The sequence below is a fragment of the Chryseobacterium sp. KMC2 genome (assembly GCF_016756935.1).
GTDB lineage: Bacteria > Bacteroidota > Bacteroidia > Flavobacteriales > Weeksellaceae > Chryseobacterium > Chryseobacterium rhizosphaerae.
The window spans coordinates 173,015-367,593 of record NZ_JAESIT010000002.1 but is presented as its reverse complement, the minus strand read 5'-3'; the positions used below and the strand labels follow the sequence as shown (position 1 = coordinate 367,593).

Below are 194,579 nucleotides of genomic sequence, written 5' to 3'. Positions count from 1 at the left end.
AGTACTAAAGTTGGAAAAATCATCTATAAAGCTGCTGCCGAACATTTAACTCCTGTAGTTCTTGAATTGGGAGGAAAATCTCCTGCCATTGTAACCAAAGAGGCTAATCTTGAAGTTGCTGCCAAAAGAATTGTATGGGGAAAGTTTCTGAATGCCGGACAAACCTGTGTAGCCCCGGATTATGTACTACTTGAAGAGTCTATACAGGAACAGTTTATGGAAATGCTCAGGAAATATATCAAAGAATTTAAATACGAACCGGATTCAGAGCAGTATACAAGAATTATTAACCGGAAAAACTTTCAGCGACTGACCCATCTTATTAATCCGGAGAACGTATATTTCGGAGGTCATTTTGATGAAGAAAAACTATATATTGAACCCACCATTCTGAATAATTCAGATTGGAACGAAGATATTATGCAGGAAGAAATCTTTGGCCCTATTCTTCCGGTTATCAGTTTTCAAAGCTTTAACTCAGCCCTTAATTCTATTCTGGAGCTGGAAAAACCTCTTGCCGCCTATCTTTTCACCAATAATGCAGAAGAAAAAGAACTGTTTACCAGGAAACTTTCCTTTGGAGGCGGATGTATCAATGATACTGTCATGCATTTAAGTAATGACAACCTTCCGTTTGGAGGAGTCGGAAATTCAGGAATTGGAAATTACCATGGAAAATTTGGTTTTGAAGCTTTTTCACATCAGAAGTCTGTTCTGGAAAAAACAACCTGGGGTGAACCTAATATTAAATATCCACCCTATTCTGAGAAAAAATTAAGCTGGATCAAACGGTTTTTATAAGGTTCCAGAGATTATCCAGATTACGTTATAAAGATCTTAATTTCATAGGAAAATAAAAAAGCTGCTTCATTATTGAAACAGCTTTTTTTAATTTTATCCTTTAGGAGCCCAGGTATTGAAAAAGTCTTTTACCTTTTCTTTACTGTATCCTTTTCCATCTTCAAAGACATCGCTCTGCTGAACTTTAATCATCTTTCCGTTTTTATCCAATACAATAAATACCGGATATCCAAATTTTTCACCAGGATTATCATATTGAGCAAAAACTTTTTCGTTTTTATTATCCGGAGAATAATTCAGGTGATAATATAAATAGTTTTTATCTACCATTTCTTTTAATTCAGGAGTAGTCTGCACAAAATTATTAAAACGGAGACACCAGATACACCAGTTCCCTCCTGCCTGAATCATGATATTTTTACCTTCTTTCTGAGCTTGTGCCACCAATTTATTAATATCTGCCTGAGCGTCAGCTTTTGGATTATAAGGCTTAGGAAGCTTAGCTTTTTCCTCAGCAGCCTTTTTCTTCGCTTCCAGTTCTTTTTGTTCTGTAGGAACTATAAGAGCTGTTTTCTGTTTACCTTTATCCGGTAAATTCTTTATATCCTGTGAAAAAGCAAAAATACTTAATCCCAGGAAAGCCAATATTGCTATTTTTTTCATAACATAAAAATAAAAAAATAATATTATCCTTCTGCAAAAATAGAACCATAATTTTATTATCACTAAATTTGCGTGTTTTATGAATTACCTGATCAAAATATTATATTTCATTTCCAAACTTCCGCTTAAAGTATTGTACGTTTTTTCGGACGTTATGTTCTTCTTAAACTATTATCTGGTAGGTTACAGAAAGAATGTGATTACTCAAAATCTAAAGAACTCTTTTCCAGATAAATCTGAAGAGGAGATTAGTAAAATACGGAAAATGTTTTACCGGAATTTCTCAGACTATCTTGTAGAAACCATAAAATCTTTCAGCATCTCTGAAACAGAGGCGAGAGTAAGAATGCAGCATATTAATCAGGATGTATTTCATGAAGTTCAAAAGGAGGGTAAAAATATCATTCTGCTGGCAGGGCATGTTTTCAACTGGGAATGGATTAATGCATTGGCAAAGATTGTTCCCCAGGAGCACTGCCATCCGGTTTACAGAAAGGTGAATAGTGATTTCTGGGAAAACCAGATGAAAAAAGTCCGTAACAAGTTCGGTAATGAAGCTCTGGAAGCCAATGAAGTAATTCTTAATATTTTCAGGAATAAAAATGACGGGAATTCTATCTACATGTTTGTTGCAGACCAGACCCCGCATTCTTCTCATGTCAATTACGGATTGGAATTTCTGAATCAAAGGACTCCTGTTTTTATCGGATATGATAAACTGGCAACAAGAATGGATCTTGCTTTTATTTATTGCGAGATGAAGAAGGTAAAGCGAGGCTATTATCAGGTCAACTATCACAGAATATACCCGGACAATGAAAAATTTGTAGAGCATGAAGTTGTAAAAAAGTTTCACCACTTGTTGGAAAACACTTTACACAAAAATCCGGATAATTATCTATGGTCTCACAGAAAATGGAAATATCAGGATTCTATCAAAACTTTTGATTCTGAAAAAAAATAGATTGACATGCAGAAAAAACTGGCAGTTGCTATCTTAAACTGGAACGGCAAAAACTGGCTTGAAAAATTTCTACCGAATGTAGTTGAATTTTCTCAAAATGCAGATATTTACGTCATTGATAACCTTTCAACAGACGATTCTATAGAGTTTTTAAATATCCATTTTCCATCAGTAAAGATCATTAAAAATCATAAGAATTATGGTTTTGCAGGAGGCTATAATGAGGGATTAAAGGAAATTAAGAATGAATATTACTGCCTTCTCAATTCTGATGTAGAAGTTACTGATAACTGGATAGAACCTGTAATGGAAATATTGGAAAAGAATTCTGATATTTCAGCTGTTCAGCCTAAAATACTATCCTATACTCATAAAAACTATTTTGAATTCGCAGGTGCCGGAGGGGGTATGATTGACAATCTAGGCTATCCTTACTGCAGAGGAAGAGTATTTGATGACCTGGAAGAAGATAAGGGTCAGTATGATGATGAAACAGAGATTTTCTGGGCTTCAGGCTGTTGCTTTTTTATCCGCTCAAAAGATTTTTGGGAACAAAATGGTTTTGATGAAAGATTTTTTGCCCATCAGGAAGAAATTGATTTATGCTGGAGACTCATTAACTCCGGAAAAAAGATTTTTTATACAGGAAAATCCAAAGTCTATCATGTAGGTGGCGGAACACTGAATAAGCAAAGTGCTCAAAAGACTTACCTGAACATCAGAAATAATCTTTCAATGATGCTTAAAAACCTTCCTTTTCCAAGACTGATCTGGCTGATATTTTTCCGGCTTTGTCTGGATGGTATTGCAGGAATCTATTTCGGATTAAAGCATGGTTTTCCTCATTTATGGGCAGTAGTAAGAGCTCATTTTGGGTTTTACGGTCAACTTCCAGGAACCCTGAAACTTCGTCAGAAACATCAGAAGAATCAGTTTTATCAATCGAAATGGCTTATTTTTAAGCATTTTTTGGGTGGGAAATAGCAAGTGATAGATGATAGATTCCAGGGAATCAGGAAAAGTAAATATCTGTACTATGATTAACTGGAAAATCTCTTCAGCCACCTTAAACCCACTCCCTAGAATATTTAATTCCAGACTATAGAATCAACATCTGAAAACAAATAACTAAATAATTAACAGTAACTTATAATTTATAAATAATGGATTTCTGTGCAATAGATTTTGAAACGGCAACTCACGAGAAAAGTTCAGCATGTGAGATGGGAATCTGCGTGGTACAGGATTCTAAAATTGTAGAAACGAGAACCTGGCTGATCAAACCTCCCAGTTTCCCCTATTTTAACAAATTCAATGTTGCTGTACATGGTATACAGCCTGAAGATGTAAAGGATGCCCCTACTTTTGACGAAATTTGGCATGAAGCTCAGGATTTAATGTACGGAACATTAATGATTGCCCATAATGCAAGCTTTGACGCATCTGTTTTAAGAGGCTGCTTTGAACATTACGGTATGTTTACGCCCAAATTAAACTATTTGTGCAGTATACAGCTCGCAAAAAAATCATGGAATTACCTTCCGAAATACGGATTAAAACCTCTTGCAGAATACCATCAGATCAGTTTTAATCACCACAGAGCCGGAGCTGATGCTGAAGTTTGTGCAAAAATATCCTTACTGGCATTTGAAAAATTAATTATCACCAGCAATGAGGAAATAGATGAATCTGTATTGAAAAAGTACGTAAAGAAACTATAGCTTAAAAAATTCCATCTTCTCTGACTGTAAATATCTGTTCTCTATGGGATATATACGTAATTCTGTATAATACCGGGTGGTATATACAAAAACAGGTTATTAGAGGGATAGCCCCTATTGAATGAATAAAAGCTTACAATGCTGGAGGAAAACTCATCCTTCAAAATTCCTCTCACTCCAGATAGAAGACTCTATCTGTCTAAGAGTATTTATTTCCTAGAAATTAAGTATAAAGGTGGCATCAGCAGATATAAGTTTATTAAAAAAATAATTAATTACTTAAAACTTCGGAGAGCAGATTGAATTTGGGGATATCGATCTCAAAAGTTTCCTGGGTTTCCAGGTTTTTAACCTGATATTTTCCGCTCATATTCCCTACACCGGACCGAAGCATTACGTTTGAGAAATAAGCGAAATTTTCGCCTGTTCCTATTTCCGGAGTTAATCCAATTACTCCGTCACCTATAATCTCAGTATATCCAAAACCTACATCAAAAATTAACCATTTTCTTTTAAGTACTTTGATAGGAAAGCTTCCGTCATTTTCTATCGTAATATTATACTTAAAGACATAACGGTTCTCGGATGGAAAACTGTTTTTACTATCATATTCAGGTATTACTGAAACTTTGATATTGGAAGTCATTTTTGAAAACATCATTGTAGTATTTTCTTAACAGATACAAAAATCTCGCCTTTTTTAAGGCGAGATTATATATTTACATTATAATTTTATTAAAACTTATAATCCAAGGCCTTTTCTTTCGTCACCTCCCATTAATACTGCAACAGGATTATCGATACCTTCTTTTACGGCTACAAGGAATCCTACAGATTCTTTTCCGTCAATAATTCTGTGGTCATAAGACATAGCCACATACATCATTGGTCTGATTACTACCTGCCCGTCAACAGCAACCGGTCTCTGGATGATGTTGTGCATTCCTAAGATTGCAGATTGAGGAGGGTTGATGATTGGTGTAGACAACATAGATCCAAATGTACCACCATTAGTGATTGTAAATGTACCACCTGTCATTTCATCAACAGTAATTTTTCCGTCTCTTACTTTTGTAGCAAGATCTTTGATGTTAGCTTCAACTCCGCTGAAAGTCATGTTTTCTGCATTTCTCAATACAGGAACCATTAATCCTTTAGGACCAGAAACTGCAATTGAAATATCACAGAAATCATAGTTTATTTTGAAATCTCCATCGATAGATGCGTTAACATCCGGATACATTTCCAATGCTCTTGTAACAGCTTTAGTAAAGAAAGACATGAAACCAAGTCCTACTCCGTGTTTTTGAGCAAATTCTTCTTTATATTGCTTTCTTAGTCTGAAAATTTCAGACATGTCAACTTCGTTGAAAGTGGTTAACATTGCAGTTTCATTCTTTACAGAAACCAATCTTTGAGCGATTTTTCTTCTAAGAACAGAAAGCTTTGTTGTGGTTGTAGATCTTGCACCTGTAGCAGTAAGAGGACTTCCTCCTAATGCAGGAACTGCAGCCAATTCAGCATCAGTTTTAGTGATTCTTCCGTCTCTTCCGCTTCCTGAAACCTGTCCTGCATTAATTCCTTTTTCGTCAAGGATTTTCTTAGCAGCTGGAGATGGAGCCCCTGTTGCGTAAGTTTGTGGAGCAGCAACTGGAGCAGCTGGTTTTGGTGCTTCCTGTTTAGCCGGTTCAGCAGCTTTAGGAGCTTCTTCTTGCTTTGGAGCTTCAGCAGCAGGAGCGTTTCCTTCTGGTCTTGCAGCATCCATATCAATTAAACAAACAACCTGACCTACTTGTACTACATCTCCTTCTTCTGCTTTTAAAGTGATGATACCACTTTGTTCTGCAGGTAATTCAAGAGTTGCCTTGTCTGAGTCTACTTCAGCGATAGGTTGATCTTTTTCTACATAATCACCATCTTTTACAAGCCAAGTTGCAATTTCAACTTCTGTAATGGATTCGCCCGGTGAAGGAACTTTCATTTCTAAAACTGACATATCGAGTATTTTTTATTTTTTAATGGATATTATTTTAATTAAGCTGTAACAGGTCTTTTTGCAGGAGCATCATCTCTATCGAAAACTCTGTTGATCACTGCATTTTGGTTTTTCTCAAACATTTTGTGGCTACCTGGAGCCGGAGCACCGCTTGGTACAGGAGATACGACCTGGATTCCTGTATCTCTGAAGTTTCTCAGGATATAAGACCAAGCTCCCATATTTTCAGGTTCTTCCTGAGCCCAAACAAGCTGTGTTCTGTTGCTATATTTGTTGAAGATCTCTTCAATAGCATCTGTCTGAAGTGGATATAACTGCTCAAATCTTACTAATGCAATATTTTCACAATTCAGTTCTTCTTTCTTCGCTAATAATTCGAAGTACAGTTTACCTGAACAAAGAACTAGTTTTTCTACTTTTTTAGGATCTGCTGTAGGATCGTCTAAGATAGGCTGGAATGAACCGTTTGCAAAATCTTCAAGAGGAGAAACCACTTTTGGGTGTCTCAATAAAGATTTAGGGCTCATTACGATCAATGGCTTTCTGAATGCCCATTTCAACTGTCTTCTCAATAAGTGGAAGTAGTTGGCTGGTGAAGTAATATTAGCGACTACCATATTTTCATTAGCACAAAGTGTTAAGAATCTTTCCAGTCTTGCTGAAGAGTGCTCTGCACCTTGTCCTTCTGAACCGTGAGGCAATAACATTACCAATCCGTTTTGAAGTTTCCATTTTTCTTCTGCAGCAGCTAAGTATTGGTCAACGATAATCTGAGCTCCGTTAACGAAATCCCCAAACTGAGCTTCCCAGATGGTTAATGTATTAGGAGAAGCCATCGCATATCCGTAATCGAAACCTAAAACTCCATATTCTGAAAGGTGAGAATTGAATACATCAAATCTGCTTTCTGATACATGTCTTAATGGGATATATTCTTCTTCTGTATCTTCAGTTTTTACGACAGCATGTCTGTGAGAGAATGTACCTCTTTCCACATCTTCTCCGGAGATTCTTACATTATGCCCTTCTACAAGAAGTGTAGCATATGCTAACCATTCTCCTACTGCCCAATCTAAAGAGTTTCCTTCAATCGCTTTGATACGGTTTTCGAAAAGTCTTGTGATTTTATTGATGAATTTTTTATCTGCAGGAAGTGTTGACATTTTAAGAGCTAATTCCTTCAGCTTAGCGATATCATATTTGGTATCTACCGGAGCCTGAACTACACCTCTCTTTCCGATAGGATAGTTCATCCAGTCTTCAGCCATGAATAAATCCATAACGTTTTTCTCGATCTCTTTAGAAGCATCAAAATCTTTATCTAATAAAGCTTTGAAGTCTACCTCCATCTTTTTGATGATGTCGTTAGAGATTACGCTGTCCTGGATTAATTTATCTTTATAAATTTCTCTTGGGTTTTGGTGCTTGGAAATCGCTTTGTACAGATTAGGCTGTGTAAATCTAGGCTCATCCCCTTCGTTATGACCATATTTTCTATATCCTAAAAGATCGATATAAACATCTTTTCCGAATTTAGCTCTGAAATCAGCAGCAAAATGGATGGCATGAACTACCGCTTCAGCATCGTCAGCATTTACGTGCATTACAGGAGATTCTGTAACTTTTGCAATGTCTGTACAGTATGTTGAAGATCTTGCATCAAGGAAGTTCGTGGTGAAAGATACCTGGTTGTTGACAACGATATGAACAGTACCTCCTGTTTTATATCCTTCCAGTGTCATCATCTGTGCTACTTCATAAGCAATACCCTGTCCTGCAATAGCTCCGTCACCGTGAATGATGATTGGTAAAACTTTAGAATAGTCTTTGTATTTATCATCTACTTTTGCACGGCAGATTCCTTCTACAAGAGCCGCTACAGTTTCCAGGTGAGATGGGTTTGGAGTCAGGTTGATACAAACTTCCTCTCCTGAAGCTGTTTTAATTTTTTTAGATGATCCTAAGTGATATTTAACGTCACCAGAGAATACATCTTCTTCAAATTCTTTTCCTTCAAATTCTGAGAAGATTTGTTTGTAAGACTTTCCGAAGATATTGGACAATACATTTAATCTTCCTCTGTGTGCCATTCCCAACACTACCTCATCTACCCCTAATTGGGAAGATCTGGAGATCAATTGGTCTAATGCAGGGATTAATGATTCTCCTCCTTCCAGAGAGAATCTTTTTTGTCCAACGAATTTTGTATGAAGATAGTTTTCAAACGCAACCGCCTGATTCAATTTCAATAAAATTTCTGTTTTTTCATTTGCAGAAAGGCTTGGGTGGTTTTCATTTACCTGAAGCCATTTTTTAATAAAATCTTTTTCTTCAACATTGTTGATGTAAGTATATTCTACCCCGATAGAATCACAGTAGATATTTTCCAGATGCTTGATCAAATCTGCTAAAGTAGCAGGTTCTTTCATTCCTGTTTCTACAGCACAGTTGAATTTTGTATTTAAATCCTCTTTAGTAAGACCGAAATTCTCGATATCTAAAGTAGGAGTATAGTGTCTTCTCTCTCTTACAGGGTTTGTCTTTGTGAACAAGTGCCCTCTTGTTCTATAAGCCTCAATAAGGTTTACCACCTTAAATTCCTTTTTGATGTGCTCAGGAACCTCTCCATTTGATACCGCCTGAGAAATCTGTTGTACTGCAGGAGCAGCGTTGGCCGGAGCCTGAATAAATTGGATGTTATCGTCATCACCGTAGTTCTCCAAAGCAAAATCGAAACCTTGAAAGAAGGCTTTCCATGATGGCTCTAAAGAATCCGGGAATTTTAAGTACTGTTGGTATAAATCCTCAATTAACTGAGAATGAGCTGCGTTTAGGAATGAAAATCTGTCCATTATTACAGTTTATCTATTTATTAAAATTTATTTGTAGAATTAATCTTCAAATTTAATAAAAAAAACCGACTTAGAACAGTCTCAAACCGTTAAAAAAAATTAAGAAAAAAAAAATCATTTAAAGACTGATAATGAGAGCTTCATGTTCACCTCCTGTCCTTCCATCGGACGTTCAATGAAAGTCTGACGAATATCCCCAAAACGCATCTCATCCTTCTTTGCTTTCTGAATCAGCTGCTGAATGGCCTTAATTCTGCCGTCATAGCTCCCCTTATAGTACATCACATAATTTTGGGACGGATTTACAGTTCTGAAGTTGAAATTATTGTCTGTCACTCCAATTTTTTTAGAAAGTGGGATCCCCAAAAAGTAAGAAACTTCTTTGTCTTTATAGTTATCCGCATCCGTCATTAAGATAGGATACCCGAATTCATCGTCTTTTTTCCCAAGGTCCATCGTTACGAAATTATACATTTTGTTATAATTCATAACGATATTCTTGTAAAGCGCATCTTTTTTGTTGGAGGTACTCACATTGACACCCAGAAGCAGCTTATCTTCTTCGTTTTCAACCATCAGACTGTCATATTTTATGGCAGCCATCTGATTGTCTTTCTCCACCTTATTTCCTAGAACATTCTTTAAATTCACCATACTTTTGGTAATGTTCTCAGCAAATCTGTCTTCCGTCCAAAAATTCCCCACTCTTTTCCATACAGAAAGTTTTGGGGTATGCACATACCATATGATTTTTGTTTTTTCAGCTGATACAGGCTTAAATTTAACATCTACCAGGGTTGGATTTTCATTTTCATCTTCAAAAAGCTGGTATTTCAACGTCTTATTAGGATTTTCATACCGGATGAACATTTCTCCATCAGTATCATTCTTAGGATCTACATAGCTGATCGCACTTCCCTGTCCTTCATAAGGCATATAATAATCTATATCCATAGACTGTGAACTGGTGAAATAATTGTTCCATCTCGTAAAGTGCTGAAGATTATTAAACTGTCCAAAGACCTTATCTATAGGGTAATCAACTTCTTTTTCAATGGTGAAATTTTTACTCTCATCCACAAAATAATACATGGAGGCAGCATAAGCTCCTCCTAAAAGAACAATAATAAAAGCTAAGATCTTAAAAATACGCATCACGCAAAAGTAATACAAATAAAAAAAGTGACCAATATGCTGATCACTCTAGTTGTATGTTTAACAATAATTAACCTATCAAGGACTACAGAAAGATGGAAATCACTGTCTGACCGACAGTTACTAACAATGCTTATAGTAAAAATACCGTTTAAAGTTTCAATAAAGTAAGCATTAGCTATTTTTCAGTTTCAATAAATTCTCTCTTCGAGTTTCATTCTTCTTTCTATCCTATATGTGTTCCCGGAGGCAATACAGCTCCTTTTTTCACGACTACAATACCATCCTGTACAGAATGGGTCTCATAATCTCCATCCGGAAGATGTTTTCCTCCTATGATTTTTACATTGTCCCCGATATAGCAATTTTTATCCAGGATTGCCTTTTCAATATAGCAATATTTTCCTATTCCCATATTGGGACGTCCTTTCCTGTCATTCAGAACTATTTCTGTGGTATTCTGATAGAAGTCTGCTCCCATCACATAAGAATTCACAATAGTACTTCCTTTATCTATTCTCGTTCTGTTTCCAATGACAGAGTTTTCAATTTTGTCAGCCATAATGATACATCCATCTCCAAATACTGCTTTGCTTACATAAGAACCGTTGATTTTTGATGGCGGAAGCATCCTTGCCCTGGTGTATATAGGGGAAGATGAGAAAAGGTTGAACTGTGGAAGATCCTGACAAAGGTCCAGATTGGCTTCGTAGAAAGACTCTATTGTTCCTATATCTGTCCAGTAACCTTCATATTGATAGCTGAGCGTTTTATATTTTCCTATTGAACTTGGAATGATATCTTTTCCGAAATCATCTCCGGCACCTTCATCAAACATTTTTTTGAGAATGGTCTTGGTAAAAATATAAATTCCCATAGAAGCCAGAAACTCTTTCCCATTATGCTTATTTTCGTCCGAAACTTCAGATTTCAGCCCGTCCAGCATACCATATTCCGGCTTTTCATAGAAGGAAGTAATATTTCCTTCGTCATCAGATTTTAAGATCCCAAAACCGGTGGCATCTTTGGCATTCACAGGAATGGTAGCGATGGTAAGATCACCACCGTTTTCAATGTGAAAATCCAGCATTTCCCGGAAATCCATCTGATAAAGCTGATCTCCTGAAAGGATTAAAATATAGTCATAATAATATTTTTCAAGATGCTTCATAGACTGACGTACGGCGTCTGCCGTTCCCTGATACCAGCTTTCATTTTCTACATTCTGTTCGGCAGCCAGGATATCTACAAATCCTTTGCTGAAAATATCAAAATGGAAAGAATTTTTGATGTGTGAATTCAGTGAAGCTGAATTAAATTGAGTTAAGACCAGAATTTTATTCAATCCCGAATTCAGACAGTTCGAAATAGGAATATCTACAAGCCTGTATTTTCCGGCAATAGGAACTGCCGGTTTTGATCTTGTATACGTTAACGGGAATAATCTTGTCCCTCTGCCGCCTCCTAAAACAATGGAGATTACGTTTCGATTCATAACTATTTTGCGTTTTTTATTGTATTAAATTTTTATCGTCCTTTCTTTGGTGTCTACCCATACTGTACAACAATTAATTCTCTTGTTCTCCTCATCATACCCCTATAGGGTTTGCAGAACCCTTCAACTGCTTTACGTCCTTATAAATTCTGTCAATTTCAATATTACACTTTTTAAGCTGTACTCTCAAGGTTTTATTGGTAATTAATAACTTACAATCGTATAATAAGAGCTGTCCTAAGCTGTAGTATTTTCTTTTAAAAAAGCATTAGTGTTTTTTACTTTACAGGAAACAAGAGCTATTATCAGAGACATAACAAGAAAAATTCTTATCATATCAGTTGTTATATAAAGCTATGTATTTCTCCGCAGATTTTTCCCATGAAAAGTCAAAATTCATATTGGCATGAATAAGTTCCTTCATAACGCCTTTTTGGTTATAGATTCCCATCGCCCTATTCATCGCATGCACGATATCATCTACTCCGGGATAGGTAAAATTCAGTCCTGCTCCGCCGGTAGAAATATCTTCCACTGTATCTCTGAGTCCTCCGGTATACCTTACGACAGGAACTGTTCCATATCTCATAGAATACATTTGGTTCAGTCCGCAGGGCTCTACACGTGACGGCATAAGTAAAAAATCTGCTGATGCATAGATCTTATGGGAAAGATGTTCTTTATATCCCAGATCCAAAGCAAAATTGGTATAAGTATATTCGTACTCTTTCAGTTTATTTTCAATATAGGTGTTTCCGGATCCAAGAATCATAATATTTAAGGCTCCATAGCTCTGTTTAATGCTTTTCCAAACAACATCCGGCAGCAAATCTGCTCCTTTTTCCGTAGCAAATCTACCAATGAAGGCAAACAAAGGCAGCTCAGGCTTTAAGCCATATTCCTTACACAGTTTTTCTTTGCTTTTTTTCTTTTGGGCAACTGCATTTTTGATATTAAAATTAAAATCCAGCATAGGATCCGTTTCAGGATTCCAGACTTCGGTATCAATACCGTTAATAATACCATATGCTTTACCAAATTCCTGACGCACCAGGCTTTCCAGTCCACGGAAGCTGATAAACAGCTCTTCCAGATACCCTTCAGAAACTGTAGTAAAAGCCGTAGAACATTTAATCATACTGGCCAGAGGATTAATCAGTCCGTTCCAATCCATCAGCCCCCATTTATAAGCATCAAAAGAAGGTATATAATTGGCCATACTCCATCTCATCATACCCTGATATTCTCCGTTATGAATCGTTCCTATGGTCTTTACTCCCTGCAAGAACTGAAATTCCGGACAGTGTTCAATCATAAAAGGAACCAGTCCGGTGTGGTAATCATGGCAGTGCAGAACATCCGGACGGATCTTCATTGCACACATCCAATGCAATATCCCCTGCTGGAAGGCAAGAAACTGAAAACTCTCATCCTGATATCCATAAGGATTTTCTCTATCCAATAGCCCTGGAATCTTCACCATATACAGCTCAAATCCCAACACATTGGTCTTCTCTTTCATAATCTGAACCTGAAGCATATTTTCCCCCTGATGAATAAATCCGTCAAAAACAATATCAAATTCATGATCATAGACAAAAGATTTATTATACCACGGCATTACAACCTTAGCTTCTACTCCTTTTATTTTGTTCTGATATTTCGGCAGTGCCCCGACTACATCCGCCAGACCTCCTACTTTCGCTACAGGATAGCATTCTGTACTTAAATGATAAACAACCATTTTTATCTTTTATGTTTAATTCTATGTAATTTATACTTTTTATCTTTTTTCTGCCTAAGGATAATTCCGGCCAACGGAGGAAGTTTTACCGTTAATGATTCCGGGTACCCCATCCATTCCTCATGTTTCTGATCCAGAATTTCGGCATCTACTCCGCTGCCGCTATATTTCTCATCGTCGGAGTTGAAAACAACTTCCCAATGCGTTGCTGTATGAATTCCTATTTTGTAATCCAATATCTGTGGAGCAAGATTTAAAATAACCATACAAACATCATCTCTTCTCTTTCCTTTCCTCAGATATACATATACCGAATTTTCAAGATCATCAGCTTCCACCCATTCAAAACCGCTTTTATCAAACTGGCTTTCGTACAAGGCCGATTCTGTGGTGTATAAATGATTCAGCTCTTTTACAAGCCTCTGTAATCCTTTATGAACTGGATATTCCAGTAAATGCCAATCCAGACTTTGGGTAAAATTCCATTCACTGGTCTGTCCGAATTCATCTCCCATAAAAAGCAGTTTTGCTCCCGGATGGGTAAACATATAGACATACAAGGTACGAAGATTCGCAAACTTCTGCCACTCATCTCCCCTCATTTTATATATCAGACTGGCCTTACCATGCACTACTTCATCATGTGACAACGGCATCATATAATTTTCATTATACATATACATGGAAGCAAAGGTGAGCTTATGGTGATGGAATTTCCTGTTGACAAAATCTTCCTTGAAGTAATCCAGTGTATCATGCATCCACCCCATCATCCACTTCATTCCAAATCCTACACCACCATCATGAACAGGCTTAGTAAGCATAGGAAAATCTGAACTTTCCTCAGCTATGGTCATGATCTGGTCTCCAAATTCTTTATAAACAGCTGTATTGAACTCCTGAAGAAAGGCTTTTGCTTCAAGATTAACATTACCCCCATATATGTTTGGCTCCCATTCTCCTTCATTTCTGGAATAATCCAGATGAAGCATTGAAGTTACCGCATCTACACGCAATCCGTCAGCATGATAACGGTCCAGCCAGAACATAGCATTGGAAATAAGGAAAGATTTAACCTCATTTCTTCCGTAATTAAAAATATAGGACTTCCAGTCGGGATGAAAACCTTTTCTCGGATCTTCATGCTCATACAGATATGATCCATCAAAACGGTGAAGCCCGTTAGCATCCCCCGGAAAATGTGAGGGTACCCAATCCATGATAATCCCAATTCCATTTTGATGAAGCTCATCAATAAGATACATCAGGTCCTGTGGAGAACCAAAACGGGAAGTTGCAGCATAGAAACCGGTAATCTGATATCCCCAACTCGGATCGTACGGATACTCCATAACCGGCATAAACTCTACATGGGTAAAGCCCATTTCCAGGACGTAAGGAACAAGCTTTTTTGCAATATCCCGGTAGTTTAAAAACCGGTCAGGATATTTTTCATCCCTCAACCATGATCCCAGGTGTATCTCGTAAACGGATAAGGGAGCTTTCAGGCTGTTGTTTTGCCAGCGGCTTTCCATCCATTCCTGATCATTCCATTCATACCAGGTAGTAGAGATCTGTGAAGCGGCCTGTTTATTCTGTTCCCAGCTTAATGCATAAGGGTCACTTTTTTCTAAAATTTCACCTCTTGCTGTTTCAACAGCATATTTATAAAGAGTTCCCCAGGATAATGCTTCAATAAAACCTTCCCATATCCCTGAGCCATCCCATCGTGGATACAGAATATGATCTTTATGGTTCCAGTTATTAAAGTTTCCTATTACAGAAACCTTTTTAGCATTGGGAGCCCAGACCGAAAAATAAATTCCTTTCACTCCATCTTTTTCCGCAGCATGTGACCCAAACTTACTATACAGCTTATAATGCCTACCTTCTTTGAAAAGATACACATCATGATCAGTAAAAAGTGTATAGGTTTTAACAGAATTCATCAAGGTCCGATTGTATTTAATATTTTCTTTGAAACTACGAAAAATACCGACAACAGCGGTTAATTATTAATCAAATTATTGTCAATCTAAGATTCTTCATTCGCACATCTATCAAATATATCACTTTTCTATTCATTTTTTTATGAATTTAAAACAATCTTTTTTATAAATTTAGAAACTAAATAATTATCAATTAAACACATATGATCAGATTAGAACTTTACATCGAAGAAAAAGATGACAGACCGGTATTTGTTACAGGAAACTTCAATAAATGGAATCCTAAGGACTACAACTACCAGCTTAAGCAGGTGGATCCTCATAATTACTTTATAGAACTTGATTCCTCTTCTCTTCCTGATGAAATTGAATACAAATTCACAAAGGGAGGATGGGAAAATGTAGAGCTTGATAAATATGGAAATATCTCACCTAACCGTAAGGTAAAAAAAACAGCGGGAAAAACATCTGACATTGTAGAAAAATGGAGATTTAACTGGGGCCCTTTCAAAGAAGAATTTTTTCCTATAGCAGAAGTGATTTCTGAAGAATTCTATATTCCTCAGCTTGACCGTTACCGTAAGATCTGGGCTTTACTGCCTTTCGATTACCATACTACCAACAAAAACTACCCGGTCCTGTATCTTCAGGATGCACAGAACCTCTTCAATGAAGGAAGTGGATTCGGAAATTGGGAAATTGACAAAAAACTATCTATCCTTGCTGAATATGGGCGGGGTGACGTTATTATCATTGCTATAGAACATGGAAGTGAAGACAGGATTAAAGAATATATTTTTGACAATGATAATATTGCCAACGGCTCTGAAGGCAAAAAATATATCCGCTTTATCACGGATACTTTAAAACCTTTTGTAGACGAAAATTACCGCACAAAAAAAGACAGGGATAACACCGGCATCGGTGGCAGTTCACTGGGAGCTCTTATCAGTATTTACAGTGGGTTTCTTTATCCCGAAGTCTATTCTAAACTGCTGATCTTCTCTCCTTCTCTTTGGGTAGAGCCTAATAATAACTTTCCTATGATGAATTTCAGGGTTCCGTTTAAAACAAAAATATATTTGTACGGCGGTGGTCAGGAAGGCTCCAAAATGGTAAAAAGAATCCATATTTTTGAAGAATATTTAAAAAGGTGGGAAAAAAAGAATCTTTTCGATTTTGAATTCAGAACGAATATTAACCCTGAAGGTACCCACAATGAATTTTACTGGTCGCAGGAGTTCCCCAGAGCTATTGAATGGCTGTTCTATGACAATACTGAGAACCCTGTAGAGGTAAAACCTCAGCAACAAAGCATTAAAAATTAAGTTTATGAAATTAATCCATAAAAAAAATAAGAATTACACCCAGGTTTTTCAACTGTTTACAGAAGAGGAATGGGCAAAATCCAATACCAATTTCAATAAAAATATAAGCACCTTTTTTACCGGAAAGAAATACGAAACTTTTATCCATACGGATGAGAAAACCATTACTTATTTCATAGGATTGGGTAAAGCCTCTCTTCAGGATTTTGAAGTACAGCAGGTAGGAAATACATTTTCTCAGGCACAAAAAGAAAGACTATTAGCTGTTCCCACCTTAGTAGTGGCAGATTTCATAAATAAGAAACAATGTGAGGAATTTGTAAAAGGATTGCTAATAGGCACCTACAATTATCCCTTTGAAAAAACACATACATTCTGGGCCCCGGCATTCGAACTTCACTTTGAAAATATAAGCCAAAAAACATTAGATCACATTGGCCAAAAAGCAGAGGCATTAAGCAACGGGCAGACCGCCTGTCAGGAATGGCTGAATAAACCTGCCAATCTGAAAAAGCCTGATATTTTCAGTGCATATCTTAAAAACCTAGCCAAAAAACAAGGGTTAAAATACACTGTTTTTAATAGAAAAAAGTGTGAGGAATTAGGCTTGGGAGCTTATCTGGCAGTCAATCAGGGAAGTGCTTATGATGCAGCTTTCACTATTTTAGAATATAAGTCTACCGTTAAAAATGCTAAAACCATCGGTTTAGTAGGAAAATGTGTATTGTTTGATACAGGAGGTATTTCCATCAAGGGTTCCGCCAATTTACACTATATGAAATCGGATATGGGCGGTGCTACGGCCGTTTTGGGTACACTGATCTATGCTGCAGAAATGAAGCTTCCCGTCAATATCATAGCCGTTCTTCCAATCACTGATAATGCTGTTTCTGAAAAAGCTTTACTTCCAAGTGATGTAGTGACTGCATACAACGGAAAAACAATTGAAGTTATCGATACTGATGCAGAAGGAAGAATGATCCTTGCGGATGGACTTTCCTATCTGGCCAGGAATTATAAAACTGATTGTATGATTGATCTGGCAACGCTCACGGGAAGTTCCGTAAGGATGTTCGGGGATACCTGTGGTGCTTTATTTTCCAATAATGAAGACCTGAAAAATCTTTTAATAAAGACAGGAGATCATACCAATCAAAGGCTGTGGAATCTTCCACTTTGGGACATCTGGAAAGACGACATTCAGTCTGATGTAGCAGACCTGAAAAACATCTCTCTGAAGCCGATCGGGGACTGTATTATTGCCGCGAAATTCTTAGAGCAATTCACTGAGGGCCACCCTAATTGGGCTCATTTAGATATCGCCGGAGTAGCCTTTGGAAATGTGAAATATGCTAAGGAAAAAGCAGCTACCGGATTTGGGGTTCAATTGTTGGCTGATTTAATCGAAAATTATCATTAAAAATTAGTTTTTTTAAAAAAAACTCTGTATACTTGAGTAGAGGTTTCTCAAAAGTTCAGCATATTTCAATTTTTGATATTAATCAAACAACAAAGAATTGCTTTTATTTTTGATAATTCACTAAACTTAAAAAAACATTATATGGAGGAGAAAACTATTGTATGTATTTCGTGCTATTACAAGGGTTACGATTTCATGGACGAAATGAAAGCGCTCGGTAATAAAATAATCTTAGTTACATCAGAAAATCTTAAAGAAAAAAACTGGCCCTGGCATGCTATTGAGGAAACCTTCTATATGCCGGAATTAAAACCCTCAGTATGGAATCTTGAGCATTTAATACAGGGGTTTTCACACCTGATGAAAACGCGAAAAGTAGATGCTGTAGTAGCTCTTGACGATTATGACGTGGAAAAGGCGGCCCTGATCAGGGAAACATTTCGTATTCCGGGAATGGGACAGACCACCCACCGTTATTTCAGGGATAAACTGGCTATGAGGCAGAAAGCGAAAGATTCGGGAATCAGTGTTCCTGAGTTTACCGCGGTCTTCAATGATGATGAGGTAAATAGCTTTGTAGAAAGAGTTCCTGCTCCATGGGTATTAAAACCACGATCAGAAGCTTCTGCATCGGGAATTAAAAAGATCACCTCCCAGGAACAGCTTCATGAAGCTTTAGACCTTCTCGGAGAAGAGCGTCATCTTTTTCTACTGGAAAGTTTTAAACCCGGAGATGTTTATCATGTGGACAGCCTCACTTTTAATAAAGAAATTGTATTTACCTCGGCATCAAAATATCTGGCTCCTCCTATGCAGGTTTCTCATGAAGGAGGGGTATTCAGGTCTAAAACCTTAGGAAGATATTCAGAAGAATTTAAAGCTCTTGAGGAGATCAATGCCAGAGTTCTCTCTAATTTCGGTCTGCTCAATGGGGCAACCCATACGGAGTTTATCAGAGGAAAAGAGGACAAAAAATGGTATTTTCTGGAAACCTCTTCCAGAGTGGGTGGAGCACACATTCCTGATTTGGTGGAAGCATCAAGCAATATCAATATCTGGAGAGAATGGGCCAAAATTGAGGATGCTCTTTTAAGGGATAAATCCTATACCATTTCTCCTCCTACAGGATATTATTCGGGGTTAATCATTGCTTTGATTAAAGATAAGGAACCCAACTACAGTAATTTTGAATGTGAAGAAGTCGTGAAGTTTCTCCCCATAGATCATCACGTCGGAATTGTATACAAATCCAATGATTCTGCAATCATACAGGAAAGATTGGACAGTGCTGCCGATAAGATCCAGGCCGAAATGCTCAATATTTTACCTCCAAAAGTAAGAAGCTGAGCAATTAAAACATAATCATTAAAGAAAATTTATCAATGCCTCATATAGAACATACGGAGTATTATTCAAATATACTGGGAATAAGCCTTAAAGTGGAAGTAACCGGACATTACGGACATCCTATCATTATGTTTCCAACATCTCAGGGCCAATATACCCAGAACCATGACTTTCATCTCAATGGAAGTATCAACTGGTTTGTAGAACAGGGAAAAGTAAAATTGTATAATATCCAGACCATCGACAGCTGGAGCTTTTATGATGAAAATATTTCTCCACAGCAGAGAATAAGAAATTATGAACGCTATGTACAGTTCCTCATTAAAGAATTTGTTCCCTACATTCAGAAACTCCATAAAACCCATCGGGTAGCAGTAGCCGGAGCAAGTTTCGGAGGCTACCACGCCGCTAATTTTGCTTTTAGATTTCCTGATGTGGTATCTCATCTTTTCTGTCTTTCGGGAGCTTTCAGCATAAGAAATTTTATGGATGGATATTCTGATGATTTAGTGTATTTCAACTGCCCTAGGGAGTTTATAAGAAATGATGAGACCTGGAAGTATAAACATATGCATATTGTCCTCAGCACTTCCGATCAGGATATCTGCAAAGACAAGAATATTGAAATGGCAGAAATCCTAAGGGTAAAAGGCATAGACTTCTGGTATGACGAAAGAAAATGGATAGGACACGACTGGCCGTTATGGAGAATGGTCTTTCCTACATTTATAAGTGCTTATTTCTCTTAAATAATGATTTATAAACCACAAAGCCTTAACCTCCCTGAAAATCACAATTAAAGACGTGATACTCAACTCCTCCGGAGAAGGGTCAAATCAAAGATTAATGGGTGGGGCTTTAGGCATGATACAATAGAAAAAATATACACCAATTTTAAAAAAACAAAAATTATGACAAAAAAAGTAGGAATTCTATTCGGCATGGAAGATACATTCCCTTGGGCATTCATAGACAAGGTAAATGAACTGGGTGCCGGAGAGATCGTAGCTGAGCCTGTAACCATTGATAAACTGGAGCAAGGTGCAGATTATGGGTATGCAGTGATTATCGACAGAATTTCACAAGATGTTCCTTTTTACAGAGCTTACCTGAAAAATGCCGCACTTAACGGGACGTACGTAATCAACAATCCGTTCTGGTGGAGTGCTGATGAAAAATTTTTCAACAATGCCCTGATGATCAAATTGGGAATCCCCCTTCCAAAGACTGTTTTACTGCCTTCCCATGAAAGACCTTCCAATACATCGGAAACCTCATTCAGAAACCTTAAGTTTCCTCATGACTGGGAGTATATTTTTAACTATGTTGGTTTCCCTGCCTATATGAAACCTCACGATGGTGGCGGCTGGAAAAATGTATACAGAGTTGAAAACCCTGATGATCTTTGGAATAAGCTGGGAGAAACAGAGCAGCTGGTGATGATGGTTCAGGAGGAAATCATTTTCGACGACTATTACAGAGTATATTGTTTGGGAAGAAAATATGTTCATATCATGCCTTATGAACCCAGAAATGCACCCCATTTGAGATATGCTACCACTCATCAGACTGAGGGCGAAGAGCTGAAAAAATTACTAAAAACCATTCATGATTATACCATCAAAATGAATGAAGCACTAGGGTATGATTTCAACACAGTAGAGTTTGCAGTAAAAGACGGTATTCCTTATGCTATTGATTTCTGTAATCCGGCTCCGGATGCAGACAGAAATTCTGTAGGAGAAGAAAACTTTGCCTGGATTATAGAACATGCTGCAAAACTGGCCGTAGAAAAAGCTAAAGAATATGTTCCGGGAAAACCTAATATTACCTGGGGAACCTTTGTGAAGGATTCAATCAAATAACGTTGAAAAAGAAATAAAAAAACACAATAAAATGCATCAATTTACTATTGGAATCGAAGAAGAATATCAGATCATTGATGTTGAAAGCAGGGATCTTATTTCGCACGTTTCAAAAATCATTGAAGGGGGCAAAGCGGTTTTAAGTGAAAACTTAAAGCACGAAATGCACGAATCTATGATTGAAATGGAGACAGGAATTTGTCAGAATATCCAGGAAGCAAGGGCCGAACTGACGAATCTAAGAAGACATCTTATTAATACCGCTCATGAACAGGGATTGCGGGTATCCGGAGGAGGGACACATCCTTTCTCCCATTGGTCAGAAAATACCATCACTCAGGGCGAGAGGTACATCAAAATTGTTGATGACATGGGAGATGTTGCCCGTGAAAACCTTATTTTCGGTCTACATGTACATATTGGAATTCCCAACCGTGAAGAGGGAGTAAGAATACAGAATGTCATGCGGTACTTCCTTCCCCATGTGTATGCTCTTTCTACCAACTCTCCATTCTGGATTGGACGAAATACAGGTTTTAAATCTTACAGACAGGAAATTTTTGTCAAATTTCCAAGAACGGGTATTCCCAGTTATTTTAATTCTTTGGCCGAGTTCGACAGCTATGTAGATCTTCTGATTAAAACCGGAACCATCGATAATGCCAAGAAAATATGGTGGGACTTAAGAGTTCACCCATTCTACCCTACCATAGAATTCAGAATCTGTGACATGCCGTTAAGGATTGACGAAACAGTCTGCCTTGCTGCCATTATGCAGTGTCTGGTTGCTAAGATTTACAAACTCCATCAACTGAATCTAAGTTTCCGAAGTTATAGAAGGCTGCTTTTGAATGAAAATAAATGGAGGGCTTCCAAGAGCGGTATTGAAGCACATCTGATCGATTTTGGAAAAGAAGAATCTGTTCCGTATCCTCATCTTTTAAAAGAACTTTTAGAGTTTATTGATGATGTAGTAGATGATTTAGGATGCAGAAATGAAGTTGAATATGCCTGGACTATTCTGGAAAACGGAACCGGTGCAGACAGACAACTTCAAATATTCAAGGAAACAGGCGATCTGACGAAAGTGGTAGATTATATGATCTCAGAAACAGAATATGGCATCACACACGGTCAGCCTGCTTCATAATATTTTTGGTAACTTTACAAAAAATATGATGTAATGAAAGATATTCGAATTGCTCTGCTGGATATGAATAACAACCATGTCAATCAAGGCTTTAGAAATATAAAAGAAATTTCTGAAACGTTCCAACAGAATTCTGAAGAAAATGTAGTCATAAAGACATTTGATGTAAGGTTTAAAGATGAAATGCCGGAAATTGGAGATTTTGACATCTTCATTTCTTCAGGCGGTCCCGGTAACCCACACAGAGAAGGTCTTGAATGGGAAAACAGATTTGCTCAATTTTTAGACGCTGTTTTTGAGCATAATCAGGATAACGAGGATAAAAAATACCTGTTCCTGATCTGTCATTCATTTCAGCTGGCAAGTATTCATTGGAACCTGGGCAATATCTGTAAAAGAAAATCCTATTCTTTCGGAGTCATGCCTGTTCATAAAACAAAAGAAGGTAAAGAGGAATTTTTATTCAAAAATCTTCAAGATCCTTTTTATGCAGTAGACTCCAGAGCCTACCAGTTTATTGAACCGGATCATGAACGTTTTGAAAAATTGGGTATGAAAATCGTTGCTATAGAAAAGTCACGTCCCCATATCAATTTAGAAAGAGCTATAATGGCTGTTCGCTTTTCAGATGAAATATTCGGAACCCAGTTTCACCCTGAAGCCAGTCCTGAAGCTTTGATAGAAAATCTGAAAGATGATAAAAACAGAGAAGCCATGATCGAAAACTTCGGAATGGAAAAATATCTTGAAACAATGGATAGAATAGATGATGAAGACAAAATCATCTTAACCAGAAACCAGATCCTTCCAAGGTTTCTTCAGTTTGCAAAAAAAAATATTTTGAATAAGACTGAATCTTTGGCTTAAAAGAATAAACAACATGAATGTGACCTCACATGAGTCGTTAAACCATACATAAATCGGGCATACATGCTCGATTTTTTAACATCACAAAAGAAAAAATATGATCCCAAAATACAGAAAACAGTTTAATCAGGAATTTTCAGAAGAAAAATACCGGAAGCTCAAAGATATTTTAAAAGAAAAAGGCGGTGTAGAGCCGGGTTTCAGGATTTCAGAAAGCCCAATTATTCTTTCCAAAGAATTTGAAACCCAGCTTATTAATGCCAGTGAAAGCATCATCAGCCAGATCAATGCACTTCCTGCAGAAACTCTGAGAAAAGCTATTCCTGAAAACTGCAGAGTTCCTAATGATACCGACAGACCTCATTTTTTCACCATAGATTTTGGAGTCTGCAGAAGTGAAAATGGAGAAATAGAACCTCAGCTTATTGAGCTGCAGGCATTTCCTTCACTTTATGCTTTTCAGAAAACTTTTGAGGATGCATTTTGTGAAGTCTACCCTTTTCTTTCGGAGATCAGAAACCCAATGCCTCACGAAACCTTTAAAAGTCTCCTGAAGGAACTGATCGTAGGTAATGAAAACCCTGAAAATGTAATCCTATTGGAAATTTTTCCCGAAAAGCAAAAAACGGCCATAGATTTTGCTCTGACAGAGAAATTACTGGGAATAAAAACTGTTTGCCTTACAAAAGTAAAGAAAGTAGGCAAAAAGCTGTATTATGAAAATAATGGAAAACTGACAGAAATTAAAAGGATCTACAATCGTGTTATTTTTGATGAACTGGACAGAATTCCTAATCTTAATACAGAATTTGATTTCCGTGAAGAAGTGGATGTAAAATGGATCACACATCCCAACTGGTTCTTTAAAATATCAAAGTACCTTCTTCCACTGCTACAACATCAGTTTGTTCCTAAAAGCTATTTTTTACATGAGTTTCCTCAACATGAAAATCTTGAAGATTTTGTATTGAAGCCTTTATTTTCATTTGCAGGAAGTGGGGTGAATCTGAATCCCACGAAAGAGATTACCGAGGCTATTGAGGATAAAGAAAACTATATTCTACAGAGAAAAGTAAGCTATGAACCTATTTTTGAAGATATCAACGGTGAGTTTTCAAAAGCAGAGATCCGGTTACTGTATATTTGGAGAGAAAATGATGAACGCCCTATTCTTCTGGAAAATCTGGGGAGAATGACCAAAGCAGCAATGGTGAATGTAGACTTCAACAAAAAAGATGCTATTTGGATTGGGAGTTCCAATGCTTTTTTTGGGTAGGACTCATCCTTATTTTTCATCAACTTCAGTACTCCAACTTAGAACCACTCAATGAATATAAAAACCTTTGAAGATCTCATGCTACAGTCCCTTGGCTTGGTCTGTTCAGCGATTGAAGAAGATCCGGAATGCAAAGAATATTCGGGCTTTAATTTTATGGCCAATCATTTGAAAATAAAATTTCGTGTTTCCAAAATAACACCTACCAAAACTGGGCAGTTTGTAACCCTCTGGAAAAGAAATGAAAAGGGAGAAACCACTCCTTTTGAGCTGAATGACAATTTTGATTTTTATCTGATTGCTAGTTTTAAAGACTCTTTTTCGGGAATATTTATTTTTCCAAAAAAGAGTCTGTCAGAAAAAGGAATCCTATCTGAAGGAAAAAAACTTGGCAAACGGGGAATCAGGGTATATCCTGCTTGGGATGTTACAGAAAGTCAACAGGCAAAAAAAACTCAGGCTTGGCAGACTGCTTACTTTATGGAGCTTTCTAGTGATAAAATGAAAATGCTTCAGCAGGCTAAGCTCTTGTTGAATATTGAATGTACCCTTAGTGTAGGATAGGTCATTTCTGGAGTTGAAAACAGAAAGAAAAATTACATTGAAATGTACACTACTAAAAGGTTTTTCGGAAATAGCATTGGTGAAAATTTAAAATCAGAGATCCGTTTGTTGTATATTTGGCGGGAAAATTATGGGCTAAACCCCAATTAACAGATATTTAAAAACTAATATACAATGGAGGAAAGATCAACTTTTGAAGAGTTTGACACAAAGAACACTTTTATATCCAGAAGAAGTTTATTACCTGTATGGATTAAAATCTTTTTATGGTTCTTTTTAATAGGAGGCGTAGTCGCTGCCATTATATTGCTGGCAGGCTTTTTTATGAACCATGCGACTCTGTCTTTATATGGGATTAACGCCAACCATCCCTATTCAATGACCGGACTTTTGATTTGCTTATTATTAATCTATAAAGGTATTGTTGCTTACGGACTTTGGTTTGAGCAGAAATGGGCGCCGCAGGCTGCCATCATTGATGCAATTGCAGGTATTGCTATTTGTTCTATCATGATGTTTATTATTCCGTTTACCATACCAAATATTAGTTTTACACTTAGACTGGAGCTTATTCCTTTGTATTTCTATCTTGTAAAAATGCAACAGATCAGGAAAACCTGGGAAAATCTATAAACAAAAAGCCTTCGAAAAAAATTCGAAGGCTTTTTTTATTTTGAATAACTATTAAGTTTATTTAAAAACAAAATTCTATTTAAAAGCTATTATTATCTTCCAGCAACTCTCTTGCCTGGTATTCCTGTACAAGATCAATAGCGTTAGAAATCACATCGCTTAAGGCCGTAATAAACGTTCCTTCCTCAGCCATTCCCATAGCGTGCTTCAATGCTTCAATTTCCTTAGGAATAATCTCATAACTTACGTCTTTACCGGCTTCATTAATACCGTCTATAATAAGTCCGTTAATCTCTTCTTCCGTTCTTCCACGAAGGTGTTTTTCATTACGGATAATAATATAATCGAACATTCTTCCGGCAATCTTTCCACATTCCCTAATATCACTGTCCCGTCTGTCTCCAACCCCGGAAATAATTCCTATTTTCTTGGTAGATTCAACATTTTTCAGATAATCCTCAATAGCTTCATAGCCTGAAGGGTTATGGGCAAAGTCAATCAGGACTTTAAAGTTTTTGAATTTAAAAACATTCAATCGTCCCGGAGTAAGCTGTGCACTCGGAATAAATGTTCTTAAAGAATTTGAAATATCTTCAATTCCAAAACCGTGAAGATAACTCGCCAAACTGGCAGCCAATACATTTTCAATCATGAATCTGGCTTTTCCTTCCATCGTAATAGGAAAGTCTTTCGCTTTTCCAATTCTGATCTTCCAGTCACCTTTTTTGATCGTTACAAAGCCTTCTTCATATACACAGGTAATTCTTCCTTCCTTCGCAAACTTAACGATATGAGGATTGTTCTCATTCATACTGAAAATAGCCACATTACAGTCCAGATCATTGACAATCTTCATGGAATATTCGTTATCAGCATTAAGAACGCTCCAGCCACTTTTTTTCACACTGTCCAGAACGACTCTTTTTACTTTGGTAAGATCTCTTAAATTATGAACATCATTCATTCCTAAGTGGTCTTCCTCGATATTGGTTAACACTCCTATATCACATTGTGAAAAACCTAGCCCGGAACGCAGGATACCTCCTCTCGCAGTTTCAAGAACAGCAAATTCTACGGTAGGATCTTTCAAAATAAATTCTGCAGAAAGCGGCCCTGTAGTATCTCCTTTCGAAAGCATGGTATTCTGAATATAAATACCGTCCGAAGTAGTGAAACCTACCCTATGGCCATTGCTTTTAACAATATGTGATATAAGTCTGGTTGTTGTTGTCTTTCCATTGGTTCCCGTTACAGCAATAATCGGAATTGTAAAAGGTTTCCCCTGAGGATAAAGCATATCTACTACAGGAGCAGCTACATTTCTTGGCAATCCCTCACTTGGCGCCAAATGCATTCTGAACCCGGGAGCTGCATTTACTTCTATAATTGCACCACCACTCTCCTTTAAAGGCTGGGTAAGATTCTCCGCCATAATATCAATACCACAGACATCTAAGCCTATGATTTTAGAAATCCTTTCAGCCATTGTGATATTTTCCGGATGCACCATATCGGTAACATCTATTGAAGTTCCTCCTGTTGAAAGATTTGCCGTTGATTTCAGATATACTACTTCTCCTCTTTGAGGTATGGTTTCAAGGGTATACTGAAGCTTTTCAAGCAATTCCAAAGTATCTTTATCTACTTCTATTTCAGTAAGGACGTTTTCATGGCCATATCCTCTTCTTGGATCTTTATTTTCTTTTTCAATAAGCTCATGAATATTCAGCTCACCATCTCCCACCACATGAGCAGGAACTCTTCTTGCGGCCGCAACCATTTTATTATCAATAACCAGCACCCTGAAATCATAGCCTGTAATATATTTTTCAACAATTACTTTTTTGGAGTATTTCTGAGCATGCTCCAGTCCTATTTTAGCAGATTCCCAATCGTTTACATTAATTGATGATCCTTTTCCGTGATTTCCATCCAGCGGTTTCAAAACAATAGGATAGCCAATTTTTTTGATCACAGCATGTAAATCTTCTTCATCTATCACAAGATCTCCGATAGGAACAGGAATAGCAGCATCATGAAGCATTCTCTTGGTGAGCTCTTTATTACATGCGATATCTACAGCAATGGAACTTGTTTTCCCTGTAATAGTCGCCTGAAATCTCTGTTGGTTTACTCCATAGCCCAGCTGAACCAAAGAATTGGTTCCCAGTCTGATCCACGGAATTTTTCGGGAAGCTGCTTCCTCAACAATACTCCCGGTCGAAGGACCTAGGCGAACACGCTCTCTGATCTCTTTCAGTTTATGAATACAGGCATTCATATCATATTCTTTCCCTTCTATTAAGGCCAAAGCAATTTTTACCGCTTCTTCAGCCGCATAAATTCCTGCATTTTCCTCAATATAGTTGAAAACCACATTATATACTCCCGGAGTTTTGGTTTCACGGGTCCTTCCGAAGCCAACATCCATCCCGGCCAGCGTTTGGATCTCCAAAGCAATATGCTCTATGACATGCCCCATCCAGGTTCCCGTTTCCACCCTATGGAAAAAACCTCCTTCCACTCCTTCTGAGCATCTGTGAGTCATCAACGATGGGATTAATTTTTCAATCCTTTCCCTGAATCCATCTATTTTATTGGTCGGATAATTCTCCATTTCTTCAAGGTCTAATCTCATCTGTATCAGTTTCTTCCTTCTGATACTCCAGATATTAGGACCACGCAGTGCCTGAATCTTTTCGATTTTCATAGTCTATTGGCATTTTAACAGTTAACAATAACTCCTTTTATAGCCAAAGATAATGTAAAACCCTAAACGAAACTATAGCAGATTTAAAGATTTATTAAAAAAAAATTAATTTTCATTAACATTTCTAAAACATTAAAAATCAACTAAAGATGGCACGAATTTCGCCAAATAATGTTAATTATTTTTTAATTTTGTACCATGACGAAACCTGTTGGAAAATTAATAGTTATCGGAGGAGCTGTAAACAAAGGTAGTTTTGCAGAAACCGATTATGATCAGAACATCGAGAAGAACCTTAATTTTTTTGAGCGAGGAATTTTAAGAAAGATTATTAATGAATCAAAACTGAAGGAAGATTCTGTTATTGAAGTAGTAACAACCGCTTCTCAAATCCCTCAGATCGTAGGAACAGAATATAAAAAAGCATTCGAATTTCTAGGTGCCAAAAACGTCAATATTCTGGATATCCATAACCGTGAAGAAGCGAATTCTGATGCTATGGTGGCAAGAGCCAATGCTGCAGATGTAATGATGTTTACCGGTGGAGATCAATTGAGACTTACTTCTATTCTTGGAGGAACAAGATTTCACGATACTATTTTATTAAAATATCAGGAACAGGATTTTATTTATTCCGGAACTTCTGCCGGGGCAGCCGCTGCTTCTGAAAATATGATCTATCAGGGAAGCAGTTCTGAAGCTCTGTTAAAAGGAGAAATTAAAACAACACAAGGATTAGGTCTTATTGACAATGTCATTATTGATACCCATTTTGTACAGCGAGGCAGAATAGGCCGTCTTTTCCAGGCTGTGGTTAATAACCCTAGAACATTAGGAATTGGATTAGGTGAAGATACAGGACTTTTCATCCATAATGATGTAATGACTGCTGTAGGCTCAGGTCTTGTCATTTTAGTCGATGGCAGATTCATCAAAGACACCAATCTTACGAATATCAACCTTGGAGAACCTATTTCTATTGATAATTTAACGGTACATGTAATGTCTATGAACGACCATTATGATCTTACCACAAAAGCACTGACTATTGAAAATTCTCAGTTTAACCCGATCCCACAGGATAAATAATCTAAAAAAATTATTCAAAAGTAATTCCTATTTTAGTTAAAAAATAAAACTAAATGGTAGAAGAAAAAATTGAAAAATTTATAGATCTCCTTTTGGAGAGTTATGATGTTGCCAATAAACAGGAAATCATTTCAAACTGTTCTTTTTCCTATACAAACCCGGCTCAGTATATAGCAGATAATGAAGCGGAATGGGTAATTGAAAGTGATGAAGATGGTGCTTTTGAGTTTTCAGTTACTAACGAACTGTTTTCTTTTCTGATCCGTGGTGACAAAATAGACGAAGTACACGAGCTCATTGATGAAAGTCTTAACAATATAATCGGAGATTTTCCAATGGGAGTAAAATATGTATCAGATTATTTTGCATGGCTGCAGCCCAGGCTTGATCAGGAAAATCCTCCACTGGAAATTATTGAGCTGGCAGACAGCTATTCTGATGAGCTGCAACTCATGATTGTAGAAAAACATAATGTAGAAAATATTTCAAAGCTTTGTCAGGAATTAAAGGTCCATTTTAAAAGAACTACAGTACCTTATTAATCTTTTCCGGACAAATAATAATTTAAAAACTAAACTTTATTTATGAAGCTCATTATCCACGGTGGTTTTTTCTCTGAAAGCGATCAAAGCCATGAAGTAAAGACCGCAAAACAGGAATCTTTAAAAGAAATAACTCAAAAAGCATTTGAATACCTTCAGGCTCATTCGGCTTTTGATACAGTAGCATATGCAGTTTCTCTTCTGGAGGATGATCCTTTATATAATGCGGGAATTGGGTCACAGATTCAGAGTGATGGTGTTATTCGTATGAGTGCAGCCATTATGAACGGGGATACTCAGAGACTAAGTGGTGTAATCAACCTTCAGAATGTAAAAAATCCCATATTGGTTGCCAAAGATCTGATTGGAGAAGATGACCGTGTATTGGGAGGAAAAGGAGCAAAAATCTATGCTACTGAGCATGGTTTTGAAGACTTTTCTACGGAAATCCCACAAAGAAGGAAAGAATATGAAGCCAAACTCAGTAATGGAGGAAAAGGAACGGTAGGCTGTGTAGCCATCGATAAGGACGGAAAATTAGCCGTTGCTACTTCCACTGGCGGAAAAGGGTTTGAGATTCCGGGAAGAATTTCAGATTCTGCCACAGTGGCCGGAAATTATGCCAATTCATTCTGTGCAGTAAGCTGTACAGGAGTGGGAGAAGATATTGTAAGTAATGCCACTGCCACAAAAATTGTAACAAGGGTTACTGACGGTATGAGCCTTGAAACAGCCTTTCAAAAAACCTTTGACGAGCTTAAAACAATTGATGGGTTTGCGGGAGCCATTGCCATAGATAAAAACGGCAATATCTATCATCAGGATTCCTATCCTACAATGGTTTTTGCAAGTTTCGATGGGGAATACTTTGAAACCTTCTCTTAATTTTAACATTTTTTTATCATTGTATTTATTTTTTTGGCACGTATTTTACATACTTATTAATAACAAATTTTAATATTAATACTTTAAAAATAGAAATCATGGGAAACAAAACAAAAGGCATATTAGCGTTATTAGGATTAGGAGCTTTAGCTTATTGGAAATATAAAAATTCAACTCCTGAAGATCAACAAGCTGTAAAAGATAAAATCAATACAGCAAAAGATAATCTTAACAAATGGGGAAATGACCTTAAGAGTAAAGCCAATGATGTTGCTTCCCAGGTTCAGAATAAAGTTGATGAAGCCAAAACAAAAGCTGAAGATTCTTTAAGCTAAGAAAATAGAAAGTAGTTTTTTAACATTCATATATAGAAAAAGCCATCGTAATCATTACGGTGGCTTTTTTGATTTCACAGTCTATATATTCATAATTTTTCAACTTTAAAACCTTACCGGATCTTTCAGTTTACCAATGAAACCGCTTATTTTTTATTTCCGGTAAATGCGTATACCAACGGTATTTTGTTTCCAAATTGAGGAATTCTCCATTTTCCTTTTTCAAATTCTTCTACATGCCTGAAACATGGATATGGTGACCAGTCAAATTCCTGAAATATCTTCAGTTCTATATCTTTTTTAATCAAATTATCAAGAACTTCTGCCAGAGAATGATTCCACATGACATATTCCTGTACGATAGGTGCTGACTGATCAGCATAAGTACCTTCATACGTTTCTACAATTGGTTTTTCATTGAAATAATTGTAGGCTACTTTTGTAAAGTCATCATCAAACATCCAAACCACAGGATGAAACTCTGCCATAATAAACTGACCGCCGGGTTTCAGAAAATGACTGATTACCCCAGCCCATTTTTCCAGATCAGGAAGCCATCCTATAGTACCATAACTTGTATAAACGATATCAAATTTCTGATCCAAAACTTCCGGTAAATGGTAGACATCTGAACAGATAAATTCAGTATCGGTTTCACATTTCTGAGCTAAGTCTCTTCCGGCTTCAATTGCTTTATCTGATAAATCGATTCCTGTCACTTTTGCACCCATTCTTGAAAGCGAAATAGAATCCTGTCCAAAATGACACTGCAAGTGCAAAATACTCTTTCCTTGTATATCTCCAAGAAGCTCCAGCTCTATTGAATTGAGTGAGCTTCTGCCATTTAAAAATTCATCTACAAAATAAAAATCCGACTTCAAATGCGGTTCTACCTTGGCATTCCATGAGTTTTTATTGATTTCTAAGTAATTTTCCATGATTATAATATCATTCTTAAAAATAGTATTTAATGATAAAGCTTTTTCTCCACAACCGAAGTATGAGGCATAAGCTTCTTTATTTTTGTAATATTTTCCGGGGATAAATTATTTCCCCAAATCGTTAAAACCTCTAATTTTTTCAGTTTATCAATTCCAGGCGGAATACTTTTTAGTTGGTTGTCATTAAGTTGTAAAGTCACTAAGCTTTCCAATTTATAAATTTCTAATAATGATTGCTCTGAAAGTTTACAACTTTCCAGATTTAAAGATCTTATTTTTTTTAATTTCTCTATTCCTGAAGGAATTAATGTCATATCATTCCGGCTCAAATCTATTTCTTCTAAATTAGGCAGCTCATATAATTCTTTTGGAAAAATGGTAAACCGGTTATCCATTAATAAAATATATTTCAAATTTTGAAGTTTTGAAAGGGAGGAAGGAAGGCTTTCCAACAAATTATTTGACAAATCAACCTGTTTAAGGTTTTGAAGATTTCCTATTTCAGCAGGTAACTTTTTTAGCCTATTTGATGGAAGATTTAATTGTTCAAGTTTGTTGAGTTTACCTATTGAAACCGGCACAACCAACTCTTTAAACACCTGACTATCACTAGTAATAGCTCCTCCAAAAAATAGTCTTTTTGATATTGTTAACTGCTTTAAGTTAACCAGTTTTCCAATTTCACCCGGAAGGTTATCCAATTGATAGCTCTGAAAATTTAAAAATTCCAGATTTGGTATTTTTAAAATTTCAGGCTGAATTTCAGTAAATTTATTAGAATTAATAGATAAATACTTTAAATTTCTGAGGTTAGAAAATTCTTTAGGTAATCTAACTGCATCTCCACCTTTTAAGGAAAATGATTCTAATTCTTTCAGATTTCCTATCTTCCCAGAAATTTTAGTGAAATTACCTCCACAGTCTACCGAAAGCCTCTTAACATTCCAGACAAAAATTTTATCCGGAATTTCATTAATATCAAATAGTTCTATATTATCTGAAGGTTTCAACTCTTCTATTTGTTGTGCCGGTGAAGCTGGCGGTGGCATCATCTGCGCTTTTGCCTCTAGAAAAAATAGGGTAAGAAGCAGTATATATTTTTTTTTCATTAGTAAAATTTCTAAGTACTTTTATTTTAAATACATTTACAATTTGGAATGGTCGTCTTCAGGAATTACGATAGAAGTATGCAGGCAGTACATCTTCCAGCCTAAGGTTTCATACAAGAGTTTTCCTTCTTCTGTAGCCACTAAAAGATTATTTGAAAATCCTTTTGATAAAGCTATCTTCTCAAGTTCTTTCAGTAAAAAAGTAGCGAGTCCTTTCCTTTAGTGATTTTTTTCGGTAATAATCCTGTCATAAACCGCAATATCATCTATAAGAGAGACACGGCCTATAGAAGCCTGCTCGCTATTTTCTGCTACAATTCTGACAACAAAAGTCGTATTGTACTCAGAAAACTCTAAGTAGTATCCTTTAGCAAGGCTAATTTCCGGGAAATTCATAGGGTGAAAACAAGTCATCATATATCCCTGTGGCTGTAGTTTCCATCTTTCAGGGATTTTCTCTATAAATTCACCAGAAGAACTGGATACTTTCAGGTAAATCCATGGCTCATCAATTGAATGGGCAAGTTGGAAAAAATCATCATTAAGTTTAGGAAATACAAAACGTTCTTTTTGTTTTTCATCACCTACAATCACTTTGAATCCTGATTTATAGGGTACAGGAAAAGATACTTCTCTTGATAAACACCATCCTTTAAGCCAGTTTTCCACTATTTCTACTGATACTTTATCCTCCATGATCCAATGTTAAAAGTTTTATTTTAATTGCTCCAGCAGTTTCTTTTTCTGTTCTGCAAATTCTGCATCGGTTAAGATTCCGTTTTCCCTCAGTTTTCCTAATTTCTCAAGTTTATTAAACACTTCTTCTGAGGAAACTGAAACCCCTTTACTTACAGTATCAATTTGTTTCGGAGACTGTTCCTTAGGATTATTATAAATAGCTTTTATCTTGTCGTAGAATTGCTCGGCATCATCCTTATCCATAAAACATTCAAACTCTACCACCCTTTCATCAAGATGTAATTTAATAACGGGTGATCTTGGATCTGTTACAAAACTTATAGCTTTAATGGTTTCATTAGGATAATCATTGATTTTTGCTGCTCCGAACATTGCTTTTGATACAGAAATCAATCTCATAGGAGTTGCTACCAATATGCCGGCTGCCAATGTATTGACAAACTGAGCATCTGTAATCGCGATTATTTTTTCATCTTCAGCAATCAAATAAGGAAGTTCTTTTATTTCTCCTTTGGTAAATACAGAAAGGTTAGCATTCAGTATTTCCAGCTCATGCTTTATTTTCTGATATCTTCGTTTATACACCTCTTTTGAAATTTGGCGGGACCCGGAATCTATAGCTGCAGGAATATTCTGTCCTGTCACTGCCAATGTCTGAACCGTTTCTGTTTTCTCAGTGTTCAGCATTTCATTAATATCATCAATGCTAAACGTATTAAGCTTGTAAAGCAATTCATCATTGATATTGCTTGCGTTATTTAAACATTTATTGCATAAAACATTGCCATCCGAGAGTTTATTAGCTCCCAAAAGCGTATCCATGGATGTTAATTCTGTATCACACAATGCACAATTATTGCTCATTTCTTCTTCTTTTATAATTTATCAAGCATTTTTTTCTTTTGCTCTGCAAATTCTTCTTCTGTTAAAATTCCATTTTCTTTAAGCCTTCCTAATTTTTCCAATTGCTCGAAAACAGCTTCAGAAGATTCCTTACCTGTATTGAATACATTTTCCTCAGCCAAATTTGGGATACTTTGATGGAATGCCTGTATGCTTTCCGGTTGCTGATTCTGAGACCTTTCAGGATACTGAATACTTCCGTTCGCTACATTACAAAATCCCCTTCCGTCAGTTTTGTTGTGTAATTTAAATTCTGCGGAGGCCCCTTTAATATTGATTTTCAGAATAGAATACAGAAGGCTTTCATTATGTTCAATAGAAATAATCTCATGAAGAGGAAATTCATTCCTAACCACTCCACCCAAAATCTTTTTATCAATAAAAACAACTCTTCTTGGCGTTGCAAAAACGATTCCTTCACGCTTATTTTGAAGGTATATACACTCTGCAATCGCTAAAAGTTTTTCATCCTGATCCAATACAGTATCCAATGTATTCACTTCTTCATTGGCCAAAACACTTAGCCTGGCATTAAGAGCCACTATCTGATCTTTAATCTGATCCAACCTGGTAGGGGCATCGTATTCATAAGTATTCTCTCCCAAATATTGAGATCTTCCGGGATGTTGGCTTTCCTCAATTTTATGTTTAAGAAACATTCCTGTAATTTCTGCAAAATAAAACTGATCTAAAGTATTGATAAGATTAGGGTTGATACTGACCGCTTTATTAAAGCATCCTGTACACAAATAGCCTCCGTCTGCGAGTTTATTTTTTCCTACAAGCATATCTGTAGACGTCAGTGGTGTTCCGCATGATGCGCAAATCATACTCATTTGGTTTTTAGGTTTAAAAGTTTTCATTAAAACAGAGAACAATATCCACTCTGTTTTTGTTATATCGACCCAAATTACAAATTCTCATTTAATTTTTTAGTCTAAAAATATTTAAAATTCTTTCTATGATAAAAAAACAGCTCAAGGTTTGGCCTTGAGCTGTTTTCTATAGTATTAGATATCTCTTTTTATCCTAAAAACTCTTCCAGAGAAACCGTTTTCTGTTCCCCTGCTTCAAGGTTTTTGAAAGTAACAGTATTATTTTTAATCTCTTCTTCTCCCAGGAAAACAAGATTTTTAATCCCTTTCTTTTCAGCATAAGTAAACTGCTTGTTTATTTTTGCACTTTCAGGATACAGCTCAGCTGAAATTCCTTTTGCTCTTAGCTGTATAATTAGTTTTAGAGCTTCTGTTACTTCTTCACCACCAAAATTGGCAAATAAATATTCTATTTTAGAAGAAGCTTCTTCAGGGAAAAGGTTCAGTTCTTCCATTACCAGATAGATTCTATCCAACCCAAATGAAATCCCTATTCCCGGAATATTTTTAACTCCGAAAACTTCTGTAAGGTTGTCATATCTACCTCCTCCACCGATAGATCCCATAGCCACTTCATCCGCTTTCACTTCGAAGATAGCTCCGGTGTAATAGTCTAATCCTCTTGCCAATGTAATATTAAACACAAGGTTCTGCATATTAACACCAAGGTTCAGAGATTGGGTAAGAACATATTCCAACTCTTCCACTCCTTTCAACCCTATTTCATTGCCTGCAAATTTCTCCTTAAGCTGAAGAAGGTTTTCCAGAGCATCATCAGACTGACTAAACAAGAAGTCCAGTTTATCAATAGAATCCTGAGAAATTTCTCTTTCCAGTAATTCTTTAACCACTCCGTCTTTACCTATTTTATCTAGTTTATCCAATGCTACAGTGAAGTCAATCAGCTTGTCGGTAATCCCGGCATATTCAGCTAATCCCGAAAGAATCTTTCTATTGTTCATGTGAATGGTTACAGGAACTCCAAGATCAGCAAAGGATTTTAAATACAGCTGAACCAGTTCCACCTCCTGCAATAAACTTTCACTTCCTACCACATCTGCATCACACTGATAAAATTCTCTGAATCTTCCTTTCTGAGGCCTGTCTGCTCTCCAAACCGGCTGGATCTGGGAACGCTTGAATGGAAACGTCAGCTTCCCATGATTCATGGCTACAAATCTTGCAAAAGGTACGGTAAGGTCATAGCGAAGGGCTTTATCAGTAAGATATTCCGAATTAAAAGGTTTCTCCAATGCTTTTTGAAAATCATGAAGCATTTGATCTTTTTTATCTTCTTTTGCTTCATTGATACTTGAATTTAAAATTTTAAAAATCAAGCGGTCTCCTTCTTCTCCGTACTTTCCTGTTAAAGTAGAAAGATTTTCAAAACTTGGTGTTTCCAATGGCTGAAACCCGAATAATTCAAAATTATTCTGTAAAATACTGATGATATATTTTCTTCTGGAAACTTCCTGTGCTGTAAAATCTCTTGTTCCTTTTGCTAAACTTGGCTTCATTTCTAGTATGTCATTTTGATAGATGCAAAAATAAGGAATTACTAGGACTTTACACAGCATAAAAAAGCCGAAGAAGTAACCTTCCCCGGCTTTTGTTGTTATTTGATCATTTATTCTAAAAAATCAGACACTTTCAAGGATTTCCAGAATTTCTTCGCCATAATTTTCAATTTTATGTTTCCCAAATCCTTTAATCTCCAGCAGTTCCTCTTTTTTAGCGGGTTTATACTTGGCTAGAGAAATTAATTCTTTGTTACTCGCTATAAAATAAGTAGGCAGATTCTGTTCTCTGGCTTTCTCAGATCTCCAAAGTTTCAGAGCATTGAGAATTTGTTCTTCATCGGTATTCAAAAAATCGTTTTCTGCAGAGTATTTCACTACTTTTGGTTCTTTCACTGTATTTTTCGTCAATTTCAAAGCTTCAAAATACAATATAACAGACCAATAACATTCATCATTTACAAAAGCCGTTTCCACTTTTATAATTTCATTCATTTCCAGAAAATCATCAAGCATTTTCTGATCTTTGTAGAGAAATTCTTCAGGCAATCTAATTTTAAAAACTTTTACTTTCATCATTTGTGTTTTTAGAATTATTTACCGCCTAACAAAAGGATCTCATCTACACGAATTTCTGTAATGTACCTCTTTACGCCGTCTTTGTCGTCATATGATCTGTACATAAGCTTTCCTTCAATAGCTATTTCTTTTCCTTTGGGAACATATTTTTCCATAATTTCTGCTACTTTCCCAAATGCAATCAGATTGTGCCATTGTGTTTCTTCTACCTTTTCGCCTTTAGCATTGGTGTAATGATCGCTGGTAGCTAAAGATACGCTAGCTTTTACATTTCCATTCTCGAAGTTTACCATTTCAACTTCTTTACCTGTGTAACCAATGAGTGTTACTTTGTTTCTTAGTGACATAACTTTATATTTTTAAAGATTAATAATTAGATAAGAGACGTTCACTGCTTTCTCAAATCTCTGTTGCAAAGATTGTAATGTCACCACAAGCCAGTCGGTTATAAACTATTTAAATTCATTTGTAGTCGTTTGTAGTCGAATAAGCTATACTTTTTCACATTCAATAATGCTTTTGGCTTCTGTCCCGATTGAAATAAGCTGATTATATTGCAATCCTGCTTTTTCAATGAGTTCTTTAAATTCGCTCAATGTTCTTTCCCTACCGGTAATACAAGCCATCATCACAATATCAAGAAGTTTGGCTGGATGTGGTTTATTTTGAGAATCATCGGGGATGACAGCATCTATAATTAAGAGTCTTGCTCCTTTAGGCATAGCTTCACAACAGTTTTTTAAAATCTGTATGCATTCATCATCATTCCAGTCATGGATAATCCACTTCATTGTATATAGGTCAGCACCTGCCGGAACTTTATCAAAGAAATTTCCAGTAGCTACAGAACACCTTTCTTTCATATTTTCGGGCATGAGCCTAGTTGTATCTGCGATTACATGCTCTTCATCAAAAATAATCCCGGAACTCCCGGGAGTGGCATTTAAGATTGCATACATCATTATCCCGTTTCCCCCTCCTATATCTACAACCGTTTTGTATGGGCTAAAATCATAGTTCTTGATAATTCCTGAGAGCTCCATATTGGAAAGCCCTGTCATTCCTCTTCCAAAATTGGCTCCTAATTCCGGATATTCTTTATAATACTCCCAGAGATTCATTCCATGAACATGTTCAAAAGGAACTTTTCCGGTTTGGGCACAGTAAGTGAGTTTCATAAAACCGGGAAAATGCTCGCTCAAATTGGCCAATACAAAATCTTTTACAGTCCCCGGAACTCCCGTTAACAGAGTGGCACCAAAATCATTCAGCCTAAAGGTTTTATTTTCCAACTCTTCAAAAATTCCAACACTACTCAGGGCTCTCATAATCCGATACAGTGGTTTTTCCTGTGAATCTGTTTTTTTCGCCAACGAAGAGATTGTTTGAGGACCAGCTTCCAGATGGTCTGCAATATTCAGTTCTGCGGCTGTCTTTATGCAGCCGGTAATCCACATCCCTCCTAACATTTCAAACATCTTCTCAGTAAATTCTGGTTTAATAAGTTGTTTTTTCATGGTAATTTTATTTTGATTTAATTTGACATATTACTTTATGATTGCATATAATTCAATAATACGTGAATTTAGTCATTTCCATTAAAATCTAATATAAAGTACTGGCAGTTCAAGGTTAAAATCAGAAAAAGCTTAAATCAGTTTCCTTCAAAAAAACGATTACCTTTCTCACTACTATCCATTTACAAACGGATAATTCCGTACCTTTGTCAAAATTCATTATGAAAAGGGATATCAATATTTTTGAGTTTCCTCTCAACTTAGGACTTACAAAAAAGGAGCACGAGACTGAGCCCGGAGTCAGAAAACTTCCGGATTGGCTCAGAAAATTTGATTTTCATAAAAGAATTGGTCCTCAACATATTTTCAGACTGGAAGCTCCGGAATATGCCATGGATTTCGATAAAGAATCAGGGGTTAAAAATGCAGATGCGATTATTGAATATGCTAAAAAGCAGGCTGACCTTATGCTGAAGAATTATGATAAAAACACGTTCAATATCATTCTTGGTGGAGATTGCAGTATTCTGATTGGAAATGCTGTTGCATTGAAAAAACTGGGAAACTTCGGGCTTTTTTATCTTGATGGTCATACCGATTTTATCCCTCCGCAATTATCAGAAACCGGAGGTGTTGCAGGAATGGATCTTGCCATAGTTTCCGGAATTGGGCATGAAAAGCTAACCAACATTGATGGGCTTAAGCCTTATTTCCTTGAAGAAAATATCTTTTGCAGCGGCAATGCAGAGACAGATGATGAGGAATATGTCAGCCAGGTCATCAATTCCAACATTCATTATTATGATCTTGACCATCTCCGGAAAAACGGATTCAGAAAAACGGCTGAGGATTTTTTGAAAATGACAGCTGGAAAAAAGTTGGATGGTTTCTTTATTCATTTTGATGTGGATGTTTTGAAAGATGAGATCATGCCGGCAGTAGACAGCAGAATGGAAGATGGCATAAGCTATGATGATCTGCAAGAAATGTTGATCCCATTGATTCATCATCCTGAATGTTTTGGAATAGAGATCACCATTTTAGATCCCGATTATGATAAAGATGGGTTTTATACCCAGGCTTTTGTAGAAAATTTAATTCAAATTATAAACAATAAAGAAGACTAAATGAAGAAGACCATAAAAAGAACGTTTAGAGTCTCAAAGTATGTCATATATAAAGAAACGCTGGTTGATTACAAAGAGCATTTCTGGTCATTTTTGGGTGCATTTTTTGGGATTGGGCTTATTGCATTCATCCAGTCTCATTCTTTGGCGGAGACTGAGAATATATTCCTGATCGGTTCCTTTGGGGCCTCCAGTGTTCTTATTTATGGAGCTATTCAGAGTCCTTTGGCTCAACCCAGAAATCTGATAGGCGGACATGTTTTATCTGCTCTTGTGGGAGTTACAGTGTATAAAATTGTTCCGGATATCATCTGGCTCTCTGCCCCGCTGGCCGTAGCTTTTTCCATTGTCATCATGCAGTATACCAAAACACTGCACCCTCCTGGCGGCGCAACGGCCCTTATTGCTGTAAGCTCTACCGGAAAAATACCTGAATTAGGGTACTGGTACGTTATCTCTCCTGTTTTATCAGGGTGTATTATCCTGCTGATTGTGGCATTATTCTTCAATAATATAACACGAAACAGAAGCTATCCTTCCCACAGCAGGTTTATAAAATTATTAAAGAAAAGACATACAAAACACACAAAATAAATAGCATGAACTGCCTGGAATGTGGCGAAAAGATCATCGGAAGGTCTGACAAAAAGTTCTGTAATGATGCCTGCCGGAACGCCTATAATAATAAACAGAATAAAGATTCTACTAATCTGATGCGAAATGTGAACAACAAGCTTCGTAAGAATTATCGTATCCTGGTAGAAATAAATACCGATGGTAAAACAAAAGCTCCAAAATCCAAACTCGATGGCTTAGGTTTTGATTTCGATTATTTTACCAATATAAAAGTCTATAAAAACGGGTCTGAATACAAGTTTATTTATGATTACGGATACAAGCTTTTGGAAGATGATTTTATACTGATCGTAAAAAACCAGATATAATCCTTCCTTCACCACCAAAACGATATGAATATGAAAGAAATTGTTCTGATTACAGGGGCCAGCGGTATGATTGCCCGGGAACTGGCAAAAAAATTAGAAAATGAATATAGTCTAAGGTTCCTTACCCGAAAAAAGAAACATGATCATGAATATGAATGGGATGTCAGAAAGAAGACAATAGATGAGTCTTCGTTGGAAAATGTTTCCCATATCATTCATTTGGCGGGTGCCAATATTTCAGAAAAACGCTGGACAGATGAAAGAAAAAAAGAATTGATTTCCAGTAGAGTGGATTCTGCGGCACTATTACAGAATGCTTTAAAAAAGAAAGAAATCAAGCTTAAATCCTTTATTTCAGCTTCAGGTATTAATTTCTATGGAACTCAAACCACTGAAAAAATTTATACCGAAGAGGATCAGCCGGGAAATGATTTTTTAAGTGAAGTGGTTGTTTTATGGGAAAGAGCTGCCGACCATTTCAAGGAACATAACCTTGCAGAAAGAGTGGTGAAAATCCGCACCGCTGTTGTACTTTCTGAAAAAGACGGAGCATTAAAAAAAATGGTCCCACCCATTCAATACGGTATAGGATCACCTTTAGGAAGCGGAAGGCAGTACATGCCATGGATTCATATTGAAGATATCTGTTCAATGTATGAATTTGCTTTAAAACAATCCTCTCTTCATGGCGCTTATAATGCCGTTTCTCCTCAGCATATCACCAATAGTGAACTGACCAAAGAGATTGCTGAAGTGCTCAAAAAGCCCTTACTGATGCCTAATGTTCCTGCTTTTGTCTTAAAACTTTTATTTGGAGAACTCGCTACAGCTATACTGGAAGGATCAAGGGCCTCGTCACAAAAAGTCCAGAATACAGGTTTTCAATTTAAGTTTCCGGATCTGAAAGAAGCCCTGACAGACTTATTAAAAATAAAATAACGGAATAACAATCTTTACTCGTTCTACATGGAAGACCTTTTAATTCTAAAAAATATATCCAGGCATATTTCACTCAATGATCAGGAAATTTCCTGTTTTATGTCCTTATTAAAAGAGAAAAAGGTTCAGAAAAAAGAACTGATTTTAAAACAGCAACAGGTCTGCAAAGAAATCAGTTTTGTTCAGTCAGGTATTCTTAGAGCATTCTACCTGGATGCTGCAGGAAAAGAATCTACCATTATGTTTGCTGTTTCTGATTGGTGGATTACCGATATGTTCTGTTTCATCAACCAACAACCTGCCATGCTGAACATTGAAGCTCTGGAAGACAGTGTCATTTTGCAATTACAAAAAGACAGTCTCGATGAGTTGTACCTTAAAATCCCAAAGTTTGAAAGATTCTTCAGAATTATGATGCAAAATGCCTATATAAGAGAGCAGCTGCGTGTTATTGAAAACCTTTCCCTTTCAGCAGAGGAACGATATGACAGCTTTCTCCAAAAATATCCCTTGGCAGCCCAACGGGTTACTCAAAAACAAATTGCCTCATATTTGGGTGTTACTCCAGAGTTTTTAAGTACCATGAAAATAAATAAACAGAAAAATAACCCCTCTTAATCTACATTATTTTTTTTACCTTGTAAGTTCCGTTATTTTATGCAAAAAAATATGCTTATACTTATTGCAGGTCCCTACCGTAGCGGGACAAATGATGATCCGGAATTGATTCAGCAGAACCTTCATAACCTTGAAGCTGCAGCACTCCCTATTTTCAGAAAAGGACATATCCCCATCATTGGAGAATGGATCGCATTACCACTAATCAATCTTGCGGGCTCTACTCAGATGGGCGATGAAGCATGGCAGGAAATACAATATCCGGCGGCTCACCGTATTTTAGAAAAATGTGATGCGGTACTCCGGATACATGGAATTTCTAAAGGAGCTGATGAAGATGTGAGAATTGCCAAAGATAAAGGCCTTAAAATTTATTATAATATAGAAGATATACCCGATGCAAAATCCTAATATTACTATTCTAAAAACAGAAATCCTATCAGATAACTGGTACACTTTAAATAAAGTGACTTATACCATTTTAAAAAAAGATGGAACTACAGAAACCCAGAGCAGAGAAGCTTACGACCGAGGAAATGGAGCCGTCATTCTGCTTTACAATACATCTTCCCATACTGTTATTCTGACAAGACAATTTCGTTTACCTACCTATATCAATGGAAATTCAACAGGAATGCTTATTGAAGCCTGTGCCGGTCTGTTGGATAATGACAATCCCGAAGATTGTATAAAAAGGGAGACGGAAGAGGAAACAGGATATAAAATTTCTAAAGTTGAAAAGGTATTTCAAGCTTATATGTCTCCCGGTTCTGTAACAGAAATTCTTTATTTCTTCATTGCTGAATATTCTAATGAAATGAAAATTGCTGATGGCGGAGGTCTTGAAGAAGAGGGAGAAAACATTGAAGTGTTGGAATTACCATTTGAAAAAGCTCTCCAAATGGTAGACTCAGGAGAAATCAATGATGCTAAAACGATTATGCTGCTCCAGCATTTACGGATTAAAAGTATTTTATAACAAAAATCACCCATACCATTTGTAATTTATAACTAATCAATTTTTAAAGCAAACCATGGACAACTTTAGTATTATTGAGCATGTAACCCTTGCTATTAACCCCAAATTTAAGGACTGGGTTCTTTTCAAAAACGGTACCTATATCATCTTTGATGACATTGCCAGTGTAAGTAATGTAAAGGATGAGGCAATAAAGCTGATGAAAGAATACGGACCTGTATTTGGAGGCACACCCGCAGGAGACTTCATCAAAAAGAAATCTGGATGGGATGGATCCTGAAATCATCCATGTGAATAGTATATAAGTTTGTTATGGTTCAGGTAAATGGCTATGCTTTGAGATTTTAACAGATACTTGTTCTGACCATTTTCTATAATAATCTGCACAATGATCAACTATTGATGACAAAGACGTTACGAATAAACATTCTTAAAATTCTGGCTCTATTTTCAGTACTTCTTTTCAGTATTCTCATGCTGAAAGTAATTTCTCAGTACACCAGTTTTGAAAAAAATGTAGGTTTCCTTATGGTTAAACAGCAGGTAGTTGGAAACCCATACTGGCTCACTTTTTTTTATATTCATATCTTTTCCATTACACTTTGTCTTTTGGCTGGCCTAACGCAGTTTTCCAACCGCTTCCTGGCTGAGAACAGAAAACTCCACAAAATCATCGGTAAGATATATGTTTACAATATCCTTATCATCAATGTTCCTGCCTGTTTTGTCCTGGGTCTGTTCTCTAACGGAGGTTTAATCGGGATTACAGGATTTTTGCTACAGGATATTCTTTGGGCTTATTTTACCATAGCAGCGGTTATCTCCATCAAAAAAGGAAAGATAATCAGCCACCAAAACTATATGATTTTAAGTTATGCCGTTACTACCACCGCTCTTACTTTCAGAATCATCAAAAACCTTTTTTATAATGAAGAATATCATAATTATGAGCTTTTTTATGGTATCAATGTATGGCTGGCTCTATTTATCAATTTATTTATCGCCTACTTAGTTTTCAGAGAAAAAAAGCCTTTACCGGCCAAGATTAAGATTTATAAGGAAAATAATGAAGGTAATGAACAGGATCACAAGAAATGAACTGACAAATACCAAAATATTTAAATAAGAAGCATATTTACTTTTTTGAGTCCATCTTTTAAAAAGGTGCATCACCAGATAAGAAATTCCTGCAAATAATATAAGGGTAAGGATAAGAAAAAAATAGGGCAATGTCCAGCTCATGTGATTATTTAATTGATGTAAAACTATTATTTTAAAATTAAAAAACAAGATCTATCTGTAAATAATATCATAGATGTTTAAAAAAAGGAAATTATGGAAATAAAAAACATAGATCATCTCGTATTAACCGTTGCAGACATTGATAAAACGGTTGAGTTCTACACCCAGATTATGGGATTTGAAGTGGTAACCTTTGGGGACAACAGAAAAGCCCTGGCCTTTGGGAATCAAAAGATTAATCTGCATCAAAAAGGAAAAGAATTTGAGCCTAAGGCGGAGCATCCTACCTGTGGATCTGCAGATCTTTGCTTCATTGCCAGAACAGATATTTTTGAAGTTCTTGAAGAACTTAAACAAAAAAGGATACCCATTATTGAAGGTATTGTAGACAGAACCGGGGCTATGGGAAAAATCCAATCTGTTTATTTCCGTGATCCGGATCATAACCTCATCGAGGTGAGTACTTATAACGATCCGGATTTCAAATAACCACAAACATATTATTATAGTAAAATATGAAGCAGAATGTACTCAATTCATCCTGTTTCAACATTATACATTCTGTATTTATAAAGAAAAATATACTTAAAAACGGTGGTATTTTTAAAAAAAATAAACACAAATAAGGTCATAACTTAAATAAAAGTCAATGCAATAAAACATTCATTTATTTAATTAATATTTCACTATAAAGTTACTTATTTTCTTTGTCAGTTGTTTTTAGTATAGTATATTTGTCAAACAAAACCAACAAATAATGAAATACGAAAAAAACATTTCCCCCTATCTGATTCCCAAACAGATGGATTCTATCCACTCCTACACGGACATTAACATTTTAAAATAGTTTTAGTCTGTAATTATCCTTTTATTCTTATCAGAAAATACATATATGACAGGTGTGAGGATAGTATGTTTTCATCAAACAATACATCAGCCTCTCCCCTCTTTTATCATCATATTATAAATATTTGGATGACCATAAAAAGGTAAATACGGCCAAACTTATAATTGTACCCTCAGCATTAGTATAACCCTTATACTAATCAGTTGCTTTTATACTATAGTAAAGCGCTCATTATAATAAATTAAAATATAAATTATGGAAAAACAAGAAAAATTATTCGAAAAAGTGTACGAGATTTTAGGTGATATTACGGAGTGTAATCCAAAGGAGATTCTGCCGGATACCAACCTGTTACACGATATGGGAATGACCTCTCTCATGGGGCTGGAAGTTTTGGTAGAACTGGAAAGAAATTTTCAGGTCAGCCTTGATGAAGAGCTTTTAGCTAATATGACGACCCCAAAAGATATTGTTAAAGTTTTGGAAGAAGAACTAGCAAGCTAAAATCTTGACTATTCATTCATATTTTGTTCAAAAAATGAACAGGTAGGGAATGAGACAAATTATCAAAATCAACTTATTGTAACAAACCAACACAAAACATGATTGACAATATTAATGTCGATGATTTGGTGATTGGAGCGGGCCTCTGTGGGTTAATGTATGGCTTAACAGCTGCCACAGAGGGACGTTCTGTCGTCATTAGCGAAGCACATCATAAAGTAGGCGGATATGCTACCAATTTTTACAGAAACAAGAGAAAATTCATTTTTGACTGTAGCCAGCATAAAGTAAGCGGACTCAGAGAACATGTAGGAAACCTCTGGAATACTCTAAAAAGGCTGGAACTCCATTCTTTACTGGAAGAATTTCATCTTCATGAAGAAATTGGAACCGTCGTTTATAGAGGCAACTTTATCAGAATCCCCTCAGAGCCGAATGAAATTAAAGAGATGCTTAGAATGTACTTTCCGGATGAAGCCAGCGGAATAGAACAGCTATTCAAAGATATAGAAACCCATGGATATCAGCATTATATGTTTTTCAGAAGACTGATGAATGAGTATACCATCAACAAAGATATCTTAAGAGAAAGCAGAGGCCTCTCCAAAATCACGGCACGGGAATATTTTGAAACACTATTTAAAGGAAATGATATCATTGAAGTGCTCAGCCCTATCGCCATCTATTCCGGGTCTATTTCCAATGAGGTGAATGCTTTTTATTTTCTTCATTGTCTGTATGCTATGTTTTATGGGGGCCAGGCTTATGTAAAAGGAACAGGCCAGCACCTCTCGAATGTATTACTCAAAGAATTTATCAACCGTGGAGGGATCCTGTTAAAAAAGAATCCGGTCTATGAGATGGAAGACGATGATGAACATATGCTCGTCAAGACCCGAAAAAATATGATCAGGGCCAAGAATGTAATTGCAACCTGCCCTCCGGAAGACGTACTGAAAATGCTGAAGAAACAGGAATATACAGACCGTTTCCAAAGCGTTATTAATAATTTTGAGGTCGGATGGGGACACTTTTGCGTATACATCGTGATCTCGGTTCCTCCGGAAGAAGTCGGCATATTTTCTCCCGAATATCTTTTGGTTTCAGACTCAGGAGACGACTTTACGAAGGAAGATTTTGAAAACGACAGATATTATGATCTTTTTACCCTGAGCATAAGCAACTATCATAGATTTGATCCTGCTGGTGGCTATGTCATCCAGCTTGTCATGCTGGATCATGGAGACAGATGGTTTCATCTTTCAGAGGAAGAATATACTGCCAGAAAACAAAAAATTCAGGATAAGTTTATAAAAAGAGCCCTTAAGACATTTCCAAAACTCGAAGGAAAACTGATCTATACAGAATCATCAACACCAAAAACAAATTACAAATTTACTCTTGCCACCAAAGGTTCTGCTTTTGCCTATAAGATGCTCCCCAGAACCAATTTAAGCCTGCTTAGTGATTTTCCCAATGACAAAATTAAATTAGTCAGTACCTGGGCTGGAGGTCCGGGTTATGAGACCGCAATGTGCTTTGGCTTTACACAAGGTAAATTATTGAGTAAAAACACAAAAATATGAATCCGTTAAAGAAAAAAACACTCAGCCCAAAATTTTCAGATCTGCTGGAGAAGCTTAATAAAGCATCTGAAAAAAAGCAAATGAGCCTGCTTCTGGATCATCCCTGGGATGAACCCATAGATAATGTATGGCTTAAGAAGAAAGAGAATATTTCCATCTATGGAACTCCGTATTACGATCTTGCATCAGAGGAAGAAAGAAGGCTTCTGTCTGTATATGAAACCGGAGCCTGGTGGTATACGTTTATTGTATTTGAAAACCTGGTCTCGGAATATTATATGAAAATTGTAAATCATGGTTCTCTGAAAAGATTTCCGGAGGTGGTAAAATATATACATCATTTCTGCAAAGAAGAAATCGTACATGCCATGGTATTCCGAAAGGCAATGAATTATTTTAATATTGCCCCCTTCCCTGTTCCTTTAAACTTACGGGAAATATACAGCCATAATGCGTCAATGTCTGAATTTCCACTTAAAGCCATCTACCTTACTATTTTAATAGAATGGCTGGCCGAAAACAATGCCATGGAAGACTGTAACAGCAAAGAAATTTCCAAACTTTCCCGGGCAATAGCGGTAGAACACCATAAAGAGGAAGCGAGACATATAGAATGGGGAAAAAACATGATCCGGGAATTTATAGATGTTGTTCCTGATTTTTTAAATGAAGCCCGGGAGATTACAGCTCCCATGCTAAGAAGTATGCTCGACATGTCCATATCCAGTATAATGGTATATGCCAGAGTTGGTTTTAAAGATAAAGCCTTTAAAAACTATAAAGAGCTTATCCCAACTGTTCTGAATGCTGAAAACAGAAAAAGAATCAATTCAAAGATTATGGCCCCCATGATGAGGTATTTCATAGAAATAGGAATCTGTACTCACGAGAATATAGAAGTATGGAAAGCAAATGGTTTTGAAAAAGATGTTGAAAATGCTGTCGAGTATTTTAAAAAGAAATCCGCTAATGAAGGCGATATAGACAATGTCATGGATAAAGATTATGATTAAATATCAGTCTTTTACAAAACTATTCAAACCCTTATTAATTAATATTAAATTTTTGATATGCATATTAACTTAGATGGCAGGCATTTCCTGGTGACCGGTGGTGGACGGGGAATTGGAAAAGCTATTGTTCGGCAATTACTTTTTTCAGGAGCATCCGTTTCATTTACCTATAACCAAGGCCGGGAAACTGCAGAAAAATACTTACAGGAACTTTCTGTTGAATATCCCGATAAAATAGCATTATACCATGCTGATATCCAAGATGAGGAACAGTCAAAATCATTAATAGAAACTATAGAAAAATCCTCATTAGGACCTCTATATGGGCTCATCAATAATGCAGGAATTACTGCAGATGCCCCATTTTTCAGTATGACTCATGCTATGTGGAGAGACGTGATCAATACCAACTTAAATGGAACTTATTTTCTTTCCAAAGCGGTTATAAAATCATTTATCCGAAAGAAAAATTCAAAAATAATCAATATTTCATCTGTTTCCGGTGTGCGTGGTGCTGTAGGACAGGCCAATTATGGAGCATCCAAAGCAGCCATTATCTCACTCACCAAAACACTCGCCTTAGAATTTGCCAAGTTTAATATGCAGGTGAATGCAGTGGCTCCCGGATTTATAGATACTGAAATGGTTGCCCAAATGAATGAACAGGATAAGAAAAAAATAGACCAGATGATCCCCATGAAAAGAATGGGAATTCCTCAGGAAGTTGCCGACATGGTCACCTTTCTCTGTTCTGAAAAAAGCAATTATGTGACCGGTCAGACATTCGTCATTGATGGTGGATTAACCTTATAAATAAACACAAAACCAATATGAAAAGAGTTGTGATTACAGGAATGGGAGTCGTAAGCCCGCTAGCTTGTGAGAAAGATGATTTCTGGAAAAAAATACTCAATGGAGATACCGGAGTCAGTGATCTTACCAAACTGGATTCCTCAAATTATAAAGGGATAACAAGAGCTGCAGAAGTGCATCTTGAAAAAGAATATCAAAATATAAACGTCATTGAGCATTTCCGCCCATATGGAAAAGCTGTTACTTATGCTGCCGCTGCTGTAGATATGGGATTAAAAGATGCAGGGCTGGAACATCAGTTTACTCAAAAAAACAACTATGGAATTATCCTGGGAACAACGAATGGTAATCAGGATATTGTAGAACGTATCGTAGATGAATGGAATCTTGGTATGGAGCATGAAGAGCTCAATCCTGAGGCCAACGAAACCCTGAATAGATTCAGACCTGTAGAATTAAGTGCTGGTATTGCAAAATATTATCATCTGGGAGGTCCCAATATGGTTATCCCTACCGCCTGTGCAGCCGGGAATTACGCTATAGGAACAGCCTATTCTATGATTCAGGAAGGTAGATCTCCCCTTATTATTGCAGGAGGTGCAGATCCTTTTACAAGGTCATGTTATACTGTATTTTACCGGCTAGGTGCAATGTCAAAAAATGATTGCAAACCTTTCGATCAGGATAGGACAGGAATGATTGTAGGAGAAGGCGCGGCTGTTTTAATTCTTGAAGAACTGGAGCATGCGTTGGCCAGAGGAGCAAGGATCTATGGAGAAATAAAGGGATATGGACTGGCTTGTGATGCATATGATCCCACAGCCCCGGATCCGGAAGGTTCAGGAGCTACATTATCCATGTCTAATGCTCTTGTTTCAGGTAATATTGACAGAAAAAACATCACCTATGTAAGTGCTCACGGAACCGGAACAAAAGCAAATGATGCTCATGAGATAAAAGCAATGAGTAATGTCTTTGGAGAAGGAATAAACACTTTATATGTGAATGGAATAAAATCAATGCTGGGACATTGTATGGGGGCAGCAAGTGCTCTTGAGGCTGTAAGCTCAGTTTTATCATTATATCATCAGCAAATTCCGAAAAACAGAAACACAGAAAGAATTGACGAATCTTTTAATATCAACTTCCAGATACAGCCATCCAAGGAAATAGAACATCATGTAGAACACGTTCTAAGTAATTCTTTTGCCTTTGGCGGTAACATCTGTAGTGTAATATTCAGCAAATATGATACAAATTAATTCAAAAACCGATATTGTAATTTCTGCTATTGGCTTTAACAGTCCGTATGGAACAGAAATAGATGAATACCTGAACAATTGGGGAAATCTGCCCCTACCTTCTTCTATCATTGAAGATCATGATCCTCAGAAATTTTTAAAACCCAAAGGGCAGCGTTTTCTGAATAAAGCCACATTAATTTACTGTAATGCCGCATTCCAGTCTATTCATAACCGGGATTTAGGTAAGTATATACAAAACAATCCGGAGAGGATTGGGCTCTATGATGGAACGGAACTATCTAACCTTGAGGACTGTTTTATTTTCGATTTAACAGCTAAAAATCAGGGACCGGACAGAGTAAGCCCTATGAAAGCACCCAGCACAATCGCTAATGCAGCAGCCAGCCAGATGGCTATACAAACTGGAATAAAAGGACCTAACTTCAGTGTATGCGCAGGAATGGCGGGAAGTCTCCAGGCATTGGATATTGCTTATCTTCATTTGAAACAGGGAATGATAGATTACGGAGTAACGGCTTCTACGGAGGTACGGAATTCCTATCAGAAAGCAATACAAAAAAACCAGAGAAATAAATCTCCGGAACTGGGAATCTCCATGATTCTGGAACGTCAGGAATCTTTAGAAAAGGACAACAGGAAGCCTTTAGCCCGAATTACAATGCTGCATTCTGAAACCTATACCCATGATGCAATTCCTTTTGAAACCTATTTGTATGAAATGTTATTCCCGGTTATAAGACTGTACAATACAGATACGATCATTGTCTCCGGCGGAACTTCCACAATACATACCAATATATTCGAAAACTTATTTAAAGAAAAGAATTTTCCTGTGACAGTATTGTATCCTGAAGATAAATTCGGTGATCTGGATAATGCCGGAGGAATGCTAGGTATTGCTTATGCCATATCAGTATTTAACGGACAAAACTCTCACAGAACAGACAAAAAAAACATCCTTGTCCTGTCAGCAGATCCGTCCGGAACAGTAATCTACACCATTATAGAAAAAAACAGTATATAGTATGAAAGCCATTTTAGAATCCTATCAAATCTCCCAAATAGTAAAATACCGATACCCTTTTTTACTCATAGATAAAGTCACCGAATATGTAAAAGGGGAAAGACTAAAAGCCGTCAAAGCTGTATCTATGGGAGAGCCTTATTTTTCAGGACATTTTCCTGATTTTCCCATCATGCCCGGCGTCCTCATTACCGAAGCTCTTGCTCAGACCTCTTCATTAATGACGGTCCTGGATAGTCTGGATTGGCAAGCTGGCAGTGAAATTCCAACTTCAGAAGCAACTTCAATGGGAGTATTGGGAAGCGTTCAAATCAGCTTTTTACAATCTGTACTTCCAGGAAACTTACTGGAACTGGAGGTCAGCATAGATTGGAAAAAGGGATCCGCCAGCTCTGTGAATGTCAAAGCATCAGTAGAAGGCTCTGTCTGTGCAAAAGGCAAAATCACAGTGATGTCTGTTGATAAAAGTAAAATCTCTTCTTAAGCATGAATACGCCTATTTTATTCTGTATTCCTTATGCAGGTGGATCATCAATGTCATTTTCAAATATAACAAGCCTGATCAGCATGGAGGGGTTGGAGATTAAATGCCTGGAACTTCCGGGAAGAGGTCTTAGACACAAAGAACCACTCCTCTCCTCTCTGGATGAGGCAGTGGAGGACCTTTATGCACATATAAAAGACAGTCTGGTATTTCCGCAAAGACCTATTTTAATCTGGGGGCACAGTATGGGTGCTATTTTAGCCCTATTGGTTTCTTCCAAATTAAATAAATATCAGTTCAATACGGTTGGATTATTGGTTTCAGGAATGAAAGCGCCTACTCACCAGTCATCACCTCATACCCTGTCCGAAAAGGCTAAAAACAAATTATTATCTGATCTTTTACCTATCAAGTATGAGCAGAACAAAGAGGCTCCTCTTTTTCAAAAAATTTATAAGAAAAGAATGGAGATTATGGAAAAAGATGTAGAAATATTGGAAAAATATCAGACTGATAATTGGTCAAAAATATCTGTATCCAATACTATAGCTGTTATCATGGGCGAAAGTGATGAACTATACCCTACCTTATCCTATTATGAAAACTGGAAACTTCATACTTCAGGTAATACAGAATGGTTTCCGATAAAGGGCAATCATTTTTTCCCGATGCAGCATCCGGAAGAGACCGCCAGATTACTTACTCAAATACTAACACAAATATTGAATTAAAACAATCCATTAACTTAAAAAACAAAAAATGAAAGTGAAAAAATTATTATTTCTACCGGCAATTGCCTTGCTGAGTCTAATGTATGCATGTTCCAATGATAGTATGACACTGGAACCTATTGCTGAACCCAATGCTCAAATATCAGCTTTATCCATGTCCAGAAATGTCTCATCGCTATCTGCTTATTTTGGTGATAATATAGATTTCAACAATTTACCCAATTATGCCAACCAAAATATTCCCATGTATATATTCAGGAACAACATTCCGTTCATTAATCGTATCACCAATGAAGGAGCTACATTAGGAAGGGTTTTATTTTATGATAAGAAGCTCTCCAGCAACAATACCGTATCATGTTCCAGCTGCCATAAACAGGAATTGGCATTTGGAGATAATAATGTTGCCAGTCAGGGGGTAAATGGAACAACGGGCAGACATTCTATGAGGCTGATCAATGTGAGATTTGCAGAAGAAGCCAGATTGTTCTGGGATAAACGGGCAGCCTCCCTGGATACCCAGACAACCATTCCGATAAAAGACCATGTAGAAATGGGCTATAGTGGTAAGAACGGAGCCCCATCATTTGATAATCTTATTACAAAACTTCAGGGCCTGGAGTATTATAAAGACCTTTTCACAAGAGCCTATGGCAGCCCGGAGATTACCGAAGAAAAAATGCAGAAAGCATTAGCCCAATTTGTCAGCAGTATCATCTCTTTTGACTCAAAGTATGACGAAGGAAGAACTATGAGTGGATCTGATTTTCTTGATTTCCCTAACTTTACCGCCGAAGAAAACCTTGGAAAAAAACTATTCCTGGAATTTCCTGTTGCCGTACGGGGAACCCGTGCAGGAGGAGGTTTCGGCTGTGCAAGCTGCCACCTGGCTTCGGAATTTGGGATGAGTGCCCTGAGTGGTAATAATGGCGTAATTGATAAAATAGGGAGTACTGACATAGATCTTACTGTGACCAATTCTCCTTCAATGCGGGATCTGGTTAATTCCAATGGGCAACCTCATGCTCCTATGATGCATTCTGCTGTGTTTTCTACGTTAGAGCAGGTAATAGATCACTATAACAATATTCCACAAGATCCCAGAAACAACAAACTGGACAATAACCTCCGCTTAAGAGGCTTAAATGCTACACCGGAGGAAAAAAAGGCGGTTATTGCCTTTATGAAAACTCTTACCGGAAAAAATGTTTATAAGGATAAAAAATGGTCAAACCCATTTATTAATTAATAGAATTTGATATAAAAGCCGGCTTTTGCCGGCTTTTTTTAAACATCTCCGGAATCTTATAATTTCGTTCTTCCAGATAATGCAAATCGTATTGTTTGGTTTCTGAATCTCTATTATATCCGTAAATACAATGAGTATGCTAGTGATAGCCTGTTAAAGCCCAAATTTAGAAAACAGTCCCGGTTTTTTCCATGACGCTCTGTATTCATCAGCAATAGAATCATAGTCTGGAAAAGAACACACATGATCCAATATCGCGTGTGCTTCCTTAAGATTACCGGACTTGTACAGAACAGCTGCCTTTGCCAGCTCTACCCCTTCCATTAATTTGTCATATCCCCATTCTTCATTATTATAGATCGTAAAAAACCTTTCAGCAAGTGATAAAGTCTGATCTTTATGATTCAGTTTACTATAAATTCTGACTCCATAACTGAGCCAAAGTACATAATCTTGAGTGTCCATGATTTCCGCATTGAAAGCATCATGATTACCAAATGCGGACGCAGCTTCCGGGTATGCTCCATGAAAATAATTGCTCTTTACCATCATATAAATTGTTTTCGCCCTGTCGAAACTGTCCAGCATAAAGTCTTTTTTGCTTTCCAGATACTTATGAGCTGTGATGGCTACTTTTCTGTAATCTTCGCATTCATTATAGAGCTGCATCAGAATATATTGTGGATGAGGTTCCCGGGGAAAACGTTCGGCAACTTTTTCATAATAAGATTGTCGGGTTATATGATCTTCGTTATCCAGACGCTGATCCACTATTTCCTCCAAAATATTCTTACCTGCTTCCAGATCCCTGTAATCATAATCACTGATCTCCGGATGTTCCATACTGTGCTGATAGTAGTAAGTAAGGGTTTCTTCAGCATTCCTGTAAACATTATCACATCCCAGCAGGCAATGAACCTCAATCTGGCGTGCTTTATAGTATAAATTTTTATAAAAATAACGATCGTCCTCTTCATCATAGAGACTGAAATACCTGTTCAGCGCTGCCTCAGCCTCTTCATCGTCTTCACCCTCTAATAATGCATCCAGCAGTACAAAATGAAGTTCCCTGAACTCGGAATATGTAAGCCCTTCAGAGGCTTTCGCGGCAGAAGTATAATGATCTCCCTGCAAAGAATATTTAATGGCTAAATTATTACAGCACATCGCTCTGGTATGCAGGTCACTGTAATAATCGCTATCAAACTGATCCTGTTTATAGTATCTTCGGAATGCTTTGTAAGCCTGCTCATATACCATTCGGCTTACTTCAGTCCACGGTAACGCATCATTTTCATCTTGTATATTTTCTATAAACTCATTCAGATAAACCCCTTCATTATAGATTTCTCCGGGCAAATCCGAAAATACAGGAATTTCAGCCGGTATCACTTTATAAAGGTGATATTCTGATTCTGTTTTCCGTCTCCATGCCGTTGCGTTTGATGATAAGGCTACGGCTTTTTGTAGCAGGGGAATTGCCTCAGCGTAACTTTTTTCTTCATAGAGATAAGTCCCTGCAAAGTAGTAACCTGAAAAAAGTTCCGGATGTATAGTAATCACTTCAAGAGCATGCTCATGATAAAAGTGTTCAGAAATGTTCAGCAGGTCAGCATAATTTCTTTCAATGATCAGCTGATAGTAGAAAACATCAGGATGATAGTATCCGTTTTGAATCAATTCTGCAAAACGCTGATGCCACTCTACCAGCTTTTCCTGTATATACAAAGCACTGTTAGTCCCCTTGATGGCTTTCAGCATCATCTTCACTGAAAGATCCGGAGCGTTATTTTCATAGGCAATATCTGCAAGGTTGATAAAATCATTGTCATCTCTGCTTACAAACGTAGATTGTCCCTCTTCAATAAGAGTTATTAATTTTTCTCCGGGGATCATTTTTTCGCGGTCCAGCAGATACACTTTTTTGATCCAGAACAAGGAGGTATTTTTATCCCTCAGCTCCCGGTTGTCTGCAAATGCCCTTTGAAAATAATATATTCCGCCTTCAAGGCTGTTCAAAAGGGCCTCATTTTCGCCCAGAGATTCATATATTTTTACCAAAAAATCATAGCCATAGGTTTCGTATTCAATATGATCCAGTAAACGTTCTGCATATGTTATAAATTCTACCCTGTTTTCTTCTGTGATATGTTTTTTCATCCTGCCTATCTGCATCAATGTATATTCGTTGCTTAAAGGATAGTCCAGGATATTATAAAGGGCTTTAAGGTTGTTCGGATTTAGTTTTAAAATTCTGCGCAGATACGGAATTACTTTGTCACAGATAGCATTGTAGACTTCTTCATGTCCTTCATCATACACCCTGTCATGATGTGCCACTGCCATTAAAAATAAAACGTCTTCATGGTCAGGATGGGATAATAAGTAGTTTTCACCCTGTGCAATACACTGTTCCAGTTCTCCACGATAAAACAGCTGTTCAAAATTGTTGTACATTATTAATATTTTGTTCTAAAATTCTATTGTTTTTTCCTGTCAGCTTTAGAAGCCTAAGGATTTTTTGATGTGGTATGCAAAATATAAAAAACAAAATTAAAAACAGAGGAAAATACCCATAAAATCAGGAATAATATGATATTAAACTTATAGACCTTTACGCGTAAAAACTCAATATGTCTGATACAGAAAAGTTTATCATCATGAGCCAGAATAGTAAATTATTATACAAAAAATTAAAATCTTATTAAATCAGAAAAATTACTGCATAAAATTGCCCTAATTCTTTAATTTTCAAATTTAAAGCCTTAATTTTGAAGCGAAATTCAGAAAATTCAGATTCTTCAACAACTATGTACATGAAAAAAATGATGATCGGGCTTTGTTCAGCCCTATCGGTTATTGTTTTGGGACAAAAAAAGCCCTCAAAAGTAAGTAATCTTACCGCTTACAGTTATCAGACATTCAATTGTGACAACAAAGGATATTTTGATGCTGCCAAATATGAAAAAGAAGAAATAGACGGCGTTAATAAACTGCTATATAAATTCAATGGGGTTCATTTTGATACGAATCCTATTTTTAAGCTTTCCAGCCTTGAAGAGGTTCGCAAAAATAAAGAGGCTCACTTAGAAAACCTCGAAAAACAATATCAGGAAAAAAAAGAAGAACTTTATAGTCTTAAAGTGATCGATTTGCCGGTTTGGAAAAACCTGTATGAGAATGCTATTCAGACTTTTGAAAATGAGTATGAATTAAACAAGGAAGAGATTATGGCTTTTTCTGATCCTTCGACCCTCAAAAACAGTAAATTTTATAATACTTGCAAAGAGCCTATAGATGCTATATCTTCTCCGGATCGGGAAAAAATGTTTGAGGCCTGGAAAAACTTTACGGAACTAAAAAGCAAAAACAATGCAGACCCTAAAGGCGTAATGGCCAGATTTGATCTAAAAATGAATGATCCTCAAAAAGAAGATTACGCCTTGATTGATCTGATCGGCCTTAGTTTTCACAACTGTGCCAACAGCAGCTTCAGACAAAAGCGTGAAGATGAAGGGACCGTTTACAAAGATTTTGATAAGATTTTCATGAAGCTGAAAAAAAACTGTGAAGAATTGTAAGATCTGTTTTTATTGAAAAATTGAAGAATTTAAAAATATCATGCAGCACCTGATTGGGTGCTGTTTTTTTGTTTAGGAACGATGTAGATATTGTCATAGCATTTCCACTCTTCTCCAATCCGCAGAATATTGAGGTTGGAAATCAGGTCTTTAAACTTCTGATTATTTTATCTCTACTTAGTTCTATCTTTTTGTATCTTCAATTCTTAATTAAAAAAACATAAAAATGAAAAACAAACAAAAAGCAATCGAACTCCTAAATGGTATTGAAACACGGGTACCTCTTGATCATATCAATGAAGAGAAGTACATACAACACAATCTGAATATTGGCGAAGGACATGCAGGCTTAGAAGCCCTGTTTTCACAGCTTCCAAAAGGCTCTACCAAGGTAAATATCATAAGGGCTTTTGAGGATGGTGACTATGCCTTCTGTCATGTAGATTACAACTTTTTCGGCCCCAAAATAGGATTTGATATTTTCCGTTTCGAAGAAGGAAAAGCAGTGGAACATTGGGATAACCTTCAGGAAACATCCGGCCCAAATCCAAGTGGTCATACCATGACAGACGGTACAACAACGATTACAGACTCAGACAAAACGGAGGCTAACAAAGTATTGGCACGAAGCTTTGTAGAGGATATTCTGGTCAACGGAAAAATGGACAAGTTAACCCATTATATTGATGGTGAAAACTATACCCAACACAACCCACAAATAGGTGATGGTCTGTCTGGCCTGGGGAAAGCTTTGGAATATATGGCTTCTCAGGGTATTACGATGCAATATGACACCATCCATTTAGTATTGGGAGAAGGTAATTTTGTGCTCACTGCAAGCGAAGGCAAATTTGGCGGAAAACATACCTCTTTTTATGATTTGTTCCGCATTGAAAACGGAAAAATTGTCGAACACTGGGATACCATAGAAGAAATTCCGGCAAAGGAAAACTGGAAAAATAACAATGGGAAATTTTAACTGAAAAACTTTTACAGTCAGGCTCCTCATAAGTTTAAACAAATTTAATATTTATAAAAATCAAAAAGCGTATCAAAAAAATGATACGCTTTTTGGGTTAATTAAAGGTTGTTATTTTTAGTCTACGTGTTTCGGAGTAAATCCGTCTTCACTTAGTTCTTTATGTACATAGTCAGCTTTCATTTCAGCTTCGTAGTCTACTTTTTCATGTTTACCCATTCTTCTTAGAATTGAATCAAATAATGAATAAACTACCGGCACAATGATCAGCGTCAGGAATAGAGATGATGTCAAACCACCAATAATAACCCATGCCAATCCGTTGTTCATTTCCGCTCCTGCTCCTTTTGCAATCGCAATCGGGATCATACCGAAAATCATCGCAATTGTTGTCATCAGGATCGGACGAAGACGTGCGTGGTTCGCCTGAATCAAAGCATCATGAGTACTGGCTCCTGCTTCTTTTCTCATATTCGCAAAGTCGACAATCATAATCGCATTCTTCGCTACCAAACCAATCAACATGATCATCCCCAGCATCGTAAAGATGTTTAATGAATTTGCGGTGATAGCAAGGATAACCATTACCCCGATCAATGCCAGAGGAATAGAGAATAATACTACAAACGGATATACGAATGAATCATACAATGAAACCATTACCAGGTAAACCAATACGATAGCGGCCATCAATGCAATTCCTAAGGTACCGAAACCTTCGGTCTGGTTTTCCATATCACCACTCCAGATGTAGCTTACTCCCGCCGGTTTTGTTTTTTCGTTATCCATAAACTGAGCAGCCCATTCGTTGGCAACGTCTCCTACAGGACGACCTACCACTTTAGATTTTACCTTTACAGAAGGTGCTTTATCTCTACGTTCCAATAAACTCGGTCCTGAACCCATTTTCACTTCTGCAAACTGACTTAGTCTGATCTGCTCACCCTGAGGATTTGTAAACATCAGGTTTCTTACATCATCAATAGATTGTCTGTTGGCATCACCAAAACGGATATTGATGTCATATTCATATTCTCCGGCTCTGAATTTTCCGTCTGTATTTCCACTGAATGCAGTCTGCATCGTTTGTCCTACACTGGAAAGGTTTAAGCCTAAAGATGCCATTTTATCTCTGTCGATATTCACCTGAACTTCCGGATTTCCAGAGTCAGTCGATAATTCTGCATCTACGGAACCAGGAACTTTTTTAAGCAACTCTAGAATTCTGTTAGCTTCTTTATTGGCTGTTTCGTTATCCTGAGCCGTTACCACCATTTCAATCGGTGCATTATCTGCTCCCATTAATCCGATTGGTGCCGTTTTAAATTCAACTCCTGTGAATTTTTCTTCCAATGCTCTCTTGATTCTTGCAGATTTTATATCTGTGCTTTCATTACGCTCAGATTTATCTACCAGAATCACCTGGATCTCTGACTGATATAAAGTAGCCTGCGCACCACCAAATCCTGATGACTGCTGACCAACTGTGGTGATCATGTCTACAACATCTTTATCATTTCTAAGATATCTTTCAACCTCCAATGTCAGCTGATTGGTTTTTTCTACAGAAGCATCTTTAGGTAATTCCATCTGAACAAGGAACTGTCCTCTGTCCATTTTAGGGAAGAATTCACCACCGATAAATCCGAAAGCTACCAGCATGAATGAAGAAATCAGGATAATGAAGGTTACGACTACTGTCATAATTCTTCTTAATGTTGTTTTTAAAGCCCACTCCAGAATTCCTGTGATCCAGTGAGTGAATTTTTCCAATTGCTTTTCAAACCAAAGGATAAATTTCTCAAAAGGATTTTTACCTGTCAAATGTACCAGTTTACCATATCTTGAAGATAACCAAGGAATGATGGTAAATGAAGCTAATAAGGAGAATAATGTCGCAATAACCACCGTGACGCAGAACTGCGCCAGGATATCAGATACCAATCCTGAACTCATCGCGATCGGTAAGAATACCACCACGATTACCAGGGTAATAGCTGTTACGGTAAATCCAATCTCCGAAGCTCCGTCATAGGCTGCACGAATTCTGCTTTTCCCCATCTCCATGTGACGGTAAACGTTCTCCAAAACTACAATGGCATCATCCACAAGGATACCAACAACCAGTGAAAGTCCTAATAAACTCATCAGGTTTAAGGTATAGCCCATCAGATACATCCCAATTACTGTTGCAATCAATGACATCGGAATAGAAACCATTACGATAAATGCATTTCTGATGTTATGAAGGAACAATAACATTACTACTGCTACCAGGATAATCGCTAAGAATAAATCGAAAATTACATGGTCCGCAGCTTCAAGTGTAAAGTCTGTTGTATCATCTACAATGTTTATTTTAATTGCCTGAGTTTTATAATTCTTCTGAACATCAGCAATTGTTTTCTTCACTAATTCTGAAACTGAAACCGCATTGGCATCAGATTGCTTTTTAACCTGAAGTAAAATCGTAGAATTCTGATTGTATCTTGCAACTTTCTCCACATCTTTCTGTGTATCGAAAACTGTTGCAATATCAGATAAACGAACCTGAGCTCCATTTTTATTGGAAACGACAAGGTTATTCATCTCATCTACACTTTTATATTTTCCGGAAAGTCTGATCGTAGATCTTGAAGTTCTCGTCTTCAAAGCTCCCGTCGGGAAATCCAGGTTTGAGGAAAGAATCGCCTGCTGTACGTCTGCGATGGCAATCCCATATCCCTGCATTTTCTTTTCATCTAAGTTTACCTGAATCTCTCTTTCCTGCCCTCCTACAAGGTCAACCTGAGCCACACCGTTTACACGGGAGAAAATAGGTTCTATTTTTTTATCTAAAAGGTCATAAAGATCTTTATTATTCAGTTTATCACTGGAAATACTCAATGTCATGATCGGGAGATCATCCAATGAGAATTTCTGCAAAGAAGGTGGATCTGCATCGTCCGGAAGATCTGCTAAAATAGCATTAACCTTTCTCTGTGCATCATTCAAAGCATAGTTTACATCGGCACCGGTATTCAGCTGAACCATAATAACCGATAAACTTTCATAAGATGAAGATTCTACTTTTTTTACGTTTTCCAGGGAACCCACGGCATCTTCAATTTTCCGGGTTACCGAAGTTTCCACCTCAGCAGGCGAAGCTCCGGGATATACCGTAGAAATGGTTACCATATTGGTTTCAAACTTTGGAATCAACTCGTACCCCATCATGGAGTAACTTAATAAACCACCCAACGTAAGTATCGTAAACAATACGATAACAAGGGATGGCCTTTTAATGGATATTTCTGCTAACTTCATCTTGTGTTACTTTACGATATTGATTTTCGCACCATTATCAAGGTTGATCTGTCCACTGGTAACTACCTGTTCACCACCGTTCAGTCCGCTTAAGATCTGAACTTTATCACCGTACACTTTTCCTGTTTGTACTTTGATCAGTTTAGCAATACCATTGTTTACGATAAATAATTGCCCTGAACTTACTCCGTTTACGAAAGCTTCTGCAGGAACGGTAAGCATATTCTGAGTTTCAGCACCGTGATTGGTTTTAAATAAAGCGGTTGCATACATCCCGGCTTTTAAGTTTCCTCTGTTCTGAACTTCAATTTCAACAGGGAAATTTAAAGATGCATCACTTTTAGGAGCAATGAAGGTAATTCTACCGCTGAAAGAATCTTCAGGTAAAACATTAACATTAATGGGAACTTCCTGTCCCAGTGCAATTCTTCCTACCTGGCTTTCATCTACCAATACAGAAAGTTTAAGACTGTTGATATTAACGATTTCAAACATAGAAGTCCCTACAGAAACCACTGTTCCAGGCTCAACCATCTTTTTATTGATCGTTCCGCTGATTCCTGCACGAATGCTGGTATCATTTACTCTTACTCCCTGAGCTTTAACGGCAGCCTGCATGTTTTTCAGCTGTAGTCTTGAGTTATCCAGCTGCTGTTTTGTAACACCACCGGTTTTATATGCGTTTTCGTAACGTTGGTTGTCAATAATTGCATTTTGCAAATTATTCTGCGCTTGTGTTACATCAACTTCAATGGCATCTCTTTTAATAGTTGCCAACGTCTGACCTGCAGAAACTCTGGAACCTTCCTTTACCAAAACACTAACGATACGCCCTGCAATTTCTGAAGACTGATTCATTTCCTGTTTAGGAATAAATGTTCCGTTGGCTGAGTAATCGGTATTGATATTTTCTCTAGAAACCGTTACAACATTCACGTTGATCTTATCAACCTGCTTAGCAACTTCTTTAACCTCTTTTGTCTGTTTCTCTTTGTTACCTGCAATCTTATAGGCTGCCAAACCTACAAGTACAGCTGCTACGATGATATATATTAAAGTTTTTTTCATTTTAGTTATGGGTTTTGTAGTGTGTTTAATTCTCCTTTAGCTTTAATTAATTTGATCTCAGCTTGCTTATAGTCTAATAATGCGTTTGAATAATTCTGTTTTGCCTGAGTCAAAGCATTCTCAGAATCTAAAACTTCTGTAAGTGTTGCCAAACCATTCTGATAATTAGACTGAGTATTTTTCTGTACTCTTTCCGCAAGGCCTACATTGTCTTTCATACTTTGGATATTAATGATAGAGTTTTCCATATTGGAAATCGCATTTTTATAATCCAAGTTCAAAGTCAACTGGGTGTTTTGAATATCCAAATCCAAATCCTGAATATCAATTTCAGCTTGCTGAATCTTAGCTTTTGTAGACCCTCCTGTAAAGATCGGAACATTAATATTTAGCCCTATTGCTGAATAATCACTCCAAAGTACCCCATTACTCAAACCATTGGTAAGAGGAAATTTCTTTCCTGTTGCCGCCCATGCATAATTGGCCTGCAGGCTTACAGTAGGATAAAGATAGGCTTCCGTTGCTTTTTTGTTGAACACAAGAAGCTCCCTGTTTTTATTCTTCACTTGCATCTCCAAGCGGTTATTCAGATCCACGTTGCTGATGATTAGCTCAGGTTTCGGTTCAATAGTCTTTTCTTCAAGCTCTATACTGGAATCAATGGGAACTCCCATGTAAAACTTCAGAGCATTTTTTGAAAGCTCAACTGAATTGATCAGTTGCTGTCTGTTTGATCCAATATTAGTCAGCTGTACGTTTGTACGATCTAAATCAATGGCTTTTGCCAATCCGTTATCAACTAGACTCTTGATAACATTTCTTGTTTTTTCTGTATTGGTGTAGCTTACCTCCACAGTCTTAAGGTTTTCTTCCTGTACAAACACCTGATAATAAGCAGTGGCTACATTTTCAATAATCTGTTCATTGGTCAACTGAGCATTCAGGATATAAAACTCTCTTGTTGATTTTGCAGCCTTAAGGCCAGTAAAGACTCTCTGATCAAATATAGCCTGCTGAACATTTACCCCTGCATTGGTGCTCCAAGGCTGTCCCAACTGAGCGGTTATTCTTTGTCCACCAAATTCCAGTAATGACTGCTGAATAATTGGATTATAAGTTAAGCCTGCCGTACCGGTTACCTGAGGTAAAGCTCCTGCTCTGGCTTCATCTATTTTATATTCAGCTTTTTTGATCTGTAAGGCCGCTTTTTTGGCTTCTGCCTTATTTTGAAGAGCCTGCTTAATGGCTTCCTGTAAAGAAACCTGCTGTTGTGCAGACACCGATGAAAAGCCGAAAATCATAAATGCTGCAGCTATCCCAATTTTTAGCTTTTGCGCAGTTATACGTTTTCTTTTCATAATTTTATACTTCGTTTATTTTTTTATGTAGTTTAATGTTGTTATTTTATTTCTATATGACGAACGCCGTTCTGAAATACTTTAATTTTTAAATAACATATTGATAATAATCTCTTTCCGTTCTGAAATAATCTTATCATATTCATCATCACTAATCATCAGATTCTCCATAAACAGAGGTCTTATAGCACTTGGAAAAACCAATAACGAAACCATATTCAGAATAAACTGAACGGGTGACATTTTCTCAATATTTCCCAATTCCATTTCTTTTTCAATATCGCGGTACATCTGGTCCAGGATATCTTCTTCAATTTCTCTTTGATGACAGCTTCCCTTATTGATCTGTGAAACAATATAAGTTTCCAGATAAGGATACTGAAGGCTTGTAGCAAGGCTGCTTTCTATAAACTCACTCATTTTCTCCTTAAAAGGAAGATTTGAGGTCTGGATAATCTTAGATTTCTCCTGTTCCACTTTTTGTGCTTCATCGAAAATAATCTGAATCAGGTTATCTCTTGAGCGGAAATAGTAGTTTATCAGTGTTCTGTTCACTCCGGCTGCATCAGCAATTTCCTGCGTTGTAGCATCAAATTTTCCTTTCACAAAGAATAAATTCTTCGCCGTCTCCTTGATCAATTCCTGTGTTTGGTCTTTTTTTGCTTGATTTGACATTTTTGTTAAACAAATTTGTGCAAAATTAAACAAATTTTGTTTTTGACAAAATTGTTAAACAAAAATATTAAACAAAATTGTTATGATTTACATCATATTTTTCATATAATTCAACACCATGTGTTATTTAATATTTGATGAGAGGGGCATTTTTATATCTTTGCCGCAAAAAAAATTAATACCCTGATGCGAAAAATTTTATTGATGTTCATCGTTCTCCACTGTGTGCTTTATTATTCTCAAAACAAACCTAAGAACGATTACTATTTCTACGAAAATAAAGGACAAATTGTTGACCAAGAAGGAAAGGCAAATCCCAGCGTAAAGTACTTATATCATTCTTCCGGATTAAATGTACAGCTACGAACTAATGGCTTCTCATATGACATCTACGAAATAAAAAAGACATTGAATCTAAATTCCTCAAAATTTATTAAGAATGCGGTTTCTGATTCAAAGCCCTACTATGAAGATGAGTTTAATTATCAGCAGCTTTTCCATAGAATTGATATTCAGCTAATCAATTCCAATAAAAACACATCAGTTATAGCAGAAGGAAAATCTCAGGATTATGACAATTACTATAACCTTTCTGAAAAGCCTGAGGGGGTTACCAATATTCACCGTTATCAAAAACTTATATACAAAGAAATATATCCTCATATTGATCTGGTATTCTTCAAACCAAAGGATACCCTAAAACCTATTGAATATAATTTTATCATTAACCCAGGTGGAAAGATCTCGGATATTAAAATGAAAATTAATGGTGCCTCTGCATCCATCAAAGACAATAAACTTTTAATGAATGTCCGTTTTGGAGAGATTCATGAAAATATACCCAACAGCTGGATTGAAGGAGAAAACAGACAAAGTTTAAATGTTTATTTTAAAGATTTGGGCGATCAGATTTTTGGGTTTAGCTCTCCAATAGAAATTTCAAACAAAACAGTAATAATTGACCCTGTTCCCACAAGAGTTTGGGGAAGTTATGCAGGGGGCTATGGCGAAGAAGGAGGAAGGATTAAAACAGACATCGATAATAAAGGCTATCTTTTGGGAGGTACAACCAGCAATACCAATATGGCTACTTCAGGTGCATATCAGCAAAATATCAATGCTTACAGTGATGGTTTTTTAATGAAATTAACTAAAGACGGACAAAGGCTTTGGGGAACATATTATGGCTTTTCAGGAAATGATGCACTTATGGATGTAACTTTTGATGAAAATAATAATATTTATGCTGGAGGTTTTATAGAGCGCTTACAATCAAACAGGGACGTTGTTCTGGTAAAATTTGACACCAATGGTAATTTACTTTTCCAGAAAGATTTTATCGGAAGCCATTATGATAATATCGGCGGTGTCTCATATAACCAAAATCGCGTTTATATTGGAGGAGAAACTATGAGCGCAAATTTTCCGGTCCTTAATGCTACACAAAATAGTAAAGCAAGTCCTCCAGGGTATTTTGATGCTTTTTTAGCTTCGGTTGATTCTTCCACTGGGAACACAGAATTGTCAACTTTCTTTGGTGCTTCAGATCATTCAACATCTATTTTTAAAATATTTTCTTCTGTTGATGATTTAGAAGTCATAGGGGCTACCCAAGCTCAAAACATATTAATGATTAATCCATTTCAGTCTACAAATTCGGGAATAACTGATGGCTTATACTTAAAGTTTTCAAAAACAGGAAATCTATTAAGATCAAGCTATTACGGCCTTAGTGGACAAGATATTATACGTGAGGCAAGAATAATCAACAACACATTGATATTGGCTGGTGAATTTTTCGACAACAATATTCCGAGTAAAAACGCAGGAGTATGGAAAGTAAACTTAAATACCAATGCAATAGAGAAAACTTATTTCCCTTTTCACTATACTATGGGACTTTCAGCATATATTGACATTCTGGGAAATATTTTCTACAGTGGATTATCAGATGTAGGACAAACAGACATTGCTACACCAAATGCTTACATGACTTCAACCGGCCCTTATATTAAAACATTTATGATTAAGTATAATCCCAGTAATATAAAAGAATGGGGTACTTTTTATGGAGGGAATGGAGGAACACAATTAGGTGAAATCACAAAGGATAATGAAGGTTTCATTTATTTCACCGGTATGTCTAGCAACAATACAACAGGTATAGCAACACCAGGAACATTCCAACAACAGGGGTCACATCCTTCAAATGATATGTTTATTGCCAAGTTTCAGGACTGTACCTCAGCTGCAGTGATCACTTCCAATTCTCCGGTTTGTATTAATTCAACACTCCAACTGAATGCTACCGGAGGAACAACATACAGCTGGACAGGGCCCAATGGTTTTACTTCTTCTTTACAAAACCCAACCATCAACAATGCAACAGCAGCTAATTCCGGCACCTACATATGTCAGGTTTCCGGATCCGGAGGCTGTGACGGAAGTTTCTCCGTAAACGTTGTGGTAGGTGATCATGCCGCTCCGATTCCGAATGCTGTCAATCTAACAGATATTACAGGCGATTGCCATACAACGGTTACTAACTTTCCAACTGCTACGGATAACTGTGCAGGGGTAATTACTGCAACCACCACAGACCCTCTGTCATATTCAACTCCAGGGAACTATATCATTCATTGGACGTATAATGATGGAAACGGAAATACAGCCACTCAAAACCAAAATGTAACTATAACATCACCTGCCCTTCCCACTGCAGCAAACTTAATACAAACCTTCTGTGCCACAAACAATCCAAAAATTTCAGATATCCAGATCACAGGTCAGAATATAAAATGGTATGATGCTGCAGGAAATCTGTTAGCGGCTACAACGCCTCTTCTCAATGGCCAGACTTACCATGCTTCTCAAACTATCAACGGTTGTGAAAGCAATACAATTGCTGTTCAGGTGACAGTCAATACCACTCCTAAGCCGACAGCCAATATTGACCAGGATTTCTGTGCTTCCGCTAATCCCACGATAGCTAACCTTGCCGTAACCGGAACATCTCTGGTGTTTTACAATGCCTCAGGAACGGTATTACCCGCTACCACTCCTCTTGTACATGGACAAACCTATTATGTAACGCAGACATTAAACAGCTGTGAATCTGAAAAACTGGCTGTTTCTGTAACCCTTTCTATCAATAATATTCCAGCCAAAGATTATGCTCCGCTACTGTGTAATACGACAACCGGAAACACAATGACAATAGATCTACATTCTTTTGAAAGTAATATCATTACGAATCCGGGCTCTTATATATTTACTTATACAGATATGAGTGGAAATGTCATTACTAATCCTTCAGCTTATGTTGTAAACAATGGATCAACCTTAGTTCATGTAAAAGTTGCCACAACTGACGGATGCTTTACAATAGTCAGGCTGAATATTACGGTCAATCCAAAACCTTTCATCAACCTTCCTGATCAGTTGGATTTTTGTGAAGGAAAATCTGTGACTTTAGATGCAGGCCCCGGATTGCAGTATCTATGGAACACCGGTGCAACAACCCAGACCATTACCGTATCAACTCCGGGAACCTATTCTGTAAAAGTAACAAACAGTTTCGGCTGTGAAAATACAGATTCTATACAGATCAGCTATTCTGTATTAGCTCAGATTGTATCAGTAAACATTGTTAATAATACAGCAACAGTCATTCTTTCCCAAGCCGGAAATTATGAATACTCCTTAAACAATAGTACCTGGCGGGACTCCCATATTTTCACCAATTTAAATATCGGGGAATACACCGTCTATGTAAGAACAAAAGCAGGATGTATTATTGGCCAGAAAAACTTCTCTATATTCAACATTCCTAATGCCATCACTCCCAATGGTGACGGAACAAATGATACATGGAAAATAGCTGGATTAGAGAATTATCCGGGAACAGAAGTCAATTTATATGACAGAAAAGGATTGATGATCTTTAAGGAAACCATCAGTAAAAAACCTTTTCAATGGGATGGAAAATATAACTCCCAACCTATATCCACAGGAACCTACTGGTACACCATAAAAGTGTCTGATGGAAGAACCTACAGTGGATGGCTGCTGGTTAAAAACAGGGAATAACAAAAAAGAGCAGAAAATTCTGCTCTTTTATTTTTTATAGTAATTTGATCTTATCATCCAAGATATCAATAATCTTATCCTTATAAAGTCCTCCAATTGCTTTCTTAAAGTTCTTTTTACTCATCTGAAGCTCATCTTTGATCTCTTCAGGAGAAGACTTGTCTGAAACATGTAAAAGTCCGTAGTTCTCTTCCAATCTGTTCAGAATCTTTTGTTTGAATTCATCAACATTTTCAAAACCTTCGGGCTGCAGAGAAACATCAATTTTTCCATCTTCACGAATCGCTTTAATATAACCTGTTTCTTCAGACAAAGGATAGAGCTTTTTAAAAACATCAGAAACATAGATCAACCCGATATATTTTTTGTTGATCACCACATTCCAGCCAATCTCACTTTCATTCATCATAAGCAGGTCTACACTATCCCCTTTCTTGAATGGCAAATCCTGATACTGAGGGTTTCTCTTGAATTTTGTAGTTCCTGTAATCAAGTCCATATCTTCATCTACGTAGATATAAACCAGGTATCTTTTACCTTCTATAATTTTGGTTTTCTGCTGTTTGTAAGGAATAAACAAATCTTTGATGATTCCCCAGTCCATAAATGCTCCGCTAGGAAGACTCTGCACACAACTCATTACAGCAAACTCTCCCACTTCAGCCAATGGAATCTCAGTAGTTGCTTTCAATTTATCATCATCCTGATAAACAAAAACCTCTACCTCATCACCTATTTCTTTGTCTTCATTCGTGAAAATTTTTGGCAAAAAAGCCTTTTCACCGGATTCATCTGCTAAGATCCATCCTGAGTTATTTTTTTCTGAAATTTTTAAAGTTTGAGTTTTTCCGAGTTGCATTGATGATAAAATTAGCTGACAAAGGTACGGAAATTTGAAGATTTTACCCTACTTAATACTTTTAAGAATTATTTTATCTGTCAGACAGCTTTTAAAACCTGTACATTTGAATAAAAAATACCAGAAGACATGAAAAAGTATTTCGCTGTGGCATTTCTTATTTCGGTGATCACGATCAATGCTCAATTACTCGAAAAAACAGCTATTACGGTTGCCTATCGTTATACCGGAAGAAATGTTTTACAGACCGGCTTGGAATTCAGAATAGGTAATACTCATGGGAGATCTATTATTTTGGGCCCCTCCCTTCTGTATAGCCGTATCAATCATGCAGATAAATTTATTCCGGAAGCCCATATTTATCTTTCCGATCAGGGAAAATTATTCGGACTATCTTCTAACCCCTATTCCATAGAACCCAGAATCGGTATCACACTGTTCAATCTTATCTTTCTCAATACCGGATATGCATTTCCTATCCATAAAGAAAAATACTTTAAAGGGGTTACATTTGGGATACAGTTTAATATTGCGCCCAAACACACTCAATTTTATGACCCAATAAAAATAATGTAATCAAAAATAGGGTGAGGCTACACCCAGATACGTTTATTATTAAAATAGAAACTAGCATATTTCCGATTAAACAATCAACAATAAAAAGAGGTGAAAATCACCTCTTTTTTTACTGTTATAAATTCGTAACATACTCCATGAGTTCCCGTTTACTACTTTCAAAATCAAACGCATCGGATACCAGAAAGTATTTGTTTTTATCGGCACAATTCCGATACATAGATTTAGCCAAAGACAATTTATTTTTATCAAAACTGATCGACTTCACCAAATCTCTGATCTGTGCGGCAGTAAACATAGAATTACGCATTTGCTGATTAATCATAGCTATTTTACCATCATCAAATTTCTCATTTCTCTGCAACATTTCAAAAAACTGGCGGAAGGTTGTATTGTCCATTACATTACCAGCATTATTCCAGTTTCCGGATTGATTTCCGTAAGGATTATTCCAGACATCATTCCAGTCATTAAAACCGTATTGTCCCTGAACAGGATAAGAATCCAGCAGATATAACCCTTCATTGGTAAAGAAATCCAGTACCATTCTGCTGTTATTCCGAAGCATCAAAGTAGTTCTGTACATTAAAAATCCATTTTCATAGATTGCAATCGGTATTCTTCCGGACTGTAAGTCAAAAAATCTATATTTCCCAGAACCATTGGCCATCATTTGATCACCAATTTCAACAGTGAAAAACCCCTGCTCAGGAATGCGCAAAAAGACCTCTGCATATCCGTAATTTTTATTCCATTGATACCCTGGATTTTTTATCTTGTTGTTTTGATTGGCTGTATTGTGATCAAAGGTTTTATTTCCTCTGCTTAGGCTATTGGGAGACTGCATTTCCGTTGTTGAAGCTTCATTCTTTAACAACTCCCCCGCTTTCCCCGCTTCCTGTGCCCATACGCTTATACCAGCCAGAAGCATTAAACTTATAAAAATTTTCTTCATATTTTACTTTTCAAAATCAATCTCCATTTTTGTGCCAAAAAAAAGAGAAGCGCTGCTTCTCTTTTTTTTAAATATTTAAATGATTAAATTTTTAATCAAATATTACATATGAATTGATCTTTTCCCTGTAGCATCCAATGCTGCTTCTTTAATAGCTTCAGCATATGTTGGGTGAGCATGAGAACTTCTTGCAATATCTTCAGCACTTGCACGGAATTCCATAGCAATTACAGCTTCTGCAATAAGGTCAGCAGCTCTTGCTCCAATGATGTGCATTCCTAAAACCTCATCAGTTTTTTCGTCTGCAATAATCTTCACAAGACCATCAGTATCACCACTTGCACGGCTTCTTCCTAATGCTCTCATTGGGAAAGAACCTACTTTATAAGCTACTCCTTCTTCTTTCAATTGCTCCTCAGTTTTACCAACTCCGGCAACTTCCGGCCAAGTATATACCACACCAGGAATAAGATTATAGTTGATGTGAGGTTTTTGACCTGCTAATATCTCAGCAACAAGAACTCCTTCTTCTTCCGCTTTGTGAGCAAGCATTGCCCCTTTGATCACGTCACCGATTGCATAGATGTTGGCAACGTTTGTCTGTAAGTGATCGTTTGTTTTTACTCTTCCTCTTTCATCAAGTTCTACTCCTGCTTTTTCAAGACCAAGACCATCTGTATAAGGCTTTCTTCCTACAGAAACTAAACAGTAATCTCCTTCTACAACTACCTCTTCTCCTTTTTTATCTTTAGCTGTCACTTTTACAGTGTCTCCGTTTCTTTCAACTGCAGAAACTGCTGTAGAAAGCATAAACTTCATACCCTGTTTTTTAAGAACTTTCGTCAATTCTTTACTTAAAGCACCGTCCATTCCAGGGATAATTTTATCCATGAATTCAACAACCGTTACCTGAGCACCTAATCTTAAGTATACAGAACCTAATTCAAGACCAATAACGCCTCCTCCAATTACGACAAGGTGCTTTGGAATTTCTTTAAGGTTTAACGCTTCTGTAGAAGTAATCACTCTTTCTTTATCAAGAGAGATAAAAGGAAGTGAAGACGGCTTAGAACCCGTTGCAATAATTGTATATTTAGATTCTATCGTTTCAGAAGAACCATCATTTTTAGTTACTTTAATTTGAGTAGCAGATTCAAAACTTCCCAATCCTTCAAAAACAGTGATTTTGTTTTTGTCCATCAAAAAGTTGATCCCTTTAGTCGTTTGATCTACCACTTCATTTTTACGCTCAATGATTCTTGCAATATCTGCCTTCGGCTCATTGATGATAATTCCGTGGCTTGCAAAATTGTGTTTTGCATTTTCAAAATGTTCAGAGCTGTCAAGAAGTGCTTTTGACGGAATACATCCAACATTAAGACAAGTTCCGCCTAAAGTTGAATATTTTTCAATAATTGCTGTTTTGAAACCTAACTGTGCTGCACGGATCGCAGCTACATAACCTCCAGGACCAGAACCTATTACGGTAACATCGAATTGACTCATGTTATATTATGAATTTGTTTATTATTATCTATCTTAATTCTCACAAATTTACATATAAATTACTAAGCACCAAAGTGAGTTTTATCAATTTTAAAAATGATAATTATAGGCTTTAGTTTTATGAAAAGTGTTATTTTATGAATTTTATATTTTCCTCACTCCCTTCCTTCAAATAAATGGCGGTAAAGACAAGTGGTTTTTCTGCTGAAGCATTATCAAAATGGAGGATCTTCACATTTTTAGGTTCATAAAAAGCATCTCCTTCATGAAGTATCACTTTCTGTTGTCCTTCTATCTGAAAAACAGCCTCTCCTGAATTGATTATTCCTAAAACGGGACAGGGATGCAGATGCTCAGGAGCTCCTTGTCCTGCAGCCATTGTTATTTCTTGAATCTCTGTGGATTTAATTTGCTGATCAATAGCCGTTTTTAACAATTCTTTTCTGGAAATTGTCTTCTGCTGGGCTGTCATGACAACAGAATTCAGTATCAAAATAACGATTATAAATGGCTTCATAAATTTGAGATTTAATTAGACTCCTTTTTACTTAAATCAGCATATATATTACAAACTCACATTCAGTTTTCCCTGTCCAAATGTACCGGTACTTTCAAAAAAAGACCCCCCATACACATACCAGTCAAGGCTTTCTAAAAATTCAACAGCATTTTCCGGACTTATTTGAGGACGGTCTTTTTTAGAAACAATCCCCTTGTACCATCTTTCAGATTGGGGAGCATTTTCAAATTCAATACAATAATGGATCCATATCCTCTGGCAAAGTTTACATTGCTGAACAGATACCTCAGCATTTCTTCCGTCTGTATGATCAATTCCTAATGCTGAGCTTCTATATTCTGTATAATTGGAAGTTGGCTTCTCGCAGGCACATCCTAATTTTTGGATTTTATTCATGAATGAAAAATGGGTTTTCAGATAAAATTTATAATTCCAAAAGTAAGAAATTAACAACCCATAAAGCAAATGCTGTCATTAACGTTTTACCAAATCCAGTAAAACCTTTTCATATTTATCTAAAATAATATTTTTTGAAAACCTGGATTTAATTGAGTTTCGTATAGCATCCCGATTATAATTACTCTGCATAACTCTTATAATCTGCTGTGCAAAGTTTTCATAGTTTTCTATATTAGATATTTCTCCATTCACATTATGCTGAATGATTTCGTTGATTCCTCCGGGGCAGTTATTTGCTAAAGAATAGGTTCCGCAAGCTCCTGCTTCCAATAAAACATTCGGAAAGCCTTCATATCGTGACGAAAGAATAAATAAATCTGCATATTTTAAAAACTGGTAGGGATTTTCCTGCCTGCCATGAAAAATTACATTTTTTAGTCCCAAAAACTCTTTCATCTGAAGCAAGACTTCTTTATCTTTTCCATCTCCTAAAATATGAAGCAGAATATGTTCATTTTTAAGCCTTGAAAAAACTTTCAAAAGGTTATCAAAGCCTTTTCTTGCTGATAAATTACCTATAGCCACTACATTTTTATAATTGTATTTAAAGCATTCAGGTTTAAGGGAAACAGATAATTTATCATCAATAAAATCGAAATCAACTGGATTATTTATTTTGACAATTTTCTTCTTTTTGATATTAAAATTATCCACCAGATCTTTCATCATATCATCGCTTTGGGCAATGATTCTCTGATAATTATTGTAAAAATTATAGAAAAATTTTATTTCTTTTCTCGTAACATGCTGAGTGACAACATTCGTTTCCCTGGCAATGAATTTCGTCCTTGGAAAAAGCTTGATAAATAATGCTAAGTAAGCATTGACTTCCCCAAAACCGGAAAAAACAATATCGGGTTTTCTCCTGTAAATTTCTCCCAAAATAGGTTTCAGTGAATGTCTGATCCTCTCCGTATTAATATCGATGATTTCAACATCTTTTTTTAGAAAATTAAGATACCCGCCTTTCTTACGCAACAGCAAAATCTTCGGCTCAAACCGATCTCTGGAAAGATGATTCGCTATGGTGGTAACAATTCTTTCTGCGCCCCCGGTTTCTAGATCCGGCAGAATAAATATGACTGATATTTTTTTCATCAGTTAAAGTTACTAAAAAGTTTCATTATGTGTCAAATATTGGAGTACTGAAGATTTTCTATCCCTAAAAAACCACCGCTACATCAGTCATGCGAATAAGGTAAAACAATCTCAGCTAAAAAAGATTTAGATGTTGGAAAAATGCAAAGACGCAAAGGTATTTTGAATGGCTACTGCTTTAAGACGCAAGGATTTTATCTCCGATAAAATTGAATGTGTAAAATTATCCCACTAATTATGCAGATGTTTGAAAGAGTTTTGATATTTTTTTATGCTACGAATGCACTACTTATTTTATTATGCATACAATCTATGCGTTTATGTTGTTTTAAAAATAATTTTCAAAGAAAAATCCAGTACCAGGAATTGAATCTAATTTAGAATTAATTTCTGGATGGCCTAATAACCAATTCTCTAAATCAGAATTATTTTTCATGCTATCATGTACAGGAATGGTTATATAAAGAACATTATTATGTATATTATTTCTTAAGTATAATACTAAAAACCGTTTATCTACATTTTTTGGCCCCTTAGAAAAAGGTAACTCTCCATCACACCTACCTTTATACTCTTTATCACCTACTTTAAATGTATACAGATAATAATAGCCTGTCCCCCTTCCATATTCTTTAATTCCATATATTTTACCAATGGCATACTCTCCGGTTTTCCTATAATTTCCCTTGAAATCCTGCCGTGTAAAATAATCATAAGTGAATACACATATTATGAGAAAAAATAAAATTATAGTATAGTTTTTCTTTAAAAATTGCATTCAGTATAGTTTGTTAGCTTTCTCTAAATTACAATAAAAAAGCTCTTTAGTTGAAGAGCTTTTTTATTTTTTTATACATCAATCCTTAGTTGGCAACATCACTGATAAATTTAATTCTCAGCATTCTCACTTCTTCATCAGAAAGTTCATCTCCAAATTCATCCAACAGCACCTTCATGCTGTCACTTTCAGAATCAGTCATGAATTCCATAAAGCCATCAACGATATCTTCATCAAAATTATCTTCAATATAGTAGTCAATATTCAATTTTGTTCCCTGATATACGATACTTTCCATTTCTTTCAGTAATTCGTTCATGGAAAGATTTTTTGCTCTTGCAATATCTTCAAGGTCAATTTTCTTATCGGTACTCTGGATAATAAATACTTTATGGCTCGATTTATTGGCGACCTGTTTCAGGACCATATCCTGGGTACGTTCAATATTATGGTCTTCTACATAAGTTTTGATAAAGTCGGCAAACTCTTTACCATATTTTTTGGCTTTTCCTTCTCCTACCCCATAGATCTTGGCTATTTCTTCTAACGAGATAGGATACTGAACAGTCATATCCTCTAAACTGGGATCCATAAATACTGTATAAGGAGGAATCCCGTATTTTTTAGCTACTTTTTTTCTCAGCTCTTTTAATTGGCCAAACAGGTTTTGATCCAGTCCACCACCGGCTTGCTGCTGGATCTGATCACTCTCAGCTTTTGTTTGGCTAAGGTCAAATTCTCTGTCTTCTGCAATCAAAAATACATCTTTGGTTTTGCCAGCCAGAACATCTCTGCCTTTAGCCCCCATCTTTAAAACCCCGTAGGTTTCAATATCTTTCTGTAAAAAATTCTGAACAGTAGCCTGTCTCAGAATTGTCTTCCAATAATTATCTTTTTCTTCTTTTCCGAAACCGAAATGTGAGCTTTGCTCCAGTTTGTAAGATTTTGTAACCGCCGTTTCTTTTCCTACTATTACAGAAATCAGATCTTTAGCTTTAAACTTCTCACCGGTATCACTGATCAGGGCCAGTACTCTTTCCAAATCATCAGTGGCATCTTTTAATTTTGGAGGATTCGAAGAGTTGTCACACATCTTCGCTCCATCTCCGTTCACAGGATCAAAACTTTCTCCAAAATAATAAAGGATATATTGTCTTCTGCTCATTGAAGTTTCGGCATAGCCTACCACTTCATTCAAAAGCTGTAAACCAATCTCCCTTTCGGAAACCGGTTTTTGTGCCAGAAATTTCTCCAGTTTTTCAATATCTTTTGGATCATAGAATGCCAGACAATGTCCTTCACCCCCATCTCTTCCTGCTCTTCCTGTTTCCTGATAATAGCTTTCCAGTGACTTTGGAAAATCATAGTGAATCACGAAACGTACATCCGGTTTATCTATTCCCATCCCAAAGGCAATGGTAGCCACAATGACATCCACATCTTCCATCAGGAATTTATCCTGATTGGCAACCCTTATTTTCTGGTCAAGACCGGCATGATAAGGAAGTGCATTGATACCGTTAACTTGTAAGAGCTGGGCAAATTCTTCTACTTTTCTTCTGCTCAGACAGTATACAATTCCGGATTTCCCTTTGTGTTGGTTGATAAATTTTACGATTTCCCTATCTACATTGACTTTTGGACATACCTCATAATATAAATTAGGACGGTTAAAACTTTCCTTAAAGACCAAAGCATTGGTCATTCCTAATGTTTTTTGGATATCATCCTGAACTTTAGGAGTGGCAGTAGCTGTCAGTGCAATGACAGATACATCTGCGATCTTATCAATAATCTGTTTAAGATTTCTGTATTCAGGCCTGAAGTCATGCCCCCATTCTGAAATACAGTGCGCTTCGTCAATAGCAAAGAAAGAAATTTTCACTTCTTTCAAAAACTCCAGGTAATCTTCTTTGATCAATGATTCCGGAGCAACATACAAAAGTTTGGTTTTTCCGCTTTTAATATCGTCAAAAACCTGTTTTGTCTGTGTTTTGTTTAATGATGAATTCAATACATGGGCTACTCCATCTTCCGAGGAAAGGCCGTTCACTGCATCTACCTGATTCTTCATTAACGCGATCAGGGGCGAAACGACTATTGCCGTGCCTTCGGAAATAAGTGCCGGAAGCTGATAACATAATGATTTTCCACCACCTGTAGGCATTAAAACAAATATATCCTTCCCTTCCAATAGGTTTTCTATGATTTGCTCCTGCTGACCCTTAAATGTAGAAAACCCAAAATACTTTTTCAATTCGCCTGATAAATTGGCTTTTTTTGCGCTCATCTAATTTTCTATTGCTAAATTTGCATATAACCCAAAGTTATAAAATTTTTGCTTAAAATAAAAGCGAACGAATTTATAAAAATAAAATTTATATTAAATATTCTTTTTAAAATATAACATTTTTTAGGAACTTTTTTGTATACCATATCATCGTAAAATGGATAGAACCAACATTATATCAATAGCTAAAAGTACTTTAGAAATAGAGATTTCGGAACTTGAAAAATTAAAAAACAGAATTGATGACCAATTTGCCGAGGCAGTGGAAATTATTCATGCCGCAAAAGGGAAACTTATTGTAGTGGGAATAGGAAAATCTGCTCATGTAGGAAATAAAATTGTGGCTACCTTAAATTCTACAGGTACACCATCACAATTCCTTCATGCATCAGAAGCTATTCATGGAGATTTGGGTGTTATTCAGAAGCAGGATGTCGTTTTATGTATTTCCAATTCCGGTAACTCTCCTGAAATTGCCAATCTGGTTCCTTATTTAAAAGACTATTCTTCCGCTTTGATCGGGATGACAGGTAACAAAAAAAGTAAACTTGCCGAATTTTCTGAAATTGTACTGGATACCCATGTTGATGTTGAAGCCTGCCCGAATAAGCTGGCTCCTACAAGCTCTACAACCATCCAAATGGCTTTGGGAGATGCCCTGGCTGTTGCTTTAATGGAACTGAATGATTTCAAAGCCAATGATTTTGCCAAATTCCATCCGGGAGGCAGTTTAGGAAAAAATCTTACATCGAGAGTGGAGCAGTTTCTTTCTTCACAAAAACCTCAGGTTACAGAAGATGCCACCATAAGAGATGTTATCATTTCTATCAGTGGATCCAGCCATGGAATTACGGTAGTTACCAATGAAGAGCAAATCATAGGAGTTGTTACGGATGGAGATTTGAGAAGAATGTTGCTGAAAGGTGAAGATATCAGTAAGGTTTTGGCTAAAGACATTATGTCTGCCCATCCGAAAACCATTGAAAAAGAAGCTCTTGCCAAACAGGCAATGAAGGTATTGAAAGAAAACAACATAGGTCAGCTTATTGTCACTGAAAACGGAAAGTACTTCGGAATCATTGATCTTCATAAGCTGCTGGATGAAGGCATCAATTAAGCGATTTATATGGAAGACTTTCTGAAAAAACACATACAGGAGATTATCAATCTCACGGATGATGAGTTTGAAATGGTAGCCTCACTTTTCAGAAAACAGAAATTCAGAAAAAGGCAGTTTTTAATACAGGAAAATCAACCTGTAAAAGACATATACCTGATTGAAAAAGGATTTCTTAAAAGCAGCTTCATAGACAGCACAGGCAAAGAACATATTCTTCAGTTTGCAGCACCCAATTGGTGGATTTCAGATTTTGCAGCTTTTTTTAAGCAGGATCTATCCTCAGTAGCTGTTGACTGTATTGAAAATGCTGAAGTTTACTGTATATCCTATGAAGACTTAGATCTTCTTTGTACAAAAATCCCAAAGACGGAACATTTTTTCCGGGTAAAATCCAATTTTGGATATATCGCTTTACAACAGAGAATTCTTTCTCTAATGAGCAAGTCTGCCAAAGAGCGTTATGAAGATTTTTTGCAGCAGTATCCGGGATTTATTGACCATATTCCCAAGCAGCTTATTGCAAGCTACCTGGGAGTTTCAAGAGAAACATTAAGCAGACTATATTCTTAAGATGTGACGTGGGTCACATCTTTTTTTTGAGCTATGTCATAGTGATAACGATGTTAAATTCTTCATCTTTGTTTTATAATTTTAATCTAAAAAACAATGAAAAAGAAAGTATTAATTGTCGTAACAAGTGTAGAAAAATACCCTGATATGGATAGAGCAACCGGTTTGTGGCTGGGTGAAGCGGTCCATTTTTATGAAAAATTACTTGAAAAAGGATATGATATTGATTTTGTAAGCCCACGAGGAGGGTATACTCCACTGGATCCTATTTCATTACAGATGTTTGTGCAACCTGCGGAATGGAAATTTTATGCAGATGAAGTTTTCAGACAGAAACTGGCCACTACTTTAAAACCGGAAGAGATCAACCCGGAAGAGTACAGTGTCATTTACTATACCGGAGGACATGGAGTTGTTTGGGATTTTCCGGAGAATGAAACATTACAGCAGATAGCTCAAAAAATTTATGAAAATGGAGGCATAGTTTCATCAGTATGTCATGGTGCTGTAGGTCTTTTTAACATTAAACTTTCCAACGGAGAACTTTTAATTAACGGAAAAACTCTCACAGGCTTTTCGAATTCAGAAGAAATAGCCTCTGAACTGGCTGATCATATGCCTTACCTTACAGAAGATGTTTTAAAAACCAAAGGAGCCCATTATGTAAAAGCTGATCAGGATTTTGTTTCCTTTGCGGTATCTGACGGAAAACTGGTAACAGGACAGAATCCTCAATCCGGAGGTGCCGTAGCCGAAAAGGTATTGGAAATACTTGAAAAATAAGCAATTCAGTAAGAATAAAACAGATAAAAACAGACTATACCTGAAATAAAAATAAGGTTAGGTCTGTTTTTTTATGGATAAAACCTGCTTCTTCAAGCATTCATCTCACTTCCTTACCTAAAATATCAAGCCAATACCGTAAATATATATGTACAATATTGAACAAAATCATGATCAATAAATTCTAAATACTGATTATTATTTCATAATTTCGCAGACTTAAACGGCATATCCGGACAGGTGAACCGTTTGGATAGATTTTACTATATGGACAATAATAAAGACATGTCCTTTCTGGGGCATATTGGAGAATTAAGAGGACACCTGATCCGTTCAATTATTGCTATCGTAATTGCTGCTTTTGCAGTTGGTTTCAATATCAATTGGATTATGGACCATATCTTTTTTGGGCCAACAAGAAATGACTTTCCTACCTTCAGAGTGGTGAACCACTTTTCAAGAATGCTTTTAGGTGAAGACAGTATTCATCTTCCCAAAGATTTCCCTGTGCGTGTACAGAGACTTTATCAACAGTTTAATGTGATGATGGCTGTTTCTGTTTTTGGAGGCATGGTAGCCGCATTTCCTTATATTGTTTGGGAATTATGGCGCTTTATAGGTCCTGCTTTACATCCAAAAGAGAGAAAAAATTCCATTTATATCATCAATGCAGTCTGGATTCTCTTTATGACAGGAATTCTTTGTGGATATTTTTTAATTCTTCCTTTTGCAGTCAACTTTGGGGTTATATTTAAAATTTCGGATATTATTGTTCCCCTTTATGACCTGAGTGATTATACAACCTTATTTTTGCAGGTAATTTTGGGAATGGGTATTATCTTTCTTTTCCCTATCCTTATTTACTTCCTTACCAGTATTGGTATTCTGACTCCGGTATTTATGAAAACCTACCGACGTCATGCTATTGTTTTGATTATGGTAGTGGCTGCAATCATTACCCCTGCAGATGTTTTAAGTATGCTTATGGCTGCTTTCCCACTGCTTATTTTATACGAATTCAGTATCGTCATGTGTACTTTCACTTATAAAAAGGTGCAGAAAAATAACGGAAATCTTCCGGTCGTTCAGAAATAAATAACGATTATACTGTATGATAAAAAAGGTGCTGGTTTTAATAATTAAAACCAGCACCTTTTTTATCATACACACAAGTCCAATTATTAATTTTCTTAAAATAAAGTTATTTATATTAAAAAATCAATAAAATTACCATTTAATCAATTTTTATTTCATTCAATGGAGTGAATAATATGAAATAGCATTAAAAACCGAAATATTCGTAATAAATTAATTAATTTTACAAAAAACATCTAATTTATTAAATATTATGAAAAAGAAAATTATTTTCGTTTTTGCGTTGGCTATTGGCTTAACAAGTCTGCAAGCACAACGGTGGGAGCCGGTATCCGAGAAGGTCACTCCGATCAGGAAGGAAGTGAATATCATCCACGCTTACAAAGTTGACCTTACATCACTTCGTGAACTTTTGAAAAATGCTCCTGAGGCAGGAAAGGGAGCTAATCCTGTAATTATCTCTCTTCCTACTACCGAGGGAAAGATCGAAAGATTCTCTGTGTACAGTTCGCCAGTGGTTGAAAAGTCAATGGCTGAAAGGTATCAACTTGGAGCTTATTCCGGGGTTGGTGTAGACAATCCCAATAAACAGATCAGATTCAGTACAGCTCCTAATGATTTTCAATCTATGCTTTTTGACACTAAGACAGGACAATATGAATTTATAGAGCCTGTAAACAAAGAAAAAGATATCTATGGAGTCTTTTTCAAATCTGACAAAGCACAGGGAAACAGTGTTTTTGAATGTAAAGCATCCGAGCCTGAAAGCTCAAAAAAGGAAATGAAAAAACTGTTACAGTCAAAAAAAGGATTAAACGGAGCAGGGATTAATAAGAGTAACGATCAAAAATATCGAACTTACAGAATTGCTGTTTCCGTTAATGGTGAATATACTCAGCTGGCAGGAGGAGTTCCTGGTGCAGCAGCCCGCATCAACGCTACAATCAACAGGGTAAATGGCGTTTATGAAAAAGACTTGGGAATTCATTTAATTGTACAGGACCTTCCACAACTTATTTTTACAGATCCGGCTACAGATCCTTATTCAGATGTGGCAAATATGGGTAACTGGAATCTGGAAGCCCAGCGAACGTTTACCAACACCGCAGGTGTAGGTAATAATGCATATGATGTGGGGCATTTTTTCGGGCATAGAGGTGGTGGTGGATCTGCCGGTGATATCGGAAACGTCTGCAGAAACCCAAGCAACAACAATGACGCAACTTCTAAAGGAGCAGGAATTACTTCTCCCGCAGTAAATGATCAACCATTTGGGGACACTTTCGATATCGACTATGTAGCTCATGAGCTAGGACACCAGTTTGGAGGACGTCACACCATGTCTGTCGTTCATGGTCAAACAGATATCCCAATAGAACCGGGGTCAGGATCTACTATCATGGGATATGCAGGAATTACCCAGGCTAATGTGCAAATGCATTCTGATGCCTATTTTCATACGATTAACATTGAGCAGATACAAGCCTATGTAAACAGTAAAAACTGTGATATCAATATCCCGGTAGTCAATACTCCACCGGTAATACAACCATCACCTGATAAAGCAATCCCCAAAGGTACCGCTTTTGTACTGACAGCAAGTGCTGCCGATGCCCAAAATGACCCTATGACCTATACATGGGAGCAATATGATATTTCAGCCACTAAGTTTAATAACCTGGATGCCACCCGAACCAGTGGGGCTAACTTCAGATCAGTAACTCCTACCGCATCCCCAACACGTTATTTTCCTAAGCTTTCAACAGTTCTTAATGGAACACTTACTACGGTACAGGATTGGGAACTTCTACCCAATGTTCCCAGACAGCTAAAGTTCAAAGTAACCGTAAGAGACAATAATCCTGATATTACCCAGCAGCAAACCCAGAGCAGTCTGGTAAAATTAAATGTAGGAAATGAGGGACCATTTAAAGTAACTTCTGCTACAGTTTATAATAATCTACCGGGGGCTGTTACCTGGGATGTTGTCAATACAAATAATGCTCCATATAGTGTACAAAACGTCAAAATAGACTATACAACAGACAATGGAAATACATGGACCGTTATCACCCCATCTACTCCCAATGATGGAGCTGAACCTTTTTCATTCTCTTCACTGTCTGCCGGATCCAATGTAAAAATCAGAGTAAGTGCCATTGACAATGTTTTTTACGCTATTGGCAGTGCTAGCGTTTCTGCATCCGCAGAAAACTGCTCTTCAGCCACACCAACAGGAATTGTGGTCTCAGGAATCACAAGAAGTTCTGCCAGTATAAACTGGGCTGCATTGCAGGGCGCTACTTATTCACTAATGTATAGAAAAACAGGAACTGCCACATGGACTACCGTTCCTGTAACAACAAATTCTTATACCATCTCCGGATTAAATGAAGGTACTCAGTATGAAATTCAAATAGCGAATGTTTGTGGATCTACCACTGGAAGCTATTCCACATCTACTAACTTTACTACCCTTCCGTTTACCTTGTGTTCTGCAACCGGAACAAATTCTTCTGATGAATTTATTTCCAACGTCACGGTAACTCCTACAGGAATGAGCCCTATTTCCAATACCAGCACTGCTTCACCTTATACCAATTATGCTACTGATCTTACAAAACTGATTACCCTTACCAAAGGATCTTCCGGTAATACCATCAGTGTACAAAAACAATGGTCTAGTGCCCAGTATAATGAAGGGGTAAGTGCATGGATTGATTTTAACAGAGACGGAATTTTTTCTGATTCTGAAATCATCTTCACAAGTGCTCCTAGTAAAATCACTCCTGTTTCAGGAACCTTCTCGGTACCTGCAGATGCCTATGTCGGCAGTAATATCATAATGAGAGTTGTGCTTGCCTATAATACACAACCTACCAACGGATGTAGCAGCCAACAATATGGTGAAATTGAAGATTATCCTGTACAAATTCAAGCAGAAAACCTTGCTACCAAAGAGATAACAAAAGATAACAACTCAATACAGATTTATCCTAATCCAGCTAGCGATGTATTAAACGTGACTAAAGTTTCGGCTAAGGCTCAATATACCATCACCAATATGGCCGGACAAATTGTAATGAACGGACAGATTACAGACAATAAAATTTCGGTATCCAAATTGATCACCGGAGCTTATGTGATTTCAATTGAGGATCAGGGAACTACTTCAAACCTGAAATTCATCAAAAAATAAAAAATAATATTTTTCAAACCATGCCCGGCAATCAATAAGCCGGGCTTTTTTGTGTCTGAATGATTGATCTTCTTTTAATATTGCACATTTTTACCTTTTCACAATTTTGCTGTTAATTAAATTTTCTATTTTTGAAAAGATTATTAATAAAGTTTAAAAATGAAGAAGTTATCATATACGCTTTTATTTGCTTCAGGATTGGTTTTCGGACAATTCTTTGAAAAAGGTCAGGTTTATACCAAACAGGATACGTTAAAGGGTTCGGACACTCAATTCCGAAATTTTTGGGATGTCAAGAAATATGACCTTTCCGTAGAGCCTGATTTTGATCAGAAAAGTATCAAAGGAAATAATAAGATCAGTTTTGAAATCATAAAAGATGTGACCAATCCTGTATTTCAAATTGATCTGCAGCAACCTATGAAAGCTGATAAAGTGGAAGGAAACTTCTCTATTAAAAGTTATAAGCAGGAGGGCGACTTTATTTTTATTACCGCTAATAAAAAGTTTAAAAAAGGAGAAAAATACAGTATTGATGTTACCTATTCCGGGAATCCTGTAATTGCTAAAAAAGCTCCCTGGGATGGCGGCTGGGTTTTTGCTAAAGACAAAAATGGTCATCCATGGATGACCGCTGCTGACGAAGGAATTGGAGCTTCAATCTGGCTTCCTACCAAAGATATATGGAGTGATGAGCCCGACAATGGTATTACCATGAAAATCCTCACCCCTAACGATCTTGTAGGGGTTGGGAACGGAAGGCTGATAGACAAAAAGACCAAAGGCAATACAACCACTTACACCTGGGAGGTAAAAAATCCGATCAACGCCTATTCTATCATTCCCAGTATAGGAAAGTATGTCAACTTCAAAGATAGTTTTGATGGTGAAAAAGGAAAACTGGATCTGGATTACTGGGTACTTGACTATAATTTAGATAAAGCCAAAAAACAGTTTCAACAGGTAAAACCTATGCTTTCAGCATTCGAATATTGGTTTGGCCCATATCCATTTTATGAAGACTCTTATAAATTGGTAGAATCCCCTCACCTGGGTATGGAACATCAAAGTAATGTAGCCTACGGAAATCAATACCAGAATGGTTATCTGGGCAGGGATCTTTCAGGGACAGGAGTCGGTCTGAACTGGGATTTCATTATCATTCATGAAAGTGGTCACGAGTGGTTCGCCAATAATATTACAGCAAAAGATCAGGCTGACATGTGGATCCACGAAAGTTTCACTAACTATTCTGAAACTCTTTTCACTGAAAAATTTATGGACAAAAAATCTGCAGAGATATATGTTCAGGGGATCAGAAATAATATTAACAATGATATACCTATTATCGGCCACTACGGGGTAAGAAATGAAGGCAGTGGTGACATGTATCCTAAAGGAGCCAATATGCTTCATACGATGAGACAAGTGATCAATAATGACGAAAAATTCAGACAGATTTTAAGGGGGCTCAATAAAGATTTTTATCATCAGACCGTTACCACCAAACAGATTGAAGATTATCTGTCATCAAAATCCGGAATTGATTTTTCCACTGTTTTTGATCAATATCTGAGAACGGTAAAAATCCCTACTCTTGAGTATTCTCAGAATGGCCAGACGTTGAAATTCCGATATACAGATGTGGTTAAAAATCTGAAACTCCCAATCAGAATTGACGGAGAGCAGACGATTACTCCAACGGAAGACTGGCAGACGGTAACGCTTACAAAAAATACTCCTGTTGAGTTTAACAAGAACTATTATATCAATTATAAAAATGTTCAGTAAATAATAAAAAAGGCAAATTTGCAAACCAGCAAATTTGCCTTTTTATTTTTTAACCCTTTGGAATTAATTTTAAGAAAAGTTTAATACCCTATTACGTAACAAAATGGTAAAAACAACAACTATTTAACTATAAAATTTAACCCAATGAGAAAAACAGCACTTAGCTTGGCTCTTTTTGCCGCTTTTTTAGCGAATGCCCAGTCTATAAAAACCACCATTGATCTCGTCAATGTAAAAGACGATAAAGTAGCCGTTACCATGGAGTTTCCAAAAATGAAATCCGGTGACATCAAGTTTCATTTTCCAAAGACCGTTCCGGGTACTTATTCGGAAGATGATTACGGAAGATTTATAGAAGGGATCAAATTTTATGACAACAAAGGAAAGGAACTTACCTATTCTAAAGTGGATGATAATACCTATTCACTAAAGAACGCTCAAAATTTAAATAAGATCACCTATCTGGTTAACGACAGTTTTGATGATGAAATGGATACTTCAAAGCATAAAGCTGTATTCTCACCTTCAGGGACCGATATTGAACAGGGAAAAATCTTTATGATCAATACCCATGGATTTATTGGATATATCGATAATATGCAGGATGTTCCCTATCAGCTGGTAATCCAAAAGCCTACTGATTTCTATGGAACTACCGCTTTAGTAGATCAGGATAAATCTGAATCTACAGATACTTTTACGCTGGCTAATTATGCTAAGGTAACTGATTCTCCACTGATGTATACCAAACCGGACTATATTACCTTCAATGCCGGTGGAATGGAGCTGGTATTGGGAGTGTATTCTCCAACAGGAAAATATAAAGCTGCCGATTTTAAGGAAAATCTGGAAAAAATGGTCATTGCCCAGAAAAAATTCCTGGGAGATATGAACACGAATAAAAAGTACGCTATCATGCTTTATCTTTCCGGAGGTGGCGGCCCGAAAATTAAAGGTTTTGGAGCTTTGGAACACCATGAATCAACGAGTGTGGTACTTCCTGAAATGATGCCGAAAGATGCCATCGACAAAACTATTACCGATGTAGTATCTCACGAGTTCTTCCATACTGTGAATCCTTTGAAAACCCATTCTGAAGAGATCCACTATTTCAATTATGCAGATCCTAAAATGTCTCAGCATCTGTGGATGTATGAAGGAGGTACTGAATATTTTGCCAATTTATTCCAGATCCAGGAAGGGCTGATCACAAAAGATGAGTTTTTACAGAGAATTAACGAAAAAATCACCAACTCAAAGAATTATGATGATACCATGCCGTTTACGGTCATGAGTAAAAATGTACTGAAAGCACCTTATAAGGATCAGTACAGAAATGTTTATGAGAAAGGAGCCCTTCTGGCCATGTGTCTGGATATTGAGCTGAGAAAACTTTCCAACGGAGAGATGGGCTATCGTGATATGATCAGAAAGTTATCTCAGAGATTTGGAGAGAACAAACCTTTCAAAGATGATAAATTAATTGATGAACTGGTAACGGTAACCGGATACCCTCAAGTGAAAGACTTTTATAATAAATATATCGCTGGCAACCAGCCCACCCCTTATGCTGAATATCTGAGCCAGATAGGTGTAGAATTACAGAAACAAGAGACTCCTCCTATTTTCTGGTTTGTGAAAGATCCTAACCAAACCGGATACGATGAGAAAAACAATGCTTTTGTATTTGATGAAAGCTCTGCCCTATCCCCTTTTGCTACAAGTATCGGATTTAAAATCACTGATCAGGTTCTTGCGTTAGACGGCAAAACAATTAACGTTCAGAATATGCAGGACTTCATTAATTATGCTAAAACAGTCAAGGAAGGACAAAATGTTACCGTGACTGTTTTACGAGGTAATGGAGAAAAGAAAGAGAAAGTAGAATTGAAAGGAAAAGCGATTCTGGATAAACTGACGATGGAAATGCTTAAATACAAAGCCAATCCTAGTCCGGCAGAACTGAAACTGCAAAACCAATGGTTAACAGGTAAAAAATAAATAGAAAAGCGAGGAAAATATTCCTCGCTTTTTTTGTCTGAAGATAGATTAATCTTTGTAAAAATCATCTCTATACCTATTCTTTTATGGCTGCTGAGATGGCTTCGCTTACCATGACAGCATATTATTTCTATTTAGATCTTTTTTATAGTTATTCTGAAAGTACTTCCTTTTCCCACCTCAGTCTGGGAGATTTTAATATCTCCGTTATGGTACTCATGTATTACTCTTCTCGCTAGTGACAATCCCAGTCCCCACCCTCTTTTTTTGGTAGAATATCCAGGTTTAAAAGCATTTCTGGCCTGTTGTTTTGTCATTCCGCTTCCGTTGTCTTTCACTTCCACCAGGATACTTTTATTTCTTTCAAAAACGGACATGGTAATTGATCCTTCCCCTTTCATAGCATCTACTGCATTTTTCACCAGATTTTCTATCACCCAGCTCATCAGAATTTTATTGTGAGGAACCAAAACCGTGTAATTAGGCAGCTGTAGGGTAAAATTAACTTTCCTGGAAATCCTGGTTTTCAAATAATCATAATTTACCTGAATCGTTTCATTGAAATTCATATCATTCAGCTCCGGAATGGAACCTATTTTTGAAAACCTTTCAGAGATCGTTCTGAGCCTTTCGATATCTTTTTCTATCTCGTGTACCCCTTCTGAATCCGGATTTTCAAGCTTCATGATCTCCATCCATCCAATCATAGATGATAAGGGAGTGCCGATCTGGTGAGCTGTTTCTTTGGCCAATCCAGCCCAAAGATATCCTTCATCTGTTTTTTTTATCGTCCTGAAAAACCAGAAAGAGAAACCAAAATATAAGAGAATAAATAATCCTAAAATATAAGGTGAATAACGAAGGTTATTAAGCAGTCGTGAATTGTCATAATAGACAAACTGGTTATTTCCATCAGGCACTTTGATTTCTATAGGATCATAGTTTTTCTCCATATTCCTGATGAGATCCTGCAGTTTCTCGGGATCTTTTATGGTATTTTCAGGAATATTTCTGTAATATCCCAGATCAAGGATGGCATTTTTATTTTTATCAGTGACTATAAACGGAATGGTGTTGTTGATATTCAAAATCTCCGGTAAAAGATCCAGAACATCGGTATCTGGAGTTTTCACTTCCTGCTGGATCCGTATTGCCTTAGAAAGAAGGCTGATCCTTTTAATTTCTTCTTTTCTGAGGAAATTGATCAATGAGGTAGATGCCACTACAATGCCTACCACTAAGGCGGTCATTACAACAAAAATAATCCAGTTATTCAGCCTGGTTAATATGGATTTTCTCAAAGCTTTTTTATTTTAAAACATTCAGAATTTTCTGCAGCTCTGTACTTCCACTTCCCTGATAGTTGTTGATAATAATTGAAAACACGTATTTCTTTCCGTCTTTAGCGGTATGATATCCTGCAAAGGATTTGGTATCTCTCATGGTTCCGCTTTTCATTTTCATTCCGTTCTCCTGAACAGGAAAGCCATCCTGATAAGCTTCGAACCAGGATTGTTTTTTAGCATATAACAACGCCTGTACCTCTGCTTTTGCCGCCACATAATTCTGGGGAGAAAGTCCGCTGCCATCAGCAAAATTAATCATATTCGGATTAATTCCTTTTGACTTCCAGAATTCCTTCAGATAGGCTACACCGCTTTTAAAACTTGGGTTTCCTTTTTTCTCTTTCCCTAAGGTTTTAATTAAAGTTTCCCCATAAAGATTGACACTTTTTCTTAAAAACCAATACACAATTTTATCCAGCGTCGGAGACTGGTAAGTTAGGATAATATTATTTTTCGGAGCTTCCAATGCCTTCTTTCCGTCCATTTCAAGCTGAGAATTGGTGACCGCCTTTCCGGAGAGCTCAATTCCGGCTTCTTTAAGCCATTGTTTTGCTTCCATAGCCAGTTGCAAAGGAGGATTAGGAGTAGAACCTGAAACGGTGACCGTTTTACCACCCGGAAGCATTCCGTTGATTAAGGCAACATCAGAATGAGGAGCTGTAAAGATCAGACTCTGATCCGAGCTTCCCCCAGTTTTTAGGTCATTCAGCCATTTTACACCTTCCAGGGGATAGGAAAAGCTTTTAAAATCTGTCCCATTGATATTGATATCAAACTGATTTTCCCTCCAGTTGATCCCCCAAACTCCGGCTCCATAATAATTTCCAAGGTCATCCCAGGGCCATCCTCCGGGGATGGTCTGATGGTCAAAATAAGAATCATCTATGACCAGATCACCAGATATTTTTGTAATTCCGGAATTTTTAATGGCTTCAATTAATTTCTTTTTAAAGCTTTCTGGTTTATAGGCATCATACCGCCAGCTTCCCAAAGTAGGATCACCATTGGAGCTGATGAAAAGGTTTCCATTCAAATTCCCTCCGGATATACTTCCGGAATAACTGGAAGTAGTGGTATAGGTATAATTTTTACCTAAAGTTTCCAAAGCTGCTGCTGCTGTAAAAATTTTCTGTGTGGAAGCAGTTGAAAGTCCTTTATTCCCTTGATATTCATATATAAAATTCCCATTATCATCTGAGACATAAAATGACAGACCGGAAGCAATGGTTCCTGAAGAGTCCATAAGGTCTTTGGTTGCTTTATCTAATTTCTGGGCTATATTCTGAGCAGAAATAACCTGTACAGAAAGGGTGAGAACTGCAAGTGTTTTTCTCATTGCATTGTTGTTTTTACTCTAAACTTTATTAAGATGTCTCAATCACGGGGCTCAATCATAATATTGGCTGGCTGAACCGGACTAAAACATTTTTATTCATTCAAAATTCTAATCAAATATACTTAAAATAAAAGCTTCTCATATTCTTTGAGATCATGGTGTCCGAAAAGGATCTGGTGGTCATGGGATTTTTCAAATGACCGATCGTATTTAAAATATTTCTCATAATCATCTTCGTCTATGAAGCTATCCATCTGACAGGCTTTTATATAATTTGTCTTTTCTCCATAATCTTCAATAAAGACTTGAGATTCAGTCCACGGTTCCTGATGACAACGAAGGCAGGATCTTTGGTGAACAGCCTTATGTCCACATATTTCACAGTGCTGTAAATTTTCAAATAATGCTGAAACCGGATTTTGCATATCCGGTGGAAATACCTGTAACGGAATAGTTTTTAAAAGCAGATAATAATTGGGTTCCTGCCAGGAAAAAGAAATACCTTCCGTCCCGTAAACCGGTTCTTCTGTATACAAACATAATTTCTGAAGATCATATTCAATATCCGCTTTTACAATATCCTTTATATTAAGAAGTGTTTTGCTGTTTGATCTGACGTTCAGTTCTTCGTCAATTTCAATAACCGGTTTCTGGGTAAGGTAATGGCTCAGGCATAACGTAGTCTCCCATGAATTCACACTTCTTTTCTTTCCTTCATTTCCGCAGATCTCACAGGTTTCCATAGAAAGCGCAGCATATTTTTGAGTAATATTTTTAACGACCGTATTCAGTTCCTTATCTTCAGAATATGTGTAGCAACGGAGTTCTCCATATTTTTCTTTGCCAAAAATATCTTTTTCAATATTCCAGCCTCCAATGGCAAATTCAAACAGCATCTGCCTGATCAGCTCATTCCAACCAGTGCTGTTCACCTCAAAATTTTTCAGATTACGTTCTATGAAAGCATTGATCAATTCCTGTTTCATGACAGTCTGCTTCCCGATTCTATTTCATAAGGTTCTTTATCTTTTTCAAAAATTCTGGTCAGCTCACTTCCTTCAACGGTAATGGTATCTCCGATTCTTCTGATCCAGTTTCCTTCTCTAAGCCCTACTACTTTATTATCATTCTGGGTAAGAAATTCTTTGATTCTGGTTTCTCTGGTTTCTCCGTTGTGTTTCAAATCCGGATTCGGATCAAGATAATGAGGGTTAAGATTGAACGGAACAAGCCCCATACAGTCGAAACTTGAAGGATAAACAATCGGCATATCATTCGTGGTTTTCATGTTTTGCCCACCAATATTACTTCCGGCACTGCATCCCAGATAAGCTTTACCACCTGTTACGTTGTCTTTTAAAACAGTCATCAGGCCTTCTTCATGTAATGTTTTAACCAATAAGAATGTATTTCCTCCGCCTGTAAAATAACCTTTCGCCTGATCCAGAGCCCCGGCTTTATCTTCAAATTCATGAAGACCTTTTACTTTAATATTGATAGTTTCAAAGAAAGAACGGGCTTTCGCAGTGTACTCATCATGAGAAATACCACCGGGTCTTGCAAAAGGAATAAAAACAATTTCATCAATTCCTTTATATAATTGGATTAATTCTTCTCTTAAATATTCCAGATATTCTCCACCGAAAATGGTAGATGTTGAAGCTAATATGATATTCATACGGGGAAATTATATTGATTATTAAAAAAATACTGAACTACAAAGATAAACTCAAACCACAACGAATCAAAAATTAAACTAAAAAAAACATGAATCCCGTTAATATTTTCTAAAAAAACTTAAAGCTTCTAAAATTTGAGCTTTTATGGAATTATTATTGAATTTTAGAAGGTAGAATTTTAAATATAAGAATATGAAAACGGCTAAAGTTAATATTAAAAATCTATTTTTAGGTTTAATCCTTGTAGGAGGTGCAAGTTTTGTAAATGCACAAACTACTCAAACGGATAGTGCAAACAATACAGCTAACACAGCTGCTACAAGTCAAACGGGTAACCCTACGATTGAGGGTCTTAAAAAACAAATTGAAGCCAATCCAAAGGATACGGAATCATTATCAAAACTGGCTGCGGCCTATCAGGATGCTTCAGACTGGACCAATGCAATTGATACCTGGAAAAAAATCTCTGCTTTATTACCGGATTGGGCACCATCTTATTACAGCCAGGCCTATGCTTATCAGTCTGCTAAGGACGATGCCAATGCAAAACTTGCTTATGAAAAGTATATTGCCACTGTAAAACCTGAAGAAGTAGAGCAAAATAAGAAAAATCTGGCCTATGCCTATTTTTATATCGCTTTTGCAGAACAGCAAAGTGATCCCAACAAAGCAAAAGAACATATTGCTAAATCTATACAATATGATCCTACCAATCAGGATGCTATAAAACTTAGCAAAACTTTAAACTCATAATAATAAAAAAACCGGAAAATTTTCCGGTTTTTTTTATTTCTTATCCTCTAATTTTTTCACCTGTCTCTTGTAATTGGGAGCTATGAATTATCTCACCAAAATATCCGATCTGTCATCTAAAATATGGTATCTGAAATCTTGGTTCTTGGTTCTTGGTTCTTGGTTCTTGGCTCTTGATTCTTACCATTCTCCCTACTCAACCCTTTTTCCAAAAAAATCTGTTTCCCCATGCAGATGCCTGATAATTTTTTCAATATTACGTTGAATACCGGCTTCAGTTTTCAAATTATTAATATAGCGGATCAGCTCATGCTGTCTTGAAGGAATCAGTTTTTCAAAATTGGCTGTAGCCAGTTTACTATCGCTGATCGCCTGTTCCAACCGGGGATGTATCGTAATACTTCTGTCGGAATCATCATATTCCAATGTCACTTCAATGGTTTCGCCTATTCTTTTCGGAGAGTTTTTCAGCATTAGTAAATTCACATACAGTCTCCATTCCCCTACATATTTCATCAGGTTCTGCTTAAATTCTTTACCGTTCACCGTTCCTTTCACGGGAATCGGGCTCTTATTCTTTTCCGAATCTTCAAAAATCTGCTCCAAAATTTCATCCGGAACAAAAACAAAAGGATTAATCCCTATGATATCCAGTGTTGCTGTAAAATGTTTGTTTTTCATGGAATAACAAATGTAGGCTGATTTTGTAAAATGTACAATGTTATTTGTACAAAGTATAATGTATAATGTATGATGTACAATGTATAGTGTTGGATTTGGTGGGTGGTAGAATACTTTATCAATATTATAATTTCTGTAACCTTTAACATGCTTCCCTCAAACACTCCCACTCTAAAACCCACTCCGAACCGCACTCATATCCAGACTCTCGCATCTGACATCCCGAACCACAGACCTCGTAACTCAAAATTCATATTCAAGAACTCAATTAATTCCCCTATCTTTGCAGAAGTAAATCTATTTAATTTAACGAAATGAAATTTTTTATTGACACAGCTAATTTAGAGCAAATCAAAGAAGCTAAAGATCTTGGTATTTTGGATGGTGTAACTACCAATCCTTCATTAATGGCTAAAGAAGGAATCCAGGGAGCTGAAGCAATCAAAAACCATTACAAAACGATCTGCGAACTTGTAGACGGGGATATTTCTGCAGAAGTACTTTCTACAACTTATGAAGAAATGATCAAAGAAGGAGACGAATTGGCTGCTATTCACCCCAATATCGTAGTAAAGATCCCAATGATCAAAGACGGTATCAAAGCGTTAAAATATTTTTCTGACAAAGGAATCAAAACTAACTGTACTTTGATTTTTTCTGCAGGACAGGCTCTTTTGGCAGCAAAAGCAGGAGCTACTTATGTTTCTCCGTTCTTAGGAAGATTAGATGACATCTCTACAGATGGATTAAACCTTATCCAGGAGATCAGACTTATTTTTGATAATTATATGTTTGACACTGAAATCCTTGCAGCTTCTATCCGTCACTCAATGCATATCATTGACTGTGCTAAAATTGGAGCTGATGTAATCACATCTCCACTTCCTCCAATCTTGAGCTTGTTAAAACACCCATTAACAGACAGCGGACTAGCTCAGTTTATTGCAGATTCTCAGAAATTAGCATAAAATTGACCCAATCTAAAATATAAAAATCCCGGAACAATGTTCCGGGATTTTATTTTTATAATAGCTGGTTTATTTCAACAGATCAATCTCAAGAATATTATTTTCCTTCTGTATATCATTCCTTCGTTTTATTTCTTTATCCCTTTTTTCTGAATCAGAGGTCTTTGTTGCTTTTCCCGAAGCATCCATTTCCATGATAACCACTCCTTGAGCCAGCATCTGTCTTTCGCTTTTCATAGGATCGGCACGATACTCTTTATAAGCTTTTCTATACTTCTCCTCGTTCAGTGTAATGATAGGGTTAAACCTATGTTTATCTTTAGTACTCTGCCACTCATATCCTGGCGGAAGCTTTTTATTTCCTTTTAATTCAAATGAATGGGTATGGGTATCATCTTCAAGCTTTACAATTAACCCCGGAAGTCCGTGAAATTTATAGGGTCCATCCTGAATGGGAAGATCTGTGGTAAACCAGGCGGTCCATTTTCTACCGATAAAGTCACAGACTGCTTTCTGAACACTAAATTCTCCTATTTTTGTTTTATCTGAAAGGATGCTCCATTGCTGTTTTCTTCCATCCTTTACCATATATTCGTCAGCAACCAGGTTATTGAAAAAAATCACGGAATAATCTGGATACATCTTTTCAACACTATACCGTATTTTACCTTTATATTGAATACCTGAAAGATTTAATTCTTTACTTCCGGCCTTAAACTGTTTTTCCATAGTTGCAGCAATGAGAGAATCTGTTTCAAAGGTATCTTTACTGTAAAATTTTGAACCTTTTGGAACAACATCCAGCAGCATCATCTCCGTTTCCGGTTGGTCCTTGGCAGTAGAATCAGTAACATACCGATACTCATAAATGAATCTCTGATTCTGTGCATGGGCTGTGATGCTTAACAGCAGGATCAATAAGGTGGTTAGTTTTTTCATTATTAATTATTTTGTAGATATCATCTTATTTTTTCTTCAGAAATATTTTTCACTACTTTGCAGGGATTTCCTACAGCGACCACATTTTCAGGAATATCTTTAGTCACTACACTTCCTGCTCCTATTACGGAATTGTCCCCTATCCTGACTCCGGGCAGAACAACCACATTTCCTCCCAACCAGACATTATTTCCTACGGTAATGGGATGCGCATATTCCAATCCTTCATTTCTCTGCTTTACATCAAGTGGATGGCCAGCAGTATAGAAACTGCAATTGGGGCCAATAAAAACATGATCTCCAAAGCTTACTTTAGCACAATCTAAAATAACAAGGTTATGATTGGCATAAAAATCTTCTCCCACTTCAATATTGTATCCGTAGTCACACCAAAAAACAGGTTCTATACAAATGTTTTCCTTTGTACTTCCAATAATTCTTCTGATGAGCCTGCTTCTGTTTTCAGCGTCAGAGTTTTTCAATTCATTATATTCCTGACACAAGTCTTTACATGCGATACGTTCACGGATCAATTCCTTATCATAGTTCGCATCATATAAAAGTCCGGCTGCACATTTTTCCTTTTCTGTCATAAGATGGTAAGTTGAAAATTTATTTTTTGCTTAGAAGATAAGAATATTTGCATTAATAATAAAAAGTGCTTAAAAAACACCCCAAATTTATGGTAATAACGATTGGTTTTTGGCTGCTTCCTGTTATCTAAAAAAACAAAACAGAACGCCAATGACATTCTGTTTTTAATAATAAATGATATAATTTTAATTCACCATATCCGGTTCAATCGGATTGTTATCTTTTTGAAGGGATTCCTTTGTTCTTTTTTCCATTTCCCGGAAAACCTGATTGGGATCAGAAATTTCTTTTCCATCAGAGGTTTTCACTTTAAAAGAAAACTTAGTATTAGTGTCTCCCCCATTTTTCATCATCATTTCCCTCATATTTTTAGTAGGATCATTCACATAGGCTTTCCATGCTTTTTTAAACTGATCTTTCGTTACTTCAATTTCTTTTCCAAATCCTAATATCTTTACGTTCTCAGGAACTTGCATATCTTTTTCAGCATCAACAGATTTTACCGTTTTATTGCCAACCAGGGTCATACTGTGAGATCCCGTAGCATCTTCTACCTTAACAATCAGTCCTGGCAGTCCGTAAAATTTATAGGGTCCATCCTGAAAAGGAAGATCTGTACTAAACCAGGCGGTCCATTCTCTTCCGCCAAAGCTTGTGGTAGCTTTCTGGGCATTATATTCTCCAATCTTCTGTTTATCAGACAGTATTTTCCATTCCGGTTTTTTATCTTCCTTGACCTTATATCTGTCTGTAGAGATATTTTTGAAGAGAAAGGTCTTAAAATCCGGATATTCTTTAGTTACCTTATAAGAAACCTGTCCCGGTTTTTCCCTCCTGTTGACACTTATATTACCTCCTCCGGACTTCAGCTGTCTTTCAAGTTCGGCTCTTCCTATAGAGTCTGCTACAAATTTATCCTGGCTGTAATAGTTTGATCCTTTTTTATCAATATCCAGCAACATCATTTCTTTTTTCACCTCTTCCTTATGATTGGAATCGGGGATAAATTTATATTCGTAAAAAAACCTATTGGTTTGGGCACTGGTCAATATCCCCAGTAACATAAAGAATAGAATTTTATTTTTCATAATGATGAGTCAGTAAAAAAGCTTTGCCAATACCAACATTGACAAAGCTTGATGAAACTTTATTTCTTGGTCTGAATTCTTATTTCGTTCTTCGTGCCTTTAGCTTTGTTTTCTTTGAAAACAGTAACACTTGCAATACTTTCAGGTTTCAAGGCATCCGCTTCTTCTTTGGATACTTCTCTGCCGTCTATATAGTATGTCACATTATCCCATCCGCTTACTTTGAATCTTTTAATCCCATTCATAGCAATGTTCCCGTCGCCGTCTTTTTTAATATAATCCGCCTGCATTACCATTACTCTAGGAGCATTACTTACTGAAGTGAAGCTTATTTTTCTGAAGTTCTTTACATTTTCTGAAGCTGCTTTTTCAGCTTCAATTCTTGCCTTCTCTCCTTCCTTTCTGGCTATTTCGATCCCCCTTCTTGCATTTTCGTGTTCCAATCTCGCTTTATCAGATTCTATTCTGGCTTTATCACTTTCTTTTCTTGCCTTCTCACTTTCCTTCATGGCATTTTTAGCCTCTTCCATTGCCTTTTTGGCCTCCTTCATTGCTTTACGAACTGCAGCTTTCTCTTTTGGTCCCAAGTCTTTATAGAATACCGTTTTATTATTTTTAGAATAAATCACAGTAGGGCTTTTAGGCTCACCTGGAGGAGTTGGTTCTACCAAGGGTTCAGGTATTTCAATTTCCATATTTTCAAGTGCTTCCATTTGGTTTTTCCATTCAGGAGATTTGAAATATTCTTCTGTATCTTTAAGAGCTTTTTGATCAGCAATCTTACTTATTTCTGAAGCCAGTAAGTTTATTTCTTCAATTTTTTTATTAAAATCTTTACTTCCAGGCTTCAGTTTATCCAGCTCCTTTCCTTTTTCGTCAATCTTTTTTTGAATTTGAGATAATTTTTTATCATCATCAGAATCATTCCCTTTTATTTCCTGGATTTTTTTCTGTTCAGTTTCTCCAGGCCTTACCGTATCCTTTTGGATCTGTAAAACAGCATTTTTAATAGAAACATTCGTTTCTTCAATTTCTTTATTTTTAGCATTCACCATATAGGCAAAAGCCACTGAAAATAAAACCGGTAATGCAAAAATTCTTCGCGCATACCCGAATTTGGTGTTAGGTTTTTGTAACATTTTAAGTCTTTTTTTAAGGTTTGAACTTAGAAACGGACTGGTGGCAGGCAACTGTGTTCCGGAAAAGTGGCTTGCTAAAAGCATCTGCGCAAATGCTTTCGTGTCCGAATGTTTTACGGCTTTTTTATCAGCCAGATATTCATGGATTAGATTAATTTCTCTTTTGATAAGGTGAAAAAATGGATTGAACCATAAAACAGAGGTTATCACTTCAATAAAGATCTTATCAAATGAATGCTTCTGCTCAATATGTACCATTTCATGTTTTAAAATTTGTTCTCCAACATCAGAATTCAAGGTGATTGTATTCTTCCAGAAAAGGTTTTTAAAATATGAAAACGGGGCTTCTGTCAGGTCTGTACGGTAAAAATTAATACCATCAAAACTCTCTTTCTGAAACTGTTTTTTAAACTGCTGGATCTTAAAAATCCCATAGCTCAGCTTCCCTACAAAATAGAGAGAAACCAGTCCCAGAGCTGAAAAAATAATGTTAAAATAAATGTGACCATGGTCTATGTTTTTTGCTGTGTTAAAATTCTGAATCTTATCAAGAAGCATATACATATCATTATTTACTTCTATTGTAAAATCGTCTATCCTGATCAAAGGCAGCAATAATGAGATGAGTATTGCCGACAACAGGTAAAATCTGTTATAATGATGAAATGTCTTGTCTTTTAAAGACAACTGATAATACAAAAACATTACACCAGAACATAAAATTACTTTTCCAAAGTACAGAAGTAGTGTTTCCATGATTGTTAGTTTTTCTTTTTCAATTCATCTAATAACATTTCAAGGTCCTGAACGGTCATTTCATTTTTTTCTACCAGAAACGAAACGGCACTTTTGTAAGAACCTTTAAAATAATTCTTGACAAGGCTCTTCATTGTTTTCCCTGAATATTGCTCTTTAGAAACCAACGGATAATATTCATGCTGCCTTCCATGCACATCATAGTCTACAAATTCTTTTTCTTTCAATACTTTCAAGATCGTAGAAACTGTATTGGTATGTGGTTTTGGCTCAGGAAAAAGATCAAGAATATCTTTAAGGAATCCTTTTTCTATTTTCCATAAATACTGCATTACCTGTTCTTCTGCTTTTGTTAAAGTTTGAATTTTCATATCCTTTTCATTTATCATTAAGGTGATATAGTATCCATGCATTCTATATCACTAAGAAATTAGTTATACAAATGTAGAGATAAAATTGAATCTAACAACTATTTTTTTAGTGATAAGACAAGTAAATACATTAACAATCTGATAATCAATCAAATAAATTTACATTAAATATATTGAATTTTTAATAGCCACAAATTATCGGCTATATAATCATCAGAAAAGAAGGGATTTCACCTTTAAATTCTTAAAACTTTAAATCAAATACAGTATTATATGTATTCATTTTAAATAATTTGTTTAAAAATTTCATGTGACGATTTTATCACAAAAGAATTGAAGCTTTGTTATAATAATATAGGTTAAAATTCAAAAATAAAATCCCTACTTAGCATTTTTAATCAAGGCAAATCAGAATTTTTTTTATTTGTAAGTTAATATTTTTATATTTGAATATTAACCAACTAACCATGGAATTAATTAAACGCATACAAGCGCTAAAAGAGAAAGCATTAGCTGTCATGATAAGTTCTATAGCGAGTGTATCTCATATGGATGCTAAAGATGTAAAAGTCTTTGATCTGAACAATAATCTTAAAGAGATTGATGAAGAAAATAAAAAAGTTTTAAAACCCAAATTGGTTTTAAAATTAAATTTTTCTCCAAATGGTGTGCATACAGCATCCATGCATACTTCACATAGATCACATTCATCTCATAGATCGCATTCTTCTCATTCATCGCATTATTCTTCCAGCTATAGTGGTTCAAGTAGTTCTTCTTACACGCCTTCTTATACTCCGTCACCTAGCACCTATTATACACCAATACCACCTGCTCCTAAAAGGTCTTATACTCCAACAACAATCTACAATAGTAGTAGTAGTAGTAGTAGTAGTAGTAGTAGTGAGAGTCGTTCATCAAATAAAATAAAAAAAACAAAAACAGGTACAACAAATTATAGTGATTCAAGTATATCTTCACTCTATGATAATACCTATTCTACATTTGACAAGTATTACTTAGGAAGTCGAGTACTTTATAAAGGTTTAGAGGGAAATGATGTTGAAGAATTACAAAAAAAGCTAAAGATACTGGGATTTAATGTAATCATTTCTGGTTATTTTGGTGATAAAACCGAAGAAGCTGTCATGAAATTTCAGAAAAATAATGAATTGAAACCTGACGGAAAAGTCGGCTATAAAACTATCGAGATTATTAATAGTAGATTATGAAAGAAATAAAGTTTGAAGACTCAGTATTGGCTTTTTCGATAGACAAGTCTTTATATAGTGAATCAGTTATCTATAAATGCTTTTATTGGTATCTTAATGATTATAGTTTTGAATTAAATGATAACGGAACCTTTTATCGGATTATTTTGAAAAATAAAAAATCCATCAGTTTTGATGAAGAAGAATTAATTTTTAGAATTAAGAATGATTTAGCAGACTATAAACTAAGGGAGATCATTAATCAGGAAACTCAAAATATTAAAGAATTGATTATTGTAAAAGCCTTATCAAATTACGAAGAAGAAAAAATAATTTTAACAAATGTTAGTAACCCTATTGGAGTTGGTCCTCATTCAACCTAGTTCATATGTTAACAACTAAAAAACTAACGAGGAAATTTAATGACAAAAGCTATTACTCTGAGACCATTAGCCAATACTTTCTCCTACCATTTCGTTTTTTAAAGATCAATGAAAGCCATGAAGTTTTAGTTAATGATATTGGAGATTTTGTACTTGTACCTATTGGGACTACCAAAAAAATTGTCAACAAAGTTTTCTTAAAGTCTGAGAATATCGATTTGTATTATGATTTAATTTCAAATTTTATCATCTCAGAATCTGAAAAACCAGAGCTTCTACCAGTCATTGAAGCCAGATATCGTACTAAAAAATCATTTTTAGACAACTTTACTTCCCTACATATTTTTGTAGTGACATTAAGATGTGAACATACCTGCCACTATTGTCAGGTCTCACGTGTTACGGAAAACAAAGATCAATTTGACATGTCCTTTTCTAATATTGATGAAGGTATAAGTTTGATGATGCAGTCTCCTAATCAACATGTTACAATGGAGTTCCAGGGCGGAGAAGCTTTGTTAGCTTTTGATAAAATTGAATATGCTGTAAATGTTGTAATGGAAAAAGCAAAGGAATACAACAAAAAAGTAACTTTTGTAATCTGCACAAATTTAGCTCCCATTACAGATAAGATGATCGATTTCATAAAAAAGAATGATATTTTAATATCGACATCGCTTGATGGCCCTGAATTTATACATAATAAAAACAGACGTCGCCCTGGTAACAATAGCTATGAAATAACAATTGATGGTATCAATAAATGTAAGGCTAAATTAGGAAACGATAAAGTTTCTGCACTAATGACAACAACTGCACTCTCTTTACAATATCCGGAAGAAATTATTGACGAATATATCAAACAAGGCTTTGAAAATGTTTTCTTACGCCCCATAAGTCCTTATGGTTTCGCAAAATATAACCCGAAAAAAAACCATTATTTCATTGAAGAATTTTTAGACTTTTACAAAAAGGGACTAAACTATATTTTAGAGCTCAATAAAAATGGACAGTATATAGTTGAAGACTACGCATCAATAATATTAAAGAAGATTTTCACGCCTTTTCCAGTTGGATATGTTGATCTCCAATCACCAGCCGGACTAATTAACAGCGTCATAGTATTTAATTATGATGGATATATTTACGCAACTGATGAAGCAAGAATGTTAGCAGAAAATAAAGATTACTCATTTCAATTAGGAAAGCTAGGAATCAACAGCTACAATGAAATATTCTATGGTGATCTTTCTCTTCAGATATCAGATGTTTTCAGTAATGAATCTCTTGCAGGGTGTAGTGAATGTGCATTTCAAACCTATTGCGGAGCTGATCCTGTTCTCAATCATGCTACTCAAGGTGATATGTATGGTTTTCGTCCTTCCAGTATATTTTGTAAGAAGAACATGGAAATAATTCGTTACTTATTTGACTTAATGGTAAAGGACAAGAATAATGAAAGAATTTTTAAAAGTTGGATCACAGGTTATAATCTATGATATTAAAGACAAAAGGTAAACCAATAAATCTAAATGATATTATTGTCGGAAGAATAAATAAATCAGGAATTACAGAAGAAAACTCTATTGTGATTTTGCAAGATGATCTTTGTGAGAATTTGCAAACAACATCCAATTGTCTTGCTGTCATCACTGAAAATGACTACACATCTAACCCAAACCTAAATAAACCTATTATTCATAATGTGAAAACATTACAACATTTAGAGGAAGGTGATATTGTTCTTTTGAATACGGATGGTGTAATTAATACATTGTTCAGAATTAATTCGCCACATAATTTTATGTTTTTTACTGAGCAATGCAACAGTAATTGTCTAATGTGTTCACAGCCACCTAAAAACAAGGATGATTCAAAATATTTTTATGAAGTCAATTCTAGGTTAATCCCTTTAATTCCAAAGGATTGTTCCGAGCTGGGAATAACCGGAGGTGAACCAACTTTATTAGGTGATTATTTTTATTCCTTATTAGATCAATTAAAAAAACATTTACCAAATACCAATTTGCCTTGTCTCACCAATGGCAGGTCATTTGCCTGGCAAAATATTACTGACAGAACAGTCAGTATCAATAATCCAAATCTGATCTTATGCATACCTATATATGCAGATATTCCTGAAATACATGATTATGTTGTACAGGCAAAAGATGCTTTTCATCAAACTGTTTTGGGAATTTATAATTTAGCACGCTATGATATTCGAATTGAGCTAAGAATTGTTTTACACAAAATCACAATTCCTCGCTTACTAAAACTAGCTGAATTCATATATAAGAATATGCCTTTTGTGGAACATATAGCTCTTATGGGGTTAGAAATTGAAGGTTATACACCATATAATATTGATAAACTTTGGATTGATCCATATGAATATCAGGATATACTAAAAGATACAGTATATTATTTGTATACTTTTGGAATGAATATATCGATATATAATATTCCATTATGTTTATTACCAAAAGAATTATGGCCTTTTTCCCGAAAGTCTATATCTGATTGGAAAAATATATATCATGATGAATGCTCAAAGTGCGCCGAATTGTTAAATTGTGGTGGATTTTTTAAATCCAGTATTAAGAAAAGTAGTGCTTATATAAAAGCATTCTAACATAGTTATCTTATAGAAGTTTTTCAATAAATTTTACATATTTTTTTTACAAAATCCATAATATTTATTTTTATAGACATAAATTCAATTTCATTGTGGCTTTCACTAACTAAATATTAAATTAATCCTTCATTGGATAAATAAAAGATTATAGTATTTAGATTTAATAATTTAAAGATAAATGATAAACATGAATTTTATTGTTATTAATAAATTTCATCACAAAAATCACATTAATTAAGAGGTTAAAAACACCATTTATACAAAAATGAACAATTTACATTGTAGATTTGTTAAAATTTATTAAATAAAATTAAAATGGATTTGTCTAAACCGGGAAATTATATTTATTTTAGTGCTTTAAAAATTTCTCATGAAAAGATATAATTTATTGATTGTACTATTACTGCTTATTTTTAACGTTACAACAGCACAAAAGAAGAACTCTCCGGCTGCCGATCTCAGCATATTAAAGGAAACAAAATCAAAAATTGAAGCTACTGTTCCGTTGGTCGTTCAGCACCTTCAGAACATTGCTACCAAAGAAAGCGATAATAATATTGTCACAAACGGAAAAATTGCCGTGGGTAAAGAATATAAAATTTTGGAATCTGAATGGTTTTTATACAGAAACAACATGAAAAACTGTATTCTTAATAATTCTTCCAAGAAAGCTAAAAAATGTATGGAGTATCACACTCAATACCTGAGAAATACATTAATCAATTACAATAACTATATTACAAACCTTACCAAAAAGAATGGATATTTAGGTGTGGAAGGGGATACAAAATTTGATTTTAAACCTGCAGAAATTGCTACAAAACTAAGTGAAGCCTATTTTAATGCTAATGATGCTGCCGGAAGAATGAAAGCAGATCAGAAAAGAGAATTTTTAGATCAGACCATGTCTGATGATAATAAGCTAAGCCCTTATGCTCAATTAGCTCCATAATATAGAGGTAAATAAAAAACAAAAGAGAATCACAAATGTGGTTCTCTTTTTTATTTGAAGTAAAAAATCTCCGCCAAGCAGTTTTGTGGTACTAATCATAAAACCGTGGGGAAAAAGTAGAAAATGAGGCGGAGATTAATTTTCTTTCACAAACCCTGTAATCAGCTGTCCTAATTCTGATTATTCAGAGCTCTTACAAAAATAGCCTTATGTCTCTTACAAGTGAAAGGATCAATGTAGAATTAAATAATAATAAATGTAGAAGTAATACTACTTTTTTATAGAAATAGATATGAAAATAAAAACCTCCAACCCCAAACAACAGGTATCCCTGATTGACATTTAAGGCGAAATCCCAATCTCATTCATAAAACAACTTTATGAAAATCAATGCTTTACAATAAAAACTCCTCCAACTATCACTCTCAACTCTAAATTCCTCACCTATTTCCACCAGTGATAGTAGTTATGAAGTCCGTCATATTCAAATCCGCAACGTGGGTAAAGGGTATTTCCGATATCATTGGTTTTCTCTGTTTCAAGCATCAGCCCACATGCACCGGTCTCTTCACACCATTGTTTGCTGCGGTCGATTAACGCTACAGAAAGACCTTTCCCTCTATAATCAGGATGTACAAACAGATCACTCAGCAGCCACTGTTTCTGTAATTTGGTATAATGAAAAAGCTTATAAAGCTGAACAAATCCTACGGCTTTTCCATCAGCCATAGCAAGAAACAGGTCTGATTCACTGTTTAAAAACCTTTCTTTTAAAAAGGCTTTTCCTTTTTCCAAATCTGATTCCTGTCTGTAAAAAATACGGTAAAGATTAAACAGTTCTGCTGTTTCATTTAGATCCTCAAGACCCGCTTTTTTAATTGTGTAATTCATCGTTATATTTATTTGTATTAACGATGCAAAAGTATCTTTAAATAAGAAGGGTTTTATCCTCCAGATTAAAGCTATATAGCTAGGCCAGCATAAAGTTCGTTCGTTGTAATCCAACCTATTTTCCGCAAGTTCTGGATTTTATATCTATGGATAACATTGGATCTTTGCTATATATAACAAAATCATGACAGATATTATTCAAAAAATCAACAATACAGACTGGCACGCCATTACCGAAGCCATGCACCAAAACGGATATGCTATTATTTCTGATCTTTTATCGGATGAAGATTGTGAGATGTTGAAATCAAATTACCACCATTCAGAATCATACCGTAAAACCGTTGTTATGGCCCGGCACCGCTTTGGCTTAGGAGAGTATAAATATTTTAATTATCCTCTGCCCGAATTGATTCAAATCATTCGCACCGGTCTGTATCCCCATCTGGCTTCTATTGCCAATTCCTGGTTTAAAGCTTTACATATGGATACGTCATTTCCATCAGAACATGCTGAATTTCTAAAACAATGTCACATTCATGGCCAGCAGAAAGCAACTGTTTTAATTTTAAAATATGAAAAAGGAGGTTTCAACACGTTACACCAGGATCTGTATGGAGACCTGTATTTTCCTATTCAGGTTGTTGCCCAGCTCAGCGAACCTGAAAAAGATTTTACCGGAGGGGAATTTGTACTAACCCAGCAGGTCCCCAGAGCACAATCAAAAGCAATTGTTTTAAAACCCAGGAAAGGCGATCTGCTTATTTTCACGACCAATTTCAAGCCCGAAAAAGGAACAAAAGGCTATTACAGAATTAATATGAAACATGGAGTAAGCGAAGTAAAGGAGGGAAACCGATACGCCCTGGGTATCATTTTCCATGATGCAGTAAGCTAAATTAATCTGAATGCTGGAACACCGTAGTATCGGAAGCCGGAAGTCATGACTTCGAGCTTCCTGTACTACTTCTCTTCTAATCTCTAACCTCTTGCCAAAAAATGATACAACATACCCTAATATCAGCTCCTATACTAAGAAGCAAAATCCGATCGCTGGAAATTCGTTTTGCCGGAAATAAAAACCTGAAAATCTATGGTTTACTCCAGTGTAGATCTGGGAAAAGAATGAAAAGAGAAAACAGAGTCTTCTTTGCAACGGAACAGGAAGCACTGCAAAATAATTTCCGCCCTTGTGGACACTGTATGAAAAATGAATATAAAAAATGGAAAGAGAAACATATGAGCTCTAAAGGGTGAGTAGAAAACCTTATATTGAATGTTGTACCAATCTATACACACCAATAAGATAAGCATTTGAGAGAATTTGTTTTTTTATTGAACCGACTAAAGTCCGTTCCTATTCAATATATCCTATAGAGTTCTTAGTTGATGTGGGCAGATAAAGAATAAAAAAAGAGAAGCAATCATGATTGCTTCTCTCATTGAGTAGCGGGAACCGGACTCGAACCGATGACCTTCGGGTTATGAGCCCGACGAGCTACCTACTGCTCCATCCCGCGGTGTATTTTTAGAGTGCCTACCGAAAGCACTTACTTAGTAGCGGGAACCGGACTCGAACCGATGACCTTCGGGTTATGAGCCCGACGAGCTACCTACTGCTCCATCCCGCGGTGTATTTTTAGAGTGCCTACCGAAGGCACTTACTTAGTAGCGGGAACCGGACTCGAACCGATGACCTTCGGGTTATGAGCCCGACGAGCTACCTACTGCTCCATCCCGCGGTGTATTTTTAGAGTGTCTACCGAAAACACTTACTTAGTAGCGGGAACCGGACTCGAACCGATGACCTTCGGGTTATGAGCCCGACGAGCTACCTACTGCTCCATCCCGCGGTGTATTTTTAGAGTGCTTACCGAAAGCACTAAACTTAGTAGCGGGAACCGGACTCGAACCGATGACCTTCGGGTTATGAGCCCGACGAGCTACCTACTGCTCCATCCCGCGATATTGGATTGCAAATGTACGACTTTTTTTTAAAAATCCTAATTTTTCTTTTAAATAAAGGACTTTTATGAAAACTATTTTATTATTTGTATCTTTGTTTTATGGCAAAAATACTAAAAATCTACCCGGATAATCCTCAGGAAAATCTTGTAAACGAGGTTATTAAAACACTCAATAACGGAGGGCTTATTATCTATCCTTCGGATACAATTTATGCGTTAGGCTGTAATATTTTTGATATAAAAGCCATGGAAAAACTGGCCCAATTGAAAAAAATGAAGCTGGAAAAGGCAAAATTTTCAATAATATGTAATGATCTCAGCCATCTTTCTGACTTTACAAGACCTATTGACACCTCCATATTCAGGTTTCTGAAAAGTCACCTGCCAGGACCTTTTACGTTTATCCTTGAAGCCAATAAAAGTTTACCTTTAGCTTATAAAGGACACAAAACAATTGGTATCCGTGTTCCGGATCATCCGATTCCGCAGCTTATTGTTGAAAAATTAGGACATCCAATTGCTTCAACCTCTATAAGGGATGATGATGAAATTATTGAATACTCTACAGATCCTGAACTGATTGCTGAAAAATACGACCATCTTGTAGATATTGTCATTGACTCGGGATATGGTGATAATGTAGCTTCTACCATTGTAGATCTTACTTCAGGAGAACCGGAAATCATCCGTCAGGGGAAAGGAATATTATAGCCCGTTTCAACACCTGAGATATCACGTCTTGACAGAATATTCCATAAGAATACGGCCATATTTGCATTTTTGCCTTCGTATCGTTATGATTACCTGTTCTGCTTTGCCGCTTATCTATTGGAAAATTTTTGCCCTATTGTATTAAGAAAAACATTCAAACTTTAAGATTCTGTTCAATGCCATTGCACTATTAACTTTATTTCTGTGATGGCCCTGAATTTATGGATTAAAAAAACTTATCTGTATTTTAACATTATGAAAATTGTAACATCGCCTGCCAAATTAATGAACGTAGAAAATTCAACGGACCTGTTGAAATCCTCTACTCCAAGGTTCATTGAAGATGCAGCACTTATACAGTCTTATTTAAAAGAAAAATCACCAAAATATCTTTCCGAATTAATGGAAATATCAACCAAGCTGGCTGATGAAAACTGGGAAAGAAATCAAAAATGGAAATCCAAACCTACTGCCAAAGAGTCTGCGCCAGCCCTATTTGCTTTCACAGGGGAAGTGTATAGAGGTTTAGATGCCAAAACCCTTGATAAAGCTTCTATAGATTATCTGCAAAAAAATCACAGAATGCTTTCCGGATTATATGGTCTCTTGAAACCCTCTGATAAAGTAATGCTTTACAGGCTTGAAATGGGACGTCCTTTTGAGTTTGAGCATTATAAAAACCTATATGCATTCTGGAGAGAAAAAATTACTGAACAGCTGAATTCTGAAATGAAAAAAGGAGAAATTCTTCTTCATCTTGCCAGCAATGAATATGGAAAGGTCATTGACCGAAAAAAATTAAATCACACCGTAGTTGATTTTGATTTTTATGAATTAAAAGACGGTAAACTAAAAACTATAGTGGTATACACCAAACATGCGAGAGGTCTTGTGGTGAGGTTCTGTGCAGAAACGAATGCCCAAACGCTCAACGATGTAAAGTCCTTCAATTATGAAGGTTACAGAATTGACGAAGAAAAATCTACAGATACAAAACTGGTTTTTACAAGATAGATGACAATTTCAGCTTTTAAAAAATATTTTAAAGAAACACTTTCCGACCTTTATACTGAGTCGGAAAGTGCTTTTTTATCCTCGCTATTTATTCATAAAATTGTAGGCTTTGATCATTTTCAGCAAAGAAGATTTTCTGAACAGGAGCTTTTAATTGAAGATGAAAACCAACTTTCCAGCTTAGTATCTGAACTGAAGACCGGAAGACCTTATCAGCAGATCCTAGGTGAAACAGAGTTTTATGGAATGAAATTCTTTGTAGATGAAAATGTCCTGATTCCCCGTCCTGAAACGGAAGAACTGCTGGAAATAGCTATTTCTGAGATCAAAAAATACCTTTCCAATGTTATGGGTAGCAATATAAAATCTGAAAGTTTAGATGTAAAGTGGGCTGAAAAAGCTCCGCATGCTTCCAATGATGAGAAAAACGAGACTGGGACATTAAAAATTCTGGATATCGGAACAGGAAGTGGTGTCATTCCTTTGGTGTTAAAAAAGCACTTTCCTGACGCTGAAGTCTCATCGGTAGATTTTTCTGAAAAAGCATTATCTACAGCTCAAAAAAATGCAGAGCTCCACCAGCTGAACATCAACTTCATTCACGCTGATTATCTTGGTTTTGAACCCACTGAAAGGTATGATATTATTATCTCAAATCCTCCTTATATAGGAATAGAGGAAGAGGTTGAGATTGCAGATTCAGTAAAAGAATTTGAGCCCAAAATGGCTCTTTTCTCTCCTACTTCTGATGCCCTGATCTTTTACAGAAAAATTGCAGAAGACTGTAAAAAGTATTTGAATGATCACGGTCTATTATTTTTAGAAATCAATCAGAAGCTGGGTCCGGAAACCTTGGCATTGTATAGTGATTTTTCCCAGGCAGAGCTATTGAAGGATTTATCTGACAATGACAGGTTTATCTATGGAAGGAAATAAGTACATTTACTTCCATAAAGTATACCCATGAAAATTTCCTTATTCAATATTGTAATCTGTGCTTCAGTAGGTTTACAACTTATCTCCTGTAAACAGCAGACACCTCAGGCTGTTATTGATCAGTATCATCGTAACGGAGAACTGGATGGTTCTGTTTTAGTGGTAAAGAACAATAAGACCGTATATGATTCTGCATTGGGATTCAGTAATATTGAAAAAGGCTTAAAAGCGGATAAAAACACTTCTTTTTATATAGCTTCATTAAGCAAATCTTTTACTGCAGCTGCTATTATACAACTTCAGGAAAAGGGATTACTGACCTATGATGATAAAGCTTCTCACTACGTGGAACTTCCTGAATATGCAAAGGACGTCAGTATAAGACAACTTTTAAATCATACTTCAGGAATTAAAGATTATGAATCTCTACTCTCTGGTAAAAAAGCACTGACTAACCAGGATGTTATCGGTTGGCTGAAGAGCCTGAAAAAACTGGAATTTGCTTCGGGAAGCCAGTTTGAATACAGCAACAGCGGATATATTATTTTGTCTCAGATCATTCAAAATATTTCGCAAAAGTCTTATAAAGAATATATTACTGAGCATATTATTACCCCTTTACAAATGAATCATACTTATGTTTATGATTCATCTACTGTTATTGAAAACAAAGCCTTAGGTTATAATCAACATAAAAAACCTGATGATTATTCAATTTTAACCACAGGAGACGGAGGGATCTACTCTACTCCTGGAGATCTTTATCAGTATGATCAGGCATTGCGAAATTTCACACTGATCAACAAAGCCAATACAGCTCTCATGTACACTCCAGCTGTTCTAACCAATGGAGAGACCTCCAATTATGGATTCGGGTGGTATATAGAAAACACCGGGAGCGGAAAGGTGGTAAGCCATACGGGTGGCCTCAACGGTTTCAGGGCTTTATTCTGGAGAGATCTACAACATAACAGCTGCATCATTGCTCTGACCAATCAGGGGGATGCATTTCCGTTGCATGATTTCTTAAAAGATATGAAAAAAGCGATTCAGGAAAATTAAAAACAGGTCTTTTACAGCTTTAAGGTTTGCATTATCTTTGATATTTATAAACAAATAACGATGTTAATCAAATCACATACTATCAACAATATAAAAATAGCGGAAGTAATTTCTGACGACATGCTCATTCAGTCTGCACAGGATGGTCTGGACCTCATGGGTAATATTTATTATCAGGGATTTGATAAAATCGTCCTTTATGAAAAAAATATTACTCCAGAATTTTTTGATCTGAAGACAAAAATAGCTGGTGAAATACTGCAGAAATTCTCAAATTACCGTATCGGACTGGCTATAGTAGGAGATTTCAGCCAATATCAGAGTCAAAGCATGAAAGATTTTATTTTTGAAAGCAATAAGACGAAACATATTAATTTTGTTGTCATGCTGGAAGAAGCTTTGGAAAATCTAAGCAGATAATATTTTCAATTCTCTCCTGAGAATTCAAATATTCAACAAAAAAGGCATCAGCCAAAAACACAACAACATCCTATCACTCAAAGCTCTCCAGCTTTAAAGTATCTGATGCCATCATCCATCATCTACTCTGTTATTTGATCCCGGATTTTCATATTGAAAGTCTAAAGGTTTCTTTATTCTCTATTTTCCAGGTCATCTTATAAAGAATTCAATGCGTTTAAGTTTATATTTTGGAGTGAAATTCCACCCAATAATTAAAAAAATCAATTTAGTGGATTAGTTTCTTATGCCAGTAAAAATAAAATAAAACTAAACAAATTGTATAATAGGTAAAAAATTAAGTCTAAAATAACATTTTAACTAAAAAAATAATTTAATAAAATTTTAATCACAATAATACGCTGAAATAAAATGAATTATTCGTACTTTTGTAGAAACACAAGCATTATGAATATCATTATTTCACATACCATTAAAAGTCCTACATAGTAGACTTATTGCTAACACATTTATAATTCTCTTAGCAAAAATCAATAATAGCAAAAAAACACCTTAACAATAAAAACTTTACGTTTTTAATGTGGTTAAGATTTGTGTTTATATGCTCAACATTCGACACTGTAACATATTTTAATGAATTTGTTATAAAAATTATCTGCGGAACAATACGTTATCCGAAACTAAAAACGAAAACCATTTTTTTAATTTAAAAGTACAGGGATACTTTTAACAATTCATGTTGTTAACTAAATTATCATTAACATAAATAAATTCACTAACGATGAAAAGTTTTTTCTTACAAATTTCATTTTTTTTACTAAGTTCTTTTACATTCGCACAGGTAGGGATAAATACTCCTAACCCTGATCAAAGCGCAGTTTTAGATGTCTATAGCCAAGATAAAGGAATGTTGATTCCCAGGCTAAGCACTGCAAAAAGGGATGCCATTTCCAATCCCGCCAATTCTCTTTTAATATATGATACTGACAAAAAATGTTTGAGCCAAAATATAGGAACACCTTCCAACCCTGATTGGTTATGTATCAGCAGTAATGCGGTAAAAATGTTTTACATGCCTAGTGTTTCTTTTGATACTTCTGCCACAGCAACTGGCAGAACTAAAGACCTATATACATTATATAAAACACAGTTCGGATCTCCAAAGGCAAAGAGCACCAGCGCTCCGGCATCTATTCCTTTTTTCCCATCCAGCAAAGATCTTTACTATTATGTAACGGATGCTGATCCTAATGTATTCAGTAATATTACTATTTCTGATGACGGTGTCATGAAATACGATGTAAAAGCAGCGGCTACAGACTGTTCTTTTATTAATATTGTTTTTGTTGTCAAATAATTGAGTTATGATAAAAAGTACCTCAATTGTAAGATACAAAAGATTTTTGCTCACTTTTTCATTGTTCATTTTCTCCCAAAATATCATGGCGCAGAATGAACAGGGAACCGGATATCCGTATTTTGTTAACTTTACGCAGGGGTTGCAGCCTCAGGAAGCCTATAAAGTGGCAACAAGCGGTGTCCAGAATGACGCTACGTTTACTACAGACGGATTACGACTGACCCGAAGTGTAAATAATATTTCAGGAGGGGTAATCCTGGCTGATAAAATATTCAAAAGTGATCAGGGAATCAAGTTCGAATTTGAATTTGCCATTTATGGAGGAAATACCAACGGAGGAGATGGGATCTCCATATTCTTAGTAGACGGATCTATCCCTAAAACCCAGCTTAATCTCGGATACTTTGGTGGTGGATTAGGATATAGTTTTGTACGTGGGGGCGAGTCTACAGAAGGACTTAGAGGGGCCTATTTAGGGATAGGTCTGGATGAATACGGAAATTTTAAAACAAGCTTTAATCAGAGAGAAAGAGTTAGAAATGGAATTTTTGGAGTGGGATTAGCTGATGGGAAAAGCAATATTTCTTTAAGAGGTAAGCGCGGAAATCAATATCTGTCGTCGGCAGAGCCTGCGGGATATAATGGCTATCCATTACTTTACAGTACAGCTACCAACGCCTCCCCTTCCAGCACCAACAGATCTGCTTATCTGGATACTACAACAGGAAAGTTTGTCGGTATTAAAAACACGACTCTTCAGCAATTCAGCATTGAGAGCGGTGGAACTACCTTTCCTCTCAATGAAAATGACGTAAGATTCCGTAAAGCATATGTCACATTAGTGCCCAATCCTTCCGGTGGTTATAATATAACCCTGGAAATACAACATGGAACTGTGAAAGAAAAAGTGATCGATAATTATTATTATCCAACTTCTCTGAAATATACTGAGACTACCATATCCAACAATACGGTAAGAACGCTGGATACCTCACCTCCCTCTACTTTTAGAATTGGTTTTGCGGCTTCTACAGGAGCGGCTAAAAACATACACTTATTGAGAAACTTAGGGGTTACCAGACCTTATGCTGCTGAAGTAACAGATGATCTGTTTGCGGGATGCCCAGGGATAAAGTCAACCCATTATCCTTTGCTTAATGATGCGGCTTATTCTTCAGCAAACGGTCAAAATCCGCCTACACTTTCATATAACAACCTTGATTTTAATTCATTCCGATTTTTGGATAATAATGGCGCTGTAATTCCTAATATAACAGGCGGCGTTTATACGAACAGTCAAGGGACATGGACCTATTTACCCACTACTGGAGCGCTTTCTTTCAAGCCTGCGGTTGGGTTTACAGGAGTTGCCCAAATACAATATGATATTAAAGGTGGTGGAAGCAATGGTACGGAAGCTCCTTACAATAATGAAGAATACAGATCGTTGCCGGCACTGGTACAGGTTAATATTTCAAGTACAAATAACTGCAGCAAAGCCTGCGTTATTTCCAACAAAAATGTAACTCAGAAAATCACAAGATAATCTGATAAAAACCAGCTTTTAAGAGCTGGTTTTTTTATTTTTTACAGAATGAAGGTCAATACGTATTGTTTTTAGTAAAATACTGAACCGCATCTTTGATTGCTTTATCAATGGATTGATACTTGATCCCCAGCTCATTTACCGATTTCTGGTTAGAATAATAATTACAAATCTGCAGGGCTTTCATATGGGGCGAGCAAAGATTCGTTTTGATGTTTAATTTTCTTAAGCCATCTCCTATCCATCCTAAGATCTTGAGGATCGTATTGGGAATCGGAATCATCACCGGATTCTGATCAGTGATTTTATTTACTTTCATAAAAAACTCCTTATAACTAAGGTTTTCTTGAGCCAGTAAATATTTCTCCCCATTTCTTCCTTTCTTAACAGCCTCTACTACTCCATTGGCGGCATCTTCTGCGTGAACAAAGTTTTTTCCACCTTTTGGATAGAAAACGAGTTTCTTTTTCCAGGCCCAAAAGATTATTTTGCCGGAACTGGGTTTGCTGTCGTAAGCTCCTATCATAAAAGTAGGATTAAGAATAACAATATCCATGATGTTACGATGTTGTAAAAGATAATTTTCTGCTTCCACTTTACTTTGTGCATAGTGAGATTTTGTAAATGGGTAATGTTGAATTTTTTGCTCATTCCCGGGATTTTCTACATTCCCATGGCCTAATGTATTGGCAGAACTTATAAACAGGAATCTTTTGATCCCACAGACTTTTGCCTGGGTAAAAACCTTCACAACCATATCATAATTTATGTTCTTATAATCCTCATAACTGAGAAGATCCTGACGGGTTTCCGCAGCAATATGGATGAAGCAGTCTACTTCTTTGAGAAATAATGAGAGATCGGCAGCTAGATCACCTTCAATCAGCTTCAGATTTTTGTCTTCTTCACCCAAATACTTGCTTTTCTGGCGCACCAGAGCAATAACAAAATAACCATCTTTTAATAATTTAATAATGACGTTGGTCCCCAGAAGCCCGGTAGCTCCGGTTACAAAAACTTTTTTCATATGTTACTTATCTTTTTTAAGCCCATCTGGCATCCCCTCATTTTTCTCCATATAAGCATAGTATACATGAAGTTTCAATGATGTCAGTCTTATGCTTCGATTTCTCTTTTAATTGCCTGGGTCATCAGCGGAAGTTTTATCCATATCGGTAAAATTTTCATGATCAGCCAGCTGATTGGGTTCACCATAATTACGGAATCTTTTTTAAATAACTGGTGAATACAGTAGGAAGCTACTTTATCAGGATTTAAAAGGGTCAGCCTGCCCAAAAAACCTTGTTTTTCAATTCGTTTACATACATCCGTATTGGTTTTCATGGCTCCGGGATTCACGACGCTTACAAAAACATTGGTATCTTTCAGTTCTTCATGTAATCCTCTGGAAAATGAATGGATAAAGGTTTTAGAGGCCGGATATACTGTTTTAAAACCTATAGGAGAAAAAGCGGCCATGCTTGAAACATTTAAAATATAAGCTTTCGACTGCCTTAAAAGATTAGGAAGAAGCTGATGGGTAATAAGTGAAGTAGCAGTTACATTCACCTGAAGAATAGTATTGATATAGTCAGAGCTGGCTTCTGTAAACTTTTTGGTACCTCCAAGACCTGCATTATTGATCAGGATATGAATCTCAAAGGATTGATTAAGCCATGCCGTAAGTTTCATCACATTATCATGTACGGAAAGGTCTACTTCATAATAATGGGCTTTTATAGAATAGTTTTTTTCAAGTTCTTCGGTGAGTTCTTTTAAATTCTGATGGGGAAGACTTACCAGGATAACGTTGATATTTTTCTTAGCCAGATTTTCAGCGAATGCTTTTCCCAGCCCCTGGCTGGCTCCTGTGATAACTGCGTATGATTCTTTGGTTTCCATAAAACAAAATTTTATGGTACAAAGCTATTATAGAAGTAAAATTTTAATGTTCCGACTTATCTTAATGAACCCATTTTCAAACAATCCTTAAAAAACATTAAAATACTGAATTACAAGTTATTACAATTTACAGAAAGTTAAAATTTATAAATCGGAACTTATTTTTTTAAATTCAGAAGGAGTTTGCCCGGTCAGTTTTTTGAATGTAGTATTAAAAGAAGTCTTGGAATTGAATCCCGACTCATAGGCAATTCCTAAAATTGAAAATTTACTGTCAGCATCTTTTAGAAGTACTTTTGCATATTCCACTCTGTATCCGTTCACATACTGAAAAAAATTCTTTCCAAAACCCGTATTGATGACATAAGACAGATGATGACTGGAAACCTCAAGTGTTTCTGCCAATTTTATCAGGTTCAGATCACTATCCAGATAAGGTTTGCCGGTCTCCATAATGTTTTCCAGCTGAATCTTCATCTTACTTAATTCTTCGTCTGAGATCAACTTTCTTTTCACTTCTTCTTCATCAGCATCTTCATCAATAGAGATCAGCTCCTGGCGCTGTTTTTCTTCCAGAGGATAAATCTCTTTCTGCTTCAGAGAATAATAAGCTACCCAGTAAATAACCAGCAAAAAAACCGTATTAATGAAGAAATTTAAAGATTTGGGATCATAAAACAGGTTGTAGATCACATAAATGATATTGACGATGAACAGCACAACAATAATATATTCCAGCCAGTTGAGGTTAATTCCTTCCGTATTGGAAGAAAACTGCTGAATTTTCCTTTGGTGCTTTCTGATGATGATATAGGAAAGTCCGGTATAAAAGAGAGCCTGAATAAGGATCAAAATAACACTCAGATATTCAAATGGATTAGTAAGACCAGACTGTATAAGGAAAAGACATATCAGGAAAGCAGCCGGAAGCAATAGGAATTTAAGATCCGTAATTTTAAATGTAAAAGTAGGATTGGTATAGAACAGTACGCTGAAATAAAAAACAATTGGCGTTAAAAACTGGATAAACCGCACTACATACAGCGAATGGAACTCAATGGCTGATCCGGTAATTAAAAACAGAACCTCATCCATCCAAAAGGTAGACCACAGGAACAGAAAAATTCCGAACCAGAAATTGGCCTTTCTGTTAACCTGTAAAGGGTTGGTCAGCTTCAGCAGGGAAAGCAAAACCAATGAACCATAGATAAGTATCACGATGAAACTGTTTAATTCTGATGTGTTCATTGGTTTTGATATTTTTAGTAAAAATAGTGTTTTATCCTATTCTTTTCCTGACAAAGATCTGATATCCCAGATAAATTAATGGCAGTGACATCACTCCTAAGAAAAGCATATTGCTCATAGCCAGCTGTGGGTGCATTACAATAGAATAAACAAGTCCGAAAAAGGCTCCTCCCAAATGAGCAGCATGCCCCAGGTTATCCCATTGCTTAGGATTCAGCATCATGTATACTGAATATCCAAAGTATAGTGTTCCAAACAGCCATCCCGGAAGGAAGTTAACACTGATTTCATTCGGTGCCATTGCAATAGATGCAAAAATAATTCCTGACACAGCACCAGAGGCACCAATAGCAGAATACCAGGGTTGTTTTTTATAGATCTGCAGACTGAATAGATTCCCAAGGATCATTGATCCGAAATACACGATCAAAAATCCTATTTCTCCAAAGAAGTGAATAACCACCCCCTGAAAAAAGTATAGGGAAAGCATATTAAAAAATAAATGCATAAAATCTGCATGCAAAAACGCAGAACTGATAAGCCTGATATATTCTTTACGATTGGCAATAGCCCCAACATTAAATTTATATTTTTCAAATAAACTGGTATTGTTGAGTCCCATGTAACTAAAAATACATGTAACAGCCATTATAATTAAAACAACTATATTCATCTGATGTCTTTTTATCTATTTTTTTTGACCTGAAATTCTTTATTTATTCAGATTCATTATTCTCTCCATCCTGAAACAGATCACCGATGATCCCACCATCTTCATCCATATCTCCTGTCTGTTCCGGCTCTTCATACACTTCCGGCTCTTCTTCTACAGGTTCTGGAATCGTGATGTTGATTGCTTTCACTTTAAATTTCGTGAACTGATTTCCAATTGCTTTTATTCCTTTTATAGCAATAAATTCATCAATAGCAATGGTCTCAGGTTCGCGATCTTTTCCTTTATCTTTAGCAAAAATAATCTCTGCTGTTGCTTCGTTTGCCACGATTACATTCTCAATGAACGATTTAGGATGTTCTGAAGGCATGAAAGTCTGTACATTAACGGTATTTTCCAATAAGAATCTCTTGATAAAGTACATATCTTTCTCTCCGTCATAATAAATACAGGTAATTGCCTGTCCGGGTCTCCATTTTTCAAGCACTAAGTATTCGTCATCGAAACGGTTACCCAGGTCGAAAGAAACCAGTTTTACCTCTCCATTGGTATTAATGGTCAGAATCTTGTCATCTCCTTTGAAACTGCCTAATAAAGTTCCTCTTGCATCTGCATTCAGCCTTCTTACCGTATCATCGAACCATATCTTTCTCGGGGCAAGGGTAGAAACTCCCTCTTCCTTCATATCAACTTTTTTCACGGCATATTTCGTCACAAGGTTTCCCTTGGAGTCTCTTCCCTTAATGGCAAGTTCGGAGAAGTTGATTTCCATTTTATTTTTTCTGATCCTTGGATTCGGTTTTAAAAGTACCGTTACAGTCTCCGCTTCCCCATTGGGATTAGCTGAAAAATACAGCATCTCTGAACCTTTTTTATCTGAAGCTAAAGGATAATCTGTATTTCTTGTTACTCCGGTTACAGAAAAACGTTTCATATAATAAGGACCATCTCTACCTTCACGGTAAATCATATTATATACAGTCCTTTTATCATTCTTCTTCCAGATTGCCACATGCAGAATATCTTTGCCAATAAATGTTTTAGCTTCTACTTTTACCACTTTCATGCTTCCATCTTTTCTGAAAGTAATGATATCATCAATATCAGAACAATCAAACATATACTGATCTTTTCTCAGGGATGTTCCGATGAATCCTTCTTCAAAATTGGCATAGAATTTTTCATTGGCTACGGCTACTTTTGTCGCGTCAATTGTATCAAAGATTCTAAGTTCTGTTTTTCTCTGCTTATCCTTTCCATACTTCTTCTGAATATTTAAATAATACTCAATAGCATAAGGAATCAGATGAGCCAGGTTATATTTTACCTGTTCTATTTTCCCTTCAAGAGCAGCAATATTTTCTTTAAATTTATCTAAATCGAATCTTGAAATTCTCTTGATCCGGATCTCGGTTAATCTTAAAATATCTTCTTCCGTTACTGCCCTTAAAAGATGTTTGGTATGAGGTTTTAACCCTTTATCTATTGTTTTTAGTACATCATCCCAGGTTTTTACCTCTTCAATATCGTGGTAGATCCTGTTTTCAATGAAAATTCTTTCTAATGAAGAGAAATGCCAGTTTTCCTGAAGTTCATGAAGCTCAATTTCGAGTTCTTTTTTAAGTAAAGAAACCGTATGATCCGTATTCATTTTCAGAATTTCCGAAACATTCATAAACATAGGCTTATCTCCCACAATTACACATGCATTGGGAGAAATAGTTACCTGACAGTCCGTAAATGCATACAGTGCATCAATAGTCTTATCCGGTGAAACATCATGATGAATGTGGATCAGGATTTCCACTTTATCCGAAGTGTTGTCCTCAATTTTCTTGATTTTGATCTTCCCTTTCTCGTTGGCTTTTAAGATAGAATCTATCAGATCGCTCGTAGTCTTGGAATAAGGAAGCTCAGAAATAACCAGAAGATGTTTATCTGTCTGGGTAATTTTTGCTCTCGCTCTTACTTTACCTCCTCTGTGGCCATCATTATATTCGGAAACATCCAGATAACCAGCAGTTAGAAAGTCCGGAAATATTTCAAATCTCTTTCCTTTTAAATACGCCACCGAAGCATTGATCAGCTCATTAAAATTGTGAGGAAGTATTTTGGTGGAAAGTCCTACCCCAATTCCTTCCACTCCCTGAGCCAAAAGCAGAGGGAATTTTACCGGAAGATCAATAGGTTCATTATTTCTGCCATCATAGGATTTTGCCCATTCAGTTGTTTTGGGATTAAATACCACTTCCAGTGCAAAAGGAGTCAGCCTGGCTTCAATATACCTTGCGGCAGCGGCAGAATCTCCCGTATAGATATTTCCCCAGTTTCCCTGGGTATCTATCAGGATTTCTTTTTGCCCGATCTGTACCATGGCATCCGTAATGGAAGCATCACCGTGTGGGTGATATTTCATGGTATTTCCTACAATATTAGCTACTTTATTATATCGGCCATCTTCCAGTTCTCTCATAGAGTGCATAATCCTACGCTGAACAGGTTTCAGCCCGTCATACACCGAAGGGATAGCTCTATCAAGAATTACATAGGAAGCATAATCCAGAAACCAGTCTTTATAAAGTCCGGAAACTTTCTTTAAGCTTTCACCCTCATGCGAATATTCTTCTGTCATTTTTATTTTTAATCTTTTTTCTCTTTATTAGTTTTCACTACTTTGTTCAGAGAGAGTTTTAAATCATTTACTTCTTTTCCGGTCAAATAAGAGATCTGGTATTTCAGTACGGTAGAACCGTTATTCTTACTTGAAATGGTAATATATAGTCTTTTGATAAAGAGAATAGTGATTACATCATATTTTATCAGTTTATATTTTGGAAACTCATCATACAGAGGAGTATTCAAAAAAGGAATAATATTTCTATTTTTAAAGTTCAGGGCTTCTCCATCACTGTCATATTCAAAAATCTGTCGTCCGTTAAGATGGAAGATGAACAACATCAGAACTGGAACCAGAATCAGTAAATAGCTTTCATTCTTCAATACATTAAACCTATATTCATTTGCTAAAAAACTAACTATTCCCAGTACAACCATCATAAGGAGCAACGTATTGATAAAATTATACAACGATGCTTTGTTACGGTTACTTAGTCTCATTTAATTTTCATGTTTATTGTAAGTTTTAAGAGTTGCTTACTTCATCCAAAGCTTCTTTCTTATCAATATCCGTTTCTTCCACCACCAAATTTTCCAGGATAAATGTCTGTCTGTCCGGTGTATTTTTTCCCATATAAAATTCCAGAAGCTGGTCTATGGTCTGATCTTTCCCAATGACTACAGGCTCTAAGCGGATATCTTTTCCGATGAAATGTTTAAATTCATCCGGAGAGATTTCTCCCAGTCCTTTAAATCGGGTAATTTCAGGATTTTTCCCAAGTTCATTTAAAGCTTTTATTCTTTCTGCTTCAGTATAGCAGTATCTTGTTTCCTTTTTATTTCTCACTCTGAATAACGGGGTCTGCAGAATATACAGGTGGTTATTTTTGATCAGATCAGGAAAAAACTGCAGGAAGAATGTGATCATCAATAAACGGATGTGCATCCCATCGACATCGGCATCGGTTGCTATAATTACCTGATTATACCTAAGGTCTTCAAGACTTTCCTCAATATTTAAAGCAGCCTGAAGCAGGTTGAATTCTTCATTTTCATACACTACTTTTTTGGTTAATCCGTAGCAGTTTAAAGGTTTTCCCTTTAGTGAAAATACAGCCTGCGTTTCTACATCTCTGGATTTTGTGATGGATCCTGATGCAGAATCACCCTCGGTAATGAATATTTGGCTATCGCCTTTTCTTTCTGCTTTCTGATCGTTATAATGCTGTCTGCAGTCGCGAAGCTTTTTATTGTGAAGAGACACTTTTTTAGCTCTTTCTCTTGCCAGTTTCTGAATTCCTGAAAGTTCTTTTCTTTCTCTTTCGGAAATCAATATCTTTCTCTGGATCGCTTCCGCAATTTCCGGGTTTTTGTGCAGGAAATTGTCAAGCTTGCTTTTCAGGAAATCAATAATAAAGGTTCTTACGGTAGGGCCATTGGGTCCCATATCATTAGATCCTAATTTTGTTTTGGTCTGGGATTCAAACACCGGTTCTTCTACATTGATGGAGATAGCAGCAATAATAGATTTCCGGATGTCGGAAGCATCAAAATTTTTATTGAAAAATTCACGAATAGTCTTCACATATGCTTCACGAAATGCATTGAGATGCGTTCCTCCCTGAGTCGTATTCTGTCCGTTTACGAATGAAAAATAGGTTTCCGTCTGAGATTTATCGGAGTGGGTTATTGCTACTTCAATATCCTCGTCCTTCAGATGAACGATAGGATAAAGGGTATCACTTTCAAGTTCTTCTTCCAATAAGTCCTTCAGACCATTTTCAGAAAAATAGGTTTCACCGTTAAAAAGAATTTTCAGTCCTGGATTCAGATAAGCATAGTTGCGGAGCATTCTTTCGATGTACTCTTTTCTGTATTTAAAATGCAGGAATATCTCACCATCAGGAATGAATGAGATTTCGGTACCGTTTATGTCCGAAGTTTCTTTTTCTTCAAAATTTTCCGTGATCATTCCACGGGAAAATTCAGCAACCTTCATTTTTCCGTCACGGAAAGACCGTACTCTGAAATAGTCTGAAAGGGCATTTACGGCTTTGGTACCTACTCCATTCAGTCCGACCGACTTTTTAAACGCCTTACTGTCGTATTTACCACCGGTATTCATTTTGGAAACGGCATCTACCACTTTTCCCAATGGAATTCCACGGCCAAAGTCACGGATCGTAACTTTACCGTCATCCACTTTTATTTCAATTCTTTTACCGGATCTCATCCTGAACTCATCAATGGAGTTGTCCAGAATTTCTTTAAGTAAAATATAAATACCATCATCAGCAGAGGACCCATCTCCAAGCTTCCCGATGTACATGCCGGGGCGCAGACGGATATGTTCCTGCCAATCGAGGGTTCTGATATTATCTTCTGAGTAGGTTGGATTTATTTCTTGTGACATATATGATTTCAGCAAACATACAAAAGTACGAAATTGTAGAAAATTATCCGAATTTTTTCAATCTGTTTTTTAGTATTTGTAATCATATTTTGCATTATTATCATCCAAGTCATACCTTTACGTTATTATTCATGATCACGTGAAAAATATATTTATTTTCCTCGTAACTGCTATTTTTTTTTCTTTATCATCAATATTTTTTGCACAAATCCCCGGATTGGTAAATTATGGCGAAGAGGAAGGACTGAATAGCTCATATACCTACACATTAAGCCAGGACCTCAACGGTTTCATCTGGATAGGAAGCGATAATGGGCTATTTCGCTTTGATGGAAAAGAATTTAAACAGTACAATAAAAAAAACGGATTAAAAAACATTGAAGTATTATCCTGTCATCAGCTATCAAATGGAGAGATTTTCATTTTATCTTTTCTGAATGATTTTGCGTATCTGAAAAACGGCAGAATTATCAATTCAGATTCGAATAAAGAGCTCAACAAAATGCATTTTGATCATAATCCCAGTATCTATGTCCATAAAGATGCACTATATGCCCATGCTATCACCGATCCTAAGAATATCTATATTTACAGGAACGGAAAGGTGAGCACCATTCCTCTCTTCATCAACGGTCCAGGAACACCCAGCGCTTACAATGCCCTTTCTTTTGATCTATCCGGTCATCTGCTTTATTTATCAGATAAAACAGGAAAAAAAAATATTGAAGCTTATAATATCCTCACAAAAAAGAAAACAAGCTGTAATATTTCAGTAGACAAGAATACTGCATTATACTGGAAAGATGATTTTTGCATTTTTAAAAGCAAAGGAAAAATTGAGATTTACAAACTCTACAATAAGGTTAATTTTAAAAAGATTCAGACCTATTTCACCCATGAGAATATCCAGCATATCCTCATCGATAAAAATTATGGAATTTGGCTGTGTCTGGAAAATGGCGGCGTATTGCATTTTAAAGAAAAGTTAGTGGATCAAAGGAAGCTTTCTGCCCCTGTCAAGTTTCTGGATAAATATGTTATCAACAGTATTCTTGTGGATAATGATAACAACATCTGGTTTTCCACTAAAAATAATGGAATTTATTTTATTACAGAAAAGTTCCTTACAAGCTATATGCATCTGCCCATAAAAAACAATTCGGCTTATATCACAGCCCTGGCACAAAACGGCATTGATATTATTTTAGGGTATAATGAAGCCAAAAGTGGCATATACCGTTCCCATAAAATAAAGGATATTGTTTTTGAAGAAAACAGGAAAATAGAGCATAAGGCTATAGTTTCGGAGGGGAATACCATTATTTTCGGGTTGAGCAGAAGCCTCATCCAATATAATACGGCGACTCAAAAAAAGCAGACTTTAAATACAAAGGATTACAATCCAAAGAATGTGTTACCCTACACGAAAGGCTCTGTTTTAATATGCTCAAGCGACGGACTGACAGCCTACAACTACAATACTCTTACTTATTCTCAGATACTGCAGCACGAAAGAATTTATACGGCTCTGCTCTATGATACGGACAGCCTGTTTGTAGGAAGTTTTAAAGACCTCTATAAAATGAATACCCGGACAAAGAAGAAAAGGCTTTTTCTGGAAGGCTATTATTTTACAGATATAAAAAAACTAAGCCACAACAGATATATAGGAGCCACCAATTTAAATGGCATTATCCTCTTCAGCAACAGTAAAATTCTGAAAAAGATAACCCAAAGCAGTGGGCTTTTGACCAGCCAGATCAAAAAAATAGAAGTGGAAAATGAAAATGTTTTCTGGGCAAGTACCAATTCCGGACTCAGCAGGATAGAGATCCAGGGTTCCCGTTTAAGGATCAATAACTTCACACAGATCGACGGTTTACCTTCCAATGTGGTGGCGGGATGTATTATAAAGGGGGATACCCTCTTTGCCGGAACCTCAAAAGGGTTAGGAATACTTTCGGTCAGGAATTTATTATCGCAACAAAAATTCATCCATAAAAAGGTGATCATCAATTCTATTACCATTGGGAACCAGGAATTTTTTGATGTGACACAGAAACTTACAGGAGAACACCCCAACAATAACATCATATTTAATTTGAGTTTCCCGGATTATGCCTCCCAAGGAAAAATAAGCTATAAATATAAAATTGAAGGACTGAATAATAACTGGGAAACCAGCAATTCTCCCAGGATTATATTAAATTCTCTCCCACCCGGAACCTATACTTTTAGAGTTTTTGGATTGGGTTATAACGGAAAACAGTCCTTTGCTTCTTCGGATGTTAATTTTGAAATCAAACCCAAGTTCTGGCAGACCTTGTGGTTTAAGCTTCTGATGATTGTTTTGGGAGCTACTGCATTGTTTATACTTATCACATTATATTTTCAGAAAAAAAGAAATAAAAAACTGGAAAATCTTTATTACGAAAAGAAGATTGCAGAACTCGAACTGCAGGCGATAAAGGCACAGATCAACCCCCATTTCATCTACAACTGCCTCAACTCTATACAGTTTTTGCTGTATAAAAAAGATTACGCAGAAACAGAGAATTATTTGGATGTTTTCTCACAAATGATCAGAAAAACACTTCATTATTCTGAAAAGACATTCATGCCTATACACGAAGAAGCAGAATACCTGTCTCTGTATCTGAACATGGAGAAACTTCGTTTAAAAGAACAATTTGATTATTCAATACATATATCTGAAACCGTAGATGAAAACTGGACTATTCCTTCCCTGCTGATACAGCCTTTTGTGGAAAATGCTATAAAACATGGCATTTCAAAACTAACAGACCGAAAAGGAAAAATAGATATCCGGTTTGATTATAACGGCACATCACTGTGTATAACCATTGAGGATAACGGAAATGGAATAAGCAGCAAAGATCAGACAATCATAAAATCAGGCTCCTTTGGAGTAAAATTATCGCAAAAGAGAATTGAAACATTTAGGCAACTTTTTGAGACTAATATCATTTTAGTCATTAAAAATCTTTCCGAACAAGGACAGGAGCAAGAACAAGGAACACAAATTAAACTTTATATTACACCTCATGAAAAATAAAATACAAGCCTGCATCATTGATGACGAACAAGACGGAAGAGATTATATTGCTCTCCTGCTGGAAAACGAATTTCCGGAAATAGAGACTGTATTTCAGGCGTCAAGTATAGAGGAAGCTTATATTTACCTTTCCAAAAATTCACCGGACATTCTTTTTTTGGATATCCAGCTGAAAGATGGCACAGCCTTCGACCTGCTGTCAAAATTCAAATCAATAGATTCCCAGATTATTTTCATTACGGCATTTGAAAATTTTGCGATACAGGCTATTAAAAACGGTGCTGCCGATTATCTTTTGAAGCCCATCAAGAAAATAGACTTTATCATAGCCGTTAATAAGACATTAGAGAATATCAGAAAAAATAAAATAATCCCTACAGCTTCTTCGAAGAAAAATAAAATCAGCCTTCCCACGCTGCAAGGTTTTAAATTAACGGATATCAATGACATCATACGTTGCGAAGCAGATTCAAGCTATACCACATTTTACCTCACAGACAAAACAAAAATTATTGTATCCAAAACCCTTCACGAATTTGAAGAATTCCTGGGAGAGTATAATTTTTTCAGGATCCATCATAAACACCTCATTAATCTTTCCCATCTTAAAGAATATATCAAAGGAAAAGGAGGTCAGGTAATCATGACTGACAGCTCTGTACTGGATGTTTCTGTCCGTAAAAAAATTGACTTTTTATCGAAAATAGAGCATATGGAATAAAAACAGATCTGCTTTGTTACATTACTTCCCAGGATGCCATTCAAAGGATTCTTCAACACTTCTCAGGAAAACACATCACTTATCAAGTGGCATTACGGCATGCTTTAGGCACGTGATACCCGATCTGAAATCAATTCAGTATTTTACAACATCCTTATTTAATCCAACAGACACTCAAAACAGAGTATCTGTATTATCCTATTAAGGGCATCCCACTCTATTTTTCATTTAATCCATCTTTATATACACTTATTGAAAAACCAATTACACTTACGAAGTGAAGATTGATTTTCATTAAAAATACATCTAATCTTGTTGCATACAATAACACCTCATCATCAATGAGGTACGACGGGTAAAAACAAAAATGAAACTCAAAGAAATTAAAAATACGCTGAAAATTACTCCATGGCGGGAAGACAGGGGTAAAAACCAAATTTCAATATCATGAAACTAGAAAGTTTACAATCAGAAAAATTTAAAAAATTAGGCAGTCAGGCAATGAATGAAATTAAAGGTGGTCTTGTTGAAAGAACCGGATCCGGCTCTCTTATTGGAACACCGGGAGGAGGCATACGAACAGCCAGCTCTGATACGCTAACCTGGGATGACAACGGTGGAGGCTTACAACATGTAAGTTTTGTAGATGCAAAAACAGGCTTGGAAGTCTCCTATTTTATGTAATGATCATTCTCGTTTTAAAAGGATATCAATACAGGATAACAACTGAACCTAAAAATATACTATACGCTGAACAATAATCTCAAGGCGAAAAGACAGAGATCATTAAAATTTAAAATAAAATGAAACTAGAAAAATTAAAATCAGAAAAATTCAGAGCATTAGATAATGACCTGATGGGTAAAATTAGAGGAGGTCAAAATGTAGGTACCAATGCCGGTGCGTTTATGAACGGCGGCGTTCCTGATATTTCTACGCACGATATCAATGTTTATAACGACAGAGGGGTACTCCTCACTCAAATATTCTATGCTACCGATGGTAGTAAACATGTTATATCTGTATAAAAAATACGCTGAACAACTACTTCATGGCGGAAAGACAGAAGTATCATCAAAATCAAAAAATATCATGAAAAAATTAGAAAGTTTAAAGTCTTTGAAATTCAAAGAAATGAGTGCAAGCCAAATGAACACATTCAAAGGAGGTGTTATCCAATCTACCAGCAATGGATCCTATAGCCCGGATGGAGGTAAGACCTGGGTACGATGCGCCGATCGGTATGATACTGTTCTTAAATGTACAGAATACCTTATTAATGAAGTATGGTATTAGCAATGAACAGATAGAATAGTATTAATATTCAAGTTATTGCGGGATGCGATACGTATCCCGCATTTTAATTATAGCTGATTGTCATAGAAGTAAATAAATAGATGATGTACCTGATCCAAAGTAATAAAAATGACCGATCCACTAATGATGTACTGGACTGGATTTTTTTTATGGAAAATAAAAAAAAGATCTGCCGTATCAATAATGAGACAGACATTCAAGGTATTAGTTTTAAAATATCTAATACAGAAGGCTTTTCAGTGGGGCTATCTACCGACCAGGGGAATATCAACAGCAAGGATATTAAAAAATTCTGGTATAGACGAGGAAACTTTAAAAGCAATAAGGGATTTACATTATCCATGCAGGACACTAAGCTGAAAGAAATGATCTTCCGGATTCAGGATAATTTTCAAAGAGAAAATGAAAGAATGATTGACAATGTCTATTCAGCTTTCGAAAAAGGAGGAAGAATAAATAGATTTCAGGAGAATATCACCAATAAGGTACATAACCTCAGTATGGCCCATAATGTAGGATTAAAAATACCGGAAACATTAGTGACCAACAATATCAATGAGTTATTAAGCTTCTCTGCCAGATATGATTCAATTATTACAAAAGATATTGAATTTAATTCATTTCAGTTCACCTATGAAGAAGGTTCGGAGGTATATATTCATCAACCTGTTCTCAAACTTTCCAGAAGTGACATTCAAAGTCAAAGCATAAAAAACAATGGAAAAGAGTTTAGCCATTTTTCCATGTACCAGGAGTATACCGAAAAAAAGTATGAACTCCGCATCTTTTATCTGAAGCCTAAGTTTTATACTATGGCGATTTTCTCACAAGCCAACGAAAAAACAAAAACTGATTTCAGAAACTATGACAACGAAAGGCCTAACCGGTGTGTTCCCTATCAATTACCCAAAGAAATAGAGGTAAAATTAACCTCATTCATGCAAAGTATTGATATGAATTCCGGTTCTATTGATATGATTTTTACTCCTGAAAAAGAATATGTCTTTCTGGAAGTAAATCCTATAGGACAGTTTCAATGGTTATCTAAATGCTGTAATTATGATATTGAACGACAGATTGCTTTTGATCTATTAAAAGAAGAAATATGAAAGAAGAACAAGAAAAAATAAAAGAAAAAATACAAAATTGGATGGCAGAAAACAAAAGCCAACTGTCTTTAAATTCAGACACCTGGAATATAGATGTATTTGAAAATAAAAAAAACACTGAATTCCAGAAATCCTTAAAGCTGGGTAAGTACAATGCAGAGCTGACAGAATCTGATCCTTTTTACAAACCTTATTCTAAAATGCATATACTATAATTATGGACCAACTGCTGCTTTTATACAGTCACTGTATCATCGTAAAAGGAGCATCCCGCTCGGTAATCTGCGATCTTCAGAGAAGGAAAATTTACCCTGTGCCTCATTCCCTGATATCATTATTTACAGAGGAGAGGTATATTAATGTCCCTGAAATCCTAATACAGCTCGATGATGATGAAAAAGAAATATTTCATGAGTATCTGGAGTTCATAGAAGAACACGAATTTGCATTCTACTGTTCTTCTGAAGAAATAGAATTATTCCCCAGAATGTCTGAAGAGTGGCTGTTTCCGGCTCATATCTCTCACTGTATTCTGGACGCAGAGCAGGAACTTTCTTATTTCGACACAACATTCCTTGAACAACTGGAAGCACTCTGCTGTAACTTCATCCAGTTCAGATTTTTTAAGGAAGCATCCTGGAATGAATTAGAAAGAATAATGAGTGTTATAGCCCCTTCACAAATAAAATCCGTGGAGATCATGCTTCCCTATAAAAATGAGGATCTTTTTTATCAAAGCATTGAATCATTTGTCAAGAAGCATAAAAAAATAAGCAGCCTCACTATAACCGGAACCGATGTAACAAGAATATATAAGGAAGGTAATTATGGAATTGGTTATATACTACAGACCGACAAAATCATTGACAGTGAAATTCATTGTGGCATTATCGATAGCAGTTTATTCTCCATCAATATTGCAACCTTTACCGAATCTTTGGCTTTCAACACTTGTCTAAACCGGAAAATTGGTATCGATACAAAGGGTCATATTAAAAACTGTCCCAGCATGAAAAAAAGTTTTGGTCATATAAAGGATACTGCTTTAGCAGATGCTGTAGCCCAACCGGATTTTAAAAAATACTGGACTCTCGGTAAAGACAGCATCTCAAAGTGTAAAGACTGCGAATTCCGTCATGTATGTACCGATTGCCGGGCCTATCTGGATGAACCTGCCAATATATACTCAGCGCCTCTGAAATGTGGGTATGATCCTTATACCAATACCTGGGAAGAATGGAGCAGTAACCCTTTAAAAGAAAAGGCAGTACATTATTATCAGATGCAGGAAATGATACCTAATATATGATACAAAATAAATTCCTATCTGGTTTCCAGCTTACCGATTACATTTTTCAGCATGACAGGAACAATCAGCCTGTGAAAAGGACGGACCGGTAAAAAATACAAAACGCCCAGCCAGTTATGAAATTTTACAGTAGTAGAAATGGTCAGTGATTTCTCAGTATTATCATCCCGGGTTTTATCAAACAGCAGGGAAACCCTAAAGCCAAGATGTTTATCATCCTCGCCCAGTATAATTTCATTCTCTGTTTTTTCAAATACGGTAAAGATTCCCATACGCTCTCCTACTTCACATTGAAAGTGATCGTCAGCCTGAGTTTTATCAGATTCTACTCCGGTTTTTAGTCCAAATAAACCCACTACTTTATTCCTGAAGGCAAACATTTTCTTTCCCCACTTCGGGCCACTGATAAAAAAAGCTTTTCCAACTTCTGAGATGTCAATATTTGAGTGGCTGCTCATCAGCTCCCCGGCAAAGCTGTCAACATAATCAAAATCCTTTTTGTCTTTAGCTAACACTGATTTTTGTGGAAACTCAATCTTCTTAATCTTCATTTTCATAGATTTAAATAGGTTATTGGTCTAACAAATGTAGGCATCTTCCATCAAAACAAAAAGAGAAAAAGCATCTTTTTAAACAAATGTTTATTTAATTTTTCTCCACCAATCTTCCTCGACAGTACATTGAATTTTTATGGAATCAGGTTTTTTCTGCAAATCAAATCAAATATGAGTTTTTCTTTAGATTTGGAGAGAATTCTTGATTTAATTTCCGATAACCTCAAACTGTTTTAAATATTTCATTAAATTCGATACAGCAAAAATCGCTTTTATGATACAACTTCCTCTATCAAAACTTTCCAATGTGGGAACTACCATTTTCAGCCAGATGACTCAGCTGGCCAATGAAAATGAAGCCATCAATCTCTCTCAGGGATTTCCTGATTTCATGCCTGATATGGAACTCTTAAACCATGTAGACCATTTCATAAAAAAGGGGTTCAACCAGTATGCTCCATTGGGAGGAATGATTGGATTAAAGGAGGAAATTGCCAGAAAAATTGAAAACAGCCATCAGGCAACTTATCATCCCGATACAGAAATAACCATTACTGCAGGAGGTACTCAGGCTATTTTCACAGCTATTGCCGCTTTTATTAAAAAGGAAGATGAGGTCATTATTTTTGAACCTGCATATGATTGTTATGAGCCTACAGTGGAGCTGTTCGGAGGTATCGTAAAGCGCTTTGAGATGAAAGCTCCAGACTATGAGATCAACTGGAATGCTGTACAGAATCTGATCAGCGAAAAAACCAAAATGATCATTCTTAACAATCCTAATAATCCTTCCGGGAAAATCCTGAAAGAAAATGATATTCAGGAACTTATCAAACTCGTAAAAGGTACTTCAATTCTTATTTTAAGCGATGAAGTGTATGAAAATATTGTTTTTGACGGAAAACAGCATTTAAGCATCTGCCAGTATCCTGAACTTAAGGAAAGAAGCCTTCTGGTAGCCTCATTTGGAAAACTTTTCCATGTTACAGGCTGGAAAGTAGGCTATTGTGCAGCTCCCAAAAACTTAACCGATGAGTTCCGAAAAGTTCATCAGTTTAATGTTTTCTGTGTCAACACTCCTATTCAGCTTGCCCTGGCAGAATACATGAAAAATGATGAACATTATACTCATCTTAATCAGTTCTTTCAGGAAAAGAGAGATTTTCTGAGAAAAGGTCTTTCCGGGACTTCTTTTGAATTACTGGATTGTGAAGGAACTTACTTTCAGGCCGTCAAATACAATAAGATCTCTGATAAAAATGATTTTGACTTCGCAACTCAGCTAACCGTTGAACATAAGGTTGCAAGCGTTCCTTTTTCTTCCTTTTACAAAAACAAGGTCAATGAAAATGTTATCAGATTATGTTTTGCCAAGAAACAGGAAACACTGGAAAAGGCTATTGAAAATCTTTCAAAAGTGTAATTATTCTTTCCTGATACATTATATTTACCATACTTCGAACCGGCTGACTACAGTCGGTTCTTTTATTTTTTCAATCTCTTTCATAACGCTGAAAACAACGATTAGAAGTGAATAATCATCTACTTTTATCCACATAATGTGATATATTTCAATTATTTTATATATCTTAGTGAAAATCAAACAAATAAACATCCTATGAAAGCGAAAATCTTAACAAAAGGAAAAAAACTGAACAAAAAAGAATTGAAAACGATTGCCGGAGGTATGCTGGACTGTATGCCAGCTCAGGTTATCTGCAGTCCGAATCTTGAACCGTGTGAATCTCATGTTGATGAGAATGGCTGTTCAATGATTTCCCCTTTTTGCGGGCAAAAAATATGCAGACCACAATAATATCCGAATCACTCATTTAAAATCAAAACCATGAAAAATCAAAAATTAGACAAAGGAAAAAAATTAAATAAGAAAGAATTGAAAATGATCACCGGAGGGCTTGTAAGATGTATCATTTCCGGTACACGTTGCCAATACTACGGACCGGGTTGCAAAGAACCCCAGTGTCAGCCACCTACCCCCGTTGATCCCATCGAAATCATTGATCCTATCTTACCCATAAACTAGATTCAACAGATACATAAAAAAAGAACCAGCCTTATCAGGTTGGTTCTTTTTTTCTATATCGTTTCAGACTGTTTATAAAAACATTCCTCCTGAGGCTTCAATTCTTTGCCCATTAATCCATCCTGCATCTTCGGTACATAAAAAGGCCACTACTCCACCAATATCGTCAGGAAGCCCTACTCTTCCTAAGGCTGTAGCACCTGCAACTACGGCGTTTATATCTTTATTATCCCTTACTCTTCCTCCTCCAAAATCAGTTTCTATAGCTCCCGGTGCTACTACATTCGCCTTTATTTTTCTGGTTCCCAATTCCTTAGCCATATACTTTGTAAGCATTTCCACGCCCGCTTTTATAGAACCGTAAACAGATGATCCCGGTGTAGCAAATCTGGCCAACCCTGAAGAAATATTTACAATTCCCCCGCCATCATTGATAAACGGTAACAGTTTTTGGGTTAAGAAAAACACACCCTTGAAATGAATATCTACAATATCATCCAACTGCTCTTCGGTAACTTCGGTAATAGGTGAATATAAAGCTGTCCCTGCATTATTGATCAGGTAATCGATATTCGAACTTCCAGTATTTTGCTGTAAATGATCCGTAACCGCCTTTACAAATCCGTCAAAGCTCTTGATATCTTTTGTATCCAGCTGAAAAGCTGCCGCCTTTCTTCCCAAGGCTTTAATTTCCTCTACTACAGCTTCCGCTTCTTCTTTATTGCTTCTATAGGTAATAATAACGTCCAATCCTTTTTGAGCAATTTTAAGTGCAGAATTCTTACCCAAGCCTCGGCTTCCTCCGGTTACCAATGCAATATTTGTTTTTGTGTCCATTTTATTTTGATTATTTTGATGTTACAAAGTTGGGGTATTTTCGTCTTGAACTATTTGCTTGAATCAATCTGAAATTTGCAAAATTCAAATCATGAACGAAATTCCAGTGGGGCAAATGTTGTTTTCCTTTTAAAAAAGTTTGAAAAGTGAGCAATTTCTTCAAAGCCCAAAGCATAAGAAATCTCAGAAACATTCCATTGAGTCTGTTTTAAAAGGATTTTAGCTTCCTGGATAATGCGGTCCGCAATACATTCGGTAGTCGTTTTCCCTGTGCTTTCTTTCAGCTTTTTATTTAAATAATTGACATGAACGGCCAGTCTGCTTGCATAGTCTTTTGCCGTCTTCAACTGCAATCTCTGTTCTGTAGATTCAATGGGGAACTGTCTTTCCAGTAATTCTATAAATAAAGAAACCACCCTCATGGAAGCATCGTTTGAAGTTGAAATATTGGATGCGGGCTGTAGCTTTTGCCCATAATGAATCAGTTCCAGTACATAATTTCTAATCAGGTCATATTTGTAGATATAATCTGAAGCAATCTCCTTTTTTATTTTTTTAAAAAGAATTTCAATTTCTTCAGCCATCTCATCATCAATCTCAAAGACAGGTACTCCTCCGGGCTGAAAGATAGGAAGGTCTTCCAGACTGTTATAGGATTTATCTTTTATGAAAAAGTCTTCGGTAAACACACAAAAACTTCCTGACTGTTCGGGAGATTCCGGAACCCAGTGATAAGGAACTTTAGGGGTTGCAAACAATAAAGCATTCTGCTGTATGGAAATGACTTTATCGGCATATTCAGCTCTGTTTCTGCCTCTGATAAAGCTTATTTTATAATACTTTCTTCTATTGTAAGGCATTTCTGACGTGGTCTTTATCCTTTCAATAGTTTGGGCAATATCAAAAACATTAAAATGTCCGATGTCTTTATGAAGTCCTTTGGGGAAAATACTTTCAAGGTCTTTCCCCAGCTTGGCCGCCATCTCCTTATAAAAATCTTCCAGTGAAGTATGAGCTATCTTTTCCATAGCAGATGATTTGTAAAATTCAAATATACAAAGTTATGGAAACGTTTGAGTTAAAAACACTAAGAAGACCGGAAATAATTTCAGTACTATGACAAACTACTCGCTGAGATCCCAAACTCTTTCTTGAATGCAAAAGAAAAATGGGAAAGATCTTCAAAGCCTAAATCAATATAAATATCTGTTGGTCTCTGCTTTTTTTCTTCAATCAGAGAAATAATGCTTCCTGCAGCCTTCTTTTAATTAACCATCGGTTAGGGGTCTCGTTGAAGATTTTTTTAAAGTCTCTCTTAAAAGCTGATAAACTGCGTCCTGTAAGAAATGCAAAACGTTCCAAATTGACATTGAACTTATCATTTTTTTGCATAAACTCCTCAAGATCCAGCCGCCCCGGAGTTCCAAAATCAAAAAGCATATCTGATAATAGGCAGATTGAATGTGGACCTAATTATTAATATTTCAGCATATCGTGAAAATAATTAGTGATTTCTCTACAAAAAGTGATTTACGCTCATTTATTTTTATTACATTCGTGAAAACTAAGTCATTAAAAATCAGACCCATGAAAAAACAAATTTTACAAGCCGGGAAAAAACTAAACAAAAAAGAGTTAAAAATGATTACAGGGGGTATGCTTGACTGTATGCAGCCTGTCTTATGTCCTGAGTGGCCATGTGAAACCTATCCACCTGGTGATCCTCGAAACTGTACCACGATTTCTGTAGGCTGTGCTCAAAAAGTATGCAGACCACAACTTATAGAATAAAAAGCTGCCAAAACTTTTTACTATAGAAAAATTAAGTCTGCGTACGTTATACAAAGTGGGCAACTTAAAATAACTAAAAAAGTTTTAAAAGACTTTGTCATTAAGAATATATAACCGTTTTATTTTGTGAAGTTTATACAACTTCTAAGAATAAATTCACTCAATCCAATTAAAATTAAATGCTATGAAAAACAAGAACCTAGACAATGGCAAAAAATTAAATAAAAAAGAGCTAAGAACGATTACCGGAGGTTTACTACAGTGTGTTGATCTTACGACAGGTTTATGCAGAATTGTTGGAGCAAGCTGTGCAGAGCGACAGTGCAGATATGTACCAGATCCTCTTTTACCATAATATAAATACTATTAAAAAAAATACCTATAACAACTAACCTATAAAATCAAGACAATGAAAAATCAAACATTAAACAACGGGAAAAAATTAAACAAAAAAGAACTAAGAATTATCACCGGAGGAAAAGAAATGTGCTTACTTGCAAACCTACAATGTAAGAGATACTCTCTAAGCTGTGCAGAGCCACAGTGCCAGCCGGGACCTATAGAACTTGAATAATATAATGATAATGAAACGCTTCCCATATGGAAGCGTTTTTTTATCAGTAAAAAAGAAATCCAAACAATAATCCATGTTTATATTTCCGGTATCGCAAAAAACGCTCCCAAATTCATGGAAGCGTTTTTTTATTACAAACTAACTTTAATATTTTTCTCTTATACGTTGAATCTAAAGTGCATGATGTCACCATCCTGAACGATATATTCTTTACCTTCTACAGAAAGTTTTCCGGCTTCTTTGATTTTTACTTCAGAACCATAAGTCAAATAATCTTCATACTTGATTACTTCAGCACGGATAAATCCTTTTTCAAAGTCTGTATGGATTACTCCTGCTGCCTGAGGAGCTGTCCATCCTTGTCCGATAGTCCATGCTCTTACTTCTTTTACCCCAGCTGTGAAATACGTTTGAAGTTTTAATAAGTCATAAGCCTTTCTGATCAAACGGTTTACTCCCGGTTCTGTAAGGCCTAATTCTTCAAGGAAGATCTCTCTTTCTTCGAAAGTTTCCAATTCGTTGATATCAGCTTCAATCTGAGCGGCTAAAACCACAACTTCAGCACCTTCATTTTTAGCCATTTCTTCAATCTTACCAATCCAGTCGTTTCCGTTTTTAATTGAGTTTTCATCAACATTACAAACGTACAATACGGGTTTGTTGGTTAGAAGCTGCACTTCTGAGATCACTGATTTTGCGAAATCATCCATTGCAAATTCTCTTGCATTTTTACCGTCTTCAAGGAATTTCTGAAGATTTTGAAGCGTTTCGTACGTCAATAAATCTTCTTTCTTTCCAGATTTGATGAATTTTTTAGCTTTCTCCACTGCTTTCCCTACTGTTTCAAGGTCTTTCAGCTGCAATTCGATATCAATAATTTCTTTATCTCTTAACGGATCTACAGAACCTTCAACATGAATAATGTTTCCGTTATCAAAACATCTTAGAACGTGGATGATGGCTTCACACTCACGGATATTGGCCAGGAACTGGTTTCCCAATCCTTCTCCTTTGCTGGCTCCTTTTACAAGACCTGCAATATCAACGATTTCAACTACAGCTGGTAAAACTCTCTCAGGCTTTACGATTTTCTCCAGTTCAAACAATCTCTGATCCGGTACTGAAACCGTTCCAAGGTTCGGCTCAATAGTACAGAAAGGATAGTTTGCTGATTGAGCTTTTGCATTGCTCAGACAGTTAAAAAGAGTTGATTTACCTACATTCGGCAGGCCTACGATTCCACATTTCATATTGTAAAATTCAAAGTTTAAGGTTCAATTGTAATTCAAGATTCCTCCAACTTTTACTATTGAATGATGGACCTTGAATTATGAGTGTGCAAAGATAGTGATTTTAAAGGGAGATTCATAATAAAAAAATCTGCCGGTATTCTGGCAGATTTTCAACTCATTTTATTTTAATAATCAGGCTTTAGGGATTGTCTCCCGTGGCATTCTGTGCCAGTGGCACGTCATTCGGAGCTTCCTGTAATGTTTTATCTAAAGTAAATAAAGATTCGTCGGTTGCTCTGTCCCCACCTGCAATTTTCAATTTATCAATTAAGTTATGAGCCAGTGTTTCTTCTTCAATCTGTTCCTGTACAAACCACTGCATAAAGTTCCATGTTGCCCAGTCCTTTTCATCCATTGAAAGGTCTACAATTTTGTAGATGGCCGTTGTATTATCCACTTCATGTTTAAAGACTCCATCAAAACATGCGGTAAGTGTTTTCGGATCTGCCGGAGGAGCGGGAATGGCATTTACTTTCGGCTTGCCCCCTCTGTTGAGAATATATTCCATGAATTTGATTGAATGATTTCGTTCTTCCTGAGCATGTCTGTAAAGAAAATTGGCAATCCCCTGATATCCTTTGTCATCAGCCCAAATTCCATAAGATAAAAAAACGTGTGATGCATGAATTTCCTTATTCATTTGGTCACTAAGTGCTTTTTCCATGTTTGCGGAAAGTCTGTTCGTATTCATAATGTTATATTTTGGTGATTATGAGATTCATAATGCAAAAATGATTCCGACAATGCTTTAAATTTCAACACACAAATTCAAAATCAATTTATATTTAACTGATTTTCATTGATTTAAATTAATAATTTATAGTAATTCTAAAATAAAACCCGGTTCTACAATGAACCGGGTTTCTTATTGTTAGCTAGCACAAAGGCACTAAGACTTGTATACATTTTATGATCAGGGTACCATAAAATCAAAGATTTTTGCAGATATCCCTATATCAACTGATGTCATCATCACTTGATTTCTCAGCTTCTTTTCGCTTTTTATTTCAAAAATTTATTTAATTTTTTTTGCGATATAATCACTTTCATTTCCAAGTCTGTCAATAGCTTTGATGGCGACAGCATTTAATTTTTTTCCATCCTTGAACTTAGGGATATCTTTTGAAAGGGTATCCAGTGTTATGATTTCAGTTTCCCACTGTCCGTTATACTGTGTAAAAAGTACCCATTGAAAAACTTCACCTATATTTTTTGTACTCCAGTTTACCCGTGCAGAACTTCCGATGTCTGTAATAAACAATGTAGGAGCCTGTAACGGGACAGCTTTTATCCATGGTGTTTTAGGGACCAATGCTTTTTCACTGTAAGGTCCGTTTTTAAGGACCGGAAGCATATTCGAATTCTTTGTAAGCCCGGCAATACTCCAGTGGATTTCTCCGGCATCTTTTTTCAGGATATTTCTGGAAATTTCAATTTGATTTTTAATCTCCGTAGGACGGTCAGAAACCTTGATCTCCACTGTATTTAACCCCGGCCATAAGTGACGGTTCAAGGTATTTTCTCCCTGCCACCAGTTTAACAGCGCTTCAAAGCTCTGTCCTTTTGAATCTATAGGCCAGTATAGCTGTGGTGAGAAATAGTCTACCCACCCTTTGTTTAACCATAATTTGGCGTCTGCATACAGTTCATCATACTGTGAAGATCCAACAATTCCTGTTGGATATCCCGGTTTCCAGATTCCGAACGGGCTGATTCCAAATCTTACATAACTTTTTTCAGCGTGGATTTCTTTATAGATACGTTCTACAAATTTATTAACGTTATCTCTTCGCCAGTCTGCTCTTGATAATGTTCCACCATTGCTTACATAAGTATTCCAACTGGCATTGTCAGGAAAATCTGCCCCTCTGTTGTAGGTGGCATAAGGATAGAAATAGTCATCAAAGTGAACTGCATCTATATCATATCTTTTCACAATATCTTTTACAACATTGGAAACGTGACCCTGTGTTTTAGGATTAGCAGGATCAAACCAATACATTCCGTTCTTTAATCTTACTACAATATCGGAAAGTTTATTGGCCATTGATAAACTGTTTACTGAACCTCCGTTCGTATGGTGAGCCCGGTAAGGGTTCAGCCAGACATGAAGCTCTAACCCTCTTTTATGTGCTTCCTCAATCCAAAACTGAAGCGGATCATAATTGGGATAAGGAGCGGTTCCGGTTTCTCCGGTTAAAAAGTAAGACCATGGTTCAATATTACTGGTATAAAGAGCATCTGCCGAAGGTCTGATCTGGAAGATGGCTGCATTGAAATTATTATCTTTCAGCATATCGAGCATGCTGATCGCTTCTGCTTTCTGCTGCTCTACGGTCAGATTATTTCTTGAAGGCCAGTTGATATTTGCAACACTGGCAATCCATGCTCCCCGGAATTCTCTTTTAATTTCCGGAAGAGTGGTTCTGAAAGTTTCTTCTGTTGGAATTCCTGTTTGAGGCTTGGTAACCGCTACAGGTTCTTTTGGCTTCGTTGTATTATTGTTAGGTTTTGTTGTGCTGTTTTGAGTTGGAGGAGTCTTTACAACATTGTTCTGAACAGAACACGAGGTAGTGTAAGACGCAAAAATTCCTAATAAAACGATAAGCTTTAATTTATGTATTCTCATATATTGGTCGGAAGAAGGATTCTAAGATATTAAAAATGCAAAACTAATAATATAAAGACGATTATCCGAATTTGAAATATTCTTTTTTAATGATATAAATAATTTCTGCCCTGTTCAGCAATTTACAATTCCGCTTTGAATGACCGTCAGCACTGCATATATCTCTTTATTCATCCTCTTTCGTAAGGTCAGTTTTATAGGTTTCCGGAATCAGTGCTATATTAACGATGATAGCCAGCACCACGAGAACTAATGGGTAAATCAAACCTATAAAGGGAGAAAGAAACGCGCTCACAACAAAACTGGTCTTAAGAAATTCTGTTACAAAAGCGGTGGCACCCCCAATAAAACCGTTTCCCATATTCTGGGCAAATCCCATACTGGTATATCGTATTTTGGTAGGAAAAATTTCCAGCATAAAGGCACCCAAAGGGCCATAAGTAGCCGCTGCAGCCACTGAAAGCAAAAAACTCAGCCCCACAATCTTCAATATAGCACCTGTACTGATTGAATGTACTTCATCAATACCCTGAGGATTTCCGATTTTCATAAAAAGATAAAAAGACAGCGGAATCAGAATAAGACTGGAAACCAAGCCTCCAATGAGTACCTTTTTACGTCCAATTTTATCACTCAATGCGCCGAAGTACTGGTAAAAATATACACTTAAAAACATGGCTATTCCGGTAATCAGTAAAACAGTAGTATTTTCAAGCTTTACGGTATTCTGCAAAAAGAAAAATACAACAAACTGATTGGTCTGCATCACCGAACTCTGTGCGGCATTACCTCCAAAAATAGCTTTCAACATTGTTTTCACGTTACCTTTTGTTGTAAATGCCTCTTTAATCGGTGACTTGCTCGTTTTTCCGGATTTTTTAAGCTCTGCAAAAACAGGACTCTCATGAAGTCTTTTTCGTATGAAATAGCTTAAAATGACCAGTACAGAACTTAAAAGAAAGGGGATTCTCCACCCATAGCTGTTAAAATCTGCTTCAGACATTGTACTTTCTGTTATAAAAACGACACCTAAGCAAACCAACAGCCCCACGGGAACTGTCGCCTGAATAAATCCTGTGTAAAAGCCTCTTTTTTCCATCGGAGCATGTTCTGCCACATAAATGACGGCACCGGCGTACTCGCCACTGATCGCTAACCCCTGCAGCAATCTGCACAGCAGTAACAAAACCGGAGCTGCCCAACCAATACTGGAAAAATTAGGAATGCAGCCAATCAGAAACGTAGAAGCTCCCATTAAAACCAATGAAATAAGGAAGGAATATTTTCGGCCTACTTTATCGCCTATATTTCCAAAAATAAGGGATCCTATCGGACGAAACATAAATGACGATCCTACTATGGCAAGGGTCTCCAGAAAGTGAGAACCTTCCGACGGGAATAAGTTTACGGAGAGAACTTTTGCAAGAATTACAGCAAGCAGCATATCGTACCACTCAATCAATGTTCCTACGGATGATGCAACAATAACAGTTTTAATATCATTTTTATAGGTATCATTTGCTATGTCCATTTATTGTATCATTTTATATTATAACAGGTTTTTTATGATATCGCAACGTTTCGTTGCTTTATGAACAAACATACAATTAATTCTATACTAAAATCAATAACTTATTTATTTCATTTAAAACATACAAAATGAATAAAAAAATCATTTGAAACCTGTAAAATAATTGAAAAAGAAATACAGCAGCTTAAAATAAATAAAACATATCATCATACTCTACCCTTGTAAAAACAAAAAAGCCCCGACAAATCGGGGCTTTAATTTATATATAAGAATTTGATTAAGCTTTCGCTGATCTTTCCATTCTTTTTCTTTCTTCTTCAGAAAGGATTTTCTTTCTCATACGGATGAAGTTTGGAGTTACCTCGATTGCTTCATCACCCTGGATATATTCCATACATTCTTCAAGAGAGAATAAGATTTTTGGAGCAACTCCAGTATCTTTATCTTTTCCTGAAGCTCTCATGTTGTTCAGCTGTTTTGCTTCAACAATGTTTACAACAAGATCTCCAGGTTTGTTTTGTTCTCCAATGATCATACCTGCGTAGATTTCCTCACCCGGATCCACAAAGAACTTACCTCTGTCTTGTAATTTAGCAATAGAATATTCTGTAGCAGGACCTTGAGTTTTGCTGATCAATACTCCATTGTTTCTTCCAGGAATAGCACCTTTGAAAGGCTTATATTCTGTGAAACGGTGTGCCATAATAGCTTCACCAGCAGTAGCTGTCAACATCTGAGAACGCAATCCGATCAAACCTCTTGAAGGAATTTCGAATTCCATGTGCTGCATTTCTCCTTTAGTTTCCATGATGTGAAGATCTCCTTTTCTCTGAGTTGCCAAGTCGATAACTCTTGAAGCATATTCTTCAGGAACGTCAACAACTAAAGATTCATAAGGCTCACATTTCTCACCGTCAATTTCTCTAAGGATAACCTGTGGCTGACCAATGGTCATTTCGTAACCTTCTCTTCTCATTGTTTCGATCAAAACTGACAAGTGAAGAATACCTCTACCGAATACAAGGAATGTATTGGCATCATCAGTCTGCTGAACTCTTAATGCTAAGTTTTTCTCTAATTCTTTTGTTAATCTTTCTTTCAGGTGATTAGAAGTAACATATTTACCATCTTTTCCGAAGAAAGGTGAATTGTTGATAGAGAACGTCATGTTCAAGGTAGGCTCATCAATAGCCGTTCTTTCCAATGGCTCAGGATTTTCAAGATCTACGAATGAATCACCGATCTGGAAAGCATCAAAACCTACTACAGCACAAATATCTCCTGCCTGTACTTCAGTTACTTTTTTCTTTCCTAAACCTTCGAAAACGTAAAGTTCTTTTACTTTTCCTTTTACAATTTTACCGTCTGCCTGAGCAAGCCCAATCCACTGAGATTCTTTAAGCTCACCTCTTGTTACTTTCCCGATAGCAATTCTTCCTAAGAAAGAAGAGAAATCAAGAGAAGTAATCTGCATCTGAAGGGTTCCTTCAGTTACTTTCGGCTCAGGAACATATTGTAAAATCCCATCTAATAATGGTAAAATATCTTCAGTCTGCTCTAATGAAGTGTTGAACCAACCTTGCTTAGAAGAACCGTAGAATGTTGGGAAATCCAATTGTTCTTCAGTTGCTTCAAGGTTGAAGAATAAGTCAAATACCTGATCGTGAACTTCGTCCGGACGACAGTTTGGCTTATCTACTTTATTGATAACAACTAATGGTCTTAAACCTAGCTCCAATGCTTTTTGAAGTACGAATCTTGTTTGTGGCATCGGTCCTTCGAACGCATCCACCAACAAAATAACTCCATCAGCCATTTTTAATACTCTCTCTACTTCTCCACCGAAATCCGCGTGACCAGGAGTATCAATTACGTTAATTTTTGTGTCTTTATAAGTAACAGAAATATTCTTGGATAAGATCGTGATCCCTCTTTCTCTTTCAAGATCATTGTTATCCATAATTAATTCTCCACTCTCCTGATTTTCTCTGAAAATATTGGTAGCGTGAATGATTTTGTCAACCAAAGTCGTCTTCCCGTGGTCAACGTGTGCGATAATCGCAATATTTCTAATGTTTTGCATATAGGATTTTTACGGGTGCAAAAATAGTGATTTAAAATGAATTAATTAAAAAGTTTATGCAATATTTAACAATTTCATAATGAGAAATTTAGATAATTCCCATTTATAATCACTTAAAAAATATGTTGCGTCAAGTTCTGACGCTGGTCAATTTTACCTTTGTTTCCATAAAACTGCATTCAAAAACTCATCTCTTTAAAAAAAACAAAAAATGACAAATAATTTACATGTCCTGACCATTAATGAATTCATTGATTCTCAGGACCCTAATTTAGACAAAGAAATTGTAACACTGATTGATCAATACAGCGGAGAACTTGTTAATTTCAGAAAACAGGCTAAACCGGTGCCGGCCAATGGCCGTTATCTTTACCGTACCAAAATCAACAATGATGAGTCTATCGTATATTATAAAAGAATTGTCACCCAGGATATTTCTATAAAAATTGCGGAAGTATATGGAGACGGCAATACAGATGATTCCCCTGAGATCCAGCAGTTAATCGACGAAATGGAAACAGGACAGGTCTTACGTCTGGACAATAAAAGATATATGCTCCGCAGTCCGCTACAGATCAATAAGGCTATTAAAATAAAAGGTTCTTCTGTGAAAAGCAATATCAGTTTTCCTCCGTTTCTGATCACCAACAACAATGACGGTATTATTCTCAATACATCAGGAGTAGTTCTTGAAGGGTTTGGAATTTATAACATCATATGGCATACTACATCTCCCAATACCTTCACCGGAATTAAAGTGAATGGCATCGTGGAAAATCATATCAATGACATTATTTTAAGAGACCTTACGATCAGAGGATATCACACCGCATTAGAAGTCAACCATATGTGCTCCTCTCAAATTCAAACCCTAAAAACCGAAAACTGTAAAGTGGGAATTCATGTTAAAGGGCTCTCTGCCCACAATGAAATCTCCGGCAATACATCAATTATGATTAATCATCATTATGATATCCCAGGCAGCAGAGGCATCTGGTTTGAAGGAAGTTTCCCAAAAGAAGGGTGGAGAATTACCCATACAAACATCTGCAATGTCTACGAAGGAATCTATGCCGAAAAGGCATCCCAGATTAATGTTAACCACAGTATAATTGATTTTTGCAGACATACGGGGATAACGATAGCGGAAGGCTGCAACAACTGGAATATCAACAGCAATTACATCGCTCTTTCACAGCCGGGATACGGAATATTTTTGGCCAATAATGCCCAGCTTTCTGCATTGACCCGTGGAAACAAAATTGTAGATAACGATCTTTTCATCTATGAGCATGCTGAAAACGATACCACCTCTATTGGTATCAACATTATTGGAGAAGGATCTTTTTATGATGAAGTAAGAGGAAATTCTCTCAGGAACTTTAAAGCATATGATATCAAAGCAGATACCGGGTTAAAAACAACCATCATCCACAATAAATGTTTATCTGAAATCACTCCGAATATCATGGGTAACTTTGTAACCAATGACAACCTGGGAACGGTCTGTTATCAGAAGGCTGCAAATCAACCATTATCATAACAACAAACTTATCAATGTCTTATAAATCTGTAAAGTAATACAAGATCAATGAGAACCACCAGAATAAATTTCATGAGGAATGATTTTTTAGAGGTTTTATGATTAAATATGATCATTCCCGAGGCTGATCCTATGATACCGCCTAAAAGCGAAATTCCTAACAGTGTATTTTCCGGTATTCTTCTTTTCTGTTGAATAGCACGTTTTTTATCGAGTCCAAAAATAAAAAAGCTCAATATATTGATGACAGATAGTATATAAATCATTGGGGCAAATGTATTAATTTATTCAATGCCCTCTCCTATCCATATTACACAAAAAAGAGCTGCTTTGGGTAAAGCAGCTCTTCTATAATTCATTGTTTGTTCAACAATTATTTTTTAGCTTTTACATCAATAGCAATTTCGATGTCTTTGCTGATCATCCATTCTGCCGGATCTGCTTCTGAAGTACCGAATTTGATTCCCCAATCAGCTCTATTTACTGTAAATTTAGCCTGGATAGAAGCTGAATTATCTACTACATCTACTTTAGCAGGGAAAGTCACATTCATTGTTTTTCCTGACAAAGTAAGGTTTCCGCTTACTGTTTTATTTGCTCCAGCCACAGCATCTTTTGGTGCCTCTTTTAAATCTGCAACACTTGTAATTTTGAATTCTGAAGTTGGGTTTTTCGCCGCATCAAAGAAATCAGGGTTTTTCAAGTGCGCTTCAAGATCTGCCGGTTTTTTATCCTTCTCTGTTACTGAAGCAGGATCCACTTTGATAGAGTTCATATCGATCACAAAGTTTCCTGCAGAAACCTGACCTCCATCAACACTGATATCTCCTGATTTTACGCTAAGTGTTCCCCAACGAGGTGCCATACCTCCTTTGTGATATGCTTTCCAGTTTACTACAGAAGTTGCAGCATCTACCGCCAATACTTCTCCTTTGCTTTCTGCAACGGTCTGCTCCTGAGCTGTAGCTGCAGTATCTGCTGATTTTTCTTTATTACATGATGCTACAAGCAATCCTACTCCTACTAATGCAATTACGCTAATTTTTTTCATATTGAATTGTTTAAAAAAGTTTGTATTTTAAGATTCCAAAAGTAAAGAAACTTTATTTCTGTGACCTTAACATACATCAAGAAATGAAAAATTTTGGTTTTTATTGTGCAACAGGCGATTTAATTCAACTTTTACTCATAAAACTACCAATAAGATATTGTAAAAACCTAAGATAGATTAGTCTGTTTTTCCCATTTCTCGAAAATTGCTTATCTTAGAGTTCAATCATTGACTCACTTTATGGTTACAACTACCTCAAGATTTGTAGCTTAAATAAACAATAAAACTTTAATTACCAATTTCAAAATTCAAAACATGAATCAGCAATTATTCGAAAAAGTAGATCAGTACATTAGCCACCTGGTAGCACCTGAAGACCGTTTTCTTCAAGAAACCATTCAGTCTTTAGATGATGCTTCCATGCCTCAAATCAGTATAACACCAACGCAAGGCAAGTTTTTGCAGGTCATGATGCTTATGTGTAAAGCCAAGCGCGTATTAGAATTAGGTACTTTAGGGGCCTACAGCACTATTTGGATGGCAAGAGCAATTCCTGCAGATGGTAAAGTTATCACCATAGAATATGACCCTCATCATGCTGATATTGCCAGACGGAATATTGCAAAAGCCGGACTTGATGATCAGATTGACCTGAGGGTTGGCAAAGCAATGGATCTCTTAAAAGAGTTTATTGCCAAGAATGAAGACCCTTTTGACTTTATTTTTATCGATGCCGATAAACCACCCTACACCGAATATTTTGAATTAGCACTTGAGCTTTCACATCCGGGAACAGTAATCGTTTGTGATAATATAATTAGGGAAGGCAAAGTATTGGATGAAAATACCACTGATGAAAAGGTGAAAGGTGTACAGCGTTTTAATACAATGCTGGCCAGCAATCCAAAAGTTACCGCGACAATTATGCAAACAGTGGGTGCAAAAGAATATGACGGAATGGCAATTGCCATTGTTAATTGATTTGACCTATAATTTTGACAGGTAAAAATATTTTTAAGGCGGGGCAACTCGTCTTTTTTCTTTTTAAAAACCCTATTTTAGCGATCCGAAAACAGAACAATGACGACCGTAGAATTTATACAGAAGCAGCTTAATATCTCTGAAAAGAGCATCAACAATACCCTACAATTATTAGCAGAAGACTGCACTATTCCTTTTATTTCCCGTTACCGAAAGGATAAAACAGGGAATTTGGATGAAGTTCAGATTGAACAGATCTCAAAGATCAGCAAGCAGTTTGAAGAGATTGTCAAAAGAAAGGAATCTATTGTAAAATCTATAGATGAACAGGGCGCTTTAACACCTGAACTCCAACAAAGAATTGAAGAAAGCTTTGATATTCAGGAGCTGGAAGATTTATACCTTCCTTTCAAAAAACGTAAAAAGACAAAGGCTGATGCAGCCAAAGAAAAGGGATTGGAACCTTTAGCCAGAATCATTATGAGCCAGAAGAATAACGACATTCAGTTTCTGGCCTCAAAATACCTTAATAATGAAGTTTCATCAGAAGAAGAAGCACTGCAGGGAGCAAGAGATATCATGGCAGAATGGATCAATGAAAACATGTATGTCCGTAAAAATCTCCGTCGTCTGTTTCAGCGTAAAGCTGTAATCACCTCTAAGGCAGTAAAAGCTAAAAAAGAGGAAGAAGCTGCCCAGAAGTTCTCCCAATATTTTGAATGGGAAGAAAACCTCAGCAGAACACCTTCTCATAGGCTTCTTGCAATGCTAAGAGCTGAAGCAGAAGGCTTTGTAAAAACCAATGTAGGCGTTGATAAGGAGGAAGCCATCGACTTTATAGAGAAAGCCATTATCAAGTCTGATAATGAAAGCTCTGATCAAATTGCACTGGCCATAAAGGACGGTTATAAAAGACTTCTGGAACCTGCCATTTCCAATGAAAGCCTGCAGGAAGCCAAAGAAAAAGCTGATAAGAAAGCCATAGAAATATTTTCCGAGAATTTAAGCCAGTTACTTTTAGCACCGCCTTTGGGTGAAAAAAGAATTTTAGCTATTGACCCCGGCTACCGAAGCGGATGCAAAATTGTGTGCCTGGATGAAAAGGGAGACTTACTCCACAATGAAACCATCTATCCTCATGCACCACAGAACGAAACAGGAATGGCCATGAAGAAAATCCGCTCTATGGTTAACGCCTATAATATTGAAGCTATTTCTATAGGAAATGGAACCGCAAGCCGTGAAACAGAATTTTTCATTAAAAAAATCGCTTTTGATAAGCCTTTACAGGTTTTTGTGGTTTCTGAAGCAGGAGCCTCTGTATATTCTGCCAGCAAAATCGCGAGGGATGAATTTCCTACCTATGACGTAACTGTACGAGGTGCTGTTTCTATTGGAAGAAGGCTTTCTGATCCACTGGCAGAACTGGTGAAAATTGATGCGAAATCTATTGGTGTTGGCCAGTATCAGCATGATGTAGACCAAACTCAGTTGAAAAATGAACTGGATTCTACCGTCATGAAATGTGTAAATTCTGTAGGAATCAATTTAAATACAGCCAGTAAATCGTTATTGAGCTACGTTTCCGGAATTAGGGAGAAAATGGCGGAAAACATCGTCAGCTACCGTGCAGAAAACGGAGCTTTTGAAAACAGGAAGCAATTGAAAAAAGTACCGAGACTGGGCGAAAAAGCTTTCCAACAAGCCGCAGCATTTGTCAGAATTGCCAATGCCGAAAACCCATTAGACAATTCTGCTGTACACCCTGAAGCTTACAGTATTGTAGAAAAAATGGCCAAAGATCTTGGGATTAAAACCCATGAACTGATTGCTAATAAAGAAAAAATAACGCTGGTAAAACCCGAAGATTATATTACAGGAGAAATTGGAATTTTAGGAATCAAAGATATTCTGAAGGAGCTTGAAAAACCGGGATTAGACCCTAGAAAAGCCGCTAAAGTATTTGAGTTTGATCCTCATGTAAAAAGTATTAAAGACTTAAAAACAGGAATGATCCTTCCAGGAATCGTCAACAATATTACGGCTTTCGGATGTTTTGTAGATCTGGGAATTAAAGAAAGCGGTTTGGTTCATATTTCCCAGCTGAAAGACGGATTTGTTTCTGATGTCAATGAAGTGGTAAAACTTCATCAGCATGTTCGCGTAAAAGTAACGGAGGTAGATGAGACCAGAAAGAGGATTCAGCTGAGTATGATTCTGTAAGCATATATTTTAATCAATAAAAAAATACACCTTGAATTATAAGAATTTAATTTTCGATTTAGATGGAACTTTATGGGATTCCAGAGCTTCTATCATTACGATATGGAATCATGTTCTGAACAGGTATCAGCTGATAAAAAAAGACCTGAAACCTGAAGATATGGATCAGTATATGGGATTACTGGCGCTTGATATTGTTAAAGATATTGTTCCCGGAATTTCAGATCGGCAGGCTCAGGAAATACTTTCTGAAATTGTTTCTCAGGAAAATGAAATACTGCGTATCCAGGGTGGGATTCTGTATGATGGTGTTGAGAATACCCTGAAAAGCCTTACCAACACGCACCGCCTTTTTATCGTAAGCAACTGTCAGGATGGATATATTGAAGCATTTTTAGAATACTGTCAGTTCAATGACCTGTTTGCAGATTTTGAATCTCACGGACGGACCCAAAAACCCAAGGCTGAAAACATAAAGCTGATCATGGAAAGGAATCAATTAAACCCCGAAAACACCATTTATATTGGCGATACCCAAACAGATTACAACTCATCAAAATCAAATGAGCTGGAGTTTATTTTTTGTAAATATGGTTTTGGAAAATTAGAAGATCCTTCATATGAACCTTCTATTTCAAAGTTTTCAGATTTAGAATTGTATATCTAATTGTAAAAACTATACGAATATACCTACATAAAAAGGCTGCCTAAATAGGCAGCCTTTGTTATTTTGAATACTAATATCTTATTATTTATATTCTTTAGAATCTCTTCTTGGTTCCTTAAGTTCCGGCCATTTTACTGTTCCGCCCTTTTCATCCTGAGGCATTACTCTTTTTTCTCTATTGGTAAATTCAGGATCTTCAGAAGCCATATACGCCAATGCAGCAGTTAAAACCACATTATTTTTCACTTCATCAAAAACAATCTTATCATACGTATCTTTTGTAGTATGCCATGTATACCCAAAATACCCCCAGTTCAGAGAACCTAAAGAGAATCCTGGCACTCCTGCCGCTACAAAGGAAGCATGATCAGAACCTCCACCTCCTGGCATTCCAGGGAAGTCAGTTTTAATGTGTCCTTTTACGGTTTTTGGAACTCCATCAAGCCATCTTCCGATATAATCATATGCTTTCACAAATCCCTGACCGCTGATGTTTACCACTCTTCCTGTTCCGTTATCCTGGTTGAAGGCAGCCTGTACTCCTTTAATGATCTGAGGATTGTCTGCTACAAAACCTCTTGAACCATTTAACCCCTGTTCTTCACTTCCCCAAAGTCCGATAACGATTGTTCTCTTATTGTTTGGATAATATTTCTTCAGGATTCTCATGGTTTCAAGCATCGTAAGGGTACCTGTTCCATTATCCGTAGCTCCCTGAGCTCCATCCCAGGAATCAAGGTGAGCAGAAAGGATAACATATTCTTCTGGTTTTTCCTTTCCTTTGATCATTCCAATGGTATTGAAGCTTTTGGCATCAGGAAGGATTTTTGACTGGGCATCAATTTTAATTTTTGGCTTACTTCCTTTTTCCTCCATTCTGTAAAGCATCCCATAATCTTCCACATCAATGTCGATCATTGGAATTTTGGATGTTTTTGCTCCGAAGATTCTGTTGGCGCCCATAATCCCCGTCCAGTTGGAAATAGCAATTCCTGCTGCCCCTGCTTTTTCCAAAGCTTCCGGAAGCGTGCTGTTGTCGTAGCCTATATTTTTTACATACGCAGTAAAGTCCTTGGCAGCCTGCTCTTTTTCCGCTTTAAGTTTTTCATAAAGTTCAGGAGTTGCAAATTCTTTGATCTGCTCATCAGAACGTCCTATTTTTTGATATTGAGCCATCAGCACAATTTTCCCTTTTGCGGAAGGCAGCCATTGATCAAATTCTGCTTTAGAAGATACTTTAGGAAGAATAATTACTTCTGCTTCCACAGCTTTTTTAGTCGCCGGACTCCAGGCCAATTGCGTTGCAGACAGTGATTTTACACGCGGATATACCATATCAACATGGGTAATCCCTCTTTGCCAGCCTTTCCATGTTCCAAATTGCTGAAGGTTTGCCTCCACTCCCCATGAGCGAAGTTTCCCGGCACTCCATTCATTGGCGGCAAGCATTTCCGGAGTTCCCACAAGACGCGGGCCTATACCGTCTAATAATTCGCCAGCCATATTTTCAAGCTGAGAATTGTTATTTACTTCATCTACAAAACTTTTTACGATCGGATCAAGTTTTTCTTTCGGATCTACTTTTACCTGAGCCCATGAAAATTGGGCAGCCAACACCACTGCCGGTACTGCAAAAAATCTATTTATCTTCATAACATATATTGATTGGTTTAAAGATAAAGGAAATTGCGGAAATGATAAAGGATTAGAGGCAAAAAAGTCTTTACAGACGAATGTTTTCAACCTTTTTGCATGAAAAGTTGATATTCATCACAAAGGGTTAGCAAAAGCAGGCTGCCGTATGAGCCATCATGAGTAAGCGAAAGAAATGTTGTACAGAAATTGAAGGCATAAAAAAAAACCGGCTTTAAAAGCCGGTTAGAGGTGAATTATTTTTTAGCTTCTTCTACAGAAACTTTTCTGAAGTCTTTGAACAGTTTGCTTAGTTCTAAAGCTGCTTTACGAGCTCTTGTACCAGCTGCTTTGTTTCCTTTTTCTGCTTGTTGGTTTGCCTCAGTTGTGAACGCTTCAAATTCTGCGTTGATTTTTTCAATTAGTTCTTTCATTTATTTAAAAATTTAGGCTGCAAATATAGGTTTTATGGTGATTCCAGCCAATACAGCACCCAGAAAATTTGTAAAAATCCTGAATTTCAGTAAAATTCTTTTTTCTTACACTGAGGAAATAATCAAACACATGTGTTTTTTACATGCTATAACCGACTACAAAACAGTTTGTTTCCTAAAATTAACAAGCCCTGCAAAATAAAAAAACACACTCAACAACAGCAACGGTCCAAACATCATCAACCCATTGACAGAAGATCTGTTATGATAATATTCCAGTTTAAAGTCTTTCCAGTTGATGGTTTCTGTAGGCTTTTTGGCAAAAATTTCAGGATAAAAGAAAAGTCTTTTCTTTTCATGAAACAGTTCAACAGCCTGCATAAATTGTAACTGATCTGCAAGTCCTGAACCGGTAAGATCATTCAATTGAAACTGTACATGTAAACCAGGGATAAAGTAGGAAAATCTCCTGCTCATCTCCTCTCTTTTCCAAAGCTTCGTCTTCAGTTGATCCGACTGGTTTTTAGATTCATCATCCCCCATCTGTTGCATCGCATAATACCAAAGCCAGCTGAAATTCTCTTTTGGAAAACCATAAGACCTGAACTGTGGATAATGTTGGTAGAACTTTTCCAAAGTCGGTTTCTGGTCTGTATCCCATTTTTCATGATAGGCTTCTCTCTGCTCAATAGCAGTATCCAATGCCTCCGGTAATGGATATTTGCTTAAAATAAAATTATTGAGAACAGCAGGAAGAATAACAGTAAGCACAATCCAGAAACATAAAAGCCCTGCTGCACTTAGTCTTGAATTTTTATTCCATGAAACCACCCAAAAGCTCAAAGCAAACCAGAAAATAAAATACAACAGGGAAATCATGATGAAAGCTAATAAAGTGAGATCAAAGCTGAGATTCAGAATAGGAATTGCCAAAAGAACCAAAAGGAATAAAGTTCCGGCAATGGCCGTAAAACGTATCATAAATTTTTGAAATAAAATACGGAAAGGTTTTTGAGACTGTACACAAAGAAGAACCCATGTGCTTTCTTCTTTCTCTTCTGATAAAAGGTTATAGGTATATGATATAATGACCAAAGGAAAAAGAAAAATAATGACAAATCCAAGATCCAGGCTTCCTAAAAGAAGGCTTACAGGATTCTGAAGATCAGTATCATATTTTTGACCTTCCAGGTTTCTGATCGTCACACTCTGTATGGAAGGATTAAGATCTCTCTGCCCTATTGACAATGCATTAATAGGATCTGCTTTATTAACCAATCCAAATTTCAGATAATACAGAAGCAGCCCAAGGTCTTTGTCTATATATCCTGTATACCTCTGGATATGCTCATGCTGATATATCTCTGTTTTATGGATATTGGCATTCTGCTGATCTATAAATTGTTTTCCTACAAAAATACTGATCAATCCTGATAAGAGCAGAAACAATATTCCTAGGTAAGCTGCCTGGGAACGTATAAAATTCTTATATAATAATAGGTACATGACTAATTTATTTTTATTTTTTTGGATATAAAATGAAGGATAAAAAGAAGACCCACTCCCCATACAAGAAGTGAAAGCCCTGAAGCCGCCTCATTCTGAAAAAGCTCCCTGCTACTGATAAAACGATACTGAAAATCCGGAAGTTCTTTCCAGTGATCTCTACCGATGGTATACGGTTTCTCTCCCGGCAGCTGTTTTTTATTGCTGATATTCTCCATCTGCAGTTTGTTCATCAGCTGTGCCAATTGATACCGGTAGTCTTCCACCTGTTCCTGATAGCTTATATAAGAATTAAAATCAGACCCCGTAAGTGCCATGGAAAGGTTCCTGACAGCCTGAAAAGGGTTAACAAAAACAAGGGAATTATTAATACTGTTCTGCTGCTCATAAATTGTAAGCTGCCTTTTCCAGTATTTATTGTAGATTCCCGAGCTGATCTTTTCTCCTTCAGCCATAATATATCCGCTATAATTAAAAGGCAGTTCCTCTACCGTTTTTACTTTGTATGCATTGAGTAAAGAATCTTTTATTCCTTTATAATATATATCATTAGGGTTATGGCTGTCTCCGGTTTTTACCAGTTCATTTTCCACCATAGTATCAAAATCTATTTTTGATGGAGCCGGATAAAGAAAGGATCCAAAAGCCTGCGCAGTCCTTGGTATAATAACAATAAACAAAAGCCATATTCCTATTAGCTTTATTAAAGAAGATCTCGAGGTACTGCTTACTGCCGATACCATAACACAGATACTGCAAATCATGAAAAAATACGCCAGGTATACTACAGTCACCAACAATAAATGCGAAAACTCATTAACTGTAGTGTAGAAACCTGCAAGGCTAAACCAAATAAACGCCGACAACAGCATCACAGGAAAAAACACAATGCTGACCAAACAAAGTAAACCTACTATTTTCCCGGCCAACAGCTCTTTCCATTTGACACTCTGGCTCAGTAATACTTTCAGTGTGTTATTCTCCCGCTCTGCTGAAATGCAGCTGAATCCAAGAAAAAATATAAATAACGGAATCAAAGTCTGCAAAATTACAGCAGTACTTACCTCTCCAAAACGCAGCATCCCCGTTGAAAACCCTGCCTCTGAAAAATTAACCGTATTTTGCTTATGAGCTTCCAGAAATACAGAGTTTCCCATATACCGCTCTAATCCATAATCGAAAAAGCTAAGCGGGTATCTCGGTCGGAAAATCAAATATCCGTAATGCGCCATCCGGTGAGGATGTTTATCCGGTTTTTCTTCCCACTGCTGACGTACCTCCATCTGATGTCTGATTCTGTTATTTTCCTGTACCTTATAATCCTGCCATCCTGTATACGCTGCAAATACAAAAAGAAGACTTAAAATCATCAGAAGAAAAACAACGGCTTTATTTTGTAATGACTGTTTCCAAACCTGTTTTGAAATCAGCCGGACAATATGTATTCTCATAGTAATATGATTTAAAATTTGTATACTGCTGTAAGCACTGCATTTCTTGGAGCCCCAGGAAATAAACGCAGATAGTTTTGTGCCCCCAGCCAGTAAGTGGTGTTAAAAAGATTATTGATATTGAGGGAAATTTTCAAAGGTCCCTGTTTTGGCGTATAGTATATTGCTGCATCGAAAATGGTATATTCCGGCACCAAAAAGGAACGGTTATACATTGGAACTTTATTTCCACTGTACTGAACCCCAAAACCTATGGCGATATCCCTCAGAAAAGAAGTCTTCTCGAAACTATACTTCTGCCAGATATTGGCACTGTGAAAAGGTGTATTCTGCTTTCTTGCCCCCACCAACTCAGGATTTACATCATTAATAATCCTGGCATCATTATACCCATAAGAAGCAAATACCTGCCATTCGGGGAGTATATTTCCTATAATATCCATTTCAAAGCCACGGCTTCGTTCTTCTCCTCTGGTGACCAGTCTGTCCGGTTCTGAAGGGTCATTAGCATTCAGAAGGATATTTCGCTGTGTGATCTCATAAACCGCAAAGTCAACGTGCAGTTTTTTATTGAAAAAGTCTGCTTTCATCCCTATTTCCTGTGACTTACTTTTTAAAGGTTCAAATGCTCTCCCTTCAGGGATAGCCACGGCTGCCAGTGAAGCCGTATTAGACTGAGGCTGAAACCCTTCTATATAGGAAGCATAGACATTGATGTGATCATTTACATTATAGGTCACCCCAATTCTGGGAATCAGTTTGGTATCTTTAACTGTCACTTCATTATTTTCTTTATAATGGGTGATATCCTGAAACCATTCCTGTCTGAGACTCAGAAAAAGATTAAAACGATGCCATTTGATCTGGTCCTGGATATATATTCCATTGGAACGGATCAACGCTGCCGGAAGAGCTGCTTTTGAAAATACATATTCCTCAGGATTCTTAATCGCATAGGTAGGATCTGCCAGATTAAAATGTTCTACATTCGGCTTGGGCATGGTAATCCCGTTAATGGTCACCATCTGATAGGCTCCTGCATTTTGGGGATCATAAGACGATGCTGTTTTTCCGTTAGTCAGAAGGTATCCTCTTGCCGTATTCTGGGCACCGCCTTTATATTTATGAGTACTGATAACATCATACCCTGCCAAGATTTTGTGTTCTAAAGGTCCGCTTTTAACATTAAAAACCATGTATGCATTAAAGTTATCTGTATTCCAGAATTGGTTTCGCTGTACCATCTGCATCCCTGCCAGCGTCGGAATAGCTTTATTATTACTATCTACTCCAAAAGTATTGGTGGTTCTGTGCTCCTGAAGATCCTCTTTCCAGGTCTGCTTCATATATGACGCATTAATACTGAGCTTATCAGTAATACGATGGGTAAAATTCGACATGATAATAAGCTCTTTTGATTTAAAATAATCATTTACAGCCCCCAGATTAAAACTTATAGGTGTACTATTCAGATCAGTAACTCCTGCCACTGCACCAAAAATGGGTTGTCCACGGTCTATTTTTCCGTTCAGGTCATTATAAATCATTTCTACATTGACGGCCGTCCTGTCATTGGGGATAAAAGAAAAGGACGGGGATATTAATATGGCCTTTTGTGATTGTATATCCCTGAAACTTTTAGCTTCCGAATATGCTGCATTGAAACGGTACAATAACGTTTTATCCTGATTCAAAGGACCTGTAAAGTCCAGTGAGCTTCTTATGGTGCTAAAGCTTCCTACACTCATACTGATTTCTCTGCCAGGAGTTTTCAAGGGCTTTTTTGTCACCAGCACAATACTTCCTCCCGGATCTACACTGGAGAGAACGGCACTGGCCGGACCTTTAATCACTTCTATTTTCTCAAGGTTGGTGGTAATGGGCTGCATAAAATAATACTGCCGGGTACGCATTCCATTAATAATTGTACCCTCTTCATTCTGCGCAATCCCCCGGATGCTGAATTGATTATAATAGCTTACCGGGGTGACACTACTGGCCAGCTTTACGGCATCTCCAAGCTGATAGGCCTGGCGATCGTTGATCAGCTCCTTGCTCACTGTAGAGATGGAAAAAGGAATATCCTTATTTTGTACTCCTATTTTAGTAGCCGAAAAAGAATAATCACTGTAATATTTTTTGGAAGCTCTTCCTGTAATTTCTACTTCCTGTATGTTTCCAACCTTAAAAAGATGAAAAATGAATTTTCTGCTTTGCGATGTACTGTCTATTGCAATATGCTCAGTATACTCATCATAGGAGTCTGCATTCACCTTTACCTCATAGTTCCCACTTTTGATATCCGTTATTGTAAAATTTCCATCCTGACTAGTTGTATTGTAGGTATTTTCTTTATTTTCAATACTGATCCGGGCATTTGTAAGCTTGTGTCTATTCTCGCCTATTACTTCTCCGGATAATCTCTGCTGTGCACAGATCTTCACACTGGCAGTCGCCAGTGCAGCTGTGATATAAAAATATTTCATTGGCCTGCTCTTAAATGGTTTCCAGATAGATTTTCTGAAGTTCATCAGCAGTGACTGAACTTGCCTCCAACGTATGAACAAGACGGCCTTCTTTCATGATTCCTATCCGGGTGCCTACATTCACAGCATTGAAAATATCATGAGTGGCCATCAGAATGCTTTTACCTTCTGCAGCGAGATCTTTACAAATCCTTGTAAACTCTGCAGTAGCTTTAGGATCCAGACCTGAGGTGGGCTCATCCATTAAAATCAGATCTGCGTTTTTGGCCACGGCAATAGCAATAGCCACTTTTTGACGCATTCCTTTGGAATACGAAGACAGTTTTTTATGGTGTGCAGACTGCTGAAGACTTGTGTTCTCAAGAAATAAGGCTAATTCAGCTCTCGAATAACGAAATCCTGCCATCTGACTGAAAAAATCCAGATTTTCAATCCCTGTAAGATGAGGATATAACTGTACCACTTCCGGGATATACGCTATATATTTCTTAGTAGCTTCCCCATTGATTTCCACTGGAATACCATTAATAAGAGCCTCACCGGAACTGGCTTTCAGGAATCCCAAAAAGATATTAATTGTTGTTGTTTTCCCGGCACCGTTTTGTCCGAGCAGGCAGAATATTTCTCCTTTTTGTACGGATATATTGAGTCCGCTTAGTGCAGTAACATGATTATACTGCTTACTAAGCTGGATTGCTTGTAATATTGACATGAAAAATGTATTATGTTATGATTAAAAGAGTGAAGCCCACATAGAAAGCAGGCAATATAGATCTAAGTATCACAACATTACAGGAGGACCCCGGTCTGATAAGGAAAAAAGGCTGAAAGAAAACAGAAACCCCGGAGAAGAGGCAATCTTCCCGGTAATTTTTTTTAAGGCAAAAACCGTGGTATAACCATTCCCATGATGCTCTTCACCCAACAGCTTGTGATGACAAACCGGACACTTGGTATCACATTTTGAAAAAGAGTTTTTGAAAACTTTTCCGTTTTCATGTGTAGAGTCCTGAACACTGATCCCGGCATCCAGATTGTGAAGAAAATGATGGTGGAGATATTCTGCCGGAGAAACAGCAAAAGCATAGACCGCAATAAACATTGCCGTCAGAAAATTCTTAAAATGCCTTGTGATTCTCAAAAGAATATGTTTAGAGATTATTACCGGATTTCGCGAAATTAAAGAATTATATTGAAAAAAGCATACTTACAAAGAGAAATACTGAAAAATCAACATCTTATTCTAAAAAAATGTAGGTTAGCTACATCTTTTAATTCAGAATCGACACATCATACTAAAACACTTCCGTTTTTATCAAAAATCAGCTGTAACTTCTGAGTTTTTCTCCTACACTCTTCAGTAAAACGAGACTCTCCGAGGTAATTCTCTCTGTAAATACTATCCTAAAATGGTGACTGTAGTGCTCTGTAAGGGAAAATGTAATACCGGGAGTAAATACAATTTTGTTATTTTCACAGTAAAGGTAGAATGTATCCATATCAACTGTCTCCGGTAACTGTCCCCAAATGCTGTAACCACCCTGCGGTCTGTGAAAATATGAATCTTGTGGAAAATGCCTTCTTAATGCATCCAGTATGATCATTGCTTGTTCGTTCAGTTTTTTTCGAAATGAGCGCAAATGCCTTTCATAGCTGTTTCCCTGAAGAAGTTTGAGTACCAGTTCCTGATAAATGGGCGACACCGATTTCCCCAATACAAACCTGTTTCTCTCTGCCTTTGAATAAAAACGACCTGTAGACAACCAGCCTAAGCGAATGCCGGGTGCCAATGTCTTTGAAAATGAAGAATACGTCATTACCAATCCTGTTTCATCAAAATTTTTAATGCAACGGGGTCTTTTTTCCGTAAAATAAAGATCACTATACATATCATTTTCAATGACCGGTACCTGATGTACTACAGCTATTCTCAGCAACTCTTTCTTGGTATCATCACTCATCAAAATACCAGTAGGATTATGAAAATTGGGAGTTACCACCAGGGCACGGATATTATTTTCTGCACATACTTTTCTGAAATACTCTGTGTCAAAACCATTCCGATAATGAACAGGAATCTCTATAACCTTAAGCCCCAGATTAGCAATCACTTCTAATATTGAAAACACGCAGGGACTATCAACCGCTACCACATCTCCCGTATCTGTTACGGACCTCAATGCAATAACCAATGCCTGCAAAGCTCCGTCTGTGATAATCAATTCATCGGGATTACATGTGCCGCCATATTTTCCCATTTGGACTGCAATATGTTTTCTCAATGGTTCTAACCCGTTTGAAGGATAATACCGGAGAAGTGCAGACCCTTTTTCACGGATCACTTCCTGCATCGTCCTGAGTATTAATTTTTGTGGAATCAGAAGATCTCCCGGCATAGCGGCATTAAAAGAGCTGAACTCCGATGTTCTTTTGGATGTCAGCATCATGTTTTTCATAAATACCTCATCCCTGACTACCGGGGCAAGCTTTGTTCTTCTTCTGGGAATATTTTCTTCCACGATGTCCGAAACAAAATATCCTGAACGCGGATTGCTTTCAACCAGACCTTTCATCATAAGGTATTCAAAACCACTCTGAACAGAACTTGTACTCAGCTGATATGTTTTCTTAATTTCCCGGATCGATGGCAGGCGATCTTTACCCTGCAAAAGTCCGTTACGGATTTGTTCCTCAATAACAGCTGTAAAAATTTCGTATTTGTATGGTTTCATAAACTCGGATAAACTGTACTGAACAAATTTACAAAATAAACATCTGTACTGATTATATTTTCGCAAACTGTATCCCTTCTGCTCGGATAAATCTTATAATTTTGAATAAAAAAAAGCATGGATATCATTTCAAAATTTACAGTAGGTTCTAAAGAGGGAATTTCTGATCTTATAACCATTATCGATTCTTCGGTTTATAGCCTGCACAAGGACTTTGTTTCTGAAGAAAACATCAAAAAATACATCTACAACGATATAGATCCAAGAAGGATGATTAATGAACTGAATGATCTTTCCAACCAGCTTATCATGACGTATGCAGATCAGCAACCAGTGGGATACAGCATCATTAAAAGCGGTTCTGTATACCCGGGAATACCTGAAGGAAAAAGGTCTGCGGAAATCAGCTTTGTTATTCTCCCTGAATTTGATTCTCCTGAAACAAGGCAGTCTCTTTGGAAAAAATGCAGATCTGCACTAGGTTTTACAGATATAATATGGATCAATATGCTCAGCCATGATTCGCTTCTGGAATTTTTGAAGGAGTCTGGCTTTACCCCGGTTTCCCAGACACACGCCGGACCTTTTCAGCTTCCATCTTCTATTTTAAAAATGGAAATTCATAAAAATTAAAAATCGGAACCAAAAACTGAAAAACCTTATATCTCTTTACAATTTTATATCTTTGATTTTTATAATTTTAAGGCAATGAGTGATCAGCTGGAAACCATAGAAGATTATTACAGACGTATCCGGAAAGATGAGATTAAACTGTTTGATTCGGAAGATTTTGAAATGGGAAAATCTCATTTCAATATCTCTATGCGAAAGTATTGCAGTTTCAAAAGTCCTTACAACCGGCGTGATTATTATAAGATTAGCTTTATCATAGGAAAAGGGACTATTCATTATGGGACTCATCAGTTGTATATTGACCGTCCTGCTTTATTTTTCCCTTCCCCCAGCATTCCTTATACCTGGGAATGTGACGGTGATTTCCAGGAAGGTTATTTTTGCCTCTTCAACCAGGAGTTTTTTAATGGAAATTCTGAGTTTAATTTATTCAAAAAAACGTCACTCTTCAAAGAGTGGAGCAAACCAGTTGTTTTTTTAACCGAAGAGCAAACCCAGCTGGCAACCTTATATTTTGAGCAGATATACAAGATCAATAATTCAGTTTATCCATTTCGATGCTCCAGTATCAAAAGCAATCTTGCCTCCGTACTGCATCTCGCTCTGGAAAATCGTGTAGAGGATATCAGCCCCAATGAACTTCCCGCTAACGTTCGTCTTTATAAGCTGTTTGATGAATTGCTGACCAAACAGTTCCCATTAGATTCACCAGCTTATCCGCTGGCCTTAAGAACACCTTCAGATTTTGCTGATCATCTTAATGTACATGTGAATCATTTAAACTCTTCTGTAAAATCAGTTACCCATCTTACAACCACACAGATCATTAAGGACAAAATGTTTGAAGAATCTAAAAACCTGCTGAAATACACCAACTGGGATATTGCACAAATTGGCTATACTTTGGGCTTTGAGCAACCTTCCCATTTTAATAATTTTTTTAAGAAGCATGCACAGACTTCTCCTTTAAAATTTAAAAATGCATTTTAATTATTTGAATTTCGTAATTTTTACTTTGTCTTTTAAAACTGGATTTTACTTTTCTTGAATTATTTTTGCATTGTAAAAATGAATGAATATGTTGAGAGAAGCATCTGAAAAACGCATAAAGTTAATCACCATTATGGCCTTTGTGTCTATCCCTCTTTCAGGGTTTGTCACAGATATCTACCTACCGTCATTTCCATCAATGGCCAGAGAATTATCGGTTTCTGAAAAAGATATCCAGATTACGCTTACCTCCTACCTGCTGAGCTATGGAATTTCCCAGCTGTTTGTGGGCGGAATCCTTGATAGTATTGGGCGCTACCGTCCAAAACTGCTTGCTTTATTCCTTCTGGTCATCAGCAGCCTCCTGATTACAATGACTGATAGTATCTTATTAATATGTCTGCTGCGTATTCTTCAGGGTGTTGCCGTTTCGGTACTTGTTGTGGCTACCCGTGCTATTTTTGTGGATATTTATGATTCGGAAAGAGTAAAACATTACCTGAGTTATTTTACCATTGTATGGTCCTGCGGACCTATTCTAGCTCCTTTTCTTGGAGGTTATCTTGAAAAACTTTTTAACTGGCATGCTAACTTTCATTTCCTGGCTCTGTATGCAGGACTTATCTTTCTGTTCGAGTGGTTTTTCAGTGGTGAAAGCCTTCCCCAGAAAAAGAAGCTTGATCTTGCAGAAAATATAAGCCTTTATAAAATGATGCTTAAAAACAGGATCTTTATGTTGGGAATTTTCATCTTGGGATTAAGCTATTCTATTGTTATGCTTTTTAATATTACAGGGCCATTTATTATTGAAAATACGTTTCATTTTACACCTGTAGTCATTGGATATTGTACTTTGATTTTAGGTTTCTCATGGATGATCGGAGGTTTTATAGGAAAACGCAGACTTACACTGGATTTTAAGCCCCGTATCCTGCAGCCTATTCTATTGCAGCTCACCTTGATTGTTGCATTGATCATCACCAGCAATTATGCAGAAAGTCTTTTCATCATGGTTCCTTTTGCCTTTTTTATTCATATCTGTTCTGGAGTACTGTTTACTTCGTTTTTCACAACAAGTATGCTGTATTTCCCTAAAAATGCCGGAACAGCAGGTGGATTGATGGGTGGGCTGGTCTATGTGATCACCTCTATTTCGAGTTTTATTATTTCTGTAAGCGGAACTGTAACAGAACAACAAGGACTGGCATGGCGCTATCTGATTATAGCCTTTTTCCTTCTGGGAATCATTCTTATTATGAACCAGGCGATCAAAAAAGAAAAAGCAGAGAATTAATCTCTGCTTTTTTTATTTCAAAATCTGAGGATATCTCCTCTCCTTTACTATTCATTTATCATCAACTCTTCTCTGAGTTTGAAACAGACTTTCCAAACAATGATACTTTCGGACTACATTTAACTACTTTCAAATAAGCCAATATACTGAGATCAATGATAATTTAGCAGCTATGATTGATTGTTAAATAAATAACGGTAAAAACAGCAGGTTTTATAAGGAGTTTATTTCCGGAGAACAGGGAATAAATGAGCAAAATCTGTACATGGTAATTACACACCATCCTTGCTATACACTAGGATTTTCAACCTGAAAAAGAGAGAAAATGTACGTTTTTATTATCCCAATATTGGGAAATACCATTCATGGAAGCGGTCATTGTATTCTTAAAAAATTGCAATACAGTTTCTCTAATTTTTACAATGATTCATAATCACTTTTAAATTGATAAATTATAAAATAACTGCAATGAAATTATTGGTTAAGCTTATCATCATATGGGCAGGCATAAATTGTTTACATGCCCAATCGGCACTCAGTTTTTCTGAAGCCAGAGATATGATGATGAATAAAAATATTGAAGTAAAAATAAATAATAAAAAGATAGATGTCGCCCAATATAAGATAAAAGCTGCCCAAAGTATGCTGTATCCTCATATTAAAGCATTTGGAATCGCAACGTATATAGATAAGGAATCCAGACTTAATCTTAATGATAAAAGGGATCAGCTAGCTTCATTATTTGAGCTTCACTCGCCCACGGTATTGGGGAACTGGGATTTTACGCTTCAGAAAAAAGATATGGCATTTGGAGGAATATCTTTGAGCTGGCCTGTATATACAGGTGGAAAAATAAGATCAGCCGTCAATATGGCCAAAATAGGTGCTGAGGTGGCCAAAGTGGAAAAAAGCAATTCTGAACAGGGCCTAGTTTCAGAGCTGGCAAACAGTTATTTCAAAGCCAAGCTGGCCGAAGAGGCCGTTACTGTAAAAGAGAATGTTGTAGAAGTAATGAACGTTCACTTATCAAATTCATTAAAAATGGAGCGTAACGGTATTATTGCAGGTGTAGAAGTTTTGCAGGCTAAAGTAGCCGTAGCTGAAGCTGAAAGACAATTACTTGCTTCCAAAAAAGATTTACAGCTGGCAAGAACGGCCCTTTCCGCAACATTAGAGCAGGAAGAGGAGTTTACACTTACTACACCATTCTTTTTAGAAGGAAATATGAATTCTTTAGAAGAATATAAGGAGAAGGCAGCAGCTCATTATCCTCAAATACAAAAATTAAAACTCCTTGAAGAGATTGCCCAGCAAGGGATTAATATAGAAAAAGCAAATTATCTACCTACTGTTTTATTAACCGGTCAGCAGATTATTGCCTCTCATAACTTTCCTTTGGTAAAAAACCCTTTAACTGTAGGTGTTATGGTTACCTATGATATTTTTGACGGATTTGGACGAAAAAATAAGATTCTTGCAGCCAAAGGTGAAAAAGAAACGATTGAAATGTCCCGAGAAAAGCTTCAGCTCGATATTAAAACTTATGTTGAAAAGCTATACAATGAGCTTAAAAAATCGGATGAACAAATTGTTTCTTTAAATGAATCTATAAAATTAGCAGAAGAACTTGTAAGAATACGAAAAGCCTCATTTGCAGAAGGAATCTCAACATCTACAGATGTTATTGATGCTGAACTGAACCTATCCGGGAAAAAAATTGAACAATTGAAGGCTTATACGGATTATGACACCAACCTTGCTAAACTTTTTGAGGTATGCGGAATGAGCAATGATTATATCCAAAATGCCAAATAAAATCTCAAATTATATAACTTAAAATTACTACAATGGCGACAAACCAGAAAAAATCAGTTACATTCATCAATATCCTCATCATTATATTAATATTTGGAGCGATAGCTGCTGTATCAGTTTATTTTCTCACCAGTCCAACAAAAGATTACTTACAGGGACAAGTTGAAGCTACTGAAATTCATGTTGCTCCAAAAGTAACCGGAAGACTGGAGAAGAAGCTGGCTGATGAAGGACAGTCTGTAAAAAAAGGACAGCTTCTGGCTGTTTTATCCAGTCCTGAACTTGATGCAAAACTGATTCAGGCCCAATCTGCAAAAGACGCTGCAACTGCACAATACGATAAAGCGATAAACGGAACCCGCTATGAACAGGTTCAGGGAGCTTATAATTCCTGGCAGCAAGCCAAAGCCTCTGCTGATCTTGCAGAGACCACTTACAAAAGAATGGAAAATCTTTACCAAGAGAAAGTAATTCCTGCACAGAAACGAGATGAAGCAAGAGGACAGAAAAATGCTTCCAGAGAACAGGAAAAAGCGGCATACAATAATTATCTGATGGCAAAAAACGGAGCCAGAACCGAGGATAAAAATGCATCTGCAGCCTCTATGAGACAGGCTGACGGTGCCGTAAAGGAAGTGAATGTATATAGAAGTGAGATCAATGTCATTGCTCCGGCAGATGGAGAAGTGAATCAATATTTTCCGAACCTTGGAGAACTCGTCAATGCCGGCTATCCCATTGTAAATCTTGTGGATCTGAATGATATCTGGGTAGTGATCAATATCAAAGAAGACCAGATGGGAAAATTCAAGATGAACAGCAAATTTGAAGGAGTTGTTCCTGCATTAGATAACAAAAAAATTGAACTTCAGGTAAAATTCATTGCTCCTCTTGGAGATTTTGCTACCTGGACAGCCACCAAAACAAAAGGAGGCTTTGATATGAGAACATTCAAAGTTAAAGCTTACCCTACAAAGAAAATTGAAGGATTCCGTCCGGGAATGAGTGTACTGATACCGTCTGTAACATTATAACTAACCACAATGGATACAATGAAAAATGGCTTTTGGAAAGTGTTTTTCTATGAATGGAAAACAATCATAAAGAAACCCAGTATAATACTTTGGACATTAGGAGTTCCTTTAGCCATATTTATCCTTTATGCTGCCATTTTTGGTGACGGTGTCCTTCGGGAACTTCCCATAGCCATTTTGGACGAGGATAAAACATCGATATCACGGGAGCTCATCAGGCAGGTAGATGCTAATTCTACACTGGATTTCACAAAAGAAGTAAATACCGAAGGCGAAGGACTTAAACTGATACAGACCAGTCATGTATTTGGATTGGTTATTATCCCCAACAACTTTAAAAAAGATATCAGCCGTGGGAAGACTGTCAATGTGGTATTATATGTCAATAATGATTATATGACACCGGCAGGACTTATCAATAAGGGGTTTAACACGGTGGTAGGAAGTTTCTCCACTTCTGCAAAAGTGAATGTAATTATGAAAAGTGGGGCATCTTCCCTACAGGCAAAGAATGCTGTTCAGCCTGTCATTATGAGAAGCCATACATTATTTAACCCTTTTGTTAACTATGCCTATTACCTTTGTCTTTCTCTTTTTCCTATGGCATTACAGCTAACGGTAATGATCACCACTTTATACCTGCTGGGAAGTATCCTGAAGTACAACAAAGGGAAAAGCTTATATAAATTGAGTGGGAATAATGTTTTCTTCGCATTTTTCGGAAAAATATTGCCTTATACTATTATTTTTTCCTTACTGACTATTTTAATGGTTGCCTATCTCTTCGGTTATCTGGGGATCCCAATCAACACCTCTATTGTAAACGTATATATACTGACGCTTATTTTAATCGTTGTCTATCAGCTGATGGCAGTTTTCTTTGTAACCATCAGTAAGGATTTCAGATCTTTATGTGCTATGGGAGGTGGGTATTCTTCTTTAGCATATTCATTTAGTGGATATACATTTCCTCAGGAAGGAATGCCTACAGCAATTAAAATTCTGGATTCTATCTTTCCATTTGCTTCATATGCCAGGGCACTTACCAATATTGCTATTAAAGGAATGCCCCTTATTGAATCACTTCCCTATTTGATAGGTTTCGGAGTTTTTTCTTTAATAGGCTTACTCTCATTAAAAAAATTCAGTTATCAACTACAAAAAGGAGGATATTATGAAAAATAGTTTATTTTACAGAATCATAAAGACGATATTGAACGCCTTCCAGATAGAATTACTTCATTTTTTTGGTGATAGTGCTTTACGGACCACGTTTCTTATATTTACGCTTCTTGTTGCTTTTTTAAATAGTTCAGTTTACAGTAATGAAATTATTGTAAAAACGCCCATGGCCGTTGTAGATCTTGATAAGAGCAGCATGAGCAGAAACTATATAAGAATGCTTGATGCCACCCAGCAGGTAAGTGTACCTGTGGTTTCTAACGATATGAACGAGGCAAAAAAAGAATTTATCCAGGGAAAAGTCTTTGGAATATTGGTTATCCCCGAAGATTTTGAACAAAAACTATCTCTCGGGCGCCAATCATCTTTATCATTATACAGTGATGCTTCCAATATGCTGCATAACAAAGCTATTTCCGGAGCAACATCTTCCGTTATGGGGACTTTCAACGCCCAAATAGAAATAAATAAATCTTTACATACCGGGCTAAACTATGAAAACAGTACTATTTCCCGCCGATCGATTACGGCCATCACCAAACCTGTCTTTAACCCTTATGGAGGGTATGGCACATTCCTATTACCTGTTGTATTTCTGGTTGTTATGCAGACATTATTGCTTACTGCCATTGGGGTATTAGGAGGAACCTTCCGGGAACAAAACAAATATCTTGAAGCTTATAGTATTTCAGATTCCACTCATCTTAAAATTATCCCAATACTCTTAGGACGGGCATTGGCTTACTTATTATTATGTATTCTGGTATTTTCAGTGATGATTGGGGGGACATTTACTCTTTTTAAATTACCTTTCAGAGCGGCATTTGCAGATGTCATTGTATTTTTAGTCCCCTTCTTTTTAGCAGTAATATTTCTAGGATTTTCATTGATGGGAATTTTCAAAAGAAGAGAAGATGCAGCAATGTCTATTACATTTTTGTCTACTCCGGCAGTTTTCCTTACCGGAATATCATGGCCGGTAGTTGCTTTTCCTCAATGGGTAAAAATACTATCTTATGTATTTCCTTCAACAGTTGGTGTCAGAGGATTTTTAGCGCTTAGCCAATTCCAGGCAAGTCTGGGAGACATAAAAGATTTATGGGGTCAAATGTGGCTGACAGCAGTCTTTTATTTCATTATTGCCATATTGGTCAATTATCGGTTAAAAATTTCATAATAGTGATGAGTTCGGCAGATAATAACTGCGGCTTTTCCAGTACTATTATCATACTATTTTTATTCTCCAGCATTCACAACTCTTTTTTCAGATATCTCATATCTGAATGATTACAAGCTATTTATAAAAAATAAATAATTCATCAAAAAGAGAGTTTTAAACTATTAAAAGAGAATTATAGATAATATATTCTAAGCCATTCCTCAATAACTTTGTCTTATTGAAAGTAATGATTCATAACAAATCACTTTAAATGAAGTCTAACTTTTCAAATTTTATAGCACTTTAAATACCCGTGAATATGATCTATTTATTTGATATGAGATCCAATATATCACGGGTATTTTTATTTAATACTCCATCAGGATATAGGGTTAAGCTCAATAATAATTCATCATAGAGAGAGTATTGAACCACTAAAAGAGAATCTAAGACAATATACTATAAAACCCTCATCAATAAATTTGTTTTACTCAAAAACAATGATTCAGATTCAAAAAATACACAAATCAAATTATTATTAAACTCTAATTATAAATAAACACATACAATATGAAGAAAATAGTTATTATAGGAGGCGGGTTCGCCGGTACCAACCTTGCTAATAAATTAGGGAAAAATCAAGATTTTGATATTACCCTTGTAGATCACAACAATTATAATTTTTTTCCTCCACTCATCTATCAGGTGGCCACAGCATTCATTGAGCCCTCTAATATTTGTTACCCTTTCCGTAAAATGTTTCAGGGAAAACCCAATGTGGAATTTCATTTAGGATCTCTGGTGATGATTCACGAGCAAGCTCATATTGTGGAAACAGACAAAGGCAATTTACCGTATGATTATCTGGTGTTAGCAATGGGCACGGAAACTAATTTTTTTGGAAACAAAAATATTGAAGAGAAGGCCTACCCTATGAAAAATATAAATGATGCAGCTGCATTGCGTAATCATATATTAACCAGTCTTGAAAAAGCCACCATCACTAAAAATCCTGCAGAAGAAAAAAAATTAAGAAATATCGTCATTGCCGGTGGAGGCGCTACTGGTGTAGAAGTAGCCGGAATGCTTTCAGATATGTCCCATAGTATCATTTCAAAAGATTATCCCAATCTTACAAAAGGAGGTGGTAAAATATACCTCATAGACGGTTCCAATGCTTTGCTTGGCCCCATGAGCCAGAAAGCACAGCAGGAAGCATTAAAGGTTTTGACAGAGAGAGGAGTAGAAGTTATATTAAATACATTGGTAAAAGATTACAATGAAGATATTGTGACACTGGGAAATGACCAGACCATTCCTACCGCTACTCTGGTATGGGCCTCAGGAGTAATAGCAAGACAAGCTCCCGGACTTCCGGAATCTTCCATAACCAGAGGACGTAGAATTATGGTGGATGAATATAATAAAGTAGTTGGTACCAAAAATATTTTTGCACTTGGGGATCAATGTTTTCAAACATCAGATGCAAACTACCCGAACGGACATCCTCAGCTGGCACAAATTGCCATCCAACAAGGAGTTTTATTAGCTGAGAACCTTCCCAAACTGATCGAAGAGAGAACACTCAAACCTTTCCAATACAACAATAAAGGAAGCATGGCAGCCATTGCAAAATTTAAATCTGTAGTAGATTTTCCAAAAGGTGGATTTATGAAAGGATTTATGGCATGGCTTACCTGGCTGTTGATCCATCTTGTTCCTATATCGGGATCCCGTAATAAATTTAAACTCGCTACGAATTGGATCGTAAGCTTTATGACCAATGACCCAACGCTAAGACTTATTCTGGAACCGGAAAAAAAAGACTCTAATCCATCATAAGCATAACAAAATCAACATAAAAAATACATAATGAAAAACACTGATTACTCTATCCTTGCATTAGCTGCATTGGGTCAGAAAATTTTAAAAATCAATCCGGAAACTGGTTCGGCAGAAGTATTAATCAATACGCCGGGTAAATCTCCCGATGGCATTGTGGTAGATAATGTACATGGGCATATTTATGCAACCAATATGGGTGTTCCTACAGGAGGAGAAACACTTTATAATAATGACGGCTCCATTGAGCGTATCGATCTGGATGGCTCCCATCATAAAATAATTATCCCCGTAGGGGAAACCGTTACGCCAAAACAACTTACGTTAGACCGCAAAAATGAACGTATTTACTGGTGTGACCGTGAAGGGATGCGTGTAATGAGCGCAAAATATGATGGCAGTGATATCACTACTCTTGTGCAGAGAGGAAAGGGAAATGAAGATATGAAAGACGAGAACAAACATTGCGTAGGTATTGCTGTGGATCCGGATGCCGGCTATTTTTACTGGACTCAAAAAGGACCTGCCAAAGGAGGAAACGGACGTATCTTCAGAGCAAAAATTGAAATGCCTAAGGGAGAAACAGCGACTAACCGGACCGATATTGAACTGCTTTATGAAAGGCTTCCTGAGCCCATTGATCTTGAATTAGATTTTGTAAACGGATATCTGTACTGGACCGACAGAGGAGTTGACGCCATCGGAGGAAATACATTAAACCGTGCAAAATTAGAAAATATCGGTAAAAGTAAAGTTGAAATTATCGGATCAGGTCATAAAGAAGCAATCGGGCTAGCCATTGCCCCAGATCACAATTCAGTATTTACCGCAGATTTGGGGGGTCATATAAGACAGTTTGATGTACTTACAGGGGCACAGAAAATGATTTATGAAGGAGGAAAAGATTTGCTACTTACAGGTATTACCATCATGCATAACAGCTAGATATATGCTAAATAGAATATACGGCTCTTTTTAACATTCATTAAAAACACACATTTCACATAAATAGACCAATCCCCACCCTTAACATGTATAAAATAGAGCCGTGTATTCATAGAAATTGATCATTTTTTAACCCAATTAAAAAAACACTCAGATGAACTATTATCGTTTCATAAAGAAGTTAATACTACCATTAATTACTTTATGGGCCTTAGATCTCCATGCACAGAAAGCAAAAGAATTTTTTGTCACTGCCGGATGGATGTATCTTGCCCCACAATCTAAAAGCTCAACATTACGTATTGTAGAAATGGGATCTACTCCAATGGATGCCGAATTACCCAATACTGCTGTTAGACTTGGTAAATCCAATACATTAGGATTTTCCGGTGGATATTTTTTCACAGACCGCTGGGCAGTAGAGCTTACAGCCGGAATACCTCCTAAATTTGATATTAAAGGATGGGATGCCTTAGAACCTCTTGGGAAAATTGCTGAAACCACTGCATGGACTCCCATATTACAAGTAAAATACCGCCAACCCATCACCCCTAAATTCAATGCCTCGCTGTCTGCTGGTTTTACCTATTGCTGGTTTACAGATAGTAAAATAACAAATGATCAGTTAGGTGCATTATTAGAAGGTCCTACAGATCTAAAAGTCAATGGAGCTTTCAGACCCGTATTTTCTGGTGGTTTGACGTATGCTATAACAGATCAGTGGTTTGTAGGGGGTAATTTTTCTGTAATTCCATTAAGTGTTGATGCAGTTCTTACCACTCGACACCAGGAGACGAATCAGATCATGAAATCCAAGATAGATGTAGATCTAAATCCCATAATGACCTATGCAACCGTAGGCTATGTCTTTAAAAAGCGAAAAAAATAATTAGGTTCTACTTATTAATAACTCAATAAAACTATTTCTTATGGATGATCTAATGGCAGCTCGTTCCCAGATGGCATTTACCCTGGGATTTCATATAATTTTTTCCTGTATAGCAATGGTAATGCCCTTTTTCATGGCTATTTCCCACTTCAGATACTTAAAAACAGGTCAAATAATTTACAAAAACATTACTCGTGCCTGGGCAAGGGGCGTTGCTATTCTGTTCATTACAGGAGCTGTCTCCGGAACTGTATTGTCCTTTGAATTAGGTTTATTGTGGCCAAAGTTCATGAAACATGCCGGTCCTATTTTCGGAATACCTTTTTCCATGGAGGGTACCTTTTTCTTTATAGAAGCCATTGCTTTAGGATTTTATCTGTATGGAGAAAAGGTTTTTAACAAATGGTTCCATTGGTTTACAGGTGTGGTAGTTGGAATAAGTGGAATGGCTTCAGGAATTTTAGTAGTATCTGCCAATGCCTGGATGAATAGCCCGGCAGGGTTCGACTATATAAACGGGCAATATTTAAACATTGATCCTGTAGCTGCCATGTTTAATAAAGCATGGCCGTTACAGGCTCTTCATATGGTACTTGCAGCCATTTGCTCTACAGGTTTTGCCGTTGCAGGAGTACACGCCCTCATGGTGTTAAAAAGAAAAAATGTGGAGTTTCATACAAAGGCATTTCGTATTGCAGCCCTATTTGCCTCTATTGCAGCATTGCTTCAGCCCTTAAGTGGGGATATGTCTGCAAAAGATGTAGCGCAACGTCAGCCTGCCAAGCTTGCAGCAATGGAAGCCCATTTTAAAACAGAGAAAAATGTACCACTTATTGTTGGAGGAATCCCTGATGAGAAAAATGAAACTGTACATTATGCCTTAAAAATCCCCAATGGACTCAGCTTTCTTGCTTTTTCAGATTTTAATGCTGAGGTAACCGGCTTAGACGCTTTTCCAAAAGATGAGCGCCCACCAGTTGCAGTAACCCATTTTGCCTTTCAGATAATGGTGGGTATGGGAACATTCATGATGCTTGTAGGAGCTCTTTATCTGTTTGCCTATTGGCGAAAAGAACAATGGATGACCAAAAACTGGCTTCTGAAACTTTTCGTAATTGCAATTCCCACAGGTTTTATAGCCCTTGAAGCAGGATGGACGGTTACCGAAGTGGGCCGACAGCCGTGGATTCTATATGGGATCATGAAAACCAAAGATGCGGTAAATCCAATACCGGGACTTATTTATTCCTTTTATATTTTTTCAGGAATCTATATCCTGTTAGGTATTACGGTGGCTTATTTACTCTACCGTCAGGTAAAAATGGTAGACAAGCTGTATGATGTGGGCAATGCAGAAATAGATGCCCATTAAGGCTTATTTATTAATCTTTTTAAATTAAAAACACATGTTTTATATCGTATTAGCATTCCTATGGATAAGCACCTTTCTCTATGTTATGATGGGAGGTGCGGATTTCGGCGCCGGAATCGTAGAGTTTTTCTCCAGAAAAAGAGCTAAAGACCGGGTAGGTAAAATAATGTATCAGGCAATGGGTCCCATCTGGGAAGCCAACCATATGTGGCTTATTCTTGTCATTGTCATCTTATTTGTAGGATTTCCAGATATCTATACTACAGTTGCCACTTATCTTTATATTCCGTTGATTGCTCTCCTATTCGGTATTATCGCCAGAGGTACAGCATTTGGTTTCAGACATTATGATGCTATACAGGATCGTATGCAGACCTTATACACAAAGATATATGTATACTCCTGTCTGATCACGCCTTTGTTTCTTGGAATTATTGCAGGAAGTATAGTCTCCGGAAAAATAGATACCCAACCCAATAACTTTATGGATGCATTTATACATCCCTGGTTCGACCTCTTCCCTATTCTGGTAGGTTTTTATACAATTGCTGTTTTCGGGTTTATTGCTTCTATTTTTATTATTAAAGAAACAGGTGAGAATATCGAAGAAAAAAATTATGCTATTGATAAAGCCAAGCAAATGAATATCATGTGTATTCTATTGGCAGGTATGGTATTCATTGTAGCCCGTCAAAATCAGATTCCTCTTGCAGAATGGCTTCTTGGTAATCCTGTAAGCTTAACATGTGTTGCACTTTGTTCATTATCTCTTATCTGGTTATGGTATCTGCTATTAAAAAAACAGACCTATTTTCTGAGAATTATTGCTGGCAGCCAAATCACATTATTGTTTACTGCGATAACCTACAGTCTTTATCCGGTTATTGTCAGAATTAAGAACAGTGATGGATTATCTTTGGTTGCAAGTGGCAATGAAAAATCTATAAATTACCTGGGAACTGCTCTCCTGTTGGGTAGTATTTTCATCATGCCTTCTTTCGTTTATTTGGTGTACGGATTCAGCAAAAAGAAATTCTGGTAGCAAAATTTTCTTTCATTAAATCATTAACTAAGACAAAACACTAAAGAGTCGTTTTTCATTATAATATCATCCGTCAAACAAATGAAGGATATAACCTACTACACATGTACTACACGCCCTTAATTATTGGTTTTTTATTCTCCAGATTATAGAATAGTCTTTATTTTTACATCATCAAAATAAAAATGGTAAGACCTACCTCCTCACTTATAAACGGAGATAAAACACATTTTTAACAGTCTCTTTTACTGTTCTATTTTAATATTTTGATGGATCACTCACACCATTATTTAAAGTTTGATTTTTCAATAAGTAAAACTGATGTTATACTGTATTGATTTGACATTGTACTAATCCCTACTTAAGCAAAAAACATAGATTATAAAAAAGAATACATAAATCACGAGAACAAAAACGGAAATACACAATAACGAAAAAAAATTTAACAACATCCTCTTCTTCTTGTAAAGGATAGACTAAAAAATAAGCTTTGAATATATCATTTCTAAGATGTATTCAAAAAGATAGTTGTCAGGTTTCCGAACATATTGGCCTCTTTATACCATACCCCATTCATTATGCACACTATCACCCCAGTTAAAGCAGACCTCTATATAAGTTCAACAAATATGATCAATATTTCCACATACATGGAACAGGATAAACAAATTCCCATCTATAAATTATCTGACATAGTAAAAGATATTGAGGACTATGATTGGAATTTTGAAGATTACTATATTTCTTCGGACCATGTAGTTTTTGAACTTAAAAATAAAAACATTTTCAGACCAGATTTTTATGCATTGATTTTAGGGATAAACGGATGGATGGATATAAAACTGAACGATGAAATCATAAGAATTGATAAAAATACTTTTCTGGCCATAGGCCCCAACCATACGATCCAGAAAATATCACAGAGCCAAGACTTCAAAACAAGGACTATTTTATTTACCAAAGACTTTCTGGTTAACAGTTCAAATAATTACTTTTTTTTAGAATCTTTTAATCACTTCTCGGTTCATTTTCAAAATGATATTAAGCTTAATGATGAAGACATGGATAAAGTTATCGATTTGTACACTTCTCTTCTTTCCAGAAGGGACAAGGTAAACTCCAACTTACATATTGAAGTGATCAGAAACTTAATTATTTCATATGTTTTTGAATCCGCTATTATTTTCTATAAAGAACTAAAAATAAACGCATTACAGGTCCACACACGAAGCCTTGTCTTTACTGAAAAATTTAAGAAAATGGTTTTTGAAAACTGTTTGAAAGAAAGAAGCCTTCAGTTTTATGCAGACTCCCTTTTTGTGTCCCCAAAACATTTAATTAAAATTATTAAAACAACAACAGGTAAAGCTCCAGGTTATTTCATTAATGATGCTATTGCTTCGATTGCCAAAATACAGTTAAAAAAGAATAAACTCTCCATTAGTGAGATTGCCAACTCCTTCCCTTTTGCCGATTTGCAGTCTTTCAGTAAATTCTTTAAAAGGCAGGTAGGAATTTCTCCCATGCAGTACCGATACAAATTAGGACTCAAAAATATCCTGGACTGATCACTTTTAAAAAGCTTTTTTTTAAGTCACCAAAAAGAGAAGATGGAACAATAAAAAGTGACATTGAGATAATAAAAAGCTTTATGAACCTCCATAAATTTGTTTAAAACACGAATGAAAAAAGCTTTAGAAAGTTTCTAAAACCATCTTCCTTATTTAACAGGGCTGCGCCTAAAAAACAACAAATAAACGTTTAAGAACAATTCAAATACAAAAAAAATGAAAAAACAACCTCAAAAATTAAATTTAAAAGATAAAACAATTACTGTAATCGGGGGAGGTCTGATCGGCGCTTCATGGGCTTCGTTATTTCTTGCAGCGGGGATGAAAGTGATTATAAGTGACCCTAAACCGGATATTCAGGATTACTTTAACAGTAAATTAGATGGTAATATTGCTGATTTAAAAAAACTAGGTTATACTATCGACTCAGATTATAAGAGCCATTTGAGCTATGTAGCCGACACCGCTGCTGCAGTAAAAAACGCTGATTATGTTCAGGAAAACGGACCGGAAAACCCTGCTTTCAAACAGGATTTATGGCAACTTATTGAGGCTCATGCGCCAGAGCATTCTTTATTTCTTTCTTCCAGCTCGGGAATAACCATTTCACAGCAGGGTACAAAAATGAAAAATTCATCCCGTCTGCTAATTGGTCATCCATTTAATCCGCCGCACTTGATTCCTTTAGTTGAGATATTAGCAAAAGACAATGAGGCTGGAATAGAAGCTGCTATGGACTTTTATCATTCATTAGGAAAAGTTCCTGTATTACTTCATAAAGAAACTCCGGGATTTGTTGCCAACAGGCTACAGGCTGCCATTTTCAGAGAATGTGTATCCCTGGTTGCTGACGGAGTCGTGAATGTGAAGGAACTGGATGATATTATGACCGCTTCATTGGGAATCCGCTGGGCAGTGGGAGGACCATTCGTTTCATTCCACCTGGGTGGTGGAGATGGAGGCTTTCCATTCTTCCTGCATCACCTTGGACCGGGTATGGAATTGATCTGGAAAGATGAAATGTCTAAACCAGTGTCATATGATGAAAAAACAACCCAACTTTTGGATGAACAAGTGAAAGAGCATTATGGGAATAAAACTCTTGTCCAGTTGGCAGAAGAACGTGATATAAAGCAGATTGAACTGATGAATGCTTTCTCTAAATTAAATTAAACACATTGTCATGTCATAAAAAATAATTGAAAATGAAAGAAAATAGTATTAAAGTAGATTTAGAAAAAATAATTCAGAATAATCTGGATAATAGATTAACCAAAGATGATTTTGATCTTCATGCGGAGACTGAATATATATTAAACACAGTAGGAGCTTCGTTAAATGATTTTGGAGGAAAACTCACTTTTTATGGTAAGGATCCTATAATCCCAAGTGTACTTCGCTATGGTGCCCAGTCTGCTGTTACTCTTGCAGCAAAAGCTGCCCAGATTGCAGATATATGGAGACTTAAAACCGGTGAAACACAGGATATTCATGTGGACCTTAGAAAGGCATTGAGGAGATTTGCAAGCTTTTTTGAAGGAACGTTAGAACAGGTAAACGGTAAACCGGGCAATGTTAATTCTGAATTAGGTTCCGGCCTGGCTCCTAATATATTCTATAAAACAAAGGATGATAAATGGATTCAGTTTACTTGTCTTTATCCAACATTAAGACATGCTGCCGGAAAATTATTGGACTGCATTCCTACCCAGGAAAAAATTGCAGAAGCAGTAAAACAGTGGAATGCTGCAGATCTTGAAGAAGCAGGAGGCAAAGCAGGAATTCCGTTATACATTCTGAGATCACCGGAAGAGTTTATGAAACTCGATATGTTTCAGCAGGTTGCTAAGCATCTCCCTCTTATCAAAATTGAGAAAGTAGCTGACTCTGATCCCATTCCTTTACCTAAAGGAGGTGATGATGTTTTGAGCGGAATCAAGGCTTTGGGCTTGGGCCACGTTATTGCAGGCTGCGGGATAGGAAGAGCATTGGCTCTCCATGGAGCAGACGTTCTTAATGTTTGGCGCTATGGTGATTATGAACATGATCTATTCCACTATACATCCAATGTAGGAATGCGTTCCACTTGTCTGGATTTTGATAAAAATGAAGCAGATGATAAAGCTTTTCAGGAGCTTCTGTCTACAGCAGATATTTTCTTCTCAAACCGAAGAAGCGGATTTCTGAACAGAAAAGGATTAAACCTTAGAGAATTAGGTAAAAAACATCCGGGATTAATCACAGCAACGGTATACTTCAACAGTGAAGAAGGACCGGGAAGTGACCGGGTTGGTTTTGATGTTTCTGCTGGAGCTCTTGCCGGCCCATACTGGCTGGAAAGCTTAGGTGGGACTTATAAAAAAACCAATGAGCCACACCCTACTCCACAAATAGCCGTGATCAATGATTATATGGCAGCATGGCTTGCCGTAATAGGAATTTTACAGGCTCTGAAACTTCGTGCTACTGAAGGAGGTTCTTATAAAGTAAGTGTTTCATTAAGCAGAACTGTTGCCTGGCAATTGGGAATGGGAATATTTGATCAAAAATTTGCTTATGATAAAGCCAACTCAGATGATGAGCATGCCTATATTCTGCCAGACTTTATAGAAGAGCAAACACCAATGGGCTTCTATAAAGGTGTTACAGAACAGGTAGAAATGACTAAGACTCCAGGGAAATATAAACACCTCCTGGAACCGTTAAAATCATCTCAACCTAAGTGGGAATAAGATTCTATCCAATATTTTTTGAAGGAAGCCTATAAGCTGATCTCAAAAACATTACAGAGTCAAACCTATTGACAGATTTGGTCAATATATAATCTGCTGTACGTCTTTCTTCTAGTTTAGAAGTAGATATGAGTCCCTAATATTTTTTATCATTATGAATATATTAGTCAATTTCTTTTTCTCATAATTTATAAAAAAAGATGTGCAGCAAACTCTGTGATAATTAAGAAAACCATGTGAAAACTCAACCATTTAACCTCTGAAATCATAGCAATAAGATCTTGATTATAAAAAAATTATGGAACCCCTATAAACCGGCAAATGGTTTTGGTAAAATGCCGGTTTTATATTCGTTGTACATCTTCTCTTTTTAAGTTGAGTAAAAATAGTTTAACCAATTCATCTCAATATATCAACAGGAATTTATACTTATAGACATCATTTTAAATACCCTTGTTTTTTTCAAAACTTTATTGAAGATGTGCAACAGGTTCTGTATAAGGCCCCCAAAAAACAAATGTGAAATCCCTAAAAAATAATCCTATGCCTTCCCATCACACCACTATTAATATTTTTAATACCAACAATAGGATTAAACTTATTAAACAATTGATATTTCTTACAGTTATCATCTTTACAAAATACCTAAGGGTATCCATCTTACGATAACCGTATTGTATTATTTTATAATAAATATCTGATTAAATAACGGATAAATGAAAACTATTGCGCCTTTATTTACAGATAGAGACTTGAGTTGGCTATCTTTCAATGCCCGGGTTCTATCTGAAGCGGAAAATGACACTGTCCCATTAATGGAACGGCTTAATTTTCTTTCCATTTTTTCTTCCAATTTAGATGAATTCTACAAAGTCAGAATTCCTAAATTATTGGTAGGAAAGAAAAAACCATTATTAAAAACCATCCACAAAGAAATTGTAAATCAGCAGGAATTTTTTGGAAGAATATTGCACAATAAAATACTCCCTCAGCTGCAAAAGAACTATATTGAGCTTATTTACAACAAGCCAATTCCTCCTTTTATGGAAGGAAGACTTATACAGTATTTCACTCATTCTGTGGCACCTGTCATAGAATTATATCAGCTTCCCCTCAAAGATAATTTCCTCATAAAAAGTAATTCTTTATATCAGGTTATTTTCGCCACTTCCGCAGAGGGTAAAGAAAATATGTATATCCTTAAAATCCCGACCAATAAACTCTCAAGATTTTATGAAACGGACAGCAATAATCGCAAACACATTGTTTTTATTGATGATATTTTAAAGAAATTTCTACCGGAAATGTATTTCCCCAATATGACTGTAAGTATATGGAACTTTAAAGTGACACGGGATGCCAATATCAATTTTGAAAAAGAAGAGGATATCCTGGAAAACCTGGAAGCATATCTTGAAAACAGGGAAAAAGGAAAAACAACAAGATTTCTGTATGAGAAAGATATGCCGCTTAAAAAACTTCAAAGTCTGCTGCAGGTATTAAGTATCCCTTTTAGAGATGCAGTAGCCGGTAGCGCTTATCATCATTTAAAAGATTTGAATTTGATTTCAATTGAAGATGAAAAGGCCTCCTACCCTCCTATGACAGCCATTGAAAGACACACAGGTGAAGGTTCTGTATTTGAACTGATCGAGAAACAAGACTTTATGATCCATACTCCCTATGAATCATATGATAAAGTTATTGACTTTTTTATGGAAGCGGCAACCGATGAAAAAGTAACTGAAATTTATATTACCATTTATAGGACAGCGATGAACTCCGTCATCATTGAAGCTCTTATGATCGCAGCCAAACTGGGTAAAAAAGTAACGGTATTTGTAGAGCTTAAAGCAAGATTTGACGAAGAAAACAATTTGAAGTGGCTAAGGAAAATGAAAAATGCAGGAGTACATATTATCACTAGTATTCCAAAGCTCAAGGTACATGCAAAAGTGGCGCTGGTCAAAAGGAATAAAAAAAAGTATGCTCTGGTTTCCACAGGAAATTTCAATGAGTCTACAGCCCGTTATTATACAGACCATATTCTGTTTACAGCTGATCCTGAAATTTCCAACGAAATTGAGACATTTTTCAATTTCTTATTAAAGAAAAGAAAGCCTTTAAGTTCGGATGAAGTTTCATTTAAACATTTGGCTGTGGGACAGTTTAACCTCATGCCACTTATTCTGGAAATGATCGAAAGAGAAATCCAGCATCACAAGAAAGGAAAGCCTTCAGGAATTACCATCAAAGTGAATAACCTTGAAGAGATTATCATTATAAGCAAGCTGTACGAAGCCTCTCAGGCCGGAGTTAAGGTCGAACTTATCGTGCGAAGTATCTGTTGTCTTGTACCGGGAGTACCAGGACAAAGTGAAAATATAAAAGTAACCCGAATAGTAGATCGTTATTTGGAGCACGGCAGAATTTTTATTTTCGAAAATGACGGGGAAAATAAAATTTTCATTGGTTCTTCAGATATTATGAACCGCAGCATGTATGATAGAATTGAAGTACTCTGCCCTGTCTATTCACCTCAGCTAAAAAATGAAATTCTGGAATTAATAACAATCCAGATGAATGATAATATCAAGGCAACCGAAATCAATTTAAATCTTGACAATAAACCTATTTCTAATAATGAAATTCCTGTCCGTTCTCAATATGATATTTATGACTGTATCCAGAAGAAATTCACTGAATAGTCAATTACTCAGAGGTTATCTAAAATAATAGATTTTCAGGACAAACCCTACAGATAACTCATTATGCTTTTATTACCAGAAAATAACATACCCAATACCTCCATTTGAAAATGATTTTGAATACCTCTAAAAATAATACCTTTCATGAAAATGTAGTTGAATTTTCCTTTAAACCCTTTTTAAATTATTTAAAGGGTTCTATCAGCCAGGATGGTGTACTCAAAAAAGTAATAAAAAGCTCAATAGAAAAACTCAACAAACATTTCCCGGATTCCAACTATAACATTAAACCTGAAGATCTTCCTCAATATGAAGATCTTTATGCTCTGGTTTATCAATTAATGAATTCTGCTCTTGTAGATGAGACTAATTTTTCATGGGGAATTTCAGCTCCGTTTTCCTATGATTTTATATTTGGAACATCATTGATTTCAAAACAGCTGAAAGAAATACAATCTTCAAAACAGGTAAATATCATCTATTGGGAAGATCATAAAATACTCAGTGAAAAAGAAGTATTTGAAACACTGGCTTATAATTTCATTGTAAAACGCATTTATGACATTCACCTTTTTAATGAGATGGAACTGGTCATCTGTGTCAATAAAAACGGTACAGACCGGTATCTGGAATTTATTATCAATGATGATTTTGTGGAGGTGGAAGGAGTATTTCCGGATATTAAAAAGATAAAGTCTGAGATGATTTCAAAACAATCTGTTTTGGAATTCTTAAAAAAACAATTGCCTCTTGAAAAGCTTAAGTTTAAGGGATTCTCTATCATCCGTATTGAAGATGTAACCTATAAAGTAACAAAAGAAAAACTTCACAATCTTTTTATCTCGCAAGATATTGAAAACAAAGTCCTTCTTCAGGCCACAGAATCAATGAAAAGTCTGATTGGTACAGGTGGCGATATGGATCTTCTTTTTCTTCCAATCCTGGAAATAGATGGAAAACTAAATACTGATATATGGAGAGATTTTGACTCCGTACTTTCTCATATTCTCACCAAATACAGTGCTTCATTTTCAGATTTTACGAGCTTTTTAGAAAGACATATAAAAAAACCTGAAATAAGATACCACAAAAACGAGAATGAGACCTGGTATTCTTTTGAAAACACTTCCATCTCAGGACTTTTTTCTTTTCCTATTTTTTTTCAGGAAAAAATTATTGGACTATCAATTATTCTGTATGAGAATGAAGGGTTAAAAACGGATCTTATTCTTTCCCGTTTCAAAGAGTTTATGTTTCCTCTTCAAAATCTTTTTATTTCAATTATAAACAAATATTTAGGAGAGCTGAATCATACCATTAAAAATCATTTTACAGCCATCCAGCCCTCTGTAGAATGGAAATTTAATAATGCGGGAATATCTTATTTAAGAAATGAAAAAAATGGAGAGCGGCTTCTCCCCGTTCCTATTCATTTTGATGGTATACACCCTATTTATGGAGCAATAGATTTCCGGAATTCTACGATTGAAAGAAATAAAGCCCTTACAGAAGATTATACCACACAGCTGAATGCACTGATCCATACTTTAAATGCGCTTAAACAGATTAGAAATGTAGACCTGTTGGGAGAAATGATTTATCAGGCAGAAGTTTTTATTAAGAGAATAGAAAATAATAACCTAAGTATTAATGATGATGCAGAAATCACCTATTTTTTAACGGTAGAATCCCTGGATTTAATTATGCAGTTAGGTATTCAGGATGTAGAAATACAGAATCTAACGGCTCCCTATCTGAAAGAGCTGGCCGAAGATGGCGTTTTTCATAAGCAAAGTGCGGCCCTTGAGGAAACATTTCTGATATTGAATACACACATCATTTCAGTACTGGATAAGATGAATGAAGAACTTCAGGACTCCTATCCTTATTACTTTGACCGATACCGGACAGATGGTGTAGAATTCAATATATACATTGGACAGTCTATTGCTCCTGACAAACCTTTCAATGATGTTTATCTTAAAAATGTAAGACTTCGTCAGCTTATATCAATGGTAAATATTGCCATTATTACGGAATCATGTCAAAATCTTCTACCGAAAAAGATCCAGACGACCCAGTTGATTTTTGTGCAGCCCAATACCATTACCATCAGTTTCCGTCATGATGAAAAAAGATTTGACGTTGAAGGAGCCTACAATATAAGATATGAGATTATCAAAAAGAGAATTGATAAAGCAGTCATTAAAAATTCTGATGAAAGACTGACACAGCCCCGCAAAATAGCCATAGTCTACTATAACAAAAAGGATATTGAAGATTATCTTAAACATATTGAATATCTCCAGGAAAATAAAATTCTTGAACCTTCAATTGAAGATCTAGACCTGGAAGATATGCAGGGAGTATCAGGGTTAAAAGCAATAAGAGTGACCATTCAGGATGCATCAGTGAAATAGCAAAAAACAACAAATGATAAATTATAAAGAACTTAGCCTTCTGGCTGAAACTGAAGTAGTAAAATTTTTCGAATCCACCCCTCCGGAGCTGACTTATCATAATCTTCACCATACTTCTTCCGTAGCGGCAGCTTCTGAAATAATGGCAGAATACTATCAATATAATGAAAGGTCAAAAGCTCTTTTGATTATAGCTGCCCGATTTCACGATACAGGCTATTTTAAAACCAAAGGAGAAAACCATGAAGTTGTAAGTGTAGAAATTGCACAGGAGTTTTTACACAAAAATGGCGTTCCTGATGATGACGTAGAGTTTGTGACAAGATGCATTCTCTCAACAAAAATGCCGCAGACCCCTAAAACTGAAGAAGAAAAAATAATATGTGATGCCGATTTACAACACTTTTCCTTACCCAATTTTCTGGAATATAATGACAGGCTTTGGAAAGAAAGAGAAAACATATTGGAAAAAAAAATATCCAAGGAAGAATGGCTGGCAGATACCCTCAAGCTGATGTCTTCTCATTCTTATTTTACAACCTTCGCTGACGCCAACTACACCTCTGGAAAACAAAATAATATTAACCAAATAAAGGAACTCCTCAAGAAGAATAAAACAGACAGTCATCCATCTTCTAAAAAAGAGAAAGCAGAAAAGCCGAGTAAAGGTGTGGAAACGATGTTTAGAATAGCATCGGGAAATAATCAAAGGATGTCTGATATGGCAGATAAAAAGGCCCAAATTCTCATTACCGTTAATTCTATCATATTATCTATTATTTTCAGTCAGTTGATTCGAAAATTAGATGGAAGTTCTTATCTCAGCATACCTACTTATATGATATTAAGTGTAAATATATTTACCATCTTTTTTTCCCTTCTGGCAACCCGCCCCAACCTTTCTTCAGGGAAATTCACTCAAAAAGACCTGGAAGAGAAAAAGGTAAATCTGATATTTTTTGGGAATTATTATAATATGCCTTTCGATAACTATCATCAAGCAATGACCTCCGTAATGGAAGATAATCATTACTTGTATCAGACCCTGATTAAGGATATTTACATACAAGGAATTGTCCTGAGTAAAAAATACAGGCGCCTTCGGATTTCCTACAACGTTTTTATGTTTGGCATTCTAACCTCTGCCCTCAGTTTTATTATTTCAATCATCTTCTTAAAGTAGAAAAAATGATTTCTAACCTATGATTAAATTCAAAAGTCTGCTACTTAAAACATTGATTGAACATTATAACCTTATCAATTCGTAAAATTATGCACTTCAATATTAAAAATACAGTTTCCCTTAAAATATCTGTGCTTGGAATCATACTTCAATCGTGTGCGACCTATAATGTCCAGAAAGGAAAAAATCTAGCTGAGGTTCCGGCACAGGATTCTTCCAAAGTTGCTCATCAGTTTCTTCTTATTGGGAATATAGGAAATAACAACAGCCATCTTGGGAAAAATACTTTAGAACAACTTCAAAACAGGCTTAATAATACCCCAGCCAATTCTACATTACTTTTTCTGGGTGATAATATTGATCCCGGAGGTATGCCTGACAAAAATAACAAAGAATATAAGCAGGCCAAGTCAACACTCGAAGATCAGCTAAAAATCACTCAGAACTATAAAGGAAAAACGATAGTCATCCCAGGTAATCATGATTGGAAATTTGGGATTAAAGGCTTAAAAAACCAGGAAAAGACAGTCACCCAGTATCTGGATAATAAAAAAGCATTCCTTCCCAAAAACGGCTGTCCTATTGATAAAGTAAAACTGGAAGACAATATTACTTTGATTACTATTGACAGCCAATGGTTTCTTGAGAATTGGGAAAACGAATCAAAAATCAATGCCGACTGTAGCATAAAATCCCGGGATGATTTTTTTGCAGAATTTGAAGGCTTGATCAACAAAAATCAAAATAATCTTATTGTTGTAGCATTACATCATCCTCTTATCAGTAAAGGTATCCATGCGGGATATTTTTCCTGGAAAGACCAGCTTTATCCCCTCGGAAATCAGGTTCCTTTACCTGTATTGGGTACTCTTATCAATGTATTCCGTTCAACATCAAGCATAAGCCCTCAGGATATGAATAATGTTCATTATGCTGCCCTGACAAGCCGTATCAAATCAATTGTACAGAATAATGACAATGTTATTTTCGTCTCGGGACATGACCACAATCTTCAATATCTGGAAGAAAAAAATATCCGACAGATTATCAGTGGGGCAGGATCTGAAAACGGAGCCGCGAAAGTGACCCATTCTCAGGATTTCTCTTTTGGAGGAAACGGATATGCTGTTCTGGATATCAATCAGGATGGCAGTGCTAATGTATCTTACTATGCTGCCAAAAACAACTCTGAAAAACTTCTGACAAAAATCCAGGTACTGAAAAAGGTTCAGAAACCTAGTGTTGAAAAAACATATCCTGAGAAATTTCCCAAAAATATAACGACTTCGGTCTATCCTGAATCTTTAACAAAAAAATCCAAGCTATACACCTGGTTATGGGGCGAGCATTACAGAAAATACTATAGCATCCCCATACAAGCTAAAGTAGCAACACTAGACACTTTAAAAGGTGGACTCTCCCCTGTTCGTGCCGGCGGTGGGCACCAATCTAACTCCTTACGACTGATTGCACAAAATGGACAGGAATACGCGATGAGAGGAGTGAAAAAAAGCGCCATACGGTTTCTTAATGCTGTTGCATTCAAAAATTCCAGCTTTGGAAGTGATTTCGAAGAAACGGTTGCTGAAAAATTTTTGCTGGATTTTTATACCACAGGACACCCATACACCCCTTTTGCCATTGAAAATCTTGCAGAGAAAATAAATGTCCTTCACTCCAATTCTCAGCTATATTATATTCCCAAACAAAAAGCACTGGGTGAATTTAATAATGGATATGGAAATGAACTCTACCAAATTGAAGAACGATTATCCGGAAGTGATGTAGATCTACAGCACCTTAATGGCGCTACCACCACAATGAATACTTCGGATATGATGATGAATCTTCAAAAATCCGAAAAATATTCAGTGGACCAACAAAGCTATATCCGTGCCCGTGTTTTCGATATGCTTATAGGTGACTGGGACAGACATGAAGGACAATGGCGCTGGGCGGAATACAAGGAAAATGACCGCTATATCTATAAACCGATTCCAAAAGATCGTGACCAGGCGTTCAGTAAATATGATGGGTTAATTTTTAAATTCATTATGATGTCCCCACCATTACGCCATATGCAGAGCTTCAAAGAGGATATCCGCGATGTAAAATGGATGAACCGGGAACCTTATCCTTTGGATCTTGCTTTTTTAAGAAATGCAACTGAACAGGACTGGAAAAAAGAAGCTGAATATATCCAACAAAACCTTTCAGACAAAGTTATTGATGAGGCATTCCGTAATTTACCTAAAGAAATACAGGATGAAACCATACAGCATATCCAACAGACCCTTAAAATCAGAAGGGATAAAATGGTACAGTACGCCACCGATTATTATAAAGCTCTGCAGAAAACAGTATTGCTTACCGGAACCAACAAACAGGATCGATTTGTGATTAAAAAAGAAAAAAATAAAGTTAGTATTTCACAATATCGAATTAAAAAAGAAGGTGATGAGCTTGTTTTCCAGCGAGAATACCCAAAAGATAAAACTAAAGAAATATGGGTATATGGATTAGATGATCATGATATATTTGATATTTCAGGAGCAGAAAGTACAGGAATAAAAGTAAGAATTATTGGTGGGCAAAACCACGATGTATATAATGTTCAAAATGGAAGAAATATTAAGCTGTATGATTTTAAATCCCAAAACAACACCTATAATCTTACAGGACATACAGCAAAAAAAATAACAGATGAACATGACATCAATACTTATGATTATAAAAAACCACTTTATAATTATTGGGCCGGCTATCCCAGCCTAAGCTACAATCCTGATGAGGGTGTCAAGATTGGTGCCCTTATAAACTATACCCAAAATGGGTTTGAGCGTGATCCTTATACTGCCAAACATACTTTTAATGCCAATTATCTGACGGCTACAAGTGGGCTTGAACTGATATATAATGGAAACTTCCCTAATGCTGTAGGCAAATGGGCATTTAACTTAAAAGCACGTTTTACAACACCCAATTTTGCCCAAAATTATTTTGGCTTTGGAAACAATTCGACTGATTATAAAGACCAGTTCAATATTGACTATAACAGAGTAAGAATGCAACAGTTACAGGTAACTCCCTCTTTCTCCAAAAAGAGCTTCCTGGGTCTTGTACAGACTATTCAGCTAGGCTATGAAGATTATAAGGTAAAATATACTCCGGAACGCTTTATTGCACAATCCGGTCAAATTGACTCCCGAATATTCGACAGTCAAAAATTTTCAGGAGCAAAATATACATTTAGTTATGACCATAGTGATAATACCGCCTTCCCTACCATGGGATTTGGATTTGCACTATCGGCAGCCTGGAAAACAAACCTGGAGGATACAAAACGCAATTTTATGACCTATGAAGGTCTTCTGAATATTGCCCATCGTATTGACAGTAATGGACGCTTTGTACTTGCTACAAAAGTGCATGGAAAACATATCAATAACGACAATTTTGAGTTTTTCCAAGGAGCGGATCTGGGAGGAAATAACGGTTTAAGATCGTTCAGGAATTACAGATTCCTGGGACGTTCTTCTCTATTTCAAAGCAGTGAAATCCGTTGGAATTTTGGACATGTAAAAAATGGAGTCGCTCCTATGGATTTCGGAATATTGGCTGGATATGATTACGGACGTGTATGGATGGATGATGAATATTCGCGCAAATGGCATCAGTCTGTGGGAGGAGGAATATGGGTAAGTGCCCTGGAAACACTTTCTATACGGGCTACTTATTTTACAGGAAGTGATGGAGGCCGGTTCACCGCAGGCGCAGGATTTTGGTTTTAATACAAAAAAATATTAATTATAAAATTTACAAAAATGAAAGAAACTTCAAATTACTTACCCAGTGTTGTAAGTGATGAAACCCATGAGTTATACTACACCTTCTATCAACCTGAAACAACAGTAAAAGCTACTATACTGATCCTTCACGGTATGCAGGAGCACAGTGGCCGTTATGCAGATTTTGCCAGATACCTGGCTCACCAAGGTTTTGCCGTACTCACCTATGATCATTTAGGACATGGGAAAACAGCAAAAAGTAAAGAGGAACTAGGATTTTTCACGTTAAAAGCTCCGGAAAAACGACTTATACGGGATGCCAGAAATATGGCTGAGTTCGTAGAAAAAAGTTATCCGGAAGTCCCTCATTTTATTATCGGACATTCAATGGGATCATTTATTACAAGATGTTTACTGAGAAAACAATCATCCCGTTTCAAAGGAGCGGTCATCATAGGAACAGGCGGTCAAAACCCGGCTATTGGGCCTGCTAAAGGGTTGCTTTCTCTTCTCAGCTCCGTATCTCCCTATAACCGCAGCGAACTTATCGCTGAATTATTTGGTAAATTAAGCAACAGTCATTTTAAGGATGAAGAATTTGACTACGGTACCAACTGGCTGAGTGTAAATAAAGAAAACAGAAAGGCTTTCATACTTGATGAATTGTGTGGTGTACCCTTTAGTAATAATGCATTCTATACCCTTTTTTCAGTGACAGAAACAGCAACTGCCAGAGATTGGTCAAAATCTATTTCTAAGGATTTTCCTTTCATTTTTGTAAGTGGAGCTGACGATCCTGTAGGAGATTTTAGTAAGGGAGTACAATCTACTGTCGACAATTTAAAATCTGATGGCTTCAACAATGTACAATTGAATTTATATGACGGAATGAGACATGAGATATTAAATGAGGATATCAAAGAACAAGTCTATGCTGATATTCTGGAATGGCTCAATAAAACAGTCAGTGAGTAATTGATCTCATAAAAAAAATGTCAGGTCTGTTAATGGAATATCCTAATATCCAAAGGAAATCCCGTTAACAGACTATTTTTTTGTAACCTTTGCAACAGCATTTTCTATCACCATCGGGTGACTGGCCTCATTTAACATAGAAGTCTTATCATTCATTAAAGGAAATACATTAATATAGAAAGGTTAAGAAAATTTAAACTTTACGTTTTTTAATGTTTAAAACAAAGCTCTCACACTATTTTTTTATTAAATTAGCAGATATTCTTCAGTATAAATCGTAAGATCAAGAATAAAGCTTTTACAACAATTAGGATAACCTCCGCCAATAAATAAAAAAACTAAATTTCCACAAAATGAAAAAAATGCTTTTTCTGATCTCTGTAAGTGTCATCAGTATTCAAATACATGCACAGTCCATTGAACGTTTACGAAAAGAAATACAGCAGATTGTTGCCTCTAAAAATGCAACGGTAGGCATTTCCATAAAAAATATCGAAGATAAAGATACTCTAAGCATCAATGGAAACAGCATGATGCCCCTGATGAGTGTTTTTAAATTTCATATTGCTCTGGCAGTGCTAGATCAGGTTGATAAAGGTAAGCTAAAACTGAATCAGAAATTCTTTATCAAAAAAGAAGACCTTCTTCCCGGGACATGGAGCCCTATCCAAGAAGAATTTCCCAATGGAAATATAGATTTGACTCTTGATCAGCTATTAAAATATACAGTTTCCCACAGTGATAATAACGGCTGCGACATTCTTTTAAAAATTCTTGGCGGAACTGAACCTGTTCAAAAGTTTATTAATCAGCAAGGAATTAAAGATTTTACCATTAAAGTGAACGAGCAGCAAATGTCAAACTGGGATAATCTCTATTTAAACGTTACAACTCCTATTGCCACCACTGCCTTGCTTGAAAAATTCTATAATGGAAAAGTTTTGAAAGAAAATACATCGCAATACCTTTATCGAATTATGACAGAAACATCCCGTGGTCTGACATGGATGAAAGCAGGCTTGCCTGATCATACCGAGCTAGCCCACAGAACAGGTATTTCAAGCACCAATGAAAACAAACTGAGGGCAGCAATGAATGATGTTGGAATTTTTAAACTTCCAAATGGAAAACATATTATCCTTTCCGTTTATCTGAAAAATATAACTGAAGAACGAACTGATTCCGAAAAATTAATTGCGGACATTGCGAGAGCCACATATAATTATTACAGCAAAGAATAAACCCTTTGCGGGATAGGAAATTTCTTTTCATTTTAACAATATATTAGCCTGCCTGAACTATAAGGCATCAAAAAATGACGATCTTACCCTCTAAAAAAAGACCTTCAACAATTACGAATTTTCCAATGAAGTTATTCCTATTCATTTTCTTAAGTATTTTTTCCATCCAGTGTTCTGTAAAAAAGAATATATCTTCTGATACAACCGGAGATTTCAAACGTGATACTTTAACTTATTTTGATCAATCCAGACACAGAAAAATTCCAGTTGCAATATACAAACCCGCTAATCAGGCAAATGCAAATAAAATCCCTGTGATTTTCAGCCACGGTTGGGGTGAAAATAAAGGTGGTGATTATTTTATCTATTCGTACCTGACGGAATTCCTTGCTTCCAAAGGATATTTTGTAGTTAGTATCCAACACGAGCTTCCTACGGATGAAATGCTGGCTATGGACGGAAAACTTCAAGTGACAAGGAGACCCAATTGGGAACGCGGGGTTCAAAATATCCTTTTTGTTCTGAATACAATGAAAAAAGAATTCCCTGATCTTACCTACAGTCAACTTGCTGTAATGGGGCATTCTAACGGTGGTGATATGACGGCATTATTTGCTCATCAATATCCGGCACTGATTCATAAAGTGATTGCCCTCGACAACCGCAGAATGGCATTACCCAGAACAAAATCACCCAAGATCTATACCCTCCGCTCCGATGATTACCCTGCAGATGAAGGAGTTTTACCTTCAGAAGATGAGAAAGAAAAATATGGAATGGTCGTAGAATTCACGACCATCCATCACAGCAGTATGGATAATGATGTAACGCCTGAAGAAAGGAAATATATGACCCAGAAAGTACTGGAATATTTAGAAAAATAAATCTCAATAAAAAAATGACATTTATAAAAAACAGTATCACTGCAATTTGCATGATCACCGGATCACTGAATCTGAATGCACAGAAAACAGAAACGTATTTCAAAAAAATAGACAGCATTATGACGGCATCAGCACCTATACAGTTCAATGGTGTCGTATTGGTATCTCAGGGTGGAAAAACAAAATTTATAAAATCCCATGG

At 36.4% G+C, this 194,579-nt stretch carries 173 protein-coding genes and 5 tRNA genes (1 of these 178 cut by a window edge); 105 read left to right on the top strand and 73 right to left on the bottom strand.

Features of this window, described 5'->3' with window-relative positions; translation table 11 throughout:
* A partial coding sequence (locus JML65_RS04150) for an aldehyde dehydrogenase family protein (protein WP_202270001.1) occupies nt 1–801 on the top strand: 801 nt, incomplete at its 5' end.
* A 93-nt stretch (nt 802–894) separates the two neighbouring features.
* On the opposite strand, the gene JML65_RS04145 is transcribed toward JML65_RS04150, so the two are convergent.
* Entirely contained in the window at nt 895–1,464 is a 570-nt protein-coding gene (locus JML65_RS04145) for a thioredoxin family protein (RefSeq protein ID WP_047490980.1), read from the bottom strand.
* Nucleotides 1,465–1,543: 79 nt separating this feature from the next.
* Here JML65_RS04145 and JML65_RS04140 point away from each other — a divergent pair, with 79 nt between their 5' ends.
* The 3 genes from JML65_RS04140 to JML65_RS04130 all read left to right on the top strand — a co-directional run bounded on the left by JML65_RS04140 (nt 1,544) and on the right by JML65_RS04130 (nt 4,149).
* Entirely contained in the window at nt 1,544–2,428 is an 885-nt protein-coding gene (locus JML65_RS04140; protein ID WP_047490982.1) for a lysophospholipid acyltransferase family protein, read from the top strand.
* A gap of 6 nt (nt 2,429–2,434) precedes the next feature.
* Nucleotides 2,435–3,412: a glycosyltransferase family 2 protein gene (locus tag JML65_RS04135; RefSeq protein ID WP_202270000.1), complete on the top strand. Its 978-nt coding sequence runs from the start codon at nt 2,435–2,437 to the stop codon at nt 3,410–3,412.
* A 179-nt stretch (nt 3,413–3,591) separates the two neighbouring features.
* Nucleotides 3,592–4,149, top strand: coding sequence for a 3'-5' exonuclease (locus tag JML65_RS04130; RefSeq protein WP_202269999.1), 558 nt, complete (start codon nt 3,592–3,594; stop codon nt 4,147–4,149).
* Nucleotides 4,150–4,420: 271 nt separating this feature from the next.
* On the opposite strand, the gene apaG is transcribed toward JML65_RS04130, so the two are convergent.
* The 7 genes from apaG to glgB form a co-directional block, all read right to left on the bottom strand.
* A complete protein-coding gene (apaG, locus tag JML65_RS04125) occupies nt 4,421–4,810 on the bottom strand; it encodes a Co2+/Mg2+ efflux protein ApaG (RefSeq protein WP_047490990.1) in 390 nt (129 codons plus the stop codon).
* 81 nt (nt 4,811–4,891) lie between these two features.
* Nucleotides 4,892–6,145 carry a 2-oxoglutarate dehydrogenase complex dihydrolipoyllysine-residue succinyltransferase gene (odhB, locus tag JML65_RS04120; protein ID WP_047490993.1) on the bottom strand — a complete coding sequence of 418 codons (1,254 nt, stop codon included), beginning with the start codon at nt 6,143–6,145 and terminating at the stop codon, nt 4,892–4,894.
* A gap of 38 nt (nt 6,146–6,183) precedes the next feature.
* Complete coding sequence (locus JML65_RS04115) at nt 6,184–8,997, bottom strand: 2-oxoglutarate dehydrogenase E1 component (RefSeq protein ID WP_084083865.1); 2,814 nt, start codon at nt 8,995–8,997, stop codon at nt 6,184–6,186.
* A gap of 114 nt (nt 8,998–9,111) precedes the next feature.
* Nucleotides 9,112–10,152 (bottom strand): SRPBCC domain-containing protein, encoded by a 1,041-nt coding sequence (locus JML65_RS04110; RefSeq protein WP_047490999.1) that lies wholly within the window; start codon nt 10,150–10,152, stop codon nt 9,112–9,114.
* Nucleotides 10,153–10,378: 226 nt separating this feature from the next.
* Entirely contained in the window at nt 10,379–11,647 is a 1,269-nt protein-coding gene (locus tag JML65_RS04105; RefSeq protein WP_202269998.1) for a glucose-1-phosphate adenylyltransferase, read from the bottom strand.
* A 337-nt stretch (nt 11,648–11,984) separates the two neighbouring features.
* Nucleotides 11,985–13,391, bottom strand: coding sequence for a glycogen synthase (locus tag JML65_RS04100; RefSeq protein ID WP_202269997.1), 1,407 nt, complete (start codon nt 13,389–13,391; stop codon nt 11,985–11,987).
* Nucleotides 13,392–13,393: 2 nt separating this feature from the next.
* Nucleotides 13,394–15,340: a 1,4-alpha-glucan branching protein GlgB gene (gene glgB, locus JML65_RS04095; protein WP_202269996.1), complete on the bottom strand. Its 1,947-nt coding sequence runs from the start codon at nt 15,338–15,340 to the stop codon at nt 13,394–13,396.
* A 206-nt stretch (nt 15,341–15,546) separates the two neighbouring features.
* Between glgB and JML65_RS04090 the strand changes: the two genes are divergently transcribed.
* The 10 genes from JML65_RS04090 to JML65_RS04045 all read left to right on the top strand — a co-directional run bounded on the left by JML65_RS04090 (nt 15,547) and on the right by JML65_RS04045 (nt 25,790).
* Nucleotides 15,547–16,668: an alpha/beta hydrolase gene (locus tag JML65_RS04090; RefSeq protein ID WP_084084881.1), complete on the top strand. Its 1,122-nt coding sequence runs from the start codon at nt 15,547–15,549 to the stop codon at nt 16,666–16,668.
* 4 nt (nt 16,669–16,672) lie between these two features.
* Nucleotides 16,673–18,088: a leucyl aminopeptidase family protein gene (locus JML65_RS04085; protein WP_202269995.1), complete on the top strand. Its 1,416-nt coding sequence runs from the start codon at nt 16,673–16,675 to the stop codon at nt 18,086–18,088.
* Between the two features lie 141 nt (nt 18,089–18,229).
* On the top strand, nt 18,230–19,435 hold the full coding sequence (locus JML65_RS04080) for an acetyl-CoA carboxylase biotin carboxylase subunit family protein (protein WP_202269994.1): 1,206 nt from the start codon (nt 18,230–18,232) through the stop codon (nt 19,433–19,435).
* A gap of 35 nt (nt 19,436–19,470) precedes the next feature.
* A complete protein-coding gene (locus tag JML65_RS04075) occupies nt 19,471–20,184 on the top strand; it encodes an alpha/beta hydrolase-fold protein (protein WP_202269993.1) in 714 nt (237 codons plus the stop codon).
* 162 nt (nt 20,185–20,346) lie between these two features.
* The gene (locus tag JML65_RS04070) at nt 20,347–21,300 is read left to right on the top strand and encodes a RimK family alpha-L-glutamate ligase (RefSeq protein WP_202269992.1); all 954 of its coding nucleotides are present in this window, start codon (nt 20,347–20,349) and stop codon (nt 21,298–21,300) included.
* A gap of 31 nt (nt 21,301–21,331) precedes the next feature.
* Nucleotides 21,332–22,450 (top strand): carboxylate-amine ligase, encoded by a 1,119-nt coding sequence (locus JML65_RS04065; RefSeq protein ID WP_047491020.1) that lies wholly within the window; start codon nt 21,332–21,334, stop codon nt 22,448–22,450.
* A 33-nt stretch (nt 22,451–22,483) separates the two neighbouring features.
* Nucleotides 22,484–23,317 (top strand): type 1 glutamine amidotransferase, encoded by an 834-nt coding sequence (locus JML65_RS04060; RefSeq protein WP_047491022.1) that lies wholly within the window; start codon nt 22,484–22,486, stop codon nt 23,315–23,317.
* Nucleotides 23,318–23,414: 97 nt separating this feature from the next.
* Nucleotides 23,415–24,593, top strand: a complete 1,179-nt coding sequence (locus JML65_RS04055; protein ID WP_202269991.1) for a hypothetical protein — start codon at nt 23,415–23,417, stop codon at nt 24,591–24,593.
* Between the two features lie 51 nt (nt 24,594–24,644).
* Entirely contained in the window at nt 24,645–25,157 is a 513-nt protein-coding gene (locus JML65_RS04050) for a MepB family protein (RefSeq protein ID WP_202269990.1), read from the top strand.
* A 174-nt stretch (nt 25,158–25,331) separates the two neighbouring features.
* On the top strand, nt 25,332–25,790 hold the full coding sequence (locus JML65_RS04045; RefSeq protein WP_084083848.1) for a hypothetical protein: 459 nt from the start codon (nt 25,332–25,334) through the stop codon (nt 25,788–25,790).
* Between the two features lie 79 nt (nt 25,791–25,869).
* On the opposite strand, the gene cphA is transcribed toward JML65_RS04045, so the two are convergent.
* A complete protein-coding gene (gene cphA, locus JML65_RS04040) occupies nt 25,870–28,500 on the bottom strand; it encodes a cyanophycin synthetase (protein WP_202269989.1) in 2,631 nt (876 codons plus the stop codon).
* Nucleotides 28,501–28,698: 198 nt separating this feature from the next.
* Here cphA and JML65_RS04035 point away from each other — a divergent pair, with 198 nt between their 5' ends.
* The 4 genes from JML65_RS04035 to JML65_RS04020 all read left to right on the top strand — a co-directional run bounded on the left by JML65_RS04035 (nt 28,699) and on the right by JML65_RS04020 (nt 31,351).
* Nucleotides 28,699–29,589 carry a cyanophycinase gene (locus JML65_RS04035; protein WP_047491038.1) on the top strand — a complete coding sequence of 297 codons (891 nt, stop codon included), beginning with the start codon at nt 28,699–28,701 and terminating at the stop codon, nt 29,587–29,589.
* 53 nt (nt 29,590–29,642) lie between these two features.
* Nucleotides 29,643–30,131 (top strand): hypothetical protein, encoded by a 489-nt coding sequence (locus JML65_RS04030; protein ID WP_202269988.1) that lies wholly within the window; start codon nt 29,643–29,645, stop codon nt 30,129–30,131.
* 42 nt (nt 30,132–30,173) lie between these two features.
* On the top strand, nt 30,174–31,016 hold the full coding sequence (locus JML65_RS04025) for an isoaspartyl peptidase/L-asparaginase (protein ID WP_202269987.1): 843 nt from the start codon (nt 30,174–30,176) through the stop codon (nt 31,014–31,016).
* A 98-nt stretch (nt 31,017–31,114) separates the two neighbouring features.
* Nucleotides 31,115–31,351 carry a YtxH domain-containing protein gene (locus JML65_RS04020; RefSeq protein ID WP_084083843.1) on the top strand — a complete coding sequence of 79 codons (237 nt, stop codon included), beginning with the start codon at nt 31,115–31,117 and terminating at the stop codon, nt 31,349–31,351.
* A 146-nt stretch (nt 31,352–31,497) separates the two neighbouring features.
* Here the strand turns inward: JML65_RS04020 and JML65_RS04015 are convergent, their stop codons facing one another.
* Nucleotides 31,498–32,289 carry a class I SAM-dependent methyltransferase gene (locus tag JML65_RS04015; RefSeq protein WP_202269986.1) on the bottom strand — a complete coding sequence of 264 codons (792 nt, stop codon included), beginning with the start codon at nt 32,287–32,289 and terminating at the stop codon, nt 31,498–31,500.
* A gap of 29 nt (nt 32,290–32,318) precedes the next feature.
* Nucleotides 32,319–33,401, bottom strand: coding sequence for a leucine-rich repeat domain-containing protein (locus tag JML65_RS04010; protein WP_202269985.1), 1,083 nt, complete (start codon nt 33,399–33,401; stop codon nt 32,319–32,321).
* A 43-nt stretch (nt 33,402–33,444) separates the two neighbouring features.
* On the opposite strand from JML65_RS04010, the gene JML65_RS23810 reads away from it, so the two are divergent.
* Nucleotides 33,445–33,624 carry a hypothetical protein gene (locus JML65_RS23810; protein WP_237390777.1) on the top strand — a complete coding sequence of 60 codons (180 nt, stop codon included), beginning with the start codon at nt 33,445–33,447 and terminating at the stop codon, nt 33,622–33,624.
* On the opposite strand, the gene JML65_RS04005 is transcribed toward JML65_RS23810, so the two are convergent.
* From JML65_RS04005 to JML65_RS03975, 7 genes are all read right to left on the bottom strand, one after another.
* Nucleotides 33,621–34,097 carry an N-acetyltransferase gene (locus tag JML65_RS04005; RefSeq protein WP_237390776.1) on the bottom strand — a complete coding sequence of 159 codons (477 nt, stop codon included), beginning with the start codon at nt 34,095–34,097 and terminating at the stop codon, nt 33,621–33,623. The two genes, JML65_RS23810 and JML65_RS04005, sit on opposite strands and share 4 nt — an antisense overlap.
* Before the next feature lie 18 nt (nt 34,098–34,115).
* Nucleotides 34,116–34,964: a PH domain-containing protein gene (locus JML65_RS04000; protein ID WP_202269984.1), complete on the bottom strand. Its 849-nt coding sequence runs from the start codon at nt 34,962–34,964 to the stop codon at nt 34,116–34,118.
* 11 nt (nt 34,965–34,975) lie between these two features.
* On the bottom strand, nt 34,976–35,833 hold the full coding sequence (locus JML65_RS03995; protein WP_202269983.1) for a PH domain-containing protein: 858 nt from the start codon (nt 35,831–35,833) through the stop codon (nt 34,976–34,978).
* 194 nt (nt 35,834–36,027) lie between these two features.
* Entirely contained in the window at nt 36,028–37,395 is a 1,368-nt protein-coding gene (gene hisS / locus JML65_RS03990) for a histidine--tRNA ligase (RefSeq protein WP_202269982.1), read from the bottom strand.
* Nucleotides 37,396–37,518: 123 nt separating this feature from the next.
* Nucleotides 37,519–37,974 carry an HRDC domain-containing protein gene (locus JML65_RS03985; protein ID WP_237390775.1) on the bottom strand — a complete coding sequence of 152 codons (456 nt, stop codon included), beginning with the start codon at nt 37,972–37,974 and terminating at the stop codon, nt 37,519–37,521.
* A 14-nt stretch (nt 37,975–37,988) separates the two neighbouring features.
* Nucleotides 37,989–38,321, bottom strand: coding sequence for a single-stranded DNA-binding protein (locus JML65_RS03980; protein WP_089736220.1), 333 nt, complete (start codon nt 38,319–38,321; stop codon nt 37,989–37,991).
* A gap of 144 nt (nt 38,322–38,465) precedes the next feature.
* Entirely contained in the window at nt 38,466–39,491 is a 1,026-nt protein-coding gene (locus JML65_RS03975) for a methyltransferase (protein ID WP_202269981.1), read from the bottom strand.
* A 221-nt stretch (nt 39,492–39,712) separates the two neighbouring features.
* Here JML65_RS03975 and JML65_RS03970 point away from each other — a divergent pair, with 221 nt between their 5' ends.
* The 19 genes from JML65_RS03970 (at nt 39,713) to JML65_RS03880 (ending at nt 54,856) form a co-directional block, all read left to right on the top strand.
* Nucleotides 39,713–40,618 carry an arginase family protein gene (locus JML65_RS03970; RefSeq protein ID WP_202269980.1) on the top strand — a complete coding sequence of 302 codons (906 nt, stop codon included), beginning with the start codon at nt 39,713–39,715 and terminating at the stop codon, nt 40,616–40,618.
* A complete protein-coding gene (locus tag JML65_RS03965; RefSeq protein WP_202269979.1) occupies nt 40,619–41,212 on the top strand; it encodes an HPP family protein in 594 nt (197 codons plus the stop codon).
* A gap of 5 nt (nt 41,213–41,217) precedes the next feature.
* Nucleotides 41,218–41,562: a hypothetical protein gene (locus tag JML65_RS03960; protein ID WP_047491081.1), complete on the top strand. Its 345-nt coding sequence runs from the start codon at nt 41,218–41,220 to the stop codon at nt 41,560–41,562.
* A 30-nt stretch (nt 41,563–41,592) separates the two neighbouring features.
* On the top strand, nt 41,593–42,501 hold the full coding sequence (locus JML65_RS03955; protein WP_202269978.1) for a TIGR01777 family oxidoreductase: 909 nt from the start codon (nt 41,593–41,595) through the stop codon (nt 42,499–42,501).
* A 27-nt stretch (nt 42,502–42,528) separates the two neighbouring features.
* Entirely contained in the window at nt 42,529–43,119 is a 591-nt protein-coding gene (locus JML65_RS03950; protein ID WP_202269977.1) for a Crp/Fnr family transcriptional regulator, read from the top strand.
* A 51-nt stretch (nt 43,120–43,170) separates the two neighbouring features.
* Nucleotides 43,171–43,530, top strand: a complete 360-nt coding sequence (locus tag JML65_RS03945; protein WP_202269976.1) for a DUF4406 domain-containing protein — start codon at nt 43,171–43,173, stop codon at nt 43,528–43,530.
* Complete coding sequence (gene nudK / locus JML65_RS03940) at nt 43,517–44,098, top strand: GDP-mannose pyrophosphatase NudK (protein WP_202269975.1); 582 nt, start codon at nt 43,517–43,519, stop codon at nt 44,096–44,098. Before JML65_RS03945 ends, nudK begins: the two co-directional genes overlap by 14 nt.
* Nucleotides 44,099–44,153: 55 nt before the next feature.
* Nucleotides 44,154–44,378, top strand: coding sequence for a hypothetical protein (locus JML65_RS03935; RefSeq protein WP_202269974.1), 225 nt, complete (start codon nt 44,154–44,156; stop codon nt 44,376–44,378).
* Between the two features lie 122 nt (nt 44,379–44,500).
* Complete coding sequence (locus JML65_RS03930) at nt 44,501–45,196, top strand: DUF2306 domain-containing protein (RefSeq protein WP_202269973.1); 696 nt, start codon at nt 44,501–44,503, stop codon at nt 45,194–45,196.
* 237 nt (nt 45,197–45,433) lie between these two features.
* The gene (locus JML65_RS03925; protein ID WP_202269972.1) at nt 45,434–45,829 is read left to right on the top strand and encodes a VOC family protein; all 396 of its coding nucleotides are present in this window, start codon (nt 45,434–45,436) and stop codon (nt 45,827–45,829) included.
* Between the two features lie 613 nt (nt 45,830–46,442).
* Nucleotides 46,443–46,691, top strand: coding sequence for an acyl carrier protein (locus JML65_RS03920; protein WP_202269971.1), 249 nt, complete (start codon nt 46,443–46,445; stop codon nt 46,689–46,691).
* A 98-nt stretch (nt 46,692–46,789) separates the two neighbouring features.
* Nucleotides 46,790–48,277: a phytoene desaturase family protein gene (locus JML65_RS03915; RefSeq protein WP_202269970.1), complete on the top strand. Its 1,488-nt coding sequence runs from the start codon at nt 46,790–46,792 to the stop codon at nt 48,275–48,277.
* On the top strand, nt 48,274–49,290 hold the full coding sequence (locus JML65_RS03910; protein WP_202269969.1) for a diiron oxygenase: 1,017 nt from the start codon (nt 48,274–48,276) through the stop codon (nt 49,288–49,290). Before JML65_RS03915 ends, JML65_RS03910 begins: the two co-directional genes overlap by 4 nt.
* A gap of 57 nt (nt 49,291–49,347) precedes the next feature.
* Nucleotides 49,348–50,103, top strand: a complete 756-nt coding sequence (fabG, locus tag JML65_RS03905) for a 3-oxoacyl-ACP reductase FabG (RefSeq protein ID WP_202269968.1) — start codon at nt 49,348–49,350, stop codon at nt 50,101–50,103.
* 17 nt (nt 50,104–50,120) lie between these two features.
* Nucleotides 50,121–51,365, top strand: coding sequence for a beta-ketoacyl-[acyl-carrier-protein] synthase family protein (locus JML65_RS03900; RefSeq protein WP_202269967.1), 1,245 nt, complete (start codon nt 50,121–50,123; stop codon nt 51,363–51,365).
* Complete coding sequence (locus JML65_RS03895) at nt 51,352–52,392, top strand: beta-ketoacyl synthase N-terminal-like domain-containing protein (protein ID WP_202269966.1); 1,041 nt, start codon at nt 51,352–51,354, stop codon at nt 52,390–52,392. Before JML65_RS03900 ends, JML65_RS03895 begins: the two co-directional genes overlap by 14 nt.
* Nucleotide 52,393: 1 nt before the next feature.
* Entirely contained in the window at nt 52,394–52,876 is a 483-nt protein-coding gene (gene fabZ / locus JML65_RS03890; protein WP_202269965.1) for a 3-hydroxyacyl-ACP dehydratase FabZ, read from the top strand.
* Between the two features lie 2 nt (nt 52,877–52,878).
* Nucleotides 52,879–53,607 carry a thioesterase II family protein gene (locus tag JML65_RS03885; protein ID WP_202269964.1) on the top strand — a complete coding sequence of 243 codons (729 nt, stop codon included), beginning with the start codon at nt 52,879–52,881 and terminating at the stop codon, nt 53,605–53,607.
* A 28-nt stretch (nt 53,608–53,635) separates the two neighbouring features.
* Nucleotides 53,636–54,856, top strand: coding sequence for a cytochrome-c peroxidase (locus tag JML65_RS03880; RefSeq protein ID WP_115919865.1), 1,221 nt, complete (start codon nt 53,636–53,638; stop codon nt 54,854–54,856).
* 153 nt (nt 54,857–55,009) lie between these two features.
* Here the strand turns inward: JML65_RS03880 and JML65_RS03875 are convergent, their stop codons facing one another.
* Nucleotides 55,010–57,313 carry a hypothetical protein gene (locus tag JML65_RS03875; RefSeq protein WP_202269963.1) on the bottom strand — a complete coding sequence of 768 codons (2,304 nt, stop codon included), beginning with the start codon at nt 57,311–57,313 and terminating at the stop codon, nt 55,010–55,012.
* Between the two features lie 359 nt (nt 57,314–57,672).
* Between JML65_RS03875 and JML65_RS03870 the strand changes: the two genes are divergently transcribed.
* Nucleotides 57,673–58,437, top strand: coding sequence for a hypothetical protein (locus tag JML65_RS03870; RefSeq protein WP_047491265.1), 765 nt, complete (start codon nt 57,673–57,675; stop codon nt 58,435–58,437).
* A 226-nt stretch (nt 58,438–58,663) separates the two neighbouring features.
* Complete coding sequence (locus tag JML65_RS03865) at nt 58,664–59,416, top strand: nuclear transport factor 2 family protein (RefSeq protein ID WP_202269962.1); 753 nt, start codon at nt 58,664–58,666, stop codon at nt 59,414–59,416.
* A 117-nt stretch (nt 59,417–59,533) separates the two neighbouring features.
* On the opposite strand, the gene JML65_RS03860 is transcribed toward JML65_RS03865, so the two are convergent.
* From JML65_RS03860 to JML65_RS03845, 4 genes are all read right to left on the bottom strand, one after another.
* The gene (locus tag JML65_RS03860) at nt 59,534–62,722 is read right to left on the bottom strand and encodes an efflux RND transporter permease subunit (protein ID WP_047491127.1); all 3,189 of its coding nucleotides are present in this window, start codon (nt 62,720–62,722) and stop codon (nt 59,534–59,536) included.
* Nucleotides 62,723–62,728: 6 nt separating this feature from the next.
* Nucleotides 62,729–63,790 (bottom strand): efflux RND transporter periplasmic adaptor subunit, encoded by a 1,062-nt coding sequence (locus tag JML65_RS03855; RefSeq protein WP_047491129.1) that lies wholly within the window; start codon nt 63,788–63,790, stop codon nt 62,729–62,731.
* 5 nt (nt 63,791–63,795) lie between these two features.
* Nucleotides 63,796–65,148, bottom strand: a complete 1,353-nt coding sequence (locus JML65_RS03850; RefSeq protein WP_047491130.1) for a TolC family protein — start codon at nt 65,146–65,148, stop codon at nt 63,796–63,798.
* An 81-nt stretch (nt 65,149–65,229) separates the two neighbouring features.
* Nucleotides 65,230–65,823 (bottom strand): TetR/AcrR family transcriptional regulator, encoded by a 594-nt coding sequence (locus tag JML65_RS03845; protein ID WP_047491133.1) that lies wholly within the window; start codon nt 65,821–65,823, stop codon nt 65,230–65,232.
* 186 nt (nt 65,824–66,009) lie between these two features.
* Between JML65_RS03845 and JML65_RS03840 the strand changes: the two genes are divergently transcribed.
* Complete coding sequence (locus JML65_RS03840) at nt 66,010–69,912, top strand: T9SS type B sorting domain-containing protein (RefSeq protein ID WP_202269961.1); 3,903 nt, start codon at nt 66,010–66,012, stop codon at nt 69,910–69,912.
* A gap of 34 nt (nt 69,913–69,946) precedes the next feature.
* Here the strand turns inward: JML65_RS03840 and JML65_RS03835 are convergent, their stop codons facing one another.
* Nucleotides 69,947–70,771: a S1 RNA-binding domain-containing protein gene (locus JML65_RS03835; protein ID WP_047491138.1), complete on the bottom strand. Its 825-nt coding sequence runs from the start codon at nt 70,769–70,771 to the stop codon at nt 69,947–69,949.
* Nucleotides 70,772–70,900: 129 nt separating this feature from the next.
* On the opposite strand from JML65_RS03835, the gene JML65_RS03830 reads away from it, so the two are divergent.
* The gene (locus tag JML65_RS03830) at nt 70,901–71,347 is read left to right on the top strand and encodes a hypothetical protein (RefSeq protein WP_202269960.1); all 447 of its coding nucleotides are present in this window, start codon (nt 70,901–70,903) and stop codon (nt 71,345–71,347) included.
* A gap of 115 nt (nt 71,348–71,462) precedes the next feature.
* Here the strand turns inward: JML65_RS03830 and JML65_RS03825 are convergent, their stop codons facing one another.
* From JML65_RS03825 to recQ, 7 genes are all read right to left on the bottom strand, one after another.
* The gene (locus JML65_RS03825) at nt 71,463–72,302 is read right to left on the bottom strand and encodes a DUF4476 domain-containing protein (RefSeq protein WP_202269959.1); all 840 of its coding nucleotides are present in this window, start codon (nt 72,300–72,302) and stop codon (nt 71,463–71,465) included.
* A 102-nt stretch (nt 72,303–72,404) separates the two neighbouring features.
* On the bottom strand, nt 72,405–73,808 hold the full coding sequence (gene lpdA, locus JML65_RS03820) for a dihydrolipoyl dehydrogenase (protein ID WP_202269958.1): 1,404 nt from the start codon (nt 73,806–73,808) through the stop codon (nt 72,405–72,407).
* A gap of 130 nt (nt 73,809–73,938) precedes the next feature.
* A complete protein-coding gene (locus JML65_RS03815; protein ID WP_081989087.1) occupies nt 73,939–74,325 on the bottom strand; it encodes a cupin domain-containing protein in 387 nt (128 codons plus the stop codon).
* Nucleotides 74,326–74,373: 48 nt separating this feature from the next.
* Entirely contained in the window at nt 74,374–74,724 is a 351-nt protein-coding gene (locus JML65_RS03810; RefSeq protein WP_202269957.1) for a hypothetical protein, read from the bottom strand.
* Between the two features lie 78 nt (nt 74,725–74,802).
* The gene (locus JML65_RS03805) at nt 74,803–75,885 is read right to left on the bottom strand and encodes a glycosyltransferase (protein WP_047491153.1); all 1,083 of its coding nucleotides are present in this window, start codon (nt 75,883–75,885) and stop codon (nt 74,803–74,805) included.
* Between the two features lie 328 nt (nt 75,886–76,213).
* The gene (locus JML65_RS03800; protein ID WP_202269956.1) at nt 76,214–76,663 is read right to left on the bottom strand and encodes a hypothetical protein; all 450 of its coding nucleotides are present in this window, start codon (nt 76,661–76,663) and stop codon (nt 76,214–76,216) included.
* Nucleotides 76,664–76,748: 85 nt separating this feature from the next.
* Nucleotides 76,749–78,953 carry a DNA helicase RecQ gene (gene recQ / locus JML65_RS03795; protein ID WP_047491159.1) on the bottom strand — a complete coding sequence of 735 codons (2,205 nt, stop codon included), beginning with the start codon at nt 78,951–78,953 and terminating at the stop codon, nt 76,749–76,751.
* Between the two features lie 157 nt (nt 78,954–79,110).
* Between recQ and JML65_RS03790 the strand changes: the two genes are divergently transcribed.
* The 7 genes from JML65_RS03790 to JML65_RS03760 all read left to right on the top strand — a co-directional run bounded on the left by JML65_RS03790 (nt 79,111) and on the right by JML65_RS03760 (nt 89,512).
* On the top strand, nt 79,111–80,070 hold the full coding sequence (locus tag JML65_RS03790) for an SIS domain-containing protein (RefSeq protein ID WP_047491165.1): 960 nt from the start codon (nt 79,111–79,113) through the stop codon (nt 80,068–80,070).
* Nucleotides 80,071–80,079: 9 nt separating this feature from the next.
* Nucleotides 80,080–80,643, top strand: coding sequence for a Crp/Fnr family transcriptional regulator (locus tag JML65_RS03785; RefSeq protein WP_047491166.1), 564 nt, complete (start codon nt 80,080–80,082; stop codon nt 80,641–80,643).
* 96 nt (nt 80,644–80,739) lie between these two features.
* Complete coding sequence (locus JML65_RS03780; RefSeq protein WP_202269955.1) at nt 80,740–81,426, top strand: type 1 glutamine amidotransferase domain-containing protein; 687 nt, start codon at nt 80,740–80,742, stop codon at nt 81,424–81,426.
* Nucleotides 81,427–81,693: 267 nt separating this feature from the next.
* Nucleotides 81,694–82,521 carry a twin-arginine translocase subunit TatC gene (tatC, locus tag JML65_RS03775; RefSeq protein WP_047491171.1) on the top strand — a complete coding sequence of 276 codons (828 nt, stop codon included), beginning with the start codon at nt 81,694–81,696 and terminating at the stop codon, nt 82,519–82,521.
* Between the two features lie 253 nt (nt 82,522–82,774).
* Nucleotides 82,775–85,720: a reprolysin-like metallopeptidase gene (locus JML65_RS03770; protein ID WP_202269954.1), complete on the top strand. Its 2,946-nt coding sequence runs from the start codon at nt 82,775–82,777 to the stop codon at nt 85,718–85,720.
* 159 nt (nt 85,721–85,879) lie between these two features.
* Nucleotides 85,880–87,511 (top strand): M1 family metallopeptidase, encoded by a 1,632-nt coding sequence (locus tag JML65_RS03765; protein WP_047491174.1) that lies wholly within the window; start codon nt 85,880–85,882, stop codon nt 87,509–87,511.
* Nucleotides 87,512–87,655: 144 nt separating this feature from the next.
* Nucleotides 87,656–89,512, top strand: coding sequence for a PDZ domain-containing protein (locus JML65_RS03760; protein WP_202269953.1), 1,857 nt, complete (start codon nt 87,656–87,658; stop codon nt 89,510–89,512).
* Nucleotides 89,513–89,646: 134 nt separating this feature from the next.
* Here JML65_RS03760 and JML65_RS03755 read toward each other — a convergent pair whose 3' ends face one another.
* The 4 genes from JML65_RS03755 to pepE form a co-directional block, all read right to left on the bottom strand.
* On the bottom strand, nt 89,647–90,813 hold the full coding sequence (locus JML65_RS03755) for a sensor histidine kinase (protein WP_237390774.1): 1,167 nt from the start codon (nt 90,811–90,813) through the stop codon (nt 89,647–89,649).
* Nucleotides 90,814–90,820: 7 nt separating this feature from the next.
* Nucleotides 90,821–92,194 carry a D-alanyl-D-alanine carboxypeptidase/D-alanyl-D-alanine-endopeptidase gene (dacB, locus tag JML65_RS03750; RefSeq protein ID WP_047491198.1) on the bottom strand — a complete coding sequence of 458 codons (1,374 nt, stop codon included), beginning with the start codon at nt 92,192–92,194 and terminating at the stop codon, nt 90,821–90,823.
* Nucleotides 92,195–92,316: 122 nt separating this feature from the next.
* Nucleotides 92,317–93,180, bottom strand: coding sequence for a hypothetical protein (locus JML65_RS03745; protein WP_202269952.1), 864 nt, complete (start codon nt 93,178–93,180; stop codon nt 92,317–92,319).
* The gene (gene pepE / locus JML65_RS03740) at nt 93,177–93,872 is read right to left on the bottom strand and encodes a dipeptidase PepE (protein WP_202269951.1); all 696 of its coding nucleotides are present in this window, start codon (nt 93,870–93,872) and stop codon (nt 93,177–93,179) included. The genes JML65_RS03745 and pepE overlap by 4 nt, the downstream gene beginning before the upstream one ends.
* Nucleotides 93,873–94,065: 193 nt before the next feature.
* Between pepE and JML65_RS03735 the strand changes: the two genes are divergently transcribed.
* The gene (locus tag JML65_RS03735) at nt 94,066–94,626 is read left to right on the top strand and encodes a tetratricopeptide repeat protein (RefSeq protein ID WP_202269950.1); all 561 of its coding nucleotides are present in this window, start codon (nt 94,066–94,068) and stop codon (nt 94,624–94,626) included.
* Nucleotides 94,627–94,818: 192 nt separating this feature from the next.
* On the opposite strand, the gene JML65_RS03730 is transcribed toward JML65_RS03735, so the two are convergent.
* A complete protein-coding gene (locus JML65_RS03730) occupies nt 94,819–95,307 on the bottom strand; it encodes a YdeI/OmpD-associated family protein (RefSeq protein ID WP_084083741.1) in 489 nt (162 codons plus the stop codon).
* A gap of 314 nt (nt 95,308–95,621) precedes the next feature.
* On the opposite strand from JML65_RS03730, the gene fsa reads away from it, so the two are divergent.
* Entirely contained in the window at nt 95,622–96,275 is a 654-nt protein-coding gene (gene fsa / locus JML65_RS03725; protein WP_047491216.1) for a fructose-6-phosphate aldolase, read from the top strand.
* Nucleotides 96,276–96,344: 69 nt separating this feature from the next.
* Here fsa and JML65_RS03720 read toward each other — a convergent pair whose 3' ends face one another.
* The 5 genes from JML65_RS03720 to JML65_RS03700 all read right to left on the bottom strand — a co-directional run bounded on the left by JML65_RS03720 (nt 96,345) and on the right by JML65_RS03700 (nt 101,162).
* On the bottom strand, nt 96,345–97,214 hold the full coding sequence (locus tag JML65_RS03720; RefSeq protein ID WP_202269949.1) for a GLPGLI family protein: 870 nt from the start codon (nt 97,212–97,214) through the stop codon (nt 96,345–96,347).
* A 20-nt stretch (nt 97,215–97,234) separates the two neighbouring features.
* A complete protein-coding gene (locus JML65_RS03715; RefSeq protein ID WP_202269948.1) occupies nt 97,235–97,807 on the bottom strand; it encodes a sugar O-acetyltransferase in 573 nt (190 codons plus the stop codon).
* A 186-nt stretch (nt 97,808–97,993) separates the two neighbouring features.
* Nucleotides 97,994–98,896, bottom strand: coding sequence for a GLPGLI family protein (locus tag JML65_RS03710; protein ID WP_202269947.1), 903 nt, complete (start codon nt 98,894–98,896; stop codon nt 97,994–97,996).
* A 59-nt stretch (nt 98,897–98,955) separates the two neighbouring features.
* Nucleotides 98,956–100,791, bottom strand: coding sequence for a M56 family metallopeptidase (locus JML65_RS03705; protein ID WP_202269946.1), 1,836 nt, complete (start codon nt 100,789–100,791; stop codon nt 98,956–98,958).
* Between the two features lie 5 nt (nt 100,792–100,796).
* Nucleotides 100,797–101,162 (bottom strand): BlaI/MecI/CopY family transcriptional regulator, encoded by a 366-nt coding sequence (locus JML65_RS03700; RefSeq protein WP_047491271.1) that lies wholly within the window; start codon nt 101,160–101,162, stop codon nt 100,797–100,799.
* Between the two features lie 467 nt (nt 101,163–101,629).
* Here JML65_RS03700 and JML65_RS03695 point away from each other — a divergent pair, with 467 nt between their 5' ends.
* The 5 genes from JML65_RS03695 (at nt 101,630) to JML65_RS03675 (ending at nt 106,346) form a co-directional block, all read left to right on the top strand.
* Nucleotides 101,630–102,394 (top strand): peptidoglycan-binding domain-containing protein, encoded by a 765-nt coding sequence (locus JML65_RS03695; protein ID WP_202269945.1) that lies wholly within the window; start codon nt 101,630–101,632, stop codon nt 102,392–102,394.
* On the top strand, nt 102,391–102,756 hold the full coding sequence (gene hxsD, locus JML65_RS03690) for a His-Xaa-Ser system protein HxsD (protein ID WP_047491230.1): 366 nt from the start codon (nt 102,391–102,393) through the stop codon (nt 102,754–102,756). The genes JML65_RS03695 and hxsD overlap by 4 nt, the downstream gene beginning before the upstream one ends.
* A gap of 5 nt (nt 102,757–102,761) precedes the next feature.
* The gene (gene hxsB / locus JML65_RS03685) at nt 102,762–104,255 is read left to right on the top strand and encodes a His-Xaa-Ser system radical SAM maturase HxsB (protein ID WP_202269944.1); all 1,494 of its coding nucleotides are present in this window, start codon (nt 102,762–102,764) and stop codon (nt 104,253–104,255) included.
* Entirely contained in the window at nt 104,252–105,391 is a 1,140-nt protein-coding gene (gene hxsC, locus JML65_RS03680; protein WP_047491233.1) for a His-Xaa-Ser system radical SAM maturase HxsC, read from the top strand. The genes hxsB and hxsC overlap by 4 nt, the downstream gene beginning before the upstream one ends.
* 373 nt (nt 105,392–105,764) lie before the next feature.
* Nucleotides 105,765–106,346, top strand: a complete 582-nt coding sequence (locus JML65_RS03675) for a hypothetical protein (protein WP_047491236.1) — start codon at nt 105,765–105,767, stop codon at nt 106,344–106,346.
* A 444-nt stretch (nt 106,347–106,790) separates the two neighbouring features.
* Here JML65_RS03675 and JML65_RS03670 read toward each other — a convergent pair whose 3' ends face one another.
* On the bottom strand, nt 106,791–107,237 hold the full coding sequence (locus tag JML65_RS03670) for a GNAT family N-acetyltransferase (RefSeq protein ID WP_115920750.1): 447 nt from the start codon (nt 107,235–107,237) through the stop codon (nt 106,791–106,793).
* 184 nt (nt 107,238–107,421) lie between these two features.
* Here JML65_RS03670 and JML65_RS03665 point away from each other — a divergent pair, with 184 nt between their 5' ends.
* Both JML65_RS03665 and JML65_RS03660 read left to right on the top strand, forming a co-directional pair.
* The gene (locus tag JML65_RS03665; protein WP_202269943.1) at nt 107,422–108,135 is read left to right on the top strand and encodes a 2OG-Fe(II) oxygenase; all 714 of its coding nucleotides are present in this window, start codon (nt 107,422–107,424) and stop codon (nt 108,133–108,135) included.
* 101 nt (nt 108,136–108,236) lie between these two features.
* Nucleotides 108,237–108,494, top strand: a complete 258-nt coding sequence (locus JML65_RS03660; protein WP_047491241.1) for an Ada metal-binding domain-containing protein — start codon at nt 108,237–108,239, stop codon at nt 108,492–108,494.
* Nucleotides 108,495–108,684: 190 nt separating this feature from the next.
* On the opposite strand, the gene JML65_RS03655 is transcribed toward JML65_RS03660, so the two are convergent.
* From JML65_RS03655 to JML65_RS03635, 5 genes are all read right to left on the bottom strand, one after another.
* Nucleotides 108,685–108,757 (bottom strand) — tRNA-Met (locus JML65_RS03655).
* Between the two features lie 38 nt (nt 108,758–108,795).
* Nucleotides 108,796–108,868 (bottom strand) — tRNA-Met (locus tag JML65_RS03650).
* Between the two features lie 38 nt (nt 108,869–108,906).
* Nucleotides 108,907–108,979 (bottom strand) — tRNA-Met (locus JML65_RS03645).
* Between the two features lie 38 nt (nt 108,980–109,017).
* Nucleotides 109,018–109,090: transfer RNA gene (locus JML65_RS03640), tRNA-Met, on the bottom strand.
* Between the two features lie 39 nt (nt 109,091–109,129).
* A tRNA-Met gene (locus tag JML65_RS03635) sits at nt 109,130–109,202 on the bottom strand.
* Between the two features lie 101 nt (nt 109,203–109,303).
* Between JML65_RS03635 and JML65_RS03630 the strand changes: the two genes are divergently transcribed.
* The 7 genes from JML65_RS03630 to JML65_RS03600 all read left to right on the top strand — a co-directional run bounded on the left by JML65_RS03630 (nt 109,304) and on the right by JML65_RS03600 (nt 116,253).
* Nucleotides 109,304–109,915: an L-threonylcarbamoyladenylate synthase gene (locus JML65_RS03630; protein WP_202269942.1), complete on the top strand. Its 612-nt coding sequence runs from the start codon at nt 109,304–109,306 to the stop codon at nt 109,913–109,915.
* 255 nt (nt 109,916–110,170) lie between these two features.
* Entirely contained in the window at nt 110,171–110,929 is a 759-nt protein-coding gene (gene yaaA, locus JML65_RS03625; protein WP_202269941.1) for a peroxide stress protein YaaA, read from the top strand.
* The gene (gene prmC / locus JML65_RS03620) at nt 110,930–111,865 is read left to right on the top strand and encodes a peptide chain release factor N(5)-glutamine methyltransferase (protein WP_202269940.1); all 936 of its coding nucleotides are present in this window, start codon (nt 110,930–110,932) and stop codon (nt 111,863–111,865) included.
* 27 nt (nt 111,866–111,892) lie between these two features.
* The gene (locus JML65_RS03615; protein ID WP_202269939.1) at nt 111,893–112,927 is read left to right on the top strand and encodes a serine hydrolase domain-containing protein; all 1,035 of its coding nucleotides are present in this window, start codon (nt 111,893–111,895) and stop codon (nt 112,925–112,927) included.
* 60 nt (nt 112,928–112,987) lie between these two features.
* Nucleotides 112,988–113,347 carry a DUF4180 domain-containing protein gene (locus JML65_RS03610; protein WP_047485764.1) on the top strand — a complete coding sequence of 120 codons (360 nt, stop codon included), beginning with the start codon at nt 112,988–112,990 and terminating at the stop codon, nt 113,345–113,347.
* Nucleotides 113,348–114,128: 781 nt separating this feature from the next.
* Entirely contained in the window at nt 114,129–114,704 is a 576-nt protein-coding gene (locus tag JML65_RS03605) for a hypothetical protein (RefSeq protein WP_047485766.1), read from the top strand.
* An 85-nt stretch (nt 114,705–114,789) separates the two neighbouring features.
* On the top strand, nt 114,790–116,253 hold the full coding sequence (locus tag JML65_RS03600) for a lectin-like domain-containing protein (protein WP_202269938.1): 1,464 nt from the start codon (nt 114,790–114,792) through the stop codon (nt 116,251–116,253).
* 55 nt (nt 116,254–116,308) lie between these two features.
* Here the strand turns inward: JML65_RS03600 and JML65_RS03595 are convergent, their stop codons facing one another.
* From JML65_RS03595 to JML65_RS03565, 7 genes are all read right to left on the bottom strand, one after another.
* Nucleotides 116,309–117,280 (bottom strand): NAD-dependent epimerase/dehydratase family protein, encoded by a 972-nt coding sequence (locus JML65_RS03595; protein WP_202269937.1) that lies wholly within the window; start codon nt 117,278–117,280, stop codon nt 116,309–116,311.
* A gap of 89 nt (nt 117,281–117,369) precedes the next feature.
* Nucleotides 117,370–118,155, bottom strand: a complete 786-nt coding sequence (locus JML65_RS03590; RefSeq protein WP_084087534.1) for an SDR family NAD(P)-dependent oxidoreductase — start codon at nt 118,153–118,155, stop codon at nt 117,370–117,372.
* Nucleotides 118,156–118,299: 144 nt separating this feature from the next.
* Entirely contained in the window at nt 118,300–119,403 is a 1,104-nt protein-coding gene (locus JML65_RS03585) for a helix-turn-helix domain-containing protein (protein ID WP_202269936.1), read from the bottom strand.
* A gap of 31 nt (nt 119,404–119,434) precedes the next feature.
* Nucleotides 119,435–120,076, bottom strand: a complete 642-nt coding sequence (locus tag JML65_RS03580) for a rhomboid family intramembrane serine protease (RefSeq protein ID WP_047485775.1) — start codon at nt 120,074–120,076, stop codon at nt 119,435–119,437.
* A 43-nt stretch (nt 120,077–120,119) separates the two neighbouring features.
* Entirely contained in the window at nt 120,120–122,708 is a 2,589-nt protein-coding gene (locus JML65_RS03575; protein WP_202269935.1) for a DNA gyrase/topoisomerase IV subunit A, read from the bottom strand.
* An 8-nt stretch (nt 122,709–122,716) separates the two neighbouring features.
* Entirely contained in the window at nt 122,717–123,193 is a 477-nt protein-coding gene (locus tag JML65_RS03570; RefSeq protein WP_202269934.1) for a hypothetical protein, read from the bottom strand.
* Between the two features lie 25 nt (nt 123,194–123,218).
* Nucleotides 123,219–125,105: a DNA topoisomerase IV subunit B gene (locus tag JML65_RS03565; RefSeq protein ID WP_202269933.1), complete on the bottom strand. Its 1,887-nt coding sequence runs from the start codon at nt 125,103–125,105 to the stop codon at nt 123,219–123,221.
* A 217-nt stretch (nt 125,106–125,322) separates the two neighbouring features.
* Between JML65_RS03565 and JML65_RS03560 the strand changes: the two genes are divergently transcribed.
* The 8 genes from JML65_RS03560 to gwsS all read left to right on the top strand — a co-directional run bounded on the left by JML65_RS03560 (nt 125,323) and on the right by gwsS (nt 132,637).
* On the top strand, nt 125,323–128,181 hold the full coding sequence (locus JML65_RS03560; RefSeq protein WP_202269932.1) for a histidine kinase: 2,859 nt from the start codon (nt 125,323–125,325) through the stop codon (nt 128,179–128,181).
* Nucleotides 128,171–128,902, top strand: a complete 732-nt coding sequence (locus JML65_RS03555) for a LytR/AlgR family response regulator transcription factor (protein ID WP_084087543.1) — start codon at nt 128,171–128,173, stop codon at nt 128,900–128,902. Before JML65_RS03560 ends, JML65_RS03555 begins: the two co-directional genes overlap by 11 nt.
* Before the next feature lie 447 nt (nt 128,903–129,349).
* Nucleotides 129,350–129,586 (top strand): hypothetical protein, encoded by a 237-nt coding sequence (locus JML65_RS03550; RefSeq protein ID WP_047485788.1) that lies wholly within the window; start codon nt 129,350–129,352, stop codon nt 129,584–129,586.
* A 119-nt stretch (nt 129,587–129,705) separates the two neighbouring features.
* Nucleotides 129,706–129,930 carry a hypothetical protein gene (locus JML65_RS03545; protein ID WP_047485790.1) on the top strand — a complete coding sequence of 75 codons (225 nt, stop codon included), beginning with the start codon at nt 129,706–129,708 and terminating at the stop codon, nt 129,928–129,930.
* A 64-nt stretch (nt 129,931–129,994) separates the two neighbouring features.
* A complete protein-coding gene (locus tag JML65_RS03540) occupies nt 129,995–130,198 on the top strand; it encodes a hypothetical protein (protein WP_156126011.1) in 204 nt (67 codons plus the stop codon).
* Between the two features lie 101 nt (nt 130,199–130,299).
* Nucleotides 130,300–131,328 carry a grasp-with-spasm system ATP-grasp peptide maturase gene (gene gwsG, locus JML65_RS03535; RefSeq protein WP_202269931.1) on the top strand — a complete coding sequence of 343 codons (1,029 nt, stop codon included), beginning with the start codon at nt 130,300–130,302 and terminating at the stop codon, nt 131,326–131,328.
* The gene (locus JML65_RS03530) at nt 131,325–131,543 is read left to right on the top strand and encodes a hypothetical protein (protein WP_084087549.1); all 219 of its coding nucleotides are present in this window, start codon (nt 131,325–131,327) and stop codon (nt 131,541–131,543) included. Before gwsG ends, JML65_RS03530 begins: the two co-directional genes overlap by 4 nt.
* Nucleotides 131,544–131,545: 2 nt before the next feature.
* The gene (gene gwsS, locus JML65_RS03525; RefSeq protein ID WP_202269930.1) at nt 131,546–132,637 is read left to right on the top strand and encodes a grasp-with-spasm system SPASM domain peptide maturase; all 1,092 of its coding nucleotides are present in this window, start codon (nt 131,546–131,548) and stop codon (nt 132,635–132,637) included.
* 14 nt (nt 132,638–132,651) lie between these two features.
* On the opposite strand, the gene JML65_RS03520 is transcribed toward gwsS, so the two are convergent.
* Nucleotides 132,652–133,188, bottom strand: coding sequence for a DUF2867 domain-containing protein (locus JML65_RS03520; protein WP_202269929.1), 537 nt, complete (start codon nt 133,186–133,188; stop codon nt 132,652–132,654).
* 277 nt (nt 133,189–133,465) lie between these two features.
* Between JML65_RS03520 and JML65_RS03515 the strand changes: the two genes are divergently transcribed.
* Nucleotides 133,466–134,614: a methionine aminotransferase gene (locus JML65_RS03515; protein WP_202269928.1), complete on the top strand. Its 1,149-nt coding sequence runs from the start codon at nt 133,466–133,468 to the stop codon at nt 134,612–134,614.
* Between the two features lie 195 nt (nt 134,615–134,809).
* Nucleotides 134,810–135,007, top strand: coding sequence for a bacteriocin (locus JML65_RS03510; RefSeq protein WP_047485801.1), 198 nt, complete (start codon nt 134,810–134,812; stop codon nt 135,005–135,007).
* Between the two features lie 300 nt (nt 135,008–135,307).
* Here the strand turns inward: JML65_RS03510 and JML65_RS03505 are convergent, their stop codons facing one another.
* The 3 genes from JML65_RS03505 to JML65_RS24055 all read right to left on the bottom strand — a co-directional run bounded on the left by JML65_RS03505 (nt 135,308) and on the right by JML65_RS24055 (nt 137,512).
* Nucleotides 135,308–136,072, bottom strand: coding sequence for an SDR family NAD(P)-dependent oxidoreductase (locus JML65_RS03505; RefSeq protein ID WP_047485804.1), 765 nt, complete (start codon nt 136,070–136,072; stop codon nt 135,308–135,310).
* Nucleotides 136,073–136,161: 89 nt separating this feature from the next.
* Nucleotides 136,162–137,100: a helix-turn-helix domain-containing protein gene (locus tag JML65_RS03500; RefSeq protein ID WP_202269927.1), complete on the bottom strand. Its 939-nt coding sequence runs from the start codon at nt 137,098–137,100 to the stop codon at nt 136,162–136,164.
* A gap of 205 nt (nt 137,101–137,305) precedes the next feature.
* Nucleotides 137,306–137,512, bottom strand: a complete 207-nt coding sequence (locus JML65_RS24055; RefSeq protein WP_317194019.1) for a helix-turn-helix transcriptional regulator — start codon at nt 137,510–137,512, stop codon at nt 137,306–137,308.
* Between the two features lie 147 nt (nt 137,513–137,659).
* Between JML65_RS24055 and JML65_RS03490 the strand changes: the two genes are divergently transcribed.
* The 3 genes from JML65_RS03490 to JML65_RS03480 all read left to right on the top strand — a co-directional run bounded on the left by JML65_RS03490 (nt 137,660) and on the right by JML65_RS03480 (nt 138,437).
* Nucleotides 137,660–137,863 carry a hypothetical protein gene (locus tag JML65_RS03490; protein ID WP_115920163.1) on the top strand — a complete coding sequence of 68 codons (204 nt, stop codon included), beginning with the start codon at nt 137,660–137,662 and terminating at the stop codon, nt 137,861–137,863.
* Nucleotides 137,864–138,047: 184 nt separating this feature from the next.
* Nucleotides 138,048–138,218, top strand: coding sequence for a bacteriocin (locus tag JML65_RS03485; protein ID WP_115920161.1), 171 nt, complete (start codon nt 138,048–138,050; stop codon nt 138,216–138,218).
* A gap of 54 nt (nt 138,219–138,272) precedes the next feature.
* Nucleotides 138,273–138,437, top strand: coding sequence for a hypothetical protein (locus JML65_RS03480; RefSeq protein WP_167449386.1), 165 nt, complete (start codon nt 138,273–138,275; stop codon nt 138,435–138,437).
* A 158-nt stretch (nt 138,438–138,595) separates the two neighbouring features.
* Here the strand turns inward: JML65_RS03480 and ychF are convergent, their stop codons facing one another.
* From ychF to typA, 5 genes are all read right to left on the bottom strand, one after another.
* A complete protein-coding gene (ychF, locus tag JML65_RS03475; RefSeq protein WP_047485815.1) occupies nt 138,596–139,687 on the bottom strand; it encodes a redox-regulated ATPase YchF in 1,092 nt (363 codons plus the stop codon).
* Between the two features lie 181 nt (nt 139,688–139,868).
* Nucleotides 139,869–140,420, bottom strand: a complete 552-nt coding sequence (locus JML65_RS03470; protein WP_115920159.1) for a ferritin — start codon at nt 140,418–140,420, stop codon at nt 139,869–139,871.
* Nucleotides 140,421–140,744: 324 nt separating this feature from the next.
* Nucleotides 140,745–142,358 carry a glycoside hydrolase family 10 protein gene (locus JML65_RS03465; protein WP_202269926.1) on the bottom strand — a complete coding sequence of 538 codons (1,614 nt, stop codon included), beginning with the start codon at nt 142,356–142,358 and terminating at the stop codon, nt 140,745–140,747.
* 166 nt (nt 142,359–142,524) lie between these two features.
* Entirely contained in the window at nt 142,525–143,889 is a 1,365-nt protein-coding gene (locus JML65_RS03460; protein ID WP_202269925.1) for an MFS transporter, read from the bottom strand.
* 277 nt (nt 143,890–144,166) lie between these two features.
* A complete protein-coding gene (gene typA / locus JML65_RS03455) occupies nt 144,167–145,972 on the bottom strand; it encodes a translational GTPase TypA (protein ID WP_047485823.1) in 1,806 nt (601 codons plus the stop codon).
* Between the two features lie 211 nt (nt 145,973–146,183).
* Here typA and JML65_RS03450 point away from each other — a divergent pair, with 211 nt between their 5' ends.
* Complete coding sequence (locus tag JML65_RS03450) at nt 146,184–147,515, top strand: hypothetical protein (protein WP_202269924.1); 1,332 nt, start codon at nt 146,184–146,186, stop codon at nt 147,513–147,515.
* A gap of 11 nt (nt 147,516–147,526) precedes the next feature.
* Here JML65_RS03450 and JML65_RS03445 read toward each other — a convergent pair whose 3' ends face one another.
* Entirely contained in the window at nt 147,527–147,781 is a 255-nt protein-coding gene (locus JML65_RS03445; protein ID WP_047485828.1) for a DUF1294 domain-containing protein, read from the bottom strand.
* A gap of 107 nt (nt 147,782–147,888) precedes the next feature.
* Nucleotides 147,889–148,566 carry a YceI family protein gene (locus JML65_RS03440; RefSeq protein ID WP_202269923.1) on the bottom strand — a complete coding sequence of 226 codons (678 nt, stop codon included), beginning with the start codon at nt 148,564–148,566 and terminating at the stop codon, nt 147,889–147,891.
* Nucleotides 148,567–148,881: 315 nt separating this feature from the next.
* Here JML65_RS03440 and JML65_RS03435 point away from each other — a divergent pair, with 315 nt between their 5' ends.
* The 3 genes from JML65_RS03435 (at nt 148,882) to JML65_RS03425 (ending at nt 152,437) form a co-directional block, all read left to right on the top strand.
* Complete coding sequence (locus tag JML65_RS03435; protein ID WP_202269922.1) at nt 148,882–149,547, top strand: O-methyltransferase; 666 nt, start codon at nt 148,882–148,884, stop codon at nt 149,545–149,547.
* A gap of 99 nt (nt 149,548–149,646) precedes the next feature.
* Entirely contained in the window at nt 149,647–151,770 is a 2,124-nt protein-coding gene (locus JML65_RS03430; RefSeq protein ID WP_202269921.1) for a Tex family protein, read from the top strand.
* Nucleotides 151,771–151,801: 31 nt separating this feature from the next.
* Nucleotides 151,802–152,437 carry an HAD family hydrolase gene (locus JML65_RS03425; RefSeq protein ID WP_157969916.1) on the top strand — a complete coding sequence of 212 codons (636 nt, stop codon included), beginning with the start codon at nt 151,802–151,804 and terminating at the stop codon, nt 152,435–152,437.
* Between the two features lie 81 nt (nt 152,438–152,518).
* On the opposite strand, the gene JML65_RS03420 is transcribed toward JML65_RS03425, so the two are convergent.
* The 8 genes from JML65_RS03420 to JML65_RS03385 all read right to left on the bottom strand — a co-directional run bounded on the left by JML65_RS03420 (nt 152,519) and on the right by JML65_RS03385 (nt 162,678).
* On the bottom strand, nt 152,519–154,090 hold the full coding sequence (locus JML65_RS03420) for a M20/M25/M40 family metallo-hydrolase (protein WP_202269920.1): 1,572 nt from the start codon (nt 154,088–154,090) through the stop codon (nt 152,519–152,521).
* 236 nt (nt 154,091–154,326) lie between these two features.
* Nucleotides 154,327–154,503 carry a histone H1 gene (locus JML65_RS03415; protein ID WP_047377485.1) on the bottom strand — a complete coding sequence of 59 codons (177 nt, stop codon included), beginning with the start codon at nt 154,501–154,503 and terminating at the stop codon, nt 154,327–154,329.
* Between the two features lie 156 nt (nt 154,504–154,659).
* The gene (locus JML65_RS03410) at nt 154,660–156,009 is read right to left on the bottom strand and encodes a DUF3526 domain-containing protein (protein ID WP_115920147.1); all 1,350 of its coding nucleotides are present in this window, start codon (nt 156,007–156,009) and stop codon (nt 154,660–154,662) included.
* A 2-nt stretch (nt 156,010–156,011) separates the two neighbouring features.
* Nucleotides 156,012–157,460: an ABC transporter permease gene (locus JML65_RS03405; protein ID WP_202269919.1), complete on the bottom strand. Its 1,449-nt coding sequence runs from the start codon at nt 157,458–157,460 to the stop codon at nt 156,012–156,014.
* A gap of 11 nt (nt 157,461–157,471) precedes the next feature.
* Nucleotides 157,472–159,946 carry a TonB-dependent receptor gene (locus JML65_RS03400; RefSeq protein WP_202269918.1) on the bottom strand — a complete coding sequence of 825 codons (2,475 nt, stop codon included), beginning with the start codon at nt 159,944–159,946 and terminating at the stop codon, nt 157,472–157,474.
* A 10-nt stretch (nt 159,947–159,956) separates the two neighbouring features.
* Nucleotides 159,957–160,658 carry an ABC transporter ATP-binding protein gene (locus JML65_RS03395; protein WP_202269917.1) on the bottom strand — a complete coding sequence of 234 codons (702 nt, stop codon included), beginning with the start codon at nt 160,656–160,658 and terminating at the stop codon, nt 159,957–159,959.
* Nucleotides 160,659–160,727: 69 nt separating this feature from the next.
* Entirely contained in the window at nt 160,728–161,087 is a 360-nt protein-coding gene (locus JML65_RS03390; protein ID WP_202269916.1) for a hypothetical protein, read from the bottom strand.
* Between the two features lie 181 nt (nt 161,088–161,268).
* Nucleotides 161,269–162,678, bottom strand: a complete 1,410-nt coding sequence (locus JML65_RS03385; RefSeq protein WP_202269915.1) for a PLP-dependent aminotransferase family protein — start codon at nt 162,676–162,678, stop codon at nt 161,269–161,271.
* Between the two features lie 117 nt (nt 162,679–162,795).
* Here JML65_RS03385 and JML65_RS03380 point away from each other — a divergent pair, with 117 nt between their 5' ends.
* The 23 genes from JML65_RS03380 to JML65_RS03270 form a co-directional block, all read left to right on the top strand.
* Nucleotides 162,796–163,311: a hypothetical protein gene (locus JML65_RS03380; protein WP_202269914.1), complete on the top strand. Its 516-nt coding sequence runs from the start codon at nt 162,796–162,798 to the stop codon at nt 163,309–163,311.
* Nucleotides 163,312–163,386: 75 nt separating this feature from the next.
* Complete coding sequence (locus tag JML65_RS03375; RefSeq protein WP_084087581.1) at nt 163,387–164,301, top strand: helix-turn-helix domain-containing protein; 915 nt, start codon at nt 163,387–163,389, stop codon at nt 164,299–164,301.
* An 88-nt stretch (nt 164,302–164,389) separates the two neighbouring features.
* Nucleotides 164,390–165,595 (top strand): MFS transporter, encoded by a 1,206-nt coding sequence (locus tag JML65_RS03370; RefSeq protein WP_202269913.1) that lies wholly within the window; start codon nt 164,390–164,392, stop codon nt 165,593–165,595.
* 468 nt (nt 165,596–166,063) lie between these two features.
* Nucleotides 166,064–167,410 carry a TolC family protein gene (locus JML65_RS03365; protein ID WP_202269912.1) on the top strand — a complete coding sequence of 449 codons (1,347 nt, stop codon included), beginning with the start codon at nt 166,064–166,066 and terminating at the stop codon, nt 167,408–167,410.
* 32 nt (nt 167,411–167,442) lie between these two features.
* The gene (locus JML65_RS03360) at nt 167,443–168,444 is read left to right on the top strand and encodes an HlyD family secretion protein (RefSeq protein WP_202269911.1); all 1,002 of its coding nucleotides are present in this window, start codon (nt 167,443–167,445) and stop codon (nt 168,442–168,444) included.
* A 9-nt stretch (nt 168,445–168,453) separates the two neighbouring features.
* Nucleotides 168,454–169,629: an ABC transporter permease gene (locus tag JML65_RS03355; RefSeq protein WP_202269910.1), complete on the top strand. Its 1,176-nt coding sequence runs from the start codon at nt 168,454–168,456 to the stop codon at nt 169,627–169,629.
* On the top strand, nt 169,619–170,803 hold the full coding sequence (locus tag JML65_RS03350) for an ABC transporter permease (protein ID WP_202269909.1): 1,185 nt from the start codon (nt 169,619–169,621) through the stop codon (nt 170,801–170,803). Before JML65_RS03355 ends, JML65_RS03350 begins: the two co-directional genes overlap by 11 nt.
* A gap of 552 nt (nt 170,804–171,355) precedes the next feature.
* The gene (locus JML65_RS03345; RefSeq protein ID WP_202269908.1) at nt 171,356–172,627 is read left to right on the top strand and encodes an NAD(P)/FAD-dependent oxidoreductase; all 1,272 of its coding nucleotides are present in this window, start codon (nt 171,356–171,358) and stop codon (nt 172,625–172,627) included.
* Nucleotides 172,628–172,657: 30 nt separating this feature from the next.
* Nucleotides 172,658–173,572 (top strand): hypothetical protein, encoded by a 915-nt coding sequence (locus tag JML65_RS03340; RefSeq protein WP_202269907.1) that lies wholly within the window; start codon nt 172,658–172,660, stop codon nt 173,570–173,572.
* Nucleotides 173,573–173,726: 154 nt separating this feature from the next.
* Nucleotides 173,727–174,461: an OmpW/AlkL family protein gene (locus JML65_RS03335; protein ID WP_202269906.1), complete on the top strand. Its 735-nt coding sequence runs from the start codon at nt 173,727–173,729 to the stop codon at nt 174,459–174,461.
* A 40-nt stretch (nt 174,462–174,501) separates the two neighbouring features.
* A complete protein-coding gene (locus JML65_RS03330) occupies nt 174,502–175,833 on the top strand; it encodes a cytochrome ubiquinol oxidase subunit I (protein WP_202269905.1) in 1,332 nt (443 codons plus the stop codon).
* A gap of 34 nt (nt 175,834–175,867) precedes the next feature.
* Complete coding sequence (locus JML65_RS03325; protein ID WP_202269904.1) at nt 175,868–176,875, top strand: cytochrome d ubiquinol oxidase subunit II; 1,008 nt, start codon at nt 175,868–175,870, stop codon at nt 176,873–176,875.
* Between the two features lie 578 nt (nt 176,876–177,453).
* Nucleotides 177,454–178,443: a helix-turn-helix domain-containing protein gene (locus JML65_RS03320; RefSeq protein WP_202269903.1), complete on the top strand. Its 990-nt coding sequence runs from the start codon at nt 177,454–177,456 to the stop codon at nt 178,441–178,443.
* A gap of 219 nt (nt 178,444–178,662) precedes the next feature.
* Nucleotides 178,663–179,619 carry a 3-hydroxyacyl-CoA dehydrogenase NAD-binding domain-containing protein gene (locus JML65_RS03315; protein WP_202269902.1) on the top strand — a complete coding sequence of 319 codons (957 nt, stop codon included), beginning with the start codon at nt 178,663–178,665 and terminating at the stop codon, nt 179,617–179,619.
* 32 nt (nt 179,620–179,651) lie between these two features.
* Nucleotides 179,652–181,178 (top strand): CoA transferase, encoded by a 1,527-nt coding sequence (locus JML65_RS03310; protein ID WP_202269901.1) that lies wholly within the window; start codon nt 179,652–179,654, stop codon nt 181,176–181,178.
* 716 nt (nt 181,179–181,894) lie between these two features.
* Complete coding sequence (ppk1, locus tag JML65_RS03305; protein ID WP_202269900.1) at nt 181,895–183,886, top strand: polyphosphate kinase 1; 1,992 nt, start codon at nt 181,895–181,897, stop codon at nt 183,884–183,886.
* A gap of 110 nt (nt 183,887–183,996) precedes the next feature.
* Nucleotides 183,997–186,306: a hypothetical protein gene (locus tag JML65_RS03300; protein WP_202269899.1), complete on the top strand. Its 2,310-nt coding sequence runs from the start codon at nt 183,997–183,999 to the stop codon at nt 186,304–186,306.
* Between the two features lie 13 nt (nt 186,307–186,319).
* Nucleotides 186,320–187,489 (top strand): Pycsar system effector family protein, encoded by a 1,170-nt coding sequence (locus JML65_RS03295; protein ID WP_202269898.1) that lies wholly within the window; start codon nt 186,320–186,322, stop codon nt 187,487–187,489.
* An 89-nt stretch (nt 187,490–187,578) separates the two neighbouring features.
* Nucleotides 187,579–191,280, top strand: a complete 3,702-nt coding sequence (locus JML65_RS03290) for a metallophosphoesterase (RefSeq protein ID WP_202269897.1) — start codon at nt 187,579–187,581, stop codon at nt 191,278–191,280.
* A gap of 33 nt (nt 191,281–191,313) precedes the next feature.
* Nucleotides 191,314–192,252 (top strand): alpha/beta fold hydrolase, encoded by a 939-nt coding sequence (locus JML65_RS03285; protein WP_202269896.1) that lies wholly within the window; start codon nt 191,314–191,316, stop codon nt 192,250–192,252.
* Nucleotides 192,253–192,605: 353 nt separating this feature from the next.
* Nucleotides 192,606–193,493, top strand: coding sequence for a class A beta-lactamase, subclass A2 (bla, locus tag JML65_RS03280; RefSeq protein ID WP_202269895.1), 888 nt, complete (start codon nt 192,606–192,608; stop codon nt 193,491–193,493).
* A 125-nt stretch (nt 193,494–193,618) separates the two neighbouring features.
* Nucleotides 193,619–194,377 carry an alpha/beta hydrolase family protein gene (locus JML65_RS03275; RefSeq protein ID WP_237390773.1) on the top strand — a complete coding sequence of 253 codons (759 nt, stop codon included), beginning with the start codon at nt 193,619–193,621 and terminating at the stop codon, nt 194,375–194,377.
* Between the two features lie 14 nt (nt 194,378–194,391).
* A protein-coding gene (locus JML65_RS03270) for a serine hydrolase domain-containing protein (RefSeq protein ID WP_202269893.1) crosses the window boundary here: on the top strand, nt 194,392–194,579 show its beginning. Its footprint extends 850 nt past the window's final position; only the first 188 of its 1,038 coding nucleotides appear in the window; the start codon lies at nt 194,392–194,394; the stop codon falls past the right edge of the window.

Coding starts and splice junctions, on each gene's coding strand:
- JML65_RS04145 (WP_047490980.1), bottom strand. CDS start 1,464: ATGAAAAAAATAGCAATATTGGCTTTCCTGGGATTAAGTATTTTTGCT.
- JML65_RS04140 (WP_047490982.1), top strand. CDS start 1,544: ATGAATTACCTGATCAAAATATTATATTTCATTTCCAAACTTCCGCTT.
- JML65_RS04135 (WP_202270000.1), top strand. CDS start 2,435: ATGCAGAAAAAACTGGCAGTTGCTATCTTAAACTGGAACGGCAAAAAC.
- JML65_RS04130 (WP_202269999.1), top strand. CDS start 3,592: ATGGATTTCTGTGCAATAGATTTTGAAACGGCAACTCACGAGAAAAGT.
- apaG (WP_047490990.1), bottom strand. CDS start 4,810: ATGATGTTTTCAAAAATGACTTCCAATATCAAAGTTTCAGTAATACCT.
- odhB (WP_047490993.1), bottom strand. CDS start 6,145: ATGTCAGTTTTAGAAATGAAAGTTCCTTCACCGGGCGAATCCATTACA.
- JML65_RS04115 (WP_084083865.1), bottom strand. CDS start 8,997: ATGGACAGATTTTCATTCCTAAACGCAGCTCATTCTCAGTTAATTGAG.
- JML65_RS04110 (WP_047490999.1), bottom strand. CDS start 10,152: ATGCGTATTTTTAAGATCTTAGCTTTTATTATTGTTCTTTTAGGAGGA.
- JML65_RS04105 (WP_202269998.1), bottom strand. CDS start 11,647: ATGAATCGAAACGTAATCTCCATTGTTTTAGGAGGCGGCAGAGGGACA.
- JML65_RS04100 (WP_202269997.1), bottom strand. CDS start 13,391: ATGGTTGTTTATCATTTAAGTACAGAATGCTATCCTGTAGCGAAAGTA.
- glgB (WP_202269996.1), bottom strand. CDS start 15,340: ATGAATTCTGTTAAAACCTATACACTTTTTACTGATCATGATGTGTAT.
- JML65_RS04085 (WP_202269995.1), top strand. CDS start 16,673: ATGAAATTAATCCATAAAAAAAATAAGAATTACACCCAGGTTTTTCAA.
- JML65_RS04080 (WP_202269994.1), top strand. CDS start 18,230: ATGGAGGAGAAAACTATTGTATGTATTTCGTGCTATTACAAGGGTTAC.
- JML65_RS04075 (WP_202269993.1), top strand. CDS start 19,471: ATGCCTCATATAGAACATACGGAGTATTATTCAAATATACTGGGAATA.
- JML65_RS04070 (WP_202269992.1), top strand. CDS start 20,347: ATGACAAAAAAAGTAGGAATTCTATTCGGCATGGAAGATACATTCCCT.
- JML65_RS04065 (WP_047491020.1), top strand. CDS start 21,332: ATGCATCAATTTACTATTGGAATCGAAGAAGAATATCAGATCATTGAT.
- JML65_RS04060 (WP_047491022.1), top strand. CDS start 22,484: ATGAAAGATATTCGAATTGCTCTGCTGGATATGAATAACAACCATGTC.
- JML65_RS04055 (WP_202269991.1), top strand. CDS start 23,415: ATGATCCCAAAATACAGAAAACAGTTTAATCAGGAATTTTCAGAAGAA.
- JML65_RS04050 (WP_202269990.1), top strand. CDS start 24,645: ATGAATATAAAAACCTTTGAAGATCTCATGCTACAGTCCCTTGGCTTG.
- JML65_RS04045 (WP_084083848.1), top strand. CDS start 25,332: ATGGAGGAAAGATCAACTTTTGAAGAGTTTGACACAAAGAACACTTTT.
- cphA (WP_202269989.1), bottom strand. CDS start 28,500: ATGAAAATCGAAAAGATTCAGGCACTGCGTGGTCCTAATATCTGGAGT.
- JML65_RS04035 (WP_047491038.1), top strand. CDS start 28,699: ATGACGAAACCTGTTGGAAAATTAATAGTTATCGGAGGAGCTGTAAAC.
- JML65_RS04030 (WP_202269988.1), top strand. CDS start 29,643: ATGGTAGAAGAAAAAATTGAAAAATTTATAGATCTCCTTTTGGAGAGT.
- JML65_RS04025 (WP_202269987.1), top strand. CDS start 30,174: ATGAAGCTCATTATCCACGGTGGTTTTTTCTCTGAAAGCGATCAAAGC.
- JML65_RS04020 (WP_084083843.1), top strand. CDS start 31,115: ATGGGAAACAAAACAAAAGGCATATTAGCGTTATTAGGATTAGGAGCT.
- JML65_RS04015 (WP_202269986.1), bottom strand. CDS start 32,289: ATGGAAAATTACTTAGAAATCAATAAAAACTCATGGAATGCCAAGGTA.
- JML65_RS04010 (WP_202269985.1), bottom strand. CDS start 33,401: ATGAAAAAAAAATATATACTGCTTCTTACCCTATTTTTTCTAGAGGCA.
- JML65_RS04005 (WP_237390776.1), bottom strand. CDS start 34,097: ATGGAGGATAAAGTATCAGTAGAAATAGTGGAAAACTGGCTTAAAGGA.
- JML65_RS04000 (WP_202269984.1), bottom strand. CDS start 34,964: ATGAGCAATAATTGTGCATTGTGTGATACAGAATTAACATCCATGGAT.
- JML65_RS03995 (WP_202269983.1), bottom strand. CDS start 35,833: ATGATTTGCGCATCATGCGGAACACCACTGACGTCTACAGATATGCTT.
- hisS (WP_202269982.1), bottom strand. CDS start 37,395: ATGAAGCCAAGTTTAGCAAAAGGAACAAGAGATTTTACAGCACAGGAA.
- JML65_RS03985 (WP_237390775.1), bottom strand. CDS start 37,974: ATGATGAAAGTAAAAGTTTTTAAAATTAGATTGCCTGAAGAATTTCTC.
- JML65_RS03980 (WP_089736220.1), bottom strand. CDS start 38,321: ATGTCACTAAGAAACAAAGTAACACTCATTGGTTACACAGGTAAAGAA.
- JML65_RS03975 (WP_202269981.1), bottom strand. CDS start 39,491: ATGAAAAAACAACTTATTAAACCAGAATTTACTGAGAAGATGTTTGAA.
- JML65_RS03970 (WP_202269980.1), top strand. CDS start 39,713: ATGAAAAGGGATATCAATATTTTTGAGTTTCCTCTCAACTTAGGACTT.
- JML65_RS03965 (WP_202269979.1), top strand. CDS start 40,619: ATGAAGAAGACCATAAAAAGAACGTTTAGAGTCTCAAAGTATGTCATA.
- JML65_RS03960 (WP_047491081.1), top strand. CDS start 41,218: ATGAACTGCCTGGAATGTGGCGAAAAGATCATCGGAAGGTCTGACAAA.
- JML65_RS03955 (WP_202269978.1), top strand. CDS start 41,593: ATGAAAGAAATTGTTCTGATTACAGGGGCCAGCGGTATGATTGCCCGG.
- JML65_RS03950 (WP_202269977.1), top strand. CDS start 42,529: ATGGAAGACCTTTTAATTCTAAAAAATATATCCAGGCATATTTCACTC.
- JML65_RS03945 (WP_202269976.1), top strand. CDS start 43,171: ATGCTTATACTTATTGCAGGTCCCTACCGTAGCGGGACAAATGATGAT.
- nudK (WP_202269975.1), top strand. CDS start 43,517: ATGCAAAATCCTAATATTACTATTCTAAAAACAGAAATCCTATCAGAT.
- JML65_RS03935 (WP_202269974.1), top strand. CDS start 44,154: ATGGACAACTTTAGTATTATTGAGCATGTAACCCTTGCTATTAACCCC.
- JML65_RS03930 (WP_202269973.1), top strand. CDS start 44,501: ATGACAAAGACGTTACGAATAAACATTCTTAAAATTCTGGCTCTATTT.
- JML65_RS03925 (WP_202269972.1), top strand. CDS start 45,434: ATGGAAATAAAAAACATAGATCATCTCGTATTAACCGTTGCAGACATT.
- JML65_RS03920 (WP_202269971.1), top strand. CDS start 46,443: ATGGAAAAACAAGAAAAATTATTCGAAAAAGTGTACGAGATTTTAGGT.
- JML65_RS03915 (WP_202269970.1), top strand. CDS start 46,790: ATGATTGACAATATTAATGTCGATGATTTGGTGATTGGAGCGGGCCTC.
- JML65_RS03910 (WP_202269969.1), top strand. CDS start 48,274: ATGAATCCGTTAAAGAAAAAAACACTCAGCCCAAAATTTTCAGATCTG.
- fabG (WP_202269968.1), top strand. CDS start 49,348: ATGCATATTAACTTAGATGGCAGGCATTTCCTGGTGACCGGTGGTGGA.
- JML65_RS03900 (WP_202269967.1), top strand. CDS start 50,121: ATGAAAAGAGTTGTGATTACAGGAATGGGAGTCGTAAGCCCGCTAGCT.
- JML65_RS03895 (WP_202269966.1), top strand. CDS start 51,352: ATGATACAAATTAATTCAAAAACCGATATTGTAATTTCTGCTATTGGC.
- fabZ (WP_202269965.1), top strand. CDS start 52,394: ATGAAAGCCATTTTAGAATCCTATCAAATCTCCCAAATAGTAAAATAC.
- JML65_RS03885 (WP_202269964.1), top strand. CDS start 52,879: ATGAATACGCCTATTTTATTCTGTATTCCTTATGCAGGTGGATCATCA.
- JML65_RS03880 (WP_115919865.1), top strand. CDS start 53,636: ATGAAAGTGAAAAAATTATTATTTCTACCGGCAATTGCCTTGCTGAGT.
- JML65_RS03875 (WP_202269963.1), bottom strand. CDS start 57,313: ATGTACAACAATTTTGAACAGCTGTTTTATCGTGGAGAACTGGAACAG.
- JML65_RS03870 (WP_047491265.1), top strand. CDS start 57,673: ATGAAAAAAATGATGATCGGGCTTTGTTCAGCCCTATCGGTTATTGTT.
- JML65_RS03865 (WP_202269962.1), top strand. CDS start 58,664: ATGAAAAACAAACAAAAAGCAATCGAACTCCTAAATGGTATTGAAACA.
- JML65_RS03860 (WP_047491127.1), bottom strand. CDS start 62,722: ATGAAGTTAGCAGAAATATCCATTAAAAGGCCATCCCTTGTTATCGTA.
- JML65_RS03855 (WP_047491129.1), bottom strand. CDS start 63,790: ATGAAAAAAACTTTAATATATATCATCGTAGCAGCTGTACTTGTAGGT.
- JML65_RS03850 (WP_047491130.1), bottom strand. CDS start 65,148: ATGAAAAGAAAACGTATAACTGCGCAAAAGCTAAAAATTGGGATAGCT.
- JML65_RS03845 (WP_047491133.1), bottom strand. CDS start 65,823: ATGTCAAATCAAGCAAAAAAAGACCAAACACAGGAATTGATCAAGGAG.
- JML65_RS03840 (WP_202269961.1), top strand. CDS start 66,010: ATGCGAAAAATTTTATTGATGTTCATCGTTCTCCACTGTGTGCTTTAT.
- JML65_RS03835 (WP_047491138.1), bottom strand. CDS start 70,771: ATGCAACTCGGAAAAACTCAAACTTTAAAAATTTCAGAAAAAAATAAC.
- JML65_RS03830 (WP_202269960.1), top strand. CDS start 70,901: ATGAAAAAGTATTTCGCTGTGGCATTTCTTATTTCGGTGATCACGATC.
- JML65_RS03825 (WP_202269959.1), bottom strand. CDS start 72,302: ATGAAGAAAATTTTTATAAGTTTAATGCTTCTGGCTGGTATAAGCGTA.
- lpdA (WP_202269958.1), bottom strand. CDS start 73,808: ATGAGTCAATTCGATGTTACCGTAATAGGTTCTGGTCCTGGAGGTTAT.
- JML65_RS03815 (WP_081989087.1), bottom strand. CDS start 74,325: ATGAAGCCATTTATAATCGTTATTTTGATACTGAATTCTGTTGTCATG.
- JML65_RS03810 (WP_202269957.1), bottom strand. CDS start 74,724: ATGAATAAAATCCAAAAATTAGGATGTGCCTGCGAGAAGCCAACTTCC.
- JML65_RS03805 (WP_047491153.1), bottom strand. CDS start 75,885: ATGAAAAAAATATCAGTCATATTTATTCTGCCGGATCTAGAAACCGGG.
- JML65_RS03800 (WP_202269956.1), bottom strand. CDS start 76,663: ATGCAATTTTTAAAGAAAAACTATACTATAATTTTATTTTTTCTCATA.
- recQ (WP_047491159.1), bottom strand. CDS start 78,953: ATGAGCGCAAAAAAAGCCAATTTATCAGGCGAATTGAAAAAGTATTTT.
- JML65_RS03790 (WP_047491165.1), top strand. CDS start 79,111: ATGGATAGAACCAACATTATATCAATAGCTAAAAGTACTTTAGAAATA.
- JML65_RS03785 (WP_047491166.1), top strand. CDS start 80,080: ATGGAAGACTTTCTGAAAAAACACATACAGGAGATTATCAATCTCACG.
- JML65_RS03780 (WP_202269955.1), top strand. CDS start 80,740: ATGAAAAAGAAAGTATTAATTGTCGTAACAAGTGTAGAAAAATACCCT.
- tatC (WP_047491171.1), top strand. CDS start 81,694: ATGGACAATAATAAAGACATGTCCTTTCTGGGGCATATTGGAGAATTA.
- JML65_RS03770 (WP_202269954.1), top strand. CDS start 82,775: ATGAAAAAGAAAATTATTTTCGTTTTTGCGTTGGCTATTGGCTTAACA.
- JML65_RS03765 (WP_047491174.1), top strand. CDS start 85,880: ATGAAGAAGTTATCATATACGCTTTTATTTGCTTCAGGATTGGTTTTC.
- JML65_RS03760 (WP_202269953.1), top strand. CDS start 87,656: ATGAGAAAAACAGCACTTAGCTTGGCTCTTTTTGCCGCTTTTTTAGCG.
- dacB (WP_047491198.1), bottom strand. CDS start 92,194: ATGAGAAAAACACTTGCAGTTCTCACCCTTTCTGTACAGGTTATTTCT.
- JML65_RS03745 (WP_202269952.1), bottom strand. CDS start 93,180: ATGAAACAGGAATTGATCAATGCTTTCATAGAACGTAATCTGAAAAAT.
- pepE (WP_202269951.1), bottom strand. CDS start 93,872: ATGAATATCATATTAGCTTCAACATCTACCATTTTCGGTGGAGAATAT.
- JML65_RS03735 (WP_202269950.1), top strand. CDS start 94,066: ATGAAAACGGCTAAAGTTAATATTAAAAATCTATTTTTAGGTTTAATC.
- JML65_RS03730 (WP_084083741.1), bottom strand. CDS start 95,307: ATGAAAAACAAACATTTTACAGCAACACTGGATATCATAGGGATTAAT.
- fsa (WP_047491216.1), top strand. CDS start 95,622: ATGAAATTTTTTATTGACACAGCTAATTTAGAGCAAATCAAAGAAGCT.
- JML65_RS03720 (WP_202269949.1), bottom strand. CDS start 97,214: ATGAAAAAACTAACCACCTTATTGATCCTGCTGTTAAGCATCACAGCC.
- JML65_RS03715 (WP_202269948.1), bottom strand. CDS start 97,807: ATGACAGAAAAGGAAAAATGTGCAGCCGGACTTTTATATGATGCGAAC.
- JML65_RS03710 (WP_202269947.1), bottom strand. CDS start 98,896: ATGAAAAATAAAATTCTATTCTTTATGTTACTGGGGATATTGACCAGT.
- JML65_RS03705 (WP_202269946.1), bottom strand. CDS start 100,791: ATGGAAACACTACTTCTGTACTTTGGAAAAGTAATTTTATGTTCTGGT.
- JML65_RS03700 (WP_047491271.1), bottom strand. CDS start 101,162: ATGAAAATTCAAACTTTAACAAAAGCAGAAGAACAGGTAATGCAGTAT.
- JML65_RS03695 (WP_202269945.1), top strand. CDS start 101,630: ATGGAATTAATTAAACGCATACAAGCGCTAAAAGAGAAAGCATTAGCT.
- hxsD (WP_047491230.1), top strand. CDS start 102,391: ATGAAAGAAATAAAGTTTGAAGACTCAGTATTGGCTTTTTCGATAGAC.
- hxsB (WP_202269944.1), top strand. CDS start 102,762: ATGTTAACAACTAAAAAACTAACGAGGAAATTTAATGACAAAAGCTAT.
- hxsC (WP_047491233.1), top strand. CDS start 104,252: ATGATATTAAAGACAAAAGGTAAACCAATAAATCTAAATGATATTATT.
- JML65_RS03675 (WP_047491236.1), top strand. CDS start 105,765: ATGAAAAGATATAATTTATTGATTGTACTATTACTGCTTATTTTTAAC.
- JML65_RS03670 (WP_115920750.1), bottom strand. CDS start 107,237: ATGAATTACACAATTAAAAAAGCGGGTCTTGAGGATCTAAATGAAACA.
- JML65_RS03665 (WP_202269943.1), top strand. CDS start 107,422: ATGACAGATATTATTCAAAAAATCAACAATACAGACTGGCACGCCATT.
- JML65_RS03660 (WP_047491241.1), top strand. CDS start 108,237: ATGATACAACATACCCTAATATCAGCTCCTATACTAAGAAGCAAAATC.
- JML65_RS03630 (WP_202269942.1), top strand. CDS start 109,304: ATGGCAAAAATACTAAAAATCTACCCGGATAATCCTCAGGAAAATCTT.
- yaaA (WP_202269941.1), top strand. CDS start 110,171: ATGAAAATTGTAACATCGCCTGCCAAATTAATGAACGTAGAAAATTCA.
- prmC (WP_202269940.1), top strand. CDS start 110,930: ATGACAATTTCAGCTTTTAAAAAATATTTTAAAGAAACACTTTCCGAC.
- JML65_RS03615 (WP_202269939.1), top strand. CDS start 111,893: ATGAAAATTTCCTTATTCAATATTGTAATCTGTGCTTCAGTAGGTTTA.
- JML65_RS03610 (WP_047485764.1), top strand. CDS start 112,988: ATGTTAATCAAATCACATACTATCAACAATATAAAAATAGCGGAAGTA.
- JML65_RS03605 (WP_047485766.1), top strand. CDS start 114,129: ATGAAAAGTTTTTTCTTACAAATTTCATTTTTTTTACTAAGTTCTTTT.
- JML65_RS03600 (WP_202269938.1), top strand. CDS start 114,790: ATGGCGCAGAATGAACAGGGAACCGGATATCCGTATTTTGTTAACTTT.
- JML65_RS03595 (WP_202269937.1), bottom strand. CDS start 117,280: ATGAAAAAAGTTTTTGTAACCGGAGCTACCGGGCTTCTGGGGACCAAC.
- JML65_RS03590 (WP_084087534.1), bottom strand. CDS start 118,155: ATGGAAACCAAAGAATCATACGCAGTTATCACAGGAGCCAGCCAGGGG.
- JML65_RS03585 (WP_202269936.1), bottom strand. CDS start 119,403: ATGAACACATCAGAATTAAACAGTTTCATCGTGATACTTATCTATGGT.
- JML65_RS03580 (WP_047485775.1), bottom strand. CDS start 120,076: ATGAATATAGTTGTTTTAATTATAATGGCTGTTACATGTATTTTTAGT.
- JML65_RS03575 (WP_202269935.1), bottom strand. CDS start 122,708: ATGACAGAAGAATATTCGCATGAGGGTGAAAGCTTAAAGAAAGTTTCC.
- JML65_RS03570 (WP_202269934.1), bottom strand. CDS start 123,193: ATGAGACTAAGTAACCGTAACAAAGCATCGTTGTATAATTTTATCAAT.
- JML65_RS03565 (WP_202269933.1), bottom strand. CDS start 125,105: ATGTCACAAGAAATAAATCCAACCTACTCAGAAGATAATATCAGAACC.
- JML65_RS03555 (WP_084087543.1), top strand. CDS start 128,171: ATGAAAAATAAAATACAAGCCTGCATCATTGATGACGAACAAGACGGA.
- JML65_RS03550 (WP_047485788.1), top strand. CDS start 129,350: ATGAAACTAGAAAGTTTACAATCAGAAAAATTTAAAAAATTAGGCAGT.
- JML65_RS03545 (WP_047485790.1), top strand. CDS start 129,706: ATGAAACTAGAAAAATTAAAATCAGAAAAATTCAGAGCATTAGATAAT.
- JML65_RS03540 (WP_156126011.1), top strand. CDS start 129,995: ATGAAAAAATTAGAAAGTTTAAAGTCTTTGAAATTCAAAGAAATGAGT.
- gwsG (WP_202269931.1), top strand. CDS start 130,300: ATGATGTACCTGATCCAAAGTAATAAAAATGACCGATCCACTAATGAT.
- JML65_RS03530 (WP_084087549.1), top strand. CDS start 131,325: ATGAAAGAAGAACAAGAAAAAATAAAAGAAAAAATACAAAATTGGATG.
- gwsS (WP_202269930.1), top strand. CDS start 131,546: ATGGACCAACTGCTGCTTTTATACAGTCACTGTATCATCGTAAAAGGA.
- JML65_RS03520 (WP_202269929.1), bottom strand. CDS start 133,188: ATGAAGATTAAGAAGATTGAGTTTCCACAAAAATCAGTGTTAGCTAAA.
- JML65_RS03515 (WP_202269928.1), top strand. CDS start 133,466: ATGATACAACTTCCTCTATCAAAACTTTCCAATGTGGGAACTACCATT.
- JML65_RS03510 (WP_047485801.1), top strand. CDS start 134,810: ATGAAAGCGAAAATCTTAACAAAAGGAAAAAAACTGAACAAAAAAGAA.
- JML65_RS03505 (WP_047485804.1), bottom strand. CDS start 136,072: ATGGACACAAAAACAAATATTGCATTGGTAACCGGAGGAAGCCGAGGC.
- JML65_RS03500 (WP_202269927.1), bottom strand. CDS start 137,100: ATGGAAAAGATAGCTCATACTTCACTGGAAGATTTTTATAAGGAGATG.
- JML65_RS24055 (WP_317194019.1), bottom strand. CDS start 137,512: ATGCTTTTTGATTTTGGAACTCCGGGGCGGCTGGATCTTGAGGAGTTT.
- JML65_RS03490 (WP_115920163.1), top strand. CDS start 137,660: ATGAAAAAACAAATTTTACAAGCCGGGAAAAAACTAAACAAAAAAGAG.
- JML65_RS03485 (WP_115920161.1), top strand. CDS start 138,048: ATGAAAAACAAGAACCTAGACAATGGCAAAAAATTAAATAAAAAAGAG.
- JML65_RS03480 (WP_167449386.1), top strand. CDS start 138,273: ATGAAAAATCAAACATTAAACAACGGGAAAAAATTAAACAAAAAAGAA.
- ychF (WP_047485815.1), bottom strand. CDS start 139,687: ATGAAATGTGGAATCGTAGGCCTGCCGAATGTAGGTAAATCAACTCTT.
- JML65_RS03470 (WP_115920159.1), bottom strand. CDS start 140,420: ATGAATACGAACAGACTTTCCGCAAACATGGAAAAAGCACTTAGTGAC.
- JML65_RS03465 (WP_202269926.1), bottom strand. CDS start 142,358: ATGAGAATACATAAATTAAAGCTTATCGTTTTATTAGGAATTTTTGCG.
- JML65_RS03460 (WP_202269925.1), bottom strand. CDS start 143,889: ATGGACATAGCAAATGATACCTATAAAAATGATATTAAAACTGTTATT.
- typA (WP_047485823.1), bottom strand. CDS start 145,972: ATGCAAAACATTAGAAATATTGCGATTATCGCACACGTTGACCACGGG.
- JML65_RS03450 (WP_202269924.1), top strand. CDS start 146,184: ATGACAAATAATTTACATGTCCTGACCATTAATGAATTCATTGATTCT.
- JML65_RS03445 (WP_047485828.1), bottom strand. CDS start 147,781: ATGATTTATATACTATCTGTCATCAATATATTGAGCTTTTTTATTTTT.
- JML65_RS03440 (WP_202269923.1), bottom strand. CDS start 148,566: ATGAAAAAAATTAGCGTAATTGCATTAGTAGGAGTAGGATTGCTTGTA.
- JML65_RS03435 (WP_202269922.1), top strand. CDS start 148,882: ATGAATCAGCAATTATTCGAAAAAGTAGATCAGTACATTAGCCACCTG.
- JML65_RS03430 (WP_202269921.1), top strand. CDS start 149,647: ATGACGACCGTAGAATTTATACAGAAGCAGCTTAATATCTCTGAAAAG.
- JML65_RS03420 (WP_202269920.1), bottom strand. CDS start 154,090: ATGAAGATAAATAGATTTTTTGCAGTACCGGCAGTGGTGTTGGCTGCC.
- JML65_RS03415 (WP_047377485.1), bottom strand. CDS start 154,503: ATGAAAGAACTAATTGAAAAAATCAACGCAGAATTTGAAGCGTTCACA.
- JML65_RS03410 (WP_115920147.1), bottom strand. CDS start 156,009: ATGTACCTATTATTATATAAGAATTTTATACGTTCCCAGGCAGCTTAC.
- JML65_RS03405 (WP_202269919.1), bottom strand. CDS start 157,460: ATGAGAATACATATTGTCCGGCTGATTTCAAAACAGGTTTGGAAACAG.
- JML65_RS03400 (WP_202269918.1), bottom strand. CDS start 159,946: ATGAAATATTTTTATATCACAGCTGCACTGGCGACTGCCAGTGTGAAG.
- JML65_RS03395 (WP_202269917.1), bottom strand. CDS start 160,658: ATGTCAATATTACAAGCAATCCAGCTTAGTAAGCAGTATAATCATGTT.
- JML65_RS03385 (WP_202269915.1), bottom strand. CDS start 162,678: ATGAAACCATACAAATACGAAATTTTTACAGCTGTTATTGAGGAACAA.
- JML65_RS03380 (WP_202269914.1), top strand. CDS start 162,796: ATGGATATCATTTCAAAATTTACAGTAGGTTCTAAAGAGGGAATTTCT.
- JML65_RS03375 (WP_084087581.1), top strand. CDS start 163,387: ATGAGTGATCAGCTGGAAACCATAGAAGATTATTACAGACGTATCCGG.
- JML65_RS03370 (WP_202269913.1), top strand. CDS start 164,390: ATGTTGAGAGAAGCATCTGAAAAACGCATAAAGTTAATCACCATTATG.
- JML65_RS03365 (WP_202269912.1), top strand. CDS start 166,064: ATGAAATTATTGGTTAAGCTTATCATCATATGGGCAGGCATAAATTGT.
- JML65_RS03360 (WP_202269911.1), top strand. CDS start 167,443: ATGGCGACAAACCAGAAAAAATCAGTTACATTCATCAATATCCTCATC.
- JML65_RS03355 (WP_202269910.1), top strand. CDS start 168,454: ATGGATACAATGAAAAATGGCTTTTGGAAAGTGTTTTTCTATGAATGG.
- JML65_RS03350 (WP_202269909.1), top strand. CDS start 169,619: ATGAAAAATAGTTTATTTTACAGAATCATAAAGACGATATTGAACGCC.
- JML65_RS03345 (WP_202269908.1), top strand. CDS start 171,356: ATGAAGAAAATAGTTATTATAGGAGGCGGGTTCGCCGGTACCAACCTT.
- JML65_RS03340 (WP_202269907.1), top strand. CDS start 172,658: ATGAAAAACACTGATTACTCTATCCTTGCATTAGCTGCATTGGGTCAG.
- JML65_RS03335 (WP_202269906.1), top strand. CDS start 173,727: ATGAACTATTATCGTTTCATAAAGAAGTTAATACTACCATTAATTACT.
- JML65_RS03330 (WP_202269905.1), top strand. CDS start 174,502: ATGGATGATCTAATGGCAGCTCGTTCCCAGATGGCATTTACCCTGGGA.
- JML65_RS03325 (WP_202269904.1), top strand. CDS start 175,868: ATGTTTTATATCGTATTAGCATTCCTATGGATAAGCACCTTTCTCTAT.
- JML65_RS03320 (WP_202269903.1), top strand. CDS start 177,454: ATGCACACTATCACCCCAGTTAAAGCAGACCTCTATATAAGTTCAACA.
- JML65_RS03315 (WP_202269902.1), top strand. CDS start 178,663: ATGAAAAAACAACCTCAAAAATTAAATTTAAAAGATAAAACAATTACT.
- JML65_RS03310 (WP_202269901.1), top strand. CDS start 179,652: ATGAAAGAAAATAGTATTAAAGTAGATTTAGAAAAAATAATTCAGAAT.
- ppk1 (WP_202269900.1), top strand. CDS start 181,895: ATGAAAACTATTGCGCCTTTATTTACAGATAGAGACTTGAGTTGGCTA.
- JML65_RS03300 (WP_202269899.1), top strand. CDS start 183,997: ATGATTTTGAATACCTCTAAAAATAATACCTTTCATGAAAATGTAGTT.
- JML65_RS03295 (WP_202269898.1), top strand. CDS start 186,320: ATGATAAATTATAAAGAACTTAGCCTTCTGGCTGAAACTGAAGTAGTA.
- JML65_RS03290 (WP_202269897.1), top strand. CDS start 187,579: ATGCACTTCAATATTAAAAATACAGTTTCCCTTAAAATATCTGTGCTT.
- JML65_RS03285 (WP_202269896.1), top strand. CDS start 191,314: ATGAAAGAAACTTCAAATTACTTACCCAGTGTTGTAAGTGATGAAACC.
- bla (WP_202269895.1), top strand. CDS start 192,606: ATGAAAAAAATGCTTTTTCTGATCTCTGTAAGTGTCATCAGTATTCAA.
- JML65_RS03275 (WP_237390773.1), top strand. CDS start 193,619: ATGAAGTTATTCCTATTCATTTTCTTAAGTATTTTTTCCATCCAGTGT.